The following is a 230,686-nucleotide window of genomic DNA, read 5'->3' as shown; positions in this document are numbered from 1 at the left end:
CAAGGTCGATAAAGCCTTTTAGCATTCCCTGCACCTGGCGGAAGTTCAGCGGCGGGCACCCGGCGGATAGCGGATCGTACTCGCGGATCAGCGCATCAAGCGCCTCGGCCCTGAGCGGGCTGGCGATGGGAAGATAAAACTCCATCTCCACCTGCTTATCTTTGGCGGTCAACTGGCTAAGCGAGATCCCCTGGGCCGTGAGCGGGGCGTGCAGAACCGCGCGGATCCATTCAGTAAGAACCGGCTGCCATTGCGCGTCGTAACCACCGCTCTGTAGCATCTTCAGCACCCACTCTTCGGAAACCGGCTGGGTAAAATCCAGCTCTTCAAACAGGCTGTGTAAAAACGTGCCCGGCGAGGCGCCGCGCGGGAACTGGTGCGGCGTCAGCACCGGCTCAGCGGGTACGCTACCGGCGCCTGCGGCATCCACGTCCAGTTTTGGCATCAGATCCTGCGCAATACTCTGCCCGTGCTGCTGTAAGCCAGAGTAGCTGGTAACGCGCCAGTCGTCGGCAATCGTACGTACCACCTGACGGGCATGGAGATCTGACTCGTGCGGCTCTGGCATGTGCCAGCGGCTGTTGTCGGGCAGCGATGGAATATGCAGGGCAACATGCTCAGTACAAAGCGATTCGATGCACTGCCGCAGGCCCGCCGCGTCTTTGGGTTCACCCTGCTGAATAAGCCGCCCCAGCGCGCTCAGATGAAAATCGCTCTCCCCGCTCTTTTCGCCCCGACGCCGGAACAGCGGCGCAACGCCCAGGCTGCAGTGCCAGACCGAGCGGGTTAGCGCCACGTAGAGCAGGCGTAAATCTTCCGCCAGACGTTCGGCCTCTGCCAGCTCAACGCTGGACTCCGCGTTGCTGAGATCGAGCACCGCCTCAAAAGACTCGCGATCGTGGTAAAAAGCCTGATCCTGCACGCGGTAATTGGCGATAAACGGCAGCCAGACCAGCGGATATTCCAGGCCTTTCGACTTGTGGATGGTGACGATCTGCACCAGATGTTTATCACTCTCGAGGCGCATCTGCTGGCTGGAGGAATTGCTGTTCGGATCGGCAATCTGCTGCGCCAGCCAGCGCACCAGGGCGTGCTCGCTCTCCAGCTGTGTACCCGCTTCCTGCAAGAGTTCGCTGATGTGTAAAATATCGGTCAAACGCCGCTCGCCGCCTGCGGTAGCCAGCATATTCTCCGCAATGTGGCGCTGAGCCATGAGCTCGCGCACCATCGCCATCACGCCGCGCTTCTGCCATTTTTCGCGATAGCGCACAAACTCCTCTACCACGGCATCCCACGCGGCTTCGTCATTGTTGAGGGTATCAATATCGCGCGCGTTCAGTCCGAGCATCGCGCTGGCTAATGCGCTGCGCAATGTACTTTCCCGCTCCGGGGCCAGCACGGCCTGCAGCAGCCATAACATCTCCTGCGCCTCAAGCGTTTCAAAGACGCTGTCACGGTTCGAGAGGTAGACGGAGGGGATATTCAGTAACGTCAGGGCGTCGCGGATGAATGCGGCCTCCTGACGACTGCGCACCAGCACCGTAATATCCGATGCCTTTACCGGGGTGGGGTTATCCCCCTTCCACAGCAGCGCCTCGCCCCGCGCCCCGGCACTGAGCCAGTCACGGATTTGCGCGGCACAGTGCTGGGCCATGGCATTTTGATAGTCGGCAACGCCACAGCCTTCCCCATCCAGCAGCCAGAAGTTCATGGCAGGCTGCGTCACGCCGTTAAACTCGAAGCGCAGCGAGGCATTTTTCGGGGCAAATTTTACCGGCTGAAACGGGATCTCCCGGAACATAAACGCCGTTTCCATGCGGCTAAACAGCGCGTTGACGCTTTCCACCATGCCGGGAGAGGAGCGCCAGTTGGTATCGAGCGTGTAGTGCGCATCAACCTCGCTGCGAGCCTTCATGTAGGTAAAAATATCCGCACCGCGGAAGGCGTAGATGGCCTGTTTCGGATCGCCGATTAACAGCAGCGCGGTGTCGGGCTGCTGGCGCCAGATACGGCGGAAAATGCGGTACTGCTGAGGGTCGGTGTCCTGGAATTCGTCTATCATCGCCACCGGGAAGCGGGTGCGAATCGCGGCGGCAAGCGCTTCGCCATTTTCACTGCACAGCGCCGCATCCAGGCGGCTCAGCATATCGTCGAACCCCAGCTCGCCACGGCGGCGCTTTTCGCGCGCCACGGCTTCACGAATTTCCGTCATGGCGCGAGCGATCATCAGATCGTTGAGCGTAAGGGGCTCCGCCAGCAGGGTTTCAATCGCCACAAACAGGGGATGCTCAGGTACAATGCCGTCGGCTTTGGTCCGCTCAGCCAGGAAACGTTGGGAGAATTTCTCCAGCGCGTCCGGGAGCTGGTAGCCCCGCGTCTCTTCCTGCGCCCAGGCGCTGACCTTGTCGATCCATTTTCCCTGATTGCCACGGTTGAACTTGCGACGGTCAATCCCGGAATTTTCGATAATGGCGTCAATCTCGCCGACTGACTCCATCCACTTTTGCTTGATGTCTGCAATTTTCGCGATGATTTTTTCATGCCGCGAGGCCAGGGTTTCATCTGCCGGCGGCGGGGATTTGATGACCGGCGCTTCCCCCTGTAGATAACGATCGATCGCGCGCAGCAGCGCTTCCGGGCCTTTCCAGAGCGCGTGTACCGCTTCGGCAATATCGCGCTGTAAGGGGTAGCAGTGGCGACGCCAGAAATCCGCGCAGGCCTGATAGCGAAGCACGGACTCATCTTCAATGAGCTGCTGTTCGAACAGCATACCGGACTCGAACGCGTTCAGGCTCAGCATGCGCTGGCAAAAACCGTGAATGGTAAAGACGGACGCTTCGTCCATCTGCCGTTCAGCGAGCAGCAGCCACTGGGCTGCCTGCTGCTTATCGGCAATCTCTTCCAGAAGGCTCGCGTAGAGGGGGTTATCCGTGCTCTGACGCAGACAGGCAATGCGCAGCTCGTGGATATTGGTACGAATACGGCCCCGCAGCTCCGCGGTAGCGGCCTCGGTGAAGGTGACCACCAGCAGCTCTTCCACGCTCAAAGGACGTGGAAAAGCGGCGTTGCCGCCAAGGCCTAACAGCAGGCGCAGATAGAGGGCGGCAATGGTGAAGGTTTTTCCAGTTCCCGCTGAGGCTTCAATCAATCGTTCACCCTGCAGAGGTAAACGTAAGGGATCAAGGGACTCAGCGGTATCGGTCATTCTTTCTTACTCCAGGGCATAGATTGCTGCAGCGCGCTGACGCTCTTCCAGACTTTCCAGCCTTTCGGGTTAACGTACTCCGTTTTCCCGTTCTGGCTACCGGAAACCTGAGACAGGATGGTGATTCCCTGCGGCTTAATGACCGCCTGATGGAAGAAGTCGGCAACCTTCTGCGGCGTCAGCTGTTTTATCTCGGCCACTACTTTATCACGCGAATCAAATTTCAGATTACCGCGATCGAAATCTTTGCTCAGCTGCGAGGCTTCTTCACCCAGCGTCTGCGGCGGCTGCATCACCTGCGCGATGACGGCCTGCTGGATCTGAGCGAACTCTTCCGGCTTCATGGCACGCAGTTTTGCTTCCACCTGCGGGAAGAAAGCCTGGTAACGCTGCCAGAGATACGCCGGCTGTTTATCGCTGCTTTGCAGCAGGAAGCCCAGCCCCCACTGACGACCGACGTTCATGGAGAAGGCAAACACCGCGTAGCCAAGCTGCTCCTCTGTGCGTAACTGGTTATAGAACCACGGCTGAATAATCTGTCCCAGCACGGCGCTCTGCGCTGAACTGGCGAATTCATCGTAGCCCGTTGGCACAAAGACCGCGGCCAGCGCGGAATCCGTGCTGTTACCCGCTTTTTCAAAGATCACATTCTGCTTTTTCTCAACCAGCACGTCCTGGTTGCGGCACCACTCGTCGCCTTTAGAGCCGAGCTGAGTGCGAACTTTCTGCGCCAGGGTTTTGGCCTGCTCCTCACTCATGTTGCCGACGATCAGGAACTCCGGACGCGTGTTGGTTTTCAGCGCATCGCGGTACGCCAGCACGTCTTTTAAGGAGATGGAAGGCAGCAGCGCGCGGCGATCCTCACGCTGGAAATAAGGAACCTGCGACAGCATTTGCGCTGGCATAAGCGCCAGATCGTAAGCCTTGCCCTTCTCGGCAGAATCCATCATCTGGGCATACCAGGATTTAGCCTGCTCAAGCTGCTCTTCCGTCGGCGTGTAGCTGAAGTAGCCCTCCAGCAGGGCCTGGAACAGCTGAGGTAAGCGCTGGGTATAGCCGTTTGCATTAAGCATCAAACCGTTATTGGCGTTGGTGGAGAAGCTGATCCCGCCCACGGCGGCCTGGTTGCTGAGCTGATCGAGCGCGATACCGGCGAGATAGTCATTGAGCGCGAACATCACCTGATTTTTGGCGCTGTTCATGGCTTTCGGGTTACGCAGCACCACGCTGACATCGGCCTTTGGCTCGCTGGCGAAATAGCGGCTTGGGGTGTACACGACGCGCAGCGTGGGCTCATCGATGATGAGTTCCGGATGCGGGTAATCTTTCGTCGTTTTGATCAGCGAGAAGTCATCCGGAATATAGGGGTTCAGCTCCGGCAGCTTCAACGCAATCTCACCGGCCTTCTTCTGCCAGTCGGCGAAGGTCTGGGCGCTGATTTTATCCACCTGATAAGGGGCATCGACAAAGTACGCCGTCTTGTTATGCGGTTCGTTCGGGCTGATGTACCAGATGCGGGCATTCTCCGGCGTCATCATCGCCAGGCGGTCTTTTACCGCCCCGGCATCATACCGGTCGGCAATATTCACCGCGTCGAGGGTATGTTCCACCGGCACGCGGATCATGGTGTCCGCCAGCCACTCCACATAATCCATGTCGCGGGTGATGGACGGGTAGCGGAAATCGAGATCCAGCACGTGCGCGAGTTCATCAAAATAGCGCTTATCGACGCCTTTCTCACGCAGTAAGGAGAGGTAGCTAAAGATAGCCGCTACGACTTCATCACGGTTGGCCTGTCCTTTGTCAGTCAGGGTCGCGGAGATCGCCAGCACGCCGCTATTGCCGTTCACAACCGGATCGGAGTCGGCGCGAATGCCTTCCGCCAGCCCCTGCTTTTGCAGCCAGTCAGACAGCGTACCCGGGCTACGGTTACCAATCAGATAGGTGACCAGCTCATCGGTTTTACTGCGGAACTGTGCCGTGTTGTTATCAATGCGGAATTCCACGCGCAGCACTTTGCGCGGCATGGCAGGAACGTAGTGGATCACGATGCCTTTTTGCGCGTCAGTGACCACCGGAACGGTTATTTGCGGCAGGTCGATATTTTTATTCGGCACCCGGCCAAAGGTTTTGGCCGCCATGGCTGCCAGCTCCGGCAACGGTTTATTGCTGTAGATGACCGCTTTCATCAGGTTGGCGGAGTAGTATTTATCGCGAAACGCGTGCAGGGCATCCAGCACCGGGCTGTTCGGTTTGTCGCTCAAGGTTTCCAGGTTACCACCGGAGAAGCGCGAACCCGGGTGCGCAGGGTTGATGGTTTCGGCGCTGACCTGCGCCATGCGCATACCGTCTCGCGTGCGGGCCATGGTCAGCTCGGCATTCACCGCATTGCGTTCACGATCGGCGAATTTTTTATCCAGCAACGGCGCGGCAATGGAATCGGCAAGGCGATCGACCGCCCCTTCCAGCGCATCATTTTCGACTTCGAGATAAAAGGCCGTGCGGTACGGTGCCGTACTGGCATTGTGGCTGCCGCCATGCATCTTCAGAAATTCGGACAGGCTATCTGGCTGCGGGTATTTTTTTGACCCCATCAGCGTCATATGTTCCAGATAGTGTGCAAGCCCAGGATGAGCGTCAGGATCTTCCAGCGACCCAACCGGCACCACTAATGCCGACAGGGATTTCACCGCCTGCGGGTCGGAAACCAGCAGCACGGTCATCCCGTTATCAAGGCGAATAGCCTGATATTGACGGGTATCTTTTTCGCTCTTACGGATAGTTTCCTGAACGGGTTGCCAACCGGAGTCTGCGTGAGTGACGGGCGCCCAAAGGGCAATAAACAAAACAAACGCTTTAAACAAGGTGCTGCCTGGCATTACGACCTCTTTATCACGGCTACATCATTAACAAACTGCGTGCTGGACACGCCAACATCTCTTTCTTTGGGTACATCAGTCCGTGATAAGAAGTGCATCATAAATGAACACCTTTATCTGCGCAATTTTTATACAGCGCTCAGGACTGATTAAATCTAAACAACGGCAACAGGTAGCGCTGCGCCTCTTCCGTGATAGCCTCAAAGTATTCTGGCTCGAGCGCTCGCCACAAACGCTGATACCAGACATCCTCACCTTCACCCCGCACCATCATGTTTCCTTCATAGGCCTGCATAAACTTACTGCGCGCTTTCTGGAGCGAAACCTCATCCGTTAACATCGCATCATTCTGCGCGTCATAACAGGCTTTTATCCAGGCGCCGCCACTTTCCGGTAGTAACAGGAGCGGTTTGTTCATTCCCTGACGGTAGCCTTCAATGTACAAAGAGAGATACCCTAACGCCTGCTCGACTTCCATCGGCGGGAAGCGCCATTCGCCCTCTTTGCGCACGAAAATGCGGCTTTCGCCTTTATGCCCACCCGCACTGTAGACAAGATGTTCCAGCCAGAGTTGCAATCCTTGCGAAACGCTTAGCATTGAGGGCCGCCAGCGCAGCAGCCCATCCGGCTGTACCTGGGTTAACCAGCCCGTGAGCTGTACCCCGTTGCAGTTGAGATCAATTTCAATACTTTTCCCCGGCTGTCGGCACGCTCTTACGCGCTCTGCCAGAGCGGTCATCTCCTGGCACTGCGCCTCCCAGACGATCTCCCCGAACGCTCCGTAGGGCAGCTGACCCGCAGCACGGTAGCGACGGTAAAGTTTGTCCGCATCTTCCTCTTCAACCAGCGCATTCAGCAGCTGCAGGTTTAACTGGTAGCGCTCCAGACCTTCCAGCGTAAACGGTTCTGCATCAGGAATTTCACTCTCTTCAGAGCGGAAGTTGACCTGCAGTCGCTGCTGGAAGAAGGCGCGCACCGGATGTGCCCAAAACCGCTGAAGCTGCTCGAAGGTCAGGGTGTCGATGGGGCGCGGGTCAAGTTCCTGAATGAAATCAGTATGCGCATTCCCCTCCTTTTTCGCCGCCGGTAACCACTCATGCGCATAGCTCTGGCGCTCGCTGGCAATATAGTTCACCGGGTCAAACGGCATGCGGCTGTGGAAACAGGTGATATGGGCTTTCACCCTCTGCTCGCTTTCATCACAGTTGCGCTCTTCATCTCCCGGCAGGTAGTGGCTCTGGCCGATATAGTCCACCAGCTCCTGCACCAGTACGGAGGGGAAACGCTCGCTGTTGTCCTGAATAGAACGGCCAATATAGCTGATATAGAGCTTGCTCTGCGCGGAAATGAGCGCTTCAAGGAAGAGGTAGCGGTCATCATCGCGGCGGCTACGATCGCCCCGTTTTGGGTTTGCGCTCATTAAGTCGAACCCCAGCGGCGGCAGCGCGCGCGGATACACACCGTCGTTCATGCCAAGCAGGCAGACCACCCTGAACGGGATAGAACGCATGGGCATCAGGGTGCAGATATTGACAGGCCCCGCCAGGAAACGCTGGCTGATTCGCTCCTGGTCAAGCCGCTGCGTCAGCTCATCACGCAACAGCGACAACGGGATGGCCTCGTGGTAGTGGGAATTCACGCCTTCGTCGATGATAGCCTGCCACTGGGTTTCAATGAGCGCCATCGCCGCTTCGGTGTCATTGTCCGGCAGGAAGAAATCATTGAGTAACGCCCTGCAGACCGGGAGCCATTCTTCAAGTGGACGCGGCTGCAACAGCGCATATCGCCAGCGATTAAGCTGCATTAATAGCGATGCTAAATGCCCCACCAGTTCAGCAATTAACCCGCTGGACTCATCGTAAGGCAGCACCTCATTCCACTCACCCTGGCTACTTTCCATGGCGTAGCCCAACAGCATACGCGTCAGGCCAAATCGCCAGGTGTGCTGTCCGGTTGCGGGAAGCTCGAACTCCTGAACGTTATCGTCATCGATCCCCCAGCGCACGCCAGACTCATTCACCCACTGACGAAGGTAGCGCAGACCCTCTTCATTAATGTTGAAGCGTGCGGCCAGCACGGGAACATCCAGCAACGCCAGGACATCTTCGGAGATAAACCGGCTATCCGGCAGTGACAGCAGAGTGATAAACGCCTGCAATACCGGATGCGACTGGCGGGCACGACGGTCAGAAATCGCGTAAGGCAGGTACCGTTCCCCCGTCGCGCTGCCAAAGACGGCCTGAATAAAGGGACTGTAGGTGTCGATATCCGCCACCATCACCACGATATCGCGTGGCGTCAGATCGGGATCCTCCTGCAGCATCGCCAGCAGCTGGTCGTGAAGCACTTCGACCTCACGCTGCGGGCTGTGGCAAACGTGGATCGTGACGCTGCGATCGTCAGGATCCAGTTTTCGCTTATTGTCGCTGCGTTCGAACTCGTTCGCCGTCACGCCCATGACGGCGCGGTTTTCCAGATCCAGAATATCTAACTGAATATTATGCAGCAGGCAGTCCGGGGCGATCTCAACAAAGGCATCCACATCACCTTCACCTGAGGAAGTGATGTCTGAAAGCATGTGAATGTAGTCACGCCCCAGCTTCCCCCACGAGGCAAGCAGCGGATTGGGCAGGTTCTGGATACCGTCTTCATCGAAAAGCTGCCCGGCCGTCGAGCCGTCTTTAAACAGCGGGATGGATCGTTCTTCAAAAAGGCGTTTTCGTTGGCGAGTTACCAGCCGTGCAAGCCAGCGTTCGTCGAGAATATCCCCCCAATACTGTCGGCAAGGGTTGGTAAACAAAATATGAATATCAATATGTTTACCCAGCGCATTCAGCGCCTTCAGATAGACAGGGGGTAATGCGGATATCCCGCAGATAAAAACGCGTGACGGCAGTCGGGCCGGGCGTTCCGACGCATTTTCAAGTATTGAGATAAACCGATCGTAGAGATTGGCACGGTGCCACTTAGGTTGGCCCTGTCTCTCGGTATGCTCCACCAGCGCTTTCCACAGCGGGGCCTGCCATATTTGCGCCTCCGGCAGGCCTTCAACCAACTCGCCCGCTTCCCAACGAATTAACCAGTCAGAGCGGTAAACAAGGTATTGGTCGTAGAGATCGGCAGTGCGCGACGCCAGCTGGAACAGCTTGCGCTTGTCGGTATCGTCATTGAGGTAGTGGCGCAGCATGGCAAATTCATCGTGCTGCAGCATTTCCGGCAGCAGCGCCATCAGCTTCCAGCTCATGGCCTGCTTGTTGAAGGCGCTCTGCTCCGGGATATCCGGCAACACGCGGACAAACATCTCCCAGATAAAGCTCGCAGGCAGCGGGAAATCAATATTCGCGGCAATACCAAACTTGCGGGAAAGCGACATTTGCAGCCACTGCGCCATACCGGTGCTCTGCACCAGCACCATTTCAGGCTCAAAAGGATCGTCAAGCCGCTCGCGCTCAACGATAAACTCCATCAGTGCTTCCAGCACATCCAGACGATTTGAGTGGTAGACCCTTAACATAGACGCTCCCGACTACTGGCTAACCGGGCAATGCAGACGCGTTAACTCACCGCGCCGACCCAGAGGAGAAATAAGTGTAACCGTGATGCTGACACATCCTGCGAGCGTTGTCTGCCCCCGACTGGCCTGCCAGCCTGCCGGGAGAACATTTGTTGAGAGCTGAGACTGGTTCCAGGCATGGTGCCAGAGCTGGCGATACTGATTAAACACGGTGAACCGCGCCGCCAGCGCCCGGTGATACCCCGACAGTGCCGTCACGACCACCACCAGCAGCATCATCGCCAGCAGGACCTCAACCATGCTAAACCCTTTTTCTCTGCTCACGGCAGCTGACATAACGCACTCTCCTTAAGGGGGCAAAAATCGCTCCAGCCGTGAGGCGAAAAGCGCACTATCCCGTCGACGATCTCTCCCCTGCGCCAGAGCAGTAGGTCGTTGCCGCCGGCTATCAGCAGTACCCGCGCCTCGCTCAGCTGACGCAAACACACCCGCCATGCCGATGTCGTTTTGCACTGGACTGGTGGCGCTGACGCCCAGCGCTGAACGCGCCCCCACTCAAGCGCGGACTGCACCGTCGCCTGCTGCTGAAGCGAGCGGCTCTCACCGCCGACGAGTGCACTGAACGTTGTGAGCTGCTGATTGAGGCCCGTCAGGATCAAAGTACCGAGCACCAGTAAAAGCAGAACCAACGCCAGCGAAGATATGCCGCGTTGACGATTCACAGGTTGTACCCCGTGACCGTATACAACGCCTGCCAGGGTTCCCCTTTTTCATCTTTACGCCTCGCGGCCAGTTCGATATTCAGCTCTGGTGCAAAACCGGCATGTTCGACTCTCCTCACCACAAAGTGTGCTATCGCAAGCCTGTCCGGGTCCGTGAGCTTTTCCCACCCTTTTCCTTCACACGACGTCGCGCCACGCAGGGTTTCCAGCGCCCCCGATTCCAGACGAAAACCGGTGCTGTCATTTTCTGATGCGCTGCTATCCCAGTAGCCGTTACTGTTGGCATCCCACCGCGCAATGATGCAGCGCCCCTGCCTGCCGATCGTCAGCGCCTGTCCCTGGCAATTTCCCGCGCAGTACCCCGCACGCTGAAGCTGTTTGCCGAGGGCGAACAGGCGTTGCCAGACCTCTTCTTCCAGCTCTCGCTGGGCAGATTGCAGTAATACCGCCCGCTGCAATCCGGGTAAAAAGCGCGATGCGCTTATCAATAACAGGCTGCTGATGGCTGTAGCAATCAGCACTTCGGTAAGCGAAAAGCCGCCCTGTCTCATCGACATTGTCCTCCCTCGGAGACCTTACACATCCTGATGCGCCCTCCGTCTGAAACGATAATCAGCCAGTCTCCGGCACGACTTTGAACGCGTATCCGCCCTGCCCATGCCGTATCCCGTAATCCATAGAACCCCAGCGACGGCGTGACCTCGCCGATCGCGACCTCAGGCCAGAGGGGGAGCAGCACAAAGGGGCTGTCCTTCTCACAGCCCTGCACGGCAGAGCTCACCAGACAGTCCCTGTCGCCAACCCGCTGACGGGTGATTTGATGGTCGCGGTTGTGGCGGTTGGCATGGTTGCGCAGAAACAGCAGGTAATCTCGCACCTGACTGGCGGTTTGCCACAGCCGCTGATGCCGTTGCCAGCTGTCCCAGCCGTACAGACCTGAAGCGCTGAGGATGACGACAAGCGAAACAGCGACCAGCGTTTCGATAAGCGTAAAACCGTTCTCTTTTTTCATACCGGGAGTGTGGCGAAGCGCCGTGAACATGACGAGCATCGGATTATCGTTTTACGAGGCGTCATCCGCAGAATTGGGAGGGTTGCAGTGCGTTGCACGCCTTCTGGATAGCGCTTCGGGAAACGGGAGAAAGGCGAAAAAAAACCGGCGCTAAACAGCACCGGTTGTGTCAGGCTTTACGGCATCAGATCGCGACAGGCGCTTTGATGCCCGGGTGCGGGTCGTAGCCCTCAATCTCGAAATCTTCAAAGCGGTAGTCGAAGATTGATGCCGGTTTGCGTTTGATGATCAGCTTCGGCAGCGCACGCGGTTCGCGGGTTAGCTGGAGATGCGTCTGTTCCATATGGTTGCTGTAGAGATGGGTATCCCCACCGGTCCAGACGAAATCACCCACTTCCAGGTCGCACTGCTGCGCCATCATATGAACTAACAGCGCATAGCTGGCAATGTTAAACGGCAGACCGAGGAACACGTCACAGGAGCGCTGGTAGAGCTGGCAGGAGAGCTTGCCGTCAGCGACATAGAACTGGAAGAACGCGTGGCACGGCGCCAGCGCCATTTTATCCAGTTCGCCAACGTTCCAGGCGGAAACGATGATGCGGCGCGAGTCCGGATCGTTTTTCAGCTGGTTCATCACGGTGGTGATCTGGTCAATATGGCGGCCATCAGGCGTTGGCCATGCGCGCCACTGCTTGCCGTAAACGGGGCCCAGGTTGCCGTTCTCGTCTGCCCATTCGTCCCAGATGGAGACGTTATTTTCGTGCAGATACGCAACGTTAGTATCGCCTTGCAGGAACCAGAGCAGTTCATGAATGATCGAGCGCAGGTGGCAGCGCTTTGTCGTCACCAGCGGGAAGCCTTCTTGCAGGTTGAAGCGCATCTGGTGGCCAAAAATGGAGAGCGTACCGGTACCGGTGCGGTCATTTTTCGGCGTGCCCTCATCGAGCACTTTTTTCATCAATTCAAGATACTGTTTCATGGTTCCTCAGGAAAGTTGTTGCTGTGGACGACGACGATACGCCCAAATCATCATAATGGCACCCGCGACGATCATCGGAATGGAGAGGATCTGCCCCATGCTGATGTACTCTACCCACTCGCCGGTAAACTGGGCGTCCGGCTGGCGGAAGAACTCGACGATAATACGGAATGCACCGTAGCCAATCAGGAACAGGCCGGAGACAGCACCCATCGGACGTGGCTTGCGGATAAACAGGTTAAGGATGATAAACAGCACCACGCCTTCCAGCGCCAGCTCGTACAGCTGGGACATATGGCGCGGCAGCACGCCGTAGGTATCGAAAATGGACTGCCACTCAGGGTGCGACGGCAACAGCGCCATGTCTTCCGCGCGCGACCCCGGGAACAGCATGGTAAAGGAAACGCTCGGGTCGACACGCCCCCACAGCTCACCGTTGATGAAGTTGCCCAGACGGCCTGCCCCGAGACCAAACGGGATCAGCGGTGCGATGAAATCTGACACCTGGAAGAAGTTGCGTTTGGTGCGTTTGGCAAAAATCACCATCACCAGAATCACCCCAATCAGGCCGCCGTGGAAGGACATGCCGCCGTCCCAGACGCGGAACAGATAGAGGGGATCGTTCAGGAATACCGGGAAGTTATAGAACAGCACATACCCAATACGGCCACCGAGGAATACGCCGAGGAAGCCCGCATAGAGCAGGTTTTCAACTTCGTTTTTGGTCCAGCCGCTGCCAGGACGGCTGGCGCGACGGCCAGCGAGCCACATGGCAAAAATGAAGCCCACCAGGTACATCAGACCGTACCAGTGAAGCGAAACAGGTCCTACTGAGAAAATGACCGGATCAAATTCCGGAAAATGCAGATAACCACTGTTCATCTGTCACCACAAGATGTTGTTATTCCGCTGAAAGTGGACAGCGGTAGAAATGCGATTCTGCCGTAAGCAGAGGCTCCAAAGTTGCGAATCATAGCACAAGGCGGGCGCGGAGGATGCGCCCGAGATGTAAAAGATGTGTATAGGGTTTTATGCGCGCTGGTGCCTTCTCCCACAGGGAGAGGGAGAAAGGCTTTAGCGGCCGCCGCGGATCAGACCGCCCATACCGCGTCGTTCCATAAACGCCGCGACCTGGTGGCGAACCTCAGCAGCCAGCTGCGCCTCAAGGCTACGTTCTGCCAGTTCGCGGGCATCATTGATGTCAATATGCCGCAGCAGATACTTCACGCGGGCAACAGCGCGACCGTTCATCGACAGATGGCGATATCCCAGACCAATCAGGATCGCAACGCACATGGAGTCCCCGGCCATTTCACCGCACAGGCGTAAATCAATGCCGTACTGCTCCGCTTCACGGGCAATCATCGCTAAGGCGCGAATGATCGCCGGATGCAGGCTGTCATAGATACTGGCGACGCGGGTGTTGTTACGGTCGACGGCCAGAATATATTGCGTCAGGTCGTTCGTGCCGACAGAGATAAAATCCACCCGGTTCGCCAGCTGCGGCAGCATAAAGACCATAGACGGCACTTCAAGCATGACGCCGATCCGCGGTTTCGGAATCGCATAACCGATCATCTCTTCCACTTCACGGCCTGCACGTTCGATCAACCGACGCGCTTCGTCGATCTCATCGATGCTGGTGACCATCGGCAGTAAAATGCTGAGATTGCCCGTCGCCGCGTTGGCGCGCAGCATCGCACGCACCTGGATCAGGAAGATCTCCGGCTGATCGAGCGTAATGCGGATCCCACGCCAGCCCAGGCACGGGTTTTCTTCGCTGATCGGCATATAGGGCAGCTGTTTATCCGCCCCGACGTCCAGGGTTCGCAGGGTGACAGGTTTGTCGTTAAACATTTGCAGCATGCCCTGATACTGCGCCACCTGCTCCTCTTCAGAGGGAAAGCCGCTTTGCAGCATGAACGGGATTTCGGTGCGGTACAGGCCAATACCGTCGATTCGGCTGCCCAGCTTCTCTTCATGTTCAGGGCTTAAACCGGCGTTGAGCATGACTTTGATCCGCTCACCGCTCTTAAGCTGGGCGGGCAGGTTAACGTCATCTTCCGCCAGCTTGCTTAATTCATTCTCTTCGCTGATAAGACGCTGGTATTCCTGGAGCAGAACCGGCTCAGGATCGACCAGCAGCTCACCGCGATAGCCGTCGACCACCAGCGTACGGCGATGAAGCACCGACGGCTGAATGTCCGCCCCCATAACGGTAGGGATACCCAGCGCGCGCACCATAATGGCGGCGTGCGAGTTGGCGGCACCATCGCGCACCACCACACCAGCCAGCCTGTCCTGCGGCAGTTCAGCCAGCGTCGTTGCTGAGAGTTCATCGGCGACCAGAACAAACCGTTTTGGCCAGGCGTTAGGCCCCTGAATGGTGTCATCAAGATGGAACAGCAGGCGCTGCCCCAGGGCGCGCAGATCGCCTGCGCGCTCTTTCAGGTAACCGTCGGTCAGCGCCGCAAATTGATCGGCAAATTTTTCGATGACCTTCTTAACCGCCCACTCCGCGACCGAGCCTTTATCCACTTCCGCAAAAAGCTCACGGCGCAGGCGCGCATCGGAAAGCAGGTGCGAATAGAGGTCAAAAATGGCCGCCGTCTCTTTTTGCGCGCCTGCGGCAAAGCGCTTGCTGTAGCGACGAAATTCATTCGCGGCCTCTTCCAGCGCGGCGGTAAGCCGCTCGCGCTCCAGCGCTTCATCAAGCGTTGAGGCTTCGTAAACCTGCTCCATGAGCGGCAGCGTGGCATCCATCCAGCCTTCAGCAATCGCCACGCCTGGCGAGGCAGGAAGGGCACGAATGCGCGTATGGCGATACTGACCAAAGAGCGCGGCAAGCTGAGACTGGGAGAGGATCGCCGCCATCTGCGTGGCCAGCGTGACGAGGAATGACTCCTCGCTTTCGTCGTACTGACGTAGCTCACGCTGCTGGACAACCAGCACGCCGAGCAGCTGGCGACGCTGGATAATCGGCACGCCAAGGAAAGCGCGGAAGCGCTCTTCTTTTACGGAAGGAATGTATTTAAAGCTGGGGTGTTTTTGCGCGTCAGCAAGGTTAATGGGTTCAGCCAGTCGCCCAACCAGACCCACGATACCCTCATCAAATGCGAGCGTTACGGTGCGTCCACGCGGTTTTTTCAAACCACGGGTCGCCATCAGGTAATAGCAGCGCCGATCGTGGTCGGCCAGATACACCGAACAGACCTCGGTCTCCATCGCAAGACAGATGTCGGTGACCAGAATATTCAGCGCCTCGTTCAGACGCGGCGCGCTGGCCACCTTCTCGACTATTTCTCGCAAGCGGGTGAGCATGATTTGCGTAGCTTAACCTCTTTTACGTCGCCAGGCAGGTGCGCTCTGCGGCTTAGGCGGGATCTCCTGAAGCTGCATCACCACACTTGCAAACTCTTTCATCACCCTACGGTAAACATCGCGCTTAAATGACACGACCTGACGAACAGGATACCAATAGCTCACCCAGCGCCAGCCATCGAACTCCGGCGTACTGCTGGTTTGCATATTGATGTCTGAATCGTTGCCCACCAACTGCAACAGAAACCACTTCTGTTTCTGGCCGATACAAACCGGCTTTGTGTCCCAACGCACCAAACGTTTCGGTAACTTGTAACGCAACCAGTTGCGGGTCGAAGCCAGGATGCGAACATCTTTTCGGCTCAAACCGACCTCTTCAAAAAGCTCCCGGTACATCGCTTGTTCTGGGGACTCTCCAGGATTGATCCCGCCTTGCGGGAACTGCCAGGAGTGCTGACCATATCGACGGGCCCACATCACCTGGCCCTGACGATTACAAATTACTATTCCTACGTTTGGGCGGTAGCCATCGTCATCAATCACCGGACTACCCCAAACTAAACCTTATATATGAATGATTGTTTCACACTACAGGGAGGCGGTAAACCACTCTCTTACAGGCCTGCAACCTAATAACAATTGAATAACTCACAAATATGTGCGGAGTTATAAACAGATGTGAGACAGCAAAGGGAATTTTATTCACCTTTTCTGTGGATATAGTTGTGAAGAAGTGTCTGATTACCGATGAACAACCTCAAGCGCCGCGAAAGACCCTTTTATACCCCACCGAATTAATATGATTATTTTCATAGAGTTATACGCATTGAGATAAACAAAAAACTGATTAGCGTGACGATCGTCACATCAGGGTTCGTCGCACTGATGAAAGATCGAACAGCGTCGGTTTTATCCACAGATTGTGCCAATAAGTTAGTCACAATTTGTTTGAAAATTCGATTTTCATCGCACGTCAAGGCTGTAAATGGAAACAGTAGTCAGGGTTATGCCCAGTTATCCCATTTTTCTGTGGATAACATGGTGTAAGATCCTGTTCATTGTCAGTGACCAGATTTGAACAACCGCTTTTTCCACCCAGGCGAAACGATTTCAGACCAATAAAAAAACCTATAAATCATAGAGATGTCATATTGGTACAGAAAAAGTTAAACTCTATCCACAGGGGACAATTTCTTCGTTTATTTTTTAATCAAAAGGTTACCGTCATGCACCCGCTTACACCCTTGCTCTCACCACCGTCCAGCGAGAGCCAGTTGCTACTGCAGGCACAGCGTCTGGCTGGCTTTTCGCTTGGCGAGCTGGCGGCAATGGCCGGGCTTCCGATCCCAAAGGATCTGAAGCGGGATAAAGGCTGGATCGGTATGCTGCTGGAGCTGTGGCTGGGTGCCAGCGCAGGGAGCAAACCCGAGCAGGATTTTGCAGCCCTTGGCGTGGAGTTAAAAACCATCCCTGTAGACCGCCAGGGCAAGCCGCTTGAGACCACCTTCGTCTGCGTTGCGCCATTAACCGGCAATACCGGCGTAACCTGGGAAACCAGCCACGTTCGCCACAAGCTGAAGCGCGTATTGTGGGTACCGGTTGAGGGTGAGCGTCAGATCCCCCTGGCCGACCGACGCGTCGGCGCGCCGCTGCTCTGGAGCCCTGACGAGGATGAGGAGCATCAGTTGCGTCTGGACTGGGAGGAGCTGATGGACATGATTGTGCTTGGGCAGGTAGAGCGTATCACCGCCCGACACGGAGAAGTATTACAGCTGCGTCCGAAAGCGGCCAACAGTAAAGCACTTACCGAGGCAATCGGCGCGCAGGGCGAGCCTATCCTGACGTTGCCGCGCGGTTTTTATCTCAAAAAGAATTTCACCGGTGCACTACTCGCACGTCATTTCCTGTTGAAAACATAGTTTTTTACTTATTTTGAGAGCTCTCGAACATAATCGACTGCTTTTTAAGATTTTACCGCTTCCTCAAGTCGCCATATCGGGTTAATACTAGATTATGATTTGATACAAGCCAGATGAGGACGATAACGATGAAAAAATGGGCAGTGTTAGTGTCAGCAGTCGGTTTAGCGTTTGCTGTATCGGGCTGTAGCAGCGATTACGTCATGGCGACAAAAGATGGTCGAATGATCCTGACCGACGGTAAACCCGAAGTCGACGATGATACCGGTCTGGTCAGCTACCGCGACCAGGAAGGCAATAAAATGCAGATCAATCGCGACGAAGTCTCGCAAATTATCGAGCGATAAACAGAGAGAGGTCAGTCGCTTGCTGGCCTTTTTGATTTTTTTCTTCCCCTTTTGCTTCCCCTCTGCCATGTTTATATTCCTTTGTCGGGCACGGCCTGACGCGGTCTATAAGTCTATTGAGGAAGCCGGCTATGCATTATCACCGTATCCCCCACAGCGCTCTGGAAATTAGCCAACTGGGGTTGGGCACGATGACATTTGGTGAACAAAACAGCGAAGCCGATGCCCATGCACAACTCGATTACGCTGTCAGCCAGGGCATTAACCTGATTGATGTCGCAGAGATGTACCCTGTACCGCCACGTCCTGAGACGCAGGGACTTACCGAAACCTACGTCGGTAACTGGCTGGCAAAACGCGGCAACCGTGAAAAGCTGGTGATTGCCTCCAAAGTCAGTGGCCCCGCGCGCAACAACGATACCGGGATCCGCCCGAACCAGATCCTCGATCGCAAAAATATCCGCGCTGCACTGGACGCCAGCCTCAAGCGTCTGCAAACCGACTATCTCGACCTCTACCAGGTGCACTGGCCGCAGCGGCCAACCAACTGCTTTGGTAAGCTCGGCTACAGCTGGAATGAGAGCGCCCCCACCGTGACGCTGCTGGAAACGCTGGAAGCGCTGACCGAATGCCAGCGTGCGGGAAAAATCCGCTACATTGGTGTCTCTAACGAAACGGCCTTTGGGGTCATGCGCTATCTGCACCTGGCGGATAAGCACGATCTGCCGCGTATCGTGACTATCCAGAACCCTTACAGCCTGCTTAACCGCAGCTATGAAGTGGGTCTGGCCGAAGTGACGCAGTATGAAGAGGTGGAACTGCTCGCCTACTCCTGTCTCGGCTTCGGCACGCTGACGGGGAAATACCTGAACGGTGCGAAACCGGCCGGTGCGCGTAATACCCTCTTTAGCCGCTTTACCCGCTACAGCGGCGAGCAGACGCAGAAAGCCGTTGCCGCCTATGTGGATATCGCGAAGCGTCACGGTCTTGACCCTGCGCAGATGGCGCTGGCCTTCGTGCGTCGTCAGCCGTTTGTTGCCAGTACCCTGCTGGGCGCAACCACGATGGAACAGCTGAAAACCAATATTGAGAGTTTCCATCTGAACCTGAGTGAAGAGGTGTTAGCGGAGATTGAAGCGGTGCATCAGGTTTATACTTATCCTGCACCGTAGCCTGATACTTTTGCCCGGTGGCGCTACGCTTACCGGGCCTGCAGGTGCTCAAACCCAGGCCGGGTAAGGCGAAGCCGCCACCCGGCTATATATCAACGGCGACGTTGCCAGAGCCATAATGCAGCAATCGCAATCGCAAACAGCCCGCCAAACCCGACGCCAATCCCCACCACCGGCACACCCACTTTTACCGCCAGCGAGTAGAGTCCCAGCATTAACAGCATCGCCAGGTTTTCACCCAGGTTTTGTACGGCGATGGCATTCCCCGCCCCGACGGTCTGCTTGCCACGCTCCTGCAGCAACGCGTTCAGCGGCACCACGAAGAAGCCCCCCAGAATACCAATCAGGATCAGGAGGACATAGGCAGGCAATAACGCATGCTGCAGCGAGAAGATCAGCACCACCACGCCAATCAGGATCCCTGCGGGCATGCAGCGTGCTACCGTCTCGAGCGTCACCAGCTTCGCCGCCGCGCCTGCCCCCACAACAATGCCGATGGCCACCATCGCATTAAGATAGGTCGGCGTCGCGTTGTCCGTAATGCCCAGCGCCACGGGCACCCACAGCACCAGCAGGAAGCGCAGCGTAACGCCCGCGCCCCAGAACATACTGGTCCCCATCAGGGAGAAACGCGTTTCACCGTTACGCCACAGCACGCGGCAGGCGGTAAAGAAGCTGCCGGTCATTGGTTTAACGCGCCAGGACTGGCCCGGGCGAGCCACCGGCAGCTTCGGAATAAACAGGTTCGCCACGACCGCCCCGCCATACACCACCGCACACACGCCCAGTGCCGCCAGCACATGCCAGTCGGCCAGCACGCCGCCCGCGACGGATCCGAGCAGAATAGCGGCAATCGTTGACGATTCCATCAGGCCGTTGGCTTTCACCAGCTTATCCCCCGTGGTCAGCTCTCCGAGGATGCCGTACTTCGCCGGCGAGTAAGCGGCGGCCCCAATGCCCACCAGCGTATAGCCAATAAACGGATTGAAGCCAAAGCAAATGCTGGCCGCCCCCAGCAGCTTGAGGCCGTTGGCAAACATCATCACCCGGCCTTTCGGAAAGCTGTCCGCCACCTGTCCCACAAACGGAGCAAAGATAATGTAAGCGCCCACAAACACCATCTGCAGGATCGGCTGACTCCAGTCGGGGTAAAACTCGGCTTTCAGCAGCGCCAGCGTGGCAAACAGCAGCGCGTTATCACCGAACGCAGAGAGAAACTGCGCGGCGATGACGGCCATCATGCCTTTCGACCTGAGGGATGTGTTAGTGTGTACTGACTCATGCATTTTGCTGTTCCGCCTCTTCAACCATGCCTTTCAGGGTCACGAAATCGGGCTTCCCGCTGCCCAGCACCGGGAGCTGTTTCAGGTAGCGAATATCGCGCGGCACGGCCAGTTCAGGAATACCGTGTTCGCGTGCATAGCTCAGTAATCTGTCGCGCTTAAGCTCACTGTCTGTCGTAAACAGTACCAGCGCCTCACCTTTGCTGGCATCGCTCTTCACGACGGTGGCGTGCATCTTCTCGGCGGACACGGCCGTCGCCAGTTGCTCAACCATTTCCAGAGAGACCATTTCACCGGCGATTTTGGCGAAGCGTTTCGCGCGTCCCTGGATCTGTACAAAGCCTTGTTCATCAAAGCGGACAATATCACCGGTGTCGTACCAGCCGGTTTCAACCTCGCCGTTGACGTTCTCCGCCGTCGGCGCTTCCAGCACGCCTGGGTTTTCCACGCGCAGATACCCGTTCATCACGTTTGGCCCTTTCAGCTGCAGGCGGCCGCCGTCCTCTATGCCCGGCACCGCCAGCAGACGCGCGTCCATCCCCGGCAGAATGCGGCCAACCGTTCCCGGTTTCGCCGCCATCGGCACGTTAATCGAGACCACGGGCGCACACTCGGTCACGCCATAGCCTTCGAGAATGCGCAGGCCAAACTTGTCCTGCCAGATCTGACGCGTGCTCTCCTGCAGTTTTTCCGCACCGGCCACCACGTACCGCACGCGATAGAAGTCATACGGATTGGCAAAACGCGCATAGTTCCCCAGGAAGGTAGAGGTCCCGAACAGAACGGTACAGTTACGGTCATACACCAGCTCCGGCACGATGCGGTAATGCAGCGGGCTTGGGTAAAGGAACACTTCTGCACCGGTCAGGAGCGGCGTGAACAGCCCCACCGTCAGGCCAAAGGAGTGGAACAGCGGCAGCGCCGACATAAAGCGGTCGTTCGCGGTAAAGTCGGCGATGCTTTTGATCTGCTCGACGTTCGCCAGAATGCTCTTGTGGCTGTGGACGACGCCTTTCGGGTTGCCCTCCGATCCCGACGTGAAGAGGATAATCGCGTCATCTTCCGGCTGCTGTTTGACCTGGGCCAGACGCGGCATCAGCAGATGCGCAAAAATCCACAGCTTGTCGCCGGTGGTCACGTCCGCTTTCAGATCTTCCAGGAAGACCCAGCGCACCTGAGTGAGCTGCTCGGGAAGATGCCAGAGCTTGCCTTTGTCCAGGAACTGGCGGGAGGTAAAGACGGTATTAATCTGAGCGGCAGTAATGGCGCTGGTCAGCCCCTTCACGCCCGCCGTGTAGTTCATCATCGCCGGGATCCGGCCCCGGGAAACCGCGCCGAAAATCACCGCCGCGCTGATGCCCGCGTTAGGCAGCATCAGGCCAATCTTTTCGCCCTTTTTGCTGTACTTCTCCAGAATACGGCCCACAAACAGGGTCTTGGTCAGCAGTTTGCGATAGGTATCCGGGGTAAAGTTGATGTCTTCGATGCAGTTTTTCTTCGCGCCATAGCGGTACTGCGCGGAAAGCAGGGATTCGTACAGCGTTTCGCGCGGGCGCACGGCCATACGCGCTTCCATCATAATCTGATGCAGCATTTCCCCGGCGATTTTACGGCGATCGCGGGCACGCGGCGCGTCGGGCATCGGTAATGACGTTGGCGGCAGGATATGCAGCGTGATTTTGGGGAACAGACGCTGCTTCACCAGCCCCTTCAGACGGCTGAAATGGGTCAGCTCCGCGCCTTCAATACGCAGCGGCACCACGGTCGCTTTTGACTTCGCCGCAACAAACCCCGCGCCGTCGTAGATTTTCATCAGCGAACCGGTCACGGAGATACGTCCTTCAGGGAAAATGACCACCGGACGCCCCTGCTCGACCAGACGTACCAGATGCTTAATCATCATCGGCTTTGTCGGGTCGAGCGGCACAAAATCAATCAGCGGCGAGAGCCAGCGCATGTACCACTGCTGGCTGATGGAGGTATACACCGCAAACACCGGACGCACGGGCAAAAACAGCGCCAGCAGGATGCCGTCTATAAAGGAAACATGGTTTGGTGTGATCAAAACGCGTTCGCCGCTAAGCGCCCGGGTGTCGCCAGTGATGCGGATGCGAAAAAGAATACGGAAAAGCGTACGGAAGAACCCAAATAGCATCTCAACTCCCTTTGCCAGCCAGTGTGGAGGGTTATTAGTAAATGGTGGCAGATTACACGAGAAGTGATAAGGGAGCGACAGCAAAAGTGGAGGCGAAAAAAAACCTGCGCATCCGCGCAGGTTGGTGCAAGAGATGAGTACGAAACCGTACTAAGAATTCTCACCAATCAATACCTCTGGGATCTCAACTGTATCAACCTCTTTAACGCCCTTGCTATCGGACAATCGCAACAGCCTGAGGCAAAGTGTAACTAAAGGTTCAGATTCACATTTTTCAGACATGACTGGGCGTGTAACGATTACACCGCCAGGGGTGTGCTGCGTCACGTTTGTGGAGAGCGGAAATCCGCTCCCCTTGAATGCACGGCGCTTTTCCGCAACACTATTTGGTGTGTAAACGCTTACCCCCAATAAGAAGGTAATGAATGGCGACAATAAAGGATGTGGCCCGTCTGGCTGGCGTGTCGGTGGCAACCGTCTCGCGCGTGATTAATGATTCACCAAAGGCCAGTGACGCATCACGTCAGGCGGTACAAAGCGCCATGGAATCCCTGAATTATCATCCCAATGCCAACGCTCGCGCGCTCGCCCAGCAGTCCACAGAAACGATTGGTCTGGTGGTGGGCGATGTTTCTGACCCCTTTTTCGGCGCCATGGTGAAAGCGGTTGAACAGGTTTCCTATCAGACAGGCAATTTTTTGCTGATCGGCAATGGCTATCATAACGAACAAAAGGAACGCCAGGCCATTGAACAGCTGATCCGCCACCGCTGCGCGGCGCTGGTGGTTCACGCTAAAATGATCCCGGATGCCGAACTGATTCACCTGATGAAGCAGATGCCCGGAATGGTGATTATCAACCGCATCATTCCCGGCTTTGAGAAACGCTGTGTGGCCCTCGACGACCGCTACGGCGCCTGGCTTGCCACGCGGCACCTGATTCAGCAGGGCCATACCCGGATTGGCTATCTCTGTTCCAATCACCCCATTTCTGATGCGGAAGACCGTCTGCAGGGCTACTACGATGCCCTGCGTGAAAACGGGCTGCCGTGTAATGACCGTCTGGTGGCCTACGGCGAACCGGACGAGAGCGGCGGTGAACAGGCCATGACCGAACTGCTGGGCCGCGGACGGAATTTCACGGCGGTTGCCAGCTATAACGACTCTATGGCCGCAGGGGCAATGGGGGTGTTGAATGACAACGGAATTGAGGTACCGGCAGAAATTTCGCTGATTGGCTTCGACGACGTGCTGGTCTCCCGCTACGTTCGCCCGCGTCTGACCACCGTGCGCTACCCAATCATCACCATGGCAACGCAGGCCGCCGAGCTGGCGCTAGCGCTGGCTGAACAGCGCCAGCCGCCGGAAATTACCCATCTGTTTAGCCCGACGCTGGTCCGTCGTCACTCCGTTGCGTCGCCTGCAGAAGCACAGAGCGAATAACGATAGAGATGCACCCGCGTGTTGGGGTATTCCAGCCCATCACCGATATACTGCCAGCCGTAACGTTCGTAAAAGTCGCGGCAGGCAGACCAGAGATGGAGCTCCTCATACCCGGACTGCGCGGCGTAAGCGATAACATGCTGCTGAAGCTGCCCCGCCAGCCCTTTGCCTCGCGCCGCGTCGTCAACGTAGAGCGCCGCCAGCCACGGACAGAGATCCTGACGGGTGATCAAATCGCAGCGCCAGAGTCCCACCGTGCCAAGAAGCTGTTCGCCGTCAACGGCAATGAACGTCAACGGTAATGCCCCAGGCGTCTGGCTGTGCTCAACAATGCTGTGGAAAAATGCCCGAGGAAGCCCTTCGCCAAAGGCCTGCCAGATCCAGTCGGTAACCTGCTCTGCGAAGTGTGGCGCCTTGTAAAGCGGGAGGATGACAGCCTTATTCATGTTTCACCTGCATTTTCTCATGTATTTACTGGCCTGATGCTCCAGCCCGGTTCGGTGATTATCTTACCAGAGTCAGGCTATTGAGTTTGACTTCAGGCTGGCCGGACGAATCGTTACCAAAAAGCGTGATCGTGGCAGAGTTTTTGCGCTTCCCGCATCGCTTATACGGCATAAGCTCTGTGGTAAACTGCAGATCGTTACGTGGAAGCAGGAATATAGAATGGCAACAATGCTGGATGTATCACTGCGCGCGGGCGTGTCGAAGGCCACGGTATCGCGCGTGCTGAACGGCACAGGTCAGGTAAAAGAGAGTACGCGTCAGCAGGTGTTTGCTGCGATGGAAGAGCTGGGCTATCGCCCGAACTTTCTCGCGCGCTCGCTGGCTAACCAGACCAGCAACAGCATTGGTCTGGTCGTCTCGACCTTTGACGGCTTTTATTTTGGCCGCCTTCTCCAGCAGGCGTCGCGGCAGACCGAAACTCACGGGAAACAGCTGATCGTCACCGACGGTCACGACGCGCCGGAACAGGAAGAGCAGGCGGTGCAGATGCTCGCCGATCGCCAGTGCGATGCCATCGTGCTTTACACGCGCTACATGAGCGAAAAAGCGATCGTCAAACTGATGAACACCGTGAAAACGCCGCTGGTGGTCATTAACCGTGAAGTGAGCCAGGCGCCGGATCGCTGCGTGTTCTTCGAACAGCAGGATGCCGCGTTTAAGGCCGTGGATTACCTGATTGGCCAGGGCCATCGGGAGATCGCCTGTATCACCGTCCCGATCCACACTCCCACGGGTAAAGCACGGCTGATGGGCTATCGCAAGGCGCTGGAAAAGCACGGTATCCGTCTGGACGAGCGTCGGATAAAGTACGGCGATGCAGGAATGACGCAGGGATACGAGCTTTGCAAGGAATTGATTGCCGACGGAGTAACGTTTAGCGCCCTGTTTGCCTGTAACGACGATATGGCGCTGGGGGCGTCCAAAGCGTTGCACCAGGCGGGGCTGAAAATCCCGCAGGATATCTCCCTGTTCGGCTTTGATGATGCCCCAAGCGCGAAATGGCTGGAGCCTGCGCTCTCGTCGGTTTATCTGCCCATCGACAATATGATTGTCACCGCCATCGATCAGGCGATCCGGCTGGCAAGAAACCAGCCGGTCGATGCCATCCCGCCGTTTACCGGCACGCTGGTGTTACGCGATTCGGTCACAACGGGGCCGTACTTTCATCAGATGAGTTCTAAAGCCAGCAGTTCCTGAATGGTCTGGCGACGGCGTATCAGCCGCGCCTTGCCATTATCAAACAGCACTTCCGGCAGCAGCGGGCGACTATTGTAGTTAGAGGACATAGACGCCCCGTAGGCACCGGTGTCGTGCAGCACAAGATAATCACCCGGTTTGACCTCTGGCAGCGCGCGGGTTTCCACTTTGCCGCCCTCCTGCTGGGTAAACACGTCACCCGATTCGCACAGCGGCCCCGCAACGACCGTCTCAACGCGCGGCGCCTGCGTTAAATCGCGGCCGTCGGCAGCCAGGGCGGTAATGTGGTGATAGCTGCCGTACATGGACGGACGCATCAGGTCGTTAAAGCCTGCATCAATCAAGACGAAGTGGCGAGACCCCATCTCTTTCACGCTGCGGACCTGAGAAACCAGCACGCCGGCTTCCGCCACCAGGAAACGACCCGGCTCAATTTCCAGCTTCACCGCGTGGCCCAGATGCGCGGCAATTTGATCGCGCGCGGCGCTCCACAAACCGTAATAGTGATCGGTATCGATCGCCTCTTCCCCTTCGCGATAAGGAATGGAGAGACCACCGCCCGCAGAGATCGCCTCCAGATCCTGACCGAAGTCGACAACCTGGCGCACCATCGCGCCGCACACCTGTTCCAGGTGGCCATAATCCACCCCAGAGCCAATGTGCATATGAATACCCACCAGCTTCAGGTTGTAGCGCTGTAACACCTCCAGCGCGGCAGGCATATCGGCATACCAGATCCCGTGCTTGCTGTTTTCGCCGCCGGTATTGGTTTTTTGGCTGTGGCCATGACCAAAGCCCGGGTTTACGCGCAGCCAGACGCGGTGGCCGGGAGAAACCTGACCGAGCTGCTCGAGCATATCCACAGAACCGGCATTTACCGGGATCTGCAGTTCGTGAACGCGCGCCAGCGTCGCATCGTCGATCACATCGGCAGTAAAGACGATCGCGTCGCTGTCGGCTTTCGGATCGTATCCGGCTACCAGCGCGCGCTCGATTTCGCCGAGTGAAACGGAGTCAACCTTCACGCCCTGCTCGCGCATCAGGCGCAGAATATGAATATTGGAGCAGGCCTTCTGGGCAAAACGCACCACGTCGAACTGATGCAGGGCGGCGATCTTCTCGCGGACGATCTGCGCGTCGTAGACCCACACCGGACAGCCAAACTCGGCAGGCAGGCGCAGCAGGTTGTCGGCGTTCAAATCGGTATCAGTCTGGTTCAGCGGGCGTGGCATGGTCTTCTCCGGATAAATGCGTTTTGATGATTACGCCACAGCGCAAGGAGAATAAAAAATATCGTTTTATCGCGAGTCTATGCAAAAATGATATGGCCACTTCTCTGCTTTCAGGTGCCCTATGCCCGCCGTCAATTTACGCCATATCGAGATTTTTCACGCCGTGATGACCACCGGCAATCTCACCGAAGCCGCACAGATGCTGCACACCTCGCAGCCGACGGTGAGCCGCGAGCTGGCGCGCTTCGAGAAAGTGCTGGGGCTGAAGCTGTTCGAACGCACCCGGGGCCGGCTTCACCCGACGGTACAGGGGTTACGCCTGTTCGAGGAAGTTCAGCGCTCCTGGTACGGGCTGGACAGAATCGTGAGCGCCGCGGAAAGCCTGCGCGAGTTTCGCCAGGGCGAGCTGTCGATCGTCTGCCTGCCCGTCTTTTCGCAATCCTTTTTGCCGATGCTGCTCCAGCCCTTTCTGGCCCGCTATCCTGAGGTCAGCCTCACCATCGTGCCGCAGGAATCACCTCTGCTTGAAGAGTGGCTTTCGGCACAGCGCCATGATTTAGGGCTAACCGAAACCCTCACCACCCCAGCGGGCACGGCGCGCACGGAGCTGCTCTCGTTAGATGAAGTGTGCGTTCTTCCCGCCGGGCATCGGCTTGCCGGTAAGGCGGTGCTCACGCCGGAGGATTTCCACGGGGAAAACTACATCAGCCTGTCGCAGACCGACAGTTACAGACAGCTGCTGGATACCCTGTTTGCCGAGCATCAGGTCAAACGGCGAATGGCGGTGGAAACGCACAGCGCGGCCTCGATTTGCGCGATGGTGCGTGCCGGCGTCGGCGTCGCGGTGGTCAATCCACTCACGGCACTGGATTATGCCGGAAGCGGGATCGTCATCCGCCGCTTTAGCGTGTCCGTCCCGTTCACCGTGAGCCTGATCCGTCCGCTACACCGTCCGGCTTCCGCGCTGGTGGACGCTTTCACCGAACACGTCATGGAGCACGCGCGTCAGGTGGCGCTTCGCTTACCTGACCTGCAGGACCCACTATGACAGCATAAACGCCACGGCATCCGCAGCATGGATAGCGGTGGTATCAAATACCGGAAGAGGGCTTCGCTCAACGGGTACCAGCAAACCGATCTCCGTGCAGCCGAAGATCACCCCTTCAGCCCCCTGCTGCGCGAGTTTTTCGATGACGCTGACGTAGAAGGCGCGGGAGGTTTCGCTGAAGGTGCCGAGACAGAGCTCGTCAAAGATAATTTGATTGATGCGCGCCCGGTCTTCTTCTTCAGGGATCAGGCTTTCGATCCCAAACGCGCTGCGCAAACGCCCGCGATAGAAATCCTGTTCCATGGTGTAGCGCGTGCCCAGCAGCGCTACGCGGCGCATCCCGGATGCCGCAATTGCGCGCCCGGTCGCGTCAGCGATATGCAGGAACGGCAGCGAGCAGCGGTTCTCAATATGCGACGCCACCTTGTGCATGGTATTGGTACACAGCAATATCCCCTCGGCGCCGGCCCGCTCAAGCCCGAGCGCCGCCTGGGCCAGGATCGCCCCGGCTTTATCCCACTCGCCGCTCGACTGGCAGGCTTCGATTTCATGAAAATCCACGCTGTGCAGCAGCAGGCTTGCGGAGTGCAGCCCCCCCAGACGCTGCTTAACCCCTTCGTTAATCAGGCGATAATAAGGGATTGTCGATTCCCAGCTCATTCCACCTAACAGGCCGATCGTTTTCATCATCCCTCCTTTTCGTTGATTTCTTCTTTTAACACAACCGGTGCCAATAAAAAAAGGCGCTCTCTTGAGCGCCTTTTTAATCTGCAGGGTTTATTCCGTCACCGGCTCGGGGAGTGGATTACGGGTGAGCATCGCCTCGCGCAGTAAAACGCTACTGCAGGCAAACAGTGCCCCCAGGAGCGCCGCCAGAACGACAATCAGGGCCTTGCCTGGACCATCCTTTTTCACCGGCATGGAGGGAGAGAGCTGGTACCGGAATGGCTCAAGTTTAACATCCGCAAAGGAGAGCTTTTTCAACTGCGCCAGATAATATTCCCGGTTCTGGAAATCCGCATTCAGCTCGGTCACGTCCTTGAGATTTTTTTCAATCTGCAGCTTTTGCGCGATACCGTCAGCACCGAGCGCAACAGAGTAATCCGGATCGTCTTTTACCGCCTGCCCGTTGCTGTAGACCGGCTTCTTGATGCCGGCGGCATTCGCGACTTCCAGGGAATAATTCAGCCGCTGCAGGTTGGTATTGTGAATATTGGTCAAACGGACGCGATCCAGCTCTAGCTGCTGCTCAACGACTTTCGTTTTCAGCGCGATCTGGTTGCGGATATTCTGCACTGTCTCTTTCTCAACAATAGCCGCGATATAATTGATGTATCCCTCCAGAACGGATTGCGCATCGCCTGCTGTCGGCGCAGTGAAGTTTAATGTCCAGGAGATATAGGGGGTTTTATCCGCGTCTTTTCCCTGATCGTTATTCACCGCTTTCATTCTGTCTGAGATATTGACTATCGCCCGATGCAGCTCAAGCGGATCCACCTCAGCGTCTTTAAGCTGCGACATCACGTAAGAAGAGGATTTCAGATACTCTTCAAGCAATGACTGCGACTGAAACTTTTTAATAAAAAGATCAAAGACTTCCGGACGGGTAATCTTCACGTCCACATCCAGCACCTGTAACGCCACCATCATCTGGCGCAGCGGGTTCCACTGCGACTGTTCTGCCGGGGTGATCACCGCTTTACTGGTCCATTTTTGCGGCAGCAAAAATGAAATGGCCAGCCCCACGAGAGCAAAAGCAAGGGTAACGGCCACGATGCGCTTTTTAGCCGCCGCTAAAACCGCTAATAAACCTAAAAGATCTATTTCTTTAGCGTGTTCGTTACGGGTGGAATAATGCGGGAAATCAATATCTGTGCTTTTTTTGAAATCCATTTCTGACATAGGAATTCTTCTTTCTCTTGATGCTACGCATCTTTGTTCATTGATCGCTGTGGCTCAATAATACAATAGATTAAGAAAAATCCTAATCCCAAACACCATTATCTGACTACCCCTGCCAGAGTTAGTAGTGAGTTTCATCACGTTATGATTGTGATTAATCTCCCTTTCCACCTCCGGCATAGGTTGAACATGTAAACAGGCAATCCGATCACACGCCAATATTCCGCAGCTTCTCCCCGGCCATCAGCTTGCGCTCGATGTGTTCCAGCGTCACGCCTTTGGTTTCTGGAATCAGCCAGAACGTGACGCCAATAAATGCCACGTTCAGCACCGTATAGAGCCAGAACGTTCCCGCTGCACCAATCGCGTCCAGCAGCGTCAGGAAAGTCGCGCCGATGATCATGTTCGATACCCAGTTGGTGGTCGTGGAACAGGTGATGCCAAAGTCGCGGCATTTGAGCGGCTGAATTTCGGAGCACAGGATCCACACCACCGGCGCGGCGCTCATCGCGTAACCTGCGATACACATCATGGTCATCCCGACAGAAAGCCAGGAGAGTCCGCTGGAAGCCGTGCCGTTATCAAACTGCATCAGGCAGTAGCCGAGGATCAGCGTGCCGAGCGCCATCACGCTGAAGCCAATTTTCAGCGCCGGTTTGCGGCCCGCCTTGTCCACGGTGAATACGGCAATAAAGGTGGCAAACATGAAGGTCAGCCCGACCACCAGGGTGGCGATCATCTGCTGTTCGGTGGTGGTGAACCCCGCCATTTTGAAAATGCGCGGCGCGTAGTACATGATGATGTTCATGCCGGTGAACTGCTGCATCGCCTGCAGCAGCATGCCGAGGAAGACCGCCCGGCGCACGTTGCGGTTGATTTTAAACAGCGCCCAGCCCCCCTGCTTGAGCTTCAGGCTTTCGCGGATCTCGTTCAGCTCCTCGCGGGCTTTTTCAGAGGTATCGCGCAGCATGCGCAGCACCTCTTCCGCCTCCACGTGGCGCCCTTTTTGCGCCAGCCAGCGCGGGCTGTTCGGCAGGAAAATCACTAAGACAATCAGCACCACCGCTGGCAGCGCCAGCACGCCGAGCATTGCGCGCCAGTTGCCGCTGTAGCTGAAGTAGGTGTCAGACAGAAACGCCAGCACGATACCCAGCGTGACCATCAGCTGATACATGCTGATCATCTTCCCGCGCACGTTCTCGCTCGCCATTTCGGAGAGATAAAGCGGTGCCGTGTAGGAGGCAATCCCCACCGCCACGCCCAGCAGCACGCGGGAAAGCAGCAGAACCTCAACGTTTGCGGCAAAGGCGGAGCCAATGGAGCCGGCGACAAAAAGAATCGCCCCGGCCATCAGGCTGTATTTGCGCCCCAGGCGAAACGAGAGCCAGCCGTTGAACAGCGCGCCGATGGCCGCGCCGAGCATCATGCTGCTGACCACCCACTCCTGCAGGCGGCTGCTCAGGGTAAAGTGATCGGTAATAAAGGGCAATGCACCGGCAATGACGCCAATATCCAGTCCAAATAACAGGCCCGCCACGGCGGCGGCAATAGAGACAAACTGGTTCATGCGGCGAGTATCACGCAGCGCAGCGGGCATTAGGGTAGAGTCATTTATAGATGTCATATTTTCCTGCCTGAACAGTGAAATTCGTTAAGTGAAATTACGAGATAGCGAGAAAAAGTGTCAGGCGGGAAAAGGTGAAGATATGGATTATTTCGCTGCGACATAGCGTTCTGTGATGGACATTACAATTTCAACTAACGCTGAATAATCACATGCTTTTACTAATCACCTAATTTTTAAAGATTAAAAGTGTGATGACTGTCGTTCATGACTTTTTAGTATGGATTTTCCATGTTTATCCATATGGATTTTGACAATTTTTAAGCAAAAAAAACCTCTGCCCAAAAGCAGAGGTCCAGACCCGATGCGGGCTATCGCGCCAGCCAGCCGCCATCGACCGCCACGGTGTAGCCGTTGATATAGTCCGATGCGGACGAGGCCAGAAAGACCACCGGCCCCATCAGATCGCCCGGAAGCCCCCAGCGCCCCGCCGGAATGCGGTCGAGGATTTCCGCGCTACGCTGCTCGTCCGCACGCAGCTGCTGCGTGTTGTTGGTCGCCATGTAACCCGGCGCAATCGCATTCACATTGATGTTGTGTTTCGCCCACTCGTTTGCCAGCAGGCGGGTCACGCCCATCACGGCGCTTTTGGAGGCGGTGTAAGACGGCACGCGGATACCCCCCTGGAATGAGAGCATGGAGGCAATATTCACGATCTTGCCGCCGTTCCCCTGCGCAATAAAGTGCTTTGCCGCCGCCTGGGACATGAAAAATACGCTCTTGATGTTCAGATCCATCACGTCGTCCCAGTCGCGCTCGCTGAAATTGATCGCATCTTCACGGCGAATCAGCCCGGCGTTGTTGACCAGAATGTCGATGTGACCGAATTCCGCCACCGCGCGATCCAGCAGTTCAGGAATGGCATCGATTTTACGCAGGTCGGCGGTCAGGCTCAGGAAGCGGCGGCCCAGGGCCGTCACGCGCTCGAGGGTTTCCGTCGGTTCAACGATATTAATTCCGACGATATCGCAGCCCGCTTCCGCCAGGCCTAACGCCATCCCCTGACCCAGCCCGGTGTCACACCCGGAAACCACCGCCACTTTCCCCTGCAGAGAGAATGCATCCAGAATCATGTTTATTCCTTACTCTTTCAGAGCCTGTCACTCACAGGCAGGTTTATGCGTCACTGCCCGCGACTAGCGCAGATCGCTGACCGCAACATGGTCCATATCATCAAAGACCTGGTTTTCACCCACCATTCCCCAGATAAAGGTGTAGGCTTTTGTCCCTACGCCGGAATGAATAGACCAGCTCGGCGAAATCACCGCCTGCTCGTTATGCATCACGATATGGCGCGTTTCCTGCGGCTGTCCCATCATGTGGAACACGCAGGCGTCCTCATCCATGTTGAAGTAGAAGTAGACTTCCATGCGGCGCTCGTGGGTATGGCACGGCATGGTATTCCACAGGTTGCCCGGCGCAAGTTCGGTCAACCCCATGCTGAGCTGGCAGGTCTCCAGCACGTCCGGCACGAAGTATTTATTGATGGTGCGGCGGTTGCTGGTGAGGTTGTCGCCCAGCGTCACGGGCGCGACGTCTGCCGGGGTCACTTTTTTGGTTGGACAGGTGGCGTGGGCCGGCGCGCAGTTGTAGTAGAATTTCGCAGGCCTGCTGGCGTCGATGCTGGCAAAGACCACGTCCTTCGCCCCTTTACCCACGTACAGCGCCTCGCGATGGCCAATCTCATAGCACCGTCCGTCTACGGTGATGGTGCCCGGCCCGCCGATGTTAATCACCCCCAGCTCGCGACGTTCGAGGAAATAATTTACGCCCAGCTGTTTACCGACCTCACCGCCCACGGAGACGCTTTTCGTGACGGGCATTATTCCGCCCACAACAATGCGGTCGATATGGCTGTAAACCATGGTGTACCTGTCAGCCTCGAATATCTGCTCGACTAAAAATGCCTTGCGCAGCCCCTGCGTATCCAGCGTTTTGGCGTGCGCGCTGTGGATGCTTTCTCTGACGTCCACGGTAACCTCCAGATGTGGTCATGCCCGAAGGCGGGAAGTAAAACGAAACAGCGTTCCGTTTTACATAATGAGCACATACTATCGGCATAAAGTGGGCTTTTCAATTATATTTAAAACAACGTTTCATTTTTATTTTTGTTTATCGCGGAATTGATGCCCGGATCACGCTAAAACCGTCGGGAGATAAAGATCACGATAAAAAAAACCTCCCGGAGGAGGTCTTTTTTTAATGAGGAAAAATTAGCGTTCAATGGCCAGCGCCACCCCTTGTCCGCCGCCTATACAGAGCGTGGCAATCCCTTTGCGGGCGTTGCGCTTCTTCATTTCGTGGACCAGCGAAACCAGGATCCGGCAGCCGGACGCCCCGATCGGGTGCCCCAGTGCGATCGCCCCACCGTTTACGTTGACCCGCAGCGGATCCCACTCCAGCATTTTTCCGACGGAGATCGCCTGCGCGGCATAGGCTTCGTTCACTTCGATCAGATCCACATCAGAAAGCTGCCACCCCGCACGCTCCAGACAGCGACGGGTCGCATAGACCGGCGCGATCCCCATTAACGCAGGATCCACGCCCACGCTGGCGAATGCCTTAATGCGGGCCAGCACGGGAAGATCGAGTTCGAGGGCTTTGCTTTCGCTCATCATCATCACGGCCGCGGCGCCGTCGTTAATGGAAGAGGCATTTCCCGCCGTGACCGAGCCCTGCATTTCAAACGCAGGATTCAGCCTCGCCAGCCCTTCAGCGCTGGCGTCGGTGCGCGGCTGTTCATCGGTATCCACGACGATAACCTCGCCCCCCTGACGCTGCGTGCTGACCGGAACAATTTCGTCGCGAAAACGGCCGGAATCAATCGCCGCACGCGCTTTTTGCTGCGAGCTTAGCGCATAGGCATCCTGCACCTCACGGCTGATACCGTACTCGCGCGCCAGGTTTTCCGCCGTTACGCCCATATGATAATCGTTGAAGGCATCCCACAGTCCGTCATGCACCAGGCTGTCGAGCAGCTGGCTGTTGCCCAGCTGTGCGCCGGTACGGCTGTCGGTCAGGACGTGCGGCGCGCGGCTCATATTCTCCTGCCCGCCCGCAATGATCACGTCCGCCTCACCACACTGAATGGCCTGCGTCGCGAGATGCAGCGCTTTTAATCCTGAACCACAGACGTCGTTGATAGTGATAGCGGAGACGGTATTGGGCAGTCCGCCCTTCAGCGCCGCCTGTCGCGCAGGGTTTTGCCCGGCACCGGCCGTGAGGACCTGTCCCAGAATCACCTCATCAACTTCATGTGCTGCGATCCCGCTACGTTCTACCAGCGCTTTCACCACCACGCTGCCCAGGTCAACCGCCGAGTGACGCGCGAGCGCTCCCTGAAAACAGCCGATAGCTGTACGCAACGCACCCACTATTACGACATCTTTCATCACGACCTCTGTGTTAAATGACATGACGATAGTAGAGGATTGTTACTGGCAATTATCTTAATTGTTTAAAAATAGTGAGTTTAATCACAAGGATCAGCGTGCATCCTGCAGATACTGCCGCAGCCAGCTTCCGGCAACGCCGGGAGGGGATCGTTTATTCCACAGCAGATCGATGCCGATCGCCCGCGGCCAGCCGGGAACATTGAGCTGTACCAGGGATTTCGCGGCGGCAAATTCCTCCACCAGCGCGCACGGCAAGACGCACCAGCCAAATCCCTGTACCGCCATACTCAAGAGTAACAGGTAATTCGGGGCTGACCAGACGGGCCCGCGCGCGATCTCCGCCTCACGCTCAAGATAGGTGCTCAGCCGCAGCTCCCTCCAGCCGTGCAGCTCGTCACGCTGAACGTCATCCTGCCCGGCCAGCGGATGCGTGGTCGCGACATAGATCGCCATGCGGGTCTGCATCGGCAGCCGGATGGCGCCGATATCCGTAGGATAACCGTCTCGCGCTTCGGTGAGGCCAATCTGCGCGCGCTCCTTTTGCAGCAGATCGATCACGTCCTCCTCCTCGCCAATCAGACATTCGAATTCCGTATGGGGAAAGCGCGCGTCAAACTGCTTCATCATCTCTTCCAGCACGTCCGGGTTGAGGGTATCGGAAAGGACAAACGTCAGACGCGCCTCCGTTTGCGCCGTGAGCGACACCGCCAGCTCATCCAGCCGCGTGCTGGCGGCGAGAATAGCCTGCACGTAGCCCAGCACCTGTTCCCCCTGGGCCGTTAACACCGGCTGGCGGGCCGAACGGTCAAACAGCTCAAATCCCAGATCGGCTTCAAGGTTGGCAATGGACGTGCTGACCGTCGACTGGCTTTTACGCAGCCGGCGTGCGGCCGCAGAGAAAGAGCCTGCTGCAACGGTCTCGACAAACGCGGTCAGGGCTTCGGGTGAATAGCGCATAACCTATCTACTTTTACGATGGATACTATCTTTAATATATCAGCTTTAGCGATAAAAATAGGCCACATCAACGCCCATACTGGCGAATTAACGAGGTCTATCACTATGCAACATCAGGATGCACTCCAACGTAAACTGCCGGAGCGGATCTTTCATGCTGTCTGTTTTGAAGGGATTGCGACGGCGATCCTCGCCCCTACCGCGGCGTGGTTGATGCAGCGTTCCGTGGTGGAAATGGGTGGGTTGACCATTATTCTGGCCACCACCGCCATGCTGTGGAACATTATTTATAACGTCGGCTTCGACCGTTTCTGGCCTGTTCAGCGCGTCAAACGTACGGCAAAAGTGCGTGCGCTGCATGCGCTGGGGTTCGAATGCGGCTTTATTGTGATTGGCGTGTCGATTGTCGCCGCCGTGCTGGGCGTCACCCTGCTGCAGGCATTCACACTGGAAATAGGTTTCTTCCTGTTCTTCCTGCCGTACACCATGTTCTATAACTGGGCGTACGATAATCTGCGTGAGAAATTTCTTAAGCGCCGCCAGCAACGACGCGCCCTGGCAGGCTGAACCGCCTCTGGCCGGACGCCCGTTCCGGCCCGACGTCTTCGAAGCAACTGCGCTCTTAAGGCATAACTATGGTAAATTGCACGCCATTCTGATGGTTTGATAGTTGATACGTTGCTCTAATGTCGAAAATTTGGTCAAAAGATGAGACTCTCTGGAGTTTCGCTCTCTACGGCACGGCCGTGGGCGCAGGAACGCTCTTCCTGCCCATTCAGCTGGGCTCCGCAGGCGCAATCGTCCTGTTTATTACCGCCCTCGTGGCCTACCCCTTAACCTACTGGCCGCACAAAGCGCTGGCGCAATTTATCCTCTCGTCGAAAACGAAAGGCAACGAAGGGATCACCGGCGCCGTTTCGCACTATTACGGCAGGAAGATCGGCAACCTGATCACCACGCTCTATTTCATCGCCTTCTTTGTGGTGGTGCAGATTTATGCGGTGGCCATCACCAACTCGTTAACCGAGCAGCTGGCAAAACACCTGACGGTAGACACCACCGTTCGCGTGCTGGTTAGCCTGGGCGTGGTGCTGGTCCTGAATCTGATCTTCCTGATGGGACGGCATATCACGATAAAAGTGATGGGCTTCCTGGTGTTTCCGCTGATCGCCTATTTCCTGTTTGTCTCGCTCTACCTGATCGGCAGCTGGCAACCCTCGCTGCTGACCAGCCAGATGGCCGTCGATCGCCATACGCTGCACCAGGTCTGGATTTCGATTCCGGTGATGGTGTTTGCGTTCAGCCACACGCCGATTATCTCGACGTTTGCCGTTGACCGCCGCGAGAAGTTCGGGGACGAGGCCATGGCTAAATGCAAGAAAATCATGAAGGTGGCATACCTGATTATCTGCCTGAGCGTGCTGTTCTTCGTCTTCAGCTGCCTGCTCTCTATTCCGCCGTCGTATATTGTGGCCGCCAAAGAGGAAGGGGTGACAATCCTGTCTGCGCTGTCGATGATGCCCTCTTCACCGGCGTGGCTCGGCATTTCCGGGATTGTCGTGGCGATTATTGCGATGTCGAAATCGTTTCTCGGCACCTATTTTGGGGTGATTGAAGGGGCGACGGAGATCGTGAAGTCGTCGCTGAACCAGGTGGGCGTGAAAAAGAGCCGCGCCTTTAACCGCGCGATTTCCATCATGGGGGTGTCGTTAATCACCTTTGCCGTCTGCTGCATTAACCCGAACGCCATTTCGATGATTTACGCCATCAGCGGCCCGCTTATCGCCATGATCCTGTTTATCATGCCGACGCTGTCGACGTATCTGATCCCCTCCCTGAAACAGTACCGTTCCATTGGCAACCTGCTGACGCTGATCGTCGGGGTGCTGTGCGTGTCGGTGATGTTTGTCGGCTAATTCCCTTTCCTGCCCGGCGCGCTGCCGGGCAGGCCATTCAACCCCGGCCTCCTGCTTACAGCGGAAAAGGCCTGTCCTGCACCACCGTTTTCATGACAAGCGTTGAGCGAAGATGCTGCACGCCGGGCATAGCGGAGAGCTTCTCGTCGTAAAGCTTCTGGAAAGCGGAAAGGTCGCGGGTCACGACGTGCATCAGATAATCAGGATCGCCAAACAGGCGCTGAGCCAGCACAATCTGCGGGATCTCCTCCACCGCCTCTTCAAACGCGCTGACCGCCTTGCGGTCACCCTCTTTCAGCGTCGCGAACACTATCGCCAGGAAATTAAATCCCATTTTGGCAGGGTCGAGGCTGGCACGGTATCCCGTTATGGCCCCGCTTTGCTCCAGCGCCCGCACGCGACGATGGCACGGCGAGAGGCTCAGATTCACCCGCTCAGCCAGTTCGGTAAGCGACAGGCGGCCGTCAGACTGCAGTTCAGCAAGAATTTTTCTATCGATGCTATCCATGTGGAAGATTTTCTCATTTTCACCGTGTTATGAGCATAACATTGAAAGCCTATTTCGCAGTGTTAGCGATATTCTTTTTCGCAACGTATAACGCACTGCGGGAGTATTTCAGGACGATGGAAATGAGTATTGTGGCCGGCTTTTGGGTGGTTTCGTTTCTGCTCATCATGACCCCGGGGGCCGACTGGGCCTACGCTATTAGCGCCGGAATTAATGGACGCCGCGTGGTCCCGGCGGTGATGGGGCTGATGTCCGGGCATCTGCTAGCCACATTGATTGTGGTGGCAGGCGTGGGGGTATTGATTGCTCAACATCCGCTGGCGTTAGCCGGGCTGACCGTGGCGGGAGCCCTGTATCTCCTGTGGCTTGGCATAACGTTATTGCGTCACCCGGCCGCACCGGAGAAGGCCACCCAGCATGCGGGTAACTGGACGCAGTGGGCGATGAAAGGACTCTGCATTAGCGGCCTTAATCCGAAGGTTTTTTTGCTGTTCCTGGCCCTGCTTCCGCAATTCACAGACCCAACCGGAAGCTGGTCGATAGCGATGCAGATGTCTGCGCTTGGGATGATGCACCTTATTACCTGTACCCTGGTCTATCTGCTGGTGGGGTATGGTTCGAAAGCGGTGCTGGCGACCCGGCCACAGGCGGCCCGTCTGGTGAGCAGGGCATCGGGAGGGTTGATGGTGCTGATCGCTCTGGTACTGCTGTTTGAGCAGGTGAGATAAAAAACACCGGCCATCGCCGGTGTGAGTTACGCCCGAATATCGTCATATTCCCGCGTTTTATCAAACTCATGTTTCGCAAACGGGCACAGCGGGATAATTTTGCGGTTCTCACCGCGCATCTTCTCCACCACTTTCGCCACCAGCTGTTTACCGACGCCCTGCCCTTTCAGGCTCTCATCCACATCGGTGTGCTCGATAATGCTCAGGTGCTCGCCGGTCGGCACGAAGACAATCTCCGCGACCAGGTTGCCGTTCGCATCATTCACGTAAAACTTGTTATGGCCTTCCAGAATATCCATGGTTCCTCGCTTATTTTTGGCGATACTTCAGCGCACCGCTCGGGCAGGTATCAATCACGCGGACAACCGTTTCAACGTCCACTTCATCGGGAATAATCCACGGCTTACGTTTCAGATTAAACAGCTTTGCGCTCCCACGCACGCAGTTACCGGAGTGTTTGCAGATCCCGGTGTTGAAGTAAACGTCAATTTTCTCGCCGGTATAGGCCCGGTAACCCGCATCCAGTAGCTCTTTATCCATGACATTGCCTCTGTAATTATTATCGTGCTGAATGAAGCATAGCCTTACGGGATCCTGATGGCTATAACGCCGAAAACGAAAAGCCAGGTCACAACTCTTTTCTTGCCAGATTGCGTCCGCTATTTGCCCATGTCAGGCTCGGCAAATGTCACTTTTACATAACATCCGCAGGTTGAATGAAACGCAGACTCTCTTTTCAGGTAAAGCTGTTTTTAGCGCTGGTGTGCTTTTCCTGCCTGCTGTTAGTTCTGCTGGGAACGATCCTGTTTCATTTTATTGACCGACAGCTCCATCACGATCTCGGCCAGCGCGCCCGGGTGCAGGCCAGCCAGATCGCGCTGATGCCGGGTCTGGCGGCCATGGTTGCGGCCAGAGATATTCCGGGGATAGCCCGGTTAATTCAGCCGCTACGCGCCGAAAGCGATGCCAGCTACATTGTGATTGGCGATACCGAGGAACAGCACCTTTATCATTCGGAATCCCCGGAGCGCATAAATTTACCGATGATCGGCGGGGATAATGCGGAGGTATTACAGGGCAAAACCATTATTTCCGTGCGCCAGGGCGGGATTGGCGTGTCGCTACGCAGCAAAGCACCGATCTTTAACGCGCAGCACCAGGTGATTGGTATTGTCTCGGTCGGCTATCTGACCTCCTATATTGCCAATATTAATGCCCGCATTCTCTGGCAGTCCGGGCTGTACGGCGCGGCTCTTCTGCTGCTGCTGTTTATGTTCTCCTGGCTGTTTACCCGCAATCTCAAAAAACAGATGTTCCGGCTTGAGCCAAAAGATATCGCTCAGCTGGTTTTGCAGCAGCGCGCGCTATTAGAAGCCATGTATGAAGGGGTATTTGCCGTCAATGATGAGAAGCAGCTGATTTTAATTAACCGCGCCGCACGAGAAATGCTGGATATCCGGCAAAGTGAGAAAGCGCTTATCGGCAAACCGCTGGAAGACGTTCTGCAGACGTCGCCGGGCTTTTTATCCCAGCGCTACGCCTCGGTGAGCAGTGGCAGCCACGACCAGATTGCCGTGCTGAACCAGCGGGAGGTGATCGTCAACCGCGTCGCGATTGAGGTCGAACCGGGCGTTGAAAGCGGCTGGGTGTACAGCTTTCGCGACAAAAATGACATTAACACGCTCAGCAGCCAGCTCAGTCAGATCAAGCGCTATGCGGATAACCTGCGCATTATGCGCCACGAGCAGCTGAACTGGACCGCCACGCTGGTGGGCTTGCTGCAGATGAAACACTATGACGAGGCGATTCGCTACATTCAGGTGCAGTCCGAAGGTGCGCAGCGGGTGCTGGACTTTGTCTCCGCCCGTTTTTCCTCTCCCGCGCTGTGCGGGCTGCTGCTCGGAAAATACGTCAGCGCGCGCGAAAAAGGGATCGAACTGCTGTTTGATCCCGCCTGCCAGCTCACCCGCATGCCCGCCACGCTCAACGAAACGGAGCTGATGTCCATTATTGGTAACCTGCTGGATAACGCGGTGGACGCGACCCTTAAGGCTCCGGTCCCCGCGCCGGTGGAACTCTACATTTCTGACCGAAACCAGGAGCTGCTGATCGAGGTGGCCGACCGGGGCTGCGGGGTGGAGGATGCGATGAAGCCGCATATTTTCCGCCAGGGATTCAGCAGCAAGCCGGAACGTGAAAACGACATTGTGGGTACCGAGCACGGTATTGGCCTGTATCTGGTGGCAGGATATATCGACAAGGCTGGCGGCAGCATTGAGATTGCCGACAACACGCCACAGGGGACTATTTTTTCTGTGTTTATTCCGAATGGGCAAAAGCATGACCCGAGCACTTGATGTTGTGATCGTTGAAGATGAGCCGCACCTGGCGGAGCTGCATCGCGAGTATATCGAGCAGAATTTTCATTTGCGCGTGGTGGGCATCGCCGCGTCGATTGAGCAGGCATGCCGCCTGATTCGTCAGCATCAGCCGCGGCTTATCCTGCTGGACAACTATCTCCCGGACGGTAAAGGCGTGGAGCTCATCGATAACCCGCTGCTGAAAAGCTACGAATGCTCGGTGATCTTCATCACCGCCGCCAGCGATATGCAAACCTGCAGCCACGCCATGCGCAGCGGCGCGTTTGACTACCTCATCAAGCCCGTCTTTTTCCAGCGCCTGCACGCCTCGCTGGAGCGTTTTATGCGCTTCATCCACACCGTGCAGCAGGTGAAGGTGGTCGACCAGCATGCGCTGGATCGCCTGTTTCATCTGCCTGCCGCGGAAGCCTCCGTAACGCCATCCACAAAGGGCATTGAGCCCCAGACGCTGGAGCGGATAAAACGCCTGTTCGCCGAGCATCCCGACAGCGCGATGTCGGTTGAAGAGGTGGTGGAAAACGTGGGGATCAGCAAAACCACGGGGCGTCGCTACCTCGAATACTGCGTGGAGAGTGGGTTAATCAGCGTTGAAATGCTGTACGGCAATATTGGTCATCCTCGCCGGTTATACCGCAAAGCCCCCGATAAACCGTAATCCAAAACCGTTCGTTGGCTAACGTTCGCGGATTTTATGGTGTTAATTGCTGAAACGACGGCGACAATCACACTTCGGAATCATTGCCCTCGCCTCCCTATTGTCGGAGGCGCGCTTTACGCTATGTTGACAATTAGTTCCTCAAATGTAACTAAAAGGTTAACTATAATGTCGAACACGTTCCGAATTTCTCTGCTTACCGCTACCGTACTGTTCTCTGCTTCTGCACTGTCTGCCCTGCCGCAGGGTTATCCTGCTGAGTATCAAAAAGTGGTTGATGCCGCCACGAAAGAGGGCAAGGTTGTCATCTATTCCACCACCGACATCAAAGCTGCCGGCCCGCTGATCCAGGGCTTCGAAAAAACCTACCCGGGCATTAAAGTCGAATACAACGACATGAACAGCACCGAGCTGTACAACCGTTTCATCAGCGAACAGGCTTCCGGCGGCGTGAGCGGCGACGTGGTCTGGAGCTCCTCGATGGACACGGGCCTGAAGCTCGCCACCGACTACGCCATGGAGTACAAATCTCCGGAGCAAAGCCAGCTGCCGAAATGGGCGGTCTGGAAAGATAAGGCCTACGGCACCACCTATGAGCCGGTGGTCTTCATCTACAACAAGCGTCTGATCCCGACCGGTGACGTGCCGGACTCTCACGCCGCGCTGGCGAAGCTGATTGCCAGCCAGACGGACAAATTCAAGAACAAAGTCACCACCTACGACATCGAAAAATCGGGTCTGGGCTTTATGCTCTCGGTGCAGGATCACAACGCCGATCCGAACTACTTTAAGACCCTGGCCGACGTCGCCAAAGGGGGCCTGTCGGTGCAGTCGTCTACCGGCACCATGATGGAGCGCGTCTCCTCCGGTGAAAACCTGATTGGCTTCAACATCCTCGGTTCTTATGCGGAAGCGCGTGCGAAAAACGATCCGTCGCTCGGCATCTCCTATCCGAAGGATTACACCCTGGTGCTGTCGCGCGTGTCGTTCATCAGTCAGCAATCGCAAAACAGCAACGCCGCGAAGCTGTGGCTGGACTACGTGCTCTCTGAACAAGGGCAAAGCATTCTGGCCAACCAGGCGGACATTCCCTCCATTCGTAACGATATCGAAGGGAAAAATGATATCGACGGCCTGACCAAAATCCTCGGCAACGCGCTGAAGCCGATCCCGGTTGATGAAACGCTGCTGGAATACCTGCAGCCGAAAAAACGCCTCGAGTACATCAAAGAGTGGCGTACCGCCGCCGGTAAATAAGCGTCTGAGCGCGGCGCTGGCCGCCGCGCTCCCTTATCGACTGAGTTCGTTTTTCTGGGCTGCAACACCAGGGATACCCCATGAATACATTACGCAGAAAGTGGCAAAGCCTGCCGCGAGGCATCGTCGTGCTGATAACCGCCCTGGTTATCTACACGCCGCTGTCGTTTATCGTGATCCAGAGCTTCCTGTCCGCGCCGTTCTTTTCGCCGTCAAAAGAGTGGAGCTTTGAATCATTTGATTTTATTTTCACCGACCCCGATTTTTATAAGGCCCTGAAAAGCGGCTTTATTCTGGCTTTCGGGCTGGTCTTTATCTCTATCCCGCTGGGCGGCGTGCTGGCGTTTCTGATGGTGCGTACCGACCTGCCCGGTCGCCGGCTGATTGAGCCGCTGATCCTGGTCCCGATTTTCGTTTCACCGATGGTGCTGGGCTTCGGCTACGTGGTGGCCGCCGGTCCGGTGGGCTTTCTCTCCCAGTGGGCGGAGGCGCTGATTGGCTTTGTGCCGTGGAATATCTACGACATGTCGAGCATTGTGGTCATAGCCGGCCTGACGCACGTCCCGCACGCCTATCTGTATATCTCGTCAGCGCTGCGCAGCGTGGGCTCCGACGTGGAAGAAGCCGCACGCACCGCGGGCGCGTCGCCCTGGCAGGTGATGACCTCCGTCAGCCTGCCGATGGTGCGCCCGTCTATTCTGTACGCCACCGTGCTGCTGTTCTTCCTCGGGCTGGAAGTGTTCGGCCTGATGCTGGTCCTCGGCGACCCGGAAGGCAACATGGTGCTGGCGACCTATCTCTATAAGCTGACGAACAAGATGGGTACCCCGTCCTATAACCTGATGGCGGCGGTTGCCGTGGTGCTGATCTGCATCACCATCCCGCTGGTGATGCTCCAGCGTCGCCTGATGCGCACCGCCAACCGCTTCGTCACCATGAAGGGCAAGGCCTCGCAGGCCCGGGCTCTGCCGCTGGGTAAATGGCGCTGGGTGGCTGGCGCGGTGATTGCCTTCTGGCTCACCGTCACCATTGGCGTTCCGCTGCTCGGCGTGGTGCTGCGCGCGTTTATCTCCAACTGGGGCGTGGGCGTTTCGCTGTGGGACGAGCTTTCTCTGAACACCTTCCGCACCATCTGGGCGCAGCCCAACCTGCTGCGCGCCATCGTCAACTCCATGGCGATTGGCGTCATTGGCGGCGCGCTGGCCGTGGTGTGCTACCTGTTTGTCGGCATTGCCATGCACCGCAAGCCGGATAACACCACGCGTTTCCTGGACTACAGCGTGCTGGTACCGCGCGCCGTGCCTGGCCTGCTGGCGGGTCTGGCGTTCCTGTGGGTATTCCTGTTCCTGCCGATGTGGCTGGATAACTCGCTGAAATCCGGCTGGCTTTCCGGGTTTGCCTGGACCGACTGGATGCGTGAAAACGTCATCGTCTGGCTACGCTCGCTGCGCAGCACCATTTTCAGCGTCTGGCTGGCCTATACCGTGGTGTGGATGGCTTACGGGCTGAGGCTTATCTCTTCCACGCTGCTGCAGGTAGGGCCGGAGCTTGAAGAGGCGGCGCGCAGCACCGGGGCGACGCGCGGGCAGATCACCCGCCACGTCACCATCCCGCTCTCCCGCTACGGCCTGATCGGTTCGTGGCTGCTAATGTTCCTGATCTTTGAACGCGAATACTCAACGGGTGTGTACCTGCTTTCACCCGGCACGGAGACCATCGGCTCGATGCTGGTTTCCCTCTGGGCCGCAGGCGCCATTGATATCGTGGCGGCGCTCTCTTTCATTAATATCCTGCTGGTCGTGGTAGGTCTGGGCATTGCCCTTCGTTTCGGAGTGAAAATACATGATTGAATTAGCGGTTGACGATCTGCACTTAACCTACGGCGACAATCCTGTTTTAAAAGGTGTCTCCATGAACCTGAAGCGCGGCGAAGTGGTCTCCCTGTTAGGCCCCTCCGGCAGCGGTAAAACCACCCTTCTCCGCGCCGTCGCGGGTCTGGAAAAACCGACCCAGGGGTCGATTGTGATTGGCAACAATAAAGTTTACGACGGTACGCCGCGCAGCGAGGTCCCGGCGGAAGAGCGTAACCTGGGGCTGGTATTCCAGTCATACGCCCTGTGGCCGCACAAAACCGTGTTTGAGAACGTGGCCTATCCGCTCAAGCTGCGCAAAGTCCCGGCCAAAGAGATCCAGCAGCGCGTGCAGGACGTGCTGGACCAGCTGGGTCTGGGCCATCTTGGCAAACGTCACCCGCATCAGCTCTCCGGTGGGCAGCAGCAGCGCGTGGCGATTGGCCGGGCGCTGGTGTACAACCCGCCGGTGATTTTGCTGGACGAGCCGCTTTCCAACCTCGACGCCAAGCTGCGCGAAGAGGCCCGCGTGTTCCTGCGCGAGCTGATTATCAAGCTCGGGCTATCGGCGCTGATGGTGACGCACGACCAGAACGAAGCGATGTCCATTTCCGACCGCATCCTGCTGCTGAACAACGGCAAAATTGAGCAACAGGGTACGCCGCAGGAGATGTACGGCTCACCGAAAACGCTGTTTACCGCCGAATTTATGGGCAGCAACAATCGCCTGCACGGCAAGGTCACCGACGTGCGCGACGGCAGAGCGCGTATCGAAGGCAAAGGCTGGGTGCTGTGGGGCCAGGCCGGTGAAGGGGTGCAGAGCGGTAAAGAAGCCACGGCGGTGATCCGCGTCGAGCGCGTGGCGGTGGTCGAGGGGCCTGGGGAAAATCAGCTTGAGCTACCGCTGCTCACCAGCATGTACCTCGGCGACCGCTGGGAATACCTGTTCCGCACGGTGGGGGATGATTTTGTGATCCGTGCGTATGGGCATGAGGTTCGGGATCCGCAGCACTGCCATCTTTCGCTGCCGGAGAAGCATGTTTGGGTGTTCCCGAAAGGGTGATGAGTCAATAATTAATCTGCCATGGCCCGGTAGCGATTCGCTTACCGGGTCTACAAAATAAAGAAATGCGCTGATGCCAGGATTGGTGGCGCTAGTTATTATTGTTAATGCATTCCGACTTAAATATTTACCTGTCCCTTCTTTCCATCCCTACGCATAACGGGTTAAGGCTCCATATCAAAATGTTATTACAGAGCATATAAAGAAAATTTATGCATCATATCCAGCATTTTTGAAAATTAATTGAACATGCTCCGTCAGTCCAACAAGATCTTCATAGGCGATTGGGCCAAAATCAGGATAATGGTTTTCAATATACTCGTTAACATCTTCCATACCTTCACTGACTCTGAGATTATTAACAAATGTAGGCAAAATACGATGATTAACACCAGTACCATACTCTTTCGGATGATGGGTCATACACCACTCAACTTTACCTTTATATGATTGAATCGCATCTTCCAGTAAGGCGATAACTTCTGGAACCTCTTTTTCAAAACGAAAACTGGTATAAGGAGGATACTTAGAGCGATCAATTTTTTCAAAATGGTCATTTATCCATTCATCTTCAATACGGCTCTGATAATGTAACCACTCCAGTTTTCCAAGAGAACCAATGAAGTCCAACAAGATTGTTTCTTTCTTACCTATCGGAAACATTATTTTAACCCCTGTAATTTATCAGAGATCGTAACACTTCCCTGATTTATAGATTTGATATGTTTTTCCCAATCTCCTTTAGGAATTGGTTTTAAGGACACTCTTGGATCGTAAACATACTGACCATCGGTATAAACCTGATGAAATGCTTGTTCATGTACAATTTTTCCATTTTCATACACATTTAAGTTATACGGAGTCGTCGGCCTTGCTTCAATAATTTTCCCGTGCCCGCCAGCTGCATCGAGAAGTTTAGGTGCGATATCTGAGCAATCCGTACAATCTGTATTGCCTATCCAGGCAATAAACTTAGGTTCGTTCATTTTTTCAATAACACTCTGATTGGCTGGATAACCGGGATTTTCAGGGCGAACATTTTCAAGACCGGGGATCTTCTCGTTCTGATAGAAAAGATCATCCAGTGAAGGAGAATCCGGAACCGGCGTAGTTGTCGTCCAGCCATTATTGTTTGACGCTCCATCACCGTTGGTATTTCCAGTATGATTTATCCCTCCGGTTGCTACACTATTCGTCCCTGTGTTGGAGGGCACATTTCCAGTTACAGTCTGGTCGCCACCAGTGTTTGATGGTCCCGGGTTGATGACCTGCGTACCACCAGTACTGGTGATCGTCTTACCTGTCAGGGACTCATAGGCCGCTTTCTGAGCATTATTTAACTGACTGAGCTGGGAAGGATCATTGAGCGAGGCCACATAGATCAGATGCAACTGCTCATCTTGTGACAATGTATCCATTGCTGATGTGGATGCACCAATGCCCAGTAAAGCACCCAGACCACTGCCAACCAGGCGATCACGGCAAGCAGAAATTTTCAGACATCCCTGTGAAGCCAGTTTACCGCCCTAAATAACGACACCCAGCGAGTTATTCTCAACCTCCACCTTCGCCGTTTCCGACGCCATTGCCGCCATGGAGACACTGCCATCCGTCACCGCAGCGCCCGCCAGACCACCCGCGATACTCACGAGGCTACTGACCAGCCGTTTCTCCTCTGCTGCCAGGTCACTGGATTTTTTATCGCCATACAGCGCGCTGACCAGATGGTCGGTCATCGCCGAGGCCGTAATGGCACCCATGGCACCGGCCTTCAGGCCAGCAGCACTGCTCCCGCCACTCAGCTGCGTCAGCGCCGCAGCCACAATACCGTGCAGCGCGGCACGGGCTGTCGGGTCTTTCTGCTCCTTGACCAGGGTCGCCAGAAGAGGGGCCGCCCCCGCTGCCGCGCCTGCCTTCAGGTTACCGCCAAGCGCGCCTGCCAGTAAGCCCGCCGCTGCACTGCCCTTCGTCCAGAAATCACTTCCCGGACCGTACTCTGTATTCTGATATCCGGGCTGCGTCTTCAGGAATGCTTCCTGCTCCTGCAGGGTATCGCCCTGCAGTTTTCCTTCTGACGCCAGCTTCGCGCCCAGCGCCGCATTGGGGGTAAACTTAACGGCTGATTAAACGATCCCGGCACAGTGGCCGGGATCTGTGTCATTTAGACAGTGGTTCAAGGCGAAGAAGATGAGACTTTGCCTTCTCTATAAGCTGTAAAAACTCATCGCATTGAAATTCAAGAATATTACTTTCATCTGGATAAATAATAATATTCACTGATTTCCTGTCTTCTGATAGTGAGATTTCACCCCACTGGACTCGATTAAAAGACAATTCAGCATAAAGATCTTCCCGATCAACTGAACTACCTACGCTATATTCCAACATATGAGACCTCTATTTAGTTGGTGGTTCACGGAAGCCAATTAATCTTGAACCATCAGAATTAAATCGTAATGCTCGTCCATCAGGAGCTGTAGCTTCAACAACAGTAATCCTTTGTTTATTTTCAAAAACCACTCGGGATTCAATCTTAGTATTTGGATTGTTTAATGTTTCGTTAACTATATTCTGAGCTTCCTGATTAAGAACTGACGCTTTTTGACTGGAATAAGAATATGCGGAACCTTCTCTTCCGCCATGCTTTTTTAGTGCTCGTCCGGCATCAGTCAATCCATTTCTGTTAGATGCTGAAGCGGCCTCATTAAGGCGATCTTTTGATGGGGCAGTAGAAGCCCTGTTATTCCGAGCATTCTCCTCATCCTGCGGCTCCCAGCCCCCCGGCGTGCCTGATCCCGCTCCCCCCAGTTCTGCCTTTTCTTCATCCGTCCAATTTGCGCCAGTATTTGGCTGTTCTTTATCATTAGTCAGCGCTTCACCGATTGCTACACCTGCACCAGTGGCGGCAGCAGTCCCGCCTCCTGGCCCAAACCCACCACCTTCCAGCAATGGATTTCTGCATGCCCACGGCTCCTGTGCACACATTGCGCTGTTCAGCGTGTTATTCTCAACAACAACTCTTTCCTGTGCATTCCGGCAGGAACAACACATTTTTCCCTGTTCAGTCAGTGACTTACAGGGTGTTTTTGCTAAGGTACATCTGCTGCTGCAACTTTTTTCGCTGTTAAGCGTTTCAAGGGGTTAAAGGGGTTAAAGGCTGATAAAACGATCCCAGCCATTGAGCTGGGATCGTTTTATCAGTTACTGTTTGTTAAATGCTCGTTTCGCCTCATTTAAATTCGAAGAGTTTGCCCCGCCAGAAAAATCTGGATCAGCCGATTGTACAGGGTCATCTTCCCACCCACATACAGGGCAAATTTCATAACAACCCAGCTCATCAATTGTTTTATTTCCACAGCATGGACAAGGATAAGAGCCATTATTCATCATTGTTTTTTCCAATATTCGAGACCTTTCTCTGGTTTAAACATTGTACGCGGTACACCATTTATATCTTTTGAAGCAAAGACATTAGTCGCAGGATTGTAATACAGCGTGTCTCCGTTAGGGCGAGTTTTAGTTAAGGTACCTTGCGGTGGGGTTGTCATAAAATTATGGGCAGCATCAACATATTGCTTAGCATTCTGATACTCAGGAAATTCTTTCCCATGTTTTGTCCAGTGTCCATAGGCATTACCCACAGGTTTTGCTTTCTTGGTTTCTGTCCAAATCTGAGTATCTTTAGATTTACCACCAATCGGAACAGCCCCAATCCCAAGACCAGCAGTTCCAGGAAGCGGCTTACCATCTTCGTCAAACAACACCCCAGGCCTGGCAATGTTGTAGACTTTTGGGAGGCGGTCGCCGTGCTCTTTCTCAAGCTCTTCCTCATCATGGCCAGGACTCAGCGTGTTATTCTCAACCTCCACCTTCGCCGTTTCCGACGCCATCGCCGCCATGGAGACACTGCCATCCGTCACCGCAGCGCCTGCCAGACCCCCCGCGATACTCACCAGGCTACTGACCAGCCGTTTTTCCTCTGCTGTCAGGTCACTGGATTTTTTATCTCCATACAGCGCGCTGACCATATGGTCGGTCATCGCCGAGGCCGTAATGGCCCCTGTGGCACCAGCCTTCAGGCCATCAGCTCTGCTCCCGCCACTCAGCTGCGTCAGCGCCGCCGCCACAATACCGTGCAGCACGGCACGGGCTGTCGGGTCTTTCTGCTCCTTGACCAGGGTCGCCAGCAGAGGGGCCGCGCCTGCCTTCAGGTTACCGCCAAGCGCACCTGCCAGTAATCCCGCCGCTGCGCTGCCCTTAGTCCAGAAGGCACTCCCCGGACCGTACTCGGTATTCTGATATCCGGGCTGCGTCTTCAGGAACGCTTCCTGCTCCTGCGGCGTATCGCCCTGCAGTTTTCCTTCAGATGCCAGTTTCGCGCCCAGCGCCGCATTGGATTCCCGCGCTTTCTGCTCCGCATACTTGCCGTAAGCATCCAGCGCAGAGGTGGCCAGCGCCGCGCCTTCGCTCTGGACCGCCAGGTTATCCCTGACCTTTTGCACATCACCGTTCACGTCCACGCCGTGGTGGGCGCCAGCCGTATCACGGCTCAGGTCAGCAATATCCTGTTTTTGTCCCGCCGGGTTGCGAATGACAATGCTACCGCCACTCACCGCTGATGAGGTCGTTCCGGTGTGGCTCTCTTCTGCCTGGCCCGTACCGATGGCTGGTGCCAGGTTGCGATTTTCACCGTTTCCGCTGCCGCCCGCGCTGCCGGAAAGCGCCACCGTGTAGCCGTTGCCGCTGGTCTGGCTCTCGTTATGGATATTACTGAAACCCAGCGTACCCGTGTCGAGGCTATTTTTATCTGCAGACGCCGTGGATGCAATCACCGCGCCGTCAAGCTGGGTATGATTTCCGGTGGTGACGGCAAAGCCGCCCTTGCCTGAGAATATCCCGCTCTGTTCAGCGACGCTCTTACCATTCTGATTGATATTCTCACCGATGCACTGACGCTACCGGAAAAGGCACCATAACACAGTGGCGGTATGCACAGACTGAGGGACGCGCCTGACGAAGACTGCTTGCTGTCATAACTGGCTGTATCCTGCACGCTGCTGATGGTGAGATCGCGTCCGCTGTTCACCGTAAGCTGTTCATCAGCATGGACAACGCTGTTCGTATTGCGCTGTGACTGGCTGTTTTCCTTACCCTTATACTGTGACGCTCCCAGCTCCACCGAGATGCCGTTTTGTGCACCAATCAGGCTCACACCGACACCAACGCTGAACTGGCTAACGCTGTTTTTACTCTCAGAGAGGGTTGTGTTCTGGGAGGCAGACAACAGAATATCGCGCCCCGCATCCAGCGCCACGTGTTTACCCGCGATCTGTACCCCCATACCGGCAATGTCATTTCCGGCACGGAAAGAGACATTCTCACCGGCATTAATGGTGGTGCCCTGCGTGTCGGTACTGTTGTAACGACTGTCCTGAGAGGACGTCTCCGCCGTTAAAGACACTTTAGCCTTGACGAGCGACGAGTCCGACATAGCGCCCTGCGCTGCGGGCAGCCGTCTCTGCGGCTTTAGCAGCCTCAACAGCCCAGCCGCCAGCAGATGCCGTCACACCATACTGGGCGCTGCTGCTGTGGTTTTCACCGTCGCGGGTATCCCGGCTCACCCCCAGGTCATTTTCGCCACTGAGTGAGACCGATTTACCGGCACGGATATCCGTACCTGACAGGGAGAGATCGTTACCGGCCTGCGCGACAAGGGGCTGCCGGGTTTTCGGGGAGATTAAGGTCGCACCGGAAAGGGTAATGGTATGAATGGTGAAACAGGGTCCGGCGCCGGTAACCGGCAGCGGTCTGGCGGGCGCGGGGCGAGGAATACTCCGCTCCAGCTCCTCACGCTGTTGCTGGTTCTTTAATAACAGTTCCTCCTGCTGCTGACGCACTGTGTCCCGGTCAGCAGGAGTAAGGGGGGCTGCATGGCTCAGAGAGCAAAAAAAAACGAGCAAAAAAAGACGGCTTTGCTGTAATAGCGCATATTAAAGGATAATATTTTTTGTTTTCCTCAGTATGCCAGCTCTGGCGCAATAGGGAATAGTCTCAAAAAAAGGCTACTATAATTGGTAGTAATATTTGCGTTAAGTTTAAAAAAACCGTTATGACGAAGAGCGTCATATCGGAATTTTTTATTATTGCCTGATTGTTTCTTCTTTCAAAAAATTTTAACCATCCCTTCCAATAGTTAGATATAAACATCAGCTAGCAGCGCAGATTAAATTATCCGTTGCATTCATCGTGCTGCAAATTCTGATGACACCTGATAACTCAGTGCTGAATATGGAGGCATGGGTGATAACTTCGTTGAAGCGATCAAACAACAGCATGACGATACCTGGATGGAAAAGGATAGGCTGCTAAAAAAATAGACAGAGGAGGATAACATCAAGAAAATCTGGAGCGGGCGAAGGGAATCGAACCCTCGTATAGAGCTTGGGAAGCTCTCGTTCTACCATTGAACTACGCCCGCTTTGAGGTGCGTAAGGCATTATAGACCTTACGCACCTTCATACAAGCCTCTTCACAACTAACCGGCGATTAAATAATCACTTAGCACTTCGGTTTGCTGCCGGGCGCAGGAAGATAGCGCTGCGGATCGATGGCCGTCGCCTTATAGCGGATCTGGAAATGCAGCTTCACTGAATCCGTACCGGTGCTGCCCATGGTGGCAATCTTCTGCCCGGCTTTGACGTTCTGCCCGTTGTTGACCAGCATCGTGTCGTTGTGCGCATAGGCCGTGATGTAGTCTTCGCCATGCTTAATCATGATCAGGTTACCGTAGCCACGCAGCTGGTTACCGACGTAAACCACCTTCCCGGCCCCGGAGGCATAAACCGGCGTACCGCGCGCAGCGGCGATATCAATACCCTTGTTGCCACCTTCAGAGAGTGAGTAAGGGGCGACCACTTTACCGCTGGCAGGCCAAATCCAGCAGCGCTGTCCAACCGGCGGCCATGACGATTGCGGCACCTGATAGGACGGCGTCACTTTGGCGGTTTTGCCTTTCGAAGAGGACTTTTTACCCGCGGACGATCCGCCGCTAACCTTCAGCTGCTGCCCCACCTCGATGGTGTAGGGCGGCGAGAGGTTATTCAGCCGCGCCAGATCCTTCACGCTGGTGCCCGTTGCGCGCGAAATCCGGTACAGGGTGTCCCCGCGTTTGACGGTGTAGACCGAACCGGAATAGCTTCCCGTATCCGAAGATTTGCTCCCTGAACAGCCCGCCAGTAATAGCGTCAGCGTCAGGCAAAAAATAGCGGTAAGGGGTTTTCTCGTCAGGCTTCCTGCAAACAAAACAGATCCTCGGTCAGCGTGAATGGCGTACTATGATAACAGCCAAAACGAACAGGGGTCATGCCCTTTTCCGCTCTACGAGCCAAACCGTTCGTATAAGAATGCAGTATAATGCTTCGGCTGATGGTGCTGAACCACTCGGCAATTTGGCACTGGAGCATCAATGAGTATTCAAGAACACGTTATTTTGGTAAACGACCAGGGAATGGTGATTGGCACTCAGGAAAAATATGCCGCGCACACGTTACATACCCCGCTGCATCTGGCGTTCTCTTCCTGGCTTTTTAACGCAAAAGGCGAATGTCTGATCACCCGACGCGCCTTAAGCAAAAAAGCCTGGCCCGGCGTCTGGACCAACTCCGTCTGCGGCCACCCGCAGTCGGGCGAAGAGACAGTCCAGGCGATAATCCGCCGCTGCCGCTTCGAAGTGGGCGCAGAACTGACCGATATCACCGCCGTCGCCCCTGAATTTCGCTATCGGGAAACCGACCCGTCCGGGATCGTGGAAAATGAAATTTGCCCGGTATTCGCCGCCCGCATCACCAATGACGTGACAATAAACGAAGATGAAGTGATGGACTATCAGTGGGTTGAGCTTGATGCGCTATTCCGTGCGCTGGACGCGACGCCCTGGGCCTTCAGCCCGTGGATGGTCATGGAAGCGACGACCGCCCGCGAAAAACTCATAGCCTTCGCGGCGCAATAAAAAAGCCCCTTTCGGGGCTTTTTTTACATCTTAACGCCTTACTTCACCGGGCGCATCGCCGGGAACAGGATCACGTCACGGATGGTGTGGCTGTTGGTGAACAGCATCACCATACGGTCGATACCAATTCCCAGACCCGCCGTTGGTGGCAGACCGTGCTCCAGCGCGGTCACGTAGTCTTCGTCGAAGAACATCGCTTCGTCGTCGCCTGCCGCCTTCGCGTCAACCTGATCCTGGAAGCGCTGAGCCTGGTCTTCCGCATCGTTCAGCTCGCTAAAGCCGTTGCCGATTTCACGGCCGCCGATGAAGAATTCGAAGCGGTCAGTGATTTCAGGGTTCTGGTCATTACGACGCGCCAGCGGAGAGACTTCAGCCGGGTACTCGGTGATGAAGGTCGGCTGAATCAGGTGCGCTTCGGCCACTTCTTCGAAGATCTCGGTCACGATACGGCCCAGACCCCAGCTCTTCTCAACCTTGATACCGATGCTTTCGGCGATCGCTTTCGCAGAATCGAAGTTATCCAGATCGGCCATGTTGGTTTCCGGACGGTACTTCTTGATCGCTTCGCGCATGGTCAGTTTTTCGAACGGCTTGCCGAAGTCGAAGACTTCTTCACCGTAAGGAACCTGCGTGGTGCCCAGAATATCCTGCGCCAGGGTACGGAACAGGGATTCGGTCAGCTCGATCAGATCTTTGTAATCCGCGTACGCCATATAGAGTTCCATCATGGTGAACTCTGGGTTATGACGAACGGAGATCCCTTCGTTACGGAAGTTACGGTTGATCTCGAACACGCGGTCAAAACCACCAACCACCAGACGCTTCAGGTACAGTTCCGGCGCGATACGCAGGTACATGTCCAGGTCCAGGGCGTTGTGATGGGTGATGAACGGACGCGCAGACGCGCCGCCAGGGATCACCTGCATCATCGGGGTTTCCACTTCCATAAAGTCGCGGTTCACCATGAACTGGCGGATACCGGCCATGATCTGGGAGCGAATTTTGAAGGTCTTGCGGGATTCATCGTTAGAGATGAGATCCAGGTAGCGCTGACGGTAGCGCGCTTCCTGATCCTGCAGGCCGTGGAATTTGTCCGGCAGCGGGCGCAGGGCTTTGGTCAGCAGACGCAGCTCGGTGCAGTGGATAGACAGTTCACCGGTTTTGGTTTTGAACAGTTTACCTTTCGCGCCCAGGATATCGCCCAGGTCCCACTTCTTGAACTGCTCGTTGTAGATGCCTTCCGGCAGATCGTCACGGGAAACGTACAGTTGAATGCGGCCGCCAACGTCCTGCAGGGTCACGAAGGAGGCTTTACCCATGATACGGCGGGTCATCATGCGGCCCGCAACGGCCACTTCAACGTTCAGCGCTTCCAGCTCTTCGTTCTCTTTCGCGTCGAAGTCAGCGTGCAGTTGGTCTGAGGTGTGGTCACGACGAAAATCGTTCGGGAACGGCACGCCCTGCTCGCGCAGCGCTGCCAGCTTCTCGCGGCGGGTTTTCAGTTCGTTGTTAAGATCGACTACCGCGTCAGCGCCCTGTGCTTGTTGTTCAGACATGTTGGTTCCTCATAACCCTGCTTTCAAACTTGCTTCGATAAATTGGTCCAGGCTGCCGTCCAGCACCGCCTGCGTGTTGCGGGTTTCAACCCCGGTACGCAGGTCTTTGATGCGGGAGTCATCAAGGACGTAAGAACGGATCTGGCTGCCCCAGCCGATGTCAGACTTGTTGTCTTCCATCGCCTGTTTCTCAGCATTTTTCTTCTGCATCTCCAGCTCATAAAGCTTCGCTTTCATCTGCTTCATGGCCTGGTCTTTGTTCTTATGCTGGGAACGGTCGTTCTGGCACTGTGTTACCAGCCCGGTTGGAATGTGGGTAATACGCACCGCAGATTCCGTACGGTTAACGTGCTGGCCGCCCGCGCCGGATGCGCGATAAACGTCGATACGCAGGTCCGCCGGGTTAATTTCGATATCGATATCTTCATCAACTTCCGGGTAAACAAACGCGGAGCTGAAGGAGGTATGGCGACGGCCGCCGGAGTCGAACGGGCTCTTACGCACCAGGCGGTGAACGCCCGTTTCGGTACGCAGCCAGCCGTAGGCGTAATCACCGATGATCTTGATGGTGACGGATTTAATACCGGCCACTTCACCTTCAGACTCTTCGATAATTTCGGTTTTGAAACCGCGCGCTTCGGCCCAGCGCAGGTACATGCGCATCAGCATGCTGGCCCAGTCCTGCGCTTCGGTACCGCCGGAACCTGCCTGAATATCGAGATAGCAGTCAGCGCTGTCGTATTCGCCGGAGAACATGCGACGGAATTCAAGCTGCGCCAGCTTCTCTTCCAGCACGTCGAGTTCTGCTACGGCTTCGTTAAAGGTCTCTTCGTCGTCGGCTTCGACGGCCAGCTCCAGCAAACCGGAAACATCTTCCAGCCCCTGGGCCATTTGATCCAGCGTATCTACGATAGCTTCGAGAGAGGAACGCTCTTTACCCAGCGCCTGTGCGCGTTCAGGTTCGTTCCAGACGTCCGGCTGTTCCAGCTCGGCGTTTACTTCTTCAAGACGCTCTTTCTTGGCATCGTAGTCAAAGATACCCCCTAAGAACGTCAGAGCGCTCCGTGAGGTCCTGAATACGGTTTTTTACCGGATTAATTTCAAACATGGTCTGTTTTCTTTTATGGACTTGTCAAAATGCGGTGATAAGAGCGGGATTGTACCGAATCCACGCCCTTTTTTATAGAGATTACTGCCGCTAAATTGGCCAGATATTGTCGATGATGATCTGAAGGGTGCGGTTGCCGCGAAACTCGTTGATGTCCAGTTTGTACGCCAGCTCGACCTCGCGCACGCCGTTGTCCGGCCATACCGCCGTGTCAACGTTAAAGGCAATGCCGTCCAGCAGCGGGCCGCCGCCGACCGGCTCAACCATCACCTTCAGATGACGCTCGCCGACGATGCGCTGCTGCAGCAGGCGGAAACGGCCGTCGAACAGCGGTTCCGGGAACATCTGTCCCCATGGACCGGCATCGCGGAGCATTTGCGCCACGTCCATTGTCATCTCAAGCGGTGAAAGCTCGCCATCGGACACCACTTCCCCCTGCAGCAGGGCCGGGTCAATCCAGTCGGTGACCAGCTCGCCGAACAGGCGCTGAAACTCGTCGAATTTCGCCTCTTCCAGCGACAGGCCTGCCGCCATCGCATGGCCGCCGAACTTGATCATCAGGCCCGGATACAGCGTATCGAGACGCTCCAGCGCGTCGCGCATGTGCAGACCCTGAATCGAGCGGCCAGAGCCTTTCAGCGTGCCGTCGCCCGCGGGGGCGAAGGCGATCACCGGGCGGTGGAAGCGCTCTTTAATGCGCGACGCCAGAATGCCGACCACGCCCTGATGCCACTCGGGATGGTACATTGCCAGGCCGCCCGGCAGCGTGTCGCCGCTGCGCTCCAGTTTTTCGCACAGGGTCAGCGCTTCGGCCTGCATCCCCTGCTCAATCTCTTTACGGGTCTGGTTCAGGGCGTCCAGCTCGTTGGCCAGCACGCGCGCCTCACCGAGGTTGTCGCACAGCAGCAGCGCGACGCCAACGGACATATCGTCCAGTCTTCCGGCCGCGTTCAGGCGTGGACCGAGGGCAAAGCCCAAATCGCTTGCCGCCAGCTTGAGCGGGTCGCGGTTGGCGATTTCCAGCAGCGCCTTGATCCCCGGACGGCACTTGCCTGCCCGGATACGGCTTAAGCCCTGCCAGGTCAAAATACGATTATTGGTATCGAGCGGGACCACGTCCGCGACGGTACCCAGCGCCACCAGATCGAGATATTCGGCCAGGTTCGGTACGGCAATACCGCGGGATTCGAACCAGCCCTTGTCGCGTAACAGGGTACGTAGCGCCAGCATCAGATAAAACGCCACGCCTACGCCCGCGAGGGATTTCGACGGAAAATCACAGTCGCGCAGGTTGGGGTTAATAATCGCGTCGGCGGCAGGCAGCGTTTCACCGGGGAGATGGTGATCGGTAACCAGCACCGGGATCCCCAGCGCGTGGGCATGATCGACCCCCGCATGGGAAGAGATCCCGTTATCGACGGTCATGATCATCTGCGCACCGCGGGCGTGGGCCTGATCGACCACTTCCGGGCTGAGTCCGTAGCCGTCTTCAAAACGGTTCGGCACCAGATACGTGACGTTATCGCAGCCCAGCGCGCGCAGGCTGAGCACGCTCAGCGCGGTGCTTGTTGCGCCGTCGGCGTCGAAATCCCCTACTACCACAATACGCGTGTTCTCACGCAGGGCGTTGTAGAGCATTTCAGTGGCTTTTTCGATGCCGTTCAGCTGCTGCCAGGGCAGCATCCCTTTTACGCTGCGTTCAAGATCCTCAGCACGACGCACGCCGCGGCTGGCGTAGAGGCGCTTCAGCAGCGGCGGGAGATCGTCCGGCAAATCAATCGGTTCAACCGCCTCGCGGCGGCGCAATTTTATCGGGGCTTTCACGCGGATTATTTACCACTAACCTGTTTCTGGTGCGCGTCGAGGAACTCTTTCATCTCTTTTGGTCCCTGATAGCCCGGAACGACGTACCCGTTGCTCAGGACAATCGCTGGCGTACCGCTCACGCCAAACTGCACGCCCAGCGCGTAGTGGTTAGCGATATCAATGTCGCAGGAGGCCGGCTTAACGCCTTTGCCGTTCATCGCGTCGTCAAACGCTTTGTTGCGATCTTTTGCACACCAGATGGCCTTCATGTCCTGCTCCGGCTGGCTCTGCACGCCCGCGCGCGGGAAGGCCAGGTAACGCACGGTAATACCCAGCGCGTTGTAGTCTTTCATCTCTTCATGCAGCTTGTGGCAGTAGCCGCAGGTGATATCGGTGAAGACGGTAATCACGTGTTTTTCCTGCGCCGCCTTATAGACGATCATCTCTTTTTCGAGCGCGTTCAGGTTTTTCATCAGCAGCTGGTTGGTCACGTTGACCGGCTGCGCGCCGCTCACGTCGTACATTGGCCCCTGAATAATGTGTTTGCCGTCTTCGGTGACGTACAGCACGCCGCTGTTGGTCAGTACCGTTTTCATCCCGGCGACCGGTGCTGGCTGAATATCGCTGCCGGTGACGCCAAGCTTAGCGAGCGACTGTTTGATAGCGGCGTCGTCAGCATGGGCGAAACCGGTGAAGGAGGCTGCCAGCAGGGTGAACAGCGCGAAACTCTTTTTCATAGTTGATCCTGTTACAATTCGTCGGCACTCACGCACGAGGGTGGTGCTGTTGGTGTAGCTGCCGCAGGCGTTCCGTCGCGACATGGGTGTAAATTTGCGTCGTGGAAAGATCGCTATGTCCCAGCAGCATCTGCACCACGCGTAAATCCGCGCCGTGGTTGAGCAGATGCGTCGCGAAGGCATGACGCAATACGTGCGGCGAAAGCTTTTCACTGTCGATACCGGCCAGTGTGGCGTAATGCTTGATGCGATGCCAGAACGTTTGCCGCGTCATCTGCTGTGCGCGCTGGCTCGGAAACAGAACGTCGATAGACGCGCCGTTGAGCAGCCACGGGCGACCGTGCTCCAGATACGTTTCCAGCCAGTAAACCGCCTCTTCGCCCAGCGGAACCAGCCTTTCCTTGTTTCCTTTACCGATGACGCGCACCACGCCCTGACGCAGGCTGATGTCGCTCATCGTCAGGCCAACCAGCTCCGAAACGCGCAGGCCGGTAGCATACAATAGCTCAAGCATGGCTTTATCGCGTAACTCCAGCGGCAGGTCAACAGCCGGTGACTGTAATAATCTCTCAACTTGTGCTTCGCTGAGATCTTTCGGCAGCCGCTGCGGGAGCTTAGGGGATGCCAGCAGCGCGCTGGGATCGTCTTCGCGGATCTTCTCACGGTAGAGATGCTGGAACAGCCGACGCATGGCGCTGAGCAAGCGTGCAGAGCTGGTGGCTTTGTATCCCCCTTCTACACGTTCACCGAGCAGCGCCTGCAGGTCGTCGCTTTGCGCGCTCGCCAGCGAGAGCTGCCGACGGGCCAGCCACTCCACCAGCATGGTAAGATCGCGCCGGTAGGCGCTGAGCGTATTCTCGGCCAGATTTTTTTCCAGCCACAGCGCGTCGAGAAACTGTTCAACGAGTGCGAGATCCTTTTCCACATCAGCCCCTTTGATTCTGCAGTCAGGCCATTATGCCTGATTGTGACCGGTTTCTGGTACACTACGCGCAAAGTCAAAGCATGAATTGAGATAGTTACGCGATGAATATTGGTCTGTTCTATGGTTCCAGCACCTGCTACACCGAAATGGCGGCAGAGAAAATTCGCGACATCATTGGCCCGGAACTGGTGACGTTGCATAACCTGAAAGATGACGCGGTCGCGCTGATGGAACAGTACGATGTACTGATCCTCGGCATCCCAACCTGGGATTTTGGTGAGATACAGGAAGACTGGGAAGCCATCTGGGATCAACTCGATTCAGTCAATCTCGACGGCAAGATCATTGCCATGTACGGCATGGGAGATCAGCTGGGTTACGGGGAGTGGTTCCTGGACGCGCTCGGCATGCTGCACGACAAGCTGGCGCCGAAAGGGGTGTCGTTCATCGGCTACTGGCCAACCGAAGGTTACGAGTTCACCAGTAAAAAGCCGATTAATGCCGACGGCGAGCTGTTTGTTGGGCTCGCGCTGGATGAAACCAATCAGTACGATCTCAGCGATGAACGTCTGCAAAGCTGGTGCGAGCAGATCCTGGGTGAAATGGCAGAAAAGTTTAGCTAACGCGCGCTACCCCTGCGTCGTCTGTTGCAACAGCATCCGGCGCAGGTCTCGCCATTCGGCAGCATCCATACTGTCAGCCGCCAGCCACAGATGCTGGCAACGCCCGCCGTCCACCTTGCGTAACCGTAACATCATGCCGCAGTTGAGCATCCAGGGCATACCGAGAATATCCCACTCTTTACCCTGCCAGCGCAGGCGGGAATCCATCAGTAATTTAATCTCTCCCTGACGGGCATTAATGCGACGCTGGCTGCGTACGCTGTCAAAAACGACAAACGAAAGTAGCAGCAGCCACAGCGGCGTATAGCTCAGCGGCCACGGCATCAGTAACACAAAGGCCGCAACCAGGCCGTGGAGCAATAAAGACATCCACTGCGAGCGCCACGAGACGCGAAGATCAGATTGCCACAGGACCACGTTCCCGATTCCGTGTTTGAATTAATTGCACCATCCGTTGCAACTCGGTGTCGGCGGGTTTGCCGTGGTTCATCAGCCAGTTGAATAAATCCGGATCGTCAGACTCAAGCAGGCGAACAAACAGACGCTTATCATCGTCGCTTAAGGTGTCATACTCATATTCGAAGAAAGGCATGATGGAAATATCAAGTTCACGCATGCCGCGACGGCACGCCCAGTGAATACGGGCCTTGTTGTTAATATCCATGTTCAGTTTCCTGCATTACGTTTGGCACAGTCGGTACCCCATTCGGTGTTCTTTATTTCTCTACGGGGACACCAGCTAGTGTAACGTGTTTTTGACCGTTTCATTACTGGAATATTGCGATCAACGAGCAGGCTTCCAGAATAATCCCTACAAACACAGCGGATTACACTATTTTGCTTGGCGCTACGCAGAACCGATTTATGGCACAAATGGCCTGTTGAAAGCGCTTGCATTGCCTGCAGGCTCTTTTACCATTAGGCATTATCAAAGCGTTAAGCAATTCAGGATATCGTTATGGCCTTTACACCATTTTCTCCTCGCCAGCCCGCCGCCTCTGCGCGTCTGCCGCTGACGCTTATTTCTCTTGATGACTGGGCGCTGGCAACGCTCACCGGTGCCGACGCCGAAAAATATCTGCAGGGCCAGGTGACCGCCGACGTCAGCCAGATGACCGAACACCAGCACCTGCTGGCCGCCCATTGCGACCCAAAAGGCAAAATGTGGAGCAACCTGCGTCTGTTCCGCCGTCAGGACGGCTTTGCCTTTATTGAGCGCCGCAGCCTGCGAGACGCCCAGCTCAAAGAGCTGAAAAAATACGCGGTCTTTTCCAAAGTCACCATTGCCGCAGACGACGAACATGTCCTGCTGGGTGTGGCCGGCTTCCAGGCGCGTGCGGCGCTGAAAAACCTGTTCAGCGAACTGCCGGATGCCGAAAAGCCGCTCGTCAGCGAAGGCGCCACCTCAATCCTGTGGTTTGAACACCCGGCGGAGCGTTTCCTGTTAGTCACGGATGCGGCAACTGCCGAACGCGTGACCGAAGCGCTGCGCGGCGAAGCGCAGCTTAACAACAGCCAGCAGTGGCTGGCGCTGAACATCGAAGCGGGTCTGCCGATCATTGACGCTGCAAACAGCGCGCAGTTTATTCCTCAGGCAACGAACTTACAGGCGCTGGGCGGCATCAGCTTTAAAAAAGGCTGCTACACCGGCCAGGAGATGGTCGCGCGTGCGAAATTCCGCGGGGCAAACAAACGCGCGCTGTGGACGCTGGCGGGACATGCCAGCCGCGTCCCTGAAGCGGGTGAAGATTTAGAGCTGAAGATGGGTGAAAACTGGCGCCGTACCGGCACCGTATTAGCCGCCGTACAGCTGGATGATGGACGTCTTTTGGTTCAAGCCGTCATGAACAACGACATGGAAGCCGACAGCGTGTTCCGCGTGCGTGACGATGCGAACACACTGAGCATCGAGCCGCTGCCGTATTCTCTGGAAGAGTGATGCTGTATCGCCCGGCGGCGTTGCGCTTACCGGGCCTACTTATCCCGTAGGTCGGGTAAGACGAAGCCGCCACCCGACAAAAAACTACGCCTGCCCCACGTACAAATAAATCGCCAAAAAGTGGCACACGCTGCCGCCCAGCACGAAGCCGTGCCAGATGGCATGGTTGTAGGGAATGCGCTTGCAGACGTAGAAAATGACGCCGAGCGAGTACACCACGCCGCCTAAGGCAAGCAGCGTTACGCCCCCAATCGACAGTTTGATTGCCAGCTGGTACACCACGATCAGCGACAGCCAGCCCATGGTCAGATAGGTGACCAGCGACAGCACCTTAAACCGGTGCGCGATGGTGAGCTTAAACAGGATCCCGAGCAGCGCCAGGCTCCAGATAACGATCATCAGCCCGCGCGACAGCGGTGAGTTGAGCCCCACCAGCAGAAACGGCGTGTAGGTACCTGCAATGAGAAGATAGATAGCGCAGTGGTCAAATTTCTTGAGCCACATCTTGGCCCGCTGATGCGGGATCGCGTGATACAGCGTCGAGGCCAGAAACAGCAGGATCATGCTCCCGCCATAGAGGCTGTAGCTGGTAATCGCCATCGCGCTGGCATTGGCGTCTACCGCCTGCACCAGCAATAACACTAAACCGACAATCCCAAACACCAGGCCAATGCCGTGGCTGATGCTGTTGGCTATTTCCTCAGCCAGCGAATATCCCTGTGCGATTAATGGTCTACTCACCATACAAAACTCCGGGAAAACAAAAGATGATTATTCATCGCATCACTATGCTAACTGAGAATGATTCCAGTGAACACCTGTTAGCTAAAATAATTTCACTTCAGAATTTATGACTATAAATCATAGGCATAAATAAATTTTTCACCTAACATTTGTTCACGTTAAAATTTAACCATTAAGAATCAAGAGCATAAAAATGGATCCTGTCGTCAGGCCCCATGTTATGATGAATACATCAGGTCTGAATAAGAGTTATGCCACTGTGAGTATGTTCACCCACTCCGCCATTGCCAGTCTCAATAACCTGGAGATGATGGTTTATAACTATGTCATTAAAAACCGTGACAAAGTCATGTACATGACCATCCGCGAGCTGGCGGATGCGGCGGGTGTCTCGACGACCACCATCCTGCGCTTTTGCCGCAAGCTTAACTGCGAAGGCTACTCGGAGTTTCGCGTTCGCTTTAAGCTTTATCTTGAACAAAACGAGCCCCAGCAGGCGAATTTCGGCGCCAGCGAAATAATCAGCTTCTTTAAAAGCGTAAATAATGAAGAGTTCGACGCGTTATTAGATAGTGCGGTCGATATTATTTTATCGTCGGAACGCATTATATTTGTCGGCGCAGGGACATCAGGCTCGCTGGCAAAATATGGCGCACGTTTCTTTTCTAATATCGGAAAATTCAGTAACCATATTGATGACCCTTATTTCCCGGTCACCAATGACATGGCGAAAAATGCGCTGGCGATTGTGCTCTCCGTCTCGGGTGAGACCGAGGAGATCCTGCGCTTCGCCAGCCAGTTTAGCCTGCATCACTGCAAGGTGCTCTCCATTACCAGCCACGAGCACTCGCGCCTCGCAAAACTGGCGGACTTTAATCTCTCCTGGCACGTTCCCCAGACGCGTATTGCAGGCGTCTACGATATCACCACGCAAATTCCCGTCATCTATATTCTGGAATCTCTCGGCCGTAAGCTGGCGAAGAAACTTGCAGAATAAAACATCCTGTTTTTTTGATGTGACAAATCACATTATGCCCAATTTGTTATATCGTGACATTTAATTTCGCTTTGCTAGACTCGATGCCAATAAGCCATTTATTGAGAATAGCAGCGATGAAAAAATTGACCTTACCAAAAGATTTTTTATGGGGTGGCGCGGTTGCCGCTCACCAGGTTGAAGGCGGCTGGAACAAAGGCGGCAAAGGGCCAAGCATTTGCGACGTATTAACCGGCGGCGCACACGGCGTGCCGCGCGAAATCACGCAGGACGTGGTGCCGGGAAAATACTATCCCAACCATGAAGCGATTGATTTCCATGGCCATTACAAAGAAGACATCAAGCTGTTTGCCGAGATGGGCTTCAAGTGTTTCCGCACCTCGATTGCCTGGACGCGTATCTTCCCGAACGGTGACGAAACGCAGCCAAACGAAGAAGGGCTTAAGTTCTACGACGACATGTTCGATGAGCTGCTGAAATACAACATCGAACCGGTGATCACCCTCTCCCACTTCGAAATGCCGCTGCACCTGGTGAAGGAGTACGGCAGCTGGACCAACCGTAAAGTGGTCGATTTCTTTGTGCGCTTCGCGGAAGTGGTCTTCGAGCGCTACAAAAACAAGGTCAAATACTGGATGACCTTCAACGAAATCAACAACCAGCGCAACTGGCGCGCCCCGCTGTTCGGCTACTGCTGCTCGGGCGTGGTCTATACGGAACATGAAAATCCGGAAGAGACCATGTACCAGGTCCTGCACCACCAGTTTGTGGCCAGCGCCCTGGCGGTGAAAGCCGCGCGCCGCATCAACCCGGAGATGAAAGTCGGCTGCATGCTGGCGATGGTGGCGCTCTATCCGTTCTCCTGCAAACCGGAAGACGTGATGTTCGCCCAGGAGTCCATGCGCGAGCGCTACGTCTTTACCGACGTCCAGCTGCGCGGCTACTACCCCTCCTACGTGCTGAACGAATGGGAGCGCCGCGGGTTCTCCATCAAAATGGAAGCGGGTGACGAGCAGATCCTGCGCGAAGGCACCTGCGACTACCTGGGCTTCAGCTACTACATGACCAACGCGGTGAAGGCGGAAGGCGGCACCGGCGATGCCATTTCCGGTTTCGAAGGCAGCGTGCCGAACCCGCACGTGAAGGCGTCCGACTGGGGCTGGCAGATTGACCCGGTGGGCCTGCGCTATTCCCTGTGCGAACTGTACGAGCGTTACCAGAAGCCGCTGTTTATCGTTGAAAACGGCTTCGGTGCCTACGACAAGGTGGAAGAAGACGGCAGCATCGACGATGACTATCGCATCGACTACCTGCGTGCCCACGTGGAGGAGATGATCAAAGCCGTCACCCACGATGGCGTGGATCTGATGGGCTATACGCCATGGGGCTGTATCGACTGCGTGTCGTTCACCACCGGCCAGTACAGCAAGCGCTATGGCTTTATCTACGTGAACAAGCACGACGACGGCACGGGCGACATGTCGCGTTCCCGTAAGAAGAGCTTCGAATGGTATAAAGGCGTGATTGCCAGCAACGGCGAGGCGCTGTAATTTTTTTGCCCGGTGGCGCTGCGCTTACCGGGCTTATTTCCCGCCCGCTAACTCAATAAAACTCCCCGTCACGTACGACGCCTTTTCGCTCAGCAGCCAGACAATCGCCTGGGCGACCTCTTCCGGCTGGCCGCCGCGCTGCATCGGCAGTAACGCTTTCACGCGATCCACTCGCCCCGGTTCTCCGCCGGAAGCATGAATATCGGTATAGATCAGGCCCGGACGGACGCAGTTGACGCGAATGCCCTGCGCCGCCACCTCCAGCGACAGCCCGGTTGTCAGCGAATCCACCGCCCCCTTGGACGCGGCGTAATCCACATATTCACCCGGCGCGCCCAGGCGGGACGCCGCGGAAGAGACATTCACTATCGCCCCGCCCTTGCCGCCATGTTTGAAGGACATGCGTTTTACCGCTTCCCGGCAGCAGAGAAAGTAGCCCGTGACGTTGGTCGCCAGGACGCGGTTAATGCGCTCGGCGGAGAGATTCTCGATGGTGGATTGCTCAAACAGAATCCCCGCATTATTGACCAGCGCGGTCAGCGGCTCGCCTTCACGATCGAGGCTGTCAAACATCGCCAGCACCTGAGCTTCATCACTGATGTCTGCCCGAACGGCAAAGGCTTTACCGCCCGCCTCAACAATCTGGTTGATCACGTCCGTTGCGGCCTTAATGTTGTGATGATAGTTCACCGCCACGGTGTAGCCTTCGCGGGCCAGCTGCAGCGCAGTGGCCTTCCCAATGCCCCGGCTGGCGCCGGTCACAAGTGCAATGCCCATTTTCTTCTCCCAATAAAAAAGCCGGGTGGCGGCTTCGCCTTACCCGGCCTACGTTACTACATCAGCATTGTTACTGGTATTCGCTCATCGGCACGCAGGAGCAGAACAGGTTACGGTCGCCGTAGACATCATCAAGACGCTTCACGGTCGGCCAGTATTTGTTCTCCACGCCTGCCGGGAAGACGGCCAGCTCGCGGGAATAGCCGTGGTTCCACTCGGCCACCAGCTCGTGCTGGGTGTGCGGAGCGTTGACCAGCGGGTTATCTTCCAGCGTCCACTCGCCGTCCTGCACGCGGTCAATTTCCATGCGGATGGCCAGCATCGCTTCGATAAAGCGGTCCAGCTCGGCTTTACTTTCGGACTCTGTTGGCTCCACCATCAGCGTGCCCGCAACCGGGAACGACATGGTAGGCGCGTGGAAGCCGTAGTCGATCAGACGCTTGGCAATGTCCAGCTCGCTAATGCCGGTCTGCTCTTTCAGCGGACGGATATCGAGGATGCACTCGTGCGCCACGCGACCGTCGCGGCCGGTATAGAGCACCGGGAAGGCAGACTTCAGGCGCGTCGCAATATAGTTGGCGTTCAGAATGGCCACCTGGCTCGCCTGCTTCAGCCCTTCCGCGCCCATCATGCGGATGTACATCCAGCTGATTGGCAGGATAGAGGCGCTACCGAACGGTGCCGCAGAGACCGCGCCCTGACGGGTCAGCATGCCTTCGATCTGCACAACGCTGTGGCCTGGGACAAACGGTGCCAGGTGCGCTTTCACGCCGATTGGGCCCATGCCCGGGCCGCCACCGCCGTGCGGGATGCAGAAGGTTTTGTGCAGGTTAAGGTGCGACACGTCCGCGCCGATAAAGCCCGGAGAGGTAATGCCCACCTGCGCGTTCATGTTCGCGCCATCGAGGTATACCTGACCGCCGAACTGGTGCACCACTTCGCACACTTCACGGATGGTCTCTTCGTACACCCCGTGGGTGGACGGATAGGTCACCATGATGCAGGAGAGCTTGTCGCCCGCCTGTTCGGCTTTCGCGCGCAGGTCAGCCAGGTCGATGTTGCCGTTCTTATCGCACGCGACCACCACGACTTCCATGCCCGCCATCTGGGCTGAGGCCGGGTTGGTGCCGTGGGCGGAGCTTGGGATCAGGCAGATATCGCGATGGCCTTCGTTACGGCTTTCGTGATAGTGACGGATCGCCAGCAGGCCGGCATATTCACCCTGCGCGCCGGAGTTCGGCTGCATGCAGAGCGCGTCGTAACCGGTCAGCTTCACCAGCCAGTCGGAAAGCTGGTTAATCATCACGTGATAACCTTCCGCCTGCTCCGGCGGGCAGAACGGGTGCAGCTCGGAGAATTCAGGCCAGGTGATCGGGATCATCTCTGCCGCGGCGTTCAGCTTCATGGTGCAGGATCCCAGCGGGATCATCGCCTGGTTCAGCGCCAGATCCTTGCGCTCCAGAGAGTGCATGTAACGCATCATCTCGGTCTCGCTGTGGTAGCGATTGAAGACCGGGTGCGTCAGGATGGCGTCGTTACGCAGCATGCTGTCCTGAATGGAGCGGCTGTCGAGCGCAACTTCTTTGTCGAGTGCGTCAATGTCCAGACCGTGCGCGTCACCCAGCAGCACGCTGAACAGGTTCAGGATATCGTCGCGGGTGGTGCTTTCATCCAGCGTAATGCCGACGGCGTTGTGGATGTCGCTGCGCAGGTTGATCTTTGCCGCGTCCGCACGCGCCAGCACGGCGGCTTTGTCCGCCACGTCCACGCACAGGGTATCGAAGTAGTGGGCATGGCGCAGCTTAAGACCTTTTTGCTGCAGTCCGCAGGCCAGGATATCGGCCAGGCGGTGAATGCGGCTGGCAATGCGTTTCAGGCCTGCCGGGCCGTGGAACACGGCGTACAGGCTGGCGATGTTAGCCAGCAGCACCTGTGAGGTACAGATGTTGGAGTTCGCTTTCTCGCGGCGGATATGCTGCTCGCGGGTCTGCATCGCCATGCGCAGCGCGGTATTACCGGCAGCGTCTTTGGAGACGCCGATAATACGGCCAGGCATGGAACGTTTGAATTCATCTTTCGCGCCGAAGAACGCCGCGTGCGGGCCGCCGTAGCCCATCGGTACGCCGAAGCGCTGTGCTGAGCCGAATACGATATCCGCGCCCTGTTTGCCCGGTGCCGTCAGCAGCACCAGCGCCATAAAATCGGCGGCAACGCTGACAACCACCTTGCGGGATTTCAGCTCGGCAATCAGCGCGCCGTAGTCGTGCACTTCGCCGGTGGAGCCCACCTGCTGCAGCAGCACGCCGAAGACGTCCTGGTGATCCAGCACTTTGTCAGCGTCATCGACGATCACGTCAAAGCCGAAGGTTTCCGCACGGGTGCGCACCACGTCCAGCGTCTGCGGATGCACGTCCGCCGCCACGAAGAAGCGGTTGGCATTTTTCAGCTTGCTCACGCGCTTCGCCATCGCCATCGCTTCGGCGGCGGCGGTCGCTTCATCCAGCAGAGACGCGGAGGCGATATCCATACCGGTCAGATCCAGCGTTACCTGCTGGAAGTTCAGCAGCGCTTCCAGACGACCCTGGGACACTTCTGGCTGATACGGCGTATAGGCGGTGTACCAGCCCGGGTTTTCCAGCATGTTGCGCAGGATCACCGGCGGCAACTGCACGTTGGTGTAGCCCATGCCAATGTAAGACTTATAGCGCTTGTTCAGGCCGGCGATAGCCTTCAGCTCCGCCAGCGCGGCGAACTCCGTGGTGGCTTCCCCCACCTGAGGCGGCGTGGCTAGCTGGATGTCTTTTGGCACAATCTGGCCGATCAGTGCGTTTAATGAATCCGCGCCAACCGTCTTCAGCATCTCCTGCTGTTGCTGAGCATCCGGCCCAATGTGACGTTCAATGAAGGCGCCACGGTTTTCAAGCTGGCTTAAAGTCTGTGTCATGAGCGATGGTTCCTGAAACGTGCAGTGAATCGTAGTTATCTGTAACGCTGTTGCCCGGTGGCGCTAACGCTTACCGGGCCTACGTTGATCTCCAGGCCGGATAAGCGCAGCGCCATCCGGCACAACGTTATTCGTCTTCCAGTAGTGCTTCGTATGCGGTCGCATCCAGCAGCGCGGCAACCTGGGATTCGTCGCTGGCTTTGATCTTGAAGATCCAGCCGCCTTCATAAGGCTCGCTGTTGACCAGCTCCGGGGAGTCGCTCAGCGCGTCGTTGACGGCGACAATCTCGCCGCTTACCGGCGCGTAGATATCGGATGCCGCTTTTACGGACTCCGCTACGGCGCAGTCGTCGCCCGCGCTAACGGTCGCGCCCACGTCAGGCAGGTCAACAAACACCATGTCGCCCAGCAGCTCCTGCGCGTGCTCGGTGATCCCGACGGTGTAAGTGCCGTCCGCCTCTTTACGCAGCCACTCGTGTTCTTTGCTGTATTTCAGTTCTGCTGGCACATTGCTCATTGAAGTTCTCCTGATAAAAATAGTTAGGCGACCGGCTTACCGGCGCGAACAAAAATCGGTTTGGTCACGTTGACCGGCATTTCGCGGTTGCGGATTTGCACCACCGCCGTTTCGCCAATGCCCGCCGGCACGCGTGCCAGTGCAATACTGTAGCCCAGCGTCGGTGAGAAGGTTCCGCTGGTGATCACGCCTTCGCGAGGATTGCCGTCAGCATCGGTAAAACGTACAGGCAGTTCGCCGCGCAGTACGCCTTTTTCCTTCATCACCAGGCCAACCAGCTGTTCGGTGCCCTTCTCGCGCTGCATCTCCAGCGCTTCACGGCCAATAAAGTCACGGTCAGCCGGTTCCCACGCGATGGTCCAGCCCATGTTGGCGGCCAGCGGAGAGACGCCTTCGTCCATCTCCTGACCGTAGAGGTTCATGCCCGCTTCCAGACGCAGCGTATCGCGCGCGCCCAGGCCCGCAGGCTTCACGCCCGCTTCCACCAGCGCACGCCAGAAATCAGCGGCCTTTTCGTTCGGCATCGCAATTTCGTAGCCCGCTTCACCGGTGTAGCCGGTGGTGGCGATAAACAGATCGCCCGCCTGCACGCCGAAGAACGGCTTCATGCCTTCGGTGGCTTTACGTTGCTCATCGTTGAACAGAGACGCGGCTTTCGCCTGCGCGTTAGGCCCCTGCACGGCGATCAGCGACAGGTCATCACGGACGGTGATGTCGATGGCATACGGTTCGGCGTGTTGGGTGATCCAGGAGAGGTCTTTTTCGCGGGTGGCGGAGTTTACAACGAGGCGGAAGAAATCTTCGGTGAAGTAGTAGACGATAAGGTCATCAATCACGCCGCCCGAGGCATTCAGCATGCCGGTATAGAGCGCTTTACCCGGCGTCTTCAGTTTGGCGACGTCGTTTGCCAGCAGATAACGCAAAAACTCCCGGGTGCGGCTACCGCGCAGATCGACAATCGTCATATGGGATACGTCGAACATACCGGCATCGGTGCGCACCGCGTGGTGCTCATCAATCTGCGAGCCGTAGTGCAGCGGCATCATCCAGCCATGGAAGTCCACCATGCGGGCGCCGCATAACACGTGTTGTTCGTACAAAGGAGTCTGTTGAGCCATCTTGTCCTCGTTGAAAAATTCACCGTGAAACCCGGTATCGGCCCCGCGTTCGGGCACCGACGCAAACGTTCTCTTTTACCTGAACTTACCACCGAAAACGGCGGTTAACCATAAGGCAAAACAGGTCATCACATTAGCTTATGACCAAAAAACGCTGAAAAGCCTACAGAGTTATCCACTGGAAAAATGCGATTAACCCCGCACAAAATTAACAATGATCTAACAGGATTTAGCACATGGTGATATTTCGTGCGGAAAAACGGGCCGAATTTCCGTAACGAGAAAAACACGACATTAGATTATCTAATGCGAAAAATGACGTGAAATTAGAATATTTCAAACGAGGGAATTTCCCCGGCGCAGAGGCCGGGAAAAGAAAGTGTGACAGGGGTCAATACACAAAATCATTCAAGTTGCATCAAGGCGGCAAGTCTGAGAGTCCCCAGGAGCTTACATAAGTAAGTGACTGGGGTGAGCAGACGCGGCCAACGCAGAGGCAGCTTGAAGGATGACGTGTATTTTAACGTAGCCAGTCCGGCAGGTCGTTAAGACCCATCGCCTGACGGAGGAGTTGAGGTTTAACACCCGGAAGGGTGTCAGCAAGCTTGAGGCCGATGTCGCGCAGCAATTTCTTCGCCGGATTTGACCCGGCAAACAGCTCGCGGAAGCCCTGCATGCCCGCCAGCATCATTGCCGCGCTGTGCTTGCGGCTGCGCTCGTAGCGACGCAGGTAGAGATGCTGGCCGATATCTTTGCCTTCACGATGCAGGCGACGCAGCTCCTCAACCAGCTCCGCCGCGTCCATAAAACCAAGGTTGACGCCCTGTCCGGCCAGCGGATGAATGGTATGCGCTGCATCCCCCACCAGCGCCAGACGGTGCGCCGCAAACTGACGCGCGTAGCGGCCGGTTAACGGGAACACCTGACGCTCGCTTTCAAGCGTGCACAGGCCAAGGCGGTTATCAAAGGCCACGCACAGCGCCTGGTTAAAGGCCTCCGGCGTCGCCTCATGCATCTGCTGGGCTTTTTCCGGCACCAGGGACCAGACAATTGAGCACAGGTGCGGATCGGCAAGCGGCAGGAACGCCAGTATGCCATCGTTGTGGAAAATCTGGCGCGCCACGCCGCCGTGCGGCTCTTCGGTACGGATCGTCGCGACCAGAGCATGATGGCGGTAATCCCAGTACGTCAGCGGGATATCGGCTTTATTACGCAGCCAGGAGTTGGCACCGTCAGCACCGACCACCAGACGCGCGGTCAGCATGTCGCCACTCTGCAGGGTGATAAACGCCTCGTTTTCGCCCCACGCCACCTGCTGGATCTGCGCAGGCGCAATCAGCGTCACGTCGCTGCACTGCTGTGCTTTCTGCCAGAGCGCGTGGTGGATCACCGCGTTTTCAACGATGTGCCCCAGATGGCTATAGCCCATGCTTTCATCATCAAAAGCAATATGACCAAAGCTGTCTTTATCCCACACTTCCATGCCGTGATAGCAGCTGGCGCGGTGCGCCACAATATCTGCCCAGACGCCAAGGTGCGTCAGCAGCTTTTCGCTGGCCGCATTGATCGCCGAGACGCGGAGTTCCGGCGGCGCATCCGGTGCAACGGGCTGAGGCTGCTTTTGCTCCAGCACCGCCACGCGCAGGCCGCTGCCCTGTAATCCGCAGGCCAATGCCAGTCCAACCATTCCGCCGCCAACGATGGCGACATCAACATTTTGCACGGTGATAACTCCTTAACGCGCGACCCAACCCAGGGTCCGCTGCGCCAGCACGTCACGTGCCGGAATGAATAATTCCATCGCCATCAGCCCAAGGTTGCGACCCGCAACCAGCGGTGCCCAGCGATTGGCAAAAAGATGAACCAGACCATCGGTCACACCGATGGTGGCCTCTTTATCCGCCTGTCGGCGCTTCTGGTAATGACTCAGCACCGAATAGGCCCCACAGTCTTTTTGCTCGCCCCACGCCTGCGCCAGAGATTCGGCCAGGCTCATGACATCGCGTAAGCCAAGGTTGAAACCTTGCCCCGCGATGGGGTGCAGCGTCTGCGCAGCGTTACCGACAAGCGCCAGACGATGGGAGACAGACTGAGACGCCGTGGTCAGCGAAAGCGGGTAGACCGTCCGCTTGCCGGCATGGGTAATACGCCCCAGCCGCCAGCCAAAGGCTTTCTGCAGCTCGGTACAAAAACGTTCGTCGGACCAGGCCTTAACCTCTTCCGCCTTATCCTGCGGGTGACACCAGACCAGGGAACAGCGCCCGTCCGACATCGGCAGCATCGCCAGCGGGCCATGCTGCGTAAAGCGCTCAAAGGCCCTGCCGTTGTGGTCAGCTGCGGTAGCGACGTTCGCAATGACCGCCACCTGGCCGTAAGGCTGCTGGCGCCACTCCACGCCGCACTGGGTACCGAGCGACGAGCGCGAACCGTCCGCAGCGACCAGAAGCTGACCTTCAAGGACGGTGCCGTTTTCCAGCGTCACGCTGACCGACGCTTCGCTTCGGCTCACGCTGGCCACGCGCGCGGGGCAATGCAGCGTGACGCCCGGCGCGTCCTGGAGCAGGCGGAACAGACGTAAGCCCACATCGTGTAGCTCAACAACCTGACCCAGGGCATCAATCCGGTAATCCTGCGCGTCCAGCGTGACAAAGCCTGCATGTCCGCGATCGCTGACGTGAACGGTCCCGATCGCCGTAGCACGGTCGGCAATCGCCTGCCAGATCCCAATGAGGGAAAGCTGCTGGCAGGTGCCCTGCGCCAGCGCAATGGCGCGGGCATCAAAACCGGGGTGGTTCGACGCCTCTGGCGCAACGGCTTCTACCAGGTGCACCGGAAGCTGGCCCTGCGTCATATGCGAAATGGCCAGCGCCAGCGTGGCCCCGGTCATGCCGCCGCCCACGATAATCACGCTCATGCGCGCGCCGCTGCCATCAGCGCCTCGATATCGTCAGCGTTTTTCACGACGCTGGCGGTCAGGTTTTCGTTACCGGTTTCGGTGATCACGATGTCGTCTTCAATACGAATGCCAATCCCGCGGTATTCTTCTGGCACGTCGGCATCCGGCGCGATGTAGAGACCCGGCTCCACGGTTAACACCATGCCCGGCTCCAGCACGCGCGAACGGTCGGTGCCGTATGCGCCAACGTCATGCACGTCCAGCCCCAGCCAGTGGCTCAGGCCGTGCATGAAATACGGTCGGTGCGCATTTTCAGCAATCAGGGTGTCGACATCCCCTTTCAGGATCCCGAGCCTGACCAGACCGGTAATCATGATGCGCACCACTTCGCCGGTCACTTCCTGCATGGAAGTCCCCGGACGATACAGTTTGAGCGCTGTCTCAAGGGATTCGAGAACAATGTCGTAAATCGCGCGCTGTGCCGGCGAGAATTTACCGTTCACCGGGAAGGTACGGGTGATGTCCCCCGCATAGCCCTGATATTCGCAACCGGCGTCAATCAGCACCAGATCGCCGTCGCGCAGCGCACTTTCGTTTTCGGTGTAGTGCAGAATGCAGCCGTTTTCGCCGCCGCCGACAATGGTGTTGTAGGAGGGATAGCGCGCGCCGTGGCGGTTAAATTCGTGGTGAATTTCGCCTTCCAGCTGGTATTCGAACATCCCGGGACGGCATTTCTCCATAGCGCGGGTGTGTGCCAGCGCGCTGATTTCGCCCGCGCGGCGCATCACATTTAGCTCTTCCTCAGACTTGAACAGGCGCATCTCATGCACCACCGGACGCCAGTCCGTCAGCGTGGCCGGTGCGGACAGGTTCTGGCGCGAGCCTTTGCGCAGCTTATCCAGCGCGGTGAAGACAATCTCATCGGCGTAGGCATATTCGCCCTGCGCGTGATAGAGCACGTCGAGGCCGTTAAGCAGCTGGTAGAGCTGCTGGTTGATTTCGCTAAACGCCAGCGCCCGGTCAACGCCCAGCTTCGCCGGCGCGGCCTCCTGGCCCAGGCGGCGGCCAAACCAGATTTCGGCCGTCAGGTCGCGCACGCGGTTGAAAATCACGCTGTGGTTGTGGGTGTCATTGCTTTTAATCAGCACCAGTACCGCTTCCGGCTCGTTAAAGCCGGTGAAGTACCAGAAATCGCTGCTCTGGCGATAGGGATATTCGCTGTCGGCGCTGCGCGTCACTTCGGGCGCGGCAAAAATTAGCGCGGCGCTGCCCGGCTGCATTTTCGCCAGCAGCGACTGACGGCGGCGCGAATACTCTTGACTCGAGATAACCATGACACCCTCCTGTGCGTTATTATTCTTAATGTAAGGTTGGCTTACGAACTTCCGGTGCGGTCGGCTGTGAGCGCGTAAAGTTGTCGTGGCACAGCAGTGCCGCCACGCGCACGTACTCGATGATCTCTTCGAGAGACATTTCCAGCTCTTCCTGGTCTTCGTCTTCATCGTAGCCAAGCTGGGCAATGTTGCGCAGGTCGTCGATCGCCTCACCCGCTTCGCCGGTCACTTTATCCAGTTTAGGCTGCGTGACGCCCAGCCCCAGCAGATAGTGGTTTACCCAGCCGGCCAGCGCATCGGCGCGATCGAACACGCTGACGTCGTCGCCGTCAGGCAGATAAAGCTGAAAAAGGAAGCCATCGTCTTCCAGCGAATCGCTGATGGCGGCGTGCATTTTACGCAGCGCTTCCGCCAGCTCGTGACCAAACGCCAGCCCTTCATTCGTGAGGTCGTGGATCAGCGGCTGCCAGGAGCTGTCGCTGTTTCCGCCGCACAGCATGCCACTGATCAGACCGTGCATTTCGGCAGGGGTTAAACCGACTCCCTGCTGGTTCAGTAACTGGTTTAAATCCTTGTAACCAGGCATTTCGTTCTGTATAGACATGCGCATTCGTCATCATTGGGGGGAAGTTTCATGATATGCTACCACTTTGGACCCTGGTGATACCAGAAAAGGGCTTGTATCTTCACATCAGGGTAGCTATAGTGTCGCCCCTTCGCAGCCCCCGGGGCAGTAAGCGAAGGCAGCGCAGTCAATCAGCAGGAAGGTGGCATGTCTGCACAACCCGTCGATCTCCAGATTTTTGGCCGTTCACTGCGAGTGAATTGTCCGCCTGAACAAAGGGATGCTTTGAATCAGGCTGCGGACGATTTGAATCAGCGGTTGCAAGATCTAAAAGAACGCACTAGAGTCACAAATACTGAGCAGCTGGTTTTCATCGCCGCGTTGAACATCAGCTATGAACTGACTCAGGAAAAAGCGAAGACCCGCGACTACGCGGCAAGCATGGAGCAGCGCATAAAAATGCTCCAGCAGACCATAGAACAAGCATTGCTTGATCAAGGTCGCAATCCCGAAAGACCGGGACCCAAGTTTGAATAACACTTCTCAGTTGACTATGGTAGAGTAACTGTGAAGACAAAATTTCTCTGAGATGTTCGCAAGCGGGCCAGTCCCCTGAGCCGATATTTCATACCACAAGAATGTGGCGCTCCATGGTTGGTGAGCATGCTCGGTCCGTCCGAGAAGCCTTAAAACTATGACGACACATTCACCTTGAACCAAGGGTTCAAGGGTTACAGCCTGCGGCGGCATCTCGGAGATTCCCTCTCTTTTCTTCTACCGACTACCATGACTCAATTCCCTGAAGTTTCAGCTTCACGCCAGGACATTCGTCAGCTCATTCGTCAACGCCGTCGTGCGTTAACCCCAGAACAGCAAGCGCATTTTGCCCAGCAGGCCGCCGCCCGTATGATGGCGTATCCCCCTGTCGTGATGGCACGCACGGTTGCCCTGTTTCTGTCGTTTGACGGCGAGCTGGACACCCAACCGCTGATAGAGCAACTCTGGCGCGCCGGGAAGAAGGTATACCTGCCGGTGCTGCACCCGTTCAGCGAAGGCAATCTGCTTTTTTTGCACTATCACCCGCACAGCGAGCTGGTGGTGAATCGTCTGAAAATCACCGAGCCGAAACTCGATGTGCGCGACGTGCTGCCGCTGTCACAGCTGGATGTGCTGATTACGCCGCTGGTGGCGTTTGATGAGCAGGGACAGCGCTTAGGTATGGGCGGCGGTTTTTACGACCGGACGCTGCAAAACTGGCAGCAGTATGGGTTGCAGCCGGTAGGCTACGCGCATGATTGCCAGGGCGTGGAGGCGTTGCCGGTGGAGAAATGGGATGTGCCGTTGCCGGCGGTAGTGACGCCCAGTAAAACGTGGCTTTGGTAGCATAAAGCCGGGTGGCGGCTGCGCCTTACCCGGCATACGTAAATCCTCAAACATTGTAGGTCGGGTAAGCGTCAGCGCCACCCGACACCACAGACCGCACCATCAGTAAAGCAGACGCGCGCGAATCGTCCCCGGAATGGCCTTCATGCTCAGCAACGCTTTCTCGGCAACGTCTTCATCCGCTTCGATATCAATGACCACATAGCCCATCTGCGAATTGGTTTGCAGATACTGCGCGGCGATGTTGACGCTCTGCTCAGCAAAGATCTGGTTAATGGCAGTCAGCACGCCTGGACGGTTTTCGTGAATATGCAGCAGACGACGACCGCCGTGCAGCGGCAGAGACACTTCCGGGAAGTTAACGGCGGAGAGCGTCGAGCCATTGTCGGAGTATTTGCTCAGCTTACCTGCCACTTCCAGACCGATGTTCTCCTGCGCTTCCTGAGTCGAACCGCCGATGTGCGGCGTCAGGATCACGTTGTCGAACTCGCACAGCGGAGAGGTGAACGGATCGCTGTTGGTGGCAGGCTCCGTTGGGAAAACGTCGATGGCCGCCCCTGCCAGATGTTTACGCTTCAGCGCATCGCACAGCGCAGGGATATCGACCACCGTGCCGCGCGCGGCGTTAATCAGCAGTGAGCCCGGCTTCATCAGCGCCAGCTCTTCTGCGCCCATCATGTTTTTGGTGGAGGCATTTTCCGGCACGTGCAGGCTTACCACGTCACTCATGTTCAGCAGGTCAGACAGGTGTTGAACCTGGGTGGCATTGCCTAAAGGCAGCTTGCTTTCGATATCGTAAAAATAGACATGCATACCGAGAGATTCCGCCAGAATCCCCAGTTGGGTACCGATGTGGCCATAGCCGATGATACCCAGTTTTTTCCCACGGGCTTCGTAGGAGCCCGCAGCCAGTTTGTTCCAGACGCCGCGGTGTGCTTTGGCGTTAGCCTCCGGAATGCCGCGCAGGAGCAGCAGCAGTTCGCCAATCACCAGCTCCGCCACGGAACGGGTGTTAGAGAACGGGGCGTTGAAGACAGGAATACCGCGTTTCGCAGCAGCATTCAGGTCAACCTGGTTGGTACCGATGCAGAAGCAGCCGATAGCCACCAGCTTTTCCGCCGCGGCAATCACATCTTCAGTCAGGTGAGTACGGGATCGCAGGCCAATGAAGTGGGCATCACGGATGGACGCTTTCAGCTCTTCGGTATCAAGCGCGCCTTTGTGAAATTCGATGTTGGTGTAACCTGCCGCACGAAGGCTATCGATTGCTTTTTGATGCACGCCCTCGACCAGCAGGAATTTAATCTTGTCTTTCTCCAGTGATACCTTTGCCATTTACCCGACCCTGTTTTTGTCTGAACTGATGTTGTGCTGGATATAAATCCGCTGTAGCCAACATATCAAAAAAAACTATTGCAGCAATATGAACGTTTGCGTCAGTACGCTGAAGGAAAGTCATACAGCGCAAAATGGCAGAGGAAAATGCTATGGAAATTTACAAACGCGGAAGGATCGGCAAAAGAGGCATAAAAACGTGACACAAGTCACCGAATTTAGCGTTTCAAAAATATTTTAGCGGGGGGAGGACTCCCCCCGTCAGATCATTTTACGATGGTTTTCACGCCGTCAGCGGTGCCGATCAGCGCCACATCCGCGCCACGGTTGGCGAATAGCCCTACGGTCACTACGCCTGGAATGCCGTTGATGGCGTTTTCCAGCGCAATCGCGTCAAGAATTTCCAGACCGTGAACGTCGAGGATCACGTTGCCGTTGTCGGTCACTACGCCCTGACGATATTCCGGACGACCGCCCAGCTTGACCAGCTGACGGGCAACCGCGCTGCGGGCCATCGGGATCACTTCAACCGGCAGCGGGAAATTACCCAGAATGTCCACCTGCTTGGAGGCGTCGGCGATGCAGATAAACTTGTCCGCAACGGAGGCGATGATTTTTTCGCGCGTCAGCGCCGCGCCGCCGCCTTTGATCATCTGCATGTGGCCGTTGATTTCATCCGCGCCATCAACGTAAATCCCCAGACGATCCACTTCGTTAAGATCGAAAACGGTAATGCCGAGGCTTTTCAGCTTTTCCGTGGAAGCATCAGAGCTGGAAACCGCGCCCTCGATCTGCCCCTTCATCGTGCCCAGCGCATCGATAAAGTGTGCCGCGGTTGATCCCGTACCGACACCGACAATGGTACCCGGCTGTACGTACTGGAGAGCGGCCCATCCTACTGCTTTTTTCAGTTCATCCTGCGTCATGATCGTTTTGCCTGTGGTGTGAAAACTCAGGGCGCATTATAGAACACGTCGAATGGAATTCGTCTGCCACAAAGGGAAAATTGTGTCATAGTGCAGAATAAGCAAAATTAAGGAGCCAGCCAGAGCAATGAAACGTCCGGACTACAGAACACTACAGGCACTTGATGCAGTTATTCGTGAACGAGGCTTTGAGCGCGCGGCGCAAAAGCTTTGCATCACGCAGTCCGCCGTCTCTCAGCGTATCAAACAGCTTGAAAACATGTTCGGCCAGCCGCTGCTGGTGCGTACCGTGCCGCCACGTCCAACAGAGCAAGGGCAAAAGCTCCTCGCTCTGCTGCGTCAGGTTGAACTGCTGGAAGACGAGTGGCTGGGTGACGAACAAACGGGCTCTACGCCGCTGCTGCTCTCTCTGGCGGTCAACGCCGACAGTCTGGCAACCTGGCTGCTGCCGGCCCTGGCGCCGGTCCTCGCGGACTCCCCTATCCGTCTGAATTTGCAGGTTGAAGACGAAACCCGCACCCAGGAACGCCTGCGTCGCGGTGAAGTGGTTGGGGCGGTCAGTATTCAGCCTCAGGCGCTGCCAAGCTGCCTTGTCGATCAGTTAGGCGCCCTGGACTATCTGTTTGTGGGTTCAAAAGCCTTTGCGGAACGCTACTTCCCCAACGGCGTTACCCGCGCGGCGCTGCTGAAAGCCCCTGCCGTGGCCTTCGACCATCTGGACGATATGCATCAGGCGTTCCTGCAGCAAAACTTCGACCTGCCGCCGGGCAGCGTGCCGTGCCATATCGTGAACTCGTCAGAAGCCTTCGTGCAGCTTGCACGCCAGGGCACGACCTGCTGCATGATCCCGCACCTGCAGATTGAGAAAGAGTTGAAAAGCGGTGAGCTGATTGACTTAACGCCGGGGCTGTATCAGCGTCGGATGCTCTACTGGCACCGTTTTGCGCCGGAAAGCCGCATGATGCGCAACGTCACTGACGCGCTGCTGGCGTACGGGCATAAGGTATTGAGACAGGATTAAAAAGAAAAGCCGGGTGGCGGCCACGCCTTACCCGGCCTACAGATTACTGAGCCGGTTTCGGCTGTGCTGCAACAGGTTCAAGCTGGAACACCACATCCACCTGATCGTCGAACTGGATTGTCGGCTGCTCGTAAGTTTCCTGAGCGGATACCGGCGCTGCGTCAGCCTTCATCATACGAACCATCGGGCTTGGCTGGTAGTTAGAGACGTGGTAACGCACGCTGTAAACCGGACCGAGCTTGCTCTTAAAGCCAGAAGCCAGCTGTTCCGCCTGGTGAATGGCATCATCAATCGCCGCTTTACGCGCTTCGTCTTTGTACTTCTCCGGTTGCGCAACGCCCAGCGACACGGAACGGATCTCGTTCAGGCCCGCCTTCAGCGCACCGTCCAGCAGCGAGTTAAGCTTATCCAGCTGACGCACGGTCACTTCAACGGTACGCACCGCACGGTAGCCTTTCAGGATGCTTTTGCCATTCTGGTAGTCGTAATCGGGTTGAGTACGCAGGTTCGCAGAGTTGATATCTTTTTTACCGACACCGTTCTGCTCGAGGAAAGAGAGGTATTGCGCAACGCGATCGTCAGCCTGCTTCTTGGCCGTCGCTGCATCTTTCGCCGCCACATTCACCTCAATTGCCAGGGTTGCAACATCGGGTATCGCGTCCACGCTTGCGGTGCCTGACGTGACGATGTGCGGGCCATCCGGCAATTCGCTTGCCTGCACCGACACCGCACCGAAACTCACTAATGCCGCCAGGGCCATCACTTTAAACTTCACTGTCATTCCTCCATGTTGCGAAGAGTGCCCCAATAACAGGGCGCATGCCAGCAAGCTTAGCGGGTCTTATTCAGTTGTCCATAAGACAAGGATTAGTTGAACAATTCCTGGACATGATGAATCCCCTCTTTCGCCAGCTGGAAAGCGATAAACCACATCACCAGGCCGACCAGGGTATTAATGATGCGCTGGGCTTTGGCCGTACGCAGGCGGGGCGCCAGCCATGCCGCCAGAATGGCGAGACCGAAGAACCACAGGAAAGAGGCGCTGACCGTACCGAGCGCAAACCAGCGTTTCGGCTCAACGTCCAGTTGACCGCCCAGGCTGCCCAGCACGACGAAGGTGTCGAGATACACATGCGGGTTAAGCCAGGTCACCGCCAGCATGGTGACGATAATCTTCCAGCGCCCCTGCTTCATGACCTCCGCGCTCGCCAGTTCGAGGTTGCTGCTCATTGCCGTTTTCAGCGCGCCGAATCCGTACCAGAGCAGAAACGCCACGCCGCCCCAGGTGACCAGCGCCAGCAGCCACGGAGACTGCATCAGCAGCGCGCTGCCGCCAAAAATCCCGGCACAGATCAGCAGCAAATCGCTTACCGCGCACAGCAGGGCAATCATCAGAGGGTACTGGCGGCGGATGCCCTGATTCATCACGAACGCATTTTGCGGGCCGAGGGGAAGGATCATGGCTGCACCTAAGGCAAGCCCTTGAAAATAATAAGATAGCATGATGATTTCTCGCAGAGTTGTTCTGGAAGCTGACTATACTGCGCGAACTACATTAGATGAAATGGATAATATTAATTGGGTATTAGCGGAGCTTATGAAGGTAAAGCCCGGTGGCGCTAGCGCTTACCGGGCCTACAACGTCGGGGGATTACTCGGCGACTTTCTCGCGTTTAAGATTCACGTCCATCTGCGGATACGGGAAACTGATGCCGTTGGCGTCGAAGTCGCGCTTAATGCGTTCCAGCACGTCCCAGTACACGTTTTGCAGATCGCTGCTTTTGCTCCAGATACGCACCACAAAGTTAATGGAGGAAGCGCCGAGTTCATTCAGGCGAACCGTCTGCTCTTTGTCTTTCAGAATGCGATCGTCAGAAGCAATGATGTTGGTAATCAGCGACTTCACCTGATCGATGTCGGAGTCGTATGCCACGCTGATAATCAGTTCGTTACGACGCACCGGCTCACGGGAGAAGTTGATGATGTTGCCCGCGATAATTTTCCCGTTCGGCACGACCACGATGCGGCCATCGACGGTACGCATAGTCGTTGAGAAAATCTGCACCTGCAGCACGGTTCCGGCAATGCCGCCAAGGTCAACGTATTCGCCGGAGCGGAACGGACGGAAGGTCACCAGCAGCACGCCTGCCGCCAGGTTTGAAAGCGAGCCCTGCAGTGCCAGACCAATGGCCAGACCGGCGGCGCCAAGAACGGCAATGACGGAGGCGGTTTGCACCCCCACACGGCCCAGCGCGGCAATCAGCGTGAAGGCGATAATGCCGTAGCGCACCAGTGCGGAGAGGAAGTCTGCCACCGTGGCGTCAATGTGACGGGCCAGCATTACGCGGTTAACCGTATTCGAGACAATACGCGCCACGATCATCCCGACGATGATGATGGCAATCGCCGCGACGATGTTCACGGCATAGCTCAGCAGCAGGGCCTGGTTGCGCACCAGCCAGTTACCGGCGTTATTGATGCTGTCTACAACATCGAGTTGTTCCATTTATTCTTCCTTTTGTTAAACCAAAACACAAAATCCATCCCCCATGGAGACAGGCAGGTCAGTAAAGGGTAAACAAAAAGCACCGGTTTTGCCAAACAGATCACAAAAACAGGGCTGGCAGGGTATTGAAAAAGCATAAAAAAAGGCCCGCATTTGCGGGCCTTCTGATGCTGTTAGCAGCTCAAATTACAGAACGTCGATCGCGTTCAGTTCTTTGAAAGCCTGCTCCAGACGGGTCACCATGGACGTCTGCGCTGCGCGCAGCCATACGCGTGGATCGTAGTATTTCTTGTTCGGCTGGTCTTCGCCTTTCGGGTTGCCCAGCTGGCCCTGCAGGTAAGCTTCGTTCGCTTTGTAGTACTGCAGGATACCGTCCCAGGTTGCCCACTGGGTGTCGGTGTCGATGTTCATTTTCACAACGCCGTAGCTTACGGAGTCTTTGATTTCCTGAGCAGAAGAACCGGAACCGCCGTGGAAGACGAAGTTCAGGCTGTTGTGCGGCAGGTTGTGTTTCTTGGAAACGTATTCCTGAGAATCACGCAGGATGGTTGGGGTCAGAACCACGTTACCTGGTTTGTAAACGCCGTGTACGTTACCGAAGGACGCTGCAATGGTGAAGCGTGGGCTGATTTTGCTCAGCTCGGTGTAAGCGTAATCAACGTCTTCTGGCTGGGTGTACAGTGCAGAAGCGTCCATGTGGCTGTTGTCCACGCCGTCTTCTTCACCGCCGGTGCAACCCAGTTCGATTTCCAGGGTCATGTCCATTTTGGCCATGCGCGCCAGGTACTTAGAGCAGATTTCGATGTTTTCGTGCAGTGACTCTTCAGACAGGTCGATCATGTGAGAAGAGAACAGTGGTTTACCGGTTGCCGCGAAGTGTTTTTCACCCGCGTCCAGCAGACCGTCGATCCACGGCAGCAGTTTCTTCGCGCAGTGGTCAGTGTGCAGGATAACTGGAACACCGTAGTGTTCAGCCATCTGGTGAACGTGGTGCGCACCAGAGATAGCGCCCAAGATTGCAGCACCCTGAGGAATGTCAGTTTTCACGCCTTTACCTGCGATGAACGCAGCGCCGCCGTTAGAGAACTGAACGATAACCGGTGCTTTAACTTTAGCAGCAGTTTCCAGTACGGCGTTGATGGAGTCGGTACCCACGCAGTTAACTGCTGGCAGAGCGAAGTTGTTTTCTTTAGCTACCTGGAACACTTTCTGTACGTCATCACCAGTGATAACGCCAGGTTTTACGAAATCAAAAATTTTAGACATGTTGCTTAGTCCTGTATCTTCGGCCGTTAGAAAAGGTGCGAGCTCTTAAAAGCGCGCTGAAAATTGGGCAGGTTTCCCTGCCCTTGAATGGCTTACTTCTTAGCGCGCTCTTCGAGCATTGCTACTGCTGGCAGTACTTTGCCTTCCACGAATTCGAGGAATGCGCCGCCACCAGTGGAGATGTAGGAGATCTTGTCAGCGATACCGAACAGGTCGATTGCTGCCAGGGTGTCACCACCGCCTGCGATAGAGAACGCTTCGCTGTCTGCGATTGCGTTAGCCACGATTTCAGTCCCTTTGCGGAAGTTCGGGAATTCGAACACGCCAACAGGACCGTTCCACAGGATAGTTTTTGCGTTTTTGAGGATTTCAGCCAGTTTCTGTGCAGAAACGTCGCCCAGGTCCAGAATCTGCTCTTCGTCTTTGATGTCGTTTACAGATTTCAGGGTCGCGGTTGCGGTTTCGGAGAACTCAGTCGCGACGCGAACGTCAGTTGGAACCGGGATATCACAGGTACCCAGCAGGCGTTTGGCTTCGTCAACCAGGTCTGCTTCGTACAGGGATTTACCGACGTTGTGGCCCTGAGCGGCAACGAAGGTGTTCGCGATACCACCGCCAACGATCAGCTGGTCAGCGATTTTAGACAGAGAATCCAGAACGGTCAGTTTGGTAGAAACTTTAGAACCACCAACGATAGCGACCATCGGACGAGCAGGCTCTTTCAGTGCTTTACCCAGCGCTTCCAGTTCGTCAGCCAGCAGAGGACCGGCACACGCTACGTCTGCGAATTTACCGATACCATGGGTAGACGCCTGAGCACGGTGAGCCGTACCGAATGCATCCATCACGAATACGTCGCACAGTGCAGCGTATTTTTTGGACAGGGTTTCGTCGTCTTTCTTCTCGCCTTTGTTGAAGCGAACGTTTTCCAGCACAACCAGCTCACCGGCTGCAACGTCAACGCCGTCCAGGTAATCTTTCACCAGGCGAACCGGGTTGGACAGTTTGTCTTTCAGGTAATTAACCACTGGCAGCAGAGAGAACTCTTCGTTGTACTCGCCTTCAGTTGGACGACCCAGGTGGGAGGTGACCATCACTTTCGCGCCCTGCTTCAGAGCCAGCTCGATGGTTGGCAGAGATGCACGGATACGCGCGTCGCTGGTCACTTTGCCATCTTTAACCGGTACGTTCAGATCGGCACGGATGAAAACGCGTTTACCAGCCAGATCCAGATCGGTCATCTTAATTACAGACATGGTGAATCCTCTCGTTGATTCTTAAAGTTTTGCAGACGCACGATGCGCCTTACCTGAAACCTTGAGCAGCCATTGCTAACGTGGTGTCGAGCATTCGGTTAGCAAAGCCCCATTCGTTATCACACCAGACCAGCGTCTTGATAAGGTGTGCGCCACTGACCCTCGTTTGCGTGCCATCGACGATGGCGCTGTGCGGGTCGTGGTTAAAATCTACTGAGACCAACGGTAATTCCGTATAGTCAACTATACCATGAAATGCCCCCTGTGCCGCTTTTTGCAGCAACAGGTTGACTTCACAGGCTTTTACCGGTTTTTTCACCGTCACGCTAAGGTCGATCGCGGTGACGTTGATCGTCGGGACGCGCACGGCAATCGCCTCAAAACGATCGTTGAACTGCGGAAAAATTCGGGTAATCCCAGCAGCCAGCTTTGTATCCACCGGAATGATTGACTGGCTCGCTGCACGCGTGCGCCGTAAATCCGGGTGGTAAGCGTCAATGACCTGTTGATCGTGCATGGCGGAGTGAATCGTGGTCACGGTGCCGGACTCAATGCCATACGCATCGTCTAACAGTTTGATGACCGGAATAATGCAGTTGGTGGTACAGGAGGCGTTGGAAACAATGCGATGTTCGGCTTGCAGCTCATGCTGGTTGACGCCAAACACGACGGTCGCGTCGAGGTCGTTACTGCCGGGATGGGAGAACAGAACTTTTTTCGCACCTGCAGAAAGATGCGCTTCGCCATGTTCGCGATTGCCATACACACCGGTACAGTCAAGCACCACATCCACACCCAGTTCACGCCAGGGTAGCCCGGAGATGCTGTTCTCATGCAGCACACGAATAGCGTCATCACCCACAAAAAGCTGATCTCTTTCCTGGCGCACATCCCAGGCAAAGCGTCCGTGGCTGGTGTCATACTTCAACAAATGCGCCATGCCCGCAGCATCCGCCAGTTCATTGATTGCCACCACGGTCATTTCCGCCCGACGTCCGGATTCATACAAAGCACGAACCACATTACGCCCGATGCGACCGAAGCCGTTAATCGCTACGCGTACGGTCATAGATCTCCTGCAAAGCAATCCCTGAGTTTGAGGTGGCTGAAAGAGTAATCCAGCTACGCCCGAAGGGGAATCCTTGCTGTCACAAACTGCGATTGATTGGTCATTTGTCGAACATTTAATCGACTGAAACGCTTCAGCAAGAATAAGCGAATCGGGGAATAAAAGGAATGTCTGTCCAGATGAATAAGCGAGCTATATGACTTGCGTCACATTTTAGGTGGAATAATGCTGCTTACAAAAAAGCCGGGTGGCGCGCTAGCGCTTACCCGGCCTACTTTCGAGCCATTTGTAGGCCCGGTAAGCATAAGCGCCACCGGGCAAAACGGCGATTACAGCAGTTCTTTCGCCTTCGCGACAACGTTCTCAACGGTGAAGCCGAACTCTTCGAACAGCAGTTCTGCCGGAGCAGATTCACCGAAGGTGGTCATACCGACGATAGCGCCGTTCAGGCCCACGTATTTGAACCAGTAGTCAGCGATCCCCGCTTCCACTGCCACACGGGCGGAAACCGCTTTAGGCAGTACGGATTCACGGTAAGCCGCATCCTGCTTGTCGAACGCGTCGGTAGACGGCATGGAAACCACGCGCGCCTTCACGCCTTCGGCAGTCAGTTTTTCCCATGCGGCAACAGCCAGTTCAACTTCAGAACCGGTAGCGATGAAGATCAGCTCTGGCTGGCCCGCGCAATCTTTCAGCACATAACCGCCGCGCGCGATGTTCGCCAGCTGCTCTGGGGTACGTTCCTGCTGCGCCAGGTTCTGACGGGAGAGGATCAGCGCGGTAGGACCGTCCTGACGCTCAACGCCGTATTTCCACGCCACCGCGGATTCAACCTGGTCACATGGACGCCATGTGCTCATGTTCGGGGTCACGCGCAGGGAAGCCACCTGCTCTACCGGCTGGTGAGTTGGGCCGTCTTCGCCCAGACCGATGGAGTCGTGGGTATAGACCATCACCTGACGCTGTTTCATCAGCGCCGCCATACGCACGGCGTTACGCGCATATTCAACGAACATCAGGAAGGTAGAGGTGTACGGCAGGAAACCACCGTGCAGGGAGATACCGTTGGCAATCGCAGTCATACCGAATTCACGTACACCGTAATGGATGTAGTTACCGGCAGTGTCTTCGTTGATTGGCTTAGAACCGGACCACAGGGTCAGGTTAGATGGTGCCAGGTCAGCGGAGCCGCCGAGGAATTCAGGCAGCAGAGGACCGAACGCTTCAATGGCATTCTGAGACGCTTTACGGCTCGCGATTTTAGACGGGTTCGCCTGCAGCTTAGCGATGAATTCGTTCGCTTTCGCGTCGAAGTCAGACGGCATGTCACCTTTCATACGACGGGTGAATTCAGCCGCTTCCTGTGGGAAGGCTTTCGCGTAAGCAGCGAACTTCTCGTTCCATGCCGCTTCTTTTGCCTGGCCTACTTCTTTTGCATCCCACTGAGCATAGATCTCAGATGGGATTTCGAATGCAGGGTATTTCCAGCCCAGCGCTTCGCGGGTCAGTGCGATTTCCGCGTCGCCCAGCGGCGCGCCGTGGGAGTCGTGCGTACCCGCTTTGTTCGGAGAACCGAAGCCGATGATGGTTTTGCACATCAACAGGGACGGTTTGTCCGTCACTGCGCGCGCTTCTTCTACTGCACGTTTAATCGAGTCAGCATCGTGGCCATCAACGCCACGCACAACGTGCCAGCCGTAGGCTTCGAAACGTGCAGCGGTGTCGTCAGTGAACCAGCCTTCAACGTGACCGTCGATGGAGATACCGTTGTCGTCATAGAATGCAACCAGTTTACCCAGCTTCAGGGTACCTGCCAGGGAGCACACTTCGTGAGAAATGCCTTCCATCATGCAGCCATCGCCCATGAACGCGTAGGTGAAGTGGTCAACGATGTCGTGGCCAGGACGGTTGAACTGCGCCGCCAGGGTCTTCTCAGCAATCGCCATACCCACAGCGTTAGCAATACCCTGACCCAGCGGGCCGGTGGTGGTTTCTACGCCAGCGGTGTAGCCCACTTCCGGGTGACCTGGAGTTTTGGAGTGCAGCTGGCGGAAGTTTTTCAGCTCTTCGATAGGCAGATCGTAGCCGGTGAGGTGCAGCAGGCTATAGATCAGCATAGAGCCGTGGCCGTTTGACAGCACGAAGCGGTCGCGGTCAGCCCATGATGGGTTCTGCGGGTTGTGGTTCAGGAAATCGCGCCACAGAACTTCGGCGATATCAGCCATACCCATAGGGGCCCCCGGGTGGCCGGATTTGGCTTTCTGTACTGCGTCCATGCTCAGCGCACGAATAGCATTAGCAAGCTCTTTACGTGAGGACATTTTAACTCCAGATCGGACTGTTAAAGGCCATGCCCTTGACGACAGCGCGTTTTGGGCTACGCCGGAAAAAAGTGCCAACAATGTAACCCAAGCCGCAAGTCATGTACATGGAGCATTCTTTTGCTTGTTAAGAAATCTCTGGATCATGCTCGCATGTTGCGCAATCTGCTCGCCCGGCCCTGTAGATATTCCTTATACTTAGCCCGACACCGGCTTCGCTGACGGTGCACTTTTCGGATTTTATTCAGATTAACGAGTACGGAAGCAACCTCATGAAAATGCGTGCAATAGTGCTGGCCCTGGGTACAACGCTCCTGCTGAGCGGCTGTCAGAATATGGACTCTAACGGTCTGATGACGTCAGGCGCAGAGGCCTTTCAGGCCTATTCCCTGAGCGATGCGCAGGTAAAAGCGCTGAGCGACCAGGCCTGTAAAGATATGGACGGAAAAGCCACGCTTGCGCCGGCTAACAGTACCTACACGCAGCGTCTGAATAAGATTGCTTCCGCGCTGGGCGATAACATCAACGGCCAGCCGGTGAACTACAAGGTGTACATGGCGAAAGACGTCAACGCCTTCGCGATGGCAAACGGCTGTATCCGCGTTTACAGCGGGCTGATGGACATGATGACCGACAACGAAGTGGAAGCGGTTATCGGCCATGAAATGGGCCACGTTGCCCTGGGCCACGTGAAGAAAGGGATGCAGGTAGCCCTGGGCACCAATGCCATCCGCGCAGCGGCGGCCTCTGCAGGCGGTATCGTTGGCAGCCTGTCGCAGTCACAGCTGGGCGACGTAGGTGAAAAGCTGGTGAACTCTCAGTTCTCCCAGCGCCAGGAGTCCGAAGCGGATGACTACTCCTACGATCTGTTGCGCAAACGCGGCATTAATCCATCCGGTTTAGCCACCAGCTTCGAAAAACTGGCCAAGCTGGAAGCGGGACGTCAAAGCTCTATGTTTGACGATCACCCTGCCTCAGAAGAACGCGCACAGCATATTCGCGACCGTATGGCCGCAGACGGAATTAAATAATTTCAGAAGGAGGCAGTTTTGCCTCCTTTTTATTTCGCATGAATTGTTAACTTAACAGCACGTATCGATAACACCCCTGAAAGCCCCGCCAAATCTGCCCTGTCACATCGAAACACCTGGTCACATAATTATTGCAAAGGTCACTTTTTCCGGTAATTATCCCCCCTGCAGTTATTCAATTAATATATCCAGACAGAGACGTTCCCTCCGTGAAAAAAGAATTATCATTAATTGCTTTAAGTTTATTTGCCGCATTACCTGCCGCTGCAAGTCAGCAATCCGACAGCCAGGGTTTTATTGACGACAGCCATCTGGACCTGTTTTTACGCAATGCGTATATCAGCCGTGATTATCATCAGGGCCAGCAGGACAAAGCCGAATGGGGTCAGGGGATCATCGCCACGTTTGCATCCGGCTATACCGAAGGACCGGTTGGCTTTGGTGTGGACGGTATTGCTCAATACGGCGTGCGCCTGGACGGCGGCCGCGGCAAGAGCGGCGCGGGCGGCATCGACTTCTTTAAGCAGGAAGACGACGGCCGGGCAAAATCCGATCTGGCAAAGTTTGGCGCAACCGCCAAAATGCGCATCTCGAATACCGTACTGAGCTACGGGAATCAGCGACCAGAATTGCCTATCGTGAATGCCGACAGCTCCCGCCTGCTGTTTGAAAGCTATACCGGCACCATGCTGACCTCAAAAGAGATCGATGGTCTGGAAATCAATGCCGGTTATTTCACGGACGAGCAGCGTAAAAGTGACGACCGCCACGACAGCGGGCTGAAGAGCCTCTCCTTCGGCGGCGCGAGCTACCAGTTCAACGACCAGTTCAGCGGCGCGTTTTACGCCTCTCACAATGAAGAGGTGATGAACAAGCAATATCTGGGCCTGAACTTCAAACAGCCGTTCAGCACCGGGCAGCAGCTGGTGCTCGACTTCAACGGTTATAACTCCCGTCTGGACCAGAGTTATGCGGACAGCCTCGACACGGGCCGCAGCAACGCTATCTGGAGCCTGGCGGCGAGCTACATCTGGGATATCCACACGTTCAAAGTGGCGTACCAGCAGAGCAGCGGCAGCACCGGCTACAACTACGGCGGCTACCGCGACCAGGGCGGCGTGGGTGATGGCGGTAACACCATCTGGCTGGCAAACTCCTACTGGTCTGATTTTAACGGCGAAGATGAACGTTCCTGGCAGGCATCCTACGGTCTGGACTTTGGTGGCCTTGGCCTGCCGGGTCTGAGCTGGACCACCGCCTACGTGCGCGGGGATAACATCAAAACCGCAGAAACCAGCAACGGCAAAGAGCACGAGTGGTTTAATCAGATCCAGTACCAGGTGCAGGATGGTCCGGCGAAGGATCTGAAACTGAAACTGCGCTATTCCGTACTGCGCGTCTCCAGCAACGCCAGCGATTATAACGTGGGTGGGGACGAGATCCGCGCTTACGTGGAATACCCGTTTAACGTGTTTTAAAGGCAATAAAAAACCTCTCCAGGGAGAGGTTTTTTTACGCCAGAAGAGGCTTATTCGCCTTTTTTGGCTGCCTGGATGTAGAGCATTTCCAGAGCCAGGGTCGCTGCGGCCAGCGCAGTGATCTCGGACTGGTCATACGCAGGCGCCACTTCCACCACGTCCATCCCGACAATGTTAAGATCCTTCAGGCCGCGCACCAGCTTGATGGCACGGTCTGAGGTCAGGCCGCCGATCACCGGCGTACCGGTACCCGGTGCAAATGCCGGATCCAGGCAGTCGATGTCGAAGGTCAGATACACAGGCATATCACCCACGATCTGCTTCACCTGCGCGAGGATGTCATCAACACCGCGATCGTTAACCTGACCCGCATCCAGCACGGTGAAGCCGTTGTCTTTGTCGAATTCAGTGCGAATACCGATCTGCACGGAGTGGTTCGGGTCGATCAGACCTTCGTTCGGCGCGGTGAAGAACATGGTGCCGTGGTCAAACTCACAGCCGTTGGCGTAGGTGTCGGTGTGGGCATCGAAGTGCACCAGCGCCATTTTACCAAAGTGCTTCGCGTGGGCGCGCAGCAGCGGCAGGGTCACGAAGTGGTCGCCGCCGAAGGAGAGCATGCGCTTACCGGCAGCCAGCAACTTCTCGGCGTGGGCCTGCAGCTTTTCGCTCATCTCACGCGCGTCGCCAAAGGCGTACACCAGGTCACCGCAGTCCACCACGTTCAGGCGCTCGCGCATGTCGAAGTTCCACGGGAAGCGGTTGTGCTCCCAGGCCAGGTTAGTGGAAACCTGACGGATCGCCGCCGGGCCATGACGGCCACCCGCACGGCCTGACGTTGCCATGTCGAACGGCACGCCGGTGATCACCCAGTCCGCATCACTGTCGTACGGCTGGAAGTTCATCGGAAGGCGTAAAAAACCAAACGCGTTAGATACCAGAGAGTTATCGTACTGATGACCTAAAGTGCTCATGTCCTGTCCTCGTATCATAGATAGACGATCGTTGCTAAAGGTGAAAAAAAATCCCTTCCGCGTCGTTAAGCCCGACGAGGAAGGGATCGTTTCATATCGTAATGCTGTATGGCGCTAAGAATAGCGCCTGAATCCATTAAATTCAAGCGACTCATAAATACAACATATATAGACAACCCATCCTATTCATCAAATAAAATCATAGCCATAAAAATATTATAATCTTTACAATCCATATATTTTCCAAGTGAATATTTAATTCATCCCACCATCTATTTCGCCCTTGTAATTCAAAGAAAAAAACACCTCATACCATATTCATACATACATAAACAGCATGAGACAGTCTCAATTCGGAATTTATTTAGTTTCATCCTGTGGTTTTCTCTTTTTTTACTCCCTACAATCCCGCCGCTTTATTAAAATTTATGTCTAAATGGAATTATCTATGAACAAATATTTAAAAATTGGTCTTTTTACCATTCTGGCGGGAGCGGGTTCTGCAGCAGCGGCAGAAGATGGCACAATTACCTTTGACGGAACGATCAGTGACGCCACCTGTATTATTACAGGCGGTGACGCACAGGGTGAATCCACCTCTCCTGATTTCACCGTGCATCTGCCAAGCGTCAGCACCACCGCGCTGGCCACTGCGGGTCAGCGCGCGGGAGACACGCCATTCTTCATTAAACTGAGCGGCTCAAATTGCACCAACAACAAAGTCGCCAGCGTCTTCTTCGAACTGGCACAGAGCACCAATATCAACACCGCGACCGGTAACCTGAAAAACACCGTTACCACGGGTGGTGCCGATAAAGTTGAAATCGGTCTGTTAGATTCCAGCAAAGCTGTTTTGGATCTGAACACCGCAAACAATAACCCGAAAACAGCGGTCATTTCGGGTAATACCGCTCGCTTCGACTACTGGGCGCAGTACGTTGCCACCGGCGGTGCGGCAACGGCCGGTAAAGTCACCACTGACGTCATTTATTCCATTAAGTACCAGTAAGACCTTTGAGCAGTGGGAGTTATCCCACTGCTTTCCCTGCCACATTTAGGAACGTTGAGCCTGATGGTCAGTAATATTCTCAAAGTAATGTTAATGGTGACATTGACGTGGTTCCCCTGCGCCAACGCCACTATACAAATTTTAACAACTCGTGTGGCATTCAATGCAAACGAGAGTGAACAAACCGTTCGCGTAAATAACCTCAGTAAAAACCCGGAGCTGGTGCAGGTCTGGCTTTCCAGCACCGACAAAACCGATGGGACGGAGAAGGAGAATCTTCCGTTCTTTATCAACCCTCCCGCTGCGCGCGTAAACGGTCAGAAAGGGAAAGTTTTCCGTATATTCCAGACAGAGGAAGCCGCAGGAAAATACCCGAAAGATCGCGAAACCCTGCTCTGGCTAAACGTGCTGGATATTCCACCTGAACTGCCGGAAGAGGCGGATCGGAATCAGATAAAAATGGCGTTCCGCACGATGATCAAATTTTTCTATCGCCCTGCGGGCCTGAAAGGCAATCCCATGCAGGCGGGCGACGATCTGAAGTGGGAACTGCGTAAAGTGGCAAAGGGCTACGACGTGGTGGGAACCAATAATTCGCCTTTCCACGTGAGCATGACGAGCGTGTGGCTAACGAATGCCGACAATAAAGACATTGAGATCCCCGGTGACATGATTGTCCCTTATGGAACGCTGGTTTATCACTTTCCGCAGGTGAGCGCAGTGAGTGGACGCGGCATATTTAAATACAATTATATCACTGATTTAGGCGCATATATTAAGCGCACCTATAACTTTTAACTTTTTATACGTTCTACCTTTCGGAAGGTCAAATGTCCGCACGCCATAATAAATACAGGCTTCTCAAAAAAGCGAAAAGTACCCTTGGCCAGATAATGATTCTGGCATTGTGCATTTCAGGCCAGGTTAACGCAGAAACAGAAAAAAAAGCGGTAAACTTTTCTCGCGGCTTTATGAATTTCTATGACAGTGGATTAGACCTTAGCCAGTTCGACGGGGTAGATAAAATCCAGCCAGGTGATTACAAACTGGAAGTATTTAGCAACTTGCGGAAATTAGGAACCTGGCCCATTTCATTTATTCCGGCAAACAATACGCAGGGCGTAAATGCCTGCATGACGCCGGAAATGATTATCCGCTTTGATGTCGATACCAGCAAACTGCCGGAAAACTGGAAGACGGGCCGCTGCCTGATCCTCGAAACGCTTATCCCCGGCGCCACCGTCACCTACAACCAGGATGATGAGCGCCTGGATGTCACCGTTCCGCAGGCGATGCTGCTCAATACACCAGAGGGTTATATCAGCCCTGAACTATGGGATGACGGTGAACCTACCCTCATGGCCTCCTACGCGCTGAGTGGTTCAAGCACGCGCAACCGTGAGTTAGGTGAAACCAGCAACTATCTCTTTGGTAACCTGCAAACCGCTATGACGCTCGGTGCGTGGCGTTTTGTAACCTATGACACCCTGAACCTCGGCAATGATATTGAGGATGAAGGGGTCGATCATCTGCAGGCATTTGCCAGCCGGGGAATTGCGGCCTGGCAATCTGAAGTGGTGCTGGGCGATCTCAACACCAGCGGGGAGATGTTTGATACAACGGCCATTCGCGGCGTCAGACTCGCCACCGACGATCGCATGCTGCCGGATTCCGTGCGCAGCTATGCGCCTGTCGTTCGTGGTTTTGCCAACAGCAACGCGACGGTCACCATCAAGCAGTCCGGCAGTACCCTCTATGAAAAAGTGGTTCCCCCAGGCGAGTTTGCCATCAGCGATCTCTATGCAACGGGCTACAACGGCGATCTGGAAGTCACCGTCAAAGAGACCGATGGCACCATCAATTCCTTTACCGTCCCCTACTCCAGCGTTCCGCAGCTGCTGCGCGAAGGCTATTTTCGCTATTCGGTCTCCTCGGGTGAAATCCGCAACACATTTCTTGCCGATGATCCGTGGATGACGGAAGGCACGCTTCAGTACGGTTTGCTTAATAATCTGACCGGTTACGTAGGCGCTCAAACCGCGTTTGATGGCGATTACAACGCCCTGCTGGGTGGTGTGGCTATCAATACCCCGCTGGGGGCATTAGGCCTGGACGTTACCCGCTCTTATACGAACTTTAACTCCAGCACCGGGAGCGATGACTGCGGCTCACTGTGTGACATGTCCCTGCGTATCAGCCTTGCTAAAAATCTTTCCGAAACCGGGACAAATTTCAGCCTGGTGGGTTACCGCTACTCCAGTAAAAATTACTACTCGCTGTCGGATGCCGTCAGCGTGAAGCAGGCGCTGGAGCATGGTAACGACCGATATTTACCCGAACGCTATCGTGAACGCCTGGAAGCAAACATCAACCAGATGCTGCCTGCGGGTTGGGGAAGTTTCTACGTCAGTGGTTTCATCGGCAACATCTGGAACGATGAACTGGGCCGCACGGAAAAATCCAACTACGCGCTGGGATACAACAACCGGTTTGGCTCGTCGACCTGGGGCATTTCGCTTGGCCGAACCAACAATGAAGACGGTGGTCACGACGATACGATCTACCTGAGCGTATCTATGCCGCTCGGCCATCGTTATGAAAAACAGGCTCGCCTGGGAGCAAACTTTAGCTACAACAGTGATGAGGCCACCATCCGCACCTCGCTCAGCGGCTCGGCCGGCGAGCGATCGCAGTATGGCTTTAGCGGCTATTTCAGCGAGTCCAGCAGGCCGGAAACCAACTTCGGTACCAACCTGTCTTATGTGGGCGATAGCGCTTCCGGCGGCGTCGCGTTCAGCCAGTCCCTCCATAGCTTCATGGGCGGTTTGAACATGAACGGTGGCGTGGTTGTGCACCGTGGCGGTATCAATTTGACCCCAACGTTAGGCGACACCATTGGCGTGATAGAGGCCAAAGGCGCTGAAGGGGCAAGAGTTTACCCTGATTCAAATGCGGTCATTAAAGATAACGGCTACGGGATTGTCGGCTATCTGACGCCTTACAGATACAACGATGTCTTCATTGATCCAAAAGGTACATCAATGAGTGTCGATGTAGAGGATACGCGTAAGAGCATTGTGCCAACCGCCGGTGCCGCCGTGCATATCAAAATGGAAACACTGCAGAAGCAACAGACCTTTGTGCGCTTCACACATGCCTCCGGGCAAAAGATCCCCTTCGGCGCATCCATTACCGATGGTAGCAATACCACGCTCGGTATGGTCGGACAGGGTGGCCTGGCAATGCTGACCTTACCTGAACCTGGCAAGCCGATCGTTATTAAATGGAATAGTAATAAGGTGATGAACGCGTGCTCAGCAGAAGTCAATCACCTTTCTGATAACAGAAACACCCGCAACATGAATAAAGCCGCCTCCTTTAATGCGATAGATATTCTCTGCAAAGGCCTTTAACAGAAAATGAATAAATACATTACTACTCTGCTTTATCTCGTTTTATTATCCGTTTTATGGATGTTTACCCTTGAAGCAAAAGCCTCAGCGTGCAGACTCGAAGGCGTGGAAAAGGTTTTAAATATTACAGACGACATTACGTTAAACCCTGCGGATAAAGGCTCCACTGGAACGGTCTTATGGTCGAAAACGTATACTGCACCTAACATCAAATATATCTGTGATGAATCAACGCAAACGCAGTGGCACACCGCTTACAGCCGAAATTATCTCTCTTCCTCGGTAGATAAAGTCTATACAACCGAAATTCCGGGTATCGGTATTCGGATGAAATGGCCAGCCAACGCAGGGAACACCTGGGTGCCGGGTAACTCCGGCTCTCCGGTGACCTGCAGCCCGAGCTGTTCTATCGACAACAGCACCGTATTGGTAGAGTTCGTGCAGACAGGTAATATTAATCAGGGAGAATCCGAGATCCCTGCCGGCGAAATGGTTAACGTAAAAGTCAAACCTTTGCTCACGCCAGAGGATGCGCTTCGTATTCTTACTATCAATTTCTCAGCGCCAATTAAAGTAAATACGCGTTCATGTTCCATTTATCCCTCGTCGACCAACGTCGATTTGGGGACCTACAGTATTGCCTCATTCCAGAATACGCTAAATTATCAAGGTGATAAAAAGGACTTTTCTATTACCATCACATGCCCGGAACAGGCACAAGTTGGCTTAACTTTCTCTTCCCTGATCAATACCAAATTCGCATCAATGAACGGTCTTTTGGGCGTCGAGACCGGCGAAGGCTACGCGAAAAATTTCGCGATTATGGTTTACGAAAAATCCAGCCCTTATGTCTCATCGGCCCTTGTTCTTGGAAAAGAATACCCTTTCCAGGTTTCATCCCGCTTAACTAAAAACTATCAGGCCCAGATATTCGTTCCTGCCGAGGTTAATCGCGAAAACTCATTAAGTGCTGGCAGGGTGGTCGGCGCAATTCAATACACCATGGCTTTAAGATAATTATCAAGGAGAGATTCGTGCTTCAGCGTTTTTCAAAATATGCACTTTTATTAGTGCCGTTCATTCCTGTGGCTCACGCTACGGCGGCACTCCCTGGTCAGCAAAATAAACAGGAACTGGATCGTCTCGAAAGACAAACCAGCCAGGCATTAATAGAAGAAGCCAAGCGGACCGAGCAGTTAATCCAGCAACAAAAAAAAATGCGCGAAGCCGGAGATCAAACCCTGGCCAGCAGCGACTCGAACTGGAAATTTCAGGTCAATCATATTGTCATCCTTGATGATACGCAGTTTGACAACTCACCGCAGCGTCAGGCGATTATCGATCGCTATGAGGGCAAAATGCTCGGTCGAACAGAAATATTTGAACTGGCCAAAGAACTGACCGATTTTTATATTTCTCGTGGTTATGCCACGACGCTGATTGGTGTTGAGCCCGGTAATATCAAAACGGGCACACTCTCTCTGCGGGTGATGTGGGGAAAAATACACGATCTTAAGGTTAACGGGCAAGCGCCGTCCTTCCGTGAACGCACGCGCATGTTCACTGCCTATCCTTTTGCGCAAGACAAGATTCTGAACATGCAGGATGTCGATCAAATGGTCGAAAACCTGCTGCGCGTTTACCCTAACGACAATATTGAAATTCAACCGTCTGTTATAAACAGCTATTCCGATCTTAATCTGCTGCACGTGCCTGCATTCCCTCTTTCGGTCACCGCGGGTCTTAACAACTCTGGCTTTAAGGCTGACGGCTGGCAGCAGTATTATGGCAGCGTAACCGCTAAAAACATTGCCGGCATCAATGATATTTTCAACGTTTATTATTCATGGAATAACCTGAAGAATAACCAGGATAATCAGGATTCGTGGTCAACGAGTTACAGCATCCCACTGGGTTATTGGTCGTTTGACGCGCTTTATTACAAATCCAGCTACGACAAAACGCTTGCCGGCAATAACGCCAGCTACGCTTCTGACGGAGATTCTGACCGTGCTTCTCTGCGTGTCAGCCGCATGCTCGGCCGTAACGCCACGGGTAAAACCAGCTGGTGGGCAAAAGTTGAAAGACGTAATAGCAACAACAGCATTGAAAACCAGCGTATAGACGTCAGCTCTAAAACCTATACCTCGATTTCGTCGGGCGCTACCTGGGTCGGCGCTCTGATGAACGGCTGGTTCTATGGCGATGTGGGCGTGACGGCAGCGGTTCCCTGGTTTGGTTCCGCCTGGAAAAACGATGCCGACCTTAAAGGGTTTGACCTTGATTACGTCAAGTACAACGGCATTGCCAGCTGGACGCGTCCGCTTTTTCAGTCTGGCCGTTTAGGTGGCGTGTATGAACTCAACGCAGGGTTCCAGTACACCCCGAACGTACTGGTTAGCGATGCAAAATTAACGCTGGGCGATGAATTCACCGTACGCGGCTTCAAGGACGATAGCCTGCTGGTTGATAGCGGCGGCTGGATCGCCAATACCCTGCAGTTTCCATTCGATGTTGGCGTCGGCGGTATCTATCAGCTTATTCCCTATGTAGGTTATGACCTGGGCTTTGCCAAAGATAATTGCCCGAAAGGCGTCAACGTATGTGATAGCCAATTCATGATGGGTGGCTCTGTCGGGATTAAAGCTACCGGTAGCCATTTTTCAACGTATGTCCTCGCGGGCTGGCCTATAAAAAAACCAGATTCACTGGAAGAGAATACCGTCGATAACACGGTCGTTTATTACAAGATGGAAGTAACGTTCTAATTTAAGGAATTTTTATGAGCAATAATAAAACCTCAAAAACGAAGCTAACCGCAGGGAATTTGCATAAACACCTTTGCCCACTTTTTATTTCAATAGCGGGTATTCTCGCAGCTAATGCCGAAGCCGCAACGGTGCCGGATGCCAGCCAGAGTAAAGGGCCAACAATGGGTCAGGCGGCTAACGGCACGCCAGTCGTGAATATCACCGATCCGAATGCGAAAGGCGTCTCGCATAATAAATTCGACCAGTTTAACGTTGATAAAAATGGCCTTATTTTTAACAACAGCATGCAGGATGGTGTGTCTAAGATCGGGGGTTACACGGTTAAAAACGCCCAGCTTGAGCATGAAGCAAAAGCAATTATCAGTGAAGTGACGGGAGCCCAGGCGTCCTATATTAACGGGACGATGGAAGTCTTCGGCAGAAAAGCGGACGTGATCGTTGCTAACCAAAACGGTATTAGCGTTAACGGCGCCACCACCATTAATGCCAACAGCCTGACGCTGAGTACCGGTAAGGTGCAGATGAAAGAGGACGGCAACTATAAACTAGCTGTTGAAAAAGGCACCGTGTCTCTCACAGGGCAAGGCATTTCTACCGAAGGGCTAAGCTACTTCGACATTGTCAGCCGAAGTGCAAAACTGGAAGGTGAAATTGCCGGCCAGGCGGACGTTAAGGTAGTTGCCGGGCAGAACGATTACGATCTCTCCAGCCGCCAGCACACGACTCGCGCCACGGGTGACGGCCATACGCCGGATGTCGCGATTGACGGTCGGGCGATGGGGTCAATGTACGGTGGTAAAATTCAGCTTATCAGCACCGAATCCGGCGCAGGCGTCCGTCATGAGGGCAGTATTATTGCCACGGGTGACATTGAGATCAGTGCGAACGGCGACGTGACGCTGACAGGTTTACGCAGCGATAAAAATGTCACTGTCAGCGGCAACAATATTGCCCTGAACAAAAACAGCAGCGGCACCGGAAGTACAGAAGCGCAAAATAATATTATCCTGCATGCGCTCTCTGGCATGACGGTGAATAACGACGTTATCTCCCGTAACGGCACAATCCGAATTGATGCCTCAACCCTGCTGCAAAATACGGCTGCTATCATTGCGCAAAACAGTGCCACAACAGCGGTACCCGCCATTCAGATTAATGTTGCCGGGCAGTACACCCTTTCCGGAAAACTAAAAGCGCTGGATGCTAACGGCGCTGTCATTTCCGGTGGCGTCGTGACGTTAAAAAATGGCGATTTTGTCGTCATCCAGAATGGCCAGCAGGTGCCCTTCAGCACCCTCGTCTCCGATGCGGAGATCGTCAGCAACAGTGGTAATGTCAACGTTACCGCGGGCAGCATGACTAACAATGAAGGCGTTATTCTCGCGAAGAAAGGGACGCTGCAGTTCAACCTGACCGGTGCGTTTGAAAACAAGGGTTCCGTCAGCGCCACAGGGGATATCTGGATTGCATCAGGTTCAATGAAGAACAATGGCATCCTGTATGCCAGCAACGCCCAGACGCTGTCTGTCGGCCATCTCGACAACGCAGGCCGCCTCTACGCGGATAAAAACCTGGTTATGACCGCCAGCGCCCTGAACAACAGTGGTCATATTGGCGCTAATAGCGGTGAGATACGCATTAAGGTCAACGGTGAGGTTTCAAACAGCGGCACCCTGAGCGGTAACGATGCGCTGATCTTCATTGATGCCGACGGTAACATCGTCAACGACGGCACCATTGCCAGCAACAAGCATGACGTGACGCTGGCATCCGGCGGCGACACGCTCAGCAATACCGGACGTATTGCAGGACGTAATGTCTCCACCCAGACCCGTAAAGCCAGTGCAACCGTCAGTAACAGCGGCACCATCAGTGCCAGCGAGAAACTGACCATCGCAACCGCGAATCTGAAAAACCAGGCCGGCACGCTGAGTGCGACCACTGACATGCAGCTTGATGTCAAAAAAGAGCTACAGAATAGTCAAAAAGGCAGCATTATTGCCGGGAAGAACCTCACCATAAAGGGTGACGGCGCGCTGGCAGTACACAATGACGATGGGCTGATCCAGGGCGATAATATCAATGCCAGCGGAATTTCCACCCTCTCTAACACCCATGACGCGCTGATTGCGGCAAGAGAAAACCTCTCCGTTACAGCGACATCGTTGCTTAACGACGCCTCAACCATTCAGGCCGGTAGCCTGACGCTCGATCGCGTCAGCACCGTCGATAACCTTAACGCCGCCACGCTGTATGCCAGCAAGACGCTGCAACTTACCCATCTCAACACGCTGAATAACACCGGCAGTTTTGTGATTTCTGACGGCACGCTGTCACTGTCCGATGTGAACACCCTCAATAACACTGAAGGTGCAACGCTATTCGGTGCTGGAAATACCACGCTGAGAAACGTAGGTACCCTTAATAACAGCGGCGCATCGATGATTAAATCGGATAATGCGCTCTCGATCGCGACGACCACGACGCTTAATAACAGCAGCGATGCAGTGATTGCCTCTGAGGGCAATCTGAATATCAGCGGCGTGAAGACGTTAAACAACCGCTCGGTGATTATCGGCAATGGCAATATCGCGATCGATGCCGTTGAGGAGCTGAAAAACGACGGTGTGGTTCAGGCAGGTCTGGATCTGATTATTCGCAACGTCAAAAACCTGGCCAACACAGGTGAAGGGCATGTTTTAGCTGCACTGCGTAACCTGACGATTGAAGACGTTGAGTCGCTCATCAACAGCGACGGCGCGGTCATCTCCGCCAATATGCAGACGGTGCTGAACGCCATCGGCGTTCTGACCAACCGCACGGCCGGTGTCATTCAGGCTGTAAACGGCCCGCTGGAGATTGTCGCCAACACGTTGAGCAACATTGGCAGCCTCACCGCAGAGGACGGGCAGCAGTCGGTGTCCACTCTCGTGGCGGGCGGCGACATTACGATCAATGCGCAAAACATGCTTAACACCGAACAGGCGGTGATTGTGTCGACGCAGAGCGATCTGTCAGTTAATGTCGCTAATAATCTGATCAACGCCAATGCAGCGGTACTATCGGGTGCCAACAATACGAACCTTAACGTAGCGGGCGGGACGATTAGCAACGAAAAAAATGCCCTGATCGCCGGGAATAACATCACGATTAATGCCTCGCAGCTGAATAATCATGATTCCGGCACGACCTCTGCCAGAAACGACCTCAACATCCATACCGGTTCATTCAATAACATCAATGGCATCCTCGAAGCGGGTCATGATTTATTGCTCAAGGTAAAAGACTCCATCGCGCTGAATGACAATAACCGCAGTATTCGTGCAGGTCATGATATGACGCTCAGCACGGAAGGTACGCTGTACAACAACACCATGATGGAAGCCATCGGCAACCTGACGCTCCAGGCAGACGGTAAGGTGATCAACAGCAAGTCTGTGGTCACGGGGGGTGATTTACACATCAACGCTAATGAGGTAATGAACAACAGCAACAGCCTGCTCTGGTCGTTAGGGAAGATGGATATTAATGCCCACGACGGTGCCTTTGTTAATGACTATAACGGTAACGTGCTGAGCATGGGTGACATGTCGCTCATCGCGAAAACGATTATCAACTCCGCCGGGATCATTCGCTCCGAACAGAACATCAATATTGATGCGGCCTCTCTGGAAAACCAGAGCACCTATACGGGTGGCACCATTTCGCAAACCCAAACGCAGGATGCCGTGGGTCAATGGGCCGGTATTGATAATGTGATGACGCAGGTCAGGATTACCACGGTTCTGCACATCCCGGTTCTGGCGTCAGATATCGCTATGAGTAAGCTCGGCGAAATCAGCGCCGGGAAAGATATTAATATTAACCAGCGCGGCATTTTCGACGAAAAAGAGGTTAAAAATAACGGCGGCCTGATCCAGGCGGGACGTGATATCACCATCACGGGTAATCTGCTGAACTCGCCAACCTATACCTCCGAATCCATGTATGACTATCTGAATCTCATCCTTGAGCAACCGATAGTACTGACCGACTACTGGAAGGTGGCAGCAGAGCACTACACGACGCTGACCTTCAACTCGCTCTATCAATACCTTGATTTCATCTTTGGTGACGGCGCACCTGCAACCAAAAGCGGTACCCAGGATCCAAACAGAGAGCGTAGCTATAAATCGCTTCTCGACGCCGCGAATGACTCAACCCAGCTCAACTACGTCATGAGCAAAGTGTTTGGTGAAACGTGGAATTCGCAAGATTACGCGACCCTGAACACGGCATGGCATAACCTGGTAAGCAATGACACCAGCATTACCCCTCTGAAGACGAATATGATCTACTTCGTGCCTTCAGAAAAAGGTGAAATCACGGCGGGTCGTAACTTTACGCACAATGGCGGCACGCTGGATAACGGCCTGGCTAACGCTGGCACAATCAAAGAAAACGCCAAAATTGAGAATATCGACGTGGGTGACTACACCATCGACACCGCCGTCGCGGGCTATGATGTTGCCATCAATACCAAAAAGCTGAATGAACTGGCCATGGGGATCAGCCCACTGCCGACCATCAAGGATTTGGTCTCTCTGCCGGGCATGTTTGAAGTCACTGACGAATTCAAAAAAGCCTCTGAGGCGGCGAAAAACGGTACCGAATACAGCGGCCCGGCCAACCACATCATTCCGATTTTCGAAACGCGCCCGGAAATGATCGATCAGAGCAAGTACAGCGGCTCTGACTACTATTTCGACAAGGTGGATTACACTACCACCGAAACCGTTAACGTCATTGGCGATAACTACTTTATCTCCGAACTGATTCGTCGAGAGATCAGCCGCTCCGTAGGCAGCATGTTTGCGATACGAGACGGTCTTGAAGGCGATGCGCTGGTACAAAACCTGATGGATAACGCCGGTATTGCGGCGAAAAACAGCGATCTAAATCTGGTGGTGGGACAGCCTCTGAGCGAAGAGCAGCGCAATGGGCTGACCCAGGATATCGTCTGGTTCGTGAGCCAGAACATCAAAGGGACGGAAGTGCTGGTGCCGGTGGTCTACCTTTGCCCTGAAACCCTTAGCCAGCTGGCTAACGGTGATATCAGTAAAGGCACAGCGTCCATTGCAGCCGGAAATAGCCTTTCAGTTGATGCCACCGCCATTAACAACGTGAACGGTACCCTCTCCTCTAAGGGTGACGTCACGCTGAAATCCAAAGGGGATATTAACAACATCAGCAATGCGACAGATGCTGGCATCTCGGCGGGCGGTAACGTCTCAATGACGTCGGAAAATGGCAGCATTGCCTCAAACGGCGCGGCAGTGAACGCCGGTGGCGACATTGACATGAAGGCTGAAAAGGGCGACATCACCCTGACCGCATCTGTCGGACACGGCGAAGACGGCAAGCAGAAGATTCATGCGCACGATGATGGCGTCACCGCAGGCGGCAGTATCAACATGCAGGCGAAAACCATCACTTCCAACGCGGCTGATATTACGGCAGGCCAGGACGTGAATATGAAGGCGAGCGAAGGTGACGTCACCTTCAACGACCTGCATCAGATTGATTCTAACCGTACCATCAATACCGAGATCAACGGTCTGTCCAGCTATACCACCACCGACACCAAAACGGTGACCGGCGAAGCTATCGGCGCAACCGTCAAGGCTGGCGGCAATGTGCAGATTGATGCCAGCAAGAATGTGGTCATCGAAGGCGGCAGCATTGACGCGAAAAGCGGCTCCATCAACGCGGCAGAAAACGTTGAGATAAAGACGTCTGAAAACGTGTCCGCTGAGGAACACACCACACAGTCTCGCCAGTTTGTTGCTGAGGCCGGCATCAGCGGCGCCGGTAAATCCGCCTCGGCTTCCTACGGCAAAAACGACGGCACCACAAAAAATACCACCTCTGGCGACTACACCAGCGCAGGCGGTAATTCTGAAACCTCCGCGATTGGTGCCAAACCGGGCCGCGCACCGATCACCGATACTGCCGGTTTCAGGGTGGGTATGGAAGACACAACCGATACCGTGTCGACCCAGAGCAAGCAGAACACCAACGCGTCCATTAATTTTACCGATTCCGGTTCCGTAAATGCAGGAAAAACGGCGGATATTGGCGGCGCTGACCTCTCCGCTGGAGATAAGCTCAGCATTAACGCGAAGGATGTCGCAAGCACCAAATACGAGGATGAAACCAAAACCACCGTCACACATAAAGACCGCTTTGTCGGTGTTTCAGGTGAGGCCCACAGTGCGGTAGTTGATGCGATCGACAAAACCGGGAATCTCATTGATAAATCGCAGCAAGGCCAGTCGATTAACAGCGGAACCACGACGGCGGAAGTGCTGGGCGATGTGTCCAACATCATGCTAAACGATCTTGCTGGCGGCTCCGTCACTTTCGGCGGGAACACGACAAAAACGAAAGAAACGCGCACCGCAACGGCGGAGAATACCACCAATATTAATGCTAAAAACGTCAGCATTAATTCGACCAACGATACCACGCTCAACGGCGTGAACGTGAACTCGCAGAATACGGAGATCAATGCGGGTGGTAATGTGGACATTAACGCAGCGAAATCAACAACCTCTTACACCAATGAAACCGAAAAACACAAAGGCGGTCTTACCGCAGGCGTGGGAGTGGATATAACTGGCGCAAGCGGCGGTATTTCAGTCGATTACAACGGCAGTACGGAACACGGCTCGGGTAACTCTACGTCGTATAAGAACAGTACTATCAACGGCAACACGGTGACAGTGAACGCTGGCGGTGATATGAACATGAAGGGCGCTAACATCGATGCAGAAAAAGCGGATGTTAACGTTGCAGGCGATATGAATATCACCTCCGTGCAGAATACCGAGCACACCGAAAGCAGCCGCGGTAACTGGGGCGCTTCTGTGGGCATCTCCGTCTCGGCAGCGGGCATCATCCCGAACGCGTCCGTCAACGGGGGCGGCGGCTCTGAAAGTTACGATTCGTCTAAAACAGCGAAGCAATCCGGTATCAATACCAGCGGCGAGCTGAATGTGAAAACCGGAGGCGACCTCAATATGACCGGGGCTAATCTGGTATCTCAGGATGGCACCGGATCGGTGAACGTTGCGGGTGATATCAATGCGAAAACGCTGGAAGACCACGTTGAGCAGGATGGTCTGTACGGCGGTGGCGGCATTGGCCTGAGCAATGGCGTAGTGCCTTCCGGTAACATCTACGTCGACACCGTGGATGAAATTCACTACAACGAAACGCAGAAATCCACTATCGCCGTGGGTGACACCACCAGTGCGGCAGTGAATGGCGATCTCAATACCAATAAAGATGAAATGTCGGTTGTCACGCGTGATGAGAAAGAAGCAGGAAATAACATTTCCTACACGCTTGCCGATCCGGGGATTCGTAAGAAGAAGAAAAGCGGCGCTGACGCAGACAGCGATACTCCAGCGAAGCCGGATGACGGCCATACGGACGATGGCGGCTGCCCTCAGAAGTGTACGCCGACTAAGCCAGGCTCAACGCAGCAGCAGACGACAACCACGACGCGTACAACGTCTGATTCTCAGCATATGACGATTGAGAAAACGACGGCGACAACGACCTCCACGTCCGCCTCTTCGGTGGTCCATAAGGAGGCCGTCGCGTCTGAAACCGCACGCAGTGAAGCCGTGCCAAACGTTGCGCCGTCAACGTCCCAGCCGCTGACGCCAAAAGCGAAACCAGAGGCCGCAACGGTTACGCCAAAAGCGAAACCAGAAGCCACAACGGTTACGCCAAAAGCGAAACCAGAAGCCACAACGGTTACGCCAGTGAAGAAATGGGCCGTACCGGAAACTAACTATCCGGTGCTCTCTCCGGGCTCTGCAACGGGTAAAACCGGTAAAGACATGCCGAAAACACCGGACCACAGGAAGTGGAATGGCGACATGACCAACGGCGTTGCGCCATCCAGCAACACCAAAGGCGATGACGTCAAGCTCTCGCCGGGTTCGTCCACCGGTCAGACCGGGATGGATATGCCGAAAACGCCGGAACACAAGCAGTGGAATGGCGACATGACCAACGGCGTTGCGCCATCCAGCAACACCAAAGGGAATGAGGTTAAGCTTTCTCCGGGGTCGTCCACCGGTCAGACCGGGATGGACATGCCGAAAACGCCGGAACACAAGAAGTGGAATGGCGACATGAGCAAAGGTGCGATGAACGCGCGTCCACAGTGGAAGGCGTTGCAAATCGATCGACCGATTGATATCTATGCTCCGGTAACCATTACCTTCACCGACGAGCAGTACAGCTAAAACAAAAGGGTCTGACTTTCGTCAGACCCTTTTTTAACGCCCCTTTCGAACGTTATTCGTCTTCCAGATACGTATATCCGTACAGACCCGCTTCAAACTCTTCCAGGAACTGCTGCTGCAGCGCATCGTCCAGCCCGGTGTTTTTCACCTGGTCGCGGAACTGCGTGAGCAGGGTTTTCGGATCCAGCTGAACGTATTCCAGCATGTCCGCCACGGTATCCCCTTCGTCAGACAGCTCAACTTCCACGCTGCCGTCAGGGAAGACAAACACGTCGACCGCCTCGGTATCGCCGAACAGGTTGTGCATGTTGCCGAGGATCTCCTGATACGCGCCGACCATAAAGAAGCCCAGCATTGGCGGGTTCTCCGGGTCGTATTCCGGCATTGGCATCGTCGTGGCGATACCGTCGCCGTCCACGTAGTGGTCGATGGCGCCGTCAGAGTCGCAGGTGATGTCCAGCAGCACCGCGCGACGTTCCGGGGCATGATTCAATCCTTCCAGCGGCAGAACCGGGAACAGCTGATCGATACCCCAGGCATCCGGCATCGACTGGAACAGCGAGAAGTTGACGTAAATCTTATCCGCCATACGCTCCTGCAGCTCGTCGATTATCGGACGGTGGGCGCGGTTGCTCGGGTCGAGCTGCTTCTGCACTTCATGGCACATATTCAAATAGAGCTGCTCTGCCCACGCGCGCTCCTGCAGGCTGAAGGTGCCTGAAGAGTAGCCGACGTGAATGTCGTGCAGATCCATCTGGCTGTCGTGCAGCCATTCGCGCAGGGAACGACGCGTGCCCGGCTCGTGCATCTCCTGCCAGGTTTCCCACATGCTTTGCAGGGAACGCGGGGCATCGTCTGCCGGCGGCGTCGCTTCGGTGGTTTCGCTGCGCTCAACGCCGATAATGTTAGAGACCAGCACCGTATGGTGCGCGGTCACCGCGCGACCGGATTCGGTAATCACCGTCGGGTGCGGCAGGCCGTTCTCTTCACAGGCGTCGCCGATCGCCCAGATGATGTTGTTCGCGTATTCGTTCAGGCCGTAGTTCACGGAACAATCAGATTGTGAGCGGGTCCCTTCATAGTCCACGCCCAGGCCGCCGCCCACGTCGAAGCACTGAATATTCACGCCAAGCTTGTGCAGCTCAACGTAGAAACGCGCCGACTCTCGCACGCCGGTGGCGATATCACGAATGTTGGCCATCTGCGAGCCGAGGTGGAAGTGCAGCAGCTGAATGCTGTCCAGACGACCACGCTCGCGCAGAATTTCTACCAGCTGCAGCACCTGGTTGGCCGCCAGGCCGAACTTGGATTTTTCACCGCCGGAGGACTGCCATTTTCCGGAACCCTGCGACGCCAGACGCGCACGCACGCCAAGGCGCGGCACCACGTTCAGACGCTCGGCTTCTTCCAGCACGATGGCGATTTCAGTCATCTTCTCGATAACCAGATAGACCTTGTGGCCCATCTTCTCGCCAATCAGCGCCAGACGAATGTATTCACGGTCTTTATAGCCGTTACAGACGATCACTGAACGGGTCATCCCCGCATGCGCCAGCACGGCCATCAGTTCGGCTTTGGAACCCGCCTCCAGCCCCAGCGGCTCGCCGGAGTGGATCAGAGATTCAATCACACGGCGGTGCTGGTTTACCTTGATCGGGTAAACCAGGAAGTAGTCGCCTTTATAGCCGTAGGATTCACGCGCGCGTTTGAACGCGGCGTTAATCGAACGCAGGCGATGTTGCAGGATCTGCGGGAAGCAGAACAGTGCAGGCAAACGCTGGCCCTGAGCCTCACGGGCTTTCACCAGTTTGGCGAGATCCACGCGCGCTTCAGGGACGTCCGGATCCGGGCAGACGCTGATATGGCCCAGTTCGTTGACGTCGTAGTAGTTATTGCCCCACCAGGCAATATTGTAAGTGCGCAGCATCTTGCTGGCTTCCTCGGAGCTCATCGCAACCTCCTGCATAGAACGTAGTACACCCTGTTCGCCCGCTGACGAAGGCGAAAAAGAAGACATGTCGTCAGACATAGCGAACCTCAACTCTTTGTATTAAGTGTAAAACAGTTGACTACTATCGCAGCGTTATACGGCGATAACAACCCATAAACGGCTCCGTTTCCCAGCAGAGTATGCTGAAATCCAGACCGTGCGACCGGTTTCTTATTCATATCATTGTAAAACACGTATCCGAACTCTGTATGACAAGGTTCGGCGAAACCACGAGAAAACTCTTGTATTAACAAGAGCGCCCTTGTTCAGTTTTCACAAAGCGTGACCGGCCCTGGAATCCTGAGAAGCGCCGAGATGGGTATAACATCGGCAGGTTTGCAGACTAGAAATGCGGGTTGCGGGAATCAAATGCGCGCCAGAACGGCTGCGCTGAATTAGCGGAAAACGATGGTTCATTATCTCGTATCACCTCCACGGCCGCCTCTGCTGAAACGGACCCCAAGCCAAAGCTAAAAGTTCACTGCTTTACCCGGCTGGAAGTGGCGACACGATGAGTTCATCGAGCGCTTATTTTATATGAGCCGCGCGCCGCGTTTTATACCGAGAAGGGGGCTAAAAAGCAAAACAAAAATGCGCGTGTTGCCAGCACCGTCAGGAATTTTTGCCAGCAGCAATTTCAACTGAGTGAGAGATGAGTCAAAAAAAACTGGAAATCGGGTGAAGAAGTGACCTAAAATAGCCATCCAGATGTTAATCCATCTATACTGATTAACACTCATACTGCCAGTGTCAAAAACCTGCAGGCCTTGGTAGAATTATCTCCTTTGGCTATTCCACACAGCAGCTTGAGCTAACCAAATTCCTCTTAGGTGAAATAAAACATGGCAAAACACCTGTTTACGTCCGAGTCCGTATCAGAAGGACATCCTGATAAAATTGCTGACCAAATCTCCGATGCGGTGCTGGATGCGATCCTCGCGCAGGATCCAAAAGCACGCGTCGCGTGTGAAACCTATGTCAAAACCGGCATGGTTCTGGTTGGCGGTGAGATCACCACCAGCGCATGGGTTGATATCGAAGAGATCACCCGTAACACGGTGCGTGAGATCGGTTATGTGCATTCTGATATGGGCTTTGATGCCAACTCCTGCGCGGTACTGAGCGCAATTGGCAAACAGTCTCCAGACATCAACCAGGGCGTTGACCGTGCCGATCCGCTGGAACAGGGCGCGGGCGATCAGGGCCTGATGTTCGGCTATGCAACCAACGAAACCGACGTGCTGATGCCAGCGCCGGTCACCTACGCACACCGTCTGGTGCAGCGTCAGGCTGAAGTGCGTAAAAACGGCACCCTGCCGTGGCTGCGCCCGGATGCGAAGAGCCAGGTCACCTTCCAGTACGACGACGGTAAAATTGTCGGTATTGACGCGGTGGTTCTGTCTACCCAGCATGCCGAAGATATCGATCAGAAATCCCTGCAGGAAGCGGTGATGGAAGAGATCATCAAGCCGGTTCTGCCAACCGAATGGCTGAGCAGCGCCACCAAATTCTTCATCAACCCGACCGGACGCTTTGTTATCGGCGGCCCAATGGGTGACTGCGGCCTGACCGGTCGTAAAATCATCGTTGATACCTACGGCGGCATGGCGCGTCACGGTGGCGGTGCATTCTCCGGTAAAGATCCATCAAAAGTGGACCGTTCTGCAGCGTACGCGGCACGTTATGTGGCGAAAAACATCGTGGCTGCCGGCCTGGCTGACCGCTGTGAGATTCAGGTTTCCTATGCTATCGGCGTGGCTGAGCCCACCTCCATCATGGTGGAAACCTTTGGTACCGAGAAAGTGCCTTCAGAACAGCTGACCCTGCTGGTGCGCGAGTTCTTCGACCTGCGCCCATACGGCCTGATTCAGATGCTGGATCTGCTGCACCCAATCTACAAAGAAACCGCTGCATACGGTCACTTTGGTCGTGAACATTTCCCATGGGAAAAAACCGACAAAGCCGCCCTGCTGCGTGAAGCTGCCGGTCTGAAGTAATCGACTGACATCGCTTTTAAAAGGCCAGCCTTCGGGCTGGCCTTTTGCATTTGTGCGATCATCCTTGCCCGGCGGCGCTTCGCTTGCACGGGCCTACGAGTTTTGGGCATTTGTAGGCCGGGTAAAGCGCAGCCGCCACCCGGCTGAAAGGCGCACTATTTGGAACCGATTACACCGCACCGGCAGCTATCCGCTTTCAGAATATTCTCTTTGCATGATCGCCATTCTTCTGCTGTTACATTCCCTTTCAGTTAAGTCTGAAATATCTCCTTTCGCGATGCGCCTCACTTCATTTACCTCTATATTTTCAAAGCGTTAATTTTATTTACGGTTGCACACGAGTGTAACCGATTACACCTATGTGATTAATCTCACATATTTTTACGGGTCGCTCACCTACCCTTACCATCAATAAAACTGATAACCCAACTGGAGGGCATAATGCCTGACAATAAAAAACAGGGGCGTACGTCCAACAAGGCGATGACATTCTTCGTCTGTTTCCTCGCCGCCCTGGCAGGATTACTTTTTGGCCTGGATATCGGCGTGATTGCCGGTGCATTACCTTTCATCACTGACGAGTTCCAGATTAGCGCTCACACCCAGGAATGGGTGGTCAGCTCCATGATGTTCGGTGCGGCCGTTGGGGCCGTCGGCAGCGGCTGGCTCTCCTTCAAACTCGGACGTAAAAAGAGCCTGATGATTGGCGCGATCCTGTTCGTGGCCGGCTCACTCTTCTCCGCTGCTGCACCTAACGTTGAGGTTCTGCTGGTTTCCCGCGTGCTGCTCGGTCTGGCCGTGGGCGTGGCGTCCTATACCGCCCCGCTCTACCTGTCTGAAATCGCGCCGGAGAAAATCCGCGGCAGTATGATTTCGATGTACCAGCTCATGATCACCATCGGTATCCTGGGCGCGTACCTTTCCGATACCGCGTTTAGCTACAGCGGCGCATGGCGGTGGATGCTCGGCGTGATCATCATCCCTGCGGTTCTGCTGCTGATTGGCGTCTTCTTCCTGCCGGACAGCCCGCGCTGGTTTGCTGCAAAACGTCGCTTCCACGATGCCGAACGCGTGCTGATGCGCCTGCGTGATACCAGCGCAGAGGCGAAAAACGAGCTGGAAGAGATCCGCGAGAGCCTGAAGGTCAAACAGTCCGGCTGGGCGCTGTTTAAAGAGAACAGCAACTTCCGCCGGGCGGTGTTCCTCGGCGTGCTGCTCCAGGTGATGCAGCAGTTCACCGGGATGAACGTCATCATGTACTACGCGCCAAAAATCTTTGAACTGGCGGGTTACACCAACACCACCGAGCAGATGTGGGGGACCGTCATCGTGGGTCTGACCAACGTGCTGGCGACCTTTATCGCCATCGGTCTGGTGGACCGCTGGGGACGTAAGCCAACCCTGACGCTGGGCTTCCTGGTGATGGCGGCCGGTATGGGCGTCCTCGGTACCATGATGCATGTGGGCATTCACTCCCCAACCGCCCAGTACTTTGCGGTAGGCATGCTGCTGATGTTTATCGTCGGGTTTGCCATGAGCGCCGGTCCGCTGATCTGGGTGCTGTGTTCTGAGATCCAGCCGCTGAAAGGGCGTGATTTTGGTATCACCTGCTCTACCGCAACGAACTGGATTGCCAACATGATCGTCGGCGCAACGTTCCTGACCATGCTCAACACTCTGGGCAATGCCAATACCTTCTGGGTCTACGCCGGTCTGAACATCTTCTTTATTGTGCTGACTATCTGGCTGGTTCCGGAAACCAAACACGTTTCGCTGGAACATATTGAACGTAACCTGATGAAAGGTCGCCCGCTGCGCGAAATCGGCGCCCACGACTGATCCTCTTACGGGAGGCGCCTCTTGCGCCTCCCCGCTTCCCGCTTTATGCTCTGCCCCTATGAAAGCTCCCCGTCTCCCCATCGCCATTCAGCAAGCCGTTATGCGCAGCCTGCGGGAAAAACTCGCGCAGGCGAACCTGAAGCTTGGTCGCAATTACCCTGAACCCAAACTCGTCTACCAGCAGCGTGGCACCTCGGCCGGTACCGCCTGGCTGGAATCCTATGAGATCCGCCTGAACCCGGTTCTGATGATGGAAAACCAGCAGGCGTTTATTGATGAGGTGGTGCCGCACGAGCTGGCGCACCTGCTGGTGTGGAAACACTTCGGACGCGTCGCCCCCCACGGCAAGGAGTGGAAGTGGATGATGGAAGCGGTGCTCGGCGTTCCGGCGCGCAGAACCCATCAGTTCGAGCTGGAATCGGTGCGCCGCAATACCTTCCCCTACCGCTGCCAGTGTCAGCAACATCAGCTTACCGTCCGCCGCCATAATCGCGTGGTGCGCGGCGAGGCAACCTACCGCTGCGTGAAATGCGGCGAGCCGCTGGTGGCGGAATAATTATCTGAACGTTCAGGAACTTTCCTGATCTGACTGATTGCATACAGGAACAACATTCGTTACGTTGCGGGCTCGTTTTGACACGGAGTGTAAGATGTCCCGTAATTTTTCTCTCGCGGTCGCCTTTCTGACGACTGCGCTCTCAGGCCACGCCCTGGCCGACGGTATCAACAGTTTCTCTCAGGCCAAAGCGGCCGGTGTAAAGGTCAACGCTGACGTACCGGGCGATTTCTACTGCGGCTGTAAAATTAACTGGCAGGGTAAAAAAGGAGTCGTAGACCTTGAGTCCTGCGGCTACAAGGTGCGTAAAAACGAAAACCGCGCCAGCCGTATTGAATGGGAACATGTCGTTCCGGCATGGCAGTTTGGCCACCAGCGCCAGTGCTGGCAGGATGGTGGACGTAAAAACTGCGCCAAAGATCCGGTTTACCGCCAGATGGAAAGCGACATGCATAACCTGCAGCCCGCGGTGGGCGAAGTGAACGGCGATCGCGGCAACTTCATGTACAGCCAGTGGAACGGTGGCGAAGGTCAGTACGGCCAGTGCGGTATGAAGATTGATTTTAAAGAGAAAGTCGCCGAGCCCCCTGCCCGCGCGCGCGGCAGCATTGCCCGCACCTATTTCTATATGCGTGACCGTTACGATCTCAACCTCTCCCGCCAGCAGACCCAGTTGTTCAACGCCTGGGACAAGCAGTACCCGGTGACGGAGTGGGAATGCCAGCGCGACGAGCGTATCGCCAGAGTCCAGGGGAATCACAACCCTTACGTCCAGCGGGCTTGCCAGGCGCAAAAGAGCTAACCTACACTACGGCAATTCGCTTATATCGCATGACACATGGAATTTCTGACTATGCGCATTCCCCGCATTTACCATCCTGAACTGATTACCGCAGGCCGTGAAATCGCCCTGTCTGATGACGCCGCCAACCACGTTGGCCGCGTGCTGCGCATGGGTGCCGGCCAGGCAATACAATTGTTCGACGGCTCTAACCAGGTTTTCGACGCGGAAATCACGCGGGCGGATAAAAAAAGCGTACACGTGAACGTCCTGCGCGGTGAAGTGGATGACCGGGAATCACCGCTGCATATCCATCTGGGCCAGGTGATGTCGCGCGGCGAGAAAATGGAGTTCACGATCCAGAAATCCATTGAACTGGGTGTAAGCCTCATTACGCCACTTTTTTCTGAGCGCTGTGGCGTTAAACTGGATGCGGAACGTCTGAACAAAAAGATCCAGCAGTGGCAGAAAATTGCCATCGCGGCTTGCGAACAGAGTGGCCGCAACCGTATTCCGGAGATCCGCCCGGCGATGGATCTGGAGGAGTGGTGTGCAGAAGAGGACAGTGGGCTGAAGCTCAATCTTCATCCGCGCGCCAGCGCCAGCATCAATACGCTGCCGCTGCCCGTTGAGCGCGTTCGCCTGCTGATTGGCCCTGAAGGCGGCCTGTCGGCGGACGAAATTGCGATGACGGCACGTTACCAGTTTACTGATATTCTGTTGGGACCTCGCGTTCTGCGCACTGAGACAACGGCACTCACGGCCATTACCGCGCTACAGGTACGGTTTGGCGATCTGGGTTGACGCATTATTGGAGAGAAAGATGATCAAGCTCGGCATCGTGATGGACCCCATCGCAAACATCAACATCAAGAAAGATTCCAGCTTCGCCATGCTGCTGGAAGCGCAGCGTCGCGGCTATGAACTCCACTATATGGAGATGAACGATCTTTACCTGATCAACGGTGAAGCCCGCGCCCGCACCCGCATCGTTAACGTCGAGCAGAACTACGACAAATGGTATGAGTTCGGCACCGAGCAGGACATTGCCCTGGCCGATCTCAACGTCATTCTGATGCGTAAAGATCCGCCGTTCGACACCGAGTACATCTACTGCACCTATATCCTTGAACGTGCAGAAGAGAAAGGCACGCTGATCGTCAACAAGCCGCAGAGCCTGCGCGACTGTAACGAGAAGCTCTACACCGCCTGGTTCTCTGACCTGACGCCGGAAACCCTGGTGACCCGCAGCAAAGCGCAGTTGAAGGCATTCTGGCAGAAGCACGGCGACATCATCATGAAGCCGCTGGACGGGATGGGCGGCGCGTCGATTTTCCGCGTGAAAGAAGGCGACCCGAACATTGGCGTGATTGCCGAAACCCTGACCGAACTGGGCACCCGTTACTGCATGGCACAGAACTATATTCCGGCGATCAAGGACGGCGACAAACGCGTGCTGGTGGTGGATGGCGAACCGGTCCCTTACTGCCTGGCGCGTATCCCGCAGGGTGGCGAAACCCGTGGTAACCTGGCGGCCGGTGGCCGGGGTGAACCGCGTCCGTTGACCGAAAGCGACTGGGAAATTGCCCGCCGCGTAGGCCCGACGCTGAAAGCCAAAGGCCTGATCTTCGTCGGACTGGATATCATCGGCGATCGTCTGACCGAAGTGAACGTCACCAGCCCGACCTGCATTCGTGAAATTGAAGCGGAATTCCCGGTCTCGATCACCGGAATGCTGATGGACGCCATCGAAAAACGCCTGCAGAAATAACCCACCAATGAGTGACAGCGCCCGGGTTTCTCCGCATACTGGTCGCTGTCGCTTTTTAAACCAGGAAACAGTACCTCTGACAATGAATTTACAGCATCACTTTCTTATTGCCATGCCTGCTCTCCAGGACCCGATTTTTCGCCGCGCCGTGGTTTATATTTGTGAATACAATGAAGACGGTGCGATGGGTATTATCATTAATAAACCGCTGGAAAATCTTCAGGTTGAAGGGATTCTGGACAAGCTGAAAATCCCGGCTGAAGCGCGACTGCCGGAGATCCGGCTTGATAAGCCCGTGATGCTGGGTGGACCTCTTGCAGAAGATCGCGGCTTTATCCTGCATACGCCGCCGGTGTTCTCTTCCAGTATCCGCATTTCGGATAACACCGTCATCACCACCTCGCGTGACGTGCTCGAAACGCTGGGCACCTCAGAGCAGCCTTCTGAAGTGCTGGTGGCGCTGGGCTATTCGTCGTGGGAGAAAGGCCAGCTTGAGCAGGAGATCCTCGATAACGCCTGGCTCACCGCCCCTGCGGACATGAATATCCTGTTTAAAACGCCGATTGCCGATCGCTGGCGCGACGCGGCGAAGTTGATTGGCATTGATATCCTGACCATGCCTGGCGTAGCGGGGCACGCCTGATGAGCGGAACGCTTCTGGCCTTCGATTTTGGCACTAAAAGCATTGGCGTCGCCGTGGGGCAGCGCATCACCGGTACCGCGCGTCCGCTTACCGCCCTGAAGGCCAACGACGGTACGCCGGACTGGAACCTCATTGAGCGTCTGCTCAAAGAGTGGCAGCCGGATGACGTGATTGTCGGATTACCGCTCAACATGGACGGTACCGAACAGCCGCTGACTGCCCGGGCGCGTAAGTTCGCCAATAAAATCCATGGCCGCTTTGGCGTCTCCGTGAAGCTGCACGACGAGCGTCTCAGCACCGTCGAAGCGCGTGCGGGTCTGTTTGAGCACGGTGGCTTCCGCGCGCTCAATAAAGGCAGCGTGGACTCCGCTTCTGCCGTCATCATCCTCGAAAGCTATTTCGAGCAGGGCTTTTAAGCACAGGGGCCTACAACCGCCCCTGCGCCCGTCTCTCCGCCAGGCTTTGGTCAAAGTTCTGCATGCCTGCCTGCTGTCCGGTTTGAATAATGCCGGGCAGCTGCCACGTTTTTCCTTCTCGTATCAGATTCGCCGCCGCCGCGGTATTCACCAGCAGCTCATACAGCGCGACGCGCCCGTCCTGTAAGTCAGGAACCAGCTTCTGCGCCAGCACCGCCCGCAGGCTGCCGGCCAGCTGGTTACGCACCGGATCTTTCTCCTGCGCCGGGAACGTATCGACCAGCCGCTCAATCGCCTGCGATGCCCCGCGCGTATGCAGCGTCGCCAGCACCAGGTGCCCGGTCTCCGCTGCCGTTAGCGCCAGGCGGATCGTTTCGCTGTCGCGCAGCTCTCCCAGCAAAATCACGTCCGGATCCTGGCGTAAGGCACTGCGCAGCGCGTCGGCAAATGACGGGCTGTGCTGGCCGATCTCCCGCTGCTGGATCAGGCAACGCTCGCTCTGATAGATAAACTCCACCGGATCTTCGAGCGTGAGAATATGGCCGTCAGTATGGTGGTTGAGAAAATCGACCATCGCCGCCAGCGTCGTGGATTTGCCGCTGCCGGTCGCCCCCGTCACCAGAATCAACCCGGACGCATTGGTTAACAGTTCCGGGATTGCCCTCGGCGCGCCCAGCGAAGCGAGCTGCGGACAGGTACGCGGCAACAGCCGTAGCGTCACAGAGACTCCGCGCATCTGCTTAAAGGCACTGCCGCGCAGGCGCTGGCCTCCCGCCACCGTCGCGGCAAAATCCACCTGCCCGCTGGCCCACCATATCCCCTGCTGCTCATCGTTGAGCCACGCTTTTAACAACGCCCCGAGGTCCGGAGAAGGAAACGGTGCCGGTTCAAGGCGGCCCGTTCTGCGCCAGCGAGGTGGCGAATCACTGCACAGGTGTAGATCGGAGACGTTATGCTTTACACTAAGGGCCACAATTTCTTCCACATCCATAGACTACTCCTCGGAAAATGAACGACATTGCGCATAACCTGGCACAGGTCCGGGACAAAATCTCATCCGCCGCAACGCGTTGCGGCCGGGCTTCAGAAGAAATTACGCTACTTGCAGTCAGCAAAACCAAGCCTGCGAGCGCCATCGCAGAAGCCATTGACGCAGGCCAGCGGGCGTTTGGTGAAAACTACGTCCAGGAAGGCGTGGATAAAATTCGCTACTTCCAGGAACAGGGGAAGACGGATCTGCAGTGGCACTTTATCGGCCCACTGCAGTCGAACAAAAGCCGTCTGGTGGCGGAGCACTTCGACTGGTGCCATACCGTTGACCGTCTGCGCATTGCGACACGCCTGAACGACCAGCGTCCGGCAGAGATGCCAGCGCTTAACGTGCTGATTCAAATCAACATCAGCGATGAAAACAGCAAGTCCGGTATTGCGCTGAGCGAGCTGGATGCGCTGGCAGCCGAGGTGGCCGAACTGCCGCGCTTAAGCCTGCGTGGTTTGATGGCAATCCCGGCGCCTGAGTCAAGTTATGAAAGGCAGTTTGCCGTGGCACAGCAAATGGCTGTAGCATTTGAGGCGCTTAAAGCGCGCTATAACACGGTAGACACGCTTTCTCTGGGCATGTCGGATGATATGGAAGCCGCCATTGCGGCAGGCAGCACGATGGTGCGCATCGGCACGGCAATTTTCGGTGCGCGCGACTACTCAAAATAATAAGGAAACCTGAGGAACGCCATGAAGACGTTGACTTTCCTGCTCTCAACGGTCATTGAGCTGTACACGATGGCGCTTTTGCTGCGCGTCTGGATGCAGTGGGCCCGCTGTGATTTTTACAATCCGTTCTCGCAGTTTGTCGTGAAAATCACGCAGCCTGTTGTCGGACCGCTGCGCCGTATTATCCCGGCCATGGGGCCCATCGACAGTTCGTCTCTGCTGGTGGCGTTTATTCTGAGCGTTATCAAAGCGATTGTGCTGTTTATGGTCTTCACCTTCCAGCCGATTATCTGGATTGTCGCCGTCCTGATTTTGATCAAAACCATCGGTCTGCTGATCTTCTGGGTGCTGCTGGTCATGGCGATCATGAGCTGGGTGAGCCAGGGCCGTAGCCCGGTGGAGTACGCCTTGATTCAGCTGACCGAGCCGCTGCTGCGCCCGATCCGTAACCTGCTTCCGTCTATGGGCGGCATCGATTTTTCGCCGATGATCCTGGTTCTGCTGCTCTATGTGATCAACATGGGGGTCGCTGAACTGCTGCAGTCCACGGGCGATATGCTGCTGCCGGGGCTGTGGATGGCGCTATGAGTGCCGTAAGCACCTGCGCTGACGGGCTGGTTTTACGGCTGTATATTCAGCCGAAAGCCAGCCGTGACGGTATTGTTGGACTGCATGGCGACGAGTTAAAAGTCGCCATCACTGCCCCGCCGGTTGACGGCCAGGCGAACGCGCATCTGACCAAATATCTGGCAAAACAGTTTCGCGTCGCCAAAAGCCAGGTCATCATTGAAAAAGGCGAACTGGGGCGACATAAACAGGTAAAAATCCTTAATCCGCAATCTATCCCGACGGAAGTCGCGGCTCTGACAGAACAGGACTAAACCATGCAGAAAGTTGTTCTCGCGACCGGCAACGCCGGTAAAGTGCGCGAGCTGGCCTCGCTATTAAATGATTTTGGTCTGGACGTGGTCGCCCAGACCGATCTTGGCGTGGATTCCGCCGAAGAGACGGGGCTGACGTTTATCGAAAACGCGATCATTAAAGCGCGCCACGCTGCGCAGGTAACTGGCCTCCCCGCGATTGCCGACGACTCCGGCCTGGCCGTAGACGCCCTCGGCGGCGCGCCGGGGATCTACTCTGCCCGCTATTCCGGCGTTGACGCTACCGACCAGCAGAATCTGGAAAAGCTGCTTGTCGCCCTGAAAGACGTCCCGGACGAGCAGCGCACCGCGCAGTTCCACTGCGTGCTGGTCTATCTGCGTCACGCGGAAGACCCGACGCCGATCGTCTGCCACGGCAGCTGGCCGGGCGTGATTACCCGTGAAGCAGCTGGCAAAGGCGGCTTTGGCTATGACCCGATTTTCTTTGTCCCTTCCGAGGGCAAAACCGCTGCGGAACTGACCCGCGAAGAAAAAAGCGCGATATCCCACCGCGGACGCGCGCTGAAACTGTTACTGGAAGCACTGCGTAATGGCTAATTTGCCACCTCTGAGTCTTTATATTCACATCCCGTGGTGCGTGCAAAAATGCCCGTACTGCGATTTCAACTCGCACGCGCTGAAGGGCGAAGTGCCGCACGATGACTACGTTGCGCATCTGCTGGCCGACCTGGATGCCGATGTACCTTACGCACAGGGACGTGAAGTTAAGACCATTTTCATTGGTGGCGGTACGCCGAGCCTGCTGTCAGGCCCGGCGATGCAAACGCTGCTGGACGGCGTGCGTGCGCGCCTGAACCTGGCAGCGGATGCTGAAATTACGATGGAAGCCAACCCCGGCACCGTTGAGGCCGACCGTTTTGTCGACTACCAGCGCGCGGGCGTGAACCGCATCTCCATCGGCGTGCAGAGCTTTAGCGAGCCGAAGCTGAAGCGCCTGGGGCGTATTCACGGCCCGGAAGAGGCGAAACGCGCGGCAAACCTGGCGACCGGTCTTAATCTTCGCAGCTTTAACCTGGATCTGATGCACGGCCTGCCGGATCAGTCTCTGGAAGAGGCGCTGGACGATTTGCGCCAGGCCATTGCGCTGAATCCCCCTCATCTGTCGTGGTATCAGCTCACCATCGAGCCCAACACCCTGTTTGGCTCGCGTCCGCCGGTGCTGCCGGATGACGACGCGCTGTGGGATATCTTCGAGCAGGGTCACCAGCTGTTAACCGCTGCGGGCTATCAGCAGTACGAAACGTCGGCCTATGCGAAGCCGGGCTATCAGTGTCAGCACAACCTGAACTACTGGCGCTTTGGCGACTATCTCGGCATTGGCTGCGGCGCGCACGGCAAGGTGACCTTCCCGGACGGGCGTATTCTGCGTACTGCCAAAACCCGCCACCCGCGCGGGTATATGGAAGGCCGCTACCTGGAGCGTCAGCACGACGTCGAGGCGGCGGATAAGCCGTTTGAGTTCTTTATGAACCGCTTCCGTCTGCTGGAAGCCGCGCCGCGCGCTGAGTTTGCGCTGTACACCGGGCTGCCGGAGTCGGTGATTCGCCCGCAGATCGACGAAGCGCTGGCGCAGGGGTATCTCACGGAATGTGAGGAATACTGGCAGATCACCGAGCACGGCAAACTGTTCCTCAATTCCCTTCTTGAGCTGTTCCTCGCCGAAGATTCCTGAAGGTTGGTTCAGGATTTTGCATCCCGTTCTGCCAGCTGAGGGAAAGGCTGGCAGAGTGTGGAGATGATCGACCTGAAGAAACAGTCGATCACCATGGGTAAAGGATGTTAAAAAGCGTTCACCATGTCCCCGGACCGTACCCCCTAAAAGGGAGAGGGTTAGGGTTAGGGGACCTTACTTCAGCGTCCCCACCAGCGCCTTCCGGCTATCTTCCAGCGACACCACGCGCTTACACACGTCTTTGCCGAACTGCTGGAAATCATCTTCCTGGTTTTTCCACTCGTTCTGAATGGAGGTTTGCAGGCCGCCCAGACTGCCCAGCACGCCCTGCAGCGGGTTACCGCCGCCTTTCAGCACCGCTTTGGCGCCCATCTCGTTGATGCTGTCCTGCAGGATGCCGCCCATCGCCTGGTTCACCAGCTGCTGCCCATCAGCACGAACCTGATCGATCGCCTTATAGTGGAACGTCAGGCCGTCGGAGCGCGTCTCGATAATGCGGTTCATCTGTTCTTTAAGCTGCTTGTCCAGCTTCGTCAGGCGGGTGCGCATGTTACTGCTCTCACCCACCTCTTTGGTGATGATCTTATCCAACGCCACGCGGCTCTTTTCGACGCGCGTCAGGGCACCTTCATTAATCCACGGCAGCGCGGTACGCAATTCGGACTGGTAGTCTTTCGCCTGCTCGCGCTGTGCGGCAGTCAGGTTGTACTGTTTGCCGTTATAGGTGACGTTCCCTTCTGGCGTAATTACCAGATTGCCGTTCTCGCCTTTGACCTGCACGGTTTGCGGGCTTAACACCACGTCATCACGCGGGGTGACGCTACATTGATAATCCGCATGGGCGGTGAATCCGGTTGCCATCAAAGCAACTGCCAGCAACGTTTTGCGCATCTTAAACACTCCCTCAGACAAAACGGGCCAGCTAATGCTGGCCCCTTACTGCTTAATTAGTCCCACCAAACGTCGAAAAGTTCGCTGACGCGGACATCTTCGAGCTTGTGGTCTTCAAGCCATTTACGGACCAGAGCCTGATGTTCTTCGGTGCATTTACCCACTTCCTGGGTGCAGATCAGACCTTCCCAGGCCAGATAGCCGCTACCGTCGAAGGCCAGTTTGTTTGGCTCGATCACCTCGTTGATGAACGCATCCACGTCCTGATCGATCTGCTCAACGCTGGTGCCTTCCGGGAAACGCCACGCAACGGAGAAGCCCACTTCCTGGAATTCTTCGATGTGCATCTTTTTACGCAGACGACGGCTACGATTCTTTGCCATTATTTCACCCTCTCGAACATTAAGTCCCATACACCGTGACCAAGACGATGGCCACGCTGTTCAAATTTCGTTACCGGACGCGATTCCGGACGCGGTACATAGTCGTTGCTCGCAGACTGGTTTTTGTAACCGTCGAGCGACGACATCACTTCCAGCATATGTTCCGCATACGGTTCCCAGTCGGTCGCCATATGGAAGACACCGCCCAGCTTCAGCTTGCTTTTAACCAGCTCGGCAAACGGCGCCTGAACGATACGGCGTTTATTATGACGCGCTTTATGCCACGGGTCAGGGAAAAAGAGCTGAACCATGGTTAAAGAATTGTCAGGAATCATTTTGTGCAGCACTTCCACCGCGTCGTGACACATCACGCGCAGGTTCTCAACGCCCTCTTCATGGGCCGTTGCCAGACATGCGCCCACGCCCGGCGAATGCACTTCGATACCAAGGAAGTTCTGCTCCGGGCGCGCTTTCGCCATGGTCACCAGCGAGGCGCCCATACCGAAGCCAATTTCCAGCGTGACCGGCGCGTCGCGGCCAAACAGCTCGGCAAAATCCAGAGGCTGCTCGCTGAACTCAACGCCCATCACCGGCCAGTAGTTGTCCAGCGCGTGTTGCTGACCTTTTGTCAGGCGGCCCTGACGACGGACAAAGCTGCGAATACGGCGCAGCGGGCGACCGTTTTCATCAAATTCCGGTGAAATGACGTCGTTTTTCATAAAAGAGTTGTCTGCTTGTGAGAATGTTCGGGAAACGGGCATTATCCAAAGTTAAGGCTTCTATGCAAGCATGGGAAAGATCCGGTTTACAGCAGATTGACGCTGTGCTGCAATCTGCGTCCCTGATTATGCGAATCGATGACCATGCAAGCCTCTCAATTTTCAGCCCAGGTGCTGGACTGGTACGACAAATACGGGCGTAAAACCCTGCCCTGGCAAATTGAAAAAACGCCGTACAAAGTATGGCTCTCCGAGGTGATGTTGCAACAAACGCAGGTCGCCACGGTGATCCCTTACTTCGAGCGTTTTATGGCGCGCTTCCCGACGGTGACCGATCTGGCCAATGCCCCGCTGGACGAGGTCCTGCACCTGTGGACCGGGCTGGGCTATTACGCCCGCGCGCGCAACTTGCACAAGGCCGCACAGCAGGTCGCGACGCGCCACAACGGTAAATTCCCGGAAACTTTCGACGAGGTGGCGGACTTACCCGGCGTCGGGCGTTCGACCGCAGGCGCTATTCTCTCCCTGTCTTTAGGCAAGCATTTCCCGATCCTCGACGGCAATGTGAAGCGCGTGCTGGCACGCTGCTATGCCGTTGACGGCTGGCCGGGGAAGAAGGATGTTGAAAAACGCCTTTGGGAAATCAGTGAAGCGGTTACCCCAGCCAACGGCGTCGAGCGTTTCAACCAGGCGATGATGGATCTCGGCGCCATGGTCTGCACGCGCTCAAAACCCAAATGCGAACTCTGCCCGGTAAATAACCTCTGCGTGGCGTATGCCAACCATTCCTGGGCGCAGTATCCGGGCAAGAAACCCAAACAGACGCTGCCGGAGCGCACCGGCTATATGCTGCTGATGCAGCACGGTGATGAGGTCTTCCTGGCCCAGCGTCCGCCGAGCGGTCTGTGGGGTGGTCTATACTGCTTCCCACAGTTTGAAGATGAAGACTTGCTGCGTGAATGGCTTAAACAGCGCGGGATTGCTGCCGATAACCTGACGCAGCTGACCGCGTTTCGCCACACCTTCAGCCATTTCCATCTGGATATTGTGCCGATGTGGCTTCCCGTGTCCTCCGTCGCCTCGTGCATGGATGAAGGCACCGCTCTCTGGTATAACTTAGCGCAACCGCCATCAGTCGGGCTGGCGGCTCCCGTGGAGCGCCTGTTACAGCAATTACGTGCCGGTGCAATGGTTTAGCATCGGTCAAAAAAGAGGAATGAGTATGGCCAGAACGATTTTTTGTACTTTCCTGCAGCGTGACGCTGAAGGCCAGGATTTCCAGCTTTATCCGGGCGAGCTGGGTAAACGCATCTACAATGAAATCTCCAAAGAAGCCTGGGGACAGTGGCAGAAAAAGCAGACCATGCTGATCAACGAGAAGAAACTCAGCATGATGAACCCGGAACACCGCAAGCTGCTGGAGCAGGAGATGGTGAGCTTCCTGTTCGAAGGTAAAGACGTGCACATCGAAGGCTATACGCCACCGGAAAAATAATATCGAGCGGCTGTTGCCCGGCGGCGCTTCGCTTGCACGGGCCTACGGTTTTGTAGGCCGGGTAAGCGCAGCGCCACCCGGCGAAAGCAACGACTAAGCAAACACAACACGCACTCCCGGAATGATGAAAAAACTTTTAGCGCTAGCCCTTGTTGCGCCGTTGCTTGTCTCGTGTTCGTCAAAAAAAGGCGATGATTACAACGAAGCCTGGATCAAGGACACCAACGGTTTTGACATTTTGATGGGGCAGTTTGCCCACAACATCGAGAACATATGGGGATTTAACGAAGTTCTTATTGCCGGACCTAAGGACTACGTTAAGTACACCGACGCCTATCTGACCCGTAGCCACATCAACTTTGATGAGGGGACGATCACGATTGAGACCATCGCAGGCACGGACCCTGCGGCTCGACTCCGTCAGGCCATTATCAAAACCCTGCTGATGGGTGACGATCCGGGCTCAATCGATCTCTACTCCGATGCCGACGATATCACCATCTCGAAAGAGCCGTTCCTGTACGGTCAGGTCGTCGATCAGACCGGCCAGCCGATCCGCTGGGAAGGTCGCGCCACGAAATTTGCCGACTACCTGCTGCAAACGCGCCTGAAGAGCCGCTCTAACGGTCTGAAGATTATCTACAGCGTCACCATCAACCTCGTCCCGAACCACCTCGACAAGCGTGCGCATAAGTATCTGGGCATGGTGCGTCAGGCCTCGCGTAAATACGGCGTGGATGAGTCGCTGATCCTGGCGATTATGCAGACCGAATCCTCGTTTAACCCGTATGCGGTAAGCCGTTCCGACGCCCTGGGGCTGATGCAGGTGGTGCAGCACAGCGCCGGTAAAGACGTGTTCCGCGCGCAGGGCAAATCCGGCACGCCGAGCCGCAGCTATCTGTTCGACCCGCAGAGCAACATTGATACCGGCACGGCCTATCTGGCGATGCTGAACAATGTCTACCTCGGCGGCATCGACAACCCGACGTCGCGTCGCTATGCGGTGATCACTGCCTATAACGGCGGCGCGGGCAGCGTGCTGCGCGTCTTCTCAAATGACAAAGTGCAGGCCGCAAACATCATCAACAGCATGGCGCCGGGGGATGTCTACGCCACCCTGACCACCCGCCACCCGTCCGCGGAATCCCGTCGTTATCTGTATAAGGTGAATACGGCGCAGAAGAACTACCGTCGCCGGTGATCCGCACACCTTCTCCTGCAAGGAGAAGGTGTTCTGCTTCCCCCACCCATACGAAAATGTTATTTGCATCACAATCCAAACTGCAAATTAATGTGGATTGCATTTTTTTGCGGGAGGTAACAAAACATATCGTTGCCAACTGATAGAATTGCATCAAATAACAACCCTGAATGTTTCTATAACAACATATCTCCCGCTCACTTGTGAGGAAAGTAACATGAACCTTAAGCTGCAGCTTAAAATATTGTCGTTTCTGCAGTTCTGCCTGTGGGGTAGCTGGCTGACTACACTCGGCTCCTATATGTTTGTGACGCTCAAGTTCGATGGTGCGTCAATCGGTGCCGTCTACAGCTCGCTCGGTATTGCGGCTGTCTTCATGCCAACGCTGCTGGGGATCGTGGCGGATAAATGGTTAAGCGCCAAATGGCTGTACATGCTTTGCCACCTGGTGGGCGCGGGGACGCTGTTTATGGCAGCCCAGGTGACCACGCCGGGGGCGATGTTCATGGTGATTCTGCTCAACTCGCTGGCCTATATGCCAACGCTTGGGCTGATCAACACCATCTCCTACTACCGCCTGAAGTCCGCGGATATGGATATCGTCACCGATTTCCCGCCAATCCGTATCTGGGGCACCATCGGCTTTATCATGGCGATGTGGGGCGTAAGCTTCGCGGGCTTCGAACTGAGCCATATGCAGCTCTATATCGGTGCGGCGCTCTCCGTATTGCTGGCGATCTTCACCCTGACGCTGCCAACCATTCCGGTGTCTAACCAGCAGAAAAACCAGAGCTGGAGCACCATGCTCGGCCTGGATGCCTTCGCGCTGTTCAAAAACAAACGCATGGCGATCTTCTTCATCTTCTCCATGCTGCTGGGCGCGGAGCTGCAGATCACCAACATGTTCGGCAACACCTTCCTGCACAGCTTCGATAACAACCCGCTGTTCTCCGGCAGCTTTATCGTTGAGCATGCGTCGGTGATGATGTCCATCTCTCAGATCTCTGAGACGCTGTTCATCCTGACCATCCCGTTCTTCCTGAGCCGCTACGGCATCAAGAACGTCATGCTGATCAGTATCGCGGCGTGGATGCTGCGCTTCGGTCTGTTCGCCTACGGCGACCCAAGCCCGTTCGGCACGGTGCTGCTGGTGCTGTCGATGATTGTTTACGGCTGCGCCTTCGACTTCTTCAACATCTCCGGCTCGGTGTTTGTGGAAAAAGAGGTTAAACCTGAAATCCGCGCCAGCGCGCAGGGTATGTTCCTGATGATGACCAACGGCTTCGGCTGTATTCTGGGCGGCGTGGTGAGCGGTAAAGTGGTTGAGATGTACACCACCAACGGCATCACCAACTGGCAGCCGGTGTGGCTGATCTTCGCGGCGTACTCGCTGGTGCTGTTCTTCGCGTTCATCGCACTGTTCAAGTACAAGCACGTGCGTGAACCACACGGTGCGCAGCCGATCGCGCATTGATTGTTGTGCCCGGTGGCGCTGCGCTTACCGGGCCTACAAAACCAGACCGTAGGCCGGGTAAGGCGAAGCCGCCACCCGGCTATTTTATTGCAGAAAGCACCCACCCCACCGACAGCAAATCCGCGCTGCCGCCCGGGCTCAGGTTCCGTTCAATCAGTGCGTTATCCATTCTGCTCAACGCCTCGCGGTCCCAGCCGTTATCCAGCAGTTCCCGCGCGTAGCCCTGAACGTAGCGCAACCCTTCCATGCCGCCGCGAGAAACCAGATTACTGTCCTGATTGACGGCCATCAGGCGCAACAGCAGGCCGTGAAGCGACTGTCCGTTCCACGAATCCAAAGCCTTACGCACCGTCGCAAAGCCGCTCTCCGCCTCACCGCGCGCGCCGGTTAAGCCGTACTGCTTAAACTGCCGCTCGCCCGCCGTCGCCTGTCCGCTGCGTGCGGCCAGCTCCCGCGACACCAGCCCGCGGCAGATGTTACTCACCTCACAGCAGAGGCTCTCTGCGGAGACATTTTTCACACGCCCGGCGGCGAAGCACAGTAAACCCAGGGCAAAAATCCCGCCCTTGTGGGTGTTCACTCCGTTCGTTGCGACATACATCGCCTGCTCGCAGGCCAGCCCCATCGGGCGGAGAAGTCGTAGCTGTTCCCCAGCCGGTTTATCCGCATGCGCGCTGCCCAGCTCGGCAAAGCGCGAAAACCACGGCGTAATCGCCGCAATGCTGCGGACAAACAGCGCGTGGTCCATATCGCGATGGGAACCGTTGTTGAGCCTGTCCACCAGCCCCGGCTTGGGCGTCAGCTCCAGCTCCTGCCACAGCGCCGCTTCGGCAAGCGCGGGCACGTCAGCCGGGCGCGGTTTAGTCGCGAGCAAACCAGTCATCGATCGTCTTCTCCACGCGGGAAACCACCTGCTCAATGGGGTGATTGCGCGAACGGGAACAGGCATGCGCGGGCGCGTCGCAGATCAGGCAGCGCCTGAGATTCCCCCCCAGCGACTGACGCCCGACGTGGCCGTGCTGAGGGCAAATCACGTCAAGATCCCACAGCCTGCCGAGCGGGTGCGTCTGCTCCAGTTCTGCACAGTGCGCCTTAATTTCCACCGCCGGATGGGCCACGCACCACAGGGCTTCGGGCCCGGTCGGGAGCCACAGCACCTGGCGGTCCAGCACCTGCCAACGGTTTTCCCACAGCAGCTGGTCGCACATCTGCAGCGCCACGCCCATGGTATTGCGGTAGCGCAGGCTGTCCTTGATTTCCCCCGGCGTGACCAGCGTGAGGGAGATCACCGGTTGTTGATAGTGCTCAAGCATGTCAGCCTGGCGCGCTGCGCGGCGCTCTTTCGCCGCCAGCAGTTCGTCAAGGCTGACACCCGCCCGCACGGGTGTCGCTAAAGTCATACGTCCTCCTTCACCTGTCGCACGGTGTCGATCACGCTGCCGTCGCGGTAGCGGATCACCCCGACGATTTTGTCGGTGAACTCAATCGGTTTCGGGACGCCGGTCAGGGAGATCGCCCGTTCATACAGCGCGTTGATATCCACAACCTTCAGCCCGGCCTCCAGCAGCCGCTCGCGGATTTCCGGGCGCGCCGGGTTGACCGCAATACCGTGATCGGTGACCAGCACGTCGATGCTCTCCCCCGGCGTAAGGCGCGTGGTAACGCGCTTCACCACCGTCGGAATGCGGCTGCGCAGCAGCGGCGCGACCACAATGGTCAGGTTCGCCGCGGCGGCCACGTCGCAGTGCCCGCCGGACGCGCCGCGCATCACGCCGTCGGAGCCGGTGATAACATTGACGTTGAACTCGACGTCGATCTCCAGGGCGCTGAGGATCACCACGTCGAGCTGGTCGCAGCTTGCCGCCTTGCTGCCGGGGTTGGCGTAGACGTTGGTGGAGATCTCCACGTGGTTCGGGTTACGCGCCAGCGAGGCCGCCGCCTGACCGTCAAAGCACTGGGTATCGAGCAGCTTTTCGATGAGCCCCTTCTCGTGCAGATCCACCAGGCTGCCGGTGATGCCGCCGAGCGCAAAGCGCGCCTTCACGCCGCTGCGCTCCATCTTCTCTTCCATAAAGCGGGTGCAGGCCGTGGCCGCCGCGCCGGAGCCGGTCTGCATCGAGAAGCCCGGTTTGAAGTAGCCGGAATGCTCGATCACGTCCGCCGCATAGCGGGCGATCATCAGCTCGCGCGGGTTGCTGGTGACGCGCGCCGCGCCGACGCTGATTTTCGCCGGGTCGCCCACGCTCTCCACCTGCACGATGTAGTCCACCTGGTCCTGCACCAGGCTGGCGGGCATATTGGGGAACGGCACCAGCTCTTCGGTCAGCAGCACTACCTTGCGGGCAAAGTGGGCGTCCACCATGGCGTAGCCCAGCGAGCCGCAGCACGATTTTCCGTGCGTCCCGTTGGCGTTGCCAAACGCATCGCTGCACGGCACGCCGAGAAACGCCACGTCGATATTCAGCTCGCCGTCCTGGAGCAGCTTCACGCGCCCGCCGTGGGAGTGAATTTGCACCGGCTCGTCCATCAGCCCGTGGGAGATGGCATCCGCCAGCCTGCCGCGCATGCCCGAGGTGTAAATCCGGGTGATGACGCCGCTTTCGATATGCTCGATCAGGGCGTCGTTACAGGTCATCAGCGAGCTGGAGGCCAGCGTCAGGTTTTTGAAGCCCATCCGCGCCAGCAGCGCCACGACGGTGTTAATCACCCGGTCGCCTTCGCGAAACGCGTGGTGGAAGGAGATGGTCATCCCGTCCTGCAGGCCGCAGCGTTTAACCGCCTCTTCAATGGAGGCGCAGAGCTTGCGGCTGTGCTTCGCGTCGCTGTCCGCCAGCCACGGCGTGGCGCTGTGGGCGGTATCAAAGGGTTTTAAGTCCCGCAGATGGGGGAAATTCACGTGGAGAAGTTCTGTCTGATTCATTATCTCATCCTTACCGACGCACGCCGGAGGCCGCCGCGCGCTCCAGCACCACCTGCGCGTGGTTAATAATCGGTGCATCCACCATTTTGCCGTTGAGCGACACCACGCCAAGGCCGTTACGTTCGCCCTCTTCTGCCGCCTCAATCACCCTTCTGGCGTGATCCACCTCTTCCTGCGTCGGGGCGTAGGCGTTGTGCAGCAGGTCAATCTGGCGCGGGTTAATCAGCGATTTGCCGTTGAAGCCCATCTTGCGGATCAGATCGACCTCACGCAGGAACCCGGCCTCGTCGTTAACGTCTGACCACACCACGTCGAAGGCGTCGATACCCGCCGCGCGGGCGGCGTGCAGCACGGCACAGCGGGCGTAGAACAGCTCGGTGCCGTCGCCGCGCTCGGTCTGCATATCCATCACGTAGTCAAAGGCGGCCAGCGCAATGCCGATGAGGCGCGGAGAGCTGCGGGCAATCGCCACGGCGTTGATGACGCCAATGGCCGATTCAATCGCCGCCATCACGCGGGTGGAGCCGACCTCGCGGCCGCACGCCTGCTCGATGCGCTCGAGGTGGCCCTCCAGCTCGTAAATGTCGTCCGGGGTATCGGTTTTCGGCAGACGGATCACGTCCACGCCGGCCCGCACGGCGGCTTCCAGATCCAGCAGACCAAACGGCGTGCTCAGCGGGTTAATGCGCACCACGGTTTCGATATCCTGATACATCGGGTGCTGCAGCGCGTGGAACACCAGCATGCGCGCCGTATCCTTCTCGCGCAGGGCAACGGCGTCCTCAAGGTCAAACATGATAGAGTCGGGACGGTAGATAAAGGCGGTGGAGAGCATGGCGGCGTTAGCGCCCGGCAGGAACAGCATGCTGCGGCGGAGTTTGCTCATTTCAGCGCCCCCCAGTTGATGGCCTGTTCATCGGCGGCACGCATCAGCGCGCTTTGCAGGCGGGCGCGGATCACACAGTCCAGCGCCCCTTTGTCTTCAATAATGATTAATCCCTGGTGCACGTTCATGGCGCGCAATGTGTCGTTGACCACCTGGCGAATCTGCTCGCCAAACTGCTTAATCACTTCGCTGTGGATGACGATCTCCAGCTCGCCGTGAGCGGGAGCAATTTTCACCATCAGGTCGCTGGACTCCTGCGTTCCGGCCAGCGCCTCCCTTACAATTTTCATGATAAATTCCTGGTAGTTAAGCGACTTCGGCACTCGCACGGTAATGCGTTTCGAGGTGCGCGAAGGTGGAGTCCGGGACAATCTCCCGGATCCGGGAAAATTGCTGTGTCTTCAGTAATCGGCGCACTTCGGACGCCGATATGGCGTTACCGGTGGCCTTGATGCGCGGCATTTCTACCACCTCGATATGCGAGGCCAGCAGGTCGTGCAGCGTCTGGTTGTACTGGCGGGTGATGTCGCAGAACGGCTCCGAGCCGATGAAGCGGTGCGTGATGCCGAGCGCCGGGGCGATGAAGTCCCGGAAGATCAGCACGTCGATCTCGCTCCACGCCTGCTGCACCTTGCCGGTCTCCTTCAGGAAGTAGGCCGGAAACGTGGCGCGGGAAATGATGTACTGCGAGCCCTCATGCACCACCACGTTCGGCAGGTGCGCCACGCCCGCGCGCACCATCTCCAGACGCGCGCTGAACGGAAAGAACGACGCGTCTTCGCGCACCACGAACAGATGCAGGGCGTCACACTGCGCTGCCGCCTGCTCCACCAGATGGCGGTGGCCGAGGGTAAACGGATTGGCGTTCATCACGATGGCGCCAATCTTCTCCCCGCACTTGCGGCTCGCGCGCAGAGAACGGCAGTAGCGCGCGATCCCCTGCGGGGTGTTCTCCATCAGCACGGCGTTGTTCCCGCTCTGGGCAATCGGCCAGAAGCCGCTGCGGGCAAAGCGCTCCCGGTTGCACGGCCGGGTGCAGAGGAAGAGGTGAAAATGGCCGCGCTCCAGCGCCGCATTTTGCACCTCCGCCAGCAGCCGCGCGCTGAGGTTCTCGCCACGAAGCTGCTCGTTGACCGCCACGCACTTGACGACGTTGGCGGCAAGCCCTGCGCAACCCACCAGCTGCGGGCCGGACCAGGCTTCGACGAACAGCGTGATGTCGTTGTCCAGGCCAAGGCCGCTGTCTGCCAGCAGGTAACGGATCTGACTTAAGCGTTCCGGGTGTTTCGCCACCAGCGTGTGGCGAAAATCGATGGGTTGCGAATGCATGCTGCCGCCTTACTTAATGTGCTGCCGCAAGCCCGACGGCTGGCGCTTCCACGATCACGTTGCTGAGATGACCGATATGCTCGATCTCCACCTCAATGCGATCCCCCTCTTTCATAAACAGCGGCGGATTGCGCTTTTTACCCACCCCACCTGGGGATCCGGTGATGATCACATCGCCAGGACTTAAGCGGGTGAAGGTGCTGATGTATTCGATCAGCTCCGCCACCTTGTGGATCATGCTGCTGGTGTTGTCTTCCTGCACCATGCGGCCGTTCAGCCAGGTGCGGATTGCCAGTTGGTGCGGATCCGGGATCTCGTCCGCCGTCGCCATCCACGGGCCAAACGCGCCGGTTTTGCGCCAGTTTTTACCGGCGGTAAACCAGGTGTGCTGCCAGTCGCGGGCGGAGCCGTCCATGTAGCAGCTGTAGCCGGCCACGTGGCGCAGGGCGTCGTCGCGGCTGATGTTCTCCCCGCCTTTACCGATGATCACCGCCAGCTCGCCTTCGTAGTCGAATTCGCTGGAGTGGCGCGGCTTCAGCACCGGCTCGTTGTGGCCGGTCTGTGAGTCCGGGAAGCGGACAAACAGCGTCGGGGCCGGGTTGTGCTGGTCAAACTCCTTGCGCTTGTCGGCGTAGTTCATGCCCACACAGAGGATTTTTTCCGGCTGCTCAATCACCGGTAAGAAGGTGATGGCGCTCATCGGCACGTCCACGGCATCGTTCAGGTAGCGGGTGGCCTGCGCCAGCCCGTTGCCCTGCAGCAGCGCCTTAAGGTCGCTGTAGCGGTCGCCCAGACGGCGGCCTAAATCAATCACGCCGTCGGCCTGGACGATGCCGTAGCTGCGTTTTCCCTGGTATAAAAAGCTTGCGAGTTTCATTGTTCTTTCCTGAAAACTTAAACGAGGAAGTTGCCCAGAATCAGCAGAGAGATGGAGACGTTAATCGCCCCGCCGATACGGGTAGCAATCTGGGCGAACGGCATCAGGCTCATGCGGTTGCCTGCGGTCAGGATCGCCACGTCGCCGGTACCGCCCTGGCCGCTCTGGCAGCAGGAGACGATGGCGACATCAATCGGGTGCATGCCAATCTTTTTGCCGACGAAGAACCCGGTCGCCACCAGCGCGGAGACGGTGCTGATAATCACCAGCAGGTTGGTCAGCGTGAAGGCGGCCACCAGTTCATGCCATGGGGTGATGGCCACGCCAACGGCAAAGAGAATCGGGTAGGTCACGGAGGTCTGGAAGAACTTGTACACCACCTGAGAGCCTTCCAGCAGGCGCGGAGAGGCACCGTTGCAAAGCTTCACCAGCACCGCCATAAACAGCATGCCGACCGGCGCAGGCAGGCCAATCAGCTTGTGGCCGAGCATGCCCAGCATGTAGAGCAGCACCGCCAGCAGCGCGCCGGAGGCGATGGTGGTCACGTCCGCTTTACCGGAGAACGCGGGCTGAGAAACGGTGGCATCGGCATTGGCGCGGTTCGGCATCAGCTGACCTTCACCGGTCAGGTGTGGATAACGCTTGCCCAGCTGGTTCAGGCACCCGGAGATAATGATGGCAGTCAGACCGCCGAGCATGACCATCGGCAGCACGCGACCGAGCGCCACGCCCTGGTCCATATGCAGCAGGGTGGCATAGCCGATGGAAAGCGGGATTGCCCCTTCGCCCACGCCGCCCGCCATGATCGGCAGAATGATAAAGAAGAAGATCTGGAATGGCTCAAGACCCAGCGCCAGGCCGACGCCCATCCCCACCAGCATGCCGACGATTTCGCCGCACAGCATCGGGAAGAAGATGCGCAGGAAGCCCTGAATCAGCACCGTGCGGTTCATGCTCATGATGCTGCCGACAATAATGCAGCAGATATAGAGGTAGAGAATGTTGGTGGATTTGTAGAACTTGGTGGTGGACTCGACCACCACGTCCGGCAGCAGGCCATAATAGACCAGCGCGGAAGGGATAAAGGTGGCGCAAATCGCCGCCGCGCCGAGCTTGCCGACAATCGGCAGGCGTTTGCCAAACTCACCGCAGGCAAAGCCGAAGAAGGCCAGCGTCGCCACCATCACCACGATATCGCTCGGCAGTTTTCCGCCCAGGCAATCAATGGCGATCAGCGCGCCCGCCAGAACGAACAGCGGCAGAGGAATAATCCCGATTTTCCAGGTATCCATAATATGCCACCAGCGCTCTTTGAGCGAAGGCCGCTGAATTTCAATCGGGTCGTGGGTAACAGAGAAAGAATCGTCAGTTGTGCTCATAATAAGCCCCTTGGTTATTTTGTGCGTTCAGCTTAGAGTCACAAAGGCTTACTTTATGTGAGGAATGACATATTAAAAGCGAAGTTTTAATGGCAGCTATGGTTTTAATGGTTTCTTTTATTTAATGTGATTTATGCCTTATTTATTGTCGTGGTTTTTATGGTTTCTTTTCTGAATTGAACAAACAAATAACATTTATTCGTGCAGCCAGAGGCCACCCGTCTTTGGGATGATGCTTTTACAACGCCCGCTGTGCAAGGGATCACAAGTTTTCGGCAAAGCGGACGTCCGCGCGAAAAAAGATGATATATTGGCGTTCTTTGTCGCTACCTTGCGTGAGAGTTATGAAAGTCTCTTTCCAGATAAAGCTGTTTATTTCGCTGGTTGCCTTTTTCTCAGTGCTTTTTGCGTTACTGGGCGGATATTATTATGCCGATGTCGGGAAACAGCTTTATCAGGAAATGAGCACGCGCGCCAAAATACAGGCTGAAGAGATTGCGCTTATTCCAACATTGCGACATGAAGTTGAACAAAAGAATATCGCCGCCATCCATGATTTTATGCAGAAGATTTCTGCGCACAGTGACGCCAGCTTTATTGTGATTGGTGATAATAAGGGCCAGCATCTTTTTCACTCCGTCTTCGCCGACAGAGTGGGCACCACGCTGGTAGGCGGTGACAACGAAGCCGTATTGCAGGGTAAAAGCACCACCACCATCCGCAAAGGCGGGTTGGGTATTTCGCTGCGCAGTAAGGCCCCCATCTTCAACGCTGCCGGACAGGTGGTCGGCATTGTTTCGGTCGGCTATCTCACCAGCTACCTGGACACCATTACCGTCAGTAAAGTGGTCAATATCCTGATTGCCGCGGTGCTGCTGCTGATTGCTCTCTTTATCTTCTCCTGGTTCTTTACCCGCAGTATTAAGAAGCAGATCTTCTCCCTCGAGCCGCGCGAGATCGGCCTGCTGGTGCGCCAGCAGAAGGCGTTGATGGAGTCTATTTATGAAGGCGTAATTGCCATTGACGATCAAAGGCGGATTGAAGTCATCAACCAGGCGGCGCGCAAGCTGCTTGGGCTGAGTCAGCCGGCCCGTGAGCTTCGCGGGCAGCTGATAAGCCAGGTGATCGATCCGGTCCCGTTCTTCGACACGCAGACGATGCTGGCGAAAGATACCCATGATGAGATTTGCCGTTTTAACGATCTCACGGTGATTGCCAGCCGGGTCCACATCATGCTTGAGGGATCGCTGCAGGGCTGGGTGATCACCTTCCGCGATCGCAACGAGATCGACTCGCTGAGCGCCCAGCTCAGCCAGGTCAAACGCTACGTCGATAACCTTCGCATCATGCGTCATGAGCAGTTAAACCGGATGACCACCCTCTCCGGTCTGCTGCATATGGGCCGCTATGAGGAGGCGATTGGCTACATTCAGGCGCAGTCTGAACACGCTCAGGAGCTGCTGGACTTTATCTCTTCGCGCTTCAGCTCCCCGACCCTGTGCGGCCTGCTGCTGGGGAAAGCCGCCCGCGCGCGGGAGAAAGGGGTCGAGCTGAGTTTCGACCCGGCCTGTCGGCTGGACAGGCCGTTCCTGCCGTTGGGGGAACAAGAGCTGATTTCGATTATTGGCAACCTGCTGGATAACGCTATCGAAGCGACGCAGCGGTCGCCGCTTCCCCACGCGCCGGTGGAGGTGCTGATAAAGCTCAGCGAACAGGAGCTGATTATTGAAGTGGCCGACCAGGGCGTTGGCATCAAGCCGGAGATCCGTGAGCGGATCTTTGAGCGCGGCATCACCACCAAAACGCGCGGCGATCATGGGATTGGTCTGTATCTGATCGAAAGCTACGTCACACAGGCTGGCGGCGCGATAGAAGTTGCCGATAATATCCCGCGCGGCGCCATTTTCTCCCTGTTTATCCCGGCCACGGGAACCGCCCGGCAACTGGAAGACACCGACTATGCAACATGAACTTATCGACGTACTGATTGTTGAAGACGAGAACGAGCTGGCGCAACTGCACGCGGAGCTGATAAGCAAGCATCCGCGTCTGAGGCTGGTGGGCATTGCCTCGTCGCTGGCTGCGGCCCAGGCAGAGCTTGCAAGCAAACAGCCGCAGCTGGTGCTGCTGGATAACTATCTGCCGGACGGCAAAGGGATCTCGCTGATCAATAACCCCATGCTGGCCCGCGCCAACTGCTCGGTCATTTTTATTACTGCCGCCAGCGATATGGACACCTGCAGCCAGGCGATCCGCAACGGCGCGTTCGACTACATCCTCAAACCCGTCTCCTGGAAGCGGCTCAGCCAGTCGCTGGAGCGGTTTGTGCAGTTTGCCGAACAGCAGCGCGTCTGGAAGATTGTCGACCAGCAGAACGTCGATTCGCTGTATCAGCTTCAGGCGAAAAACTACCGCCAGGACAACGGCAGCAAGGGCATTGAGGAAAATACCCTGGCGCGGGTGCAGTCGCTGTTTAACGACAAGGCAACGCACTGCTTTACCGTGGATGAAGTGGTGAGCGAGACGGGACTGAGTAAAACCACCACCCGTCGCTATCTGGAGCACTGCGTAGAGACCGGGTTTCTCAGCGTGGAGATGCTGTACGGCAAGATTGGGCATCCAAGGAGGATGTACCGCCGCGCAGAAGCCTGAAGCTATATTGTAGGCCCGGTAAGCTTGCGCCACCGGGCAAATCGCCGGGTGGCGCTAACGCTTACCCGGCCTACGTTCGGGGGAGAGTTTACTTCAACACATATCCATACAGCCGCTTAATCCCGTCGGCATCCTTCTCGCTGTAAACGCCCTGCAGCTCCGGCGAGAAGCCCGGCAGCAGGTTGATGCCCTCCTCCAGCGCCAGGAAGTAACGCTGTACCGCCCCGCCCCAGACTTCACCCGGCACCACGCACAGCACGCCCGGCGGATAGGGCAGCGCCCCTTCGGCAGCAATCCGCCCTTCGGCATCCCGTATGCGAACCAGCTCTACATTCCCGCGAATATACGCCTGATTGGCATCCTGCGGGTTCATCACCACCTCAGGCAGGCTCTCCTTGCGGAACATCGCCTTCTGCAAATCCTTCACGTCGAAGCTGACGTAGAGATCGTGCATCTCCTGACACAGCTGGCGGAGGGTATAATCCCGGTAGCGCACCGGGTATTTCTGGAAGATCGTCGGCAGCACGTCGGCCAGCGGGGTGTCGTCTTCAATATGTTGTTCAAACTGTCCCAGCATTGCCACCAGCTGCGCCAGCTTGTCGCTGCTTTCAGCAGGCGTCAGCAGGAACAGGATCGAGTTAAGGTCGCATTTTTCCGGCACGATGCCGTTTTCACGCAGGTAGTGCGCCAGAATCGTCGCCGGGATCCCGAAATCGGTGTACTCCCCGGTTTCGGCATCAATGCCCGGCGTGGTCAGCAGCAGCTTGCACGGGTCAACAAAGTACTGCTCGCTCGCATAGCCCTCAAACCCGTGCCATTTGGCCCCCGGCTCGAAGCTGAAGAAGCGCAGCTCGCTGGCAATGGCGTGCGTCGGATGATCCTGCCACGGCCGCCCCGCCACCACCGGTGGGATAAACGGTTTGATCATATGGCAGTTGGCGATGATGGCCTTGCGCGCCTCAATGCCCAGCTCCACACACTCGGCCCACAGCCTGCGCCCGCTTTCCCCTTCGTGGATTTTCGCATTGACATCCAGCGCCGCGAACAGCGGGTAAAACGGGCTGGTGGAGGCATGCAGCATAAAGGCGTTGTTCAGCCGCTTGTGCGGGCAGAAACGCGCCTGGCCGCGGATATGGTTATCCTTTTTATGGATCTGCGAGGTTTGCGAGAACCCGGCCTGCTGTTTGTGCACCGACTGGGTCACGAAAATGCCCGGATCGTTCTCGTTCAGTTCCAGCAACAGCGGGGACGTTTCCGCCATCATTGGAATAAACTGCTCGTAGCCTACCCAGGCGGAGTCAAAAAGAATGTAGTCGCACAGATGGCCGATCTTGTCGATCACCTGACGGGCGTTGTAGATCGTCCCGTCGTAGGTGCCAAGCTGAATGATCGCCAGGCGGAAGGGGCGGGCCTCGTCGGCCTTTTCCGGCGCCGCCTCGCGGATCAGATCCCGCAGATACGCGTCGTCAAAGCAATGCTCGTCGATCCCGCCGATAAAGCCAAACGGGTTACGTGCGGCCTCAAGGTACACCGGCGTGGCGCCCGCCTGGATCAGCGCCCCGTGGTGGTTAGATTTATGGTTGTTGCGGTCGAACAGCACCAGATCGCCGCGGGTCAGCAGCGCGTTGGTCACCACCTTGTTGGCCGCCGACGTGCCGTTCAGCACGAAGTAGGTTTTGTCCGCGTTGAACACTTTCGCCGCGAACTTTTGCGCATGCTTGGCGGACCCTTCGTGGATCAGCAGATCGCCCAGCTTCACGTCGGCATTGCACATGTCCGCGCGGAACACGTTCTCACCGAAGAAATCATAGAACTGCCGCCCTGCCGGATGCTTTTTGAAAAACGCGCCGTGCTGGTGGCCCGGACAGGCGAAAGTGCTGTTGCCCATCTCCACATACTGACTCAGGGTGTCGAAAAACGGCGGCAGCAGGTTCTCTTCGTAACGGCTGGCAGCAGTCTCCAGTTCCAGAAACTCCTGAGCTTTACCCGAGATGACCGCGGTGGCGCCGTCAGGCACCTCCGTTGGCTCCTGAGAGAAAATAAACACCGGTAAATGAAAGCCCGTGCGTTTCAGCAAGGCAAGGATGCCGCTGCGACTCTCTGTCGTCGTCATGACGACGGCTGCCACATCGGTGAAATCCGTGCTGTCCAGCGTCACCTTTTCGCGATGCGTAGACACCGTTGAGAGCAGCTCGCGGCTGACGGCGATTTTCATGGTTTTCATAAGCGCAATTACCCTCACCGAACGGTGAGACAGGGAGGAGAAAATTCGCGCAATAATGTCACCTTTTATTTTGAGGTGCAAGAAGGAATCAGTATGCACGTATATCACCCAAAGCTAAGGCCCGCGCAGCGCTGACGTGCCATAATAATGCAATATCAATGATTAAATAACAGGAGTTAAGCGTGGTTATCGGGCCATTTATCAACGCAGGAGCCGTATTGCTGGGCGGCGTACTCGGCGCAGTGCTGAGCCAGCGGCTGCCGGAGCGTATCCGCTCATCCATGCCCTCGATATTCGGCCTGGCTTCGTTAGGGATCGGTATTCTGTTAGTGGTCAAATGCGCCAACCTGCCGGTGATGGTGTTGGCCACCCTGCTCGGCGCGCTGATTGGCGAGTTTTGCTATCTGGAAAAAGGCATCAATAATGCGGTAGGCAAAGCCAAAAACCTGATAGCCCGACCGGGCAAGGCGAAGCACGGCACGCACGAGACGTTTATTCAGAACTACGTCGCCATCATTATTCTGTTTTGCGCCAGCGGCACCGGGATTTTCGGTTCGATGCAGGAAGGGATGACGGGCGACCCGAGCATTTTGATTGCAAAAGCGTTTCTGGATTTCTTCACCGCCACCATTTTTGCCACCACGCTCGGCATTGCCGTCGCGGCGATTTGCGTGCCGATGCTGCTTATCCAGCTGGCACTGGCTACCTGCGCCACGTTAATTCTCCCGCTCACTACGCCGGCGATGATGGCAGACTTTACCGCCGTCGGCGGCCTGCTGCTGCTGGCAACAGGGCTGCGCATCTGTGGGATCAAGATGTTTGCCGTGGTGAACATGCTGCCCGCGCTGCTGCTCGCCATGCCGCTCTCCGCGCTCTGGACGCACTTTTTCGCTTAAGGATGCGGCGAAATGGTGAGAGATTGCGCAGTCCGTAACGAAAACAACATTTTTCGTTGACGCCACGGGGCAGATCGGGTTTAATGCGCCCCGTTGCCCGGATAGCTCAGTCGGTAGAGCAGGGGATTGAAAATCCCCGTGTCCTTGGTTCGATTCCGAGTCCGGGCACCACTATTTAAAAAACCCGCCCTCGTGGCGGGTTTTTGCTTTTGAATTCCTGACAACTTTAGGGATCGTTCCCACCTGCGCCCAGCAGTTTGTTTTTGAAGATAAACAAACACGCCTCGTTGAAGTTCTCCGCCCCCAGTCGTTCCGAGAGCGCCATTCGTTTGCGATAGAGACTTTTCACCGACGTATTCAGCTCGCCTGCAATCTCCTCCATTGACATCCCTGCTCTCAGCAACCGCAACATGATCGTTTCATGCGTGCTCAGCCGTAAATTCAGCAGCCACTTCGTGGTCAGGCGACGGCCCTTCATATTGAGCACCAGGTTAAACAGCGAGGCCATGTCCGGCGCCGTCAGCGACGTATTCATAAACAGCTTCATACTGAGCAGATTCTCCTCGCGATGGCGCATATCAAGCATAACGCAGCAAATCGTTTTTTTCGTTCTGGCCGGATGGCGTATCAGGTAATCATATAAACGGAGCGGCGCACGACTATCAATCAATACAGAATATTCATCTGCACCGTTATCAAATATGTTTCTGTCAATCGAATCGAGCAGGATAATATCCGGAAAAAATATCCGCATCCCCCTGACAAGGTAGCGATCCTGAGTCACTAACACTATTGAAGTTGCCACTAACCATCCCTTTTAGATTAAAGCAAGAACGATCCTGCGAAAAGAAGACCGCCTTCGTTTTATAGCGCTGTTATATTAACGATAGATGTATTCTGGCTTTAGACATCCCTCAATACACACATTGATGAGTAAGACTTCCTGTAGACTATCATTCAATGTCTGTCTTTAATTATAAATAAAAAACAATCGCAGAAAAGTCACTTCTCTAAACATTAAGAATTTTTGTCATGAAACTTCCCAAACATGCACCAGAAAGTACTTTAATTGAGGCTAGCAAGCGTCATTAAAAATATATACAAAACTGTCACAATAAAAATAAAACCATTACATTTCAATTAATTACAATTAATCACTCAATTCAAAATAAACACAAAAAACTGCTCATTACAGAATTATCTCAAAACGACACAGCCGCTTTTCAGCATATTTATCGGGAAACATATCGGGTGTACATTACCTCCCATCCAGTCCACTAAGATGAGGCTCCATAATTACCTTTAAGTAAGTACCCCTTAACGTTACTGCATTCAGATTTAATGTTCTCATTTATGGCCTTTAACGCAGAGTTAAAAGGCAGCCGTGTTATGCAATGGATTCATGATAAACAAATGGCAAATAGATATGGAAAGATCGCTTCGCTTCAGTACATTATTCTTTTATCGCACCCCAACATTATTGTTTCTGTTATTGCTCTTTCCTGTTCTGGTTCAGGCGACGGAATCCGTTTATGAGCAACAGATTCAACAGGCGCGTAACGGTAATTACACGTCGTTTCTCGATTATCTTCAGCGTTATCAGCAGCAGCATGCCCTGACGCCCGAGCACGTTGCGGACTGGTTACAGGTGGCGGCCTGGGCAGGTCATGATGACGAGATTATTAAGGTCTGGCAGCGCTACAGCATTTATATGCCGCTGCCCGCCCGCGGCGTTGCGGCTGTCGCGCAGGCCAGACGAAATCAGAAAGCGTGGGAGCCCGCTCTGGCGCTCTGGAAAGAAGCGCGCAGCCTTGCGCCGGATAACGACGATTATCGTATCGGCTATATCAAAACCCTGGCCGATGCCCGTAAAGATACGCTTGCCCTTCAGGAGGCCCGACGGCTGGTGGCGGAAGATCCCTCTCAGGCGCATCTTCAGACGCTGGCGTACGTCTGGTTACGCCAGGGAAAAAGCTGGGATCGGCTTTTAGCCGACACGCGCGCGCTGTATATCGCGCCAGAAAATCACGCGCTTCTCCGCGAGCTGATCGACGCGCTAACGGATAACCGGGTCAATACCCCCGCGCTCCTGCTTTCACAAAAGGTGGCGCTAGCCCCCGCGGAGCGTCGTCGTCTTGAGCTGAATGCCGCCGCCGAAAGCGTTCGCCTTGCAGATGTGCCGGGCAGAACAGAAAAGGAGCGCCTGCAGCTTGCGCAATCCGCGCTGAATCGTTACGACGCGCTGCTGTCTCGCTGGCAGAGCGAGCCGCAGGCGGCGGAAGACGTCGTGCTTGCGCGTATCGACCGGCTCGGCGCGCTGTATGCCCATGCCGATTACCCGCGGGTCATCAGCGAATATCAGGATCTGACGGCAGCCCGGCATCCGGTGCCGGGCTGGGCAATCGGCTGGGTGATCTCCGCATATCTGCAGGAGAAAAACGCTGCCGCCGCCTTCGCGCTTCTGCAACGCTATCCGCAATACGCATCTGACCCGCAGGACGAAGAGCATGCGCTTTTCTACGCCTGGCTGGATACGGGAGAGTATACGTCCGCGCGCCGGTATGCAGAGCGCCACACCCGCAACGTTCCCTGGACCCGTTACGATTTCGGTTCCCCTACCCCTCAGCCGAACGATCGGTGGCTTACCGGTCAGTCGCTCCGTTTTAACTATTTGCTGGCGACGAATGCCCTGCCGGAAGCCGAAAAGCTGGCGCGACGTCTGGCAGCAACCGCGCCGGGCAATCAGGGTTTGCAGATTGACTACGCCACCCTGCTGCAGGCGCGAGGTCTGCCGCGCGCGGCCGAGCAAACGCTGAAAATGGCGGAGGCGCTGGAGCCCTCGAATCTGGAGCTTGAGCAGCAGCAGGCTTACGTCGCCATGGATCTGCAGGAGTGGCGGCAGATGGATTTACTGGCCGACGACGTCGTTGCCCGCGCGCCGCGCGATCGCAGCGCAAGGCATCTGGACAGGCTCCGCACCGTCCACCATATGTCCGAGCTGCGCCTCAACGCGAGCAAGGGTTTGCACTCCGATAACCCCGTCAGCGGGACGCACGACCTCAACTGGGACGCCACGCTCTATGGCCCGCCCATAGCGGATAACTGGCGGCTGTTTGTCGGCACCCGCTATGCAGAGGGCAATTTCGATGAAGGCAAAGGCTCCAGCCGTCACCTGTTGGGCGGCATCGAATGGCGGCCACGCGATCTCCAGCTCGAAGCCGAGCTCTCAAGCAACCGCTATCACGGGGCGAACAAGCCGGGGGCTCGCCTCTCAACGACGTACAGCCTCACCGATAGCTGGCAGGTCAGCGGCAGCCTTGAGCGCCTGTCGCGCACCACGCCCCTGCGGGCGTTACGCAACGGGATCAGCGCCAACCGGGGGGAAGGCGGCGTGCGCTGGTATCAAAACGAGCGCCGTGAGTACCAGTTCAGCGCCGCCCTCAGCCGCTTCTCGGATCATAACCGCCGACAGGAATACACCCTCACGGGCAAGGAGCGTCTCTGGCAGACCCCGTCCCTGACGATGGATCTCGAACCGGGGATCGCCGCCAGCAAAAACAGCCTGCGGGACACCCTCTATTACAACCCGGCACGGGATCTTTCCGTGACGGCCGCCCTGTCCGTCGACCATGAGATGTATCGCCATTACGACACCCTCTGGAGCCAGCAGTTCGCGGCGGGAGGCGGCCGCTACTGGCAGAAAAATCAGTCCGCTGGCGCCATCACCCTGCTGGGTTACGGACAACGCGTTCAGTGGAACAACGTCATGGACGCCGGCGTGATGCTGAACTGGGACAAGCGCCCTTACGACGGCAAACGCGAGAGCAACCTCTCCGTCACGTTTGATGCGACTTTACGCTTTTAAGGATGATGATAATGAACACACGTTTTTCCGCGAGCCTGATACTCATCGGCTGGCTCTGCCTCAGCGCAAATGTCTGCGCGCAGGCATTTTCGTTTATTGCGCCCAAAGATCGGCCGCAGCTGGAGGCGAGCAAACCCTGGCCGCAGAACCAGTTTCTGGTGCTGGCCTACCACGACGTCGAAGACGATGCCGCCGATCAGCGCTACCTCTCCGTGCGCACCAGCGCGCTAAACGAGCAGATCAGCTGGCTGCTGCACAACGGTTATCACGTCATCAGCGTGCAGGACATTCTGGATGCCCATGACGGAAAAAAAACGCTGCCGCCCAAAGCCGTTCTGCTCAGCTTTGACGACGGCTACAGCAGCTTTTACACCCGCGTCTGGCCACTGCTTCAGGCGTGGAACGTCCCTGCGCTCTGGGCGCCGGTGGGCAGCTGGGTGGATACGCCGGAAAATCAAAAAGTTAACTTCGGCGGCCTGATGACGCCACGCGATCGCTTCGCGACGTGGGATATGGTGCGCGAGCTCAGCCGGTCTCCGCTGATTGAGATCGGGTCGCACACCTGGGCCTCGCATTACGGCATTGTTGCCAACCCGCAGGGCAGCCGCGAACCGGCCATCGCCAACCGCTTTTATGATAAAGCGACGGGCCGCTATGAAACCGATCGGCAGTTCAACCAGCGGATCGGCGATGACGTTCGCAAAGTGACTGAAAAAATCACGCGGGTGACGGGCAAGGCGCCGCGCGCCTGGGTCTGGCCCTATGGCGCCGCCAACGGCACGTCGCTCGCCATCGCCAGACAGCAGGGTTATCAGCTGGCCTTTACCCTTGAGGACGGGCTGGGGAACGTGCAGGAGCTGGGCAATATTCCTCGTCTGCTGATCGCCGGCAATCCCTCGCTCAAGGCGTTTGCCAGTACGGTCAGCCAGGTTCAGGAGCGCGAACCCGTGCGCGTCATGCACGTCGATCTCGACTACGTTTACGATCCCAATCCAGCCCAGCAGACGCAAAATATCAACAGGCTGATCCAGCGGGTCTACGACATGAAAATTAGCCATGTTTTCCTGCAGGCGTTTGCCGACCCGCAGGGTGACGGCAGGATCAGGGCGCTCTATTTCCCCAACCGCCAGCTGCCGGTCCGGGCCGATCTCTTTAATTTTGTCTCCTGGCAGCTGCAAACCCGGGCGGGCGTGAAAGTCTTCGCGTGGATGCCGGTGCTCTCGTTCGATCTCGATCCTGCCCTGCCGCGCGTGCAGCGTCGGGACCGCTCGTCAGGCCAGCTGCGCGAAGCCACCGATCCCTATATCCGGCTCTCCCCGTGGGACCCGCAGGTGCGCCAGCAGGTGACGGATCTCTATGAAGATCTGGCCCGCTATGCCAGCTTCAACGGGATCTTATTCCATGACGATGCGGTGCTGACGGACGTGGACGATGGCCCTCAGAGCACAACACGTCAGAAAAGCCAGACGCTTATCGGGTTTACCCACGCCCTGAGCCTCGCGGTGAAGCACATCCGTGGCCCGCAGATAAAAACCGCGCGCAACATGTTCGCCTTGCCCATTCTGCAGCCCGAAAGCGAAGCGTGGTTCGCGCAGAATATTGATGACTTTCTGGCGGAGTATGACTGGACGGTGCCGATGGCTATGCCGCTGATGGAGTCCGTCCCGGCAGACGAAAGTGATGCCTGGCTGACGCGTCTGGTTAACGCGGTCGCCGCTCGTCCCGGCGCGCTCGATAAAACCATTTTCGAGCTGCAGGCCAGGGACTGGGATCGGAAACCGCAGCGCGCCGTTTCCGACAGCCAGCTGGCACAGTGGATGCGCGTGCTCCAGCTGAACGGCGTCAAAAACTACGGTTACTACCCCGATGATTTCATCAACAACCAACCTGATATCTCACGCATCAGGCCTGTATTTTCTTCGTACTGGTACCCTGACAATGACTGATCGCATTATCGCCTTTTCCATTTTATGTCTGGTATTTGGGTTGCCGTTAGGCGTGGCCGCCCTCTTTACCGGCGAGCTGATTCTGGATTTTGTGTTCTTCTGGCCGCTGTTCATGTCGGTGCTCTGGATAACCGGCGGGCTCTATTTCTGGTTGCAGCTTGAACGCCACTGGTCGTGGGAGAAAGAGACGCCCGCCCCGACGCTCGCCGGTGAGCCGCTCATCTCCATTCTTATCCCCTGCTTCAACGAGGGAAGGAATGCCCGGGAGACCATCAGCGCCGCGCTGGATCAGCGGTATGAAAATATCGAAGTTATCGCCATCAACGACGGCTCGTCTGACAACACGGCGCAGGTGCTGCATGCGCTGGCGCAGGAACATCCGCGCCTGCGGGTGATTAATCTCGCGGAAAACCAGGGGAAAGCGCTGGCGCTCAAAGCCGGGGCAGCGGCAGCCCGGGGCGATCTGCTGGTCTGCATTGACGGCGACGCCCTGCTCGACCGCGATACGGCAGCGTATCTGGTGGCCCCGCTGATTCAGTATCCCCACGTCGGGGCGGTCACCGGGAATCCGCGTATCCGAACGCGCTCCACGCTGATCGGTCGCATTCAGGTGGGCGAGTTCTCATCCATTATTGGGCTCATCAAGCGGACACAGCGGATCTATGGCCGGGTCTTTACCGTCTCGGGCGTCATCGCCGCCTTTCGCCGACAGGCGCTGGCGGACGTCGGGTACTGGAGCCCGGACATGATCACCGAAGACATCGACATCAGCTGGAAGCTGCAGCTGCGCCACTGGGATATCTTTTTCGAGCCGCGGGCGCTGTGCTGGATCCTGATGCCGGAGACGCTGAAGGGCCTGTGGAAACAGCGTCTGCGCTGGGCCCAGGGCGGTGCGGAGGTGTTTCTGGTCAACCTTCGCAGGATTGTGCGCTGGGAGCATCACCGCATGTGGCCCCTGTTTCTCGAATACGCCCTGTCAACGCTGTGGGCCTTCGCCTACGCCATGACGGTGCTGTTATTTATCCTCAGCCATATCACGCCGATTCCCGCCAGGCTGACCGTGGAGAGCCTCTTTCCACCGGAGTTTACCGGGCTGCTGCTGGGCGTGATGTGCTTGTTGCAGTTCCTGGTCAGCCTGTTCATCGAGCGGCGCTACGAGCGGAAGGTGGCCAGCTCGCTTTTCTGGGTGATCTGGTTCCCGATGGTGTACTGGATGATCGGCCTGTTCACTACCCTCGTCGCATTTCCAAAAGTCATGCTTAAACGCCAGCGCGCCCGCGCGCGCTGGATCAGTCCGGACCGGGGAAAAGGACGCATTTAATGAACGAAAATACCTTAATTCTGACCGAACATCGGCTGTTGCCACGTCTTTTCGATGCCGCGTTAACGCTGGTGGCGTGGGGAGGTTTTATGTTTTTCCTGTATGCCCGGCTCTGGATGCAGCTCACCGAGGAGAGCGACCACCGCTGGAGCGTGATTATTGCGTCCTTTAATACGGTGTTGCTCTACCTGCTGTTCGCCGCGCTCAACGGCTGGCTGCTGATTTTGTGGTATCAGTACAATCGCCGTCGGGCCCACGCGAGGCGGCGTCAGCCGGGTTATTTTCACCAGGAAGAGCTGGCCCGCAGCTTTAATGTTTCACCGCAGATCATCTCCGAGATGAGCCAGTACAACCTGCTGACGGTCTATCATGACCAGATTGGCCGCATCATCGATCTGAAGATCAACGGGCAGGAAGAGGAAGAACAGTAACGAAAAGCCCCCGCAGGATGCCCTGCGGGGGCTTTTTTATTGCGGGCAAGAGCTACTTATCTTTAACCACGATCAGCGGCTCAATATCGCTCTCTTTCTTCACCACCAGCGAGTCATCGCCGCGCAGGCAGGTCCCACCGTAGTTCCCGCCCACGGTAAAAGTACAGACCTGTATGTACTTGCCGTCGACCTTCGGCAGGCACCACAGCTGCTGGTAGATGTTTTTGCGGTCAACAAACTTGCCGCTGGATTTATCCAGCAGTTCGTCCTGGGCGCTGATCAGATCGATATTGCTGCCGCAGCGTCCGGCAATCGGCTTAACGGCGTATCCGGTCTGCTTCAGCAGATCGTTGACCTCAAAATCGGTGTCGAGCAGGTAACGGTGATTCGGGAACAGTTGCCACAGCACCGGAAGAATCGCCTTGTTGCCGGGAATAACGGTCCACAGGGGTTCAAAGACCAGCACCTCCGGGCGCAGCAGGACGTCAATCAGGCGCACTTCGCCTTCAGGATGTCCAGTGCGGATCGGCACGGCGGCATATTCGGTTTCGCTGACCTCGCGGATCTGCTCAATCGCCGTCTCCCACGCCCAGGTTTTCCACACGCAGTTGACGTGGCGGCCTTCGTCATCAATCAGCTGTCCGGCGGCATCCCAGCTGAGCGCCCCCAGCCCGTGGAGGATTTTGGTCTCAAACCCGGCCTGCAGCAGAGAACGCTGGATAAAGAGCGCGTGATAGTCCTCTTCGACATCGTTGTCCTGCATGATGTGCACGAACGGCCGCGCGTGGCTGTGCTTCCAGGCACCGGTCAGCTCTTCCAGCAGGCCTTCTGCCGGGTTATGCCCGTTGCCGCGATAACCGTTTTTGACCCACTCTTCGAGAATCAGCCCGCCCTCGGTATGGCAGGATGCGGAGTCGGCGTTGTACTCGTAGACCTTGATGCCGCGCTCATCCATGCAGAAATCCATACGACCGGTGATCATATGGTGACGGCGCCACTGCCAGGAGAGGCGCAGACGCGGCCAGAGGATTTTCGGGATGTCGAAAAGCGCCAGCAGGCTATCGTCTTTCAGCACCTTGTCCGTGGCGTGCAGGTACATCAGGTGCAGCTCGTTGGTGGCTTTGATCAGCTCCTGCTCGGCGCTTTCGGTAATGGTGAAGTACTGGCAGGGATCTTTGTTGATCACGTGACCGTTGGCGCGAATATACGCCTGCTGCAGCGCGTCATTTTCGTTGAGCCATTTCCCGTCGAACTGACGTGTGTTTTTCAGCCGCGCGCCACTGATTTTCAGCAGTTCGCCGTCGATTTCCGGCTGCGGAATGCTGTGTTCTGTGTCGTCGGTCTGGATCATCCAGCCGAGAATTTCCGTGTCGCTGAAGGTGTCTTGGAGGGTGTAACACCCGTTCTCCACGCTCAGGCGCAGCTCGCGCGTCCACTGCTGCCCGAGCGGCAGCGGAGAGTGAATGACGTTCTGCTCCGCGATTCGCACCTTATCGTCCAGAAGCTGGGTGATCACCGCCACGTGGCCGGTCTCGTGAAACTCGCCGCCCTTTTGCCAGATCAGCAGCGCCCCGGCGCGCGGCGCGCGTTTTGAGCCGTTGGCAAACGCCTGAAGGGGCAGAATGTTATCGTTCACCACCTGACGCAAAAAGCGCAGAGAGAAAATTTCCCACGCCATACCGACGTCGGTAAACACAAAGCCATAGTTGAGGAACAGGAAACGGCGGGCAAACTCAACGCACTGCCACTTGTGGCCCATGTATTCGTTGCCGATATAGCTGCGGAAATCCGCATCTTGCGGGTAGTTGCGCGGGTCCAGACTGCCGTAATTTGAAGAGTAAATCGCCACGCCACCGGGCGCATAGCCTAACAATGTCCCGAATGGCGCATCACTGCTTAACGTTCCTTTACGCATGTATCCAACCTAAAACAGGCAGGCGGCAATTTTTATGGGTTGTCGTCGTCTGCACGTTGTAATTAACCTGACAGAGGAGCGTTTATCATACACCTGCGTGGTAAATAATTCGCCTTACCCGGCCGACAAAACGCAAAACCCTGTAGGTCGGGTAAGCGAAGCACCACCCGACACGTTTAAGGCTCACATCTTAAACAGCCAGCACGCCGCGAAATGCCCTGGCGCGATCTCCTGCATGGCAGGCTCCTGCGTCTGGCAAACCGGCATGGCGTGCGGGCAGCGGCTGCAGAACTTACAGCCCGGCAGCGCGGACGTAGGGCCGGGCATTTCGCCGCGCAGGGTGGCGTCTTCGAGGTTGCGAATCCGCGGGTCGGGCTGGGGAACCGCCGCCAGCAGCGCGCGGGTATAAGGGTGCGCCGGACGCTGATACAGCTCATTCGCCGGGGCCACTTCCACCAGCTTACCGAGGTACATCACCCCAATGCGGCTGGAGATATGGCGCACCATCGAGAGATCGTGGGCGATGAACAGATAGGTCAGCCCCAGCTCCTGCTGAAGATCCTGCAGAATATTCACCACCTGCGCCTGCACCGAGACGTCCAGCGCCGAGAGCGGCTCATCGCACAGCACAAATTCGGGACGCACGGACAACGCGCGGGCAATACTGATGCGCTGGCGCTGCCCGCCGCTGAACTCATGCGGGAACCGCTCAAGGTGCTCCTGCTTGAGCCCCACTTTGTAGAGCAGCGTTTCCGTCCGTTCGCGCTGTTCTTCACGGCTGTAGCCGTGGATCTGCATTGGCTCGGCCACCAGCTGCCGCACCGTCATGCCGGGGTTAAGCGAGGAGTAAGGGTCCTGGAAAATCGCCTGCATCCGCTTACGCAGCGGCTTGAGCTCTTTTTCGCGGGCGTGGGCAATCGCCTGTCCGGCAAAGTGGATTTCGCCCGCGGTGATATCGAAAAGGCGCAGGATGGCGCGCCCGAGGGTGGATTTCCCGCAGCCGGACTCGCCCACCAGGCCAAACGTCTCGCCGGGCTGGATATCAAAACTCACGCCATCAACCGCCTTCACCGCCGCGCCTTTACGCAGCAAACCGCCGTTAAGCGGATAGTGTTTGCGCAGATCTCGCACGCTTACTAAAGGGGCCTGTTGTTCACTCATGCCTGAATCTCCTTATCGGCCCATAGCCAGCAGGCGGCGCGATGGCCTTCACCCATGGCGTAAAAAGCGGGCTGCCGTTCACACTGGGGCATGCGTTTCGGGCAGCGTTCGGCGAACGGACAGCCCGGCGGCGGGTTAAGCAGGCCAGGCGGCGCGCCTTCAATGGGCGATAAACGTTGGTTGACCTCATCCGGGCGCGGCAGCGAGGCCAGCAGCCCCTGGGTATAAGGATGCGCAGGGCGATAAAAAATGTCCTCCACGCTCCCCTCCTCCATCACCAGCCCGCCGTACATCACCACCACGCGGCTGCAGACCTGCGCCACCACGCCGAGATCGTGGGTGATCAGCAGAATCGCGGTTTGGGTCTGCTGTTGCAGGCTTTTCAGCAGACGCAGGATCTGCGCCTGAATGGTAACGTCCAGCGCGGTGGTCGGCTCATCGGCAATAAGCAGCTTCGGGTTGCAGGAGAGCGCAATGGCGATCATCACCCGCTGGCGCATCCCGCCGCTGAACTCGTGGGGATACTGATCGTATCGGCGTTCCGCCTCGGCAATGCCCACCTGTTCCAGCATGGCGATCGCCGCCGCTTTGGCCGCTCTTTTGGTGAGCCCTTTATTGCGCATCAGGATCTCTGCCATCTGTTTGCCGATGGTCAGCACCGGATTCAGGGCGGTCATTGGATCCTGGAAAATCATCGCGATCTCGTTGCCGCGAATGGCGCGCATCTGCGCGGGCGTTTTCTGCGCCAGATCGTCATTCTGGAAGCGAATGCTGCCGCCGGTTATCCGTCCGTTGCTCCCCAGAAGCTGAATGATGGACTTACAGGTGACGCTTTTCCCGCAGCCCGACTCGCCGACGATGCCGACGAGTTCCCCCGGCTGCACCTGAAAGCTCACGCCGCGCACCGCGTGAACCTCGCCCTCGCGGGTGCGGAAGGTGGTTTGCAGGTTCTCCAACGCTAATAAGCTACTCATCGCGATTCGCTCCTGGCTCAAAGGCGGTACGGAACACATCGCCCAGCACGTTAAAGCTGAACACCGTCAGCAGGATCAGAATGCCGGGGAACATCGCCAGCCACGACGCTTCGCCAATATAAGACTGGGCGTTGTTGAGCATGCTTCCCCACGACGCCGCCGGTGCCTGTACGCCCAGCCCTAAGAAGCTGAGCGTCGACTCCATCAGAATGGCCGAGGCGATATTGAGCGTGGCGGCAACGATAATGGTCGGCAGCACGCCGGGAATAATGTGGCGCACGATAATGCGCAGCGGGTGCTCCCCCGACGCGCGGGCATAAAGCACATACTCGCGCTCTTTCACCGACAAGGTTTCAGCGCGCACCAGCCGCGACATGTTCATCCACGTCAGCAGGCTGATGATCAGAATGATGTTATCCACGCCCGGCTTAAGGTACGCATTCACCACCAGCAGCAGGAAGAAGGCCGGAATGGCCATCAGGATATCCACGGCGCGCATCATCAGGTTGTCCAGCCAGCCGCCAAAGTAGCCGCTCACCGTTCCCACCACCGTGCCGATAAGCGTGGAAAAGAGCATGGCGAGAAAACCGACCATCAGGGAGATCTGCCCGCCATACAGCGCGCGGGTGAAGTAGTCGCGCCCGTACTCGTCGGTGCCGAACCAGTGTGCGGAATCCGGCGGCAGCGTGCGTGCGCCAAGCGCCATCCGATCCGGATCGTACGGACTTAACCCCGCACAGAGCGCGGCGACAACGAAAATAAAAAGCACAAACAGGGAGAACTGCGCCGGACGGTTGCGGCGCAGCTGGTGACGAACCTGCTGCCAGCGTCTGCTCATGCGGGTTACCTCAGCGTACGAATGCGGGGATCGGCGAAGCGATAAAGCAGATCGGCGATCAGGTTACCGACGATCAGCATCATCGACGAGAGCATGATGATCGCCATGATCAGCGGGTAGTCCAGCGAAGCGATCGACTGGATCCCGAGCAGCCCCATCCCCGGCCAGGAGAAGACGCTTTCCGTCACGTAGGCCCCCACAATCAGCTCACCGAACGACAGCCCAAACAGGGTGATCACCGGCAGCAGCACGTTTTTCAGCACGTGGCGGAACAGAATGCTGGAACGCGTGGCGCCGTAAGCCAGTTGGGTCTGCACGTAGTCGGCCGAGAGCTGCGAGATGGTGTTGGAGCGGATGTAGCGCACGTAGCTGGAGAGGTTGTAGAACGTGAGGGCAATACACGGCAGCACGCCGTGACGCAACACGTCCAGCACATTATCCTCCATGCCGATGGTGCGCATTCCCATGCTGGGGAACCAGTTAAGCTGCACGGCAAAGACCGTAATGAGCAAGATGCCGAACCAGAAAATCGGCACCGAGATGCCGATATAGGCGAACAGGTTCAGCAGGTGATCCAGCCAGCGGTGCTTAAATGCCCCCGCCAGCAGGCCCAGCGGGATCGCCAGCACGATCGCCAGCAGCAGCGACGCGCCCATCAGCCCCAGGGTGGCCGGAATGCGTTCGCCGATTATCTCCAGCACCGGCCGGTGGTAGATCAGCGAATAGCCGAGATCGCCCTGCAGGACGTTTTTCAGCCACAGGACGTACTGCGTGACCAGCGGCTTATCCAGCCCCAGGCTCTGGCGAATACGTTCAATATCTTCCGGAGCCATGCGCGGTGTGATGTACGCCGCCACCGGATCGCCGGGCGCGAGCTTGACCAGCAAAAACGCCACCAGCGAAATGAAGAAAAGCATCGGCAGCAGCTGCAGCAGCCGACGCGTGAGGAGTGTGTTCACGACGTGCCCTTACCAAGGCCCCGACCCGACGGCCGGGGCAATCGCTTATTTCTGATAGATTTTTGACAGATCCTGGAACAGATAGACCGGTTTCGGCTCCGCTTCCTGGGTGCCGCCGAAACGCTTGTCTACCGCGACGGTCGCATTGGTATAGGCGATCGGGTAGTACGTCATGTCGTTCGCCACGGTCTGCTGAATTTGCTTGTAGATATCGGCACGTTTTGCGGCGTCGGTTTCCACGGCGCCTTTATCCCACAGGGCATCAAACTGCGGATTTTTGTAGTGCGCGTAGTTATAGGCTTCGTTGCTCATGAACAGCGATTTGTAGCCGTCCGGCTCTGAGCCCATGATGTAGCCGCCCAGGTTCAGCTCCCACGCGGTGTTGTTCATATCGAGGCTGCGCTGGGACATGGCGTTGGAGTCCAGCGGCATCAGCTCCACGTTCACCCCAATGCCCTTCAGCGCCTGCTGAATGTAGAGCGCCATGCTCTCCTGGGTTTTGTTGGTATTCACATACGCCAGGCGCAGCTTGAGGTTGTCCGGCGCGCCGGACGCTTTAAGCCGCTCTTTGGCTTTTTGCAGGTCGAATGTGTATTGCTCGACGTCATCCGTCTTGTAAAGCGTATCGGGCGTCAGGAAGGACGTCGCCGGTTTGGCGTAGTCCAGCGAGGTAAAGGCGGTCTGGGTCAGCTCGTCTTTGTTGATGGCGTACGCAATGGCCTGACGCAATTCTTTGCTCTTCATTACCGGCACGTTCTGGTTGAACGTCATATAGGCCAGACGGCCTTCCGGATAGACCACGAAGTCAAACTTACCGGTATTTTTCAGGCGGTTCACATCCTGCGGGTCAACCATCTTGAGGTTGATTTCACCGTTTTGCAGCGCAAGGTTGGCGGCGTTACTGTCTTTGGCGAAACGGTAGGTCACCGAATCTAGCTTCGCTTTGCCGTTCCAGTAATCGTCAAAACGGGTCAGGGCATAATATTGTCCGGCGCGGTACTCTTTAAATTTGAACGGCCCGGAGCCGACCGGTGCATCGTTTTTGCTGCTCTTTTCCAGGTCGCCTTCGCCGGCGAACACGTGCTGCGGGATCGGGTAGATCTGTACCAGCGTGCCGGTAAAGGCCGCGCTGACCTGCGGTAAGGTGAACTTAACGGTGCGGTCGTCAACCTTGCTCACCTGTACCGGCTTATCGCCGTAGGTGAACATGCTGCGGAAGAAGCTGTGCTGTTTGGCATCGAGCAGCTTGTTGAACGTAAAGACCACGTCGTCCGCCGTCAGCGGCTGGCCGTCCTGCCATTTCAGGTTGGGTTTTAACGTCAGGGTGTAGCTCAGGTTGTCGGCGGAGGGCGTCAGGCTTTCCGCCAGGCCCCATTCGATCTTACCGTTGTTGAAGCTATAGAGGGGAGCATACAACGCTTGCATGATCGTCAACGTGGTACGGTCGCTGGCGTAGAGCGGATTTACAGCTAACGGGTCGCCGGAGGTAATACCGATAATCAGCGAACCGCCCGCTTTTGGCGCATCGCTTTTTGCCGCTGAGGGCGTATTTGTCTCTTTATTTTTCGCATCATCACAGCCCGCCAGGCCTAACGCGAGCGAAACAACCACTGCCGATAACAGAAGCTTGCGCATCTCACTAACTCCTTGCCTTATAAAGTGTTTATGACTGCATCTTTTATTTATGTTGAAGCATCATATGCAGCTTTATCCGTTTACGCATTAATTATGAAAATGCGATTTTCGATTAAGCTTATACCTGATTTGATATATATAAGCGCCGGAAGGAATAGCGGCAGATCGATTACGCTCAGTTCGTTAAACGCTTCACAAATCTCCTGCTACACTGCCTCAACACATCACTCAAAAGGCAGGCCAACATGTCAGACAACACGTATCAGCTACCCAAAGTGTGGGAATGGAAAAAGAACAACGGCGGCGCGTTTGCCAACATCAACCGCCCCATTTCCGGCGCGACCCATGAGAAAGATCTTCCTGTCGGTTCGCACCCGCTGCAGCTCTACTCGCTCGGCACACCGAACGGACAGAAAGTGACGATCATGCTCGAAGAGCTGCTGGCGCTGGGCGTAACGGGCGCGGAGTACGACGCGTGGTTGATCCGCATCGGCGAGGGCGACCAGTTCTCCAGCGGCTTCGTTGAGGTGAACCCGAACTCGAAAATCCCGGCGCTGCGTGACCACTCCACGAACCCGCCAACGCGCGTCTTTGAATCCGGCAATATCCTGCTCTATCTGGCGGAGAAATTCGGCCACTTCCTGCCGAAAGATCCGGCGGGACGCACCGAGACGCTGAACTGGCTGTTCTGGCTGCAGGGCGCGGCGCCGTTCCTCGGCGGCGGCTTTGGCCACTTCTATAACTATGCCCCGGTGAAAATTGAGTACGCGATTGACCGCTTTACCATGGAAGCCAAACGCCTGTTCGACGTGCTGGATAAACAGCTGGCGCGCGGTCGCTACGTGGCGGGTGAGGAGTACACCATTGCCGATATCGCCATCTGGCCATGGTTCGGCTGCGTGGCGCTGGGCAGCGTGTATAACGCCGCTGAGTTCCTCGACGCAGAAAAGTACACCAACGTGCAGCGCTGGGCGAAAGACGTGGCGAACCGCCATGCCGTTAAGCGCGGACGCATCGTTAACCGCACCAGCGGCGAGCTGAACGAGCAGCTTCACGAACGCCACGCGGCGAGCGACTTCGAGACCAATACGGAAGATAAGCGTCAGGCGTAATGTTCTGCCGGGCGGATCGCCGCCCGGCAACCGAGATCCTTTCGCAGGGCATGATTGGCCTAAAGGTTGAGCCGGTATTGCTGGCACTATCTGTGCGTTTTTCTCACCTCAGAGTGAGAAGCGACGTATCAACCGACAGCAGTCACAAAGGATCTGTTATGAAACTGATTAAAACAACGCTGGTTATCAGCGCCCTCATTTTTTCCACCTCGGGAATGGCCATCGATAAAACCGCCGCTGGCGCGGTAGCAGGTGCTGCCATTGGCGCGGCCACGGGCAAAGATCTGAAATCCACCGTTGGCGGTGCCGTTGTTGGCGCAGGCACGGGTGCCATGTTCAAAAACGGCGACAAAGGTAAAGCCGCGCGTAAAGGCGGCGCCGTAGGGGCTGCCGTGGGCGCAGGCGCCGCGGCGGTTACCGGCAAGAGCGTGCTGAAAGGTGCAGCCGTTGGCGCGGGCACGGGCGCGCTGATTGGTGAAGCGACGCACTGATAAACACAGCCGGGCAGCGCTGCGTTTGCCCGGCATGAATCACATTCCCGATGACGCCCTCCGCTTATTGTTCGTGTCTCATCCCTGGATAGTTTCCGTTAATCGCATTAATACTTAATGTCCCGCGATTTTTGTCTTCCGGACTGTTTCATCTGACGCTTGTCCTGACGGTAGTCGTGATTGCTCTGGTTATTGTTCGCCACGCAGGTCTGCTTCACCTGCCGCGACGCATCGCGGGTTCCCTGCCTGACATCACGCGCCACGCGCCGCTCCTGCGCCTGCTGGGTCGCACTGGCAAAAACCGAGAACAGCATCAGAAGAATGAAAGAAAGGACAGGAATGACAGATAACGATCTGTTCATAGCAACACCTCGGAGAAGAGAGCCCAGAACGTCAGGGGGTTAGCAAAAGAATAGCAGTTTCAGAAGGGGCTGAATGGGGAAGGCGTTAATAATACAAGGCCGCACAAGGCGGCCTTATAAGTTGCGTTATGCTGTCAGGCGGAACTTCTGCACCGAGCGCTGAAGATCTTCGGTCTGACGCTCCAGCGCCGAAGCCGCCGCGGAAACCTCCTCCACCAGCGAGGCGTTTTGCTGGGTGACGCCGTCCATCTGGGTAATGGCGATACCGACCTGCGAAATGCCTTTACTCTGCTCCTCAGAGGCAGAGGCGATTTGCTTCATAATGGTCGTCACTTCCGTCACGTCCCGCAAAATCGCATCCATGGTCGTACCCGTGTCGCTTACCAGCTTTGCACCCTGCTCGACGCGGGAAACGGAATCGGTAATCAGCCCTTCAATCTCTTTCGCCGCGTTGGCGCTGCGGCTTGCCAGGTTGCGGACTTCGCCCGCGACGACGGCGAAGCCGCGCCCCTGTTCGCCCGCGCGTGCTGCTTCAACCGCCGCGTTAAGTGCCAGAATATTGGTCTGGAAGGCAATGCTGTTAATGACGTTAGTGATTTCAGCAATTTTCTTCGAGCTTTCCGAAATACCGCTCATGGTGGTCACCACCTCTTCCACCAGCGAGCCGCCGCGGCTGGCGGTGGTTGAGGCCACATCGGCCAGCTGGCTGGCCTGACGCGCGCTTTCCGCGTTCAGTTTCACCGTGGCGGTCAGCTGTTCCATGCTGGCTGCCGTCTCTTCCAGCGCAGCCGCCTGCTCTTCGGTACGGGAAGAGAGGTCGTTGTTACCGCTGGAGATTTCCGTCGCGCCGCGCCAGATGTTTTCACTGCCGGAGCGGATCGTGCTGACCGCCTCGCGCAGGCTGTCCTGCATAGCGCTCAGCAGCGGCACCAGCTGCCCCACGCAGTTACGACCGAACGGCTCAATGGGCTGACTGAGATCTCCCTGGGCAATCTGGCGGAACTGCTGGCGAATGCGAGCCAGCGGTTTGACCAACATCGCCACCAGGTAACGGTCGGTGAAGAGCAGGATCAGCAGGCCGATAATCGTGGCGACTATAATCACCGTGCGGGTCATGCTTGTCAGGCCGTCCACCACCACGCGGGTGCTGTCGAGCGACTTCGCGGCGGCATTGTTGAACTCCTCAGCGGCCGCGCCGAACGCACGGCTCAGCGGCGGCGTGACGTTGTTGGCCTGCTGGCGATATCCCTCCAGAGCCCCCTGCTTCGCCTGCTGCATTTGCGGCGTGACGCCCTGTTCGAGCAGCGCCTGCCAGGAGCCGATCACCCGGGAAGAGATCTGCTCATCCATCGGGCCAGGGGAGATCGCTTTCATCTCGGCCAGTTTCTTGCCCATGTTATCCAGCGCCTGTTGGGCGGAGGACAGATCCGGCGTGCCGCCTGCGGCTTTGACTTCCATTGCGCGGCTCAGACGGGTCACAAAGCGGAAATATTGATCGTTACCCTGGCTGAGTACCGTCATCTGTTTAACCAGCTGGCGGTCGACTTCATTGCCATCTGATACGCGAGAAAGGGACCAGGTGCTGTACAACCCAACGCCCGCCCACATTAAACAAAAGATCCCGAGAATCGTCAGCATGACGAAACGGATCGTGAAATTACGGAGCATATTCATAAGTCTTCCTTGCCGTGAGGGTGAGTTCGCCCAGAGGCGAGTACTACTCTCGTTATCGGCAGGAAAGAGGGAAATTATAACGTTTTGTGATCATTTTTAATTAGCGTGGCTTCACTGGTCGCACAGCGGTCGTTAATCATTGGGCCCGAGCTTAGGGATGTCATTTGCGATGTGGTAAGTTCAGAATGAAAACATTGTTTCGAAAAATTCATCAATAAGAAAGGAGACATCATGTCCTGGCACCCTTACCCTGGCCGCTATGAGAGTATGCAATATCGTTATTGCGGTAAAAGTGGCCTGCGCCTGCCCGCGCTGTCGCTGGGACTGTGGCATAGTTTCGGCCACGTCCAGCCTCTTGACGCCCAGCGAGCGCTGCTGCGAAAAGCCTTCGACCTCGGCATCACCCATTTCGATCTCGCCAATAACTATGGCCCGCCGCCGGGCAGCGCGGAGGAGAATTTCGGCCGCCTGCTGCGTGAGGACTTTGCCGCGTATCGCGACGAGCTGGTTATCTCCACCAAGGCGGGTTACGACATGTGGGCCGGGCCATACGGCTCAGGCGGATCGCGCAAATATCTGCTCGCCAGCCTCGATCAGAGCCTGAAACGCCTGGGCGTCGACTACGTGGATATTTTCTATTCCCACCGCGTGGATGAAACCACGCCGATGGAAGAGACGGCCTCTGCGCTTGCCCACGCCGTGCAGAGCGGCAAAGCGCTGTATGTAGGCATTTCCTCCTATTCAACCGAGCGCACGCAAAAAATGGCCGAGCTGCTGCGCGAGTGGAAGATCCCCCTGCTGATCCACCAGCCGTCCTATAACCTGCTCAACCGCTGGGTCGATAAGACCGGTTTGCTGGATGCGCTGGCGGCCAACGGTACCGGGTGCATCGCCTTTACCCCGCTGGCGCAGGGGCTGCTGACCGGAAAATACCTGAACGGTATTCCTGAAGATTCACGCATGCAGCGTGAAGGCAAGAAAGTCCGCGGTCTGAACGAAAAAATGCTGACCGAAGCCAACCTGAACAGCCTGCGTCTGCTGAGTGAAATGGCGCAGGCGCGCGGTCAGACCATGGCGCAGATGGCGTTGAGCTGGCTGCTGAAAGACGCGCGCGTGACGTCAGTGCTGATTGGCGCCAGCCGCCCGGAACAGATTGAGGAGAACGTTCGGGCGCTGGATAACGTGTACTTCAGTGAGGACGAACTCAAGCGGATTGACCAGCATGTTGCGGATGGGGAGTTGAACCTGTGGCAGGCGTCGTCTGATAAATAAGGCCGCACCGAGCAGTCCCCTCTCCCCTTTGGGGAGAGGGTTAGGGTGAGGGGTAAGGCGTACTTTACTTCTTACTGATCTTATCCAGATACCCCATCACAAACGCAGACAGCACAAACGTCAGATGGATAATGACGTACCACATCAGTTTGTTATCCGGCACGTTCTTCGCGTCCATAAACACGCGTAGCAGGTGGATAGAAGAGATCGCCACAATCGACGCGGCCACTTTATTCTTCAGCGACGAGGCATCCATTTTGCCCAACCAGCTGAGCTTCTCTTTTCGCTCGTCGATATCCAGCTGAGAGACGAAATTCTCGTAGCCGGAGAACATCACCATTACCAGCAGCCCGCCCACCAGGGTCATATCCACCAGCGACAGCAGAACCAGAATCAAATCCGCCTCGGCAATGGAAAAGATATTCGGCAGAACGTGCAGGATTTCCTGAAAGAACTTAATCGTCAGCGCGATAAGCGCCAGCGAAAGGCCAAAATAGACGGGAGCCAGTATCCAGCGAGAGGCGTACATGGCATTTTCAAAAAAGCGTTCCATAAAGTCCTGTTTGCAAGAGAAACCAGCGCCCAGTATATCCCAATGGCGCTGACTGTTTGCAATAGCTCACCAGTATGGTCACTCAGACGTTGTCGGGGTTAACCTCGGGACGGGCGTATTCCGGCCAGACCAGCACCACCAGCTCCGGGTAGGCTTCAAGGCTGAACTCACGAAAACACTGACGCAAATTTAATACGTCCAGATCGGAATAAGAGACCTTCTCGCCGTTAAGGCAGCGTTTTTTGATATTGTCATAATATTTATACACGGCTGAATTGAGATCGCTACAGCGACGCTGTGCTTCAAACAGTCCGGGCGTGTCATTAATTTCCGACATTTTCATGCGTTTAATTGTCGCGTGTAAAAAGTCGATATATTCATGGTTCACCCGCCAGTACCAGACAGGCGTAACGGAGTTCATCAATACAGAGAAATGGTCTTCCCCTTCCTCTTTTGTCATGAGTTCCGGTTGCGGCGGTTCACTGGTGTCTTTCGACACTTTCGTTTTATTGAACTCCTGCATCAATAAAAGCACACCAGCGGTCAGTAATAGTAATGTGATGACCGTAAAAAAGATGCTGTTCATGGGTAGGCTCCATTTTTTTTGATTTTAAATTTGCCTCATGATATTGTCAACGAATCTCACGCCTTTACCAACCCCACCCTGTTGAAATTAAAGGAAATTAAAAATGCTGCCCGACTATCTCGTCCCGGCTAAGTACCACATTACGCCTGTGGAACAGCAACCGACGGAAGCAGAAAAAGAGGTCAGTTTCACTCAGGGGAAAAGAAAGCTCTCTGATTTCGAGCCTGATATATTAATTGGTGTTTCCCGTACCGGCAAATCCCGTAATATGTTGCTGGAAGAGCACGATCGTCATATAAAAGACCGCTTATTTCGCGCCATAAAAATTGAAGCCTTTGTCCACCTGCTGAATGATCTGCAGGCCGAAGGTGAAATAGATGCCCAGAAACTAAGTCAAATATTGGCCGAAAAAACCAAAGAAATTAACGAAGCGGGCAATGAAATTTGGCTTAACTTAATTACGCGCGAAAAAAACAACCCAATTTTTTATAGCCTGGGGGAGGATTAACGTGAAGGAAGTTAAAAATAACGACGTTTATTTGACTTTGGATGATAAAAAAAGTGATGAATTTATCTTAAAGCAAAATCTCGACGCGCTGCGAAACACAAAAAATGACGAGATGACGCGCATTACACAAGACCTGGTATCGATCCCGGCGACGCTGGTCCGGCTGAAATGGCAGAATCGCCGTGAGATTTATCCGCTGCAGGTCAAAGAAGAAATTTACGGTGCCGTGATGAACGCCATCATGGAACAGCGGCCAGAGCTAAAAGAGAAGCTTCTGGGACGCCTTGAGGCCAACTACCAGTATCTGCTTGCCAGAGAGATCGCCACCCTGCGTCTGACGCGCAAACTGTCAGACGGCGAGTACCGTACCTCAAACGTCACCTGCGTTGCGCTTGATGAGGACGCGCTGGCAACCCCCTCTATCGCACCGACGGAAAATAAGAACGCATAAACCCAACAGGCATAAAAAAGCCGGCTTTCGCCAGCTTCTTTATCACTTCGCGGCCGCTTTCTCTTCGCCGACCAGCCCAATCTTCAGATAACCCGCCTGATGCAGCGTGTCCATTACCTTCATCATGGTTTCATAATCCACGGTTTTATCCGCACGGAAGAAGACCGTGGTGTCTTTTTTACCGCCGGTAAGCTGATCCAGCGCCGGGATAACAGAGTCGGCCGTTACCGGGTCGTTACCGAGGAACATCGATTTATCGGCCTTCACGGACAGATAGACAGGCTTTTCCGGGCGCGGCTGCGGCTGGCTGGACGAGGCTGGCAGATTCACCTTCACGTCCACCGTCGCCAGCGGCGCGGCCACCATGAAGATGATCAGCAGAACCAGCATGACGTCGATAAACGGCGTCACGTTGATCTCATGCATTTCGCCGTTATCGTCCAGATTTTCGTTTAGACGCATCGCCATAATATCAACCTACGCGCAGTTTGGACGCCGCGTGCACCGGCTTAACGGCGCTGGCATTCAGGTCGAGATCGCGGCTCTGCAGCAGCAGAACCTGCGCGGCAACGTCACCGAGGGTGGCTTTGTAGCTGCCAATCATCCTCGCGAAGATGTTGTAGATAACCACCGCCGGAATCGCCGCGACCAGACCAATCGCCGTCGCCAGCAGCGCTTCTGCGATACCCGGCGCAACGACCGCCAGGTTGGTGGTTTGGGTCTGCGCGATACCGATAAAGCTGTTCATGATGCCCCAAACCGTACCGAAAAGACCGATGAACGGCGAAATCGCGCCGATGGTGGCCAGATAACCATTGCCGCGCCCCATGTGTCGGCCAACCGCCGCCACGCGACGCTCCAGACGGAAACCGGTACGCTCCTTGATGCCTTCGTTATCTTCACTGCCCGCGGAGAGTTCCAGCTCGTTCTGTGCTTCATTCACGAGCAGGGTAGTCAGGCTTTTCGGGTGGAAGGATGAGGTCATATCTGAGGCCTGATCCAGAGAGCGGGCTTCTGCCAGCTGCTGCTGTTCCCGCTTGAGGCGACGCTTCTGCGAAAGCAGCTCGGCGCTCTTGCTGAAGAAGATAGCCCAGGTGACAACGGACGCCAGAATCAGGCCGATCATCACAATCTTAACCACGATGTCAGCATGCTGATACATGCCCCAAACGGAGAGATCCGCCTGCATCAAATTATTACCCACTCTGTATCTCCAGGACGCAAATCACAAAATCTGAACGTAATAATATCAAAACATCGTCGAATTGATAGTAGTTCTCATTAGTATTTGCATAGTGCCGCAATTTTCGTTCACTTTCCTTGCGCTTACGCAGTAAAAATTTCTTATGCGCTTTTTTGGTAATATTTTCTGCTTATTCGATAAGCCTGCGGGTGCAGTTTTTTCCAATCGTGGTAGTCTGGACGTCCAGACGTATAAAAACAGGGTTAGCGAACATGACAACGAAGCATCTTGATACCACGCTGGTACAGGCAGGACGCAGCAAAAAATATACTCAGGGATCGGTCAACAGCGTGATTCAACGCGCCTCCTCGCTGGTGTTTGATACCGTTGAGGAGAAAAAAAACGCCACGCGCAACCGCGCAAAAGGCGGACTGTTTTATGGTCGTCGCGGCACGCTAACCCATTTTTCTTTACAGGAAGCGATGTGCGAGCTGGAAGGCGGCGCAGGCTGCGCGCTGTTCCCGTGCGGCGCGGCGGCGGTCGCCAACACCATTCTGGCGTTTGTGGAACAGGGCGACCATATCCTGATGACCAACACCGCCTATGAACCCAGCCAGGACTTCTGTACCAAAATCCTCAGCAAGCTCGGCGTGACGACCGGCTGGTTCGACCCGCTGATTGGTGAAGGCATTGCCGAACTTATTCAGCCAAACACGCGCATTGTGTTCCTGGAATCGCCGGGGTCACTCACCATGGAAGTTCACGACGTGCCGGCTATCGTCAAGGCCGTGCGCAGCAAAGCGCCAGAGGCGATCATTATGATCGACAACACCTGGGCGGCAGGCGTGCTGTTTAAAGCGCTGGAATTCGACATTGATATTTCCATCCAGGCGGCGACGAAATACCTGATTGGCCACTCTGACGGCATGATTGGTACTGCGGTTTCCAACGCGCGCTGCTGGGATCAGCTGCGTGAAAACGCCTATCTGATGGGCCAGATGGTGGATGCCGACACGGCGTACATGACCAGCCGCGGACTCCGCACGCTGGGCGTTCGTCTGCGTCAGCACCACGAAAGCAGCCTGAAGGTGGCCGAATGGCTGGCGCAGCATCCGCAGGTTGAGCGCGTAAACCATCCGGCGCTGCCGGGCAGTAAGGGGCATGAATTCTGGCAACGTGACTTTACGGGCAGCAGCGGTTTGTTCTCGTTTGTGCTGAAAAAACGGCTGAATAATGACGAGCTGGCAAGCTATCTGGATAATTTTAGCCTCTTCAGCATGGCCTACTCCTGGGGCGGTTTTGAATCCCTGATCCTGGCTAACCAGCCGGAGCAGATCGCGGCCCTGCGCCCCGGCGGTGAAGTGGACTTCAGCGGTACCCTAATACGACTGCATATCGGTTTAGAAAATGTTGACGATCTGATTGCGGATTTAGCAGCAGGGTTCGAGCGTATCGTGTAGAGTGCTGGCTGAAAATGTACTCTCTGGACGCTTTTGTGGACACCGCAAGCAGAAAAGTCTGCATGAGTTGCGCCCGGGATCAAACCCGTCGGGCGAATTAGGGAGTACAATAGCGCTATATCTGCTGTTCCACAGGAAAGTCCATGGCTGTTATTCAAGATATTATCGCGGCGCTCTGGCAACATGATTTTGCCGCCCTGGCGGATCCTCACGTCATAGGCGTCGTCTATTTCGTGATGTTCGCAACGCTGTTTCTGGAAAATGGATTACTGCCAGCCTCGTTTTTACCCGGTGACAGTCTGCTTTTGCTTGCCGGGGCGTTGATCGGCAAAGGCGTCATGGACTTTACGCCCACGATGGTTATCCTCACTTCCGCAGCCAGCCTGGGCTGCTGGCTGAGCTATCTGCAGGGCCGCTGGCTCGGCAACACGCGCGTGGTCAAAAGCTGGCTGGCGCAGTTACCCCATAAATACCATCAGCGTGCAACCTGCATGTTTGACCGACACGGCCTGCTTGCGCTGCTGGCCGGACGTTTTCTGGCGTTCGTTCGCACCCTTCTGCCGACGATGGCGGGCATTTCCGGTTTGTCGAACCGCCGCTTCCAGTTCTTCAACTGGCTGAGCGCCCTGCTTTGGGTTGGCGTGGTGACGACATTCGGCTACGCGCTGAATATGATCCCCTTCGTGAAACACCACGAAGATCAGGTGATGACCTTCCTGATGGTGCTGCCGATGTTCCTGCTGGTGGCGGGTCTGGTGGGCACCATCGCGGTAGTGATTAAGAAGAAGTACTGCAGCGCATAATTCAACAAAGCCGGGTGGCGCTATCGCTTACCCGGCCTACGTTTTTCGTCAGGCTCCCTGCATCGTTCTTATACGTGACGCATCCTCTCCCGGCGTGACGCCGAAATAGCGCTTAAACTCCCGACTGAACTGCGACGCACTTTCATAGCCCACCCGCATCGCCGCCGCGCTGGCCTTCATGCCGTCGTGGATCATCAGCATCCGCGCCTTATGCAGCCGGTAGGTTTTGAGGTACTGCAGCGGCGAAGTGCTGGTCACCGATTTAAAGTTATGGTGAAACGCCGAGACGCTCATATTGGCTTCCGCCGCCAGCTGGTCGACGCTGAGGTTTTCGGTGTACTGGCTTTCGATACGCTTGAGCACGCGGCTTATCAGGCTGAAGTGGGTCTGTCGGCTCACCAGGGCAAGTAACGCGCCGCCGCCCGGGCCCAGCAGCACGTGGTACAGAATTTCTCGGATAATCTGCTTGCCCAGTATGCGCGCGTCCAGCGGCCTCTCCATGACGTCCAGCAGACGCTCAATGGCGCAGAGGATCTCTTCCGACAGCGTTGCCGAGTTGATCCCGCTTGAGGCCATCGAAGGCTGGAAGAGTTCGTCTTCGCCAATCTCCATCAGCAACTCCTGCAGCTGGAGGATATCAACATTGACGCGGATCCCCGCCAGCGGAACCGCCTCTGTCGCGAAGGTTTCACATTCGAAGGGTAAAGGTACTGTCAGCAGCAGATATTCATTGGTGTCGTAGCGGAACACGCGCTCGTTGATATAGCCAATTTTATGGCCTGAAAAGAGAAAAACGATGCCCGGCTGGTACATGACCGGCGTGCGCGTTCCGGGCTGCGTGCCGTAGAGCAGGCGAATGTCCGGCAGCAGATCGCTGGCACGATTTTCATTATCTATCAATCTCTTAATCTGCGCAGTGAGCTGCTGGCAGATAGCCTCACGGTTCATCTTGCGTTACTCCGGGTGCGGTTTTCGACGTTGACAGTGTGCGTTGTTTTCCGCGCTTTCTCCAGCGCTCTGTAGAAATGGGCAAGACATCGGCAGGAATGTGCATTGAGGGCGTAGCCCCGGACGGCCACAATGTGCAGCATCAGGTCGCCCTCTGCGCACCACGGTTTTTCACCCACTAAAGGGAACGAGCAATGAACAACTTTAATCTTCACACCCCAACCCGCATTCTGTTTGGTAAAGACGCTATCGCTGACCTGCGCGCACAGATCCCTGCTGACGCCCGCGTGCTGATCACCTACGGCGGCGGCAGCGTGAAAAAAACCGGCGTGCTGGATCAGGTTTACAGCGCGCTGGACGGTCTGGACGTGCGTGAGTTCGGCGGCATTGAGCCAAACCCGTCCTACGAAACGCTGATGAACGCGGTGAAAATCGCCCGCGAAGAAAACATCACCTTCCTGCTGGCGGTCGGCGGCGGCTCCGTGCTGGACGGCACCAAATTCATCGCGGCGGCAGCGCACTATGCTGACGGCATCGATCCGTGGCACATTCTGGAAACCCGCGGCAGCGACATCAAAAGCGCCATCCCGATGGGCTCCGTGCTGACCCTGCCAGCGACGGGTTCTGAATCCAACAAGGGCGCAGTCATCTCCCGTAAAACTACCGGTGATAAGCAGGCCTTCATGAACGAACACGTTCAGCCTGTCTTCGCCATTCTGGATCCGGTCTACACCTACACCCTGCCTGCGCGTCAGGTCGCGAACGGCGTGGTCGATGCCTTTGTTCATACCGTTGAGCAGTACGTCACGTATCCGGTGAATGCCAAAATCCAGGATCGTTTTGCGGAAGGCATTCTGCTGACGCTGATTGAAGAAGGTCCGAAAGCGCTGAAAGAGCCGGAAAACTATGACGTTCGCGCCAACGTGATGTGGGCCGCCACCCAGGCGCTGAATGGCCTGATCGGTGCTGGCGTGCCGCAGGACTGGGCGACCCACATGCTGGGCCACGAACTGACGGCGATGCACGGTCTGGATCATGCGCAGACGCTGGCCGTTGTGCTGCCTGCGCTGTGGAATGAAAAACGTGATACCAAACGCGCCAAACTGCTGCAGTACGCTGAGCGCGTGTGGAACATCACCGAGGGTTCTGACGATGCGCGTATTGATGCCGCCATCGAAGCGACCCGCAGTTTCTTTGAAGGTCTGGGCGTGCCAACGCGTCTGTCTGGCTACGGTCTGGACGGCAGCTCTATCCCTGCCCTGCTGGCGAAACTCGAAGAGCACGGCATGACCCATCTGGGCGAGCACGGCGACATCAGCCTGGACGTCAGCCGCCGTATTTACGAGGCGGCACGCTAAGCGTTTTTGTCCCCCCGACTTTCGTTTTTTGACATTTCGTCCAGACTTAATGCACACCCCATCGCCGGAGTCTCCCTCCGGCGATGCGCACCTGAAGGAGGAAAAATGGCAAACCAAACCGTAATCAAGCTGCAGGACGGCAACGTGATGCCCCAGCTGGGGCTAGGTGTATGGAAAGCCGGTAACGACGAGGTCGTCTCCGCCATTCATAAAGCCCTGGAAGTCGGCTACCGGTCGATTGACACCGCCGCCGCGTACAAAAACGAGGACGGCGTGGGGACCGCGCTGGCCAGCGCCGGTGTCCCCCGCGATGAGTTATTCATCACCACGAAACTGTGGAATGACGATCAAAAGCGTCCCCGCGAAGCCCTGCAGGAGAGTCTGGAGAAGCTCCAGCTCGATTTCGTCGACCTGTATCTCATGCACTGGCCGGTTCCGGCCATCGACCATTACGTTGATGCCTGGAAAGGGATGATTGAACTGCAAAAAGCGGGGCTGGTGAAAAGCATCGGCGTCTGTAACTTCCAGGTTCATCACCTGCAGCGGCTGATTGACGAGACGGGCGTCGCGCCTGTGATTAACCAGATCGAGCTGCACCCGCTGTTGCAGCAGCGCCAGCTTCACGCCTGGAACGCCACGCATAAGATTCAGACCGAATCCTGGAGCCCGCTGGCTCAGGGCGGTGAAGGGGTATTCGATCAGAAAATTATCCGCGACCTGGCGGATAAATACGGCAAAACCCCGGCGCAGATCGTCATTCGCTGGCATCTGGACAACGGCCTGGTGGTGATCCCGAAATCGGTCACGCCATCGCGCATCGCCGAGAACTTCGACGTCTGGGATTTCCGTCTGGACAAAGATGAGCTGGGGGAAATTGCGAAGCTGGATAAGGGCAAGCGGCTTGGGCCAGACCCGGATCAGTTTGGCGGATAATACTTAAAACGAGCCCGGTCTTCCGCCGGGCTCGTTTTAATTTATAAACCGGACTGACATCTCGCTTCTCCGGGAAGATCAGGTAATGTGCAAATAACGTTGTACGCTTTCCCTTCCAGTTTATGTGGCCCACCGAGACCGCCGCCTACTTCTGCACCATATTCCTTTCCGTTGACGCTTATCTGGAGCGGGGTGTGATAAATCCAGTCCATCGGACCTATTGGCAGAAAAAAGATCCACTCATGCTGGCTCTGAAAAGCAAAACGACCGTTGTCGTCAGAAAGCGTTTGCTCCCTCTCTAATGTTATTTTAGCGCCCGGGACTGGCTTACCTGCGCTGTCGATTAGACGTCCTTCCACTTCTGGCTGTGTCTGGCGGTGCATTACACAACCGCATAACGTAAGGCCAATCAGCATCGCTCCTGTTAACTTCCTAATTTTCATTTTGGGCCTCCTACCCTTATGCAGAAAAAAGCCGGGTGGCGGCTGCGCCTTACCCGGCCTACGCGCTGACCTGTAGGCCCGGTAAGCGCTAGCGCCACCGGGCTTTGTTACAGGTTTAACCGATCTTACGTTTTACGGTCTTCTTCGTTCCCGCTCCACCGTTCGAACGCTGATGCACAATCGGCGTGTGCTTGGTCAGCGCCGGGCGCGTATTGCGGTTCTGGCGACGCGCTTCGCGCATCTCCTCCAGCGTCGGGGCCGGTACCAGACAGTCGCGGCGCGAGCCGATCAGGTGCTTTTTGCCCATCTCTTCCAGCGCCTGGCGGATCAGCGGCCAGTTGGCCGGATCGTGGTAGCGCAGCAGCGCTTTGTGCAGACGACGCTGTTTATCCCCTTTCGGCACCACCACGTCTTCACTCTTATAACCAATCTTACTCAGCGGGTTCTTGCCGGTGTAGTACATGGTCGTCGAGTTGGCGAGCGGTGACGGATAGAAGTTCTGCACCTGATCCAGGCGGAAGCGGCGCTGCTTCAGCCACAGCGCCAGGTTCACCATGTCCTCATCACGCGTGCCCGGGTGGGCGGAGATGAAGTACGGGATCAGATACTGCTCTTTGCCCGCCTGCTTCGAGTAGGTGTCGAACAGCTGTTTAAAACGATCGTAGCTGCCCATGCCCGGCTTCATCATCTTCGACAGCGGGCCTTCTTCGGTGTGCTCCGGCGCAATCTTGAGATAGCCACCAACGTGGTGCGTCGCCAGCTCTTTGATGTAGCGCGGATCTTCCACGGCGATGTCATAACGCACCCCGGACGCGATGAGGATCTTCTTGATGCCCTTCAGATCGCGCGCGCGGCGGTAGAGGTTGATCGTCGGCTCGTGGTTGGTGTCCATGTGCTCACAAATGCTCGGATAGACGCAGGAGAGGCGACGACAGGTCTGTTCCGCGCGCGGTGATTTGCAGCGCAGCATATACATGTTGGCGGTTGGGCCGCCAAGATCGGAAATCACGCCGGTAAAGCCCGGCACGGAGTCGCGAATGGCTTCGATCTCATTGATGATTGAATCTTCAGAGCGGCTCTGAATAATGCGCCCTTCGTGCTCGGTAATGGAGCAGAAGGAACAGCCACCGAAGCAGCCGCGCATGATGTTGATCGAGAAGCGGATCATCTCATACGCCGGGATGCGGGCGTTGCCGTACGCCGGGTGCGGCACGCGCTTGTACGGCAGCGCAAAGACGCTGTCCATCTCTTCGGTGGAGAGCGGGATCGCTGGCGGGTTGATCCAGATAAAGCGCTCGCCGTGCTTCTGCATCAGCGCGCGGGCGCAGCCCGGGTTGGTTTCATGGTGCAGAATACGGGACGCGTGCGCGTAGAGCACCTTGTCGGCTTTCACCTTCTCGTAGGAGGGCAGCAGTACGTAGGTCTTTTCCCAAGGCTTCGGACGCGGCGGCTGCACGACGATCGCCTTCGCTTCCGCCTTCTTTGGCTCTACCGGTTTGTTATCGGCACACGGCAGATCGTCGCCGTACGGATGTGGGATCGGGTCGATTTTGCCCGGCATATCGATGATGCGGGAATCTACCCCGCGCCAGCCCGGCAGCGCCTCTTTCACCATAATGGCGGTATTGCGCACGTCGCGGATGCTGCTCACCGGCTCGCCCTGCGACAGGCGGTGCGCCACTTCCACCAGCGGACGCTCGCCGTTTCCGTAAATCAGCATGTCGGCCTTGGAATCCACCAGCACCGAGCGGCGCACGGTATCTGACCAGTAGTCGTAGTGTGCGGTACGGCGCAGGCTCGCCTCGATGCCGCCCAGGATCACCGGCACGTCTTTCCAGGCTTCTTTGCAGCGCTGGGTGTAGACGAGGGTTGCGCGGTCCGGACGTTTGCCCGCCACGTTATCCGGCGTGTAGGCGTCGTCATGGCGCAGCTTACGGTCGGCGGTATAGCGGTTGATCATCGAGTCCATGTTGCCTGCGGTCACGCCGAAGAACAGGTTCGGTTTACCCAAACGCATGAAGTCGTCTTTGCTGTTCCAGTCAGGCTGGGAGATGATCCCCACGCGGAAGCCCTGCGCTTCGAGCATACGGCCACAGATGGCCATGCCGAAGCTCGGGTGGTCAACGTAGGCATCGCCCGTGACCAGAATGATATCGCAGCTGTCCCAGCCCAGTTGGTCCATCTCTTCCCGGGACATCGGCAGGAACGGCGCCGGTCCAAAGCAGGCCGCCCAGTACTGGGGCCAGGAGAAGAGGTCACGATCCGGCTGGATCAGGGAAATTGCGCTCATAATGCTTCCGAAGAAAAAATAAACAAAAGGAGCGGGATTATACGCTGTTCATCTGCCAGATTTGAAGAAAAGGATGCAGGAAGCAGGCAGATATTCACGGAAGTCGTTAAAATACGCCGCCCTGATAATTTTGGATCATAATATTCACTCTATTTTCCGGTGATTTGCCCCGGAATGCGTGTTTGTGCGGAGCTCAGTTGTGAAGCCCAACGATTCGTTACATGTCTCCCAGCTGCGGGTTGTCCTGCACCTCTGCGGTTTCCTTGTGCTGCTGTACAGCCTTTCCATGCTGCCGCCGATGGTTATCGCCCTGCTGAACAAAGAGCGGACCTACTTTGCCTTCCTGACCACTTTTTTAACCTTTTTTAGTCTCGGAGGCTTAACCTGGCGGGCAACCCGCCACGCCGGCATCCAGCTGCGCACCCGCGACGGTTTCGTGATTATCGTGCTGTTCTGGCTGCTTTTTTCATTGATTAGCGCCATGCCGCTCTGGATGGATGACGGGCTTCAGCTCTCCTTTGCTGACGCGCTCTTTGAAGGGGTTTCCGGGATCACCACTACCGGAGCGACGGTGATCGGGGACGTCAGCGCCCTGCCTAAGTCGTACCTCTATTACCGCGCTCAGCTGAATTTCATTGGCGGGTTAGGCGTCATCGTGCTGGCCGTCGCGGTCCTGCCGCTGCTGGGCATTGGCGGCATGAAGCTCTATCAGTCAGAGATGCCGGGGCCGTTCAAGGAGGAGCGTCTGACGCCCCGCCTTGCCGATACCGCGCGCACGCTGTGGGTGACCTACTTCGCGCTGGGCGTGGCCTGCACTCTGGCCTACTGGCTGGCGGGAATGTCCTTTTTTGACGCCGTCTGTCACGGGCTTTCGACCGTGTCACTGGGCGGCTTCTCCACCCGCAGCGAGAGCATTGGTTTTTATGACAGCCACGCAATCGAGCTGGTTGCCGGGGCGTTTTCGCTGCTCTCCGCGTTTAACTTCACCCTCTGGTACGTCGCCATTGTCCGACGCACCCTGAAGCCGATTCGTCGCAGCCCGGAGGTTAAATTCTTCCTGAGCGCCGCTGCGGCGATTATCCTCATCACCGCCTGGCAGGTCTGGCATGCAGGCATGTACAGCCCCACGGATAGCCTGGTGCACGCCTTCTTCCTTGCCAGTTCGATGATGACCGATAACGGCCTGTCGACCGCCGACTACGCCCAATGGCCCACCCACACCATCTTCCTGCTATTGAGCGCCAGCTTTTTTGGCGGCTGCGTAGGCTCGACCTGCGGCGGGATCAAAGCCCTGCGTTTTTTGATTATGTTCAAGCAGAGTATTCAGGAGATGAACCAGCTGGCGCATCCGCGCGCGCTGCTGAGCATTAAGGTGGGCAAAAGCGTGGTGAATGAACGCGTCCTGCGCTCGGTCTGGAGCTTCTTCTTTCTCTACGTGATGATCACGGGCTTTTTTGTCTGGGCGCTTAATCTGATGGGCTACGATCTGTTTACGTCATTCGCGACGGTCGCCGCCTGTATCAACAACATGGGGCTGGGATTTGGCGAGACGGCGTCGACGTTCGGCACGTTAACAGAAGGGGCTAAGCTGTTGATGTGCGCGGCGATGATCTTAGGGCGTCTGGAAATTTACCCGGTGCTGATTCTGTTCTCGCGCTTTTTCTGGCGGGCATAAACCATTCCCGGCGAACCGGGAATGTCAGAGGTTATGGCGCGGGGTTGATCAGCATCTGCCCTACGGAGCCCCTGTCCATCATCTCCAGCGTCTGGCTGTGGAACAGGAACGGGAAGTGCGGCCACGAAGGCTGGCCGTAGTAGACGAGCAGTTCAACCTGACCGTCCACCCAGACGGTATCTTTCCAGCCGCGATCTTCCGGGAACGGCATCGCGCCGTTAACGTTGCGGATCAGGAAGCTTACCCCTTCAATATGGAACGACTGCGGCATATCTGAACGCACCGTCCAGCGCTCCCAGGTGCCCTGCTGCGCGGTGATGTCGATACGGTTGACGTCCCACAGCGCACCGTTGATGCCCGGATCGTCGCCCAGGCTGATATCACGGCTGCGCACCGGGGAGCCGCTCATGATCTCCTGCGGCAGCAGGCGCATGGGCAGGCTATCGGTCACCAGCGGCAGCAGGCCGGTTGGACGCAGGGTCAGCACCAGGGTCGAGACAAGAATGCTCGACGGTTCAAAGAACCCGCGAATACGGTCAACAATGCTTGCCGCTTCGCCGCAGGTCACAGAGACTTCATCCCCGTTGGTCATATCAATGAGAATTTCGCGACGCTCACCCGGCGCGAGCGCCAGCTGTTTGACGGACACCGGTGCCGGTAAAAAACCCTGATCGCCGGAGATGACGTGCAGCGGACGGCCATCGCTCATTTGCAGCTGATAGCGGCGCGAGTTAGACGCGTTGAGCAGGCGCAGGCGCACCCAGCCACGGGACACTTCGACATACGGGCTCTGCGCGCCGTTAACCAGCAGCGTATCGCCAACGAAGCCACCGCTCCCCGGTTCGCTGTATTCCGGCGTACCGAAATTATCCAGACGTTTGTCCTGGATGATAATTGGGAAGTCATCCACGCCGTAGTGGTTCGGGATCGGCAGGGATTTGCTGACTTCATCTTCCACCAGCCACATGCCGGCCAGGCCGTTATAGACCTGCTGCGCCGTGCGGTTAGGGGTGTTGGCGTGATACCACAGGGTTGCCGCGCTCTGGCGAATCGGCAGAACGGGCGCCCAGTCGGCGCTGGGCGACATCATGCGCGCCGCGCCGCCAATCAGCGGGCCAGGCACCTGCAGGCCGCTGATGGTCATGGCGACATTTTCAGGGGTACGGTTACTGTAGATGAGCTTTACGTCATCGCCATTCCACACGCGTATGGTCGGCCCAAGGTAACGTCCGTTAATGCCCCAGACCGGCGCACGCGTCCCCTGGGTAAAGGACCAGTGGCTGCGCTGCAGCGTCAGGAAAAGCGGCTGGCCGCGACGGGATTCAATGAGTGGCGGAATAGGCAGCGGCTGTTGCTGCCCGGCGGCGCTGGCTGTCAGCGGCATCGCACCCGCACAAAGGGCGATCCCCGAAGCCTGAATAAACTGACGCCGACTGAGTGACATATAAGCTCCATCTGAAACGACTAACAACGCGGGAATTCGTTTTCCCTTCAACGCCGGGTTAGATCTTACCGGCGGCTTCTCTCTCTGCGACTTCTTTGTCGAGCAGCGCAATATGCTCAGCCATCAGATCACGGCAGTGCGCTGCCAGCTCGCGCACCTGATCTTTACCGTATTTGCTGGTATCGACGGGTGGCAGCATTTCGACAATCACCAGCCCGTTATTCAGGCGGTTAAGATTAATCTTATTCGAAGTATTGGAAACGCACACAGGAATAATTGGAACACCTGCCGCAATTGCGGCATGAAACGCACCGGTTTTAAACGGCAGCAGGCCGCGGCCGCGGCTGCGCGTCCCTTCCGGGAACATCCAGATTGAGATCCTGCGCTTTTTAAAATGATTCACCACTTCTGCAATGGTGCCGTGCGCTTTTGCACGGTTATTACGGTCAATCAGCAGGTTACCGGTAAGCCAGTACAGCTGACCAAAAAACGGGATCCACAGCAGGCTTTTTTTGCCCACCGTCACGGTCGGTGGAAGCACGATATTGGAGGCCGTCACCATATCGTAGTTGTTCTGATGGTTGGCGATATAGATGGCGTTACCGAAATTCTCCGCTCCTTCCGGCAGGCGTTTTTCAACTTTCAGACCAAACAGCGGCGCAAGACGCCCGAACATATGGCCAAAGGTGGCGACATGCTTCGGATTACGCGGGCTGAACAGGCAATAAATAGAGCCGAAAATACAGACCAGAATACAGTAGATAACGGTAAGAATAAGACGAACAATATATAGCATAGCGACCTCTGAAGCCCTGACAGCTGACAATTATACTTCACCTGTGGCCAGGTAAGGACTTTATTACGAGCGCGTATTGTTAATCGCAACGCACGAATTAACAACGATTTTACGGGAAATTTTATTGAAATTCCCCCTCCGGACAGAGGGGGATATCACGACATTACTCTTCGCTGTCACCCGCCGCGCTGCGTGCAGGAGAGTCAATCTCCACGCGGTCGATACGCTGCAGGCCGCGCATCAGCGAGCCGCGGCGACCGCGCTCGCCCACCACCTTCTGCAGCTCTTCCGGACGAAGCTTGATTTTGCGCTTGCCGACGTGAATGGTCAGCGTGCTCTGCGGCGGCAGCAGGAAGAGGTGCGCCAGGCCATCTTCGCCTTTCGCGGCCTCCGCCGACGGGATGTTGATGATCTTGTTGCCCTTGCCTTTTGACAGCTCCGGCAGATCGCTGACCGGGAACATCAGCATACGTCCGGCGGTGGTGATCGCCAGCAGCATGTCGCTTTCGTTCTCGATCACCAGCGGTGCCATTACGTGAGCGTTGTCCGGCAGGCTAATCAGCGCCTTACCGGCACGGTTGCGGGAAACCAGATCGTTGAAGGTACAGATAAAACCGTAGCCCGCGTCAGACGCCAGCAGCAGCTTCTGGTCATCGGCTTCCATCAGCATATGGTCAACCGTCGCGCCCGGCGGCAGCGTCAGCTTGCCGGTCAGCGGTTCACCCTGCCCGCGCGCGGAAGGCAGCGTGATCGGGTCAATGGCATAGCTGCGACCGGTGGAGTCGATAAACGCCACCGGCTGGTTGCTCTTGCCTTTCACCGCCGCTTTAAAGCTGTCGCCCGCTTTGTAGCTGAGCCCCGGCGCGTCGATATCGTGGCCTTTGGCGCTGCGCACCCAGCCGCTCTGCGACAGGACAATGGTCACCGGCTCGGACGGCTGCATGTCGTGCTCGTTCATCGCCTTCGCTTCTTCGCGCTCGTGCAGCGGAGAACGACGGTCGTCACCAAACGCGTCGGCATCAGCCTGCAGCTCTTTCTTCAGCAGGGTATTCATCTTGCGTTCGGACGCGAGGATCGCCTGCAGCTGATCGCGCTCTTTTTCCAGCTCGTTCTGCTCGCCGCGGATCTTCATCTCTTCCAGTTTGGCGAGATGGCGCAGCTTCAGCTCGAGGATCGCTTCGGCCTGGGTTTCGCTGATGCCAAAGCGCGACATCAGGGCGGGCTTCGGCTCGTCCTCGGTACGGATGATCTCAATCACCTCGTCGATATTGAGGAACGCCACCAGCAAACCTTCGAGGATATGCAGGCGCTTAAGCACTTTCTCCAGACGATGGTTCAGACGACGGCGTACCGTATCGCGGCGGAACGTCAGCCATTCGGAGAGGATCTCCAGCAGGTTTTTCACCGCCGGGCGTCCGTCGAGGCCAATCATGTTCAGGTTAATGCGGTAGCTTTTTTCCAGATCGGTGGTGGCGAACAGGTGGTTCATCACCTGCTCCATGTCCACGCGGTTAGAACGCGGCACGATCACCAGACGGGTCGGGTTCTCGTGGTCAGATTCGTCACGCAGGTCGTCCACCATCGGCAGCTTTTTATTGCGCATCTGGGAGGCGATCTGCTCCAGCACTTTGGCACCGGAAACCTGATGCGGCAGCGCGGTGATCACCACGGCGCCGTCTTCTTTATTCCACACCGCGCGCATGCGCACGGAGCCGCGACCGTTCTGGTAGATTTTGCGGATTTCCGCACGCGAAGTGATGATCTCAGCTTCGGTCGGGAAGTCCGGGCCCTGCACGATATCCAGCAGATCGTCGAGCGAGGTTTTCGGCTGCTCAATCAGGGTGATGGCGGCTTTCGCCACTTCACGCAGGTTGTGCGGCGGAATGTCCGTCGCCATACCGACCGCAATCCCGGTGGTGCCGTTCAGCAGGATGTTCGGCAGACGCGCGGGCAGCATCTTCGGCTCCTGCAGCGTACCGTCGAAGTTCGGTACCCAGTCAACGGTCCCCTGGCCCAGCTCGCCCAGCAGCACTTCGGCATATTTAGAGAGGCGGGACTCGGTATAACGCATCGCCGCGAAGGATTTTGGGTCGTCCGGCGCCCCCCAGTTCCCTTGACCATCCACCAGCGGGTAACGGTAAGAGAACGGCTGCGCCATCAGCACCATTGCTTCATAGCAGGCGCTGTCGCCGTGCGGATGGTATTTACCCAGCACGTCACCGACGGTACGGGCGGATTTCTTGAACTTGGCGGTGGCATTCAGCCCCAGTTCGGACATCGCATACACGATGCGGCGCTGAACGGGCTTCAGGCCATCCCCGATAAACGGCAACGCCCTGTCCATGATGACGTACATGGAGTAGTTCAGGTAGGCGTTTTCCGTGAATTCATGTAGCGCGAGGCGCTCTGCCATATCGCTCATTACGTGTGATTCCTCAACTCAGAAACCGAAGGGTTTCAGGCAATATTGCCGCAGATACTACCCTATCTGACGAGTTGAGTCACAAAGAAAAAGGGCCGCTTATGCGGCCCTTTCCGGGTTATTTGTTCAGCTTAATGACCTGCTTCACGTCGATTTCAAAATCGTTCCACTCTTTATCGACTTTGCCCTGGATTTCCACTTTATCCTGAGGGCTGACGGTCACGCCGTTCCAGCGCTTGTGGTCAATTTCCACGTTCACCGTGCCGGTCTCATCGCGGAAGGTGTAGCGGTCATCGGACAGGCGCTGGGTGATGTTCCCGCGCAGCTTCACCCAGCTGTCGTCCTTCATCTCTTTTACCTTCACCGCGGTGGTGAGGTTGGCGTCGTTATCGACAAAACCGCCTGCCTGCGTTTGGGTCTGGGTCTGTGCGGCAGACGGGCCGTTAAATCCGCCCTGCGCGGCAAAAACGGGGGCAGTGGTCATCATCATGATGGCGGCAATAGCAGCGAATTTTTTCATATTAACTCTCCCTTTAATCTGGTTTCGCAGTCCATTAAACAGGGTAATCCTTAACAACTTCTTAAGGGAAAAATTTATTTATTATTGCTGTACAGCAGGCGCTTACAGAGGGTTTACTGACGGCATCAAGGAGGGAATATGCGCATTTTACTGGTAGAAGACGACACGTTAATCGGCGACGGTATCAGGGCGGGTTTAAGCAAAATGGGCTTTAGCGTGGACTGGTTTACCGACGGCAAAACCGGTCAGGCCGCGCTCGCGTCTGCGCCCTACGATGCCGTGGTGCTGGATCTGACGCTGCCGGAAATCGACGGTCTGGACATCCTGCGCGCGTGGCGCGAAAGCGGGCACAGCGAGCCGGTATTGATCCTGACCGCGCGGGATGCGCTTAACCAGCGCGTGGAAGGGCTGCGTCTTGGCGCGGATGATTATCTCTGCAAGCCGTTCGCGCTGATTGAAGTGGGTGCCCGCCTCGAGGCGCTGGTCCGCCGCAGCCACGGACAGACGCATAGCGAGCTACGCCACGGCAAGGTCACGCTCGATCCGACCCGTCTCGTCGCCACGCAGGACGGTGAACCGCTGACGCTGAAGCCGAAAGAGTTCGCGCTGCTGGAACTGCTGATGCGCAATGCAGGCCGCGTGCTCCCTCGCAAAACGATTGAGGAAAAACTGTATACCTGGGACGACGACGTCTCCAGCAACGCGGTAGAAGTCCACGTTCATCATCTGCGCCGCAAGCTTGGCAGCGAGTTTATCCGCACCGTGCACGGCATCGGCTATACCCTGGGTGACGCATGAAGCTGACGCAACGCCTGAGCCTGAAGCTGCGCCTGACGCTCCTCTTTTTAGCGCTCTCCCTGATGGCATGGTTTGCCGCCAGCCTGGTGGCCTGGCAGCAGACCACCCATAAGCTGGATAAGCTCTTCGACACGCAGCAGATGCTGTTTGCCAAACGGCTGCTGACGATGGATCTTGACGAGATCCGCGCCCCCGAACGGATGCGCGAGATCCCAAAGAAAGTGAAGCATGGCCGTCTCGATGACGACGCGCTGGCTTTCGCCATTTACGCCGTCGACGGCAAAATGCTGCTGAACGACGGCGAGAACGGGCGCGATATTCCGTATCACTATCGCCGCGACGGGTTTGCTAACGGGCAGCTCCAGGACGATAACGATGAATGGCGTTTCCTGTGGCTGACCTCACCCGACGGGAAATACCGCGTGGTGGTCGGTCAGGAGTGGGAGTACCGCCAGGATATGGCGCTGGACGTGGTCAGCTCGCAGCTCACGCCCTGGCTGGTAGCGCTGCCCGTGATGCTGCTCTTGCTGATTCTCCTCCTGAGCCGGGAGCTGAGGCCGCTCAAAAAGCTGGCGCAGACCCTGCGCTCCCGCTCGCCGGATGCGACCGAGGCGCTTGTGCTTCAGGGTGTGCCCACGGAAGTGCGCCCCCTGCTCGACGCGCTGAATCACCTCTTCGCACGTACCCAGGAGATGATGACCCGCGAGCGCCGCTTTACGTCCGATGCCGCCCACGAGCTGCGCAGCCCGCTGGCAGCCCTGAAGGTGCAAACTGACGTGGCGCAGCTCTCGCAGGACGATCCGCAGGCGCGGGAAAAAGCGCTGGCACAGCTGCATGCGGGAATCGACCGCGCTTCGCGGCTGGTGGATCAGCTCCTCACCCTGTCGCGTCTGGACTCGCTGGATAACCTTGACGATGTCGAACCGATAACGCTTGCCGATTTACTTCAGTCGGCGGTGCTGGATATCTGGCATCCGGCGCAGCAGGCAGGGATTGATATTCGCCTCATCAACCATGCCCCGCAGGTCAAACGTCAGGGGCAGCCCCTGCTGCTCAGCCTGCTGGTGCGCAACCTGCTGGACAATGCCATCCGCTACAGTCCGCGCGGCAGCGTGGTGGACGTGACGCTGGACGCGCGTAGCTTTAGCGTGCGCGACAACGGTCCCGGCGTTGACCCCGAGGTGCTGGCGCGCATCGGCGAGCGTTTTTATCGTCCACCGGGCCAGAACGCCACGGGCAGCGGGCTGGGGCTCTCTATCGTCAGGCGCATTGCCGCGCTGCACGGGATGCGCGTCTCGCTGAGCAATGCGGCGGAAGGCGGCTTTGAGGTGAAGGTCAGCTGGTAGCGGATTATTGCATCTCCAGCAAAAGACTTTGCACATTTTGCTCATTTTTCCGCTCCGTCCTCGCGCGTAGAATACCCGGCATACTCTCATCGCCGAGGACAAAAAATGAGCAACATTCTGATTATTAACGGTGCAAAAGAATTTGCGCACTCTAAAGGCCAGCTGAATGACACCCTGACCGAGGTCGCGGACGGTTTCCTGCGCGACGCCGGGCATGATGTTAAGGTCGTGCGTGCAGACAGCCACTACGACGTGAAAGTCGAAGTGCAGAACTTCCTGTGGGCTGACGTGGTGATCTGGCAGATGCCAGGCTGGTGGATGGGCGCGCCGTGGACCGTGAAAAAATACATGGACGACGTGTTCACGGAAGGTCACGGTTCGCTGTATGCCAGCGATGGCCGCACCCGCTCTGACGCGTCCAAAAAATACGGTTCAGGCGGCCTGATTCAGGGCAAAAAATATATGCTGTCACTGACCTGGAACGCGCCGCTGGAAGCCTTCACCGAGAAAGATCAGTTCTTCGAGGGCGTGGGCGTGGACGGCGCGTACCTGCCGTTCCACAAGGCGAATCAGTTCCTGGGCATGGTTCCGCTGCCGACCTTTATCGTCAACGACGTGATTAAAATGCCTGATGTCCCGCGCTATATCGCAGAATATCGCAAGCATCTCGCGGAAATTTTTGCTTAACTGGTAGCCTGGAATTAAAGGAGTAGTAAACATGCTTACCGTTATCGCAGAAATCCGTACTCGTCCAGGTCAACATCACCGCCAGGCGGTGCTGGATCAGTTCGCGAAAATTATCCCGACCGTACTGAAAGAAGAAGGCTGCCACGGCTACGCGCCGATGGTGGATGCCGCCACTGATGCCAGCTTCCAGGCGACCGCGCCGGACTCGATCATCATGGTTGAGCAGTGGGAAACCGTCGCGCATCTTGAAGCGCATCTGCAGACCGCGCACATGAAAGCGTGGAGCGACGCGGTGAAGGGCGACGTGCTGGAAACCCACATCCGCATCCTGGAGCAAGGGGTTTAAGTTCGTGGAATTTGCCGGGTGACACTGCGTTTACCCGGCCTACAAAACCTGAACCGTAGGCCCGGTAAGCGCTAGCGCCACCGGGCTTTGTTGTTTTTAGCTGCTCTTCTTCCCCGGCTTTAACCCGCGATGGAGTTCGTTGATGCGCTTCATCGACTTGATGGCGCGCTGCGGTTCGGTGGCGGCGACGGACAAAATGATCATCTCCAGACAGAGCAGCACCGTGCCGTGGAGCGGGATTTTACCCTTTTCACCGCCGCGCGGAACGTGGATCACCACGCTCGCCTCCTTACTGAAACGCGAATCGAGGGCGTTGGTCAGCAGGATGGTGGGAATGCTCAGACGTTTTGCTTCACGCAGGGTGGTTTGCCCCTCCCGGTGCGCGGATTTCTGCGCCATCATCACCAGCACGTCACCGCGCTGAAGCGCAATCAACTGCTCGGCAAGCCCTATCCCGGTACGGTTGAGCGGCGTGGCGGGTAACCCCATACGGCTGAACAGCCTGGCGGTGTACTCGGCCAGAATACCGGAGGCGCCAATGCCAAATATGGCGACCTGCCTTGCCTGCGCCAGCAGTGAGACCGCCTGCGCCATCGCGTAGCGGTTGTGGGGCTCGGATAACACCTCGCAGGTGTGCTGATGTCCCTCCAGCACGAAATCAATGCTCGCGTTGACGTCGCTGGCGAGCGTGTTCACCGTGGTGGACATCTTTTCGCTGGAGGTGACCACCGGGCCAAACCACTGCTCCAGCGTCTGCTTGAGATCGCGCAGCCCGGCGAACCCCAGCGCCTGTATGGCGCGGACCACCGTGGCATCCGAGGTTTTCACTACGGCGGCAATCTCCATGGCGGTCTGCTCCATCACCGCCTCGCGGTTGTCATGGATATAGCGTGCGACCTGCAGCAGACGCGGCGTCAGCTGATGCGCCCGCGCGCGAAAGCGGTCGCCATAGACATCCACGCGCCCCTTCTCTTTGCGGATCACCGTGAGGCCTCCGGCAGCGGACGCCCGGCAATCTGTGACTGCACCTGCGCGGCCATCAGCCCTAAAGACGCGAACGAATTCGAGATCGCCTCTTCACGCGAGATCAGCACGTAGTGCCCGCTCCGGCAGGCATTCAGGAACTGACACCAGCCCGGCATCACCGCCTCCATCGCTGCCAGCTCGTCCTGCGGTTTACCGCCCGTATCCCCGCGCCAGGTAGCAAAGACGAAATCGGCATCCAGCTCCGGCAGGCGCTCGGCGCTGACGTCGATGCGCCCCCCTTCCGGGATGGACTCAATCAGCGGCGGGAATTTGAATCCGGCGTCGCGCAGAACGCGGCCCAGCGAGTGGTAGCTGTGCATGGCGTTGATTTTCCCCTGATTGGCCTGAATCACCGATACGGTGATTTTGCGCGTGTCGATGGTCGCCTTCAGCGCCTTGATTTGCTCCTGATATCGCCGCTCCAGAACCTTGAGCCTTGCCTGCGTGCCCGTGAGCTGCGCCAGCTTGCGGTAGATTTCCGGCGCGCCGCCGTCGAGATGATCGATGCTCACCGTCGGGGCAATTTTCGCTAATTGTTCCACCGGCGTGTTGCGGGTCGGCTCGGTAACGATCAGGTCAGGTTTGGCGGCGGCGATGGCTTCGATGTCGATATCCGCCGTGCCGATAAATTTGATATCGGAATTATCGAAGTCGACGCCGGTCAACATGCCGCTGGATCGCAGAAAATGGCTGCCGTCCGGCCGCGTGCGGCCATGGCTCGCCACCGGCGGCACGCCAAGCTCAATCAGCGGAATGGTGATGTCCAGATCGTGTAAGGAGACAATCCGTTTCGGGTGCACCGGCACCACCACCTTTCGGTTCAGATCGTCGGTAAAGACCTGCGTCGGCTCCGCCGCGCTCACCGCGAACCCCACCAGCAACAGCATCGAAAACAGTACACGCATCATAATCCCCTAAAATCTGTCCCGACGCTGCCAGAGCAGCAGCAGGAAAAACGGTCCGCCAATCAATGAAATGACAATTCCCGCCGGCAGCTGCAGCGGGAGGAATGCCAGACGCCCGACGTTATCCGCCAGCAGCACCAGCAGCGCGCCCAGCACGGCGCTTCCCGTCAGGAGCGCGGTCTGACCACCGCGCAGCAGCAGGCGCGCCATATGCGGGGCAATCAGCCCCACAAAGCCAATGCTGCCCACGCAGGAGACGCAGGCCGCCGTCAGCACTACCGGGGCGAGAACCCGCAGCATTGCCAGCCGGGTTGTGCGCACGCCAAGGCCCGCGGCGGCCTGATTGCCGAGCAGCGCCACGTCCGCTGCCCGCGCGGTAAAGAGCAGCAGCGCAAACGCGGGGGCAGCCCAGAGCGCGGCCAGCCCTACCAGCGTCCAGTTTGCCGCGTGCAGGCTGCCCGCCAGCCACAGCATCGCCGTCTGCACGTCGCGCACGTCGGCGGTGGTCATAAAGACGCCCATTGCCGCGGCAAACGCCCACGACACGCCGATGCCGATCAAAATGAACCGCGGGCGCGAGATATCGCGCGCCAGAGCTATCACCAGCAGCGCGGTGAGCAGCCCGCCGGTCATGCCAATCAGCGGACGCCAGGCCAGGCTCAGCGCCGGGAACTGAAAAATCAGCAGCAGTACCGCCGCGCTACAGCCCTCCTTCACGCCGATAAGCCCCGGGTCAGCCAGTCCGTTGCGGGTGATGGACTGCATCGCCGCCCCCGCCATGCCGAGCATCGCGCCGCACAGCACCGCCATCAGCAGGCGCGGCAGGCGGATATCCATCACGACGTAGCGCGTCTCCGCCGTCAGACTTTCAGGCGAAAACAGCGCCCGCCCGATGGCAGAGGCGGGAATGGGCAGAGAACCGTGCGTCAGGCCAAAGCCCAGCAGGCCTAGCGCCATCAGCGCGAAAAGCGACAGGTACGCCAGCGCCTTCGGGCGAACCAGCGCCGACAGGCGGCCAACACGGATCGCGCGGAGTCCGGCCCGGTTCATTTGAACATCCTCGAGGCCATAAGGATGAACACGGGCGCGCCGACCAGGGCCGTCATGATGCCGGTTGCCAGCTCCCAGGGGGTAAACAGCGTGCGGGCAGCGATATCCGCCAGCAGCAATACCAGCGCACCGCAGAGGGCCGACAGCGGCACCATCGCGCGTAAATCGACCGACACCAGACGGCGAATGAGCTGCGGCACCACAAGGCCGATAAAGCCAATCGGTCCGGCGATGGAGACGGCCGCGCCGCAGAGCAGCGCAATGGCCAGCAGGGCAAGGAGGCGGGTTTTCAGCAGCGACACGCCAAGCCCCTGCGCCATTCTGTCGCCCAGCGCCAGCATGTTGAGCGAGGGCGACAGCCCGATAGCAAGAACAAAACCAGCGGCTGCAGCCCACAGGGCGCTCTGGAGCATCTGCGCGTTGATCCCGGCGATATCACCCGCCAGCCAGGTGCGCAGAGAGAGCAGCGTCTGTTCATCCAGGATTAACACCGCGGCGGTAATCGACGAGGCAAACGCCGACATCGCCACGCCGCACAGGGTGACCTTCATCGGCGTGAGCCCGGTGCGACCGGTCGAGGAGAACATCAGCACCAGCAGAAACAGCGCGGCGGCACCGGCGGCGGCAATCAGCGGGCGACCAAACGGCAGCGACAGCCCAAGCGCGCTGGCGATCACCACCGCGAGCGCTGCCCCGGCGTTGAGCCCCAGAATATGCGGCTCGCCGAGCGGGTTGCGGATCACGGACTGCAGCAGCACGCCCGCCACGCCGAGCGAGGCGCCGGTAACCATTGCGGCGCAGAGGCGCAGCAGCCGTAGTCTGATGATGATGTTATGGTCGAAATTGCGCGGGTCGAAGTGAAAGAATGCCTCCACTACCGTTTGCGGGGCGATAAAGCGTGCACCGATCCCCAGATGAGCAATCGCCCCCATTGCCAACAGCAGGGTGAAAATCAGGAAAGCCAGAGAGATGCGCATCATGGCTTCTGAATGCTCTGGCGAAACGGCATAAAGAACGGTTTGCCGGTTAGCGGGTTAATCGACATATGCACGTCCACATCAAACACCGCTTTGATCAGCTCCGGCGTGCAGGCGTCGCCTTCATGTAGCACCCCCTCGACTTTTCCCTGGCGTAAAAAGACCAGGGAATCACCGTAGTTCACGGCAAAGTTGAGATCGTGCAGTACCACCACGACGGTACGCCCGTGCTGGCGGGTCAGGGCGTGCAGCAGTTCCAGGATCTCCACCTGGTAGCGAAGATCGAGGAACGTGGTGGGTTCATCCAGCAGGATATACGGCGTTTGCTGCGCCAGCGCCATGGCGATCCAGCAGCGCTGACGCTGGCCGCCAGATAAGCTTTCCACCGGCATATGGGCAAACGCTGCCGTGCCGGTCAGGCGCAGGGCCTCTTCCACCGCCAGTTCGTCCTCGTCGCTCCACTGGCGCATAACGTTTTGCCAGGGAAAGCGGCCGCGCGAGACCAGCTCAAAAACGGTTAACCCTTCCGGGAGCAGCGGGGACTGCGGGAGAATACCAAGCTGGCGGGCGACGGCTTTGGTCGGCTGCTCGTGAATGGCTTTACCGTCCAGCAGCGCGGTTCCCCCAAGCGGCTGCAGCAGCCGCGCGATAGTGCTCAACAGCGTGGATTTCCCACAGCCGTTCGCCCCTACCAGCACCGTCATTTTCTGCTGAGGGATGGCAAGGGAGATATCATCAACGATGATTTTTTTCTGATAGCCCGCAGAGAGGTTCTCCAGAACCAGTCCCGGTTGTTTTGTGTTGTGAGCCACGTGAACGCCAACGTAATAAAAAAGCGCAACAAATATAAATAAAAATCATTCTCTTTTGAGAGTTTGACGCCACGCCATGTAGTAGTCAAGCGAAGAAACACCCTGAAAAAACCAGGGGTAACGGAGCGTTACCGTGCAGACCACAAAACTAATAAATCATTATTTTTCAATTGAATAATTAATTAGCCTTGTGCTTTTCCGTTGCGTTTCATGCATGTAGCCGATTTTTATCATTTTTCATTTACTACTACATTCCCGCATGATTGAATGATTCTCAATTACATGTTCGATGCCGGTTCTGGCTAACGAGCAGAGCATAAAAGGGCAATGACTCACACATTCTTCCGTGAAGGTGATTCACGGATATTTTGGGATAACAGATGTAATGGCTACGTTCACACCTTCACTCTCTGGGGTAAAAGGGCGCGCGCTCTTTTCACTGCTGTTTATGGCGCCGCTGGCCCAGGCGGCGGACACCACCGCGGCTAAAGACGGCGAAACGCTTACCGTCACTGCCGATCCAAATACGCCGGCGGAAGCCACCAACGGCTACCAGCCGCTGAACACCTCCACCGCAACGCTGACCACCATGCCGATGCTGGATATCCCGCAGGTGGTGAATACCGTCAGCGATCAAGTGCTGGAGGATCAGCACGCCACCACGCTGGATGAGGCGCTCTATAACGTCAGCAACGTGGTCCAGACGAATACCCTCGGCGGTACGCAGGATGCCTTCGTGCGCCGCGGATTTGGCGCGAACCGGGACGGCTCGATCATGACCAACGGCCTGCGCACCGTCCTGCCGCGCAGCTTTAACGCCGCCACCGAGCGCGTGGAGGTGCTTAAAGGCCCGGCCTCAACGCTGTATGGCATTCTCGATCCGGGCGGCCTGATTAACGTCGTCACCAAACGCCCGGAGAGAACCTTCGGTGGTTCTCTGTCCGCCACCTCCTCCAGCTTTGGCGGCGGCACCGGACAGGTCGATGTGACCGGCCCGATCGACGGCACGCGTCTGGCGTATCGCCTCACGGGTGAGTATCAGGACGAAGATTACTGGCGTAATTTTGGCAACGAACGCAGCACCTTTATCGCCCCATCCCTCACCTGGTTCGGCGATGATGCCACCGTGACCGTGCTCTATTCGCATCGCGACTATAAAACGCCGTTCGATCGCGGAACGATCTTCGATCTCAACACCAAAAAGGCCGTTGATGTCGATCGTAAAACCCGATTTGACGAGCCGTTTAACGTGACCGATGGTCAGTCCGATCTGGCGCAGCTCAACGCGGAATACCGCCTCAACAGCCAGTGGACCGCGAAGTTCGACTACAGCTACAGCCAGGACAAATACAGCGATAACCAGGCCCGCGTGATGGCCTACGATGCAAAAACCGGCAACCTGACCCGCCGCGTGGATGCGACCCAGGGCTCGACACAGCGCATGCACAGCACCCGCGCGGACCTGCAGGGGAATGTGGATATTGCAGGCTTTTACAATGAGATCCTGACCGGCGTATCGTATGAGAATTACGATTTGCTGCGTACGGACATGATGCGCTGTAAGAACGTCAAAGGTTTCAACATCTACCATCCGGTTTACGGCAAACTCAACAAGTGTACAACCGTCTCCGCCGCAGACAGCGACCAGACGCTTAAGCAGGAAAGTTATTCGGCCTACGCGCAGGATGCCCTGTACCTGACGGATAAGTGGATCGCCGTCGCCGGGATGCGCTATCAGTATTACACCCAGTACGCGGGTAAAGGTCGTCCGTTCAACGTCAACACCGACAGCCGCGACGAACAGTGGACGCCAAAGCTGGGGCTGGTTTACAAGCTCACGCCATCCGTCTCGCTGTTTGCCAACTACTCGCAGACGTTTATGCCGCAGTCGTCCATTGCAAGTTACATTGGCGACCTGCCGCCGGAAACCTCAAACGCCTACGAAGTGGGCGCGAAGTTCGACCTGTTCGACGGCGTTACCGCCAATATCGCGCTGTTTGATATCCACAAACGCAACGTGCTGTACAACGAAAGCGTGGGAGGTGAAACCATCGCCAAAACCGCGGGACGCGTGCGATCCCAAGGCGTGGAGGTGGATCTTGCCGGATCGCTGACCGAGAACACCAATATCATCGCCAGCTACGGCTACACCGACGCGAAGGTGCTGGAAGACCCGGACTACGCGGGCAAACCGCTGCCGAATGTGCCGCGCCACACCGGCTCCCTGTTCCTGACGTACGACATTCATAATGCGTTTGCCGGGAATACCCTGACGCTGGGCGGTGGCGGACACGGCGTGAGCCGTCGTTCAGCGACCAACGGCGCGGATTATTATCTGCCGGGCTATTTTGTGGCGGATGCCTTTGCGGCCTATAAGATGAAGCTGCAGTATCCGGTGACGCTGCAGGTCAACGTGAAGAACCTGTTTGATAAGACCTACTACACCTCGTCCATTACGACCAACAACCTGGGCAACCAGATTGGCGACCCTCGCGAAGTGCAGTTTACGGTGAAGATGGAGTTTTGATGTAAAAAAGCCCGGTGGCGCTAGCGCTTACCGGGCCTACGATCCATTCCCTCTCCCTGCGGGAGAGGGTTAGGGTTAGGGTAAGGGCATCAAGCCTCAATATCCGCCATATCGCCTTTCTCCTGCAGCCAGTTACGACGGTCTTCCGAACGTTTCTTGGCAAGGAGCATATCCATCATGGCGTTGGTCTGCTGTTCGTCTTCATCGCTGATCGTCAGCTGCACCAGACGGCGCGTGTTCGGATCCAGCGTCGTTTCGCGCAGCTGCATCGGGTTCATCTCGCCCAGCCCTTTAAAGCGCTGCACGTTAGGCTTGCCCTTCTTGCGCTTCAGCTGTTCAAGCACGCCCGCTTTCTCTTCTTCCGTCAGCGCGTAGTAAACCTCTTTGCCGAGGTCGATACGGTACAGCGGCGGCAGCGCCACGTAGACGTGACCGTTTTTCACCAGCGTACGGAAGTGCTTCACAAACAGCGCGCACAGCAGCGTGGCGATGTGCAGACCATCGGAGTCCGCATCCGCGAGAATGCAGATCTTGCCGTAGCGCAGCTGGCTCAGATCGTCGCTGTCCGGATCGATACCGATCGCGACCGAGATATCGTGGACTTCCTGCGAGGCCAGCACTTCGTCTGAAGACACTTCCCAGGTGTTCAGGATCTTACCCTTGAGCGGCATGATCGCCTGGTATTCACGATCGCGCGCCTGCTTGGCCGACCCGCCCGCCGAGTCCCCTTCCACGAGGAACAGCTCGGTGCGGTTGAGATCCTGCGCGGTACAGTCTGCCAGCTTGCCCGGCAGCGCAGGGCCGCTGGTCAGCTTTTTACGCACAACTTTCTTGGCGGCACGCAGACGACGCTGGGCGCTGGAGATCGCCATTTCGGCCAGCATCTCCGCCGCCTGAACGTTCTGGTTCAGCCACAGGGTAAAGGCATCTTTCACCACGCCGGAGACGAACGCCGCACACTGGCGTGACGACAGACGTTCTTTGGTCTGACCGGCAAACTGCGGATCCTGCATCTTCACGGAGAGCACGTAGGCGCAGCGGTCCCAGATATCTTCCGCCGACAGCTTCACGCCTCGCGGCAGGATATTACGGTATTCACAGAATTCGCGCATCGCGTCCAGCAGCCCCTGACGCAGGCCGTTGACGTGGGTCCCGCCGAGCATGGTGGGGATCAGGTTAACGTAGCTTTCGGTCAGCAGCTCGCCGCCTTCCGGCAGCCACAGCAGCGCCCAGTCCACCGCTTCGGTATCGCCGCTAAAGTTGCCGACGAACGGTTTTTCCGGCAGCGTTGGCAGGCCGTTTACCGCTTCGCACAGGTAGTCGTTCAGGCCATCGGCGTAGCACCAGGTTTGCTCGGTATTGTTAACGTGATCTTTAAAGGTGATTTCCACGCCCGGGCAAAGCACCGCTTTGGCTTTCAGCAGGTGCGTCAGGCGGGATACGGAAAAGCGCGGGCTGTCGAAGAAACTCTCGTCAGGCCAGAAGTGGACGCTGGTGCCGGTGTTGCGTTTGCCGCACGTGCCGACAACCTGCAAATCCTGCACCTTCTCGCCGTTTTCAAACGCGATGTTGTAGACCTGACCATCGCGACGGACGTTCACTTCCACGCGTTTGGACAGGGCGTTGACGACGGAAATCCCCACGCCGTGCAGGCCGCCGGAGAACTGGTAGTTTTTGTTGGAGAACTTACCGCCCGCATGCAGACGACAGAGGATCAGCTCAACGGCCGGGACGCCCTCTTCCGGGTGGATATCCACCGGCATGCCGCGCCCGTCGTCAATAACTTCCAGCGACTGATCGGCATGCAGGATGACGTCAACGCGTTTGGCATGGCCCGCCAGCGCTTCGTCCACACTGTTATCAATAACTTCCTGGCCCAGATGGTTTGGGCGCGTCGTATCGGTGTACATCCCCGGGCGGCGGCGAACCGGCTCAAGCCCGGTGAGGACCTCAATGGCATCAGCGTTATAGGTTTGCGTCATGATTTAAACTAGCAATTCGCATTGATTGTCAGTGGCTGTGCAGTCCAAGAAAATCGACAATCTGGGTGAAATGATTCTCAAAGCCCGTGAAAGCATGGTTTCCGCCCTCTTCTATAGTCTGGCGGCAGGAGGCGTAATACGCCACTGCCTGGCGGTAATCCAGCACTTCATCACCCGTCTGCTGCAGCAGCCAGATGAGATCCGGCGCCTCGAGCGGGTCGACCTGCATAACTTTGAGATCGTAAATATGGCGTGACTCTAGCACATATTGCTGGCCGGTGTAGGGGTTCTCGTTTTCGCCAAGAAAGTCCCGCAGCAGCTCAAATGGCCGTACCGCCGGATTAACCACCACGGCGGGCAGCATAAAGCATTGCGAGAGCCAGGTGGCGTAATATCCCCCCAGCGATGAACCGACCACACCAAAGGTTTCGCCGCCGTGCGCAAGCACGATGGATTCCAGCATTTCCGCGGCTTCTGCCGGGTAAGGCGGCAGCTGTGGGATAATCATCTCAACGTCAGGGTGATGCGCGCTCAGCCACTGGCGAAACTGTGTCGCTTTTGCGGAGCGCGGCGAACTGTTAAATCCGTGCAGATAAAGGAGCGTAGACATCAATAGCCTTCTGAAGCGGTGTCCGGGCGGAACTGTGCGCCGGTCAAACGGCAGACTTCCGTGGTCAGCGTGCCGTCGGGATGCAGTTCCAGCCAGCGCCAGCCTGGCGCGATGGTATCCAGCGTAAAGTTGGCGCAGTGCGGCTTAAACTGAACGCAGGTCGACGGCGTCGCCAGCATGCGGCGTCCGTTCCAGTCGAGATCCTGTTCCTGGTGAATATGCCCACACAGCAGATTTTTCACCCGCGGGAACTTCGCCAGCACGCGATCCAGCGCCGCGGAGTTGCGCAGGCTGTGCTGATCGAGCCAGCTGCAGCCCGCCGGCAGAGGATGATGATGAAGCAACAGCAGCGTGTGACGTTCAGGTTCAGCCGCCAGTTTGGTCTCAAGCCAGTCGAGCTGAAACTCGCTTAACTCACCGTGCGGGACGCCAAACACCTGGCTGTCCAGCAGCAGGATCTGCCACTGTTCACCCGCAAAAACACATTTCGCCGGAGAAATCCCCGCATCCTGGAGAGAACTGTACATTGCGGGCTGAAAATCGTGGTTACCCGGCAGCCAGACGCAGGGCGCGCTAAAGCTCGCGATGCCTTCAGCAAAATGCTGGTAGGCCGCGGAAGATTGGTCCTGCGCCAGATCGCCCGTTGCGACAATCAGATCGCATGCACGGTTTTCAGCGTGAATGGCGCTCAGTACCGCCTGATAACTCTCCCAGGTATTCACCCCCAGCAGCGTTTCATGCTTTTCGGCAAAAAGGTGGGTATCGGTGATTTGTAATATCCTGACTGGCGCCCCACCAGCAACAGTCAGGTTCAACAGGCTTTCCAAATGGTGTCCTTAGGTAGGTTTATGACGCTAACAAACCGGAATCGCCATTGCTCCATGTGCTAAACAATACCTTAGCCAGTCGGCTAAAAACTGGTTAATTTGATGCTTTTCGTCGCGTTGATGCAACTTTTTATTCGGGTAATCATACCGCGCCTTGAAGCGAAAGATCTGCTGGCTTGAACACACTTCAGCGACCATCGCGTCGTGATAGAGGCGTACCGTCATCGACGGCAGGCTCCAGTAGCTAATGCTGGGTGCCGTTTGCTCAATCTCCACCAGCGTAGTGTAGCGCGTTGATTCTGTTATCGTTAATCGATACTGCGCGTTGCTCACCTGATAGCTTACCGTTTCGCCGGGTGCGTCGTTTCTCGGCAGCAGGCGGCGCAATTGTGCAAAATTCGTTTCGCACAGGCGCATCATTTCTGGGAAGTCAGGCGTATAGCGCTTCATTTTTTCCACTCGTTTCGTAATGTCTGATAATGCAGCTGCAGCCATTGCAGGGCGATGACAGACGCTGCGTTGTCGATTTTCCCCTCTTCTACCCACTGATAAGCCTGTTCCCGGCTCACCACATGAACCCGAATATCTTCGTTTTCATCAGCCAGACCGTGAATGCCTTCTGCGGTCGTGGCGTCCACTTCGCCCACCATAATGGATAAGCGTTCGCTGGTACCACCCGGACTCGCCAGATAGCTCAACACCGGTTTGGTGCGGCCCACCACCAGCCCCGCCTCTTCCAGCGCCTCGCGCCGGGCGACGTCTTCAACCGTCTCGCCTTCTTCGATCATCCCGGCCACCATCTCCAGCAGCCACGGGCTCTCACTGACGTCATAAGCGGCGATGCGGATCTGTTCCACCAGCACGACTTCGTCACGCACTGGGTCAAAGGGTAGCAAGACTGCCGCATGCCCGCGCTCAAAAATTTCGCGTCTGATTTCGCCACTCATTTCACCGTTAAACAGGCGATGCCTGAAACGGTAAAGATCCATTGAAAAAAAACCGCTATAAAGCGTTTCTCGTGCAATAATTTCTACATCGTTTTTGGCGAATGTCACGGGCAACTTTTCTGGTTTTTGCATGAGTCGAGTCCTGGTAGCAATGGTGATGAAATTGTGAATTTCAAGGCTGTTTGGCTGCCGTTTGTAAGGCTATATGATAGATTGGTGCAAATTACCGCCAGATGGCACGTAACGCCAACCTTTTGGTGTGGATGATTCTGTTAGAATCGGCAATTATTTTTAATTAGATCAGCGCTAATACTGCTTCACAACAAGGAATGCAAATGAAGAAATTGCTCCCCATCCTTATCGGCCTGAGCCTGACGGGCTTCAGTGCAATGAGCCAGGCGGAAAACCTGTTACAGGTCTACCAGCAGGCACGTCTGGGCAACCCTGATTTACGTAAATCAGCGGCCGATCGTGATGCTGCGTTTGAAAAGATTAACGAAGCGCGTAGCCCCTTGCTGCCACAGTTAGGGTTAGGTGCAGATTATACCTACAGCAACGGTTTCCGCGACGCTAACGGCGTAAACTCCAATGCTACCAGTGCCTCACTGCAATTAACACAGACGCTGTTTGATATGTCCAAATGGCGTGCCCTGACCCTGCAGGAAAAGAGCGCGGGCATCCAGGATGTGACCTATCAGACCGACCAGCAGACGCTGATCCTGAACACAGCTACGGCGTACTTCAACGTGCTGAGCGCCATTGACGCGCTCTCCTACACCGAAGCGCAGAAACAGGCCATTTACCGTCAGTTAGATCAAACCACCCAGCGCTTCAACGTGGGTCTGGTGGCGATCACCGACGTGCAGAACGCCCGTTCACAGTACGACACCGTGCTGGCCAACGAAGTGACCGCGCGTAATAACCTCGACAACGCGCTGGAATCCCTGCGTCAGGTCACCGGGAACTACTATCCTGAGCTGGCCTCCCTGAACGTCGACAGCTTCAAAACGGATAAGCCGCAGGCCGTTAACGCCCTGCTGAAAGAGGCGGAAAACCGCAACCTGACGTTGCTGCAGGCGCGCCTGAGCCAGGACCTGGCCCGCGAGCAAATTCGTCAGGCGCAGGACGGCCATCTGCCAACCCTGAGCCTGAGCGCCTCCACCGGCGTTTCTGACACCACCTACAGTGGCTCTAAAACCAATTCTGCCCAGTATGACGACAGCAATATGGGTCAGAACAAAGTGGGCCTGAGCTTCTCCCTGCCGCTGTATCAGGGCGGTCAGGTTAACTCCCAGGTGAAACAGGCGCAGTACAACTTTGTTGGCGCGAGCGAGCAGCTGGAAAGCGCCCATCGTAACGTGGTGCAGACCGTACGTTCATCCTTCAACAACGTGAACGCCTCAATCAGCAGCATCAACGCCTATAAACAGGCCGTTGTGTCTGCACAGAGCTCCCTGGACGCGATGGAAGCGGGTTACTCGGTCGGTACACGTACTATCGTTGACGTGCTCGACGCCACCACCACGCTGTACAACGCGAAGCAGCAGCTCTCCAGCGCGCGTTATCAGTACCTGATTAACCAGCTGAACATTAAGCAGGCTCTGGGTACGCTGAACGAGCAAGACCTGCAGATGCTGAACAGCGCACTGGGCAAACCGGTCTCTACCTCTCCGGACAGCGTTGCACCGGAGAACCCGGAGCAGGTTGCCGCGGTTGATAACTTCAACGCTAACAACACTACCCCTGCTGCACAGCCTGCTGCCGCGCGCACCACAGCGCCTGCCAGCAAGGGCAACAATCCGTTCCGTAACTAAGCATTGCCCGATGGCGCTTCGCTTATCGGGCCTACTGAATCGTAGGCCGGGTAAGCGCAGCGCCACCCGGCGCAAAATCACATCCGAACGTAAGCCAACGTAAAGATCCCCCTGATTCCGCCCCTCTTCGCTTCATTTTCAACCACTCATCCTCTATCCTGAGCGTTATTACCACTGGGTCCTGGAAGACAAACATGAAACGGACAAAAACGATCAATCACGCGTCGTTCCGCAAGAGCTGGAATGCACGTCACCTCACCCCTGTTGCGCTGGCGGTTACCGCTGTCTTTATGCTGGCAGGCTGTGAGAAAAACGATGAAACGGTTTCGCTGTATCAAAACGCGGACGACTGCTCCGCCGCAACCGGCAAAGCGGCCGAATGTAAAACGGCCTACACCAACGCGCTGAAAGAAGCGGAACGCACCGCGCCGAAATATGCCTCACGCGAAGACTGCGTAGCGGAATTTGGTGAAGGTCAGTGCCAGCAGGCACCGGCTCAGGCAGGCACGGCACCTGAAAATCAGGCACAGGCGCAGTCCAGCGGCAGCTTCTGGATGCCGCTGATGGCAGGCTACATGATGGGCCGTCTGATGGGCGGCGGTGCGGGCTACCAGCAGCAGCCGCTGTTTAGCTCGAAAAACCCGGCCAGCCCGGCTTACGGTCAATATACCGATGCCAGCGGTAAAGGCTACGGCGCAGCGACTCCGGGCCGCACCGTAACCGTACCGAAAACCGCGATGGCGCCGAAGCCTGCGACCACCAGCACCATCACCCGCGGCGGGTTCGGTGAGTCTGTGGCGAAACAGACCAGCATGCAGCGCAGTGCATCAGGCACCTCTACTCGCTCAATGGGCGGCTGATCATGGAACGAGTCAGTATTACCGAGCGCCCGGACTGGCGCGAAAAAGCCACCGAGTACGGCTTTAACTTCCACACCATGTACGGCGAGCCGTACTGGTGTGAAGACGCTTACTACAAGCTCACCCTGGCCCAGGTTGAGAAGCTGGAAGAGGTCACGGCTGAGCTGCACCAGATGTGCCTCAAGGTGGTGGAAAAAGTCATCGACAGCGACGAGCTGATGGCCAAGTTCCGCATTCCAAAGCACACCTGGAGCTTTGTCCGCCAGTCGTGGAAAACGAATCAGCCTTCGCTTTACTCTCGCCTGGATCTGGCGTGGGACGGCGTGGGTGAACCGAAGCTTTTAGAAAACAACGCCGATACGCCAACCTCCCTTTATGAAGCGGCATTTTTCCAGTGGATCTGGCTGGAAGACCAGATGAACGCCGGAAACCTGCCGGAAGGCAGCGACCAGTTCAACAGCCTGCAGGAGAAGCTGATCGAGCGCTTTGCCGAGCTGCGCGAGCAGTTTGGCTTCAACCTGCTGCATCTCGCCTGCTGCCGCGACACGGAAGAAGATCGTGGCACGGTTCAGTATCTGCAGGATTGCGCCGCCGAAGCGGAAGTGGCGACCGAGTTCCTCTATATCGAGGATATCGGCCTGGGTGAAAAAGGTCAGTTTACGGACATGCAGGATCAGGTCATCAGCAACCTGTTCAAGCTCTACCCGTGGGAGTATATGCTGCGCGAGATGTTCTCCACCAAGCTGGAAGACGCGGGCGTGCGCTGGCTGGAACCGGCCTGGAAGAGCATTATCTCCAACAAGGCCCTGCTGCCGATGCTGTGGGAGATGTTCCCGAATCACCCTAACCTACTGCCAGCGTACTTTGCGGAAGATGATTACCCGCAGATGGAGAAATACGTCGTTAAGCCGATCTTCTCCCGCGAAGGCGCGAACGTGTCGATCATCGAAAACGGTAAAACGCTGGAAGCGGTTGAAGGGCCTTACGGCGAGGAAGGGATGATCGTCCAGGCGTTCTATCAACTGCCGAAATTTGGCGACAGCTATACGCTAATTGGCAGCTGGCTCATTAACGATCAACCTGCCGGAATTGGCATTCGCGAAGATCGCGCGCTGATCACGCAGGATCTGTCGCGGTTCTACCCGCATATTTTTGTGGAGTAAGACTTGCCCGGTGGCGCTACGCTTACCGGGCCTACGCGCGACATGTAGGCCGGGTAAGGCGAAGCCGCCACCCGGCATATTTTCACCCTACCTGCACCGACAGCATACTCAGACTTCCCATCTCTATTCCATCGACCGGGATCGTAACCGGCTCCTGACCGTCCCACGCGCCAAGCACGTACAGCAGCGGCAGGAAATGCTCCGGCGTCGGGTTAGAGAGCGAACCGCCCTCGTGCTCCAGATAGTTCACCAGCGGATGCGCCTCAGCCGGGCCTTGCCAGGTCAGGTTCGCTTTGACGTAGTCGTTAAAAGCGGTCGCCCACGGATATGGCGTGTTTTCGCCATGCCAGCGCGCCGTACGCAGGTTGTGCACCACGTTGCCGCTTGCCACCAGCATGATGCCTTCATCACGAAGCGTCGCCAGCTTGCGCCCCATCTCCAGATGCCAGGCAGCCGGTTTGGTGCTGTCGATGCTCAGCTGCACCATCGGGATATCCGCATCAGGATACATTTTGATCAGCACGCCCCATGAGCCATGGTCAAAGCCCCAGGCTTCTTTATCCAGCGCAACCGGAACAGGCGACAGCAGATCCACCAGCCTTTGTGCCAGCTCAGGCGAGCCGGGGGCCGGATAGTGCGTGTCATACAGCGCCTGCGGGAAGCCACCAAAATCATGAATGGTTTTTGGCGCTTCCATGGCGGTCACGCCCGTGCCGCGGGTGAACCAATGCGCAGATACCACCACAATCGCTTTTGGACGCGGCAGCGTCTCGCCCAGATGACGCCATGCGCGGGTATAGACGTTATCTTCCAGAACGTTCATTGGGCTGCCGTGGCCTAAAAACAGGGCTGGCATACGGGAAGAAGTCATGATGATATCCTTACAGAAGGTGTCAATTTAATGGTGCTACATTACGCGCAATCGGACAAAGATGAACGCTGATAAGCGTGAAGATCATCATCAGGAATTTTGAATGTAAGGAATGTGTAAAGCCGGGGGTCGCCCCTCGCTTTGCCAGAAATGAATCATTTATATTAATGATAATCATTATCATAAGGAGCAATCCATGTCAGTCCCTCTGATCCTGACCATACTGGCGGGCGCCGCGACCTTTATCGGCGCAATCCTCGGCGTGCTTGGTCAGAAGCCGTCAAACCGCGTGCTGGCCTTCTCGCTGGGCTTTGCTGCCGGGATCATGCTGCTTATCTCCCTGATGGAGATGCTCCCTGCTGCGCTGGGCACCGACGGGATGTCTCCCCTGCTGGGCTACGGCATGTTTGTCGTTGGCCTGCTGGGTTACTTTGCCCTCGACCGGATGCTACCCCACGCGCATCCCCAGGATTTAATGCAGAAAAACGTAACGCCTGTGCCGCGGAATATTAAGCGAACGGCGGTTCTGCTCACGCTGGGGATTAGCCTGCATAACTTCCCGGAAGGGGTCGCGACCTACGTGACGGCCAGCAGCAATCTGGAAATGGGCTTTGGCATCGCGCTGGCGGTGGCCTTACACAATATTCCTGAAGGACTGGCGGTCGCCGGACCGGTGTATGCCGCCACGGGCTCGAAACGTACCGCGGTATTCTGGGCAGGAATTTCCGGGATGGCTGAAATCCTCGGCGGTGTCCTGGCCTGGTTGATTCTCGGAAGCCTGGTCTCCCCTGTCGTGATGGCCGCCATTATGGCCGCTGTTGCCGGGATTATGGTGGCGCTTTCCGTCGATGAATTAATGCCGCTGGCGAAAGAGATCGATCCCAATAACAACCCCAGCTATGGCGTGCTGTGCGGAATGTCAGTCATGGGCTTAAGCCTGGTGTTATTGCAATCTGCAGGTATCGGTTAGGATTAGTCTGCCTCCGTATAATACGGAGGCAGACTTTCGAAACGTTAAGATATAGATAGAAATAATACGTTATTTTGTTGCCTACAAAGCCCTTGCAAAATATATAGCTCATAGAAATAGAATGATGAAACTTTATCAGTCCATTATCTGAGTTACTGCATATATTATGAATGTTAGCCGATGCTTACAATCAACATTAATTATATATTAATATAATCTTAAAATAGCTTTAAGATGCAGTAATCGCATCTCCCCTTCGTCCTCCCATATACTCCATTTGCGTTTTGAAACTTATATTCAGAGTATGAATTCGTTTGAAAAAGGATATTTTCATGTATATGGGTAAAAAAATTCTATTAGCTGTAACTATCGCTGCCGCAGTATCGGGTTCCGCCTTTGCTGCCGAGCAGGGGTCGGGAAAAATCAAATTCAAAGGCGTTGTGATTGATGCGCCTTGCAGCATTGCACCAGACAGCGTTGATAAAGAAGTCGATCTCGGTGAAGTGACCACAGCCGTGATCAATGCCAACAAGAAGTCTTCCGCAGTTCCGGTTGATATCAATCTGGAAAACTGCCAGCTTGACGATCCGGCCGACGAGACTGACACACCAGTGACCAAAGTCGATGTCACGTTTACCAGCTCAGCGACAGATGCGACCGACACCAGTCTGATGACCAATACCTATGCAAGTGGTGCACAGAACGTGGGCGTTCGTCTTCTGAATAACGCCGAAGCCAACATCACGCTGGGTGCTGCTAATGAGGTTGCTCTGCTGGCAGGCTCAACGACTCAAACGCTGCACTTCAAAGCATTAATGGAAGTGGTAACGGGTAAAACGGCGACTGCTGGCCAGGTGGAAGCTACAGCCAACTATATTCTGGCGTATAAATAACTACGCCATGTTTCAAATTAAACCGGCTGTCATTTAATGTCAGCCGGCGTTGAATGTATTTATTTGAGTAACAGGGCGATGACATATAAATTACAATGCATAATTATTATGACGTCCCTGTTTATGGTGGAACTTGCCTCCGCCACCGAATTTAACATCAATGCCATCGATAAAGATCAGCGTGGCAGCGTTGATTTATCTCTTTTTAAAGATCAAATATCAATCACACCAGGCGACTATTTTGTTACCGTTTCAATTAATGATATCCCGCTGGCAAATGGCTGGCAGCTCCGCTGGCAGGAGATAGACAAGAGCGTACAAGTCTGTATTCCACCTGAACTGGCCGATACATTTGCTCTGCAGGACAATATCCGTAGCGCATTGGCGGAAAAAGACGGGTGCGTCGACTTTGCATCAAAACCGGATATTAAATTTAATTTTGAGCAATCCAGCCAGACGCTGAAGGTCACGATACCTCAGGCCTGGTTACAGTACCGTGCCGCAGACTGGATGCCCCCTTCAACCTGGGACAACGGCGTGCCGGGCGTACTACTGGATTACAATCTTTTTGCCAGTCATTACCAGCCGAACGATGGCAGCAGCACGGATAACGTCAACACTTATGGCACTGCCGGCGCGAATATGGGCGCGTGGCGACTGCGCGGTGATTATCAGTATACTCAAACCCATACCGACGCAGGTTCAGAGAATGACGGGCGCTTTTCACGCCTCTATATGTTCCGTCCTCTCCCCTCGCTCGGAGCCAAACTCACACTGGGTGAAACGGATTTCCAGTCCGCTATTTTTGATGCCTTCACCTATACCGGAGCCTCCCTGATTAGCGATGAGCGCATGCTGCCATGGTCGCTGCGCGGCTACGCGCCACAAATTACCGGCCTCGCGCAAACTAACGCCACGGTAACGGTTAGCCTGGCTGACCGTGTCATTTACCAAAGCAACGTTCCGCCAGGGCCGTTTGTTATTCAGGATCTAAACCAGTCTGTACAGGGTACGCTGGACGTCAAAGTGACAGAAGAAGATGGGCGCGTAAGCACCTTCCAGGTTTCTGCGGAATCGGTGCCTTTTTTAACCCGCAAAGGTCAAGTTCGCTATAAGCTGGCGGCAGGAAAAGCACGCAAAGACGCCTCGCATGACGTTGAAGATAACGCGTTTATGAGCGGCGAATTCTCCTGGGGGATGCTGTCACAAACCTCCCTCTACGGCGGTACGCTCGCCGATGGCGATCGCTACCGGTCCGTTGCCGCCGGAATAGGTCAAAACATGGAGTACCTGGGCGCGCTCTCTTTTGACGTGACGCAGGCAACCAGCCAGTTGCCCAATCAGAATAGCCAGACAGGTTACAGCTACCGTTTCAACTACAGTAAGCGTTTCGATACCACCGGCAGCCAGCTTACGCTCGCCAGTTATCGCTATTCCGACCCGCAGTTTCTCAGCTACGCCCGTTTTCTGGATGATGACAATAACGATCGGCAGTCAGAAAAACAGACGCTCAGCGTGACGGCAAGCCAGTACATTTCGGCGCTATCGCTCAACCTCTATGTGAACATGCTGCGTCAAACCTGGTGGAACGATTCCTCCTCCACGACGGGCAGCGTGACCGCAGGCTATAACTTTGATATCGGTCGCTGGAAAAATCTGGGCGTCACCGTGTCATGGAGTAAAACCCACTATGAAGACGAAGACGACGATACGCAGTTCTATCTCTCACTGAGCGTACCGCTCGATCCCGATCATCGTCTGAATTACGACCTGCGCAACAGCGACAGTCTGAGCCAGAACGTATCGTGGTATGACACATCAGACCGCAACAATACCTGGGGCGTTTCGGCAGGTACCGAAAGCGAGAAGTCAGATGCCGGCGCGCAGGTGAGCGGCAACTATCAACATTATTCTCCTTATGGCGACCTGAATCTCTCCGGGAGTGTTAAGGCTAACGAATACAATTCCCTGAGTGCCAGTTGGACCGGTTCATTCACCTCGACGGCTAAAGGCGCTGCGCTGCACCGCCGCAGCTACGGTAACGAGCCGCGCGTGATGGTCAGTACCGATGGCGTAGGCAACATCCCGCTGAACATGTCGCGGGATGAAACCAATCGCTTCGGGATTGGCGTTTTACCGTCCATCTCCAGCTATTCGCCTTCCAGCGTGCAGGTCAATATGAACAACCTGCCCGATGGCGTAGACGTTGACACCCGCGTCGTCACCTCAACCTGGACGGAAGGTGCCATCGGGTACCGTCAGATTGCGACGCGTGCAGGCAATGATATCGCAGGCATCTTACGAACTGCCTCTGGCATACCGCCGCTGGGCGCCGTTGTTCGCCAGCTTGAAGACGATCGGCAGATTGCCATGGTCGCCGATGACGGCCACGTCTGGCTCGGCGCCGTAGAGCCACAACAACAGTTTCGCGTGACGTGGGGAGACAATCAGCAGTGCCGCTTCACGTTACCTTCACACCTTGAAAACAGTATGCAGTTGATACTGCCATGTCAGTAAGAAATCATGATGAAATTAACCTTACTCAAAAGCCTGTGCCTGATGCTGGTCGGCACAGCATTCACCACTCACGCGGCCGTAAACCTGGACCGCACGCGCATTGTCTTTCCGGAAAGCGACAAGGCCAGCAGCCTGAAGATTGAAAACCAGAGTAAAGCGCTGCCCTATCTGGCGCTCTCCTGGATTGAAGATGAGAAAGGCCGTAAAGAAGACAGGCATTTCATGGCGCTGCCTCCGATTCAACGCATTGAAGCGGGTTCCGCATCGCAGGTCAGGATCGTTAAGCAAGCGGCCACAAGTCAGTTACCGAAAGACAGAGAATCCCTGTTTTATTTCAACCTGCGCGAAGTGCCCCCGAAAAGCACCAGCGCCAGCGATGAACGCAGCGTCATGCAGGTGGCGATGCAGAGCAGGATCAAGCTGTTCTGGCGTCCTAAAGCGATTACCAAAAAACCCGGCGAGCAGGCGGAAATGCGGATGGAAGTTTCAGCCACTGCGAAAGGGCTGACCATACATAACCCGACGCCGTACTACATCACGCTGGCGTGGCTCAGTAAGAATGCCAGAACCATGCTGCCGGGCTTCGACAGCCTGATGCTTGCGCCTTTCGCGACAGCAACAACCTCTACCGGTGACTACCACGGTAACTATTACAGCATCGGTTATATCGACGATTACGGCGCGCTGAAAAAGGTCGACGTACAGTGCGCGGGAACGGCGCAGTGCTCGCTCACCGAACGGAAGATCGAAAAAGATGCGCAATCTCGCTAACGTATTGTTCATAGTGCTGCTCTCAGTGCTGCCTTTAAGAGAAGCGCTGGCGCTCGACTGCTACCTGGGCGGTTCGGGCGGCCCCGTAGAAGAAACTAAAACGATCTCGCCGTTTGCTATCCCCAGTAATGCACAGGCAGGTGAGAAAATTTGGGAATCGGATGACATCAAAATCCCGGTGACATGCAACCACAATGTCACAAGCAGCTTTCAACCGGAGGATATTTTTGGCTGGGTGAATCCTTATCCTTCAACCTCCGATCCCTATTATGAACTGGGCGTAACCTATGAAGGGATAGACTACGATGCAAAAGGCCAGCCTAACGGCGTCGATACCCGACAATGTCTGGACAACCAAAACATCACGATTTATACCCCCGAGCAGATCCGACAAATGGGATGGGAAAATCGTATCTGTTCCGGTAACCCGGATGATATCCACACTTCACGAACCTTCATTGCTCGTCTGCGCTTATACGTAAAAATTAAAGCCATGCCGCCTCACGGCTACGTCAGCTCGCTGAGCGATTACATCGTTGTCCAGTTTGACGGAAAAGGCGGCGTGAACCAGATGTCGGATGCGAAAAACCTCAAATATCACATCAACGGGCTGCAAAATATTACCGTTCTGGACTGCGGTGCGACGTTCAGTATTTACCCTGAGAACCAGGAGATTGATTTCGGCACCTTTAGCGCACGCGATATTGTGAATCAACAGACGCGTAAACGGACCTTTTCGGTGAAGACGACGAAAGTGCAGGATGCCCAATGTTCAGATGGCTTCAAAATGGACTCGTCGTTCTATACAAATGAAGCGCTTACGGCCAACGATACCGCACTGCTGATAGGCAATGGCCTGAAGCTGAGGATCCTTAACGGAACCGAGCCCTACACCTTTAACCACTACAACGAATACGTGGATTTTACGGGCAGCACGCTTGAGCATGAGCAGCAATACACCGCAGAGCTGTCGCCGGTCGAAGGAAAAGCGATCCAGTCCGGGCCGTTCGAAACGGTGGTGCTGTTCAAAATTAACTACCACTAGAGACAAAAAAGCCGGGTTTCCCCGGCTTTTTCACATCAGCCATTTCAGCTGGCTTTGCGCTCGTGCGCCTGGCGATACTCGATCAGATCTTCAATCGTTACCACCGGCATGTTGTGCAGACGCGCGAAGGTGATGCACTCTGGTGCACGCGCCATGGTGCCGTCGTCGTTGGTCAGTTCACACAGCACGCCCGCAGGTTTGAAGCCTGCCAGCGTCACCAGGTCGATCGTCGCTTCGGTGTGACCGCCGCGGGTCAGCACGCCACCCGCCTGCGCGCGCAGTGGGAAGACGTGGCCTGGACGATGCAGATCGGATGGCTTCGCATCATCAGCAATCGCGGCACGTACGGTGGTCAGACGGTCAGCCGCAGACACACCGGTGGTCACGCCATGCGCCGCTTCAATGGTCACGGTAAATCCGGTACCAAAGGCGCTGGTGTTGTTTTCGACCATCATCGGCAGCTCGAGCTGCTTACGACGATCTTCGGTAATACACAGGCATACGATGCCGCTGCCGTGACGGATGGTCAGCGCCATCTGTTCAACGGTCATGTTTTCGGCGGCGAAAATCATGTCGCCTTCGTTTTCACGGTTTTCATCGTCAAGCACCATCACACCGCGGCCTTCGCGCAGTGCATCCAGTGCATGTTCAACACGTTGAGTTGAAGTGCCAAAAGAGGAAAGTAGCGTCTGATTCATGGTAAAAAAACCTCATTAACATTATGGTTACCAGAATCAGGGCAGTCTTAGGAGCGCCGTATAAGCGGCAAAAAGATAACGTGAGCGGGCCCATGCCCGACTGGATCGTTACTCTCTCCCATCCGGACTCTAACCGTCGGCCCCGGAATTACACCGGATCTGCTGACCTTTGAGAATTCACCCAAAGCGCTCGCGGGCTTTCAGCGTTAAGCTGATTTACCGCCGGTGGGGAATTTCGCCCCGCCCTGAGAATAAGCGAGATAACTATAACGCTATTGATTATCCTGGGCAATGCATAAGCATCAAACAATTTTGTTTACCCCGGGCATGACGCGCTACAATGGACACTAACACCTTTTCATCAAGGGAAACGACAATGATTGACCCGAAGAAAATTGAGCAAATTGCGCGTCAGGTTCACGAGTCTATGCCAAAAGGCATTCGTGAATTTGGTGATGACGTTGAGAAGAAAATCCGCCAGACGCTGCAGGCGCAGTTGGTTCGCCTTGATCTCGTCAGCCGCGAAGAGTTTGACGTGCAGACCCAGGTTCTGCTGCGCACCCGCGAGAAGCTGGCACTGCTGGAACAGCGTCTGACCGAGCTGGAAAACCGCAATGCGCCGGAAGAAGTGAAGCCAGCGCCAGCTATTCCACCGGTGGATGACCAGGCATAGTGCAGCCTGTTGTGCCCGGTGGCGGCTACGCCTTACCGGGCCTGGATGAACGCGTAGGTCGGGTAAGGCGCAGCCGCCACCCGACATAAAAAAACGGGCCAATAGGCCCGTTTTTTACTGACTGTCTTTCTGGATCTTCTTAATGATGTTGGTGGTGGAACACCCATCTTCAAAGTTGAGCACCATCACCTCACCGCCGTTGGCCCAGACCTCTTCGCTGCCCGCGATTTGCTCCGGCTTGTAATCCCCACCCTTCACCAGCAGGTCCGGCAGAATACCGGCAATCAGGCGCTGCGGCGTGTCTTCTTCAAACGACACCACCCAGTCCACGGCTTCCAGCGCGCCGAGCACGATCATACGCTGCTCCAGCGGGTTCACCGGACGCGTTTCACCCTTCAGGCGCTTCGTCGACGCATCGCTGTTCACCGCCACAATCAGGCGATCGCCCAGCTTACGCGCATTCGCCAGATACGACACATGGCCCGCGTGCAGGATGTCGAACACGCCGTTAGTCATCACCACTTTTTCACCGCGCTTGCGCGCGGCAGCAACGGCCACTTTCAGCTCCTCTTCGGTCATGACGCCAAAGCCGGTATCCGCACGGCCGCGCACCGCGTTTTCCAGCTCGATTGGGGACACGGTTGAGGTACCGAGTTTACCGACGACCACACCCGCCGCGGCGTTCGCGAAGTAGCACGCTTCTTCCAGGGAGTTCCCCGCCGCCAGCGTCGCCGCCAGCACGCCGATCACCGTGTCGCCGGCACCGGTCACGTCATACACTTCCTGCGCCTGGGTTGGCATATGCAGCGGCGCCTTGCCCGGCTGCAGCAGCGTCATCCCCTGCTCGGAGCGGGTCACCAGCAGCGCAGATAATTCGAAGTCAGCAATGATCTTCATGCCGCGCTCAACCAGCTCTTCCTCGGTTTTGCATTTGCCCGCCACCGCTTCAAACTCGGAGAGGTTTGGCGTCAGGAGGGTTGCGCCGCGATAGCGCTCAAAGTCGGTGCCCTTAGGATCAATCAGCACCGGTACGCTGGCCTTACGCGCCAGCTGGATCATCGTCTGCACGCTGGCCAGCGCGCCTTTCGCGTAGTCGGACAGCACCAGAGCGCCGATATTGCCTAACGCCTGGTTAATGCGCTCGTGCAGCGGCTCGGGATCAACGCCTTCGAACCCTTCTTCAAAGTCAAGGCGGATCAGCTGCTGGTTACGTGACAGCACGCGCAGCTTGGTGATGGTCGGGTGGGTCGGAACAGAAACGAAGTCACACTTCACGTTCACGTCCGCCAGCGACTTGCTCAGCGCGCGCGCCGCATCGTCGATACCGGTCAGGCCAACCAGACGCGAGTGCGCGCCCAGAGAGGCTATGTTCATCGCCACGTTTGCCGCGCCGCCGGGACGCTCTTCAATGGTGTCGACCTTAACCACCGGTACCGGTGCTTCCGGAGAGATGCGGCTGGTCGGCCCATACCAGTAGCGATCCAGCATCACATCCCCAACAACCATTACTCCAGCACGTTCAAACTCTGGCAGTGTTACTTTCATTCCTGACTCCAGAAAGATTCACAATTTGCGCGCGATAATATCACACTTGATTTGTTACGCACGGTTCCACCAGCCACTTCTGCCAGCTGGCCGTTACCTGAGCACGCTCTGCGACAAAACAGTCCAGCGCCACGTGCCCCGGCTGCTCCTGTAGCGCCAGGTGATGCAGCTCGTCGCGCAGCGTGGTGTAGGCGCGGGTTAAAGCCTGCGCCTCCTGCTCGTCCATGATGTCGTTTTGCGCCAGCAGCTCCAGAATGCGCACGTTATCCGACCAGCGGGTCAGCTTCGGCTTGTCGTGCGCGTGGAGCAGCACCAGATACTGAGTAATGAACTCAATATCGGTAATCCCGCCCTCGTCGGCTTTGATATCAAAGCGATCGCGGTGTTTATTACCCAGGTGCGCGCGCATTTTCTCGCGCATTTCGCGCACTTCCGTCTGCAGCGTACTGCCCTCGCGCGGGGTGGTCATCACATCCTTACGGACGGCATCGAACTGCGTTTTGAGCTGCGGATCGCCATACACCACACGGGCGCGCACCAGCGCCTGATGCTCCCAGGTCCAGGCTTCATTCTTCTGGTAATCGGCGAAGGACTCCGTTGAGGTGACCAGCATACCCGCCGCGCCGGACGGACGCAGGCGCGCATCGACTTCATACAAAATGCCCGACGAAGTGCGGGTGCTGAACAGGTGCATGATGCGCTGGGCCAGGCGCAGATAGAACTGACGCCCGTCAATCTCGCGCTCGCCGTCGGTCATCACGTCAACCGGGCAGTCGTGCAGGAAGATTAAATCCAGATCGGAGCTGTATCCCAGCTCCCAGCCGCCGAGCTTGCCGTAACCGACCACGGCAAAGCCTCGCCCCTCACGGTCAGCAAGGTGCTTCGGCTGGCCGTAGCGGGCCACCATCTGCACCCACGCCTGCTGCACGACCGCGTCGATGATCGCCTCCGCGAGCCAGGTTAAGTGATCGCTCACTTTCATCACCGGCAGCGTTCCGGCGATGTCCGCCGCCGCCACGCGCAGCATCTGGGCCTGCTTAAACTGTCGCAGCGCCTCCAGCTGCTGCTCTTCGTCCTCTTCCGGCACGCGCAGCAGATACTGACGCAGCTCGTCACGGTAGGCATCCGTCGCCGTGGGTTGATACAGGGTGTTTGGGTCGAGCAGCTCATCCAGCAGCAGCGGGTAGCGCGCCAGCTTGTTGGCCACCATCGGGGAGGCGGCGCAGAGGGAAATCAGGTGCTTCAGCGCCCCCGGAAACTCGCTCAAAAGCTCAAGGTACGTGGTGCGCGTGATGATCCCGCTCAGCAGCGGCATCATGCGCGACAGCGGCACCGGCGCATCCGCCCGCGAGCAGACCTCGCTCAGCAGGTGCGGCATCAGGTGATCCAGCACCTGACGGCCGCGCGGGCCAATGGCGCGCTTGTTCAGCTCAAGACGGAAATCGGCAATCAGCGCCACCACGCGATGGCGCGCGTCGTCGGTTAGGTGCGACAGCACCGGCGTGGTGTCATCTTCCTGGAGCGCGTCCTGCCACAGCTCGCGCCAGTGCTCGGAAAGGGCATCGTCCTGCGATTCGCTTTCGTCATCACCGATTAGCTCGTTGAAGATGCGGCGCACGCCTGCCATATGGGCATCGAGCCGTTCGGTCAGCGTTGACCAGTCATCCACGCGCATCCCCCAGGCCAGACGCGCCCGGTTAAGGTCATCCCCCGGCAGGGTCTGGGTCTGTTCGTCGTTGATGCTTTGCAGCAGGTTTTCCAGACGGCGCAGGAAAAGATAGGCCTCGCGCAGGGTTTGCGCGTCGCCGTCCGGCAGCAGGTGAAGCTGCTCAATGGCGCTCAGCGTCGGCAGCAGCGAGCGGGACTGTAGCGACGGCTCGCGCCCGCCGCGAATCAGCTGGAAGACCTGGACGATAAATTCGATTTCGCGAATGCCGCCCGCGCCGAGCTTGATGTTGTCCTTCAGACCGCGACGGCGCACCTCACGGGCGATCATCCCTTTCATATTTCTCAGGGACTGGATGACGCTGAAGTCGATGTAGCGACGGAACACGAACGGGCGCAGCATGGCGCGCAGCTCGTTGGCGTAGGCGTCATCGCTGTCGCCCATGATCCGCGCTTTGACCATCGCATAACGCTCCCAGTCGCGCCCCTGCTCCTGGTAGTAATCCTCCAGCGCGGCAAAGCTCAGCACCAGCGGCCCGCTGTCGCCAAACGGACGCAGGCGCATGTCCACGCGGTAGACAAAACCGTCCTGCGTCGGCTGATCCAGCGCCTTAATCAGACGCTGGCCGAGGCGGGTAAAGAACTGGGCGTTGTCCAGCTCGCGACGGCCGCCGCGCGTGGAGCCGTTCTCGGGCCAGGCGAAAATCAGGTCGATATCGGAGGAAAAGTTCAGCTCGCAGCCGCCCAGCTTGCCCATCCCCAGAATCAACAGCGGCTGAGGAACCCCTTCCTCGCTGCACGGCGTGCCCCACTCTTTACAGCAGGCGGCGTAGAGCCAGTCGCGCGCGGCGACAATCAACGTCTGCGCCAGCTCGCTTAACTGCTGCAACGTACTCTCTTCACTCACCAGTTCCAGCGCCTGCGCCCAGGCAATGCGCACCATCACACGACGGCGGAACTGACGCAGGACGCGCATCAGCGTCGCCTCATCCGCGACGTCTTCAAGCGCGGCCTGCAGCCAGCCGGCATAGTGCCGCCACTCGTCCGCCTGCGGCGGTGCGTTCTCAAGCTCCGCCAGCCAGTCCGGGTAGACGGTGATGCTTTCCTGCACAAAATCACTGAAGACGAGCACGCTTTTCGCCTGCTCGCTTAACGATGACGCCGGTAATGACTCAGGCAGACGTTCGCAAACGGTCTGCCACTGCTGCTGTAACGGTGAAGAAAGCGGCATTCTAGGGGTTCCTTGCCAGAGTTAACGTTTTCCGCTGTGCAGCCAGTACGGCTCCTGCGAAATGGCCTCATTACGGAAATGCTCAATTTCAATATGCTGACGGGTTTCGATGGCATGCTTCAGCCCCTGCCAGTTTTCCAGCCACGCCTGCGCCTGTGGCCCGTCGTAGGCACCGGAAAGGAGCAGCATGCTGTCGATGTTGCGCGAAAGACGGGGAAGCTGATCGCCATACTTATCACCGAGCGGATACGCAAAGGTGCTCTTCAGTTCAGCGGCATGACGGGAAAGATGAATGTCTGCGAAACGCTTAAAGTTTTCCGCGATTTTGGCCTCGGCTTTCGCATCCAGGAAGGCGCGCCAGCCGCGCGTCACCAGAAACTCGGTCAGCGCCAGTTTTGCCGAAGCGGCTTGCGGACTGTAGATCGCCGTCTGCGCAGATACGTCCGAGAGCATCAGCGTTTCGGTTTGCGTCAGGAGATCACGTAAGTGAGCGCTCGCTTTGCGAGGAACAATACCGCCGAAGAGCGTCAGGGTATGGCGCACCAGGGCAATGGCCGCCAGCACGTGGGATTTGGCGTTTTTCACATTTCGCACCCACAGCTCTTCATGGTACTGCCACTGAGAAAGCGCCAGCTCCAGCGCGGCTTCCAGCCCCAGCTCAACGCTGGCTTTCGGCGCAACGCGCAAAATGGTCGTCTCTTTCAGCACGCGCGGCGCATTTCCGGCGGCCAGATGGTAACCCCGCGCGGCTTTGCTCAGGCTCCCCTGGCGCAATCCAGACTGGTTCACCAGCCTGCGCGCCAGCTTCAGCACGTCATTTGCGTCCCCTTCCAGCAGCTCAAGCTCCAGTTCGCAGATCGGCTCCTGGTACTCACCCGCCTTCACCTCACCCAGATCGAGGGCGATTTCGATGCGGCTTTTACCTTCCGTCACCAGCCATTTCTCGCGCCAGAAATCGGTGCTGAACAGCGGCTGCACCTGCTCCGCCAGCGTGGCAGGCAGCTCGCCTTCCGGCCAGACTTCCGCCGGAAAACGTTCCAGCTCAAGTTCTGGCTGACTGATGTCGATATTGTATTCCGGACGCTGATGTAACCCGCCGACCACGCGGCCGGCAATTTTCATCGTCATCTCGTAGCGCCCACTCGCGCCACGGATGCGCAGCCCCATATCGTGGCGGCGTAGCCAGTTATCCGGCGTTTCGTAATAGATATTAAGCAGTTGTACCGGTGCATGGTGTTCGCCGGAGAGCGTATGCAGATGCTGGCGGAGTGCGTCAACGCTGTCTTTTTCGACGATAAATTTTAATTCGATTTCCTGAGCCATAGCCTTGTACTTTTGCGGGCGTCACAGACGCGTCAATGAGGGCGAACTTCCTCGCCATTTGTTTGTCAGTACATAGTATTTTGCGCCAAATTGCCATGCAATGAGCAATTTGACGGGCGTAAATGTGTAGAGTCGTGACACAGATGATTCTGATTGCTGATGAATGCTTTGCGTAGAGACACTGTTGCCACTACTATCGTTCCACTATTTATGAAAATAACGACTAATGATGCTTAAATTACGCCTGATTGGACTTACTTTACTCGCTTTTAGCGCCGCAACCGCAGTGCACGCTGAAGAGAAGCGTTACGTTTCTGACGAACTGAACACCTGGGTACGCAGTGGCCCCGGAGATAATTATCGCCTCGTGGGCACGGTAAATGCCGGCGAGGAAGTCACCCTGTTACAGACCAACGCGGACACCAACTACGGTCAGGTTCGCGACAGTTCTGGCCGCACGTCCTGGATCCCACTGAAAGAGCTGAGCACCGTGCCAAGCCTGCGCACCCGCGTACCGGATCTGGAAAATCAGGTGAAAACCCTGACCGACAAGCTGAACAATATCGACGGAACCTGGAACCAGCGTACCGCCGAGATGCAGCAGAAAGTGGCGCAGAGCGACGGGGTGATTAACGGCCTGAAAGAAGAGAACCAGAAGCTGAAAAACGAGCTGATTGTCGCGCAGAAGAAAGTGAATGCCGCCAACCTGCAGCTCGATGACAAACAGCGCACCATCATCATGCAGTGGTTTATGTATGGCGGCGGCGTGCTGGGCGTCGGTCTGGTGCTGGGTCTGGTTCTGCCGCACCTGATCCCAAGCCGTAAACGTAAAGATCGCTGGATGAACTAATTCGTCTTCTCTGCCAGACTTACGTATCATTCTGGAAAAGAGAAAACGGGAGTGTCAGGCGTGAAGAGTTATCTGGTCGGTGGTGCGGTACGTGATGCGTTGTTAGGTCTGCCGGTCAAAGATAAAGACTGGGTGGTGGTGGGCGCCACCCCGGAAGAGATGCTCGACGCGGGCTACCAGCAGGTAGGCCGCGATTTTCCCGTCTTTTTACACCCGAAAAGCCGCGAAGAGTATGCCCTGGCGCGTACCGAGCGGAAATCAGGTTCGGGCTATACGGGCTTCACCTGCTATGCCGCGCCGGACGTCACGCTGGAGGACGATCTCCTGCGTCGCGATCTCACCATTAACGCGCTGGCGCAGGACGAGCACGGCCAGATTATTGACGCTTATGGCGGCCAGGACGATCTGCGCAACCGTCTCTTACGTCACGTCTCTCCGGCGTTTTCTGAAGATCCGCTCCGCGTGCTGCGCGTGGCGCGTTTTGCCGCGCGTTACGCCCATCTCAGCTTCCGCATTGCCGATGAGACCATGGCGCTGATGACCGCCATGACCGAGGCGGGCGAGCTTGAACACCTGACGCCAGAGCGCGTCTGGAAAGAGACCGAGAATGCGCTCACCACGCGTAACCCGCAGGTCTTTTTCCAGGTTCTGCGCGACTGCGGCGCCCTGAAGGTGCTGTTCCCGGAAATAGACGCGCTGTTTGGCGTACCGGCTCCGGCGAAATGGCATCCGGAGATTGACACCGGCGTGCACACGCTGATGACCCTGAGCATGGCGGCCATGCTCAGCCCTGACGTGGACGTGCGCTTTTCCACCCTGTGCCACGATCTCGGCAAAGGCTTAACGCCAAAAGAGCTCTGGCCTCGGCATCACGGGCACGGTCCGGCAGGGGTGAAGCTGGTCGAAGGGCTGTGCCAGCGCCTGCGCGTGCCGAACGAAATCCGCGATCTGGCGAAACTGGTGGCCGAATTCCACGACCTGATCCACACCTTCCCGATCCTGAAACCGGCCACCATCGTTAAGCTGTTCGATAACATCGACGCCTGGCGCAAACCCCAGCGCGTGGAGCAGATCGCGCTCACCAGCGAGGCTGACGTGCGCGGGCGTACCGGGTTTGAAGCCTGTGACTACCCGCAGGGACGTTTACTGCGTAAAGCCTGGGAGGTAGCCAAAGCGGTGCCGACGAAGGACGTTGTCGAGGCGGGATTCAAAGGCCCGGACATTCGCGAAGAACTGACGAAACGGCGGATTCAGGCGGTATCAGAGTGGAAGGAAAAGCATTGCCCTCAGCCAAAAGACTGAGGGCAGTCGGTCAGAAGAAGACCACGTAAACCGCAGCCGCGACGATAAAGCGGTAGATCGCGAACGGAATGAACGAGATACGCTTTATAAGCTGCAGGAAGGTTTTGATGGCAATCAGCGCCACGATAAACGCGGTGATGAAGCCGACGGCGAACATCGGAATGTCGCCCGTGGTGAGGAAACCGATGCTTTTATAGAGGTCAAGCGCGGTGGCGCCCATCATCATCGGCACCGCCAGCAGGAACGAGAACTCTGACGCGGCGTAACGGCTTACGCCCATCAGCATCCCACCGGAAATGGTTGCGCCTGAACGCGAGAAGCCCGGCCACAGCGCCAGACACTGGAAGCAGCCAATGATAAACGCCTGACGATACGTCATATCGTCCAGCCCTTCCGCGCGCGGCGTTTTTGGCTTCAGCACTTCCGCGGCGATCAGCAGGAAGCCGCCCACCACCAGCGCGTACATCACGTTAATCGGGTTGAACAGTGATTTAATGGTGTCGTGGAATACCAGCCCCAGCACTACCGCCGGGAGCATGCCGAGCAGAATATGGATAAGCGTCAGGCGGCCTTTACTCATCCCTTCGTGCTGCGGTGGACGGCCAAAATGGATACCGATCAGGCCAAACAGACGGCGCCAGAACATCACCACCACCGCCAGAATCGAACCCAGCTGGATAACCACTTCGAACGTCTTTGCAGTATCGCCTTCAAAGCCCAGCAGATGGCCAACAATGATCATATGGCCGGTACTGGAAACCGGTAAAAACTCCGTCAATCCTTCGACCACACCCAGTATTGCCGCCACCAGCAGCGAGTGCATATCGCTCATCTATAAACCCCTAAAAAGATATAAAAAAACGGTGTCCCGTACGGACAACCGATAAAGATACAGTCTTGAGACCGGTATAACCTAAAATGGTTTAGCTATTATGACGTTAAATCTTCCCTTTCAGATTTGTGCCACGCTCGATAATGACGCCCACATTGGCCGCGCGCGCCACCGCGCCCGGTTTGCTCAGCTTGATGCGCACCCACGGTGAGTTGAATTTTTTCAGCAGCAATTCTGCGACTTCTTCCGCCACCCGTTCGACCAGCGCAAAACGTTGCCCTTCCACGTGACCGATGACCGTTTCACTGATGTCGGCGTAGCTAAGACAGTCGTTCACGTCATCGCTTTTTGCCGACTTGCGGTTATCCCAGCCCATTTCGATATCGAACACCAGCTTCTGCTCGATGGTCTGTTCCCAGTCGTAAACACCAATAGTGGTGATTACCGAAAGTTGCTCTATAAATACAATATCCATCACGACCTGCCTGCTTTTTGGCTAAACCGGATACCACTTCCGGCGAATTATGCGTATTATCCACAGATGCTGAGAATACAGATACATTTTCAAAACGGAACAGCGTTATGAGTGCAATCGCGCCTGGAATGATCCTCCTCGCCTATCTTTGCGGCTCAATCTCCAGCGCCATTCTGGTCTGCCGCATCGCCGGGTTACCTGACCCGCGTGAAAGTGGTTCCGGGAATCCGGGAGCGACCAACGTACTACGAATTGGCGGCAAGGGAGCAGCCGTAGCGGTTTTGATTTTTGATGTTCTGAAAGGGATGCTACCCGTCTGGGGCGCGTATGCGCTGGGCGTCACGCCGTTCTGGCTGGGCCTCATTGCCATTGCTGCCTGTGTCGGCCACATCTGGCCCGTATTCTTCGGTTTTAAAGGTGGTAAAGGTGTGGCGACCGCCTTTGGTGCCATTGCGCCTATCGGCTGGGATTTAACCGGCGTGATGGCTGGCACCTGGCTGCTCACCATTCTGCTGAGCGGCTATTCGTCGCTGGGCGCTATCGTCAGCGCGCTGATCGCCCCGTTCTACGTCTGGTGGTTCAAACCTCAGTTCACCTTCCCGGTATCGATGCTCTCCTGCCTTATCCTGCTGCGTCATCACGACAATATTCAGCGCCTGTGGCGTCGTCAGGAGACCAAAATCTGGACGAAGCTCAAGAGGAAGAAAAAAGACGCTCCGTAAGGTTAGTTATGCCTTATAGCCAAATGTGATTTTGGTCACCTTCTGCCTGTGGTAACTGTTAATGACACAACACAACCACATAAGAAGAAAATGGCAGAAATCACAGAAACAACTCCCCTTTCAACGGCAGGAAAACGTTCCGATGGCGACATCCAGTGGGTGCGCAGCGCATCGGATGTTTCACGCCTCGTTAATGATGGTTCTCAGGGCCGGGCCAATGCTCGCATCGTGATCGGTATCGCGCTGGGCGGGATTTTCCTCGATGCCTACGATCTGGGCGCGCTGGCCTTCGGCATAAAAGATATCACCCGCGAATTTAACCTGACGCCCGCCGGTACCGGCATGGTGGCGTCCGCCATTACGTTTGGCGCGATTGTCGGGGCGCTGCTCGGCGGTTATCTCACGGATAAAATCGGGCGCTATCGCGTCTTTATGGCCGACATGCTCTTCTTCGTGGTGGCCGCCATCGCCTGTGCGCTGGCCCCGAACGAATATGTACTGGCGGGTGCCCGCTTTGTCATGGGGCTTGGCGTCGGGATCGACCTTCCCGTGGCGATGGCATTTTTAAGCGAGTTCGCCAGGCTAAAAGGCCCCGGCAATAAGGCCTCCAGCGTCGCCATGTGGTGCCCCACCTGGTATGCCGCCATCAGTATCTCCTATCTGCTGGTGCTCTTCTTCTACGCCGTACTGCCGGAAAGCCACAGCGACTGGCTCTGGCGCCTGATCCTTGGCTTCGGCGCGGTACCCGCGCTGGTGATTATCGCCATCCGCAGCCGCTACATGAGCGAATCGCCGGTCTGGGCGGCAAATCAGGGCAACCTGAAGGAGGCGGCGTCCATTTTACGTCAGTCGTATAACATCAATGCCCACGTGCCGCAGGATGCGCTCAGCCAGCCAGCTCCCGTCGTGAATAAAGCGAAATGGTCCAACTACCTGAACCTGTTTCGCGGGATCTATCTGCGGCGCACCACGCTCGCCACGCTGCTGTCCGTCGTCTCTTCGTTCGCCTATAACGCGGTGGCGTTTGGTCTGCCGGTGATCATCTCCAGCTTCTTTGTCCAGTCGATGCTGACCACCATCCTGATTTCTCTGGTGCTTAACCTGCTGTTTGCCTTCGTCGGCGGACTGCTGGCGGTACGCTACGTGCCGCGCTTCGGCGCATGGCGGATGTCGCTGGCGGGTTACGCCTGCCAGCTGGTCGCGCTGCTGGGCCTGGGGCTGATTGGTCGTCCGGAAGGCGCCACCGAAGGCGTGCTTGCCGTGGCAATGCTGGCGCTCTTCCTGTTCGGCCAGGGCTTCGGCCCGGGCGCGCATACCATGACGTTTGCCTCACTGAGCTACCCGACCTCGCTGCGCGGCGTCGGCGTTGGCCTTAACCAGACGCTGATGCGCAGCAGCTCGACGCTGTCGCTGTTCCTGTTCCCGCTGCTGGTCGCCTCGCTGGATACCGCCGTGTTCTGGGTGATTGCGCTGGCGCCATTTATCGGCCTGGCCTCGCTGCTGGCGATCCGCTGGGAGCCGTCGGGGTATGATGTGGATGCGGAGGATTACCGCGAATAATAAATAATGTCATCGCTTTTCTTGCCGGGTGGCGCTGCGCTTACCCGGCCTACATTACAGACCATCCATAAGCGACTCATATGACAGCCTTCAATTCTGCCAGGGCATACTGAAACGACCCCGATGATGAGCAGATGGATGCAGCATGTTAGCAGCTCAGGTCACTGATAATTCGTACAAAGGCTGGCAGGCGTCGCTTGCCCTGCAGTTTTGTCACACCCCTGAGAAAACCCTCCTGCACTCCGCTCATCACGTCGGGCCGCTTACCGTTCAGCGTCCGTTTTACCCTGAAGGCGAGACCTGCCACCTTTACCTGCTGCACCCGCCGGGCGGGGTTGTGGGCGGCGATACGCTGGACATTTCCGTTCGGCTGGACGCCAAAAGCCATGCGCTTATCACCATGCCCGGCGCCAGCAAGTTCTATCGCAGCAGCGGCCCGCAGGCTCGCCTGCATCAGCACTTTCATCTCGATGAGGGATCCACGCTGGAGTGGCTGCCGCAGGACACCATTATCTTCCCCGGTGCGAATGCCGCGCTGCGCTCCATCTTCCACCTGAAAGCCTCCAGCACGCTGCTGGCGTGGGAGCTGTACTGCCTGGGACGACCGGTAATCAATGAGACCTTCAGCCACGGCACGCTGGAGAGCCGCCTTGAAGTCTGGGTTGAGGACGAGCCACGTCTGATTGAACGTCAGCACCTTGCCGACGGCGATCTCACGCCCGTCGCCGGGCATCCGTGGATTGGCACGCTGCTGTTCTACCCGGCCAGAGAAGAACATCTCGACGCGGCGCGTGCGCTGCTCGCCCCGCTGGATACGTATGCGGGCGCCACGCTCGCAGACGATCTCATGTCGGTGCGCTTTCTCTCCCACGATAACCTGATTTGTCAGCGGGTGATGCGCGACGTCTGGCAGTCGCTTCGCCCGCTTCTCACCACCAAAACCGCCTGTTCGCCGCGCATCTGGCAGACATAAGAGAAACGCTATGGAACTGACTCCCAGAGAAAAAGACAAGCTGTTGCTGTTTACCGCCGCGCTGGTTGCCGAACGCCGCCTTGCGCGCGGGGTAAAGCTCAATTATCCGGAATCGGTCGCGCTGATCAGCGCCTTCATCATGGAAGGCGCGCGCGATGGCGAAACCGTCGCCTCGCTGATGGAGGCGGGCCGCCACGTCCTGACGCGCGACCAGGTGATGGAGGGCGTGCCGGAGATGATCCCGGACATTCAGGTGGAAGCCACCTTCCCGGACGGATCCAAGCTCGTCACCGTCCACAACCCGATCGTCTAAGGAGCGCGTGATGATCCCAGGCGAATACCAGATCCAGCCCGGCGCGATTGCGATCAACGTCGGGCGCGAAACCCAAACCGTGATTGTCGAAAACCACGGCGACAGGCCGATCCAGGTCGGATCGCACTATCACTTTTACGAGGTCAACCCGGCGCTGAAGTTTAACCGTGAGGCGACCCGAGGCTACCGGCTGAACATCCCGGCAGGCACCGCCGTGCGCTTCGAACCCGGCCAGAAGCGGGAAGTGACGCTGGTTCAGGTCTCGGGTGCGCAGCGCATTGTCGGCTTTCGCGGCGAGGTAATGGGCGAGGTGAAACATGGCTGACATTTCGCGCCGGGCCTATGCCGATATGTTTGGCCCCACCACCGGAGATAAAGTCCGGCTGGCCGACAGCGAGCTGTGGATTGAAGTGGAAGACGATCTCACGATCTACGGCGAAGAGGTCAAGTTCGGCGGCGGGAAGGTGATCCGCGACGGCATGGGTCAAGGGCAGATGACCGCAGACGACTGCGTGGATCTGGTGCTGACCAACGCGCTGATCGTCGATCACTGGGGGATCGTGAAAGCCGATATCGGCGTCAAGAACGGGCGGATCTTTGCCGTCGGTAAAGCCGGCAACCCGGACATCCAGCCCGGCGTGACGATCCCGATTGGCGCGGCGACGGAAGTGATTGCCGCCGAAGGGAAGATCGTTACCGCTGGCGGGATCGACACCCACATTCACTGGATCTGCCCGCAGCAGGCGGAAGAGGCGCTGGTCTCCGGCGTCACCACCATGATCGGCGGCGGCACCGGTCCGGCGGCGGGCACCAACGCCACCACCTGTACGCCGGGGCCGTGGTATATCGCCCGCATGCTGCAGGCTGCCGATACGCTGCCGGTGAATATTGGCCTGCTCGGCAAGGGGAACGGCTCCAACCCGGCGGCCCTGCGCGAGCAGATTGCCGCGGGCGCCATCGGGCTGAAGATCCACGAAGACTGGGGCGCGACGCCTGCGGCGATCAACTGCTCGCTGGAGGTGGCCGAAGAGATGGACATTCAGGTGGCGCTGCACAGCGACACGTTGAACGAGTCCGGGTTTGTCGAAGATACGCTGGCCGCCATTGGCGGGCGCACCATCCACACCTTCCACACCGAAGGGGCGGGCGGTGGCCACGCGCCGGATATCATCACCGCCTGCGCGCACCCGAATATTCTGCCCTCCTCCACCAACCCGACGCTGCCCTACACGGTCAATACCATCGACGAGCATCTCGACATGCTGATGGTTTGTCATCACCTCGACCCGGATATTGCCGAGGACGTGGCGTTTGCCGAATCCCGCATTCGTCGGGAGACCATCGCCGCGGAAGACGTGCTGCACGACATCGGCGCGTTTTCGCTCACCTCGTCAGATTCGCAGGCCATGGGCCGCGTCGGGGAAGTGATTATCCGCACCTGGCAGGTCGCGCACCGCATGAAGGTCCAGCGCGGCGCGCTGCCGGAAGAGACCGGCGATAACGACAACTTCCGCGTGAAGCGCTATGTCGCCAAGTACACCATTAACCCGGCGCTCACCCACGGCATCGCCCACGAAGTCGGTTCGATTGAGGCGGGCAAGCTGGCAGATCTGGTGGTCTGGTCCCCGGCGTTCTTCGGCGTCAAGCCCGCCACCATCGTCAAGGGCGGGATGATCGCCTGCGCGCCGATGGGCGACATCAACGCTTCAATCCCCACGCCGCAGCCGGTCCATTACCGCCCGATGTTTGGATCGCTGGGCGCCGCGCGCCACGCTACGCGGCTGACGTTTATCTCGCAGGCCGCCAGTGCGAACGGCATCCCGCAGCAGCTCAACCTGCAGAGCGCCACGGCGGTGGTGAAAGGCTGCCGGACGGTGAAAAAGGCCGACATGATCCATAACGCTCTGCAACCGAACATCACCGTCGACTCGCAAACCTACGAGGTGCGCGTCGACGGCGAACTGATTACCAGCGAACCGGCTGACGTTCTGCCGATGGCGCAACGCTATTTCCTGTTTTGAGGAGTGATGATGATTTATCTGACCCAACGTCTGGACCACGCACACCCGATTACCGCCAGCGTCACGCTGCCGATTGACGTACGGGTGAAAAGCCGCGCCCGCGTAGCGCTGAACGACGGGCGCGAAGCCGGGCTGATGCTGCCGCGCGGCCTGCTGCTGCGCGGGGGCGACCTGCTGACCACCGACGACGGCAGTGAGGTGATCGAAGTGATCGCAGCGGCTGAGTCCGTCTCCGTGGTGCGCTGCGCCGACCCGTTCCTGCTGGCCCGCGCCTGCTACCACCTGGGCAACCGCCACGTGCCGCTGCAGGTGATGCCCGGCGAGCTGCGCTATCACCACGATCACGTTCTCGACGACATGCTGCGCCAGTTTGGGCTGGAGGTGACCTACGCCAGCCTGCCGTTTGAACCAGAAGCGGGCGCGTATGCCAGCGATGCCCACAGCCATAGCCACGCTCACGCCCATTCACATTAAGGATCCATCATGCGCAAGTTACTCCCCCTGTTACTGCTGGCCTTTTCCGTTCCCGCGCTCGCGCATCCCGGCCACGGTGCCGACAGCTTTCAGGCCGGTTTTTTCCATCCGCTGACCGGGCTCGATCATCTCCTGATGCTCACCGGTGCAGGCGTGCTCTCGGCACTGAGCGGCCGCAAGCTCCTGCTGCCGTTTGCCACCCTCGGGATGATGCTTGTCGGCGCCGTTGCGGGCAGCCTGCTCGGCGGCTTTAGCGGCATGGAGATGCTGATTATCGCCTCGCTGGCGGTCAGCGGCGTGATGATGTTTAAGACTGAAAACCGTCTTCTGCTGGCGGTGCCTGCCCTGGCGATGTTCCACGGCTGGGCGCACGGCGTGGAGATGTCCGGCCATAGCTTCTGGCTGTTCACCAGCGGGTTTATGTTCGCCAGCGCGACGGTGCTGTGCGCCAGTTTCGCCGCAGGCTTGCTGCTGCGCCGTCACGACGGGCTGCGTAAAACCTTCGGCGGCGGGCTGATCGTCTCCGCCCTGCTGGCGCTGATGAGCTGATGGAGCACGCCCGCCAGTGGCTGCGCCTGATGCAGCTCTCCAGCAGCAGCCTGCCGGTCGGGTCGTTTACCTGGTCGCAGGGGCTGGAGTGGGCCGTGGAGGCGGGCTGGGTCACGGACGCCGACGCCTTTAAACGCTGGCAGATCCAGCAGATGGAGCAGAGTTTTTTCTGCGTCGATCTGCCGCTGTTTCACCGTCTCTGCCAGGCCTGCAATCGGCACGACCTGGCGACGGCCAAACGCTGGACGGCATACCTGCTCGCCTGTCGGGAAACGCGCGAGCTGCGCGAAGAAGAACGCAACCGCGGAACGGCCTTTACGCGTCTCATCAAAAGCTGGGAGCCGGACTGCCCGACAGAATGGCTGGCGCTGTGCAGGCAAAGCCAGCTCTGCGGCATGGCGTGGCTCGGCGTGCGCTGGGGCATTGACGTGCGCGAGCTGGCGCTGAGTCTCGGTTACAGCTGGATTGAGAGCGCGGTCATGGCAGGCGTCAAGCTGGTGCCGTTTGGGCAGCAGGCCGCGCAGCAGCTGATTATCGAGCTGAGCGACCATTTTGCCGCCGGGCTTGAACAGGCATTTTTACGTCGCGACGACGCGCTGGGAGCAGCTACGCCGCTGTCCGCCATCGCCTCCGCGCGCCACGAAACCCAATATTCACGACTATTCCGTTCCTGAGGAGTCAACATGGCTGATTACAAACATCCCCTGCGCGTGGGCGTGGGTGGCCCGGTAGGGTCGGGCAAAACCGCGCTGCTGGAAGCGCTCTGCAAGGCAATGCGCGATACGTATCACCTGGCGGTGGTGACCAACGATATCTACACCAAAGAGGATCAGCGCATCCTGACCGAGGCGGGCGCGCTGGCGCCGGAGCGCATCGTGGGCGTGGAGACCGGCGGCTGCCCGCATACCGCGATCCGCGAGGACGCCTCGATGAACCTGGCAGCGGTGGAAGCGCTCAGCGAGAAGTTTGGCAATCTGGATCTGATCTTCGTGGAAAGCGGCGGGGACAACCTGAGCGCGACCTTCAGCCCGGAGCTGGCGGATCTGACTATTTACGTGATCGACGTTGCCGAAGGGGAAAAAATTCCGCGCAAAGGTGGGCCGGGGATCACCAAGTCCGATTTTCTGGTGATCAACAAAACCGATCTCGCGCCGTACGTGGGGGCGTCGCTGGAGGTGATGGAGCGCGACACCAACCGCATGCGCGGCGAGCGTCCGTGGACCTTTACCAACCTGAAAGCGGGAGACGGTCTGGGAACGATCATTGCGTTTCTGGAAGAGAAAGGGATGCTGCGGGTGTAGTACAGGTTATTGCCGGGTGGCGGCTTCGCCTGACCCGGCCTACGGTTTTGTAGGCCCGGTAAGCGCAGCGCCACCGGGCAAAAAAACTCACGCCTCAGGCAGTTCCGCCAGCGGCCAGCGCGGACGCACGGACACGCTCAGTTCAGACGTTGCGCCAGCGTTCAGGCGCACCATACCGGCGTAGGCAATCATCGCCCCGTTATCGGTACAGAATTCGGGACGGGCGTAGAACACTTCCCCACGACGCTTTTGCATCATCTCGGCGAGCTTCGCGCGCAGCGTGCGGTTGGCGCTGACGCCGCCCGCCATCACCAGACGCTTGAAGCCGGTCTGATCCAGCGCGCGCTTGCACTTGATCATCAGCGTATCCACCACCGCATCTTCAAACGCGCGGGCGATATCGGCGCGGGTCTGCTCGCTGTCGTCGTTATTGCGGATCGTGTTGGCCGCGAAGGTTTTCAGCCCGGAGAAGCTGAAGTCCAGCCCCGGACGGTCGGTCATCGGACGCGGGAAGACAAAGCGCCCTTCCGTTCCCTGCGCCGCCATTTTGGACAGCATCGGGCCGCCTGGGTAATCGAGTCCCAGCAGCTTGGCGGTTTTGTCGAACGCTTCACCGGCAGCGTCGTCGATTGACTCGCCCAGCAGCTCGTACTTGCCAATGCCCGTGACGCTAATCAGCTGCGTATGGCCGCCGGAGACCAGCAGCGCCACAAACGGAAATTCAGGCGGATTCTCTTCCAGCATCGGCGCCAGAAGGTGCCCTTCCATATGGTGAACCGGGATGGCCGGCACATCCCACGCGAAGGCCAGCGAACGGCCAACCGTCGCGCCAACCAGCAGCGCGCCGACCAGACCCGGCCCCGCGGTATAGGCCACGGCATCAATATCGGTTGAACTCAACCCGGCCTCTTTCAGCGCCGCCTGAATCAGGGGAACCGTTTTACGCACGTGGTCACGAGAGGCCAGTTCAGGCACGACGCCGCCGTAGTCAGCGTGCAATTTCACCTGACTATACAGTTGGTTGGCCAGAAGCCCTTTTTCGTCGTCGTAAATGGCGATGCCGGTTTCATCGCAGGATGTTTCAATACCCAGTACACGCATGACTTGTTTTACCTCGTTTCAATACCGCGCAGTGTAGAGCCTGGGCGGGTTGATGTAAAACTTTGTTCGCCCCAGGAAGAAGGCTCGTGTATACTCCTCACCCTTATTAAAGTCCCTTTCAAAATCGCATCGGTGCTTTACAAAGCAGCAGCATTTGCAGTAAAATTCCGCACCATTTTGAAATAAGCTGGCGTTGATGCCAGCGGCAAACCGAATTTATTAAAGGTGAGAGTTACATGCCGGTAATTAAAGTACGTGAAAACGAGCCGTTCGACGTAGCACTGCGTCGCTTCAAACGTTCATGCGAGAAAGCAGGTGTTCTGGCTGAAGTTCGTCGTCGTGAGTTTTATGAAAAACCAACGACCGAACGTAAGCGCGCTAAAGCTTCCGCTGTGAAACGTCACGCGAAGAAACTGGCTCGCGAAAACGCACGCCGTACTCGTCTGTACTAATTGGTTGAGGGCCTCAGCCCTCAATTGACAGACAGAGTAGTAGTCGTAAGGCCGTGCTTCCGGAAGGAATGCGCGGCTTGTTTTCGTTTATAAGTCGCTTAAATTTTGGGGCATATGGCCGGAAGAATCCCACGCGTTTTCATCAATGACCTGCTCGCCAGAACCGACATCGTCGATCTCATCGACGCGCGGGTAAAGCTGAAGAAGCAGGGCAAGAATTACCATGCGTGCTGTCCGTTCCATAACGAAAAAACCCCCTCCTTCACCGTAAACGGTGAAAAGCAGTTTTACCATTGCTTCGGCTGTGGTGCTCACGGTAATGCCGTCGATTTTTTAATGAACTACGACAAGCTCGAGTTCGTTGAAACCGTCGAAGAGCTGGCGGCAATGCATAACCTTGAAGTGCCATATGAAGCTGGCAGTGGGCCAAGTCAGATCGAGCGCCATCAACGGCAAACGCTGTATCAACTGATGGATGGCCTGAATTCGTTTTACCAACAGTCTCTTAAGCACTCTGCGGCTGAACCTGCGCGTCAGTATCTGAACAAGCGCGGACTGAGCGACGATGTCATTGCGCGTTTCGCTATTGGCTACGCCCCGCCCGGCTGGGACAACGTGTTAAAGCGTTTTGGCGGCAATAGCGAAGATCGTAAGTCTCTCATCGATGCAGGCATGCTGGTCACCAACGACCAGGGACGAAGCTACGACCGCTTCCGCGAACGGGTAATGTTCCCAATCCGCGACAAGCGAGGCCGGGTAATTGGTTTTGGTGGTCGCGTGCTGGGTGATGCCCTGCCGAAGTACCTCAACTCGCCGGAAACCGATATTTTCCATAAGGGCCGCCAGCTTTACGGCCTTTATGAGGCGCAGCAGGATAACGCGGAACCTCCGCGTCTTCTGGTCGTCGAAGGCTATATGGACGTCGTTGCGCTGGCGCAGTACGACATTAACTACGCGGTTGCGTCGTTAGGAACGTCCACGACGGCGGATCACATCCAGCTGCTGTTCCGCGTGACCAACAACGTGATTTGTTGTTACGACGGAGACCGCGCCGGACGCGACGCCGCCTGGCGCGCGCTGGAAACCGCGCTACCCTATATGACCGACGGGCGTCAGTTGCGCTTTATGTTCCTGCCCGACGGTGAAGACCCGGATACGCTGGTGCGTAAAGAGGGCAAAGCGGCATTTGAAGCGCGGATGGAGCAGGCTCAGCCGCTCTCCACGTTTTTGTTTAACAGCCTGATGCCGCAGGTTGATTTGAGTACCCCTGACGGGCGCGCGCAGCTCAGCACGCTGGCGCTGCCGTTAATCAGTCAGGTGCCCGGCGAAACGCTGCGCATCTACCTGCGTCAGGAGCTAGGCAACAAGCTCGGCATTCTGGATGACAGCCAGCTTGAACGTTTAATGCCTAAACAGGCTGAAAACGGTGCGGTTCGCCCCGCGCCTCAGCTAAAACGCACAACCATGCGTATACTGATAGGGTTACTGGTACAAAACCCCGAGCTGGCGCCACAGGTGCCGTCGCTGGCGGGTTTGAACCACGAAAAATTGCCCGGGCTTGGCTTATTTTCAGAACTGGTCAACACCTGTTTGTCTCAGCCAGGTCTGACCACCGGACAACTTTTAGAGCATTATCGCGGCACAAAAGAGGCCGCTACCCTTGAAAAATTGTCGATGTGGGACGATATAGCAGATAAGGACATTGCAGAAAAAACGTTCACCGACTCACTCAACCATATGTTTGATTCGATGCTTGAGCTGCGCCAGGAAGAGTTGATAGCTCGCGAGCGCACACACGGTTTGAGCAGCGAAGAACGCCGGGAGCTCTGGATGATTAACCAGGAACTGGCGAAGAAATAAATAAATTTAACGGCTTAAGTGCCGAATATCGATCGGGAAGCCCCCGGCAGCCGCACTGAGAGGCAGCGGCAAAAATATAAGTACGCCCTCGCTTTAAAGGTTGGCAGCCCCATCGCCGACACCAATCAAACGAATTAAGTGTGGATACCGTCTTATGGAGCAAAACCCGCAGTCACAGCTGAAACTTCTTGTCCAACGTGGTAAGGAGCAAGGCTATCTGACCTATGCCGAGGTCAATGACCATCTGCCGGAAGATATCGTCGATTCAGATCAAATCGAAGACATCATCCAAATGATCAATGACATGGGCATTCAGGTGATGGAAGAAGCACCGGATGCCGATGATCTGTTGCTGGCTGAAACCTCCAACAACACTGACGAAGATGCGGAAGAAGCTGCTGCACAGGTACTGTCCAGCGTGGAATCTGAAATCGGGCGTACCACTGACCCGGTCCGCATGTACATGCGCGAAATGGGTACCGTTGAACTGTTGACCCGCGAAGGCGAAATTGACATCGCAAAACGCATCGAAGATGGGATCAACCAGGTTCAGTGCTCTGTTGCCGAGTACCCGGAAGCGATCACCTATCTGCTGGAGCAGTACGATCGCGTTGAAGCGGAAGAAGCGCGCCTGTCTGACCTGATCACCGGTTTTGTCGACCCGAACGCTGAAGAAGATATGGCACCTACCGCCACTCACGTCGGTTCTGAACTGTCTCAGGAAGAGATGGATGATGACGAAGACGAAGATGAGGAAGAGAGCGACGACGACAGCGCCGATGATGACAACAGCATCGACCCGGAACTGGCGCGCGAGAAGTTTGCCGAGCTGCGTACTCAGTACGAAGTGACGCGTGACACCATCAAAGCGAAAGGCCGCAGCCACGCAGCCGCTCAGGAAGAGATCCTGAAACTGTCTGAAGTGTTCAAACAGTTCCGCCTGGTGCCAAAACAGTTCGACTACCTAGTGAACAGCATGCGCGTGATGATGGATCGCGTACGTACCCAGGAACGCATCATCATGAAGCTGTGCGTTGAGCAGTGCAAAATGCCGAAGAAGAACTTCATCACACTCTTCACCGGCAACGAAACCAGCGAAACCTGGTTCAACGCGGCTATTGCGATGAACAAGCCGTGGTCTGAAAAACTGCACGACGTGAAAGAAGACGTGTATCGCGGCCTGCAGAAGCTGCAGCAGATTGAAGAAGAGACTGGCCTGACCATCGAGCAGGTTAAAGACATCAACCGTCGCATGTCCATCGGTGAAGCGAAAGCCCGCCGTGCGAAGAAAGAGATGGTTGAAGCGAACCTGCGTCTGGTTATCTCTATCGCCAAGAAATACACCAACCGCGGTCTGCAGTTCCTGGATCTGATTCAGGAAGGCAACATCGGTCTGATGAAAGCGGTAGATAAGTTTGAATACCGTCGTGGTTACAAGTTCTCCACCTACGCAACCTGGTGGATCCGTCAGGCTATCACCCGCTCTATCGCGGATCAGGCGCGCACCATCCGTATTCCGGTGCATATGATTGAGACCATCAACAAGCTCAACCGTATTTCCCGCCAGATGCTGCAGGAGATGGGTCGCGAGCCGACGCCGGAAGAGCTGGCCGAGCGCATGCTGATGCCGGAAGACAAGATCCGTAAAGTGCTGAAGATCGCCAAAGAGCCAATCTCCATGGAAACACCAATTGGTGATGATGAAGATTCGCATCTGGGTGATTTCATCGAGGATACCACCCTCGAGCTGCCGCTTGACTCTGCCACCACCGAGAGCCTGCGTGCCGCAACGCACGATGTTCTGGCTGGCCTGACCGCCCGTGAAGCGAAAGTGCTGCGTATGCGTTTCGGTATCGATATGAACACCGACCACACGCTGGAAGAAGTGGGTAAACAGTTCGACGTTACCCGCGAACGTATCCGTCAGATCGAAGCGAAGGCGCTGCGTAAGCTGCGTCACCCAAGCCGCTCTGAAGTGCTGCGTAGCTTCCTGGACGACTAATCTGTTCTGACAGTGAAAAAGCTCCCAATCGGGAGCTTTTTTTTGTTTATTCCCTCGACCTGTGGGTGAGGGCATCAGACCGCAAAGGAGCTAAAGCCCCCGCACCATCAGCGCCTCATCAAGTTCCCTGTAGGCCTCCACCAGCTTATCCAGCGTCGCCCTGTTGAGCCCGCTCGGGTTCGGCAACACCCACACCTGCGTAACGCCAATCATGATGCTCTGCTTACCCCACTTAGCCCCGCGCTGGCTGAATGCCTGCTCGTAGGCCTGCTTGCCGAGGATCGCCAGTGCGGCCGGCTGGTAGTCTTCAATCTTCTTCACCAGCTCCCGCCCGCCGCTGCGCAGCTCATGCAGGTTGACCTCGCTTGCCTGCACCGTCGGCCGCTCGACCAGCATGGTAATTCCGCAGCGCGTGTCCAGCAGATGCTGCTCCTCTTCGGGCTTGAGTAACCTGTCGGTAAACCCGGCCTGGTAGATCACCTTCCAGAAGCGATTGCCCGGATGGGCAAAGTGAAAACCGGTGTGCGCCGAGGACTTGCCCGGGTTGATTCCGCAGAACACCACCCGCAGGCCAGGGGCCAGAATGTCGTTGATCATCTTTACTCCCGCTGATACATCGTTATGGAAGTATAAAGGATTGATAATGCGTTGTTTATAAAAACAGCAGGCAGGTGTG

The 230,686-nt window shown here is 56.6% G+C and carries 209 protein-coding genes, 2 tRNA genes, 1 other RNA gene and 1 riboswitch (1 of these 213 running past the window's edge); of the genes, 95 read left to right on the top strand and 117 right to left on the bottom strand.

The features are described from left to right. The 11 genes from recB to rppH form a co-directional block, all read right to left on the bottom strand. Positions 1-3,205, bottom strand: partial view of an exodeoxyribonuclease V subunit beta gene (recB, locus tag C6A40_RS06910; protein WP_114191252.1) — the 5' portion only. The gene continues 338 nt to the left of window position 1, outside the view; the window shows 3,205 of its 3,543 coding nt (coding positions 1-3,205); its start codon is at positions 3,203-3,205; its stop codon lies off the left edge, out of view. After that, entirely contained in the window at positions 3,202-6,084 is a 2,883-nt protein-coding gene (gene ptrA / locus C6A40_RS06905; RefSeq protein WP_114191251.1) for a pitrilysin, read from the bottom strand. Before ptrA ends, recB begins: the two co-directional genes overlap by 4 nt. 139 nt (positions 6,085-6,223) lie before the next feature. Next, entirely contained in the window at positions 6,224-9,598 is a 3,375-nt protein-coding gene (recC, locus tag C6A40_RS06900) for an exodeoxyribonuclease V subunit gamma (RefSeq protein ID WP_021242010.1), read from the bottom strand. Between the two features lie 12 nt (positions 9,599-9,610). Continuing rightward, the gene (locus C6A40_RS06895) at positions 9,611-9,934 is read right to left on the bottom strand and encodes a prepilin-type N-terminal cleavage/methylation domain-containing protein (protein ID WP_008499660.1); all 324 of its coding nucleotides are present in this window, start codon (positions 9,932-9,934) and stop codon (positions 9,611-9,613) included. Continuing rightward, positions 9,919-10,320, bottom strand: a complete 402-nt coding sequence (locus tag C6A40_RS06890; RefSeq protein ID WP_021242011.1) for a DUF2509 family protein — start codon at positions 10,318-10,320, stop codon at positions 9,919-9,921. Before C6A40_RS06890 ends, C6A40_RS06895 begins: the two co-directional genes overlap by 16 nt. After that, complete coding sequence (locus C6A40_RS06885) at positions 10,317-10,877, bottom strand: prepilin peptidase-dependent protein (protein WP_021242012.1); 561 nt, start codon at positions 10,875-10,877, stop codon at positions 10,317-10,319. The genes C6A40_RS06890 and C6A40_RS06885 overlap by 4 nt, the downstream gene beginning before the upstream one ends. Further along, a complete protein-coding gene (locus C6A40_RS06880; protein ID WP_025912413.1) occupies positions 10,868-11,332 on the bottom strand; it encodes a prepilin peptidase-dependent protein in 465 nt (154 codons plus the stop codon). The genes C6A40_RS06885 and C6A40_RS06880 overlap by 10 nt, the downstream gene beginning before the upstream one ends. A gap of 184 nt (positions 11,333-11,516) precedes the next feature. Next, the gene (gene thyA, locus C6A40_RS06875; RefSeq protein WP_008499663.1) at positions 11,517-12,311 is read right to left on the bottom strand and encodes a thymidylate synthase; all 795 of its coding nucleotides are present in this window, start codon (positions 12,309-12,311) and stop codon (positions 11,517-11,519) included. A 6-nt stretch (positions 12,312-12,317) separates the two neighbouring features. Beyond that, positions 12,318-13,193: a prolipoprotein diacylglyceryl transferase gene (gene lgt, locus C6A40_RS06870; RefSeq protein WP_045335258.1), complete on the bottom strand. Its 876-nt coding sequence runs from the start codon at positions 13,191-13,193 to the stop codon at positions 12,318-12,320. Positions 13,194-13,385: 192 nt separating this feature from the next. After that, on the bottom strand, positions 13,386-15,632 hold the full coding sequence (gene ptsP, locus C6A40_RS06865; protein WP_008499665.1) for a phosphoenolpyruvate--protein phosphotransferase: 2,247 nt from the start codon (positions 15,630-15,632) through the stop codon (positions 13,386-13,388). Positions 15,633-15,644: 12 nt separating this feature from the next. Further along, positions 15,645-16,175, bottom strand: a complete 531-nt coding sequence (rppH, locus tag C6A40_RS06860) for an RNA pyrophosphohydrolase (protein WP_013098553.1) — start codon at positions 16,173-16,175, stop codon at positions 15,645-15,647. 683 nt (positions 16,176-16,858) lie between these two features. Between rppH and mutH the strand changes: the two genes are divergently transcribed. From mutH to C6A40_RS06845, 3 genes are all read left to right on the top strand, one after another. Continuing rightward, positions 16,859-17,551, top strand: coding sequence for a DNA mismatch repair endonuclease MutH (mutH, locus tag C6A40_RS06855; RefSeq protein WP_021242015.1), 693 nt, complete (start codon positions 16,859-16,861; stop codon positions 17,549-17,551). Between the two features lie 128 nt (positions 17,552-17,679). Next, on the top strand, positions 17,680-17,898 hold the full coding sequence (locus C6A40_RS06850) for a YgdI/YgdR family lipoprotein (RefSeq protein WP_008499668.1): 219 nt from the start codon (positions 17,680-17,682) through the stop codon (positions 17,896-17,898). Between the two features lie 131 nt (positions 17,899-18,029). Next, positions 18,030-19,070, top strand: a complete 1,041-nt coding sequence (locus C6A40_RS06845) for an NADP(H)-dependent aldo-keto reductase (protein ID WP_021242016.1) — start codon at positions 18,030-18,032, stop codon at positions 19,068-19,070. Positions 19,071-19,162: 92 nt separating this feature from the next. Here C6A40_RS06845 and lplT read toward each other — a convergent pair whose 3' ends face one another. After that, complete coding sequence (gene lplT / locus C6A40_RS06840) at positions 19,163-20,356, bottom strand: lysophospholipid transporter LplT (RefSeq protein ID WP_045335257.1); 1,194 nt, start codon at positions 20,354-20,356, stop codon at positions 19,163-19,165. Then, entirely contained in the window at positions 20,349-22,508 is a 2,160-nt protein-coding gene (gene aas / locus C6A40_RS06835) for a bifunctional acyl-ACP--phospholipid O-acyltransferase/long-chain-fatty-acid--ACP ligase (RefSeq protein WP_008499671.1), read from the bottom strand. Before aas ends, lplT begins: the two co-directional genes overlap by 8 nt. Positions 22,509-22,933: 425 nt before the next feature. Here aas and galR point away from each other — a divergent pair, with 425 nt between their 5' ends. Then, positions 22,934-23,950: an HTH-type transcriptional regulator GalR gene (gene galR, locus C6A40_RS06830; protein WP_021242019.1), complete on the top strand. Its 1,017-nt coding sequence runs from the start codon at positions 22,934-22,936 to the stop codon at positions 23,948-23,950. Here the strand turns inward: galR and C6A40_RS06825 are convergent. Next, the gene (locus tag C6A40_RS06825; RefSeq protein WP_023294480.1) at positions 23,911-24,396 is read right to left on the bottom strand and encodes a GNAT family N-acetyltransferase; all 486 of its coding nucleotides are present in this window, start codon (positions 24,394-24,396) and stop codon (positions 23,911-23,913) included. The genes galR and C6A40_RS06825 overlap by 40 nt on opposite strands. A gap of 220 nt (positions 24,397-24,616) precedes the next feature. Between C6A40_RS06825 and C6A40_RS06820 the strand changes: the two genes are divergently transcribed. Further along, entirely contained in the window at positions 24,617-25,654 is a 1,038-nt protein-coding gene (locus C6A40_RS06820) for a LacI family DNA-binding transcriptional regulator (RefSeq protein WP_045335255.1), read from the top strand. On the opposite strand, the gene lysA is transcribed toward C6A40_RS06820, so the two are convergent. After that, entirely contained in the window at positions 25,624-26,886 is a 1,263-nt protein-coding gene (gene lysA / locus C6A40_RS06815; protein WP_008499675.1) for a diaminopimelate decarboxylase, read from the bottom strand. The two genes, C6A40_RS06820 and lysA, sit on opposite strands and share 31 nt — an antisense overlap. Before the next feature lie 121 nt (positions 26,887-27,007). Between lysA and C6A40_RS06810 the strand changes: the two genes are divergently transcribed. After that, positions 27,008-27,934 carry a LysR family transcriptional regulator gene (locus tag C6A40_RS06810; protein ID WP_008499676.1) on the top strand — a complete coding sequence of 309 codons (927 nt, stop codon included), beginning with the start codon at positions 27,008-27,010 and terminating at the stop codon, positions 27,932-27,934. Here C6A40_RS06810 and C6A40_RS06805 read toward each other — a convergent pair. The 7 genes from C6A40_RS06805 to C6A40_RS06775 all read right to left on the bottom strand — a co-directional run bounded on the left by C6A40_RS06805 (position 27,929) and on the right by C6A40_RS06775 (position 35,812). Continuing rightward, positions 27,929-28,621 (bottom strand): aspartate/glutamate racemase, encoded by a 693-nt coding sequence (locus tag C6A40_RS06805; RefSeq protein ID WP_039024114.1) that lies wholly within the window; start codon positions 28,619-28,621, stop codon positions 27,929-27,931. The two genes, C6A40_RS06810 and C6A40_RS06805, sit on opposite strands and share 6 nt — an antisense overlap. Positions 28,622-28,711: 90 nt before the next feature. Further along, positions 28,712-29,836 carry an LPS O-antigen length regulator Wzz(fepE) gene (gene wzz(fepE), locus C6A40_RS06800; RefSeq protein WP_025912419.1) on the bottom strand — a complete coding sequence of 375 codons (1,125 nt, stop codon included), beginning with the start codon at positions 29,834-29,836 and terminating at the stop codon, positions 28,712-28,714. A gap of 208 nt (positions 29,837-30,044) precedes the next feature. After that, positions 30,045-31,478 carry an arabinose-proton symporter AraE gene (araE, locus tag C6A40_RS06795; RefSeq protein WP_223825726.1) on the bottom strand — a complete coding sequence of 478 codons (1,434 nt, stop codon included), beginning with the start codon at positions 31,476-31,478 and terminating at the stop codon, positions 30,045-30,047. A 293-nt stretch (positions 31,479-31,771) separates the two neighbouring features. Continuing rightward, positions 31,772-32,533, bottom strand: a complete 762-nt coding sequence (kduD, locus tag C6A40_RS06790; protein WP_008499679.1) for a 2-dehydro-3-deoxy-D-gluconate 5-dehydrogenase KduD — start codon at positions 32,531-32,533, stop codon at positions 31,772-31,774. Between the two features lie 63 nt (positions 32,534-32,596). Continuing rightward, positions 32,597-33,433, bottom strand: a complete 837-nt coding sequence (gene kduI, locus C6A40_RS06785) for a 5-dehydro-4-deoxy-D-glucuronate isomerase (RefSeq protein WP_008499680.1) — start codon at positions 33,431-33,433, stop codon at positions 32,597-32,599. Between the two features lie 240 nt (positions 33,434-33,673). Then, positions 33,674-34,852: an acetyl-CoA C-acetyltransferase gene (locus tag C6A40_RS06780; protein WP_008499681.1), complete on the bottom strand. Its 1,179-nt coding sequence runs from the start codon at positions 34,850-34,852 to the stop codon at positions 33,674-33,676. A gap of 93 nt (positions 34,853-34,945) precedes the next feature. Next, positions 34,946-35,812 (bottom strand): LysR family transcriptional regulator, encoded by an 867-nt coding sequence (locus tag C6A40_RS06775; RefSeq protein WP_021242027.1) that lies wholly within the window; start codon positions 35,810-35,812, stop codon positions 34,946-34,948. A gap of 105 nt (positions 35,813-35,917) precedes the next feature. Between C6A40_RS06775 and C6A40_RS06770 the strand changes: the two genes are divergently transcribed. Both C6A40_RS06770 and C6A40_RS06765 read left to right on the top strand, forming a co-directional pair. Next, entirely contained in the window at positions 35,918-36,379 is a 462-nt protein-coding gene (locus C6A40_RS06770; protein WP_008499683.1) for a multidrug/biocide efflux PACE transporter, read from the top strand. A gap of 119 nt (positions 36,380-36,498) precedes the next feature. Beyond that, a complete protein-coding gene (locus tag C6A40_RS06765; protein ID WP_023294484.1) occupies positions 36,499-37,728 on the top strand; it encodes an amino acid permease in 1,230 nt (409 codons plus the stop codon). A 55-nt stretch (positions 37,729-37,783) separates the two neighbouring features. Here the strand turns inward: C6A40_RS06765 and C6A40_RS06760 are convergent, their stop codons facing one another. Then, the gene (locus C6A40_RS06760; RefSeq protein WP_021242030.1) at positions 37,784-38,236 is read right to left on the bottom strand and encodes an Lrp/AsnC family transcriptional regulator; all 453 of its coding nucleotides are present in this window, start codon (positions 38,234-38,236) and stop codon (positions 37,784-37,786) included. Between the two features lie 116 nt (positions 38,237-38,352). Here C6A40_RS06760 and C6A40_RS06755 point away from each other — a divergent pair, with 116 nt between their 5' ends. Continuing rightward, the gene (locus C6A40_RS06755; RefSeq protein WP_045335276.1) at positions 38,353-38,964 is read left to right on the top strand and encodes a LysE family translocator; all 612 of its coding nucleotides are present in this window, start codon (positions 38,353-38,355) and stop codon (positions 38,962-38,964) included. A 26-nt stretch (positions 38,965-38,990) separates the two neighbouring features. Here the strand turns inward: C6A40_RS06755 and C6A40_RS06750 are convergent, their stop codons facing one another. After that, the gene (locus tag C6A40_RS06750; protein WP_045335254.1) at positions 38,991-39,263 is read right to left on the bottom strand and encodes a GNAT family N-acetyltransferase; all 273 of its coding nucleotides are present in this window, start codon (positions 39,261-39,263) and stop codon (positions 38,991-38,993) included. 10 nt (positions 39,264-39,273) lie between these two features. Further along, positions 39,274-39,504, bottom strand: coding sequence for a 4Fe-4S mono-cluster protein YjdI (yjdI, locus tag C6A40_RS06745; protein ID WP_008499689.1), 231 nt, complete (start codon positions 39,502-39,504; stop codon positions 39,274-39,276). Between the two features lie 176 nt (positions 39,505-39,680). Here yjdI and C6A40_RS06740 point away from each other — a divergent pair, with 176 nt between their 5' ends. From C6A40_RS06740 to C6A40_RS06720, 5 genes are all read left to right on the top strand, one after another. Then, positions 39,681-41,321 carry an ATP-binding protein gene (locus tag C6A40_RS06740; RefSeq protein WP_045335253.1) on the top strand — a complete coding sequence of 547 codons (1,641 nt, stop codon included), beginning with the start codon at positions 39,681-39,683 and terminating at the stop codon, positions 41,319-41,321. Then, positions 41,305-42,000: a response regulator gene (locus tag C6A40_RS06735; protein WP_032638033.1), complete on the top strand. Its 696-nt coding sequence runs from the start codon at positions 41,305-41,307 to the stop codon at positions 41,998-42,000. The genes C6A40_RS06740 and C6A40_RS06735 overlap by 17 nt, the downstream gene beginning before the upstream one ends. Positions 42,001-42,168: 168 nt before the next feature. After that, positions 42,169-43,257, top strand: coding sequence for an ABC transporter substrate-binding protein (locus C6A40_RS06730; RefSeq protein WP_045335252.1), 1,089 nt, complete (start codon positions 42,169-42,171; stop codon positions 43,255-43,257). Between the two features lie 80 nt (positions 43,258-43,337). After that, positions 43,338-45,107: an ABC transporter permease gene (locus tag C6A40_RS06725; RefSeq protein ID WP_023294491.1), complete on the top strand. Its 1,770-nt coding sequence runs from the start codon at positions 43,338-43,340 to the stop codon at positions 45,105-45,107. Then, positions 45,100-46,170, top strand: coding sequence for an ABC transporter ATP-binding protein (locus C6A40_RS06720; protein ID WP_045335250.1), 1,071 nt, complete (start codon positions 45,100-45,102; stop codon positions 46,168-46,170). Before C6A40_RS06725 ends, C6A40_RS06720 begins: the two co-directional genes overlap by 8 nt. Before the next feature lie 210 nt (positions 46,171-46,380). Here the strand turns inward: C6A40_RS06720 and C6A40_RS06715 are convergent, their stop codons facing one another. The 10 genes from C6A40_RS06715 to actS all read right to left on the bottom strand — a co-directional run bounded on the left by C6A40_RS06715 (position 46,381) and on the right by actS (position 53,472). Then, on the bottom strand, positions 46,381-46,833 hold the full coding sequence (locus tag C6A40_RS06715; protein ID WP_045335249.1) for a hypothetical protein: 453 nt from the start codon (positions 46,831-46,833) through the stop codon (positions 46,381-46,383). After that, the gene (locus C6A40_RS06710) at positions 46,833-47,588 is read right to left on the bottom strand and encodes a hypothetical protein (protein ID WP_045335248.1); all 756 of its coding nucleotides are present in this window, start codon (positions 47,586-47,588) and stop codon (positions 46,833-46,835) included. The genes C6A40_RS06715 and C6A40_RS06710 overlap by 1 nt, the downstream gene beginning before the upstream one ends. Positions 47,589-47,696: 108 nt before the next feature. Then, the gene (locus C6A40_RS25210) at positions 47,697-47,993 is read right to left on the bottom strand and encodes a VENN motif pre-toxin domain-containing protein (RefSeq protein ID WP_045335246.1); all 297 of its coding nucleotides are present in this window, start codon (positions 47,991-47,993) and stop codon (positions 47,697-47,699) included. A 574-nt stretch (positions 47,994-48,567) separates the two neighbouring features. Further along, a complete protein-coding gene (locus C6A40_RS06700) occupies positions 48,568-49,119 on the bottom strand; it encodes a hypothetical protein (protein ID WP_186436514.1) in 552 nt (183 codons plus the stop codon). A 252-nt stretch (positions 49,120-49,371) separates the two neighbouring features. Continuing rightward, on the bottom strand, positions 49,372-49,557 hold the full coding sequence (locus C6A40_RS06695) for a CPCC family cysteine-rich protein (RefSeq protein ID WP_071530933.1): 186 nt from the start codon (positions 49,555-49,557) through the stop codon (positions 49,372-49,374). Next, on the bottom strand, positions 49,557-51,002 hold the full coding sequence (locus C6A40_RS06690; protein ID WP_052686626.1) for a VENN motif pre-toxin domain-containing protein: 1,446 nt from the start codon (positions 51,000-51,002) through the stop codon (positions 49,557-49,559). Before C6A40_RS06690 ends, C6A40_RS06695 begins: the two co-directional genes overlap by 1 nt. Continuing rightward, the gene (locus C6A40_RS06685; RefSeq protein WP_045335245.1) at positions 50,999-51,661 is read right to left on the bottom strand and encodes a hemagglutinin repeat-containing protein; all 663 of its coding nucleotides are present in this window, start codon (positions 51,659-51,661) and stop codon (positions 50,999-51,001) included. The genes C6A40_RS06690 and C6A40_RS06685 overlap by 4 nt, the downstream gene beginning before the upstream one ends. Next, positions 51,633-52,067 carry a hemagglutinin repeat-containing protein gene (locus C6A40_RS06680; RefSeq protein ID WP_052686625.1) on the bottom strand — a complete coding sequence of 145 codons (435 nt, stop codon included), beginning with the start codon at positions 52,065-52,067 and terminating at the stop codon, positions 51,633-51,635. The genes C6A40_RS06685 and C6A40_RS06680 overlap by 29 nt, the downstream gene beginning before the upstream one ends. Before the next feature lie 507 nt (positions 52,068-52,574). Then, positions 52,575-52,648 (bottom strand) — tRNA-Gly (locus C6A40_RS06675). Positions 52,649-52,728: 80 nt separating this feature from the next. Then, a complete protein-coding gene (actS, locus tag C6A40_RS06670) occupies positions 52,729-53,472 on the bottom strand; it encodes an amidase activator ActS (RefSeq protein ID WP_045335243.1) in 744 nt (247 codons plus the stop codon). A 163-nt stretch (positions 53,473-53,635) separates the two neighbouring features. On the opposite strand from actS, the gene idi reads away from it, so the two are divergent. Beyond that, on the top strand, positions 53,636-54,178 hold the full coding sequence (gene idi / locus C6A40_RS06665) for an isopentenyl-diphosphate Delta-isomerase (protein WP_008499704.1): 543 nt from the start codon (positions 53,636-53,638) through the stop codon (positions 54,176-54,178). 38 nt (positions 54,179-54,216) lie between these two features. Here the strand turns inward: idi and lysS are convergent, their stop codons facing one another. The 5 genes from lysS to xerD form a co-directional block, all read right to left on the bottom strand. Then, positions 54,217-55,734 carry a lysine--tRNA ligase gene (lysS, locus tag C6A40_RS06660; protein ID WP_021242046.1) on the bottom strand — a complete coding sequence of 506 codons (1,518 nt, stop codon included), beginning with the start codon at positions 55,732-55,734 and terminating at the stop codon, positions 54,217-54,219. 9 nt (positions 55,735-55,743) lie between these two features. Next, positions 55,744-56,842 (bottom strand): peptide chain release factor 2 gene (prfB, locus tag C6A40_RS06655; protein ID WP_095908218.1). Its coding sequence is split into 2 segments (ribosomal slippage): positions 55,744-56,766 and positions 56,768-56,842, totalling 1,098 coding nucleotides; the frame shifts between segments, so codons are not numbered across the junction. A 90-nt stretch (positions 56,843-56,932) separates the two neighbouring features. Continuing rightward, on the bottom strand, positions 56,933-58,666 hold the full coding sequence (gene recJ, locus C6A40_RS06650; protein WP_045335242.1) for a single-stranded-DNA-specific exonuclease RecJ: 1,734 nt from the start codon (positions 58,664-58,666) through the stop codon (positions 56,933-56,935). 5 nt (positions 58,667-58,671) lie between these two features. After that, positions 58,672-59,385, bottom strand: coding sequence for a bifunctional protein-disulfide isomerase/oxidoreductase DsbC (gene dsbC / locus C6A40_RS06645; protein WP_008499708.1), 714 nt, complete (start codon positions 59,383-59,385; stop codon positions 58,672-58,674). Between the two features lie 28 nt (positions 59,386-59,413). Next, a complete protein-coding gene (gene xerD, locus C6A40_RS06640; protein WP_008499709.1) occupies positions 59,414-60,310 on the bottom strand; it encodes a site-specific tyrosine recombinase XerD in 897 nt (298 codons plus the stop codon). A gap of 101 nt (positions 60,311-60,411) precedes the next feature. On the opposite strand from xerD, the gene fldB reads away from it, so the two are divergent. Next, entirely contained in the window at positions 60,412-60,933 is a 522-nt protein-coding gene (fldB, locus tag C6A40_RS06635; protein WP_045335241.1) for a flavodoxin FldB, read from the top strand. A gap of 6 nt (positions 60,934-60,939) precedes the next feature. On the opposite strand, the gene C6A40_RS06630 is transcribed toward fldB, so the two are convergent. Both C6A40_RS06630 and sdhE read right to left on the bottom strand, forming a co-directional pair. Continuing rightward, positions 60,940-61,350, bottom strand: coding sequence for a protein YgfX (locus tag C6A40_RS06630; protein WP_021242050.1), 411 nt, complete (start codon positions 61,348-61,350; stop codon positions 60,940-60,942). Next, positions 61,331-61,597 (bottom strand): FAD assembly factor SdhE, encoded by a 267-nt coding sequence (sdhE, locus tag C6A40_RS06625; protein WP_006178375.1) that lies wholly within the window; start codon positions 61,595-61,597, stop codon positions 61,331-61,333. The genes C6A40_RS06630 and sdhE overlap by 20 nt, the downstream gene beginning before the upstream one ends. Positions 61,598-61,891: 294 nt before the next feature. Here sdhE and ygfZ point away from each other — a divergent pair, with 294 nt between their 5' ends. Beyond that, positions 61,892-62,872: a tRNA-modifying protein YgfZ gene (ygfZ, locus tag C6A40_RS06620; RefSeq protein ID WP_045335240.1), complete on the top strand. Its 981-nt coding sequence runs from the start codon at positions 61,892-61,894 to the stop codon at positions 62,870-62,872. An 84-nt stretch (positions 62,873-62,956) separates the two neighbouring features. Here ygfZ and trhA read toward each other — a convergent pair whose 3' ends face one another. Then, positions 62,957-63,616 (bottom strand): PAQR family membrane homeostasis protein TrhA, encoded by a 660-nt coding sequence (gene trhA / locus C6A40_RS06615; RefSeq protein ID WP_045335239.1) that lies wholly within the window; start codon positions 63,614-63,616, stop codon positions 62,957-62,959. A 265-nt stretch (positions 63,617-63,881) separates the two neighbouring features. Here trhA and C6A40_RS06610 point away from each other — a divergent pair, with 265 nt between their 5' ends. Further along, positions 63,882-64,613 (top strand): MurR/RpiR family transcriptional regulator, encoded by a 732-nt coding sequence (locus tag C6A40_RS06610; RefSeq protein WP_021242053.1) that lies wholly within the window; start codon positions 63,882-63,884, stop codon positions 64,611-64,613. A gap of 116 nt (positions 64,614-64,729) precedes the next feature. Then, on the top strand, positions 64,730-66,163 hold the full coding sequence (locus tag C6A40_RS06605; protein ID WP_044597684.1) for a 6-phospho-beta-glucosidase: 1,434 nt from the start codon (positions 64,730-64,732) through the stop codon (positions 66,161-66,163). Positions 66,164-66,196: 33 nt separating this feature from the next. Here the strand turns inward: C6A40_RS06605 and C6A40_RS06600 are convergent, their stop codons facing one another. The 8 genes from C6A40_RS06600 to C6A40_RS06565 form a co-directional block, all read right to left on the bottom strand. Next, positions 66,197-66,940, bottom strand: a complete 744-nt coding sequence (locus C6A40_RS06600; protein ID WP_021242055.1) for an SDR family oxidoreductase — start codon at positions 66,938-66,940, stop codon at positions 66,197-66,199. 70 nt (positions 66,941-67,010) lie between these two features. Next, entirely contained in the window at positions 67,011-69,884 is a 2,874-nt protein-coding gene (gcvP, locus tag C6A40_RS06595; protein ID WP_045335238.1) for an aminomethyl-transferring glycine dehydrogenase, read from the bottom strand. Positions 69,885-70,011: 127 nt separating this feature from the next. Beyond that, positions 70,012-70,401, bottom strand: a complete 390-nt coding sequence (gene gcvH / locus C6A40_RS06590; protein ID WP_045335237.1) for a glycine cleavage system protein GcvH — start codon at positions 70,399-70,401, stop codon at positions 70,012-70,014. 23 nt (positions 70,402-70,424) lie between these two features. Then, positions 70,425-71,519: a glycine cleavage system aminomethyltransferase GcvT gene (gene gcvT / locus C6A40_RS06585; RefSeq protein ID WP_008499719.1), complete on the bottom strand. Its 1,095-nt coding sequence runs from the start codon at positions 71,517-71,519 to the stop codon at positions 70,425-70,427. A 520-nt stretch (positions 71,520-72,039) separates the two neighbouring features. After that, complete coding sequence (ubiI, locus tag C6A40_RS06580; protein ID WP_058657783.1) at positions 72,040-73,242, bottom strand: FAD-dependent 2-octaprenylphenol hydroxylase; 1,203 nt, start codon at positions 73,240-73,242, stop codon at positions 72,040-72,042. Between the two features lie 12 nt (positions 73,243-73,254). Continuing rightward, positions 73,255-74,433 (bottom strand): 2-octaprenyl-6-methoxyphenyl hydroxylase, encoded by a 1,179-nt coding sequence (gene ubiH / locus C6A40_RS06575; RefSeq protein WP_045335234.1) that lies wholly within the window; start codon positions 74,431-74,433, stop codon positions 73,255-73,257. Next, positions 74,430-75,743, bottom strand: a complete 1,314-nt coding sequence (gene pepP / locus C6A40_RS06570) for a Xaa-Pro aminopeptidase (protein ID WP_102135196.1) — start codon at positions 75,741-75,743, stop codon at positions 74,430-74,432. Before pepP ends, ubiH begins: the two co-directional genes overlap by 4 nt. A 31-nt stretch (positions 75,744-75,774) precedes the next feature. Then, complete coding sequence (locus C6A40_RS06565) at positions 75,775-76,353, bottom strand: YecA/YgfB family protein (protein WP_025912457.1); 579 nt, start codon at positions 76,351-76,353, stop codon at positions 75,775-75,777. A 168-nt stretch (positions 76,354-76,521) separates the two neighbouring features. Here C6A40_RS06565 and zapA point away from each other — a divergent pair, with 168 nt between their 5' ends. From zapA to C6A40_RS06545, 3 genes are all read left to right on the top strand, one after another. Then, positions 76,522-76,851 (top strand): cell division protein ZapA, encoded by a 330-nt coding sequence (gene zapA, locus C6A40_RS06555; protein ID WP_006811891.1) that lies wholly within the window; start codon positions 76,522-76,524, stop codon positions 76,849-76,851. A gap of 41 nt (positions 76,852-76,892) precedes the next feature. Beyond that, positions 76,893-77,076, top strand: a non-coding RNA gene (gene ssrS, locus C6A40_RS06550) — 6S RNA. Between the two features lie 24 nt (positions 77,077-77,100). Next, complete coding sequence (locus tag C6A40_RS06545) at positions 77,101-77,697, top strand: 5-formyltetrahydrofolate cyclo-ligase (protein WP_021242061.1); 597 nt, start codon at positions 77,101-77,103, stop codon at positions 77,695-77,697. A gap of 102 nt (positions 77,698-77,799) precedes the next feature. On the opposite strand, the gene serA is transcribed toward C6A40_RS06545, so the two are convergent. After that, a complete protein-coding gene (serA, locus tag C6A40_RS06540; protein WP_045335232.1) occupies positions 77,800-79,032 on the bottom strand; it encodes a phosphoglycerate dehydrogenase in 1,233 nt (410 codons plus the stop codon). A 266-nt stretch (positions 79,033-79,298) separates the two neighbouring features. Then, positions 79,299-79,958 carry a ribose-5-phosphate isomerase RpiA gene (gene rpiA, locus C6A40_RS06530; RefSeq protein ID WP_003860091.1) on the bottom strand — a complete coding sequence of 220 codons (660 nt, stop codon included), beginning with the start codon at positions 79,956-79,958 and terminating at the stop codon, positions 79,299-79,301. 127 nt (positions 79,959-80,085) lie between these two features. Between rpiA and argP the strand changes: the two genes are divergently transcribed. Further along, a complete protein-coding gene (gene argP / locus C6A40_RS06525; protein WP_008499727.1) occupies positions 80,086-80,979 on the top strand; it encodes a DNA-binding transcriptional regulator ArgP in 894 nt (297 codons plus the stop codon). 43 nt (positions 80,980-81,022) lie between these two features. Here the strand turns inward: argP and C6A40_RS06520 are convergent, their stop codons facing one another. The 7 genes from C6A40_RS06520 to tkt form a co-directional block, all read right to left on the bottom strand. After that, positions 81,023-81,754, bottom strand: a complete 732-nt coding sequence (locus C6A40_RS06520; RefSeq protein ID WP_045335230.1) for an oxidative stress defense protein — start codon at positions 81,752-81,754, stop codon at positions 81,023-81,025. Between the two features lie 92 nt (positions 81,755-81,846). Further along, the gene (argO, locus tag C6A40_RS06515) at positions 81,847-82,482 is read right to left on the bottom strand and encodes an arginine exporter ArgO (protein WP_045335229.1); all 636 of its coding nucleotides are present in this window, start codon (positions 82,480-82,482) and stop codon (positions 81,847-81,849) included. A gap of 148 nt (positions 82,483-82,630) precedes the next feature. Beyond that, positions 82,631-83,485 carry a small-conductance mechanosensitive channel MscS gene (gene mscS / locus C6A40_RS06510; RefSeq protein WP_045335228.1) on the bottom strand — a complete coding sequence of 285 codons (855 nt, stop codon included), beginning with the start codon at positions 83,483-83,485 and terminating at the stop codon, positions 82,631-82,633. 186 nt (positions 83,486-83,671) lie between these two features. Further along, entirely contained in the window at positions 83,672-84,751 is a 1,080-nt protein-coding gene (gene fbaA / locus C6A40_RS06505; protein ID WP_008499731.1) for a class II fructose-bisphosphate aldolase, read from the bottom strand. A 92-nt stretch (positions 84,752-84,843) separates the two neighbouring features. After that, positions 84,844-86,007, bottom strand: coding sequence for a phosphoglycerate kinase (pgk, locus tag C6A40_RS06500; RefSeq protein ID WP_008499732.1), 1,164 nt, complete (start codon positions 86,005-86,007; stop codon positions 84,844-84,846). Between the two features lie 49 nt (positions 86,008-86,056). Beyond that, a complete protein-coding gene (gene epd / locus C6A40_RS06495; RefSeq protein ID WP_032675470.1) occupies positions 86,057-87,076 on the bottom strand; it encodes an erythrose-4-phosphate dehydrogenase in 1,020 nt (339 codons plus the stop codon). A gap of 329 nt (positions 87,077-87,405) precedes the next feature. Continuing rightward, entirely contained in the window at positions 87,406-89,397 is a 1,992-nt protein-coding gene (gene tkt / locus C6A40_RS06490; RefSeq protein ID WP_021242065.1) for a transketolase, read from the bottom strand. Between the two features lie 272 nt (positions 89,398-89,669). On the opposite strand from tkt, the gene loiP reads away from it, so the two are divergent. Together loiP and C6A40_RS06480 are read left to right on the top strand one after the other, a co-directional pair. Next, positions 89,670-90,428: a metalloprotease LoiP gene (loiP, locus tag C6A40_RS06485; protein WP_021242066.1), complete on the top strand. Its 759-nt coding sequence runs from the start codon at positions 89,670-89,672 to the stop codon at positions 90,426-90,428. A gap of 209 nt (positions 90,429-90,637) precedes the next feature. After that, positions 90,638-91,906, top strand: coding sequence for an OprD family outer membrane porin (locus tag C6A40_RS06480; protein ID WP_008499736.1), 1,269 nt, complete (start codon positions 90,638-90,640; stop codon positions 91,904-91,906). A 50-nt stretch (positions 91,907-91,956) separates the two neighbouring features. Here C6A40_RS06480 and speB read toward each other — a convergent pair whose 3' ends face one another. After that, entirely contained in the window at positions 91,957-92,877 is a 921-nt protein-coding gene (gene speB / locus C6A40_RS06475) for an agmatinase (protein ID WP_008499737.1), read from the bottom strand. Between the two features lie 448 nt (positions 92,878-93,325). Here speB and C6A40_RS06470 point away from each other — a divergent pair, with 448 nt between their 5' ends. The 6 genes from C6A40_RS06470 to C6A40_RS06445 all read left to right on the top strand — a co-directional run bounded on the left by C6A40_RS06470 (position 93,326) and on the right by C6A40_RS06445 (position 108,373). Next, entirely contained in the window at positions 93,326-93,886 is a 561-nt protein-coding gene (locus C6A40_RS06470) for a fimbrial protein (RefSeq protein WP_008499738.1), read from the top strand. 93 nt (positions 93,887-93,979) lie between these two features. Further along, complete coding sequence (locus C6A40_RS06465; protein WP_225828762.1) at positions 93,980-94,684, top strand: fimbrial biogenesis chaperone; 705 nt, start codon at positions 93,980-93,982, stop codon at positions 94,682-94,684. Positions 94,685-94,716: 32 nt separating this feature from the next. After that, positions 94,717-97,299 carry a fimbria/pilus outer membrane usher protein gene (locus tag C6A40_RS06460; protein WP_052686624.1) on the top strand — a complete coding sequence of 861 codons (2,583 nt, stop codon included), beginning with the start codon at positions 94,717-94,719 and terminating at the stop codon, positions 97,297-97,299. A gap of 6 nt (positions 97,300-97,305) precedes the next feature. Further along, positions 97,306-98,316: a fimbrial protein gene (locus C6A40_RS06455; protein WP_023294518.1), complete on the top strand. Its 1,011-nt coding sequence runs from the start codon at positions 97,306-97,308 to the stop codon at positions 98,314-98,316. A 17-nt stretch (positions 98,317-98,333) separates the two neighbouring features. Then, positions 98,334-100,067 carry a ShlB/FhaC/HecB family hemolysin secretion/activation protein gene (locus C6A40_RS06450; protein WP_045335225.1) on the top strand — a complete coding sequence of 578 codons (1,734 nt, stop codon included), beginning with the start codon at positions 98,334-98,336 and terminating at the stop codon, positions 100,065-100,067. A gap of 14 nt (positions 100,068-100,081) precedes the next feature. Continuing rightward, entirely contained in the window at positions 100,082-108,373 is an 8,292-nt protein-coding gene (locus C6A40_RS06445; RefSeq protein ID WP_045335224.1) for a two-partner secretion domain-containing protein, read from the top strand. Between the two features lie 52 nt (positions 108,374-108,425). Here C6A40_RS06445 and speA read toward each other — a convergent pair whose 3' ends face one another. The 4 genes from speA to C6A40_RS25000 form a co-directional block, all read right to left on the bottom strand. After that, complete coding sequence (gene speA, locus C6A40_RS06440; RefSeq protein WP_008499744.1) at positions 108,426-110,402, bottom strand: biosynthetic arginine decarboxylase; 1,977 nt, start codon at positions 110,400-110,402, stop codon at positions 108,426-108,428. An 8-nt stretch (positions 110,403-110,410) separates the two neighbouring features. Then, positions 110,411-110,542, bottom strand: a complete 132-nt coding sequence (yqgB, locus tag C6A40_RS06435) for an acid stress response protein YqgB (protein ID WP_127312443.1) — start codon at positions 110,540-110,542, stop codon at positions 110,411-110,413. Between the two features lie 94 nt (positions 110,543-110,636). Then, complete coding sequence (locus C6A40_RS25600; RefSeq protein ID WP_418250466.1) at positions 110,637-110,780, bottom strand: hypothetical protein; 144 nt, start codon at positions 110,778-110,780, stop codon at positions 110,637-110,639. Between the two features lie 116 nt (positions 110,781-110,896). After that, positions 110,897-111,067, bottom strand: a complete 171-nt coding sequence (locus C6A40_RS25000; RefSeq protein WP_045335271.1) for a hypothetical protein — start codon at positions 111,065-111,067, stop codon at positions 110,897-110,899. A 138-nt stretch (positions 111,068-111,205) separates the two neighbouring features. Here C6A40_RS25000 and metK point away from each other — a divergent pair, with 138 nt between their 5' ends. The 8 genes from metK to ruvX all read left to right on the top strand — a co-directional run bounded on the left by metK (position 111,206) and on the right by ruvX (position 118,366). Further along, the gene (gene metK, locus C6A40_RS06425) at positions 111,206-112,360 is read left to right on the top strand and encodes a methionine adenosyltransferase (protein ID WP_008499745.1); all 1,155 of its coding nucleotides are present in this window, start codon (positions 111,206-111,208) and stop codon (positions 112,358-112,360) included. 441 nt (positions 112,361-112,801) lie between these two features. After that, positions 112,802-114,199, top strand: a complete 1,398-nt coding sequence (gene galP / locus C6A40_RS06420; RefSeq protein ID WP_008499747.1) for a galactose/proton symporter — start codon at positions 112,802-112,804, stop codon at positions 114,197-114,199. Between the two features lie 58 nt (positions 114,200-114,257). Next, positions 114,258-114,755 (top strand): SprT family zinc-dependent metalloprotease, encoded by a 498-nt coding sequence (locus tag C6A40_RS06415; protein WP_021242073.1) that lies wholly within the window; start codon positions 114,258-114,260, stop codon positions 114,753-114,755. 94 nt (positions 114,756-114,849) lie between these two features. Beyond that, positions 114,850-115,557 (top strand): deoxyribonuclease I, encoded by a 708-nt coding sequence (gene endA / locus C6A40_RS06410; protein ID WP_021242074.1) that lies wholly within the window; start codon positions 114,850-114,852, stop codon positions 115,555-115,557. A gap of 51 nt (positions 115,558-115,608) precedes the next feature. Continuing rightward, positions 115,609-116,340: a 16S rRNA (uracil(1498)-N(3))-methyltransferase gene (gene rsmE, locus C6A40_RS06405; protein WP_021242075.1), complete on the top strand. Its 732-nt coding sequence runs from the start codon at positions 115,609-115,611 to the stop codon at positions 116,338-116,340. Positions 116,341-116,359: 19 nt separating this feature from the next. Next, a complete protein-coding gene (gene gshB / locus C6A40_RS06400; protein WP_008499751.1) occupies positions 116,360-117,307 on the top strand; it encodes a glutathione synthase in 948 nt (315 codons plus the stop codon). A gap of 82 nt (positions 117,308-117,389) precedes the next feature. Beyond that, a complete protein-coding gene (locus C6A40_RS06395) occupies positions 117,390-117,950 on the top strand; it encodes a YqgE/AlgH family protein (protein WP_045335223.1) in 561 nt (186 codons plus the stop codon). Next, positions 117,950-118,366: a Holliday junction resolvase RuvX gene (gene ruvX / locus C6A40_RS06390; RefSeq protein WP_021242076.1), complete on the top strand. Its 417-nt coding sequence runs from the start codon at positions 117,950-117,952 to the stop codon at positions 118,364-118,366. Before C6A40_RS06395 ends, ruvX begins: the two co-directional genes overlap by 1 nt. Positions 118,367-118,376: 10 nt before the next feature. On the opposite strand, the gene C6A40_RS06385 is transcribed toward ruvX, so the two are convergent. Continuing rightward, positions 118,377-119,357: a type IV pilus twitching motility protein PilT gene (locus tag C6A40_RS06385; protein WP_025912467.1), complete on the bottom strand. Its 981-nt coding sequence runs from the start codon at positions 119,355-119,357 to the stop codon at positions 118,377-118,379. Positions 119,358-119,374: 17 nt separating this feature from the next. On the opposite strand from C6A40_RS06385, the gene C6A40_RS06380 reads away from it, so the two are divergent. Genes C6A40_RS06380 through hemW form a run of 5 tightly spaced genes read left to right on the top strand, consistent with a single transcriptional unit; the run spans position 119,375 to position 122,689 of the window. Beyond that, positions 119,375-120,076 carry a YggS family pyridoxal phosphate-dependent enzyme gene (locus C6A40_RS06380; protein ID WP_032675475.1) on the top strand — a complete coding sequence of 234 codons (702 nt, stop codon included), beginning with the start codon at positions 119,375-119,377 and terminating at the stop codon, positions 120,074-120,076. 21 nt (positions 120,077-120,097) lie between these two features. Continuing rightward, entirely contained in the window at positions 120,098-120,664 is a 567-nt protein-coding gene (locus C6A40_RS06375) for a YggT family protein (protein ID WP_008499757.1), read from the top strand. Beyond that, complete coding sequence (gene yggU, locus C6A40_RS06370; RefSeq protein ID WP_008499758.1) at positions 120,661-120,957, top strand: DUF167 family protein YggU; 297 nt, start codon at positions 120,661-120,663, stop codon at positions 120,955-120,957. Before C6A40_RS06375 ends, yggU begins: the two co-directional genes overlap by 4 nt. A gap of 3 nt (positions 120,958-120,960) precedes the next feature. Beyond that, complete coding sequence (locus C6A40_RS06365) at positions 120,961-121,554, top strand: XTP/dITP diphosphatase (protein ID WP_032653325.1); 594 nt, start codon at positions 120,961-120,963, stop codon at positions 121,552-121,554. After that, positions 121,547-122,689, top strand: a complete 1,143-nt coding sequence (gene hemW, locus C6A40_RS06360) for a radical SAM family heme chaperone HemW (protein ID WP_045335221.1) — start codon at positions 121,547-121,549, stop codon at positions 122,687-122,689. Before C6A40_RS06365 ends, hemW begins: the two co-directional genes overlap by 8 nt. A 174-nt stretch (positions 122,690-122,863) precedes the next feature. Here hemW and C6A40_RS06355 read toward each other — a convergent pair whose 3' ends face one another. From C6A40_RS06355 to trmB, 3 genes are read right to left on the bottom strand one after another with little or no spacing between them, the layout of a single operon-like run. After that, on the bottom strand, positions 122,864-123,580 hold the full coding sequence (locus C6A40_RS06355; protein ID WP_008499762.1) for a DUF2884 domain-containing protein: 717 nt from the start codon (positions 123,578-123,580) through the stop codon (positions 122,864-122,866). A 56-nt stretch (positions 123,581-123,636) separates the two neighbouring features. After that, entirely contained in the window at positions 123,637-123,963 is a 327-nt protein-coding gene (locus tag C6A40_RS06350; protein ID WP_003862421.1) for a YggL family protein, read from the bottom strand. After that, positions 123,963-124,682 carry a tRNA (guanosine(46)-N7)-methyltransferase TrmB gene (gene trmB, locus C6A40_RS06345; protein ID WP_025912470.1) on the bottom strand — a complete coding sequence of 240 codons (720 nt, stop codon included), beginning with the start codon at positions 124,680-124,682 and terminating at the stop codon, positions 123,963-123,965. Before trmB ends, C6A40_RS06350 begins: the two co-directional genes overlap by 1 nt. Before the next feature lie 144 nt (positions 124,683-124,826). Between trmB and mutY the strand changes: the two genes are divergently transcribed. From mutY to C6A40_RS06320, 4 genes are all read left to right on the top strand, one after another. Continuing rightward, positions 124,827-125,879, top strand: a complete 1,053-nt coding sequence (gene mutY, locus C6A40_RS06340; protein ID WP_169809165.1) for an A/G-specific adenine glycosylase — start codon at positions 124,827-124,829, stop codon at positions 125,877-125,879. A gap of 25 nt (positions 125,880-125,904) precedes the next feature. Continuing rightward, positions 125,905-126,177, top strand: coding sequence for an oxidative damage protection protein (locus C6A40_RS06335; RefSeq protein WP_008499765.1), 273 nt, complete (start codon positions 125,905-125,907; stop codon positions 126,175-126,177). A gap of 124 nt (positions 126,178-126,301) precedes the next feature. Further along, positions 126,302-127,378, top strand: a complete 1,077-nt coding sequence (gene mltC / locus C6A40_RS06325; RefSeq protein ID WP_021242082.1) for a membrane-bound lytic murein transglycosylase MltC — start codon at positions 126,302-126,304, stop codon at positions 127,376-127,378. Between the two features lie 217 nt (positions 127,379-127,595). After that, the gene (locus tag C6A40_RS06320; RefSeq protein WP_008499767.1) at positions 127,596-128,852 is read left to right on the top strand and encodes a nucleoside permease; all 1,257 of its coding nucleotides are present in this window, start codon (positions 127,596-127,598) and stop codon (positions 128,850-128,852) included. A gap of 79 nt (positions 128,853-128,931) precedes the next feature. On the opposite strand, the gene citG is transcribed toward C6A40_RS06320, so the two are convergent. From citG to C6A40_RS06280, 8 genes are read right to left on the bottom strand one after another with little or no spacing between them, the layout of a single operon-like run. Further along, entirely contained in the window at positions 128,932-129,735 is an 804-nt protein-coding gene (gene citG, locus C6A40_RS06315) for a triphosphoribosyl-dephospho-CoA synthase CitG (RefSeq protein WP_045335220.1), read from the bottom strand. Then, positions 129,713-130,252, bottom strand: a complete 540-nt coding sequence (citX, locus tag C6A40_RS06310) for a citrate lyase holo-[acyl-carrier protein] synthase (protein ID WP_045335218.1) — start codon at positions 130,250-130,252, stop codon at positions 129,713-129,715. Before citX ends, citG begins: the two co-directional genes overlap by 23 nt. Continuing rightward, positions 130,249-131,772, bottom strand: coding sequence for a citrate lyase subunit alpha (gene citF, locus C6A40_RS06305; RefSeq protein WP_025912474.1), 1,524 nt, complete (start codon positions 131,770-131,772; stop codon positions 130,249-130,251). Before citF ends, citX begins: the two co-directional genes overlap by 4 nt. A gap of 10 nt (positions 131,773-131,782) precedes the next feature. Then, positions 131,783-132,658: a citrate (pro-3S)-lyase subunit beta gene (citE, locus tag C6A40_RS06300; RefSeq protein WP_023326048.1), complete on the bottom strand. Its 876-nt coding sequence runs from the start codon at positions 132,656-132,658 to the stop codon at positions 131,783-131,785. Then, the gene (citD, locus tag C6A40_RS06295) at positions 132,655-132,948 is read right to left on the bottom strand and encodes a citrate lyase acyl carrier protein (protein WP_008499773.1); all 294 of its coding nucleotides are present in this window, start codon (positions 132,946-132,948) and stop codon (positions 132,655-132,657) included. The genes citE and citD overlap by 4 nt, the downstream gene beginning before the upstream one ends. 16 nt (positions 132,949-132,964) lie before the next feature. Continuing rightward, positions 132,965-133,987 carry a [citrate (pro-3S)-lyase] ligase gene (gene citC / locus C6A40_RS06290; RefSeq protein WP_045335217.1) on the bottom strand — a complete coding sequence of 341 codons (1,023 nt, stop codon included), beginning with the start codon at positions 133,985-133,987 and terminating at the stop codon, positions 132,965-132,967. Positions 133,988-134,000: 13 nt separating this feature from the next. Continuing rightward, entirely contained in the window at positions 134,001-134,864 is an 864-nt protein-coding gene (locus tag C6A40_RS06285; RefSeq protein WP_021242089.1) for a fumarylacetoacetate hydrolase family protein, read from the bottom strand. A gap of 17 nt (positions 134,865-134,881) precedes the next feature. Further along, positions 134,882-136,243: a 2-hydroxycarboxylate transporter family protein gene (locus tag C6A40_RS06280; protein WP_021242090.1), complete on the bottom strand. Its 1,362-nt coding sequence runs from the start codon at positions 136,241-136,243 to the stop codon at positions 134,882-134,884. Between the two features lie 344 nt (positions 136,244-136,587). On the opposite strand from C6A40_RS06280, the gene C6A40_RS06275 reads away from it, so the two are divergent. After that, positions 136,588-138,213: an ATP-binding protein gene (locus tag C6A40_RS06275; RefSeq protein WP_032664372.1), complete on the top strand. Its 1,626-nt coding sequence runs from the start codon at positions 136,588-136,590 to the stop codon at positions 138,211-138,213. After that, a complete protein-coding gene (locus C6A40_RS06270) occupies positions 138,203-138,895 on the top strand; it encodes a response regulator (RefSeq protein WP_008499779.1) in 693 nt (230 codons plus the stop codon). Before C6A40_RS06275 ends, C6A40_RS06270 begins: the two co-directional genes overlap by 11 nt. An 88-nt stretch (positions 138,896-138,983) precedes the next feature. On the opposite strand, the gene C6A40_RS06265 is transcribed toward C6A40_RS06270, so the two are convergent. Beyond that, positions 138,984-141,119: an ornithine decarboxylase gene (locus C6A40_RS06265; protein ID WP_045335215.1), complete on the bottom strand. Its 2,136-nt coding sequence runs from the start codon at positions 141,117-141,119 to the stop codon at positions 138,984-138,986. A 182-nt stretch (positions 141,120-141,301) separates the two neighbouring features. On the opposite strand from C6A40_RS06265, the gene C6A40_RS06260 reads away from it, so the two are divergent. Together C6A40_RS06260 and C6A40_RS06255 are read left to right on the top strand one after the other, a co-directional pair. Beyond that, complete coding sequence (locus tag C6A40_RS06260) at positions 141,302-142,015, top strand: DUF554 domain-containing protein (RefSeq protein WP_008499781.1); 714 nt, start codon at positions 141,302-141,304, stop codon at positions 142,013-142,015. Between the two features lie 95 nt (positions 142,016-142,110). Beyond that, a tRNA-Phe gene (locus tag C6A40_RS06255) sits at positions 142,111-142,186 on the top strand. Between the two features lie 55 nt (positions 142,187-142,241). Here the strand turns inward: C6A40_RS06255 and C6A40_RS06250 are convergent. Further along, positions 142,242-142,769 carry a LuxR C-terminal-related transcriptional regulator gene (locus C6A40_RS06250; RefSeq protein WP_021242095.1) on the bottom strand — a complete coding sequence of 176 codons (528 nt, stop codon included), beginning with the start codon at positions 142,767-142,769 and terminating at the stop codon, positions 142,242-142,244. A gap of 672 nt (positions 142,770-143,441) precedes the next feature. Here C6A40_RS06250 and pgaA point away from each other — a divergent pair. The 4 genes from pgaA to pgaD are packed head-to-tail and all read left to right on the top strand — an operon-like array spanning position 143,442 to position 149,578. Next, positions 143,442-145,880 carry a poly-beta-1,6 N-acetyl-D-glucosamine export porin PgaA gene (pgaA, locus tag C6A40_RS06245; RefSeq protein WP_045335213.1) on the top strand — a complete coding sequence of 813 codons (2,439 nt, stop codon included), beginning with the start codon at positions 143,442-143,444 and terminating at the stop codon, positions 145,878-145,880. 2 nt (positions 145,881-145,882) lie between these two features. Beyond that, the gene (pgaB, locus tag C6A40_RS06240) at positions 145,883-147,826 is read left to right on the top strand and encodes a poly-beta-1,6-N-acetyl-D-glucosamine N-deacetylase PgaB (RefSeq protein ID WP_161958629.1); all 1,944 of its coding nucleotides are present in this window, start codon (positions 145,883-145,885) and stop codon (positions 147,824-147,826) included. Then, on the top strand, positions 147,819-149,147 hold the full coding sequence (gene pgaC, locus C6A40_RS06235; RefSeq protein ID WP_045335212.1) for a poly-beta-1,6-N-acetyl-D-glucosamine synthase: 1,329 nt from the start codon (positions 147,819-147,821) through the stop codon (positions 149,145-149,147). Before pgaB ends, pgaC begins: the two co-directional genes overlap by 8 nt. Next, on the top strand, positions 149,147-149,578 hold the full coding sequence (pgaD, locus tag C6A40_RS06230; protein WP_045335211.1) for a poly-beta-1,6-N-acetyl-D-glucosamine biosynthesis protein PgaD: 432 nt from the start codon (positions 149,147-149,149) through the stop codon (positions 149,576-149,578). Before pgaC ends, pgaD begins: the two co-directional genes overlap by 1 nt. Before the next feature lie 52 nt (positions 149,579-149,630). On the opposite strand, the gene gss is transcribed toward pgaD, so the two are convergent. The 6 genes from gss to C6A40_RS06200 form a co-directional block, all read right to left on the bottom strand. After that, on the bottom strand, positions 149,631-151,493 hold the full coding sequence (gss, locus tag C6A40_RS06225; protein WP_045335210.1) for a bifunctional glutathionylspermidine amidase/synthase: 1,863 nt from the start codon (positions 151,491-151,493) through the stop codon (positions 149,631-149,633). 183 nt (positions 151,494-151,676) lie between these two features. Next, positions 151,677-152,654: an ABC transporter ATP-binding protein gene (locus C6A40_RS06220; RefSeq protein WP_023294544.1), complete on the bottom strand. Its 978-nt coding sequence runs from the start codon at positions 152,652-152,654 to the stop codon at positions 151,677-151,679. Next, a complete protein-coding gene (locus C6A40_RS06215) occupies positions 152,651-153,628 on the bottom strand; it encodes an ABC transporter ATP-binding protein (RefSeq protein WP_008499792.1) in 978 nt (325 codons plus the stop codon). Before C6A40_RS06215 ends, C6A40_RS06220 begins: the two co-directional genes overlap by 4 nt. Beyond that, entirely contained in the window at positions 153,621-154,466 is an 846-nt protein-coding gene (locus C6A40_RS06210) for an ABC transporter permease (protein ID WP_045335209.1), read from the bottom strand. Before C6A40_RS06210 ends, C6A40_RS06215 begins: the two co-directional genes overlap by 8 nt. Before the next feature lie 5 nt (positions 154,467-154,471). Continuing rightward, positions 154,472-155,425, bottom strand: a complete 954-nt coding sequence (locus C6A40_RS06205) for an ABC transporter permease (RefSeq protein WP_114191250.1) — start codon at positions 155,423-155,425, stop codon at positions 154,472-154,474. A gap of 45 nt (positions 155,426-155,470) precedes the next feature. Further along, the gene (locus C6A40_RS06200; RefSeq protein WP_023344915.1) at positions 155,471-157,060 is read right to left on the bottom strand and encodes an ABC transporter substrate-binding protein; all 1,590 of its coding nucleotides are present in this window, start codon (positions 157,058-157,060) and stop codon (positions 155,471-155,473) included. A gap of 245 nt (positions 157,061-157,305) precedes the next feature. Between C6A40_RS06200 and yghU the strand changes: the two genes are divergently transcribed. Beyond that, positions 157,306-158,172, top strand: a complete 867-nt coding sequence (yghU, locus tag C6A40_RS06195; protein ID WP_045335208.1) for a glutathione-dependent disulfide-bond oxidoreductase — start codon at positions 157,306-157,308, stop codon at positions 158,170-158,172. Between the two features lie 158 nt (positions 158,173-158,330). Continuing rightward, positions 158,331-158,663, top strand: coding sequence for a glycine zipper domain-containing protein (locus tag C6A40_RS06190; protein ID WP_008499797.1), 333 nt, complete (start codon positions 158,331-158,333; stop codon positions 158,661-158,663). Positions 158,664-158,770: 107 nt separating this feature from the next. Here the strand turns inward: C6A40_RS06190 and C6A40_RS06185 are convergent, their stop codons facing one another. Both C6A40_RS06185 and C6A40_RS06180 read right to left on the bottom strand, forming a co-directional pair. Continuing rightward, positions 158,771-159,025 carry a hypothetical protein gene (locus C6A40_RS06185; RefSeq protein ID WP_052686623.1) on the bottom strand — a complete coding sequence of 85 codons (255 nt, stop codon included), beginning with the start codon at positions 159,023-159,025 and terminating at the stop codon, positions 158,771-158,773. 126 nt (positions 159,026-159,151) lie between these two features. After that, positions 159,152-160,699, bottom strand: a complete 1,548-nt coding sequence (locus C6A40_RS06180) for a methyl-accepting chemotaxis protein (RefSeq protein WP_058657784.1) — start codon at positions 160,697-160,699, stop codon at positions 159,152-159,154. 231 nt (positions 160,700-160,930) lie between these two features. On the opposite strand from C6A40_RS06180, the gene C6A40_RS06175 reads away from it, so the two are divergent. Then, on the top strand, positions 160,931-161,971 hold the full coding sequence (locus tag C6A40_RS06175; protein WP_045335206.1) for an aldo/keto reductase: 1,041 nt from the start codon (positions 160,931-160,933) through the stop codon (positions 161,969-161,971). A gap of 64 nt (positions 161,972-162,035) precedes the next feature. Here C6A40_RS06175 and C6A40_RS06170 read toward each other — a convergent pair whose 3' ends face one another. Both C6A40_RS06170 and C6A40_RS06165 read right to left on the bottom strand, forming a co-directional pair. After that, positions 162,036-162,524, bottom strand: a complete 489-nt coding sequence (locus C6A40_RS06170) for a TIGR00645 family protein (RefSeq protein WP_008499805.1) — start codon at positions 162,522-162,524, stop codon at positions 162,036-162,038. 82 nt (positions 162,525-162,606) lie between these two features. Next, on the bottom strand, positions 162,607-163,110 hold the full coding sequence (locus C6A40_RS06165) for an ESA_00282 family adhesion-associated protein (RefSeq protein WP_008499806.1): 504 nt from the start codon (positions 163,108-163,110) through the stop codon (positions 162,607-162,609). 103 nt (positions 163,111-163,213) lie between these two features. On the opposite strand from C6A40_RS06165, the gene C6A40_RS06160 reads away from it, so the two are divergent. Further along, a complete protein-coding gene (locus C6A40_RS06160; protein WP_008499807.1) occupies positions 163,214-163,618 on the top strand; it encodes a hypothetical protein in 405 nt (134 codons plus the stop codon). Position 163,619: 1 nt separating this feature from the next. Beyond that, entirely contained in the window at positions 163,620-164,069 is a 450-nt protein-coding gene (locus C6A40_RS06155) for a hypothetical protein (protein WP_008499808.1), read from the top strand. A 42-nt stretch (positions 164,070-164,111) separates the two neighbouring features. Here C6A40_RS06155 and exbD read toward each other — a convergent pair whose 3' ends face one another. Both exbD and exbB read right to left on the bottom strand, forming a co-directional pair. After that, the gene (gene exbD / locus C6A40_RS06150; RefSeq protein ID WP_008499809.1) at positions 164,112-164,537 is read right to left on the bottom strand and encodes a TonB system transport protein ExbD; all 426 of its coding nucleotides are present in this window, start codon (positions 164,535-164,537) and stop codon (positions 164,112-164,114) included. Between the two features lie 4 nt (positions 164,538-164,541). After that, positions 164,542-165,273 carry a tol-pal system-associated acyl-CoA thioesterase gene (exbB, locus tag C6A40_RS06145; RefSeq protein WP_032653396.1) on the bottom strand — a complete coding sequence of 244 codons (732 nt, stop codon included), beginning with the start codon at positions 165,271-165,273 and terminating at the stop codon, positions 164,542-164,544. A gap of 251 nt (positions 165,274-165,524) precedes the next feature. On the opposite strand from exbB, the gene metC reads away from it, so the two are divergent. Both metC and yghB read left to right on the top strand, forming a co-directional pair. Further along, complete coding sequence (metC, locus tag C6A40_RS06135; protein WP_008499811.1) at positions 165,525-166,712, top strand: cystathionine beta-lyase; 1,188 nt, start codon at positions 165,525-165,527, stop codon at positions 166,710-166,712. Positions 166,713-166,855: 143 nt separating this feature from the next. Continuing rightward, positions 166,856-167,515 carry a DedA family general envelope maintenance protein YghB gene (gene yghB / locus C6A40_RS06130; RefSeq protein ID WP_008499812.1) on the top strand — a complete coding sequence of 220 codons (660 nt, stop codon included), beginning with the start codon at positions 166,856-166,858 and terminating at the stop codon, positions 167,513-167,515. 48 nt (positions 167,516-167,563) lie between these two features. Here yghB and C6A40_RS06125 read toward each other — a convergent pair whose 3' ends face one another. Continuing rightward, the gene (locus C6A40_RS06125; protein WP_008502996.1) at positions 167,564-168,463 is read right to left on the bottom strand and encodes an AraC family transcriptional regulator; all 900 of its coding nucleotides are present in this window, start codon (positions 168,461-168,463) and stop codon (positions 167,564-167,566) included. Between the two features lie 194 nt (positions 168,464-168,657). Here C6A40_RS06125 and yqhD point away from each other — a divergent pair, with 194 nt between their 5' ends. Together yqhD and dkgA are read left to right on the top strand one after the other, a co-directional pair. Continuing rightward, positions 168,658-169,821 (top strand): alcohol dehydrogenase, encoded by a 1,164-nt coding sequence (yqhD, locus tag C6A40_RS06120; RefSeq protein ID WP_045335204.1) that lies wholly within the window; start codon positions 168,658-168,660, stop codon positions 169,819-169,821. Between the two features lie 105 nt (positions 169,822-169,926). Next, entirely contained in the window at positions 169,927-170,754 is an 828-nt protein-coding gene (gene dkgA / locus C6A40_RS06115) for a 2,5-didehydrogluconate reductase DkgA (RefSeq protein ID WP_008502994.1), read from the top strand. 41 nt (positions 170,755-170,795) lie between these two features. On the opposite strand, the gene C6A40_RS06110 is transcribed toward dkgA, so the two are convergent. Both C6A40_RS06110 and C6A40_RS06105 read right to left on the bottom strand, forming a co-directional pair. Beyond that, the gene (locus C6A40_RS06110) at positions 170,796-171,197 is read right to left on the bottom strand and encodes a carboxypeptidase-like regulatory domain-containing protein (protein WP_025912494.1); all 402 of its coding nucleotides are present in this window, start codon (positions 171,195-171,197) and stop codon (positions 170,796-170,798) included. Between the two features lie 115 nt (positions 171,198-171,312). After that, entirely contained in the window at positions 171,313-173,487 is a 2,175-nt protein-coding gene (locus C6A40_RS06105) for a YgiQ family radical SAM protein (protein ID WP_023344923.1), read from the bottom strand. Positions 173,488-173,686: 199 nt separating this feature from the next. Here C6A40_RS06105 and C6A40_RS06100 point away from each other — a divergent pair, with 199 nt between their 5' ends. After that, positions 173,687-175,162 carry a TrkH family potassium uptake protein gene (locus C6A40_RS06100; RefSeq protein ID WP_008502992.1) on the top strand — a complete coding sequence of 492 codons (1,476 nt, stop codon included), beginning with the start codon at positions 173,687-173,689 and terminating at the stop codon, positions 175,160-175,162. A gap of 31 nt (positions 175,163-175,193) precedes the next feature. Here the strand turns inward: C6A40_RS06100 and ftsP are convergent, their stop codons facing one another. The 4 genes from ftsP to C6A40_RS06080 form a co-directional block, all read right to left on the bottom strand. Continuing rightward, positions 175,194-176,606: a cell division protein FtsP gene (gene ftsP / locus C6A40_RS06095; RefSeq protein ID WP_008502991.1), complete on the bottom strand. Its 1,413-nt coding sequence runs from the start codon at positions 176,604-176,606 to the stop codon at positions 175,194-175,196. Between the two features lie 58 nt (positions 176,607-176,664). Continuing rightward, entirely contained in the window at positions 176,665-177,402 is a 738-nt protein-coding gene (plsC, locus tag C6A40_RS06090; protein WP_008502990.1) for a 1-acylglycerol-3-phosphate O-acyltransferase, read from the bottom strand. 163 nt (positions 177,403-177,565) lie between these two features. After that, complete coding sequence (gene parC, locus C6A40_RS06085; RefSeq protein WP_045334453.1) at positions 177,566-179,824, bottom strand: DNA topoisomerase IV subunit A; 2,259 nt, start codon at positions 179,822-179,824, stop codon at positions 177,566-177,568. Positions 179,825-179,942: 118 nt separating this feature from the next. Continuing rightward, positions 179,943-180,344, bottom strand: coding sequence for a YgiW/YdeI family stress tolerance OB fold protein (locus C6A40_RS06080; RefSeq protein WP_045334456.1), 402 nt, complete (start codon positions 180,342-180,344; stop codon positions 179,943-179,945). Positions 180,345-180,482: 138 nt separating this feature from the next. On the opposite strand from C6A40_RS06080, the gene qseB reads away from it, so the two are divergent. The 4 genes from qseB to C6A40_RS06060 all read left to right on the top strand — a co-directional run bounded on the left by qseB (position 180,483) and on the right by C6A40_RS06060 (position 183,521). After that, positions 180,483-181,142: a quorum sensing response regulator transcription factor QseB gene (qseB, locus tag C6A40_RS06075; RefSeq protein WP_045334459.1), complete on the top strand. Its 660-nt coding sequence runs from the start codon at positions 180,483-180,485 to the stop codon at positions 181,140-181,142. Beyond that, entirely contained in the window at positions 181,139-182,488 is a 1,350-nt protein-coding gene (gene qseC / locus C6A40_RS06070) for a quorum sensing histidine kinase QseC (RefSeq protein ID WP_045334462.1), read from the top strand. The genes qseB and qseC overlap by 4 nt, the downstream gene beginning before the upstream one ends. Positions 182,489-182,593: 105 nt before the next feature. Continuing rightward, a complete protein-coding gene (locus C6A40_RS06065) occupies positions 182,594-183,175 on the top strand; it encodes an NAD(P)H-dependent oxidoreductase (RefSeq protein WP_045334465.1) in 582 nt (193 codons plus the stop codon). A gap of 31 nt (positions 183,176-183,206) precedes the next feature. Then, positions 183,207-183,521, top strand: a complete 315-nt coding sequence (locus C6A40_RS06060; protein WP_008502984.1) for a putative quinol monooxygenase — start codon at positions 183,207-183,209, stop codon at positions 183,519-183,521. A gap of 96 nt (positions 183,522-183,617) precedes the next feature. On the opposite strand, the gene C6A40_RS06055 is transcribed toward C6A40_RS06060, so the two are convergent. The 5 genes from C6A40_RS06055 to C6A40_RS06035 are packed head-to-tail and all read right to left on the bottom strand — an operon-like array spanning position 183,618 to position 188,291. Next, a complete protein-coding gene (locus C6A40_RS06055; RefSeq protein WP_045334467.1) occupies positions 183,618-184,505 on the bottom strand; it encodes a MurR/RpiR family transcriptional regulator in 888 nt (295 codons plus the stop codon). After that, positions 184,502-185,452: an iron-siderophore ABC transporter substrate-binding protein gene (locus C6A40_RS06050; protein ID WP_045334604.1), complete on the bottom strand. Its 951-nt coding sequence runs from the start codon at positions 185,450-185,452 to the stop codon at positions 184,502-184,504. Before C6A40_RS06050 ends, C6A40_RS06055 begins: the two co-directional genes overlap by 4 nt. A gap of 9 nt (positions 185,453-185,461) precedes the next feature. Beyond that, positions 185,462-186,502 (bottom strand): FecCD family ABC transporter permease, encoded by a 1,041-nt coding sequence (locus C6A40_RS06045; protein WP_045334469.1) that lies wholly within the window; start codon positions 186,500-186,502, stop codon positions 185,462-185,464. Beyond that, the gene (locus tag C6A40_RS06040; protein WP_045334471.1) at positions 186,499-187,482 is read right to left on the bottom strand and encodes a FecCD family ABC transporter permease; all 984 of its coding nucleotides are present in this window, start codon (positions 187,480-187,482) and stop codon (positions 186,499-186,501) included. The genes C6A40_RS06045 and C6A40_RS06040 overlap by 4 nt, the downstream gene beginning before the upstream one ends. Next, entirely contained in the window at positions 187,479-188,291 is an 813-nt protein-coding gene (locus tag C6A40_RS06035) for an ABC transporter ATP-binding protein (protein ID WP_008502979.1), read from the bottom strand. Before C6A40_RS06035 ends, C6A40_RS06040 begins: the two co-directional genes overlap by 4 nt. 385 nt (positions 188,292-188,676) lie before the next feature. On the opposite strand from C6A40_RS06035, the gene C6A40_RS06030 reads away from it, so the two are divergent. Then, positions 188,677-190,818 carry a TonB-dependent siderophore receptor gene (locus tag C6A40_RS06030; protein WP_045334473.1) on the top strand — a complete coding sequence of 714 codons (2,142 nt, stop codon included), beginning with the start codon at positions 188,677-188,679 and terminating at the stop codon, positions 190,816-190,818. A gap of 89 nt (positions 190,819-190,907) precedes the next feature. Here the strand turns inward: C6A40_RS06030 and parE are convergent, their stop codons facing one another. From parE to nudF, 5 genes are read right to left on the bottom strand one after another with little or no spacing between them, the layout of a single operon-like run. Further along, positions 190,908-192,800 carry a DNA topoisomerase IV subunit B gene (gene parE / locus C6A40_RS06025; RefSeq protein WP_008502977.1) on the bottom strand — a complete coding sequence of 631 codons (1,893 nt, stop codon included), beginning with the start codon at positions 192,798-192,800 and terminating at the stop codon, positions 190,908-190,910. Between the two features lie 28 nt (positions 192,801-192,828). Beyond that, positions 192,829-193,410, bottom strand: coding sequence for an esterase YqiA (yqiA, locus tag C6A40_RS06020; protein ID WP_032675509.1), 582 nt, complete (start codon positions 193,408-193,410; stop codon positions 192,829-192,831). Next, complete coding sequence (cpdA, locus tag C6A40_RS06015) at positions 193,410-194,237, bottom strand: 3',5'-cyclic-AMP phosphodiesterase (RefSeq protein WP_008502975.1); 828 nt, start codon at positions 194,235-194,237, stop codon at positions 193,410-193,412. The genes yqiA and cpdA overlap by 1 nt, the downstream gene beginning before the upstream one ends. Before the next feature lie 27 nt (positions 194,238-194,264). Beyond that, the gene (locus C6A40_RS06010; protein ID WP_003862516.1) at positions 194,265-194,687 is read right to left on the bottom strand and encodes a DUF1249 family protein; all 423 of its coding nucleotides are present in this window, start codon (positions 194,685-194,687) and stop codon (positions 194,265-194,267) included. Then, positions 194,684-195,316, bottom strand: a complete 633-nt coding sequence (nudF, locus tag C6A40_RS06005) for an ADP-ribose diphosphatase (protein ID WP_008502974.1) — start codon at positions 195,314-195,316, stop codon at positions 194,684-194,686. Before nudF ends, C6A40_RS06010 begins: the two co-directional genes overlap by 4 nt. A 203-nt stretch (positions 195,317-195,519) precedes the next feature. On the opposite strand from nudF, the gene tolC reads away from it, so the two are divergent. From tolC to C6A40_RS05990, 3 genes are all read left to right on the top strand, one after another. Beyond that, positions 195,520-196,998, top strand: a complete 1,479-nt coding sequence (gene tolC / locus C6A40_RS06000; RefSeq protein WP_045334477.1) for an outer membrane channel protein TolC — start codon at positions 195,520-195,522, stop codon at positions 196,996-196,998. A 194-nt stretch (positions 196,999-197,192) separates the two neighbouring features. After that, positions 197,193-197,858: a DUF1190 family protein gene (locus C6A40_RS05995; RefSeq protein ID WP_008502972.1), complete on the top strand. Its 666-nt coding sequence runs from the start codon at positions 197,193-197,195 to the stop codon at positions 197,856-197,858. A 2-nt stretch (positions 197,859-197,860) separates the two neighbouring features. Continuing rightward, positions 197,861-199,021: a glutathionylspermidine synthase family protein gene (locus tag C6A40_RS05990; RefSeq protein ID WP_021242309.1), complete on the top strand. Its 1,161-nt coding sequence runs from the start codon at positions 197,861-197,863 to the stop codon at positions 199,019-199,021. 82 nt (positions 199,022-199,103) lie between these two features. On the opposite strand, the gene ygiD is transcribed toward C6A40_RS05990, so the two are convergent. Further along, entirely contained in the window at positions 199,104-199,892 is a 789-nt protein-coding gene (ygiD, locus tag C6A40_RS05985; protein ID WP_045334480.1) for a 4,5-DOPA-extradiol-dioxygenase, read from the bottom strand. A 196-nt stretch (positions 199,893-200,088) separates the two neighbouring features. On the opposite strand from ygiD, the gene zupT reads away from it, so the two are divergent. The 5 genes from zupT to C6A40_RS05960 all read left to right on the top strand — a co-directional run bounded on the left by zupT (position 200,089) and on the right by C6A40_RS05960 (position 206,088). After that, on the top strand, positions 200,089-200,862 hold the full coding sequence (gene zupT / locus C6A40_RS05980; protein WP_025912508.1) for a zinc transporter ZupT: 774 nt from the start codon (positions 200,089-200,091) through the stop codon (positions 200,860-200,862). A 332-nt stretch (positions 200,863-201,194) separates the two neighbouring features. Next, entirely contained in the window at positions 201,195-201,755 is a 561-nt protein-coding gene (locus tag C6A40_RS05975; protein ID WP_021242311.1) for a fimbrial protein, read from the top strand. 78 nt (positions 201,756-201,833) lie between these two features. Continuing rightward, a complete protein-coding gene (locus tag C6A40_RS05970) occupies positions 201,834-204,272 on the top strand; it encodes a fimbria/pilus outer membrane usher protein (protein WP_045334483.1) in 2,439 nt (812 codons plus the stop codon). A 9-nt stretch (positions 204,273-204,281) separates the two neighbouring features. After that, positions 204,282-205,043: a fimbrial biogenesis chaperone gene (locus C6A40_RS05965; RefSeq protein ID WP_021242313.1), complete on the top strand. Its 762-nt coding sequence runs from the start codon at positions 204,282-204,284 to the stop codon at positions 205,041-205,043. Next, positions 205,027-206,088: a type 1 fimbrial protein gene (locus C6A40_RS05960; RefSeq protein WP_021242314.1), complete on the top strand. Its 1,062-nt coding sequence runs from the start codon at positions 205,027-205,029 to the stop codon at positions 206,086-206,088. Before C6A40_RS05965 ends, C6A40_RS05960 begins: the two co-directional genes overlap by 17 nt. A gap of 44 nt (positions 206,089-206,132) precedes the next feature. On the opposite strand, the gene ribB is transcribed toward C6A40_RS05960, so the two are convergent. After that, positions 206,133-206,786 (bottom strand): 3,4-dihydroxy-2-butanone-4-phosphate synthase, encoded by a 654-nt coding sequence (gene ribB / locus C6A40_RS05955; protein WP_008502964.1) that lies wholly within the window; start codon positions 206,784-206,786, stop codon positions 206,133-206,135. Between the two features lie 106 nt (positions 206,787-206,892). Beyond that, a riboswitch (FMN riboswitch) is annotated at positions 206,893-207,043 on the bottom strand. Positions 207,044-207,162: 119 nt separating this feature from the next. On the opposite strand from ribB, the gene ubiK reads away from it, so the two are divergent. Continuing rightward, complete coding sequence (gene ubiK / locus C6A40_RS05950; RefSeq protein ID WP_003862539.1) at positions 207,163-207,459, top strand: ubiquinone biosynthesis accessory factor UbiK; 297 nt, start codon at positions 207,163-207,165, stop codon at positions 207,457-207,459. A gap of 114 nt (positions 207,460-207,573) precedes the next feature. Here ubiK and hldE read toward each other — a convergent pair whose 3' ends face one another. The 3 genes from hldE to C6A40_RS05935 are packed head-to-tail and all read right to left on the bottom strand — an operon-like array spanning position 207,574 to position 213,223. Beyond that, a complete protein-coding gene (gene hldE / locus C6A40_RS05945) occupies positions 207,574-209,004 on the bottom strand; it encodes a bifunctional D-glycero-beta-D-manno-heptose-7-phosphate kinase/D-glycero-beta-D-manno-heptose 1-phosphate adenylyltransferase HldE (protein WP_008502962.1) in 1,431 nt (476 codons plus the stop codon). A gap of 40 nt (positions 209,005-209,044) precedes the next feature. Next, entirely contained in the window at positions 209,045-211,900 is a 2,856-nt protein-coding gene (glnE, locus tag C6A40_RS05940; RefSeq protein WP_045334488.1) for a bifunctional [glutamate--ammonia ligase]-adenylyl-L-tyrosine phosphorylase/[glutamate--ammonia-ligase] adenylyltransferase, read from the bottom strand. Between the two features lie 21 nt (positions 211,901-211,921). Beyond that, positions 211,922-213,223: a CYTH domain-containing protein gene (locus C6A40_RS05935; RefSeq protein ID WP_045334490.1), complete on the bottom strand. Its 1,302-nt coding sequence runs from the start codon at positions 213,221-213,223 to the stop codon at positions 211,922-211,924. 229 nt (positions 213,224-213,452) lie between these two features. On the opposite strand from C6A40_RS05935, the gene C6A40_RS05930 reads away from it, so the two are divergent. Next, complete coding sequence (locus C6A40_RS05930) at positions 213,453-214,073, top strand: TIGR04211 family SH3 domain-containing protein (protein WP_025912514.1); 621 nt, start codon at positions 213,453-213,455, stop codon at positions 214,071-214,073. 60 nt (positions 214,074-214,133) lie between these two features. Further along, the gene (locus C6A40_RS05925) at positions 214,134-215,375 is read left to right on the top strand and encodes a multifunctional CCA addition/repair protein (RefSeq protein WP_008502958.1); all 1,242 of its coding nucleotides are present in this window, start codon (positions 214,134-214,136) and stop codon (positions 215,373-215,375) included. A 10-nt stretch (positions 215,376-215,385) separates the two neighbouring features. Here the strand turns inward: C6A40_RS05925 and bacA are convergent, their stop codons facing one another. Further along, the gene (gene bacA / locus C6A40_RS05920; RefSeq protein WP_045334492.1) at positions 215,386-216,207 is read right to left on the bottom strand and encodes an undecaprenyl-diphosphate phosphatase; all 822 of its coding nucleotides are present in this window, start codon (positions 216,205-216,207) and stop codon (positions 215,386-215,388) included. Between the two features lie 106 nt (positions 216,208-216,313). Continuing rightward, entirely contained in the window at positions 216,314-216,682 is a 369-nt protein-coding gene (gene folB, locus C6A40_RS05915; RefSeq protein WP_008502956.1) for a bifunctional dihydroneopterin aldolase/7,8-dihydroneopterin epimerase, read from the bottom strand. Positions 216,683-216,789: 107 nt separating this feature from the next. Here folB and plsY point away from each other — a divergent pair, with 107 nt between their 5' ends. From plsY to ureG, 10 genes are all read left to right on the top strand, one after another. Continuing rightward, positions 216,790-217,404: a glycerol-3-phosphate 1-O-acyltransferase PlsY gene (plsY, locus tag C6A40_RS05910; protein ID WP_008502955.1), complete on the top strand. Its 615-nt coding sequence runs from the start codon at positions 216,790-216,792 to the stop codon at positions 217,402-217,404. A 90-nt stretch (positions 217,405-217,494) separates the two neighbouring features. Then, complete coding sequence (locus C6A40_RS05905) at positions 217,495-218,964, top strand: MFS transporter (RefSeq protein ID WP_045334494.1); 1,470 nt, start codon at positions 217,495-217,497, stop codon at positions 218,962-218,964. Between the two features lie 145 nt (positions 218,965-219,109). Further along, positions 219,110-219,937, top strand: a complete 828-nt coding sequence (locus tag C6A40_RS05900; protein ID WP_045334496.1) for an urease accessory protein UreD — start codon at positions 219,110-219,112, stop codon at positions 219,935-219,937. Positions 219,938-219,947: 10 nt separating this feature from the next. Further along, positions 219,948-220,250 (top strand): urease subunit gamma, encoded by a 303-nt coding sequence (locus tag C6A40_RS05895; protein ID WP_003862556.1) that lies wholly within the window; start codon positions 219,948-219,950, stop codon positions 220,248-220,250. 10 nt (positions 220,251-220,260) lie between these two features. Beyond that, positions 220,261-220,575 carry an urease subunit beta gene (locus C6A40_RS05890; protein ID WP_045334498.1) on the top strand — a complete coding sequence of 105 codons (315 nt, stop codon included), beginning with the start codon at positions 220,261-220,263 and terminating at the stop codon, positions 220,573-220,575. After that, a complete protein-coding gene (gene ureC, locus C6A40_RS05885; protein WP_045334500.1) occupies positions 220,568-222,271 on the top strand; it encodes an urease subunit alpha in 1,704 nt (567 codons plus the stop codon). Before C6A40_RS05890 ends, ureC begins: the two co-directional genes overlap by 8 nt. Positions 222,272-222,280: 9 nt before the next feature. Further along, a complete protein-coding gene (gene ureE, locus C6A40_RS05880; protein WP_023344943.1) occupies positions 222,281-222,745 on the top strand; it encodes an urease accessory protein UreE in 465 nt (154 codons plus the stop codon). A gap of 9 nt (positions 222,746-222,754) precedes the next feature. Then, positions 222,755-223,294, top strand: coding sequence for a HupE/UreJ family protein (locus C6A40_RS05875; RefSeq protein ID WP_039025535.1), 540 nt, complete (start codon positions 222,755-222,757; stop codon positions 223,292-223,294). Continuing rightward, positions 223,294-223,968: an urease accessory protein UreF gene (locus C6A40_RS05870; protein ID WP_045334503.1), complete on the top strand. Its 675-nt coding sequence runs from the start codon at positions 223,294-223,296 to the stop codon at positions 223,966-223,968. The genes C6A40_RS05875 and C6A40_RS05870 overlap by 1 nt, the downstream gene beginning before the upstream one ends. A 9-nt stretch (positions 223,969-223,977) precedes the next feature. Further along, a complete protein-coding gene (ureG, locus tag C6A40_RS05865; protein WP_008503187.1) occupies positions 223,978-224,595 on the top strand; it encodes an urease accessory protein UreG in 618 nt (205 codons plus the stop codon). Positions 224,596-224,682: 87 nt separating this feature from the next. Here ureG and tsaD read toward each other — a convergent pair whose 3' ends face one another. Then, positions 224,683-225,696, bottom strand: coding sequence for a tRNA (adenosine(37)-N6)-threonylcarbamoyltransferase complex transferase subunit TsaD (gene tsaD, locus C6A40_RS05860; RefSeq protein ID WP_045334506.1), 1,014 nt, complete (start codon positions 225,694-225,696; stop codon positions 224,683-224,685). A 236-nt stretch (positions 225,697-225,932) separates the two neighbouring features. Here tsaD and rpsU point away from each other — a divergent pair, with 236 nt between their 5' ends. The 3 genes from rpsU to rpoD all read left to right on the top strand — a co-directional run bounded on the left by rpsU (position 225,933) and on the right by rpoD (position 230,010). Then, a complete protein-coding gene (rpsU, locus tag C6A40_RS05855; protein WP_001144069.1) occupies positions 225,933-226,148 on the top strand; it encodes a 30S ribosomal protein S21 in 216 nt (71 codons plus the stop codon). A gap of 114 nt (positions 226,149-226,262) precedes the next feature. After that, positions 226,263-228,008 carry a DNA primase gene (dnaG, locus tag C6A40_RS05850; RefSeq protein ID WP_023294585.1) on the top strand — a complete coding sequence of 582 codons (1,746 nt, stop codon included), beginning with the start codon at positions 226,263-226,265 and terminating at the stop codon, positions 228,006-228,008. 154 nt (positions 228,009-228,162) lie between these two features. Then, positions 228,163-230,010: an RNA polymerase sigma factor RpoD gene (gene rpoD / locus C6A40_RS05840; protein ID WP_008503184.1), complete on the top strand. Its 1,848-nt coding sequence runs from the start codon at positions 228,163-228,165 to the stop codon at positions 230,008-230,010. A 90-nt stretch (positions 230,011-230,100) separates the two neighbouring features. On the opposite strand, the gene mug is transcribed toward rpoD, so the two are convergent. After that, complete coding sequence (gene mug, locus C6A40_RS05835) at positions 230,101-230,607, bottom strand: G/U mismatch-specific DNA glycosylase (protein ID WP_008503183.1); 507 nt, start codon at positions 230,605-230,607, stop codon at positions 230,101-230,103. Positions 230,608-230,686: the final 79 nt, after the last annotated feature.

The organism is Enterobacter sp. GER_MD16_1505_Eko_090 (assembly GCF_003331015.1).
Classification (GTDB): Bacteria; Pseudomonadota; Gammaproteobacteria; order Enterobacterales; family Enterobacteriaceae; genus Enterobacter; species Enterobacter roggenkampii.
Note: the sequence above shows the minus strand (reverse complement) of the source record. Positions and strands in the feature narration are given on the sequence as shown.

Excerpts from the sequence above, each read along its gene's own strand:
- citD (WP_008499773.1), bottom strand. The coding sequence starts at position 132,948 with ATGAAAATTGTAAGGGAGGCGCTGGCCGGAACGCAGGAGTCCAGCGAC.
- C6A40_RS06765 (WP_023294484.1), top strand. The coding sequence starts at position 36,499 with ATGTCGAAAATTTGGTCAAAAGATGAGACTCTCTGGAGTTTCGCTCTC.
- C6A40_RS06010 (WP_003862516.1), bottom strand. The coding sequence starts at position 194,687 with ATGAAGCGCTATACGCCTGACTTCCCAGAAATGATGCGCCTGTGCGAA.
- C6A40_RS06780 (WP_008499681.1), bottom strand. The coding sequence starts at position 34,852 with ATGAAAGATGTCGTAATAGTGGGTGCGTTGCGTACAGCTATCGGCTGT.
- C6A40_RS06810 (WP_008499676.1), top strand. The coding sequence starts at position 27,008 with ATGCCCGCCGTCAATTTACGCCATATCGAGATTTTTCACGCCGTGATG.
- C6A40_RS06180 (WP_058657784.1), bottom strand. The coding sequence starts at position 160,699 with ATGAATATGCTCCGTAATTTCACGATCCGTTTCGTCATGCTGACGATT.
- C6A40_RS06750 (WP_045335254.1), bottom strand. The coding sequence starts at position 39,263 with ATGGATATTCTGGAAGGCCATAACAAGTTTTACGTGAATGATGCGAAC.
- citG (WP_045335220.1), bottom strand. The coding sequence starts at position 129,735 with ATGACTGGTTTGCTCGCGACTAAACCGCGCCCGGCTGACGTGCCCGCG.
- zapA (WP_006811891.1), top strand. The coding sequence starts at position 76,522 with ATGTCTGCACAACCCGTCGATCTCCAGATTTTTGGCCGTTCACTGCGA.
- C6A40_RS06460 (WP_052686624.1), top strand. The coding sequence starts at position 94,717 with ATGTCCGCACGCCATAATAAATACAGGCTTCTCAAAAAAGCGAAAAGT.
- C6A40_RS05930 (WP_025912514.1), top strand. The coding sequence starts at position 213,453 with ATGCTTAAATTACGCCTGATTGGACTTACTTTACTCGCTTTTAGCGCC.
- C6A40_RS06725 (WP_023294491.1), top strand. The coding sequence starts at position 43,338 with ATGAATACATTACGCAGAAAGTGGCAAAGCCTGCCGCGAGGCATCGTC.
- C6A40_RS06335 (WP_008499765.1), top strand. The coding sequence starts at position 125,905 with ATGGCCAGAACGATTTTTTGTACTTTCCTGCAGCGTGACGCTGAAGGC.
- argO (WP_045335229.1), bottom strand. The coding sequence starts at position 82,482 with ATGCTATCTTATTATTTTCAAGGGCTTGCCTTAGGTGCAGCCATGATC.
- tsaD (WP_045334506.1), bottom strand. The coding sequence starts at position 225,696 with ATGCGTGTACTGGGTATTGAAACATCCTGCGATGAAACCGGCATCGCC.
- kduD (WP_008499679.1), bottom strand. The coding sequence starts at position 32,533 with ATGATTCTGGATGCATTCTCTCTGCAGGGGAAAGTGGCGGTGGTTTCC.
- C6A40_RS06465 (WP_225828762.1), top strand. The coding sequence starts at position 93,980 with ATGGTGACATTGACGTGGTTCCCCTGCGCCAACGCCACTATACAAATT.
- C6A40_RS06110 (WP_025912494.1), bottom strand. The coding sequence starts at position 171,197 with ATGAAAATTAGGAAGTTAACAGGAGCGATGCTGATTGGCCTTACGTTA.
- sdhE (WP_006178375.1), bottom strand. The coding sequence starts at position 61,597 with ATGGATATTAACAACAAGGCCCGTATTCACTGGGCGTGCCGTCGCGGC.
- ygiD (WP_045334480.1), bottom strand. The coding sequence starts at position 199,892 with ATGACTTCTTCCCGTATGCCAGCCCTGTTTTTAGGCCACGGCAGCCCA.
- ptsP (WP_008499665.1), bottom strand. The coding sequence starts at position 15,632 with ATGCTCACCCGCTTGCGAGAAATAGTCGAGAAGGTGGCCAGCGCGCCG.
- mug (WP_008503183.1), bottom strand. The coding sequence starts at position 230,607 with ATGATCAACGACATTCTGGCCCCTGGCCTGCGGGTGGTGTTCTGCGGA.
- C6A40_RS06415 (WP_021242073.1), top strand. The coding sequence starts at position 114,258 with ATGAAAGCTCCCCGTCTCCCCATCGCCATTCAGCAAGCCGTTATGCGC.
- C6A40_RS06885 (WP_021242012.1), bottom strand. The coding sequence starts at position 10,877 with ATGTCGATGAGACAGGGCGGCTTTTCGCTTACCGAAGTGCTGATTGCT.
- ftsP (WP_008502991.1), bottom strand. The coding sequence starts at position 176,606 with ATGTCACTCAGTCGGCGTCAGTTTATTCAGGCTTCGGGGATCGCCCTT.
- C6A40_RS06600 (WP_021242055.1), bottom strand. The coding sequence starts at position 66,940 with ATGGGCATTGCACTTGTGACCGGCGCCAGCCGGGGCATTGGGAAGGCC.
- C6A40_RS06715 (WP_045335249.1), bottom strand. The coding sequence starts at position 46,833 with ATGTTTCCGATAGGTAAGAAAGAAACAATCTTGTTGGACTTCATTGGT.
- C6A40_RS06895 (WP_008499660.1), bottom strand. The coding sequence starts at position 9,934 with ATGTCAGCTGCCGTGAGCAGAGAAAAAGGGTTTAGCATGGTTGAGGTC.
- yqiA (WP_032675509.1), bottom strand. The coding sequence starts at position 193,410 with ATGTCTACGCTCCTTTATCTGCACGGATTTAACAGTTCGCCGCGCTCC.
- tkt (WP_021242065.1), bottom strand. The coding sequence starts at position 89,397 with ATGTCCTCACGTAAAGAGCTTGCTAATGCTATTCGTGCGCTGAGCATG.
- mutY (WP_169809165.1), top strand. The coding sequence starts at position 124,827 with ATGCAAGCCTCTCAATTTTCAGCCCAGGTGCTGGACTGGTACGACAAA.
- C6A40_RS06375 (WP_008499757.1), top strand. The coding sequence starts at position 120,098 with ATGAAGACGTTGACTTTCCTGCTCTCAACGGTCATTGAGCTGTACACG.
- C6A40_RS06470 (WP_008499738.1), top strand. The coding sequence starts at position 93,326 with ATGAACAAATATTTAAAAATTGGTCTTTTTACCATTCTGGCGGGAGCG.
- gcvT (WP_008499719.1), bottom strand. The coding sequence starts at position 71,519 with ATGGCTCAACAGACTCCTTTGTACGAACAACACGTGTTATGCGGCGCC.
- C6A40_RS06755 (WP_045335276.1), top strand. The coding sequence starts at position 38,353 with ATGGAAATGAGTATTGTGGCCGGCTTTTGGGTGGTTTCGTTTCTGCTC.
- C6A40_RS06760 (WP_021242030.1), bottom strand. The coding sequence starts at position 38,236 with ATGGATAGCATCGATAGAAAAATTCTTGCTGAACTGCAGTCTGACGGC.
- C6A40_RS06320 (WP_008499767.1), top strand. The coding sequence starts at position 127,596 with ATGAACCTTAAGCTGCAGCTTAAAATATTGTCGTTTCTGCAGTTCTGC.
- dnaG (WP_023294585.1), top strand. The coding sequence starts at position 226,263 with ATGGCCGGAAGAATCCCACGCGTTTTCATCAATGACCTGCTCGCCAGA.
- gcvP (WP_045335238.1), bottom strand. The coding sequence starts at position 69,884 with ATGACACAGACTTTAAGCCAGCTTGAAAACCGTGGCGCCTTCATTGAA.
- C6A40_RS06735 (WP_032638033.1), top strand. The coding sequence starts at position 41,305 with ATGACCCGAGCACTTGATGTTGTGATCGTTGAAGATGAGCCGCACCTG.
- ribB (WP_008502964.1), bottom strand. The coding sequence starts at position 206,786 with ATGAATCAGACGCTACTTTCCTCTTTTGGCACTTCAACTCAACGTGTT.
- gshB (WP_008499751.1), top strand. The coding sequence starts at position 116,360 with ATGATCAAGCTCGGCATCGTGATGGACCCCATCGCAAACATCAACATC.
- bacA (WP_045334492.1), bottom strand. The coding sequence starts at position 216,207 with ATGAGCGATATGCACTCGCTGCTGGTGGCGGCAATACTGGGTGTGGTC.
- C6A40_RS06175 (WP_045335206.1), top strand. The coding sequence starts at position 160,931 with ATGTCCTGGCACCCTTACCCTGGCCGCTATGAGAGTATGCAATATCGT.
- C6A40_RS05960 (WP_021242314.1), top strand. The coding sequence starts at position 205,027 with ATGCGCAATCTCGCTAACGTATTGTTCATAGTGCTGCTCTCAGTGCTG.
- C6A40_RS06200 (WP_023344915.1), bottom strand. The coding sequence starts at position 157,060 with ATGCGCAAGCTTCTGTTATCGGCAGTGGTTGTTTCGCTCGCGTTAGGC.
- pgk (WP_008499732.1), bottom strand. The coding sequence starts at position 86,007 with ATGTCTGTAATTAAGATGACCGATCTGGATCTGGCTGGTAAACGCGTT.
- C6A40_RS06685 (WP_045335245.1), bottom strand. The coding sequence starts at position 51,661 with ATGTCGGACTCGTCGCTCGTCAAGGCTAAAGTGTCTTTAACGGCGGAG.
- C6A40_RS06250 (WP_021242095.1), bottom strand. The coding sequence starts at position 142,769 with ATGCGGATATTTTTTCCGGATATTATCCTGCTCGATTCGATTGACAGA.
- speB (WP_008499737.1), bottom strand. The coding sequence starts at position 92,877 with ATGAGCACTTTAGGTCATCAGTACGATAACTCTCTGGTATCTAACGCG.
- lysS (WP_021242046.1), bottom strand. The coding sequence starts at position 55,734 with ATGTCTGAACAACAAGCACAGGGCGCTGACGCGGTAGTCGATCTTAAC.
- epd (WP_032675470.1), bottom strand. The coding sequence starts at position 87,076 with ATGACCGTACGCGTAGCGATTAACGGCTTCGGTCGCATCGGGCGTAAT.
- lysA (WP_008499675.1), bottom strand. The coding sequence starts at position 26,886 with ATGCCACGCCCGCTGAACCAGACTGATACCGATTTGAACGCCGACAAC.
- C6A40_RS06045 (WP_045334469.1), bottom strand. The coding sequence starts at position 186,502 with ATGAACCGGGCCGGACTCCGCGCGATCCGTGTTGGCCGCCTGTCGGCG.
- C6A40_RS05870 (WP_045334503.1), top strand. The coding sequence starts at position 223,294 with ATGGAGCACGCCCGCCAGTGGCTGCGCCTGATGCAGCTCTCCAGCAGC.
- C6A40_RS05935 (WP_045334490.1), bottom strand. The coding sequence starts at position 213,223 with ATGGCTCAGGAAATCGAATTAAAATTTATCGTCGAAAAAGACAGCGTT.
- C6A40_RS06050 (WP_045334604.1), bottom strand. The coding sequence starts at position 185,452 with ATGCGTGTACTGTTTTCGATGCTGTTGCTGGTGGGGTTCGCGGTGAGC.
- C6A40_RS06605 (WP_044597684.1), top strand. The coding sequence starts at position 64,730 with ATGAAAAAATTGACCTTACCAAAAGATTTTTTATGGGGTGGCGCGGTT.
- lplT (WP_045335257.1), bottom strand. The coding sequence starts at position 20,356 with ATGCATGAGTCAGTACACACTAACACATCCCTCAGGTCGAAAGGCATG.
- C6A40_RS06170 (WP_008499805.1), bottom strand. The coding sequence starts at position 162,524 with ATGGAACGCTTTTTTGAAAATGCCATGTACGCCTCTCGCTGGATACTG.
- plsY (WP_008502955.1), top strand. The coding sequence starts at position 216,790 with ATGAGTGCAATCGCGCCTGGAATGATCCTCCTCGCCTATCTTTGCGGC.
- citC (WP_045335217.1), bottom strand. The coding sequence starts at position 133,987 with ATGCATTCGCAACCCATCGATTTTCGCCACACGCTGGTGGCGAAACAC.
- C6A40_RS06125 (WP_008502996.1), bottom strand. The coding sequence starts at position 168,463 with ATGAACCGTGAGGCTATCTGCCAGCAGCTCACTGCGCAGATTAAGAGA.
- ureC (WP_045334500.1), top strand. The coding sequence starts at position 220,568 with ATGGCTGACATTTCGCGCCGGGCCTATGCCGATATGTTTGGCCCCACC.
- ygfZ (WP_045335240.1), top strand. The coding sequence starts at position 61,892 with ATGGCCTTTACACCATTTTCTCCTCGCCAGCCCGCCGCCTCTGCGCGT.
- C6A40_RS06610 (WP_021242053.1), top strand. The coding sequence starts at position 63,882 with ATGTTCACCCACTCCGCCATTGCCAGTCTCAATAACCTGGAGATGATG.
- C6A40_RS06445 (WP_045335224.1), top strand. The coding sequence starts at position 100,082 with ATGAGCAATAATAAAACCTCAAAAACGAAGCTAACCGCAGGGAATTTG.
- tolC (WP_045334477.1), top strand. The coding sequence starts at position 195,520 with ATGAAGAAATTGCTCCCCATCCTTATCGGCCTGAGCCTGACGGGCTTC.
- galR (WP_021242019.1), top strand. The coding sequence starts at position 22,934 with ATGGCGACAATAAAGGATGTGGCCCGTCTGGCTGGCGTGTCGGTGGCA.
- argP (WP_008499727.1), top strand. The coding sequence starts at position 80,086 with ATGAAACGTCCGGACTACAGAACACTACAGGCACTTGATGCAGTTATT.
- C6A40_RS06825 (WP_023294480.1), bottom strand. The coding sequence starts at position 24,396 with ATGAATAAGGCTGTCATCCTCCCGCTTTACAAGGCGCCACACTTCGCA.
- ureE (WP_023344943.1), top strand. The coding sequence starts at position 222,281 with ATGATTTATCTGACCCAACGTCTGGACCACGCACACCCGATTACCGCC.
- yghB (WP_008499812.1), top strand. The coding sequence starts at position 166,856 with ATGGCTGTTATTCAAGATATTATCGCGGCGCTCTGGCAACATGATTTT.
- speA (WP_008499744.1), bottom strand. The coding sequence starts at position 110,402 with ATGTCTGACGACATGTCTTCTTTTTCGCCTTCGTCAGCGGGCGAACAG.
- C6A40_RS06105 (WP_023344923.1), bottom strand. The coding sequence starts at position 173,487 with ATGAGCGCAATTTCCCTGATCCAGCCGGATCGTGACCTCTTCTCCTGG.
- C6A40_RS05890 (WP_045334498.1), top strand. The coding sequence starts at position 220,261 with ATGATCCCAGGCGAATACCAGATCCAGCCCGGCGCGATTGCGATCAAC.
- serA (WP_045335232.1), bottom strand. The coding sequence starts at position 79,032 with ATGGCAAAGGTATCACTGGAGAAAGACAAGATTAAATTCCTGCTGGTC.
- C6A40_RS06275 (WP_032664372.1), top strand. The coding sequence starts at position 136,588 with ATGAAAGTCTCTTTCCAGATAAAGCTGTTTATTTCGCTGGTTGCCTTT.
- mscS (WP_045335228.1), bottom strand. The coding sequence starts at position 83,485 with ATGGAACAACTCGATGTTGTAGACAGCATCAATAACGCCGGTAACTGG.
- C6A40_RS06060 (WP_008502984.1), top strand. The coding sequence starts at position 183,207 with ATGCTTACCGTTATCGCAGAAATCCGTACTCGTCCAGGTCAACATCAC.
- C6A40_RS06350 (WP_003862421.1), bottom strand. The coding sequence starts at position 123,963 with ATGGCAAAGAATCGTAGCCGTCGTCTGCGTAAAAAGATGCACATCGAA.
- C6A40_RS06040 (WP_045334471.1), bottom strand. The coding sequence starts at position 187,482 with ATGATGCGCATCTCTCTGGCTTTCCTGATTTTCACCCTGCTGTTGGCA.
- ureG (WP_008503187.1), top strand. The coding sequence starts at position 223,978 with ATGGCTGATTACAAACATCCCCTGCGCGTGGGCGTGGGTGGCCCGGTA.
- citF (WP_025912474.1), bottom strand. The coding sequence starts at position 131,772 with ATGAATCAGACAGAACTTCTCCACGTGAATTTCCCCCATCTGCGGGAC.
- C6A40_RS06080 (WP_045334456.1), bottom strand. The coding sequence starts at position 180,344 with ATGAAAAAATTCGCTGCTATTGCCGCCATCATGATGATGACCACTGCC.
- C6A40_RS05995 (WP_008502972.1), top strand. The coding sequence starts at position 197,193 with ATGAAACGGACAAAAACGATCAATCACGCGTCGTTCCGCAAGAGCTGG.
- fldB (WP_045335241.1), top strand. The coding sequence starts at position 60,412 with ATGAATATTGGTCTGTTCTATGGTTCCAGCACCTGCTACACCGAAATG.
- hldE (WP_008502962.1), bottom strand. The coding sequence starts at position 209,004 with ATGAAAGTAACACTGCCAGAGTTTGAACGTGCTGGAGTAATGGTTGTT.
- C6A40_RS06395 (WP_045335223.1), top strand. The coding sequence starts at position 117,390 with ATGAATTTACAGCATCACTTTCTTATTGCCATGCCTGCTCTCCAGGAC.
- parE (WP_008502977.1), bottom strand. The coding sequence starts at position 192,800 with ATGACGCAAACCTATAACGCTGATGCCATTGAGGTCCTCACCGGGCTT.
- ruvX (WP_021242076.1), top strand. The coding sequence starts at position 117,950 with ATGAGCGGAACGCTTCTGGCCTTCGATTTTGGCACTAAAAGCATTGGC.
- thyA (WP_008499663.1), bottom strand. The coding sequence starts at position 12,311 with ATGAAACAGTATCTTGAATTGATGAAAAAAGTGCTCGATGAGGGCACG.
- loiP (WP_021242066.1), top strand. The coding sequence starts at position 89,670 with ATGAAAATGCGTGCAATAGTGCTGGCCCTGGGTACAACGCTCCTGCTG.
- C6A40_RS06805 (WP_039024114.1), bottom strand. The coding sequence starts at position 28,621 with ATGAAAACGATCGGCCTGTTAGGTGGAATGAGCTGGGAATCGACAATC.
- citX (WP_045335218.1), bottom strand. The coding sequence starts at position 130,252 with ATGACTTTAGCGACACCCGTGCGGGCGGGTGTCAGCCTTGACGAACTG.
- gss (WP_045335210.1), bottom strand. The coding sequence starts at position 151,493 with ATGCGTAAAGGAACGTTAAGCAGTGATGCGCCATTCGGGACATTGTTA.
- metK (WP_008499745.1), top strand. The coding sequence starts at position 111,206 with ATGGCAAAACACCTGTTTACGTCCGAGTCCGTATCAGAAGGACATCCT.
- C6A40_RS06710 (WP_045335248.1), bottom strand. The coding sequence starts at position 47,588 with ATGGATACATTGTCACAAGATGAGCAGTTGCATCTGATCTATGTGGCC.
- yggU (WP_008499758.1), top strand. The coding sequence starts at position 120,661 with ATGAGTGCCGTAAGCACCTGCGCTGACGGGCTGGTTTTACGGCTGTAT.
- qseC (WP_045334462.1), top strand. The coding sequence starts at position 181,139 with ATGAAGCTGACGCAACGCCTGAGCCTGAAGCTGCGCCTGACGCTCCTC.
- C6A40_RS06565 (WP_025912457.1), bottom strand. The coding sequence starts at position 76,353 with ATGTCTATACAGAACGAAATGCCTGGTTACAAGGATTTAAACCAGTTA.
- idi (WP_008499704.1), top strand. The coding sequence starts at position 53,636 with ATGAGTATTCAAGAACACGTTATTTTGGTAAACGACCAGGGAATGGTG.
- C6A40_RS05975 (WP_021242311.1), top strand. The coding sequence starts at position 201,195 with ATGTATATGGGTAAAAAAATTCTATTAGCTGTAACTATCGCTGCCGCA.
- C6A40_RS06385 (WP_025912467.1), bottom strand. The coding sequence starts at position 119,357 with ATGGATGTGGAAGAAATTGTGGCCCTTAGTGTAAAGCATAACGTCTCC.
- C6A40_RS06545 (WP_021242061.1), top strand. The coding sequence starts at position 77,101 with ATGACTCAATTCCCTGAAGTTTCAGCTTCACGCCAGGACATTCGTCAG.
- C6A40_RS06215 (WP_008499792.1), bottom strand. The coding sequence starts at position 153,628 with ATGAGTAGCTTATTAGCGTTGGAGAACCTGCAAACCACCTTCCGCACC.
- yghU (WP_045335208.1), top strand. The coding sequence starts at position 157,306 with ATGTCAGACAACACGTATCAGCTACCCAAAGTGTGGGAATGGAAAAAG.
- yqhD (WP_045335204.1), top strand. The coding sequence starts at position 168,658 with ATGAACAACTTTAATCTTCACACCCCAACCCGCATTCTGTTTGGTAAA.
- pgaB (WP_161958629.1), top strand. The coding sequence starts at position 145,883 with ATGATGATAATGAACACACGTTTTTCCGCGAGCCTGATACTCATCGGC.
- ubiK (WP_003862539.1), top strand. The coding sequence starts at position 207,163 with ATGATTGACCCGAAGAAAATTGAGCAAATTGCGCGTCAGGTTCACGAG.
- C6A40_RS05875 (WP_039025535.1), top strand. The coding sequence starts at position 222,755 with ATGCGCAAGTTACTCCCCCTGTTACTGCTGGCCTTTTCCGTTCCCGCG.
- C6A40_RS05905 (WP_045334494.1), top strand. The coding sequence starts at position 217,495 with ATGGCAGAAATCACAGAAACAACTCCCCTTTCAACGGCAGGAAAACGT.
- C6A40_RS06355 (WP_008499762.1), bottom strand. The coding sequence starts at position 123,580 with ATGCGCAAAACGTTGCTGGCAGTTGCTTTGATGGCAACCGGATTCACC.
- ubiH (WP_045335234.1), bottom strand. The coding sequence starts at position 74,433 with ATGAGCGTGATTATCGTGGGCGGCGGCATGACCGGGGCCACGCTGGCG.
- pgaC (WP_045335212.1), top strand. The coding sequence starts at position 147,819 with ATGACTGATCGCATTATCGCCTTTTCCATTTTATGTCTGGTATTTGGG.
- C6A40_RS06280 (WP_021242090.1), bottom strand. The coding sequence starts at position 136,243 with ATGAGCACAACTGACGATTCTTTCTCTGTTACCCACGACCCGATTGAA.
- C6A40_RS06285 (WP_021242089.1), bottom strand. The coding sequence starts at position 134,864 with ATGAAACTCGCAAGCTTTTTATACCAGGGAAAACGCAGCTACGGCATC.
- zupT (WP_025912508.1), top strand. The coding sequence starts at position 200,089 with ATGTCAGTCCCTCTGATCCTGACCATACTGGCGGGCGCCGCGACCTTT.
- C6A40_RS06185 (WP_052686623.1), bottom strand. The coding sequence starts at position 159,025 with ATGAACAGATCGTTATCTGTCATTCCTGTCCTTTCTTTCATTCTTCTG.
- hemW (WP_045335221.1), top strand. The coding sequence starts at position 121,547 with ATGGCTAATTTGCCACCTCTGAGTCTTTATATTCACATCCCGTGGTGC.
- C6A40_RS06850 (WP_008499668.1), top strand. The coding sequence starts at position 17,680 with ATGAAAAAATGGGCAGTGTTAGTGTCAGCAGTCGGTTTAGCGTTTGCT.
- plsC (WP_008502990.1), bottom strand. The coding sequence starts at position 177,402 with ATGCTATATATTGTTCGTCTTATTCTTACCGTTATCTACTGTATTCTG.
- rpiA (WP_003860091.1), bottom strand. The coding sequence starts at position 79,958 with ATGACGCAGGATGAACTGAAAAAAGCAGTAGGATGGGCCGCTCTCCAG.
- mltC (WP_021242082.1), top strand. The coding sequence starts at position 126,302 with ATGAAAAAACTTTTAGCGCTAGCCCTTGTTGCGCCGTTGCTTGTCTCG.
- C6A40_RS06160 (WP_008499807.1), top strand. The coding sequence starts at position 163,214 with ATGCTGCCCGACTATCTCGTCCCGGCTAAGTACCACATTACGCCTGTG.
- citE (WP_023326048.1), bottom strand. The coding sequence starts at position 132,658 with ATGAGCAAACTCCGCCGCAGCATGCTGTTCCTGCCGGGCGCTAACGCC.
- C6A40_RS06740 (WP_045335253.1), top strand. The coding sequence starts at position 39,681 with ATGAAACGCAGACTCTCTTTTCAGGTAAAGCTGTTTTTAGCGCTGGTG.
- nudF (WP_008502974.1), bottom strand. The coding sequence starts at position 195,316 with ATGCAAAAACCAGAAAAGTTGCCCGTGACATTCGCCAAAAACGATGTA.
- gcvH (WP_045335237.1), bottom strand. The coding sequence starts at position 70,401 with ATGAGCAATGTGCCAGCAGAACTGAAATACAGCAAAGAACACGAGTGG.
- qseB (WP_045334459.1), top strand. The coding sequence starts at position 180,483 with ATGCGCATTTTACTGGTAGAAGACGACACGTTAATCGGCGACGGTATC.
- yqgB (WP_127312443.1), bottom strand. The coding sequence starts at position 110,542 with ATGAATAAGAAACCGGTCGCACGGTCTGGATTTCAGCATACTCTGCTG.
- C6A40_RS06455 (WP_023294518.1), top strand. The coding sequence starts at position 97,306 with ATGAATAAATACATTACTACTCTGCTTTATCTCGTTTTATTATCCGTT.
- parC (WP_045334453.1), bottom strand. The coding sequence starts at position 179,824 with ATGAGCGATATGGCAGAGCGCCTCGCGCTACATGAATTCACGGAAAAC.
- C6A40_RS06695 (WP_071530933.1), bottom strand. The coding sequence starts at position 49,557 with ATGAATAATGGCTCTTATCCTTGTCCATGCTGTGGAAATAAAACAATT.
- trmB (WP_025912470.1), bottom strand. The coding sequence starts at position 124,682 with ATGAAAAACGACGTCATTTCACCGGAATTTGATGAAAACGGTCGCCCG.
- C6A40_RS06775 (WP_021242027.1), bottom strand. The coding sequence starts at position 35,812 with ATGCGCTATTCACCCGAAGCCCTGACCGCGTTTGTCGAGACCGTTGCA.
- C6A40_RS06030 (WP_045334473.1), top strand. The coding sequence starts at position 188,677 with ATGGCTACGTTCACACCTTCACTCTCTGGGGTAAAAGGGCGCGCGCTC.
- C6A40_RS06880 (WP_025912413.1), bottom strand. The coding sequence starts at position 11,332 with ATGAAAAAAGAGAACGGTTTTACGCTTATCGAAACGCTGGTCGCTGTT.
- C6A40_RS06190 (WP_008499797.1), top strand. The coding sequence starts at position 158,331 with ATGAAACTGATTAAAACAACGCTGGTTATCAGCGCCCTCATTTTTTCC.
- recC (WP_021242010.1), bottom strand. The coding sequence starts at position 9,598 with ATGTTAAGGGTCTACCACTCAAATCGTCTGGATGTGCTGGAAGCACTG.
- rsmE (WP_021242075.1), top strand. The coding sequence starts at position 115,609 with ATGCGCATTCCCCGCATTTACCATCCTGAACTGATTACCGCAGGCCGT.
- trhA (WP_045335239.1), bottom strand. The coding sequence starts at position 63,616 with ATGGTGAGTAGACCATTAATCGCACAGGGATATTCGCTGGCTGAGGAA.
- dsbC (WP_008499708.1), bottom strand. The coding sequence starts at position 59,385 with ATGAAAAAGAGTTTCGCGCTGTTCACCCTGCTGGCAGCCTCCTTCACC.
- C6A40_RS06730 (WP_045335252.1), top strand. The coding sequence starts at position 42,169 with ATGTCGAACACGTTCCGAATTTCTCTGCTTACCGCTACCGTACTGTTC.
- dkgA (WP_008502994.1), top strand. The coding sequence starts at position 169,927 with ATGGCAAACCAAACCGTAATCAAGCTGCAGGACGGCAACGTGATGCCC.
- C6A40_RS06270 (WP_008499779.1), top strand. The coding sequence starts at position 138,203 with ATGCAACATGAACTTATCGACGTACTGATTGTTGAAGACGAGAACGAG.
- C6A40_RS05990 (WP_021242309.1), top strand. The coding sequence starts at position 197,861 with ATGGAACGAGTCAGTATTACCGAGCGCCCGGACTGGCGCGAAAAAGCC.
- ptrA (WP_114191251.1), bottom strand. The coding sequence starts at position 6,084 with ATGCCAGGCAGCACCTTGTTTAAAGCGTTTGTTTTGTTTATTGCCCTT.
- folB (WP_008502956.1), bottom strand. The coding sequence starts at position 216,682 with ATGGATATTGTATTTATAGAGCAACTTTCGGTAATCACCACTATTGGT.
- endA (WP_021242074.1), top strand. The coding sequence starts at position 114,850 with ATGTCCCGTAATTTTTCTCTCGCGGTCGCCTTTCTGACGACTGCGCTC.
- C6A40_RS05900 (WP_045334496.1), top strand. The coding sequence starts at position 219,110 with ATGTTAGCAGCTCAGGTCACTGATAATTCGTACAAAGGCTGGCAGGCG.
- C6A40_RS25000 (WP_045335271.1), bottom strand. The coding sequence starts at position 111,067 with ATGGCTATTTTAGGTCACTTCTTCACCCGATTTCCAGTTTTTTTTGAC.
- C6A40_RS06265 (WP_045335215.1), bottom strand. The coding sequence starts at position 141,119 with ATGAAAACCATGAAAATCGCCGTCAGCCGCGAGCTGCTCTCAACGGTG.
- aas (WP_008499671.1), bottom strand. The coding sequence starts at position 22,508 with ATGCTATTTGGGTTCTTCCGTACGCTTTTCCGTATTCTTTTTCGCATC.
- rpoD (WP_008503184.1), top strand. The coding sequence starts at position 228,163 with ATGGAGCAAAACCCGCAGTCACAGCTGAAACTTCTTGTCCAACGTGGT.
- fbaA (WP_008499731.1), bottom strand. The coding sequence starts at position 84,751 with ATGTCTAAAATTTTTGATTTCGTAAAACCTGGCGTTATCACTGGTGAT.
- C6A40_RS06770 (WP_008499683.1), top strand. The coding sequence starts at position 35,918 with ATGCAACATCAGGATGCACTCCAACGTAAACTGCCGGAGCGGATCTTT.
- mutH (WP_021242015.1), top strand. The coding sequence starts at position 16,859 with ATGCACCCGCTTACACCCTTGCTCTCACCACCGTCCAGCGAGAGCCAG.
- glnE (WP_045334488.1), bottom strand. The coding sequence starts at position 211,900 with ATGCCGCTTTCTTCACCGTTACAGCAGCAGTGGCAGACCGTTTGCGAA.
- C6A40_RS06220 (WP_023294544.1), bottom strand. The coding sequence starts at position 152,654 with ATGAGTGAACAACAGGCCCCTTTAGTAAGCGTGCGAGATCTGCGCAAA.
- exbD (WP_008499809.1), bottom strand. The coding sequence starts at position 164,537 with ATGGCGATGCGTCTAAACGAAAATCTGGACGATAACGGCGAAATGCAT.
- yjdI (WP_008499689.1), bottom strand. The coding sequence starts at position 39,504 with ATGGATAAAGAGCTACTGGATGCGGGTTACCGGGCCTATACCGGCGAG.
- C6A40_RS06165 (WP_008499806.1), bottom strand. The coding sequence starts at position 163,110 with ATGAACAGCATCTTTTTTACGGTCATCACATTACTATTACTGACCGCT.
- C6A40_RS06380 (WP_032675475.1), top strand. The coding sequence starts at position 119,375 with ATGAACGACATTGCGCATAACCTGGCACAGGTCCGGGACAAAATCTCA.
- C6A40_RS25600 (WP_418250466.1), bottom strand. The coding sequence starts at position 110,780 with ATGAACCATCGTTTTCCGCTAATTCAGCGCAGCCGTTCTGGCGCGCAT.
- galP (WP_008499747.1), top strand. The coding sequence starts at position 112,802 with ATGCCTGACAATAAAAAACAGGGGCGTACGTCCAACAAGGCGATGACA.
- metC (WP_008499811.1), top strand. The coding sequence starts at position 165,525 with ATGACAACGAAGCATCTTGATACCACGCTGGTACAGGCAGGACGCAGC.
- C6A40_RS06065 (WP_045334465.1), top strand. The coding sequence starts at position 182,594 with ATGAGCAACATTCTGATTATTAACGGTGCAAAAGAATTTGCGCACTCT.
- C6A40_RS06365 (WP_032653325.1), top strand. The coding sequence starts at position 120,961 with ATGCAGAAAGTTGTTCTCGCGACCGGCAACGCCGGTAAAGTGCGCGAG.
- rpsU (WP_001144069.1), top strand. The coding sequence starts at position 225,933 with ATGCCGGTAATTAAAGTACGTGAAAACGAGCCGTTCGACGTAGCACTG.
- C6A40_RS06720 (WP_045335250.1), top strand. The coding sequence starts at position 45,100 with ATGATTGAATTAGCGGTTGACGATCTGCACTTAACCTACGGCGACAAT.
- C6A40_RS05895 (WP_003862556.1), top strand. The coding sequence starts at position 219,948 with ATGGAACTGACTCCCAGAGAAAAAGACAAGCTGTTGCTGTTTACCGCC.
- pgaA (WP_045335213.1), top strand. The coding sequence starts at position 143,442 with ATGGAAAGATCGCTTCGCTTCAGTACATTATTCTTTTATCGCACCCCA.
- C6A40_RS06210 (WP_045335209.1), bottom strand. The coding sequence starts at position 154,466 with ATGAGCAGACGCTGGCAGCAGGTTCGTCACCAGCTGCGCCGCAACCGT.
- lgt (WP_045335258.1), bottom strand. The coding sequence starts at position 13,193 with ATGAACAGTGGTTATCTGCATTTTCCGGAATTTGATCCGGTCATTTTC.
- C6A40_RS05970 (WP_045334483.1), top strand. The coding sequence starts at position 201,834 with ATGACATATAAATTACAATGCATAATTATTATGACGTCCCTGTTTATG.
- pgaD (WP_045335211.1), top strand. The coding sequence starts at position 149,147 with ATGAACGAAAATACCTTAATTCTGACCGAACATCGGCTGTTGCCACGT.
- C6A40_RS06820 (WP_045335255.1), top strand. The coding sequence starts at position 24,617 with ATGGCAACAATGCTGGATGTATCACTGCGCGCGGGCGTGTCGAAGGCC.
- C6A40_RS06845 (WP_021242016.1), top strand. The coding sequence starts at position 18,030 with ATGCATTATCACCGTATCCCCCACAGCGCTCTGGAAATTAGCCAACTG.
- C6A40_RS05965 (WP_021242313.1), top strand. The coding sequence starts at position 204,282 with ATGAAATTAACCTTACTCAAAAGCCTGTGCCTGATGCTGGTCGGCACA.